General features: G+C 68.1%; 222 protein-coding genes, 10 tRNA genes, 1 pseudogene and 1 riboswitch (1 of these 234 running past the window's edge). Of the genes and pseudogenes, 116 read left to right on the plus strand and 117 right to left on the minus strand.

The annotated features are described in order from the left end of the window. Positions 1-545 precede the first annotated feature (545 nt). The 4 genes from E0H73_RS22045 to E0H73_RS22060 all read right to left on the minus strand — a co-directional run bounded on the left by E0H73_RS22045 (position 546) and on the right by E0H73_RS22060 (position 4,953). Positions 546-1,391: an SMP-30/gluconolactonase/LRE family protein gene (locus E0H73_RS22045; RefSeq protein WP_131359570.1), complete on the minus strand. Its 846-nt coding sequence runs from the start codon at positions 1,389-1,391 to the stop codon at positions 546-548. 332 nt (positions 1,392-1,723) lie between these two features. Beyond that, entirely contained in the window at positions 1,724-3,133 is a 1,410-nt protein-coding gene (locus E0H73_RS22050; protein ID WP_131359572.1) for an ABC transporter substrate-binding protein, read from the minus strand. Between the two features lie 15 nt (positions 3,134-3,148). Beyond that, positions 3,149-4,000: a carbohydrate ABC transporter permease gene (locus E0H73_RS22055; RefSeq protein ID WP_131359574.1), complete on the minus strand. Its 852-nt coding sequence runs from the start codon at positions 3,998-4,000 to the stop codon at positions 3,149-3,151. Next, the gene (locus E0H73_RS22060) at positions 3,997-4,953 is read right to left on the minus strand and encodes a carbohydrate ABC transporter permease (RefSeq protein ID WP_238164164.1); all 957 of its coding nucleotides are present in this window, start codon (positions 4,951-4,953) and stop codon (positions 3,997-3,999) included. The genes E0H73_RS22055 and E0H73_RS22060 overlap by 4 nt, the downstream gene beginning before the upstream one ends. A gap of 75 nt (positions 4,954-5,028) precedes the next feature. Between E0H73_RS22060 and purD the strand changes: the two genes are divergently transcribed. From purD to E0H73_RS22095, 7 genes are all read left to right on the plus strand, one after another. Beyond that, positions 5,029-6,306, plus strand: a complete 1,278-nt coding sequence (gene purD / locus E0H73_RS22065; RefSeq protein WP_131359576.1) for a phosphoribosylamine--glycine ligase — start codon at positions 5,029-5,031, stop codon at positions 6,304-6,306. Between the two features lie 76 nt (positions 6,307-6,382). Next, positions 6,383-6,982 (plus strand): RNA polymerase sigma factor, encoded by a 600-nt coding sequence (locus E0H73_RS22070; protein WP_131359578.1) that lies wholly within the window; start codon positions 6,383-6,385, stop codon positions 6,980-6,982. Next, the gene (locus E0H73_RS22075; RefSeq protein ID WP_131359580.1) at positions 6,979-7,884 is read left to right on the plus strand and encodes a hypothetical protein; all 906 of its coding nucleotides are present in this window, start codon (positions 6,979-6,981) and stop codon (positions 7,882-7,884) included. The genes E0H73_RS22070 and E0H73_RS22075 overlap by 4 nt, the downstream gene beginning before the upstream one ends. Before the next feature lie 19 nt (positions 7,885-7,903). Beyond that, on the plus strand, positions 7,904-8,338 hold the full coding sequence (locus E0H73_RS22080) for a glutaredoxin domain-containing protein (protein ID WP_131359582.1): 435 nt from the start codon (positions 7,904-7,906) through the stop codon (positions 8,336-8,338). A 14-nt stretch (positions 8,339-8,352) separates the two neighbouring features. Next, positions 8,353-9,789, plus strand: a complete 1,437-nt coding sequence (purB, locus tag E0H73_RS22085) for an adenylosuccinate lyase (protein WP_202867505.1) — start codon at positions 8,353-8,355, stop codon at positions 9,787-9,789. Between the two features lie 3 nt (positions 9,790-9,792). Next, positions 9,793-10,149 (plus strand): hypothetical protein, encoded by a 357-nt coding sequence (locus E0H73_RS22090; RefSeq protein ID WP_131359586.1) that lies wholly within the window; start codon positions 9,793-9,795, stop codon positions 10,147-10,149. Position 10,150: 1 nt separating this feature from the next. Next, complete coding sequence (locus E0H73_RS22095; RefSeq protein WP_131359588.1) at positions 10,151-10,564, plus strand: hypothetical protein; 414 nt, start codon at positions 10,151-10,153, stop codon at positions 10,562-10,564. Positions 10,565-10,635: 71 nt separating this feature from the next. On the opposite strand, the gene E0H73_RS22100 is transcribed toward E0H73_RS22095, so the two are convergent. Continuing rightward, on the minus strand, positions 10,636-11,031 hold the full coding sequence (locus E0H73_RS22100; protein ID WP_131359590.1) for a hypothetical protein: 396 nt from the start codon (positions 11,029-11,031) through the stop codon (positions 10,636-10,638). 5 nt (positions 11,032-11,036) lie between these two features. Beyond that, a complete protein-coding gene (locus tag E0H73_RS45935; protein WP_165555776.1) occupies positions 11,037-11,204 on the minus strand; it encodes a hypothetical protein in 168 nt (55 codons plus the stop codon). 327 nt (positions 11,205-11,531) lie between these two features. On the opposite strand from E0H73_RS45935, the gene E0H73_RS22105 reads away from it, so the two are divergent. From E0H73_RS22105 to E0H73_RS22125, 3 genes are all read left to right on the plus strand, one after another. Continuing rightward, a complete protein-coding gene (locus E0H73_RS22105) occupies positions 11,532-12,773 on the plus strand; it encodes a bifunctional glycosyltransferase family 2/GtrA family protein (RefSeq protein ID WP_131359592.1) in 1,242 nt (413 codons plus the stop codon). Between the two features lies 1 nt (position 12,774). Next, complete coding sequence (locus E0H73_RS22110; protein ID WP_131359594.1) at positions 12,775-14,823, plus strand: glycosyltransferase family 39 protein; 2,049 nt, start codon at positions 12,775-12,777, stop codon at positions 14,821-14,823. Positions 14,824-16,966: 2,143 nt separating this feature from the next. Further along, positions 16,967-17,389: a hypothetical protein gene (locus tag E0H73_RS22125; protein ID WP_131359598.1), complete on the plus strand. Its 423-nt coding sequence runs from the start codon at positions 16,967-16,969 to the stop codon at positions 17,387-17,389. On the opposite strand, the gene E0H73_RS22130 is transcribed toward E0H73_RS22125, so the two are convergent. Continuing rightward, complete coding sequence (locus E0H73_RS22130) at positions 17,367-17,954, minus strand: TetR/AcrR family transcriptional regulator (RefSeq protein WP_131359600.1); 588 nt, start codon at positions 17,952-17,954, stop codon at positions 17,367-17,369. The genes E0H73_RS22125 and E0H73_RS22130 overlap by 23 nt on opposite strands. A 51-nt stretch (positions 17,955-18,005) precedes the next feature. Between E0H73_RS22130 and E0H73_RS22135 the strand changes: the two genes are divergently transcribed. After that, positions 18,006-19,076 (plus strand): FAD-dependent monooxygenase, encoded by a 1,071-nt coding sequence (locus E0H73_RS22135; RefSeq protein WP_131359602.1) that lies wholly within the window; start codon positions 18,006-18,008, stop codon positions 19,074-19,076. A 120-nt stretch (positions 19,077-19,196) separates the two neighbouring features. Next, positions 19,197-20,072 (plus strand): phosphoribosylaminoimidazolesuccinocarboxamide synthase, encoded by an 876-nt coding sequence (locus E0H73_RS22140; protein WP_131359604.1) that lies wholly within the window; start codon positions 19,197-19,199, stop codon positions 20,070-20,072. Here E0H73_RS22140 and E0H73_RS22145 read toward each other — a convergent pair. From E0H73_RS22145 to E0H73_RS22160, 4 genes are all read right to left on the minus strand, one after another. After that, the gene (locus tag E0H73_RS22145; protein WP_131359606.1) at positions 20,069-20,557 is read right to left on the minus strand and encodes a hypothetical protein; all 489 of its coding nucleotides are present in this window, start codon (positions 20,555-20,557) and stop codon (positions 20,069-20,071) included. The two genes, E0H73_RS22140 and E0H73_RS22145, sit on opposite strands and share 4 nt — an antisense overlap. A 98-nt stretch (positions 20,558-20,655) precedes the next feature. Then, complete coding sequence (locus tag E0H73_RS22150) at positions 20,656-21,984, minus strand: FtsX-like permease family protein (RefSeq protein ID WP_131359608.1); 1,329 nt, start codon at positions 21,982-21,984, stop codon at positions 20,656-20,658. Continuing rightward, on the minus strand, positions 21,981-22,661 hold the full coding sequence (locus E0H73_RS22155) for an ABC transporter ATP-binding protein (protein ID WP_131359610.1): 681 nt from the start codon (positions 22,659-22,661) through the stop codon (positions 21,981-21,983). Before E0H73_RS22155 ends, E0H73_RS22150 begins: the two co-directional genes overlap by 4 nt. After that, positions 22,658-23,179, minus strand: a complete 522-nt coding sequence (locus E0H73_RS22160; RefSeq protein ID WP_131359612.1) for a PadR family transcriptional regulator — start codon at positions 23,177-23,179, stop codon at positions 22,658-22,660. The genes E0H73_RS22155 and E0H73_RS22160 overlap by 4 nt, the downstream gene beginning before the upstream one ends. 114 nt (positions 23,180-23,293) lie before the next feature. Here E0H73_RS22160 and purS point away from each other — a divergent pair, with 114 nt between their 5' ends. From purS to E0H73_RS22185, 5 genes are all read left to right on the plus strand, one after another. Beyond that, positions 23,294-23,548, plus strand: coding sequence for a phosphoribosylformylglycinamidine synthase subunit PurS (purS, locus tag E0H73_RS22165; RefSeq protein ID WP_131359615.1), 255 nt, complete (start codon positions 23,294-23,296; stop codon positions 23,546-23,548). Then, positions 23,545-24,216: a phosphoribosylformylglycinamidine synthase subunit PurQ gene (gene purQ / locus E0H73_RS22170; RefSeq protein WP_131359617.1), complete on the plus strand. Its 672-nt coding sequence runs from the start codon at positions 23,545-23,547 to the stop codon at positions 24,214-24,216. The genes purS and purQ overlap by 4 nt, the downstream gene beginning before the upstream one ends. Beyond that, positions 24,216-26,273, plus strand: coding sequence for a hypothetical protein (locus E0H73_RS22175; protein ID WP_131359619.1), 2,058 nt, complete (start codon positions 24,216-24,218; stop codon positions 26,271-26,273). The genes purQ and E0H73_RS22175 overlap by 1 nt, the downstream gene beginning before the upstream one ends. A gap of 1 nt (position 26,274) precedes the next feature. Beyond that, complete coding sequence (gene purL, locus E0H73_RS22180; protein WP_131359621.1) at positions 26,275-28,536, plus strand: phosphoribosylformylglycinamidine synthase subunit PurL; 2,262 nt, start codon at positions 26,275-26,277, stop codon at positions 28,534-28,536. A 70-nt stretch (positions 28,537-28,606) separates the two neighbouring features. Beyond that, the gene (locus tag E0H73_RS22185; protein ID WP_131359623.1) at positions 28,607-29,098 is read left to right on the plus strand and encodes a DUF1707 SHOCT-like domain-containing protein; all 492 of its coding nucleotides are present in this window, start codon (positions 28,607-28,609) and stop codon (positions 29,096-29,098) included. Positions 29,099-29,123: 25 nt separating this feature from the next. Here the strand turns inward: E0H73_RS22185 and E0H73_RS22190 are convergent, their stop codons facing one another. After that, positions 29,124-29,957 carry a hypothetical protein gene (locus E0H73_RS22190; protein ID WP_131359625.1) on the minus strand — a complete coding sequence of 278 codons (834 nt, stop codon included), beginning with the start codon at positions 29,955-29,957 and terminating at the stop codon, positions 29,124-29,126. Positions 29,958-30,126: 169 nt separating this feature from the next. Here E0H73_RS22190 and E0H73_RS22195 point away from each other — a divergent pair, with 169 nt between their 5' ends. Beyond that, complete coding sequence (locus tag E0H73_RS22195; protein ID WP_238164165.1) at positions 30,127-30,684, plus strand: GNAT family N-acetyltransferase; 558 nt, start codon at positions 30,127-30,129, stop codon at positions 30,682-30,684. Then, positions 30,681-31,337: a cupin domain-containing protein gene (locus E0H73_RS22200; RefSeq protein ID WP_131359627.1), complete on the plus strand. Its 657-nt coding sequence runs from the start codon at positions 30,681-30,683 to the stop codon at positions 31,335-31,337. The genes E0H73_RS22195 and E0H73_RS22200 overlap by 4 nt, the downstream gene beginning before the upstream one ends. Here E0H73_RS22200 and E0H73_RS22205 read toward each other — a convergent pair. The 6 genes and pseudogenes from E0H73_RS22205 to E0H73_RS22225 form a co-directional block, all read right to left on the minus strand. After that, complete coding sequence (locus E0H73_RS22205) at positions 31,316-33,211, minus strand: HPr family phosphocarrier protein (protein WP_337590328.1); 1,896 nt, start codon at positions 33,209-33,211, stop codon at positions 31,316-31,318. The two genes, E0H73_RS22200 and E0H73_RS22205, sit on opposite strands and share 22 nt — an antisense overlap. Before the next feature lie 21 nt (positions 33,212-33,232). Then, a pseudogene (gene dhaM / locus E0H73_RS48250) lies at positions 33,233-33,643 on the minus strand (dihydroxyacetone kinase phosphoryl donor subunit DhaM); the annotation flags it as partial. Next, positions 33,640-34,260, minus strand: coding sequence for a dihydroxyacetone kinase subunit DhaL (dhaL, locus tag E0H73_RS22210; protein WP_131360396.1), 621 nt, complete (start codon positions 34,258-34,260; stop codon positions 33,640-33,642). The pseudogene dhaM and the gene dhaL, both read right to left, overlap by 4 nt. Before the next feature lie 2 nt (positions 34,261-34,262). Further along, positions 34,263-35,267, minus strand: coding sequence for a dihydroxyacetone kinase subunit DhaK (dhaK, locus tag E0H73_RS22215; protein WP_131359631.1), 1,005 nt, complete (start codon positions 35,265-35,267; stop codon positions 34,263-34,265). 46 nt (positions 35,268-35,313) lie between these two features. Then, positions 35,314-36,552 carry an MFS transporter gene (locus E0H73_RS22220; RefSeq protein WP_131359633.1) on the minus strand — a complete coding sequence of 413 codons (1,239 nt, stop codon included), beginning with the start codon at positions 36,550-36,552 and terminating at the stop codon, positions 35,314-35,316. A gap of 57 nt (positions 36,553-36,609) precedes the next feature. Beyond that, on the minus strand, positions 36,610-37,170 hold the full coding sequence (locus tag E0H73_RS22225; protein ID WP_131359634.1) for an RNA polymerase sigma factor: 561 nt from the start codon (positions 37,168-37,170) through the stop codon (positions 36,610-36,612). A 61-nt stretch (positions 37,171-37,231) separates the two neighbouring features. Here E0H73_RS22225 and E0H73_RS22230 point away from each other — a divergent pair, with 61 nt between their 5' ends. Next, the gene (locus E0H73_RS22230; protein ID WP_238164166.1) at positions 37,232-38,767 is read left to right on the plus strand and encodes a serine/threonine-protein kinase; all 1,536 of its coding nucleotides are present in this window, start codon (positions 37,232-37,234) and stop codon (positions 38,765-38,767) included. Positions 38,768-38,915: 148 nt separating this feature from the next. Beyond that, on the plus strand, positions 38,916-39,824 hold the full coding sequence (locus tag E0H73_RS22235) for an alpha/beta fold hydrolase (protein ID WP_202867506.1): 909 nt from the start codon (positions 38,916-38,918) through the stop codon (positions 39,822-39,824). Here the strand turns inward: E0H73_RS22235 and E0H73_RS22240 are convergent. Beyond that, positions 39,745-40,938 carry an MFS transporter gene (locus E0H73_RS22240; protein ID WP_131359636.1) on the minus strand — a complete coding sequence of 398 codons (1,194 nt, stop codon included), beginning with the start codon at positions 40,936-40,938 and terminating at the stop codon, positions 39,745-39,747. The two genes, E0H73_RS22235 and E0H73_RS22240, sit on opposite strands and share 80 nt — an antisense overlap. A 65-nt stretch (positions 40,939-41,003) precedes the next feature. Here E0H73_RS22240 and E0H73_RS22245 point away from each other — a divergent pair, with 65 nt between their 5' ends. Continuing rightward, entirely contained in the window at positions 41,004-41,741 is a 738-nt protein-coding gene (locus tag E0H73_RS22245; RefSeq protein ID WP_131359638.1) for an ArsR/SmtB family transcription factor, read from the plus strand. On the opposite strand, the gene E0H73_RS22250 is transcribed toward E0H73_RS22245, so the two are convergent. The 3 genes from E0H73_RS22250 to E0H73_RS45940 form a co-directional block, all read right to left on the minus strand. After that, the gene (locus E0H73_RS22250; protein WP_131359640.1) at positions 41,738-42,454 is read right to left on the minus strand and encodes a hypothetical protein; all 717 of its coding nucleotides are present in this window, start codon (positions 42,452-42,454) and stop codon (positions 41,738-41,740) included. The two genes, E0H73_RS22245 and E0H73_RS22250, sit on opposite strands and share 4 nt — an antisense overlap. Before the next feature lie 130 nt (positions 42,455-42,584). Next, complete coding sequence (locus tag E0H73_RS22255) at positions 42,585-43,307, minus strand: hypothetical protein (RefSeq protein ID WP_131359642.1); 723 nt, start codon at positions 43,305-43,307, stop codon at positions 42,585-42,587. Next, positions 43,304-43,474, minus strand: coding sequence for a hypothetical protein (locus E0H73_RS45940; RefSeq protein WP_165555777.1), 171 nt, complete (start codon positions 43,472-43,474; stop codon positions 43,304-43,306). The genes E0H73_RS22255 and E0H73_RS45940 overlap by 4 nt, the downstream gene beginning before the upstream one ends. 210 nt (positions 43,475-43,684) lie before the next feature. On the opposite strand from E0H73_RS45940, the gene E0H73_RS22260 reads away from it, so the two are divergent. From E0H73_RS22260 to E0H73_RS22285, 6 genes are all read left to right on the plus strand, one after another. Beyond that, positions 43,685-44,971, plus strand: coding sequence for an ABC transporter substrate-binding protein (locus E0H73_RS22260; RefSeq protein WP_131359644.1), 1,287 nt, complete (start codon positions 43,685-43,687; stop codon positions 44,969-44,971). Next, the gene (locus tag E0H73_RS22265; RefSeq protein ID WP_131359646.1) at positions 44,968-45,909 is read left to right on the plus strand and encodes a carbohydrate ABC transporter permease; all 942 of its coding nucleotides are present in this window, start codon (positions 44,968-44,970) and stop codon (positions 45,907-45,909) included. Before E0H73_RS22260 ends, E0H73_RS22265 begins: the two co-directional genes overlap by 4 nt. Next, the gene (locus E0H73_RS22270) at positions 45,906-46,733 is read left to right on the plus strand and encodes a carbohydrate ABC transporter permease (protein ID WP_131359648.1); all 828 of its coding nucleotides are present in this window, start codon (positions 45,906-45,908) and stop codon (positions 46,731-46,733) included. Before E0H73_RS22265 ends, E0H73_RS22270 begins: the two co-directional genes overlap by 4 nt. 2 nt (positions 46,734-46,735) lie before the next feature. Continuing rightward, complete coding sequence (locus E0H73_RS22275; RefSeq protein WP_131359650.1) at positions 46,736-50,548, plus strand: hypothetical protein; 3,813 nt, start codon at positions 46,736-46,738, stop codon at positions 50,546-50,548. Positions 50,549-50,799: 251 nt separating this feature from the next. Then, positions 50,800-51,258 carry a helix-turn-helix domain-containing protein gene (locus tag E0H73_RS22280; RefSeq protein ID WP_131359652.1) on the plus strand — a complete coding sequence of 153 codons (459 nt, stop codon included), beginning with the start codon at positions 50,800-50,802 and terminating at the stop codon, positions 51,256-51,258. 1 nt (position 51,259) lies between these two features. Continuing rightward, positions 51,260-51,853, plus strand: a complete 594-nt coding sequence (locus E0H73_RS22285; protein WP_202867507.1) for a PIN domain-containing protein — start codon at positions 51,260-51,262, stop codon at positions 51,851-51,853. Here E0H73_RS22285 and E0H73_RS22290 read toward each other — a convergent pair. From E0H73_RS22290 to E0H73_RS22325, 8 genes are all read right to left on the minus strand, one after another. Next, positions 51,762-52,520, minus strand: a complete 759-nt coding sequence (locus E0H73_RS22290; protein WP_165555778.1) for a GNAT family N-acetyltransferase — start codon at positions 52,518-52,520, stop codon at positions 51,762-51,764. The genes E0H73_RS22285 and E0H73_RS22290 overlap by 92 nt on opposite strands. Before the next feature lie 283 nt (positions 52,521-52,803). Next, positions 52,804-53,259 (minus strand): ester cyclase, encoded by a 456-nt coding sequence (locus E0H73_RS22295; RefSeq protein ID WP_238164167.1) that lies wholly within the window; start codon positions 53,257-53,259, stop codon positions 52,804-52,806. After that, on the minus strand, positions 53,256-53,819 hold the full coding sequence (locus E0H73_RS22300; protein ID WP_131359656.1) for a YceI family protein: 564 nt from the start codon (positions 53,817-53,819) through the stop codon (positions 53,256-53,258). The genes E0H73_RS22295 and E0H73_RS22300 overlap by 4 nt, the downstream gene beginning before the upstream one ends. A gap of 42 nt (positions 53,820-53,861) precedes the next feature. Beyond that, positions 53,862-55,025, minus strand: coding sequence for an RNA polymerase sigma factor (locus tag E0H73_RS22305; protein ID WP_238164168.1), 1,164 nt, complete (start codon positions 55,023-55,025; stop codon positions 53,862-53,864). Beyond that, complete coding sequence (locus E0H73_RS22310) at positions 55,022-55,348, minus strand: YciI family protein (RefSeq protein ID WP_131359658.1); 327 nt, start codon at positions 55,346-55,348, stop codon at positions 55,022-55,024. Before E0H73_RS22310 ends, E0H73_RS22305 begins: the two co-directional genes overlap by 4 nt. 23 nt (positions 55,349-55,371) lie before the next feature. Next, on the minus strand, positions 55,372-55,734 hold the full coding sequence (locus E0H73_RS48420; RefSeq protein ID WP_420323431.1) for an NADAR family protein: 363 nt from the start codon (positions 55,732-55,734) through the stop codon (positions 55,372-55,374). 75 nt (positions 55,735-55,809) lie between these two features. Beyond that, positions 55,810-56,667, minus strand: a complete 858-nt coding sequence (locus tag E0H73_RS22320) for a YwqG family protein (RefSeq protein ID WP_131359660.1) — start codon at positions 56,665-56,667, stop codon at positions 55,810-55,812. A 25-nt stretch (positions 56,668-56,692) separates the two neighbouring features. Further along, positions 56,693-57,715, minus strand: coding sequence for a phosphotransferase enzyme family protein (locus tag E0H73_RS22325; protein WP_202867509.1), 1,023 nt, complete (start codon positions 57,713-57,715; stop codon positions 56,693-56,695). Positions 57,716-57,842: 127 nt separating this feature from the next. Here E0H73_RS22325 and E0H73_RS47985 point away from each other — a divergent pair, with 127 nt between their 5' ends. Next, a complete protein-coding gene (locus E0H73_RS47985; RefSeq protein ID WP_272949144.1) occupies positions 57,843-57,965 on the plus strand; it encodes a hypothetical protein in 123 nt (40 codons plus the stop codon). Positions 57,966-57,969: 4 nt separating this feature from the next. Here E0H73_RS47985 and E0H73_RS22330 read toward each other — a convergent pair whose 3' ends face one another. Beyond that, positions 57,970-58,617 carry an alpha/beta hydrolase gene (locus E0H73_RS22330; RefSeq protein ID WP_131359662.1) on the minus strand — a complete coding sequence of 216 codons (648 nt, stop codon included), beginning with the start codon at positions 58,615-58,617 and terminating at the stop codon, positions 57,970-57,972. Positions 58,618-58,693: 76 nt separating this feature from the next. Between E0H73_RS22330 and E0H73_RS22335 the strand changes: the two genes are divergently transcribed. Continuing rightward, positions 58,694-59,185 carry a DinB family protein gene (locus tag E0H73_RS22335; protein ID WP_337590327.1) on the plus strand — a complete coding sequence of 164 codons (492 nt, stop codon included), beginning with the start codon at positions 58,694-58,696 and terminating at the stop codon, positions 59,183-59,185. A 30-nt stretch (positions 59,186-59,215) separates the two neighbouring features. Here E0H73_RS22335 and E0H73_RS22340 read toward each other — a convergent pair whose 3' ends face one another. Next, positions 59,216-60,643, minus strand: coding sequence for a family 43 glycosylhydrolase (locus tag E0H73_RS22340; protein WP_131359664.1), 1,428 nt, complete (start codon positions 60,641-60,643; stop codon positions 59,216-59,218). A 127-nt stretch (positions 60,644-60,770) separates the two neighbouring features. Between E0H73_RS22340 and E0H73_RS22345 the strand changes: the two genes are divergently transcribed. The 16 genes from E0H73_RS22345 (at position 60,771) to E0H73_RS22420 (ending at position 75,930) form a co-directional block, all read left to right on the plus strand. Beyond that, positions 60,771-61,013, plus strand: coding sequence for a hypothetical protein (locus E0H73_RS22345; RefSeq protein WP_131359666.1), 243 nt, complete (start codon positions 60,771-60,773; stop codon positions 61,011-61,013). Positions 61,014-61,240: 227 nt separating this feature from the next. After that, on the plus strand, positions 61,241-61,876 hold the full coding sequence (locus E0H73_RS22350) for an excalibur calcium-binding domain-containing protein (RefSeq protein WP_131359668.1): 636 nt from the start codon (positions 61,241-61,243) through the stop codon (positions 61,874-61,876). A gap of 260 nt (positions 61,877-62,136) precedes the next feature. After that, a complete protein-coding gene (locus tag E0H73_RS46620) occupies positions 62,137-62,370 on the plus strand; it encodes a hypothetical protein (protein WP_202867510.1) in 234 nt (77 codons plus the stop codon). 184 nt (positions 62,371-62,554) lie between these two features. Continuing rightward, entirely contained in the window at positions 62,555-63,928 is a 1,374-nt protein-coding gene (locus E0H73_RS22360; protein WP_131359670.1) for an FGGY-family carbohydrate kinase, read from the plus strand. Beyond that, positions 63,925-64,542, plus strand: a complete 618-nt coding sequence (locus tag E0H73_RS22365; RefSeq protein WP_131359672.1) for a histidine phosphatase family protein — start codon at positions 63,925-63,927, stop codon at positions 64,540-64,542. The genes E0H73_RS22360 and E0H73_RS22365 overlap by 4 nt, the downstream gene beginning before the upstream one ends. Beyond that, the gene (locus tag E0H73_RS22370) at positions 64,539-65,339 is read left to right on the plus strand and encodes a DeoR/GlpR family DNA-binding transcription regulator (protein WP_131359674.1); all 801 of its coding nucleotides are present in this window, start codon (positions 64,539-64,541) and stop codon (positions 65,337-65,339) included. The genes E0H73_RS22365 and E0H73_RS22370 overlap by 4 nt, the downstream gene beginning before the upstream one ends. Positions 65,340-65,350: 11 nt before the next feature. After that, positions 65,351-66,811, plus strand: coding sequence for an FGGY family carbohydrate kinase (locus E0H73_RS22375; RefSeq protein WP_131359677.1), 1,461 nt, complete (start codon positions 65,351-65,353; stop codon positions 66,809-66,811). Further along, positions 66,808-67,833, plus strand: coding sequence for a 2-hydroxyacid dehydrogenase (locus E0H73_RS22380; RefSeq protein WP_131359679.1), 1,026 nt, complete (start codon positions 66,808-66,810; stop codon positions 67,831-67,833). The genes E0H73_RS22375 and E0H73_RS22380 overlap by 4 nt, the downstream gene beginning before the upstream one ends. 19 nt (positions 67,834-67,852) lie before the next feature. Continuing rightward, on the plus strand, positions 67,853-68,548 hold the full coding sequence (locus tag E0H73_RS22385) for an MgtC/SapB family protein (RefSeq protein ID WP_131359680.1): 696 nt from the start codon (positions 67,853-67,855) through the stop codon (positions 68,546-68,548). An 81-nt stretch (positions 68,549-68,629) separates the two neighbouring features. After that, a complete protein-coding gene (locus E0H73_RS22390; protein WP_131359682.1) occupies positions 68,630-69,469 on the plus strand; it encodes an inositol monophosphatase family protein in 840 nt (279 codons plus the stop codon). Continuing rightward, positions 69,466-70,419 (plus strand): carbohydrate ABC transporter permease, encoded by a 954-nt coding sequence (locus tag E0H73_RS22395; protein ID WP_238164169.1) that lies wholly within the window; start codon positions 69,466-69,468, stop codon positions 70,417-70,419. Before E0H73_RS22390 ends, E0H73_RS22395 begins: the two co-directional genes overlap by 4 nt. After that, complete coding sequence (locus E0H73_RS22400; protein ID WP_131359684.1) at positions 70,416-71,231, plus strand: carbohydrate ABC transporter permease; 816 nt, start codon at positions 70,416-70,418, stop codon at positions 71,229-71,231. Before E0H73_RS22395 ends, E0H73_RS22400 begins: the two co-directional genes overlap by 4 nt. Continuing rightward, the gene (locus E0H73_RS22405; RefSeq protein WP_131359686.1) at positions 71,228-72,550 is read left to right on the plus strand and encodes an ABC transporter substrate-binding protein; all 1,323 of its coding nucleotides are present in this window, start codon (positions 71,228-71,230) and stop codon (positions 72,548-72,550) included. Before E0H73_RS22400 ends, E0H73_RS22405 begins: the two co-directional genes overlap by 4 nt. Next, positions 72,547-73,224 (plus strand): glycerophosphodiester phosphodiesterase, encoded by a 678-nt coding sequence (locus tag E0H73_RS22410; protein ID WP_131359688.1) that lies wholly within the window; start codon positions 72,547-72,549, stop codon positions 73,222-73,224. Before E0H73_RS22405 ends, E0H73_RS22410 begins: the two co-directional genes overlap by 4 nt. A 461-nt stretch (positions 73,225-73,685) precedes the next feature. Further along, the gene (locus E0H73_RS22415) at positions 73,686-74,882 is read left to right on the plus strand and encodes a Gfo/Idh/MocA family protein (RefSeq protein WP_131359690.1); all 1,197 of its coding nucleotides are present in this window, start codon (positions 73,686-73,688) and stop codon (positions 74,880-74,882) included. A gap of 724 nt (positions 74,883-75,606) precedes the next feature. Continuing rightward, a complete protein-coding gene (locus E0H73_RS22420; protein WP_131359692.1) occupies positions 75,607-75,930 on the plus strand; it encodes a hypothetical protein in 324 nt (107 codons plus the stop codon). Between the two features lie 100 nt (positions 75,931-76,030). Here the strand turns inward: E0H73_RS22420 and E0H73_RS22425 are convergent, their stop codons facing one another. Continuing rightward, the gene (locus tag E0H73_RS22425) at positions 76,031-76,411 is read right to left on the minus strand and encodes a VOC family protein (protein ID WP_131359694.1); all 381 of its coding nucleotides are present in this window, start codon (positions 76,409-76,411) and stop codon (positions 76,031-76,033) included. 27 nt (positions 76,412-76,438) lie between these two features. On the opposite strand from E0H73_RS22425, the gene E0H73_RS22430 reads away from it, so the two are divergent. Beyond that, positions 76,439-76,783, plus strand: coding sequence for a VOC family protein (locus tag E0H73_RS22430; protein ID WP_131359696.1), 345 nt, complete (start codon positions 76,439-76,441; stop codon positions 76,781-76,783). A 124-nt stretch (positions 76,784-76,907) separates the two neighbouring features. Here E0H73_RS22430 and E0H73_RS22435 read toward each other — a convergent pair whose 3' ends face one another. Genes E0H73_RS22435 through E0H73_RS22445 form a run of 3 tightly spaced genes read right to left on the minus strand, consistent with a single transcriptional unit; the run spans position 76,908 to position 78,766 of the window. After that, positions 76,908-77,540 (minus strand): DAPG hydrolase family protein, encoded by a 633-nt coding sequence (locus E0H73_RS22435; RefSeq protein ID WP_131359698.1) that lies wholly within the window; start codon positions 77,538-77,540, stop codon positions 76,908-76,910. A 45-nt stretch (positions 77,541-77,585) separates the two neighbouring features. Continuing rightward, positions 77,586-78,002, minus strand: coding sequence for a ParB N-terminal domain-containing protein (locus E0H73_RS22440; RefSeq protein ID WP_131359700.1), 417 nt, complete (start codon positions 78,000-78,002; stop codon positions 77,586-77,588). Then, positions 77,999-78,766 carry a GntR family transcriptional regulator gene (locus E0H73_RS22445; protein ID WP_238164170.1) on the minus strand — a complete coding sequence of 256 codons (768 nt, stop codon included), beginning with the start codon at positions 78,764-78,766 and terminating at the stop codon, positions 77,999-78,001. The genes E0H73_RS22440 and E0H73_RS22445 overlap by 4 nt, the downstream gene beginning before the upstream one ends. Positions 78,767-78,812: 46 nt before the next feature. Here E0H73_RS22445 and E0H73_RS22450 point away from each other — a divergent pair, with 46 nt between their 5' ends. Genes E0H73_RS22450 through E0H73_RS22480 form a run of 7 tightly spaced genes read left to right on the plus strand, consistent with a single transcriptional unit; the run spans position 78,813 to position 89,273 of the window. Continuing rightward, on the plus strand, positions 78,813-81,527 hold the full coding sequence (locus E0H73_RS22450; RefSeq protein WP_131359702.1) for a UxaA family hydrolase: 2,715 nt from the start codon (positions 78,813-78,815) through the stop codon (positions 81,525-81,527). A 59-nt stretch (positions 81,528-81,586) separates the two neighbouring features. Beyond that, a complete protein-coding gene (locus E0H73_RS22455; RefSeq protein ID WP_238164171.1) occupies positions 81,587-82,429 on the plus strand; it encodes a fumarylacetoacetate hydrolase family protein in 843 nt (280 codons plus the stop codon). After that, complete coding sequence (locus E0H73_RS22460) at positions 82,426-83,877, plus strand: aldehyde dehydrogenase (NADP(+)) (RefSeq protein WP_131359706.1); 1,452 nt, start codon at positions 82,426-82,428, stop codon at positions 83,875-83,877. The genes E0H73_RS22455 and E0H73_RS22460 overlap by 4 nt, the downstream gene beginning before the upstream one ends. Next, complete coding sequence (locus E0H73_RS22465; RefSeq protein WP_131359708.1) at positions 83,874-85,730, plus strand: IlvD/Edd family dehydratase; 1,857 nt, start codon at positions 83,874-83,876, stop codon at positions 85,728-85,730. The genes E0H73_RS22460 and E0H73_RS22465 overlap by 4 nt, the downstream gene beginning before the upstream one ends. Positions 85,731-85,777: 47 nt before the next feature. Then, complete coding sequence (locus E0H73_RS22470) at positions 85,778-87,034, plus strand: nickel pincer cofactor-dependent isomerase, group 22 (RefSeq protein ID WP_238164172.1); 1,257 nt, start codon at positions 85,778-85,780, stop codon at positions 87,032-87,034. Further along, positions 87,031-87,897, plus strand: coding sequence for a U32 family peptidase (locus E0H73_RS22475; protein WP_131359712.1), 867 nt, complete (start codon positions 87,031-87,033; stop codon positions 87,895-87,897). The genes E0H73_RS22470 and E0H73_RS22475 overlap by 4 nt, the downstream gene beginning before the upstream one ends. Further along, positions 87,894-89,273 carry an FAD-binding oxidoreductase gene (locus E0H73_RS22480; protein ID WP_131359714.1) on the plus strand — a complete coding sequence of 460 codons (1,380 nt, stop codon included), beginning with the start codon at positions 87,894-87,896 and terminating at the stop codon, positions 89,271-89,273. The genes E0H73_RS22475 and E0H73_RS22480 overlap by 4 nt, the downstream gene beginning before the upstream one ends. Positions 89,274-89,641: 368 nt before the next feature. On the opposite strand, the gene E0H73_RS45945 is transcribed toward E0H73_RS22480, so the two are convergent. The 13 genes from E0H73_RS45945 to E0H73_RS22530 form a co-directional block, all read right to left on the minus strand. Next, positions 89,642-89,725 (minus strand) — tRNA-Tyr (locus E0H73_RS45945). Further along, positions 89,726-90,142, minus strand: coding sequence for a methyltransferase family protein (locus E0H73_RS22490; RefSeq protein ID WP_202867511.1), 417 nt, complete (start codon positions 90,140-90,142; stop codon positions 89,726-89,728). A 17-nt stretch (positions 90,143-90,159) separates the two neighbouring features. After that, positions 90,160-90,996: an alpha/beta fold hydrolase gene (locus E0H73_RS22495; RefSeq protein WP_131359718.1), complete on the minus strand. Its 837-nt coding sequence runs from the start codon at positions 90,994-90,996 to the stop codon at positions 90,160-90,162. A gap of 97 nt (positions 90,997-91,093) precedes the next feature. Then, a tRNA-Glu gene (locus tag E0H73_RS22500) sits at positions 91,094-91,166 on the minus strand. A 35-nt stretch (positions 91,167-91,201) separates the two neighbouring features. Next, a tRNA-Ser gene (locus E0H73_RS45950) sits at positions 91,202-91,289 on the minus strand. Positions 91,290-91,555: 266 nt separating this feature from the next. Next, positions 91,556-92,752 carry an RtcB family protein gene (locus tag E0H73_RS22505; RefSeq protein WP_131360413.1) on the minus strand — a complete coding sequence of 399 codons (1,197 nt, stop codon included), beginning with the start codon at positions 92,750-92,752 and terminating at the stop codon, positions 91,556-91,558. Between the two features lie 28 nt (positions 92,753-92,780). Then, a tRNA-Ser gene (locus E0H73_RS45955) sits at positions 92,781-92,872 on the minus strand. Between the two features lie 6 nt (positions 92,873-92,878). Continuing rightward, a tRNA-Gln gene (locus E0H73_RS45960) sits at positions 92,879-92,951 on the minus strand. A 36-nt stretch (positions 92,952-92,987) separates the two neighbouring features. Beyond that, complete coding sequence (locus tag E0H73_RS22510) at positions 92,988-93,434, minus strand: HNH endonuclease (RefSeq protein WP_131359720.1); 447 nt, start codon at positions 93,432-93,434, stop codon at positions 92,988-92,990. Positions 93,435-93,504: 70 nt separating this feature from the next. After that, positions 93,505-93,581: transfer RNA gene (locus tag E0H73_RS22515), tRNA-Leu, on the minus strand. A gap of 71 nt (positions 93,582-93,652) precedes the next feature. Further along, positions 93,653-93,726 (minus strand) — tRNA-His (locus tag E0H73_RS22520). 2 nt (positions 93,727-93,728) lie between these two features. Continuing rightward, a tRNA-Arg gene (locus tag E0H73_RS22525) sits at positions 93,729-93,802 on the minus strand. 92 nt (positions 93,803-93,894) lie between these two features. Further along, positions 93,895-93,970, minus strand: a tRNA-Pro gene (locus E0H73_RS22530). A gap of 885 nt (positions 93,971-94,855) precedes the next feature. On the opposite strand from E0H73_RS22530, the gene E0H73_RS22535 reads away from it, so the two are divergent. The 3 genes from E0H73_RS22535 (at position 94,856) to E0H73_RS22540 (ending at position 96,148) form a co-directional block, all read left to right on the plus strand. Continuing rightward, a tRNA-Thr gene (locus tag E0H73_RS22535) sits at positions 94,856-94,931 on the plus strand. A gap of 239 nt (positions 94,932-95,170) precedes the next feature. Continuing rightward, on the plus strand, positions 95,171-95,314 hold the full coding sequence (locus tag E0H73_RS45965; protein WP_165555780.1) for a hypothetical protein: 144 nt from the start codon (positions 95,171-95,173) through the stop codon (positions 95,312-95,314). Positions 95,315-95,506: 192 nt separating this feature from the next. Continuing rightward, positions 95,507-96,148 (plus strand): class I SAM-dependent methyltransferase, encoded by a 642-nt coding sequence (locus E0H73_RS22540; protein WP_131359722.1) that lies wholly within the window; start codon positions 95,507-95,509, stop codon positions 96,146-96,148. Between the two features lie 205 nt (positions 96,149-96,353). Here E0H73_RS22540 and E0H73_RS22545 read toward each other — a convergent pair whose 3' ends face one another. Next, positions 96,354-96,974: a hypothetical protein gene (locus tag E0H73_RS22545; RefSeq protein WP_202867512.1), complete on the minus strand. Its 621-nt coding sequence runs from the start codon at positions 96,972-96,974 to the stop codon at positions 96,354-96,356. A gap of 169 nt (positions 96,975-97,143) precedes the next feature. On the opposite strand from E0H73_RS22545, the gene E0H73_RS22550 reads away from it, so the two are divergent. From E0H73_RS22550 to E0H73_RS22560, 3 genes are all read left to right on the plus strand, one after another. After that, positions 97,144-99,141: an MDR family MFS transporter gene (locus E0H73_RS22550; protein ID WP_238164173.1), complete on the plus strand. Its 1,998-nt coding sequence runs from the start codon at positions 97,144-97,146 to the stop codon at positions 99,139-99,141. A gap of 97 nt (positions 99,142-99,238) precedes the next feature. Beyond that, complete coding sequence (locus tag E0H73_RS22555) at positions 99,239-100,018, plus strand: class I SAM-dependent methyltransferase (RefSeq protein ID WP_165555781.1); 780 nt, start codon at positions 99,239-99,241, stop codon at positions 100,016-100,018. After that, a complete protein-coding gene (locus E0H73_RS22560) occupies positions 100,015-101,013 on the plus strand; it encodes a dihydrofolate reductase family protein (RefSeq protein WP_131359728.1) in 999 nt (332 codons plus the stop codon). The genes E0H73_RS22555 and E0H73_RS22560 overlap by 4 nt, the downstream gene beginning before the upstream one ends. Before the next feature lie 6 nt (positions 101,014-101,019). Here the strand turns inward: E0H73_RS22560 and E0H73_RS22565 are convergent, their stop codons facing one another. Then, a complete protein-coding gene (locus tag E0H73_RS22565; protein ID WP_131359730.1) occupies positions 101,020-101,643 on the minus strand; it encodes a histidine phosphatase family protein in 624 nt (207 codons plus the stop codon). A gap of 131 nt (positions 101,644-101,774) precedes the next feature. Between E0H73_RS22565 and E0H73_RS22570 the strand changes: the two genes are divergently transcribed. The 3 genes from E0H73_RS22570 (at position 101,775) to E0H73_RS22580 (ending at position 103,577) form a co-directional block, all read left to right on the plus strand. After that, positions 101,775-102,086, plus strand: a complete 312-nt coding sequence (locus tag E0H73_RS22570; protein WP_131359732.1) for a hypothetical protein — start codon at positions 101,775-101,777, stop codon at positions 102,084-102,086. A 22-nt stretch (positions 102,087-102,108) separates the two neighbouring features. Then, a complete protein-coding gene (locus E0H73_RS22575) occupies positions 102,109-102,828 on the plus strand; it encodes a class I SAM-dependent methyltransferase (protein WP_131359734.1) in 720 nt (239 codons plus the stop codon). Positions 102,829-102,890: 62 nt separating this feature from the next. Beyond that, on the plus strand, positions 102,891-103,577 hold the full coding sequence (locus tag E0H73_RS22580) for an NAD(P)-dependent oxidoreductase (protein WP_131359736.1): 687 nt from the start codon (positions 102,891-102,893) through the stop codon (positions 103,575-103,577). Between the two features lies 1 nt (position 103,578). On the opposite strand, the gene E0H73_RS22585 is transcribed toward E0H73_RS22580, so the two are convergent. The 6 genes from E0H73_RS22585 to E0H73_RS22605 form a co-directional block, all read right to left on the minus strand. Continuing rightward, positions 103,579-106,119, minus strand: coding sequence for an ABC transporter permease (locus E0H73_RS22585; RefSeq protein ID WP_131359738.1), 2,541 nt, complete (start codon positions 106,117-106,119; stop codon positions 103,579-103,581). Between the two features lie 4 nt (positions 106,120-106,123). Next, positions 106,124-106,876, minus strand: a complete 753-nt coding sequence (locus E0H73_RS22590; protein ID WP_131359740.1) for an ABC transporter ATP-binding protein — start codon at positions 106,874-106,876, stop codon at positions 106,124-106,126. 179 nt (positions 106,877-107,055) lie between these two features. Beyond that, positions 107,056-107,211 carry a hypothetical protein gene (locus tag E0H73_RS45970; protein WP_165555782.1) on the minus strand — a complete coding sequence of 52 codons (156 nt, stop codon included), beginning with the start codon at positions 107,209-107,211 and terminating at the stop codon, positions 107,056-107,058. 23 nt (positions 107,212-107,234) lie between these two features. Next, positions 107,235-108,428, minus strand: coding sequence for a serine hydrolase domain-containing protein (locus E0H73_RS22595; protein ID WP_131359742.1), 1,194 nt, complete (start codon positions 108,426-108,428; stop codon positions 107,235-107,237). Positions 108,429-108,439: 11 nt separating this feature from the next. Beyond that, positions 108,440-109,192, minus strand: a complete 753-nt coding sequence (locus E0H73_RS22600) for a hypothetical protein (protein ID WP_131359744.1) — start codon at positions 109,190-109,192, stop codon at positions 108,440-108,442. Next, positions 109,189-109,839, minus strand: coding sequence for a hypothetical protein (locus tag E0H73_RS22605; RefSeq protein ID WP_131359746.1), 651 nt, complete (start codon positions 109,837-109,839; stop codon positions 109,189-109,191). The genes E0H73_RS22600 and E0H73_RS22605 overlap by 4 nt, the downstream gene beginning before the upstream one ends. 177 nt (positions 109,840-110,016) lie before the next feature. On the opposite strand from E0H73_RS22605, the gene E0H73_RS22610 reads away from it, so the two are divergent. Beyond that, positions 110,017-110,691 (plus strand): TetR/AcrR family transcriptional regulator, encoded by a 675-nt coding sequence (locus E0H73_RS22610; protein ID WP_131359748.1) that lies wholly within the window; start codon positions 110,017-110,019, stop codon positions 110,689-110,691. An 85-nt stretch (positions 110,692-110,776) separates the two neighbouring features. On the opposite strand, the gene E0H73_RS22615 is transcribed toward E0H73_RS22610, so the two are convergent. Next, positions 110,777-111,211 carry a YybH family protein gene (locus tag E0H73_RS22615; RefSeq protein WP_131359750.1) on the minus strand — a complete coding sequence of 145 codons (435 nt, stop codon included), beginning with the start codon at positions 111,209-111,211 and terminating at the stop codon, positions 110,777-110,779. Positions 111,212-111,290: 79 nt separating this feature from the next. On the opposite strand from E0H73_RS22615, the gene E0H73_RS22620 reads away from it, so the two are divergent. Next, positions 111,291-111,869, plus strand: coding sequence for a hypothetical protein (locus E0H73_RS22620; RefSeq protein ID WP_131359752.1), 579 nt, complete (start codon positions 111,291-111,293; stop codon positions 111,867-111,869). Position 111,870: 1 nt separating this feature from the next. Here the strand turns inward: E0H73_RS22620 and E0H73_RS22625 are convergent, their stop codons facing one another. From E0H73_RS22625 to E0H73_RS22635, 3 genes are read right to left on the minus strand one after another with little or no spacing between them, the layout of a single operon-like run. Beyond that, on the minus strand, positions 111,871-112,308 hold the full coding sequence (locus E0H73_RS22625; RefSeq protein ID WP_131359754.1) for a VOC family protein: 438 nt from the start codon (positions 112,306-112,308) through the stop codon (positions 111,871-111,873). Between the two features lie 27 nt (positions 112,309-112,335). Beyond that, entirely contained in the window at positions 112,336-112,827 is a 492-nt protein-coding gene (locus E0H73_RS22630) for an NUDIX hydrolase (protein ID WP_165555783.1), read from the minus strand. Next, positions 112,824-113,309 carry a DUF2199 domain-containing protein gene (locus tag E0H73_RS22635; RefSeq protein WP_165555784.1) on the minus strand — a complete coding sequence of 162 codons (486 nt, stop codon included), beginning with the start codon at positions 113,307-113,309 and terminating at the stop codon, positions 112,824-112,826. Before E0H73_RS22635 ends, E0H73_RS22630 begins: the two co-directional genes overlap by 4 nt. A 63-nt stretch (positions 113,310-113,372) precedes the next feature. Between E0H73_RS22635 and E0H73_RS22640 the strand changes: the two genes are divergently transcribed. Next, positions 113,373-113,951: a mycothiol transferase gene (locus E0H73_RS22640; RefSeq protein ID WP_131359759.1), complete on the plus strand. Its 579-nt coding sequence runs from the start codon at positions 113,373-113,375 to the stop codon at positions 113,949-113,951. Between the two features lie 3 nt (positions 113,952-113,954). Here the strand turns inward: E0H73_RS22640 and E0H73_RS22645 are convergent, their stop codons facing one another. The 3 genes from E0H73_RS22645 to E0H73_RS47990 all read right to left on the minus strand — a co-directional run bounded on the left by E0H73_RS22645 (position 113,955) and on the right by E0H73_RS47990 (position 117,539). Next, complete coding sequence (locus tag E0H73_RS22645; RefSeq protein ID WP_131359761.1) at positions 113,955-115,859, minus strand: heparinase II/III domain-containing protein; 1,905 nt, start codon at positions 115,857-115,859, stop codon at positions 113,955-113,957. Positions 115,860-116,192: 333 nt separating this feature from the next. After that, positions 116,193-117,047 carry an SGNH/GDSL hydrolase family protein gene (locus tag E0H73_RS22650; protein WP_238164174.1) on the minus strand — a complete coding sequence of 285 codons (855 nt, stop codon included), beginning with the start codon at positions 117,045-117,047 and terminating at the stop codon, positions 116,193-116,195. A 363-nt stretch (positions 117,048-117,410) separates the two neighbouring features. Further along, the gene (locus E0H73_RS47990; RefSeq protein WP_272949145.1) at positions 117,411-117,539 is read right to left on the minus strand and encodes a hypothetical protein; all 129 of its coding nucleotides are present in this window, start codon (positions 117,537-117,539) and stop codon (positions 117,411-117,413) included. A 46-nt stretch (positions 117,540-117,585) separates the two neighbouring features. Here E0H73_RS47990 and E0H73_RS22655 point away from each other — a divergent pair, with 46 nt between their 5' ends. Together E0H73_RS22655 and E0H73_RS45975 are read left to right on the plus strand one after the other, a co-directional pair. Continuing rightward, complete coding sequence (locus tag E0H73_RS22655; protein WP_165555785.1) at positions 117,586-117,957, plus strand: nuclear transport factor 2 family protein; 372 nt, start codon at positions 117,586-117,588, stop codon at positions 117,955-117,957. Then, the gene (locus tag E0H73_RS45975; RefSeq protein WP_165555786.1) at positions 117,954-118,091 is read left to right on the plus strand and encodes a hypothetical protein; all 138 of its coding nucleotides are present in this window, start codon (positions 117,954-117,956) and stop codon (positions 118,089-118,091) included. The genes E0H73_RS22655 and E0H73_RS45975 overlap by 4 nt, the downstream gene beginning before the upstream one ends. A gap of 50 nt (positions 118,092-118,141) precedes the next feature. On the opposite strand, the gene E0H73_RS22660 is transcribed toward E0H73_RS45975, so the two are convergent. Continuing rightward, a complete protein-coding gene (locus E0H73_RS22660) occupies positions 118,142-118,516 on the minus strand; it encodes a VOC family protein (protein WP_131359765.1) in 375 nt (124 codons plus the stop codon). Between the two features lie 99 nt (positions 118,517-118,615). On the opposite strand from E0H73_RS22660, the gene E0H73_RS22665 reads away from it, so the two are divergent. From E0H73_RS22665 to E0H73_RS22675, 3 genes are read left to right on the plus strand one after another with little or no spacing between them, the layout of a single operon-like run. Continuing rightward, complete coding sequence (locus tag E0H73_RS22665; protein WP_131359767.1) at positions 118,616-119,026, plus strand: VOC family protein; 411 nt, start codon at positions 118,616-118,618, stop codon at positions 119,024-119,026. Positions 119,027-119,045: 19 nt separating this feature from the next. Next, on the plus strand, positions 119,046-119,924 hold the full coding sequence (locus tag E0H73_RS22670; RefSeq protein ID WP_131359769.1) for an alpha/beta fold hydrolase: 879 nt from the start codon (positions 119,046-119,048) through the stop codon (positions 119,922-119,924). Between the two features lie 36 nt (positions 119,925-119,960). Then, positions 119,961-120,470, plus strand: coding sequence for a DinB family protein (locus E0H73_RS22675; protein ID WP_131359771.1), 510 nt, complete (start codon positions 119,961-119,963; stop codon positions 120,468-120,470). Here E0H73_RS22675 and E0H73_RS22680 read toward each other — a convergent pair. After that, the gene (locus tag E0H73_RS22680) at positions 120,460-121,422 is read right to left on the minus strand and encodes a 2-hydroxyacid dehydrogenase (protein WP_131359773.1); all 963 of its coding nucleotides are present in this window, start codon (positions 121,420-121,422) and stop codon (positions 120,460-120,462) included. The two genes, E0H73_RS22675 and E0H73_RS22680, sit on opposite strands and share 11 nt — an antisense overlap. Positions 121,423-121,525: 103 nt before the next feature. Between E0H73_RS22680 and E0H73_RS22685 the strand changes: the two genes are divergently transcribed. The 3 genes from E0H73_RS22685 (at position 121,526) to E0H73_RS47295 (ending at position 124,627) form a co-directional block, all read left to right on the plus strand. Continuing rightward, a complete protein-coding gene (locus tag E0H73_RS22685) occupies positions 121,526-122,527 on the plus strand; it encodes a magnesium and cobalt transport protein CorA (protein WP_131359776.1) in 1,002 nt (333 codons plus the stop codon). Between the two features lie 86 nt (positions 122,528-122,613). Then, the gene (locus E0H73_RS22695) at positions 122,614-123,594 is read left to right on the plus strand and encodes a hypothetical protein (RefSeq protein WP_202867513.1); all 981 of its coding nucleotides are present in this window, start codon (positions 122,614-122,616) and stop codon (positions 123,592-123,594) included. A gap of 58 nt (positions 123,595-123,652) precedes the next feature. Then, on the plus strand, positions 123,653-124,627 hold the full coding sequence (locus E0H73_RS47295; RefSeq protein ID WP_238164175.1) for an AAA family ATPase: 975 nt from the start codon (positions 123,653-123,655) through the stop codon (positions 124,625-124,627). On the opposite strand, the gene E0H73_RS22710 is transcribed toward E0H73_RS47295, so the two are convergent. Further along, positions 124,571-125,884, minus strand: coding sequence for a Gfo/Idh/MocA family protein (locus E0H73_RS22710; RefSeq protein ID WP_131359780.1), 1,314 nt, complete (start codon positions 125,882-125,884; stop codon positions 124,571-124,573). The two genes, E0H73_RS47295 and E0H73_RS22710, sit on opposite strands and share 57 nt — an antisense overlap. Before the next feature lie 78 nt (positions 125,885-125,962). Here E0H73_RS22710 and E0H73_RS22715 point away from each other — a divergent pair, with 78 nt between their 5' ends. After that, entirely contained in the window at positions 125,963-126,940 is a 978-nt protein-coding gene (locus tag E0H73_RS22715; RefSeq protein WP_131359782.1) for a LacI family DNA-binding transcriptional regulator, read from the plus strand. Here E0H73_RS22715 and E0H73_RS22720 read toward each other — a convergent pair. Next, positions 126,937-127,425 carry an Lrp/AsnC family transcriptional regulator gene (locus E0H73_RS22720; protein WP_131359784.1) on the minus strand — a complete coding sequence of 163 codons (489 nt, stop codon included), beginning with the start codon at positions 127,423-127,425 and terminating at the stop codon, positions 126,937-126,939. The genes E0H73_RS22715 and E0H73_RS22720 overlap by 4 nt on opposite strands. Before the next feature lie 118 nt (positions 127,426-127,543). Here E0H73_RS22720 and E0H73_RS22725 point away from each other — a divergent pair, with 118 nt between their 5' ends. The 3 genes from E0H73_RS22725 to E0H73_RS22735 are packed head-to-tail and all read left to right on the plus strand — an operon-like array spanning position 127,544 to position 131,106. Continuing rightward, a complete protein-coding gene (locus E0H73_RS22725) occupies positions 127,544-128,632 on the plus strand; it encodes a thiamine pyrophosphate-dependent dehydrogenase E1 component subunit alpha (protein WP_131359786.1) in 1,089 nt (362 codons plus the stop codon). A gap of 3 nt (positions 128,633-128,635) precedes the next feature. Further along, positions 128,636-129,622, plus strand: coding sequence for an alpha-ketoacid dehydrogenase subunit beta (locus E0H73_RS22730; protein WP_131359788.1), 987 nt, complete (start codon positions 128,636-128,638; stop codon positions 129,620-129,622). Continuing rightward, the gene (locus E0H73_RS22735) at positions 129,619-131,106 is read left to right on the plus strand and encodes a dihydrolipoamide acetyltransferase family protein (protein ID WP_131359789.1); all 1,488 of its coding nucleotides are present in this window, start codon (positions 129,619-129,621) and stop codon (positions 131,104-131,106) included. The genes E0H73_RS22730 and E0H73_RS22735 overlap by 4 nt, the downstream gene beginning before the upstream one ends. A gap of 275 nt (positions 131,107-131,381) precedes the next feature. On the opposite strand, the gene E0H73_RS22740 is transcribed toward E0H73_RS22735, so the two are convergent. Continuing rightward, complete coding sequence (locus tag E0H73_RS22740) at positions 131,382-132,086, minus strand: TetR/AcrR family transcriptional regulator (RefSeq protein ID WP_131359791.1); 705 nt, start codon at positions 132,084-132,086, stop codon at positions 131,382-131,384. 217 nt (positions 132,087-132,303) lie between these two features. On the opposite strand from E0H73_RS22740, the gene E0H73_RS22745 reads away from it, so the two are divergent. The 3 genes from E0H73_RS22745 (at position 132,304) to E0H73_RS22755 (ending at position 135,213) form a co-directional block, all read left to right on the plus strand. After that, positions 132,304-133,302 carry a hypothetical protein gene (locus E0H73_RS22745; protein ID WP_238164176.1) on the plus strand — a complete coding sequence of 333 codons (999 nt, stop codon included), beginning with the start codon at positions 132,304-132,306 and terminating at the stop codon, positions 133,300-133,302. A 1-nt stretch (position 133,303) separates the two neighbouring features. After that, positions 133,304-134,020 (plus strand): class F sortase, encoded by a 717-nt coding sequence (locus E0H73_RS22750; RefSeq protein ID WP_131359795.1) that lies wholly within the window; start codon positions 133,304-133,306, stop codon positions 134,018-134,020. A 107-nt stretch (positions 134,021-134,127) separates the two neighbouring features. Further along, positions 134,128-135,213, plus strand: a complete 1,086-nt coding sequence (locus E0H73_RS22755; RefSeq protein WP_131359797.1) for an abortive phage infection protein — start codon at positions 134,128-134,130, stop codon at positions 135,211-135,213. Here the strand turns inward: E0H73_RS22755 and E0H73_RS22760 are convergent. Then, positions 135,202-137,688 carry a DUF4091 domain-containing protein gene (locus E0H73_RS22760; protein ID WP_131359799.1) on the minus strand — a complete coding sequence of 829 codons (2,487 nt, stop codon included), beginning with the start codon at positions 137,686-137,688 and terminating at the stop codon, positions 135,202-135,204. The genes E0H73_RS22755 and E0H73_RS22760 overlap by 12 nt on opposite strands. 222 nt (positions 137,689-137,910) lie before the next feature. Between E0H73_RS22760 and E0H73_RS22765 the strand changes: the two genes are divergently transcribed. Next, a complete protein-coding gene (locus E0H73_RS22765) occupies positions 137,911-138,360 on the plus strand; it encodes a MarR family winged helix-turn-helix transcriptional regulator (protein WP_131359801.1) in 450 nt (149 codons plus the stop codon). A 1-nt stretch (position 138,361) separates the two neighbouring features. Beyond that, a complete protein-coding gene (locus E0H73_RS22770) occupies positions 138,362-138,544 on the plus strand; it encodes a DUF3099 domain-containing protein (protein ID WP_131359803.1) in 183 nt (60 codons plus the stop codon). Here the strand turns inward: E0H73_RS22770 and E0H73_RS22775 are convergent. Continuing rightward, positions 138,516-139,451: a cation diffusion facilitator family transporter gene (locus E0H73_RS22775; protein WP_165555787.1), complete on the minus strand. Its 936-nt coding sequence runs from the start codon at positions 139,449-139,451 to the stop codon at positions 138,516-138,518. The two genes, E0H73_RS22770 and E0H73_RS22775, sit on opposite strands and share 29 nt — an antisense overlap. Before the next feature lie 61 nt (positions 139,452-139,512). Between E0H73_RS22775 and E0H73_RS22780 the strand changes: the two genes are divergently transcribed. The 5 genes from E0H73_RS22780 (at position 139,513) to E0H73_RS22800 (ending at position 145,108) form a co-directional block, all read left to right on the plus strand. After that, a complete protein-coding gene (locus tag E0H73_RS22780) occupies positions 139,513-140,118 on the plus strand; it encodes a helix-turn-helix domain-containing protein (protein ID WP_131359807.1) in 606 nt (201 codons plus the stop codon). A gap of 100 nt (positions 140,119-140,218) precedes the next feature. Further along, entirely contained in the window at positions 140,219-141,382 is a 1,164-nt protein-coding gene (locus E0H73_RS22785) for an NAD(P)/FAD-dependent oxidoreductase (RefSeq protein WP_131359809.1), read from the plus strand. Then, positions 141,379-143,211: an FAD-dependent oxidoreductase gene (locus tag E0H73_RS22790; protein ID WP_131359811.1), complete on the plus strand. Its 1,833-nt coding sequence runs from the start codon at positions 141,379-141,381 to the stop codon at positions 143,209-143,211. Before E0H73_RS22785 ends, E0H73_RS22790 begins: the two co-directional genes overlap by 4 nt. After that, positions 143,208-144,110, plus strand: coding sequence for a dihydrodipicolinate synthase family protein (locus tag E0H73_RS22795; protein WP_131359813.1), 903 nt, complete (start codon positions 143,208-143,210; stop codon positions 144,108-144,110). The genes E0H73_RS22790 and E0H73_RS22795 overlap by 4 nt, the downstream gene beginning before the upstream one ends. Then, entirely contained in the window at positions 144,107-145,108 is a 1,002-nt protein-coding gene (locus tag E0H73_RS22800; RefSeq protein ID WP_131359815.1) for a proline racemase family protein, read from the plus strand. Before E0H73_RS22795 ends, E0H73_RS22800 begins: the two co-directional genes overlap by 4 nt. An 81-nt stretch (positions 145,109-145,189) precedes the next feature. On the opposite strand, the gene E0H73_RS22805 is transcribed toward E0H73_RS22800, so the two are convergent. Together E0H73_RS22805 and E0H73_RS22810 are read right to left on the minus strand one after the other, a co-directional pair. After that, positions 145,190-145,540, minus strand: coding sequence for a UBP-type zinc finger domain-containing protein (locus tag E0H73_RS22805; protein WP_131359817.1), 351 nt, complete (start codon positions 145,538-145,540; stop codon positions 145,190-145,192). A 67-nt stretch (positions 145,541-145,607) separates the two neighbouring features. Further along, a complete protein-coding gene (locus E0H73_RS22810; protein ID WP_131359819.1) occupies positions 145,608-146,246 on the minus strand; it encodes an HD domain-containing protein in 639 nt (212 codons plus the stop codon). A 68-nt stretch (positions 146,247-146,314) separates the two neighbouring features. Between E0H73_RS22810 and E0H73_RS22815 the strand changes: the two genes are divergently transcribed. Together E0H73_RS22815 and E0H73_RS22820 are read left to right on the plus strand one after the other, a co-directional pair. Further along, on the plus strand, positions 146,315-147,292 hold the full coding sequence (locus tag E0H73_RS22815) for a GlxA family transcriptional regulator (protein ID WP_131359821.1): 978 nt from the start codon (positions 146,315-146,317) through the stop codon (positions 147,290-147,292). A gap of 56 nt (positions 147,293-147,348) precedes the next feature. Continuing rightward, positions 147,349-147,858, plus strand: coding sequence for a VOC family protein (locus E0H73_RS22820; protein ID WP_131359822.1), 510 nt, complete (start codon positions 147,349-147,351; stop codon positions 147,856-147,858). Between the two features lie 3 nt (positions 147,859-147,861). On the opposite strand, the gene E0H73_RS22825 is transcribed toward E0H73_RS22820, so the two are convergent. After that, on the minus strand, positions 147,862-148,434 hold the full coding sequence (locus E0H73_RS22825) for a TetR/AcrR family transcriptional regulator (RefSeq protein WP_202867515.1): 573 nt from the start codon (positions 148,432-148,434) through the stop codon (positions 147,862-147,864). Between the two features lie 47 nt (positions 148,435-148,481). On the opposite strand from E0H73_RS22825, the gene E0H73_RS22830 reads away from it, so the two are divergent. After that, on the plus strand, positions 148,482-149,276 hold the full coding sequence (locus E0H73_RS22830) for a class I SAM-dependent methyltransferase (protein WP_131359824.1): 795 nt from the start codon (positions 148,482-148,484) through the stop codon (positions 149,274-149,276). Between the two features lie 255 nt (positions 149,277-149,531). Here E0H73_RS22830 and E0H73_RS22835 read toward each other — a convergent pair whose 3' ends face one another. Genes E0H73_RS22835 through E0H73_RS22850 form a run of 4 tightly spaced genes read right to left on the minus strand, consistent with a single transcriptional unit; the run spans position 149,532 to position 153,048 of the window. Continuing rightward, positions 149,532-150,365 (minus strand): 5-oxoprolinase subunit C family protein, encoded by an 834-nt coding sequence (locus tag E0H73_RS22835; RefSeq protein ID WP_131359826.1) that lies wholly within the window; start codon positions 150,363-150,365, stop codon positions 149,532-149,534. Further along, the gene (locus E0H73_RS22840; RefSeq protein ID WP_131359828.1) at positions 150,362-150,967 is read right to left on the minus strand and encodes a 5-oxoprolinase subunit B family protein; all 606 of its coding nucleotides are present in this window, start codon (positions 150,965-150,967) and stop codon (positions 150,362-150,364) included. Before E0H73_RS22840 ends, E0H73_RS22835 begins: the two co-directional genes overlap by 4 nt. Next, entirely contained in the window at positions 150,967-151,719 is a 753-nt protein-coding gene (locus E0H73_RS22845; RefSeq protein WP_202867516.1) for a LamB/YcsF family protein, read from the minus strand. The genes E0H73_RS22840 and E0H73_RS22845 overlap by 1 nt, the downstream gene beginning before the upstream one ends. 15 nt (positions 151,720-151,734) lie before the next feature. Beyond that, positions 151,735-153,048, minus strand: a complete 1,314-nt coding sequence (locus tag E0H73_RS22850) for an NRAMP family divalent metal transporter (RefSeq protein WP_238164177.1) — start codon at positions 153,046-153,048, stop codon at positions 151,735-151,737. Between the two features lie 157 nt (positions 153,049-153,205). Between E0H73_RS22850 and E0H73_RS22855 the strand changes: the two genes are divergently transcribed. The 3 genes from E0H73_RS22855 to E0H73_RS22865 all read left to right on the plus strand — a co-directional run bounded on the left by E0H73_RS22855 (position 153,206) and on the right by E0H73_RS22865 (position 155,860). Continuing rightward, positions 153,206-153,928: a GntR family transcriptional regulator gene (locus E0H73_RS22855; RefSeq protein ID WP_131359832.1), complete on the plus strand. Its 723-nt coding sequence runs from the start codon at positions 153,206-153,208 to the stop codon at positions 153,926-153,928. An 83-nt stretch (positions 153,929-154,011) separates the two neighbouring features. After that, entirely contained in the window at positions 154,012-155,442 is a 1,431-nt protein-coding gene (locus tag E0H73_RS22860; RefSeq protein WP_131359834.1) for an aminopeptidase P family protein, read from the plus strand. A gap of 190 nt (positions 155,443-155,632) precedes the next feature. Continuing rightward, positions 155,633-155,860, plus strand: coding sequence for a hypothetical protein (locus E0H73_RS22865; protein WP_131359836.1), 228 nt, complete (start codon positions 155,633-155,635; stop codon positions 155,858-155,860). 56 nt (positions 155,861-155,916) lie between these two features. Here the strand turns inward: E0H73_RS22865 and E0H73_RS22870 are convergent, their stop codons facing one another. After that, positions 155,917-157,395, minus strand: a complete 1,479-nt coding sequence (locus tag E0H73_RS22870) for an alpha/beta fold hydrolase (RefSeq protein ID WP_131359838.1) — start codon at positions 157,393-157,395, stop codon at positions 155,917-155,919. 122 nt (positions 157,396-157,517) lie between these two features. Between E0H73_RS22870 and E0H73_RS22875 the strand changes: the two genes are divergently transcribed. From E0H73_RS22875 to E0H73_RS22885, 3 genes are all read left to right on the plus strand, one after another. After that, complete coding sequence (locus E0H73_RS22875) at positions 157,518-157,910, plus strand: DUF3817 domain-containing protein (RefSeq protein WP_131359840.1); 393 nt, start codon at positions 157,518-157,520, stop codon at positions 157,908-157,910. Positions 157,911-157,965: 55 nt separating this feature from the next. Further along, positions 157,966-158,058: riboswitch (glycine riboswitch) on the plus strand. A gap of 85 nt (positions 158,059-158,143) precedes the next feature. After that, on the plus strand, positions 158,144-159,517 hold the full coding sequence (locus tag E0H73_RS22880; protein WP_131359842.1) for an L-serine ammonia-lyase: 1,374 nt from the start codon (positions 158,144-158,146) through the stop codon (positions 159,515-159,517). A gap of 136 nt (positions 159,518-159,653) precedes the next feature. Next, positions 159,654-160,298 carry a hypothetical protein gene (locus tag E0H73_RS22885; RefSeq protein WP_131359844.1) on the plus strand — a complete coding sequence of 215 codons (645 nt, stop codon included), beginning with the start codon at positions 159,654-159,656 and terminating at the stop codon, positions 160,296-160,298. A gap of 4 nt (positions 160,299-160,302) precedes the next feature. Here E0H73_RS22885 and E0H73_RS22890 read toward each other — a convergent pair whose 3' ends face one another. The 3 genes from E0H73_RS22890 to lysX all read right to left on the minus strand — a co-directional run bounded on the left by E0H73_RS22890 (position 160,303) and on the right by lysX (position 165,559). After that, positions 160,303-161,130 (minus strand): alpha/beta fold hydrolase, encoded by an 828-nt coding sequence (locus E0H73_RS22890; protein ID WP_131359846.1) that lies wholly within the window; start codon positions 161,128-161,130, stop codon positions 160,303-160,305. 70 nt (positions 161,131-161,200) lie between these two features. Beyond that, positions 161,201-162,124, minus strand: a complete 924-nt coding sequence (locus E0H73_RS22895) for a hypothetical protein (RefSeq protein WP_131359848.1) — start codon at positions 162,122-162,124, stop codon at positions 161,201-161,203. Positions 162,125-162,202: 78 nt separating this feature from the next. Next, complete coding sequence (lysX, locus tag E0H73_RS22900) at positions 162,203-165,559, minus strand: bifunctional lysylphosphatidylglycerol synthetase/lysine--tRNA ligase LysX (RefSeq protein ID WP_131359850.1); 3,357 nt, start codon at positions 165,557-165,559, stop codon at positions 162,203-162,205. A gap of 109 nt (positions 165,560-165,668) precedes the next feature. Here lysX and E0H73_RS22905 point away from each other — a divergent pair, with 109 nt between their 5' ends. Both E0H73_RS22905 and E0H73_RS22910 read left to right on the plus strand, forming a co-directional pair. Next, positions 165,669-166,325 (plus strand): DUF998 domain-containing protein, encoded by a 657-nt coding sequence (locus E0H73_RS22905; protein ID WP_131359852.1) that lies wholly within the window; start codon positions 165,669-165,671, stop codon positions 166,323-166,325. Continuing rightward, positions 166,322-167,080 carry an alpha/beta fold hydrolase gene (locus E0H73_RS22910; protein ID WP_131359854.1) on the plus strand — a complete coding sequence of 253 codons (759 nt, stop codon included), beginning with the start codon at positions 166,322-166,324 and terminating at the stop codon, positions 167,078-167,080. The genes E0H73_RS22905 and E0H73_RS22910 overlap by 4 nt, the downstream gene beginning before the upstream one ends. On the opposite strand, the gene E0H73_RS22915 is transcribed toward E0H73_RS22910, so the two are convergent. From E0H73_RS22915 to E0H73_RS22930, 4 genes are all read right to left on the minus strand, one after another. After that, the gene (locus tag E0H73_RS22915) at positions 167,067-168,296 is read right to left on the minus strand and encodes an ROK family transcriptional regulator (RefSeq protein ID WP_238164179.1); all 1,230 of its coding nucleotides are present in this window, start codon (positions 168,294-168,296) and stop codon (positions 167,067-167,069) included. The two genes, E0H73_RS22910 and E0H73_RS22915, sit on opposite strands and share 14 nt — an antisense overlap. A 201-nt stretch (positions 168,297-168,497) precedes the next feature. Then, positions 168,498-171,422, minus strand: a complete 2,925-nt coding sequence (locus E0H73_RS22920) for an ATP-binding protein (protein WP_131359858.1) — start codon at positions 171,420-171,422, stop codon at positions 168,498-168,500. 109 nt (positions 171,423-171,531) lie between these two features. Then, positions 171,532-171,744, minus strand: a complete 213-nt coding sequence (locus E0H73_RS22925; RefSeq protein ID WP_131359860.1) for a hypothetical protein — start codon at positions 171,742-171,744, stop codon at positions 171,532-171,534. Further along, positions 171,741-174,728 carry a type 2 lanthipeptide synthetase LanM family protein gene (locus E0H73_RS22930; RefSeq protein WP_131359862.1) on the minus strand — a complete coding sequence of 996 codons (2,988 nt, stop codon included), beginning with the start codon at positions 174,726-174,728 and terminating at the stop codon, positions 171,741-171,743. The genes E0H73_RS22925 and E0H73_RS22930 overlap by 4 nt, the downstream gene beginning before the upstream one ends. Positions 174,729-175,140: 412 nt before the next feature. On the opposite strand from E0H73_RS22930, the gene E0H73_RS22935 reads away from it, so the two are divergent. Together E0H73_RS22935 and E0H73_RS22940 are read left to right on the plus strand one after the other, a co-directional pair. After that, positions 175,141-176,214 (plus strand): MsnO8 family LLM class oxidoreductase, encoded by a 1,074-nt coding sequence (locus E0H73_RS22935; protein WP_131359864.1) that lies wholly within the window; start codon positions 175,141-175,143, stop codon positions 176,212-176,214. Positions 176,215-176,247: 33 nt separating this feature from the next. After that, the gene (locus E0H73_RS22940; RefSeq protein ID WP_131359866.1) at positions 176,248-177,708 is read left to right on the plus strand and encodes an NAD-dependent succinate-semialdehyde dehydrogenase; all 1,461 of its coding nucleotides are present in this window, start codon (positions 176,248-176,250) and stop codon (positions 177,706-177,708) included. On the opposite strand, the gene E0H73_RS22945 is transcribed toward E0H73_RS22940, so the two are convergent. The 7 genes from E0H73_RS22945 to E0H73_RS22975 all read right to left on the minus strand — a co-directional run bounded on the left by E0H73_RS22945 (position 177,709) and on the right by E0H73_RS22975 (position 185,763). Beyond that, entirely contained in the window at positions 177,709-178,935 is a 1,227-nt protein-coding gene (locus E0H73_RS22945) for a glutathionylspermidine synthase family protein (protein WP_131359868.1), read from the minus strand. It lies immediately after the preceding gene. Beyond that, positions 178,935-179,318 carry a hypothetical protein gene (locus E0H73_RS22950; RefSeq protein WP_131359870.1) on the minus strand — a complete coding sequence of 128 codons (384 nt, stop codon included), beginning with the start codon at positions 179,316-179,318 and terminating at the stop codon, positions 178,935-178,937. The genes E0H73_RS22945 and E0H73_RS22950 overlap by 1 nt, the downstream gene beginning before the upstream one ends. A gap of 32 nt (positions 179,319-179,350) precedes the next feature. Further along, positions 179,351-180,709 (minus strand): APC family permease, encoded by a 1,359-nt coding sequence (locus E0H73_RS22955; RefSeq protein ID WP_131359872.1) that lies wholly within the window; start codon positions 180,707-180,709, stop codon positions 179,351-179,353. Between the two features lie 73 nt (positions 180,710-180,782). After that, positions 180,783-183,230 carry a glycoside hydrolase family 2 protein gene (locus tag E0H73_RS22960; protein WP_131359874.1) on the minus strand — a complete coding sequence of 816 codons (2,448 nt, stop codon included), beginning with the start codon at positions 183,228-183,230 and terminating at the stop codon, positions 180,783-180,785. A 70-nt stretch (positions 183,231-183,300) separates the two neighbouring features. Continuing rightward, a complete protein-coding gene (locus E0H73_RS22965; RefSeq protein ID WP_131359876.1) occupies positions 183,301-183,909 on the minus strand; it encodes an SGNH/GDSL hydrolase family protein in 609 nt (202 codons plus the stop codon). Positions 183,910-183,919: 10 nt separating this feature from the next. Continuing rightward, positions 183,920-185,017, minus strand: a complete 1,098-nt coding sequence (locus tag E0H73_RS22970; RefSeq protein WP_131359878.1) for a Gfo/Idh/MocA family protein — start codon at positions 185,015-185,017, stop codon at positions 183,920-183,922. Beyond that, the gene (locus tag E0H73_RS22975; protein WP_131359880.1) at positions 185,014-185,763 is read right to left on the minus strand and encodes a sugar phosphate isomerase/epimerase family protein; all 750 of its coding nucleotides are present in this window, start codon (positions 185,761-185,763) and stop codon (positions 185,014-185,016) included. Before E0H73_RS22975 ends, E0H73_RS22970 begins: the two co-directional genes overlap by 4 nt. Before the next feature lie 429 nt (positions 185,764-186,192). Here E0H73_RS22975 and E0H73_RS22980 point away from each other — a divergent pair, with 429 nt between their 5' ends. Beyond that, positions 186,193-187,206: a LacI family DNA-binding transcriptional regulator gene (locus E0H73_RS22980; protein WP_131359882.1), complete on the plus strand. Its 1,014-nt coding sequence runs from the start codon at positions 186,193-186,195 to the stop codon at positions 187,204-187,206. Here E0H73_RS22980 and E0H73_RS22985 read toward each other — a convergent pair. From E0H73_RS22985 to E0H73_RS22995, 3 genes are all read right to left on the minus strand, one after another. Further along, the gene (locus tag E0H73_RS22985) at positions 187,203-189,296 is read right to left on the minus strand and encodes a molybdopterin-dependent oxidoreductase (RefSeq protein ID WP_131359884.1); all 2,094 of its coding nucleotides are present in this window, start codon (positions 189,294-189,296) and stop codon (positions 187,203-187,205) included. The two genes, E0H73_RS22980 and E0H73_RS22985, sit on opposite strands and share 4 nt — an antisense overlap. A 35-nt stretch (positions 189,297-189,331) precedes the next feature. Then, positions 189,332-189,844, minus strand: coding sequence for an AAA family ATPase (locus tag E0H73_RS22990; protein ID WP_131359886.1), 513 nt, complete (start codon positions 189,842-189,844; stop codon positions 189,332-189,334). Between the two features lie 91 nt (positions 189,845-189,935). Beyond that, positions 189,936-190,535 (minus strand): TetR/AcrR family transcriptional regulator, encoded by a 600-nt coding sequence (locus tag E0H73_RS22995; RefSeq protein ID WP_131359888.1) that lies wholly within the window; start codon positions 190,533-190,535, stop codon positions 189,936-189,938. Positions 190,536-190,614: 79 nt separating this feature from the next. On the opposite strand from E0H73_RS22995, the gene E0H73_RS23000 reads away from it, so the two are divergent. The 3 genes from E0H73_RS23000 to E0H73_RS23010 are packed head-to-tail and all read left to right on the plus strand — an operon-like array spanning position 190,615 to position 192,518. After that, positions 190,615-191,181 carry a 2TM domain-containing protein gene (locus tag E0H73_RS23000; protein ID WP_131359890.1) on the plus strand — a complete coding sequence of 189 codons (567 nt, stop codon included), beginning with the start codon at positions 190,615-190,617 and terminating at the stop codon, positions 191,179-191,181. Positions 191,182-191,221: 40 nt separating this feature from the next. After that, entirely contained in the window at positions 191,222-191,863 is a 642-nt protein-coding gene (locus E0H73_RS23005) for a Pr6Pr family membrane protein (protein WP_131359892.1), read from the plus strand. A gap of 4 nt (positions 191,864-191,867) precedes the next feature. Continuing rightward, entirely contained in the window at positions 191,868-192,518 is a 651-nt protein-coding gene (locus tag E0H73_RS23010) for a class I SAM-dependent methyltransferase (RefSeq protein WP_131359894.1), read from the plus strand. Between the two features lie 162 nt (positions 192,519-192,680). On the opposite strand, the gene E0H73_RS23015 is transcribed toward E0H73_RS23010, so the two are convergent. Further along, entirely contained in the window at positions 192,681-193,256 is a 576-nt protein-coding gene (locus tag E0H73_RS23015) for a transglycosylase family protein (RefSeq protein ID WP_238164180.1), read from the minus strand. Positions 193,257-193,600: 344 nt separating this feature from the next. After that, the gene (locus tag E0H73_RS23020) at positions 193,601-194,137 is read right to left on the minus strand and encodes a DUF5946 family protein (RefSeq protein ID WP_131359898.1); all 537 of its coding nucleotides are present in this window, start codon (positions 194,135-194,137) and stop codon (positions 193,601-193,603) included. Positions 194,138-194,236: 99 nt separating this feature from the next. Between E0H73_RS23020 and E0H73_RS23025 the strand changes: the two genes are divergently transcribed. Next, positions 194,237-194,836, plus strand: a complete 600-nt coding sequence (locus E0H73_RS23025; RefSeq protein ID WP_131359900.1) for a response regulator transcription factor — start codon at positions 194,237-194,239, stop codon at positions 194,834-194,836. Here the strand turns inward: E0H73_RS23025 and E0H73_RS23030 are convergent. The 5 genes from E0H73_RS23030 to lanKC all read right to left on the minus strand — a co-directional run bounded on the left by E0H73_RS23030 (position 194,815) and on the right by lanKC (position 202,947). After that, complete coding sequence (locus E0H73_RS23030) at positions 194,815-196,503, minus strand: ATP-binding cassette domain-containing protein (RefSeq protein ID WP_131359902.1); 1,689 nt, start codon at positions 196,501-196,503, stop codon at positions 194,815-194,817. The genes E0H73_RS23025 and E0H73_RS23030 overlap by 22 nt on opposite strands. Then, positions 196,500-198,152: an ABC transporter ATP-binding protein gene (locus E0H73_RS23035; RefSeq protein ID WP_165555788.1), complete on the minus strand. Its 1,653-nt coding sequence runs from the start codon at positions 198,150-198,152 to the stop codon at positions 196,500-196,502. Before E0H73_RS23035 ends, E0H73_RS23030 begins: the two co-directional genes overlap by 4 nt. Then, positions 198,149-200,074 (minus strand): prolyl oligopeptidase family serine peptidase, encoded by a 1,926-nt coding sequence (locus E0H73_RS23040; RefSeq protein WP_131359904.1) that lies wholly within the window; start codon positions 200,072-200,074, stop codon positions 198,149-198,151. Before E0H73_RS23040 ends, E0H73_RS23035 begins: the two co-directional genes overlap by 4 nt. Positions 200,075-200,229: 155 nt before the next feature. After that, entirely contained in the window at positions 200,230-200,367 is a 138-nt protein-coding gene (locus E0H73_RS23045) for a SapB/AmfS family lanthipeptide (RefSeq protein WP_130387812.1), read from the minus strand. 3 nt (positions 200,368-200,370) lie between these two features. Continuing rightward, the gene (gene lanKC / locus E0H73_RS23050) at positions 200,371-202,947 is read right to left on the minus strand and encodes a class III lanthionine synthetase LanKC (protein ID WP_131359906.1); all 2,577 of its coding nucleotides are present in this window, start codon (positions 202,945-202,947) and stop codon (positions 200,371-200,373) included. Positions 202,948-203,584: 637 nt separating this feature from the next. Here lanKC and E0H73_RS23055 point away from each other — a divergent pair. After that, positions 203,585-204,703 carry a transcriptional regulator gene (locus E0H73_RS23055; RefSeq protein WP_131359909.1) on the plus strand — a complete coding sequence of 373 codons (1,119 nt, stop codon included), beginning with the start codon at positions 203,585-203,587 and terminating at the stop codon, positions 204,701-204,703. Positions 204,704-204,709: 6 nt separating this feature from the next. On the opposite strand, the gene E0H73_RS23060 is transcribed toward E0H73_RS23055, so the two are convergent. From E0H73_RS23060 to E0H73_RS23075, 4 genes are read right to left on the minus strand one after another with little or no spacing between them, the layout of a single operon-like run. Continuing rightward, positions 204,710-205,771, minus strand: a complete 1,062-nt coding sequence (locus tag E0H73_RS23060) for an ABC transporter ATP-binding protein (protein ID WP_131359911.1) — start codon at positions 205,769-205,771, stop codon at positions 204,710-204,712. Then, entirely contained in the window at positions 205,768-206,532 is a 765-nt protein-coding gene (gene modB / locus E0H73_RS23065) for a molybdate ABC transporter permease subunit (protein WP_238164181.1), read from the minus strand. Before modB ends, E0H73_RS23060 begins: the two co-directional genes overlap by 4 nt. Positions 206,533-206,570: 38 nt before the next feature. Continuing rightward, entirely contained in the window at positions 206,571-207,356 is a 786-nt protein-coding gene (gene modA / locus E0H73_RS23070) for a molybdate ABC transporter substrate-binding protein (protein ID WP_131359915.1), read from the minus strand. Continuing rightward, on the minus strand, positions 207,356-207,751 hold the full coding sequence (locus tag E0H73_RS23075) for a TOBE domain-containing protein (RefSeq protein ID WP_131359917.1): 396 nt from the start codon (positions 207,749-207,751) through the stop codon (positions 207,356-207,358). The genes modA and E0H73_RS23075 overlap by 1 nt, the downstream gene beginning before the upstream one ends. Positions 207,752-207,851: 100 nt before the next feature. Here E0H73_RS23075 and E0H73_RS23080 point away from each other — a divergent pair, with 100 nt between their 5' ends. Then, positions 207,852-209,774, plus strand: coding sequence for an acyl-CoA dehydrogenase family protein (locus E0H73_RS23080; RefSeq protein WP_131359919.1), 1,923 nt, complete (start codon positions 207,852-207,854; stop codon positions 209,772-209,774). Beyond that, positions 209,767-210,393: a hypothetical protein gene (locus E0H73_RS23085; protein ID WP_131359921.1), complete on the plus strand. Its 627-nt coding sequence runs from the start codon at positions 209,767-209,769 to the stop codon at positions 210,391-210,393. Before E0H73_RS23080 ends, E0H73_RS23085 begins: the two co-directional genes overlap by 8 nt. A 922-nt stretch (positions 210,394-211,315) precedes the next feature. On the opposite strand, the gene E0H73_RS23090 is transcribed toward E0H73_RS23085, so the two are convergent. Both E0H73_RS23090 and E0H73_RS23095 read right to left on the minus strand, forming a co-directional pair. Further along, entirely contained in the window at positions 211,316-211,954 is a 639-nt protein-coding gene (locus E0H73_RS23090; protein WP_131359923.1) for a LuxR C-terminal-related transcriptional regulator, read from the minus strand. After that, positions 211,942-213,858, minus strand: coding sequence for a sensor histidine kinase (locus E0H73_RS23095; RefSeq protein WP_131359925.1), 1,917 nt, complete (start codon positions 213,856-213,858; stop codon positions 211,942-211,944). Before E0H73_RS23095 ends, E0H73_RS23090 begins: the two co-directional genes overlap by 13 nt. 151 nt (positions 213,859-214,009) lie before the next feature. Between E0H73_RS23095 and E0H73_RS23100 the strand changes: the two genes are divergently transcribed. After that, on the plus strand, positions 214,010-214,321 hold the full coding sequence (locus E0H73_RS23100) for a hypothetical protein (protein ID WP_131359927.1): 312 nt from the start codon (positions 214,010-214,012) through the stop codon (positions 214,319-214,321). 25 nt (positions 214,322-214,346) lie between these two features. Here the strand turns inward: E0H73_RS23100 and E0H73_RS23105 are convergent, their stop codons facing one another. Beyond that, positions 214,347-216,857 carry a bifunctional FO biosynthesis protein CofGH gene (locus E0H73_RS23105; RefSeq protein WP_272949146.1) on the minus strand — a complete coding sequence of 837 codons (2,511 nt, stop codon included), beginning with the start codon at positions 216,855-216,857 and terminating at the stop codon, positions 214,347-214,349. Between the two features lie 91 nt (positions 216,858-216,948). On the opposite strand from E0H73_RS23105, the gene E0H73_RS23110 reads away from it, so the two are divergent. Next, positions 216,949-217,503 (plus strand): TetR/AcrR family transcriptional regulator, encoded by a 555-nt coding sequence (locus E0H73_RS23110; protein ID WP_238164182.1) that lies wholly within the window; start codon positions 216,949-216,951, stop codon positions 217,501-217,503. Here E0H73_RS23110 and E0H73_RS23115 read toward each other — a convergent pair whose 3' ends face one another. Genes E0H73_RS23115 through E0H73_RS23135 form a run of 5 tightly spaced genes read right to left on the minus strand, consistent with a single transcriptional unit; the run spans position 217,504 to position 222,517 of the window. Then, positions 217,504-217,995 carry a DUF2867 domain-containing protein gene (locus E0H73_RS23115; protein ID WP_131359929.1) on the minus strand — a complete coding sequence of 164 codons (492 nt, stop codon included), beginning with the start codon at positions 217,993-217,995 and terminating at the stop codon, positions 217,504-217,506. It lies immediately after the preceding gene. 10 nt (positions 217,996-218,005) lie between these two features. Then, positions 218,006-218,557, minus strand: a complete 552-nt coding sequence (locus tag E0H73_RS23120; RefSeq protein WP_131359931.1) for a TetR/AcrR family transcriptional regulator — start codon at positions 218,555-218,557, stop codon at positions 218,006-218,008. Positions 218,558-218,587: 30 nt separating this feature from the next. Further along, positions 218,588-221,056, minus strand: coding sequence for a GH116 family glycosyl-hydrolase (locus tag E0H73_RS23125; protein WP_131359933.1), 2,469 nt, complete (start codon positions 221,054-221,056; stop codon positions 218,588-218,590). 18 nt (positions 221,057-221,074) lie between these two features. Continuing rightward, positions 221,075-221,272, minus strand: coding sequence for a hypothetical protein (locus E0H73_RS23130; protein ID WP_131359935.1), 198 nt, complete (start codon positions 221,270-221,272; stop codon positions 221,075-221,077). Then, entirely contained in the window at positions 221,273-222,517 is a 1,245-nt protein-coding gene (locus E0H73_RS23135; RefSeq protein ID WP_131359937.1) for a nucleotide disphospho-sugar-binding domain-containing protein, read from the minus strand. Positions 222,518-222,556: 39 nt separating this feature from the next. Here E0H73_RS23135 and E0H73_RS23140 point away from each other — a divergent pair, with 39 nt between their 5' ends. Next, complete coding sequence (locus E0H73_RS23140; protein ID WP_165555789.1) at positions 222,557-223,027, plus strand: MarR family winged helix-turn-helix transcriptional regulator; 471 nt, start codon at positions 222,557-222,559, stop codon at positions 223,025-223,027. Then, positions 223,020-223,481 carry a methyltransferase family protein gene (locus tag E0H73_RS23145; protein WP_131359940.1) on the plus strand — a complete coding sequence of 154 codons (462 nt, stop codon included), beginning with the start codon at positions 223,020-223,022 and terminating at the stop codon, positions 223,479-223,481. Before E0H73_RS23140 ends, E0H73_RS23145 begins: the two co-directional genes overlap by 8 nt. Here E0H73_RS23145 and E0H73_RS23150 read toward each other — a convergent pair. Next, positions 223,471-224,016 carry a hypothetical protein gene (locus E0H73_RS23150; RefSeq protein WP_131359942.1) on the minus strand — a complete coding sequence of 182 codons (546 nt, stop codon included), beginning with the start codon at positions 224,014-224,016 and terminating at the stop codon, positions 223,471-223,473. The two genes, E0H73_RS23145 and E0H73_RS23150, sit on opposite strands and share 11 nt — an antisense overlap. A gap of 165 nt (positions 224,017-224,181) precedes the next feature. Here E0H73_RS23150 and E0H73_RS23155 point away from each other — a divergent pair, with 165 nt between their 5' ends. The 3 genes from E0H73_RS23155 to E0H73_RS23165 are packed head-to-tail and all read left to right on the plus strand — an operon-like array spanning position 224,182 to position 226,745. Beyond that, positions 224,182-224,844 carry a TetR family transcriptional regulator gene (locus E0H73_RS23155; RefSeq protein ID WP_131359944.1) on the plus strand — a complete coding sequence of 221 codons (663 nt, stop codon included), beginning with the start codon at positions 224,182-224,184 and terminating at the stop codon, positions 224,842-224,844. Next, a complete protein-coding gene (locus tag E0H73_RS23160; protein ID WP_131359946.1) occupies positions 224,841-226,421 on the plus strand; it encodes an MDR family MFS transporter in 1,581 nt (526 codons plus the stop codon). Before E0H73_RS23155 ends, E0H73_RS23160 begins: the two co-directional genes overlap by 4 nt. Positions 226,422-226,445: 24 nt before the next feature. Continuing rightward, positions 226,446-226,745, plus strand: coding sequence for a thiamine-binding protein (locus E0H73_RS23165; RefSeq protein ID WP_131359948.1), 300 nt, complete (start codon positions 226,446-226,448; stop codon positions 226,743-226,745). On the opposite strand, the gene E0H73_RS23170 is transcribed toward E0H73_RS23165, so the two are convergent. Continuing rightward, on the minus strand, positions 226,734-227,006 hold the 3' end of the coding sequence (locus E0H73_RS23170) for an SDR family oxidoreductase (protein ID WP_131359950.1). 471 nt of this gene lie beyond the right edge of the window; only the last 273 of its 744 coding nucleotides appear in the window; its start codon lies beyond the right edge, outside the window; it ends in the stop codon at positions 226,734-226,736. The genes E0H73_RS23165 and E0H73_RS23170 overlap by 12 nt on opposite strands.

Here is a 227,006-nt window from a genome sequence, read left to right on the forward strand (position 1 = left end):
CCCACCGGCTGAACACCCGCCCACGACAGACCCTGGGATGGAAGACTCCAGCCCAAGCCCTCGACGAGGCGCTGCGTGCAACAACTGGTTGAAACCGCCCGGTCTGTGGTGGTCGATCGGTGCACAATGTCGGTCGTGGACCGCAGCGCCGAGGAGGTCCCCCGAAGGAGCTGTGCCGGGCCTGACCAGGGATCTGGCCGGTCTGGCCCTCGGGGTAGTCGGCTGGGACGTTGGTGACGGGCGGGTGATCGGCCGGCCACCGGTGGGAGGCGTGGCCGGGGTTGCCCGCGCGTGTTGAGCGCGGGTTCAGTGCGGGGTGGGCGGTTGGTGGTGGGGGTGCTGCTCGGGGCGGCGCCGTGAACAGTTTGTGGTGACGGTGAACAGCTCGTGCCGTGTCGAAGGTCCCCAGATCTTGTTCACGGTCCCGGCACCTAGCGCCGGGTGGTCAACGTGGTGGTGCGAGCTTGTGCACGGCTCGACCATGTCAACTGGTGGTGGGTGGTTGGCCGGTGCACAAGGTCGCAGGATGTAGGTGGTCGGGCGGCTCACGGCCAGCCCGCGGGTGGGGTTGGGGCCTTGTGGGTCAGGATACGGCCGGTGCGGTCGGAGAGGAGGCGGTCGAGGTTGGACTCGAACGACTCCTGCATGTGCCAGTCCGCAGTCAGCATGTAGAGGGTGCCGTCGTCGCCGAGCGTGCAGGCGAAGCCGGCGTGCTTCAGTGGGACGGTCTCGAGGATCTCTCCGCCTTCGGCGATGCGCAGGCAGGCTGGGCCGTTGTCCGCCCAGCCGGGAGTCCAGATGGCGCCGTCGGCGTCCATCACCATGCCGTCGCCGGTGTGAGGTGCCCACACGCGCCGACTCGACAGCGAGCCGTCGGCTGAGACGTCGTACGCCGTCAGCGTCTGAGCAAACGACTCGGCGATGACGAGAGTCGAGTTGTCCGGCGTGATCACCATGCCGTTCGGGAAGGCGAGCTCGTCGGCCACGCGTCGTACGGCGCCGTCGGGGGTGATCAGCACGATGAAGCCGGGGCGCTCGTCCTCATCAGGGTGGAAGTCGCAACCACCGTTGACGTAGATGTTGCCGCGCCCGTCGACGACAATCTCGTTCAACCCGCCGTACACCGAGAGGTCCGCATGCACGACCAGGTCGCCAGATGGCTCCTGCCGCAGCACCAAACCCTCCGGACCCGACGTCACCAGCAACCGCCCATCCGGAAGCCAATCAATCGAGAACGGCAACGTCGTCGGGACGCGAGCCATCACCTCGCACTTACCGGACGCATCAACCGCCAGCACCTCCTGAGCACCCCAGTTGGAGCACCACAACCGCCCATTACGCCACCGCGCCGACTCCCCAATCACCAGCCCACTCATCAGTACCTCAGCCATCACCACTCCTTCCGCCGTCTTTACCCCTACACGAACGGAGAACAAGTAGATCGACAGTGGGTTGAGGATTCACGTGATGTGATCCGACGCCCGGGGCGACCAGCAGTCGCCGTGATCACCTGCGTCGGCGCAGCACTCCGGTCCCCGGGTCTGCCGAGGATTCACGGGCTGCCGGATCCACGGTGTAGTCGCAAGCGGGCGACGCAGGAGCCTGCGCAAGGCAAGGACGGGTGGGAGGGAGCGGCTGCGAGCACGCGACGGCAGGAGCGCGCGTAGCGGGCGCGTGGGGCCGATTCCAGCCGCCCGGGAGACCGGGCGGCTGGTCGACGGGACTACTTCTTGACTGTTTTGTTGTATTGGTCGATTTGGGGCTTGATGGAGTCGGCTGCGGCCTTCATCGCGGTGGCCGGGTCGGTGCCTAGGACTGCCTTCTCCAGGCCGTCTTCGGAGGCCTTGCGGGCTTGGGGCATGACGCCGAGGATGCAGCCGGAGGAGGCGTTGGTCGGCTTGGTGTTGTGGAGTTGGGTGATCGCGGTGGTGAACTGCGGGTACTGCGCCACCCACGCCTTGTCCTCGGGGAGGTCCAGGGCCTTGGAGTTGATCGGGAAGTACCCGGTGCCGGTGTGCCACGCGGCCTGCTGCTCCGGCGAGGAGGCGAACTTCACGAACTCCCAGGAGGCGCGCTTCTCGGCGTCCGAGTGACCCGAGCCGTCGATCCAGAGCGACGCCCCACCGATGATCGGGCCGCCGCTGTCGGAGGCGGTCAGGTGCGGGAACGGCGCGGTGAGCACGGTGAACTTGCCCTTCGCCGCGTCCAGGTAGCCACGCAGCGATCCGGTCGACTCCAGGTGCATCGCCGACGTACCGGACTTGAACACGGCCTGCGCGTCGTCGGTCTTCTTGCCGGTGTTCGGCATCAGGCCCTGCTTGACCATGTCCTGGTACCAGGTGGCGACCTTGACGCCCTGCTCGTCGGCGAAGTTCACCTTGGTGGCCAGGTCCTTGCGGCCGTTGTCGTTGTCGCAGTACGTCGACCCGGACTGCGCGATCAACTGCTCGATGAACCAGCCGTAGATGGCGGCGTTGAAGCCGTACTGGACCGTCTTCCCGCCCTGCTTGATCGTCAGCTTCTTCGCGTCCGCCATGATCTCGTCGAGGTTCGTCGGCGGCTTGTTCGGGTCGAGGCCGGCCTTCACGAACGCCTCTTTGTTGATGTACAGCAGCGGCATCGACGTGTTGAACGGCATCGAGTTCAACTTGCCGTCGATCGAGTAGTAGTTGGCGATGTTCGGCTCGATCGAGTCCAGCGTGTAGCCGTCCTTGTCGGCGAAGCTCTGCACCGGCACGGTCTGCTTGGAGTCGATCATGAACCGCGAGCCGATGTCGTAGATCTGTACGACCGAAGGCGTGTTGCCCTGCTGCACCGACGTCTTGTACTTCGTGATCGTCTCGTCGTAGTCGCCCTGGTAGACCGCGGTGACCTCGATCTTGCCGGTGTGGGCGGCGTTGAACGCCTTCACCAACTTGTCGACGGCCGCGCCGTTGGCGCCCTTCATGCCGTGCCAGAAGGTGATCTTGGTGACGCCGGACGCCTTGTCCAGCGCGTCCGCGCCGGGCACGTCCTGGCCCCCGCTGGAGCTGCCGGAGTCGTCGCTGCTGCTCCCGCAACCGGCCGCCACCAGGGCGAGCACGGCCAGCAGAGAAGCGCCGATCGCCGTACGTCGTTGTCGGACTGATCGCATCGCAGTTGCCTTTCTTTACCGAATGGCGCCCGCGGTCAGTCCGCGGACGATGAATCGCTGGCCGAAGATCACGATGGCCAGGGTGGGAACGATGGACAGGGTGACGCCGGCCAGGATCAGGCCGGGGTCGGCCGCCTCGACGTCGTTGAGCTGGCTGATGCCGATCTGCAAGGTACGGCGGGATGCCGAGTCGCCGATCAGCAGCGGCCAGAAGAACTGGTTCCACGCGGACAGGAAGACGTACAGCCCGACCGCGGTCAGGGCCGGCTTGTTCAGCGGCAGCAGGATCCGGCGCAGGAACCGCCAGTGCCCGCAGCCGTCGATGGTTGCCGCGTCCCGCAGTTCGGTGGGGAACTGCAGGAACGACTGCCGCAGCAGGAACACGCCGAACGCGTTCGCCAGGAACGGCAGCACCAGCGCGATCATCGTCCCGGCGTACGTCGCGGTGAGCCGTTGACCACCGAGCTCCCAGCCGGTGATGGTCAGGTAGTTCGGCAGCACGATCGATTCCCACGGCACCATCAGCGTGGCCAGGAACAACCCGAACAGCACCGAGCGTCCCCACATCTTCATGAAGGCGAACGCGTACGCCGCCAGCACACTGGTGATCAGCTGCGACACAGTGATGATCGAGGTCTGCAGGATCGAGTTCAGGTACTGCTGCCCGATCGGCGTCCCGGACGACGACGCGCCCTTGTAGTTGCCGGTGAAGATGCCGTGCGGGAACAGATCCGGCGGGTACGACGAGATCTGGCCGGGCGACATGATCGATCCCGCGATCACGTAGTACACCGGGAAGATGACCGCGAGAGCCGCGAGGATCAGGACGGCGTACGTGATCAGCCGTCCGGCGGTGAGTCGCCTCACTTGTAGTGCACCCGCCTTTCCAGTAAGCCGAACTGGACCGCCGTGCAGACGAGCAGGATCACCAGCAGCACGATCGCCTGCGCGGACGCGGCGCCGAAGTCGCTCGCGTTGTTCGCGAAAGCGGTGTGGTAGATCGAGTAGACGAGCGTCTTGGTCGACTGCTCCGGGCCGCCTTCCGGCGTGAGGATCTTGATCTGGCCGAAGCCCTGCAGCGACTGGATCGTCGAGATCACGATCAGGAAGAACAGTTGCGGGCCGAGCAGCGGGACGGTGATGTGCCGCGACGCCCGCCAGCCGCCGGCGCCGTCCAGAGTCGCCGCCTCGTTGATCTCGGTCGGGATCGCGCCGATGCCCGCGGACAGGACCAGCACGTTGTAGCCGATGCTCATCCAGACCGTGGTGATGGCGACGCTGATCAGCGCCCAGGACGGATCCGTGAGCCATCCGATCCGGTCCACCCCGAACCGGCCGAGCAGGCCGTTCGCGAGCCCGATCGCCGGGTTGTAGATGGTGGCGAAGATGACGGACGCGCTGGCGACCGAGAACGCGAACGGCAGCGCGAACGCGGTCCGGAAGATCCGGATGCCCTTGATGTGCTGCTCGAGCAGCAGCACGATCACCAGGCCGCCGAGTACGCCGGGGATCACGGTGAGCAGCACGAACGCGAAGGTCACCCAGAGGATGTGCCGGAACTCAGCGGAGCCGAGCATGTCGCGGTAGTGCTGCAGTCCGACGAACGCATCCGGCCGGCCGAACAGGTCGGAGCCGTGCAGCGACAGCGAGACGGACTTGCCGAGCGGCCAGACGATGAAGAGCGCGAACACCACCAGGCAGGGCACGAGCATCAGCCAGGACAGCAGGGACGCCGGGGTGGGGCGGCGGCTTGTCGCGGCCGCGACGGCCGCGGGTGTGGTGCGGCGGCTTTTGGCGGCCGATACCGTACGTGTAGTCAATCGCTTACCTCCAGTAGAGCGCAGTCTTACACCGCCCGGGGCCTACTAAGCCAGAGCACGCTAGGCTGAGGGCCCGTGAAGGTCTTGGTGGTCGGCTCGGGTGGCCGCGAACATGCACTGGTCTGGGCGCTGGCCCAGGACCCTGAGGTCGACGCGGTCGTCGCGGCCCCGGGTAACCCTGGCATCGCCGTGTTGCGTCCGGCGTACGACGGGCAAACGATTGTTTGCTGTTCGGTGGACATCTCCGACCACGATGCGGTCGTCGCCCTGGCGAAGGAGATGGGCGCGGACCTGGTCGTGGTCGGGCCGGAGGCGCCGCTGGTCGCCGGGCTGGCCGATCCGCTCCGCGATGCGGGCATCGCGGTCTTCGGGCCGTCCAAGGACGCCGCCCAGATCGAGGGGTCGAAGGCGTTCGCCAAGGACGTGATGGCCACGGCGAGCGTGCCGACCGGCCGGGCCTACGTCTGTACCACGCCCGAGCAGGCCGCGACCGCGATCGACGCGTTCGGGCCGCCGTACGTCGTGAAGGATGACGGACTGGCCGCGGGCAAGGGTGTCGTGGTGACGTCCGACCGCGACGAGGCGCTCGCGCACGCGGCGGGTTGCGAGCAGGTGCTGATCGAGGAGTACCTCGACGGCCCGGAGGTGTCGCTGTTCGCGATCAGCGACGGTACGACGGTGCTGCCGCTGCAGCCGGCGCAGGACTTCAAGCGCCTCGGCGACAACGACGAGGGCCCGAACACCGGCGGCATGGGCGCCTACACACCGTTGCCCTGGGCACCGGACAAGCTGGTCGAGGAGATCACCGAGAAGGTGATCCAGCCAACGATCGACGAACTGCGCCACCGCGGTACGCCGTTCACCGGACTGCTGTACGCCGGTCTGGCGCTGACGTCGCGCGGGGTCCGGGTGATCGAGTTCAACTGCCGCTTCGGCGACCCGGAGACGCAGGCGCTGCTTCCGTTGCTGAAGACCCCGCTGGGCGGAGTCCTGTACGCCGCCGCCACCGGCAAGCTGGCCGATCAGGAGCCACTGGCCTGGCAGACCGGTTCCGCCGTGGCGGTCGTGGTCGCCGCGAAGAAGTACCCGGCCAGCCCGCGCAGCGGCGACGTGATCAGCGGTGTCGACCAGGCCGAGGCCGACGGCGTCCAGGTCTTCCACGCGGGTACGGCGCTCGACGGTGACGACCTGGTCACCTCGGGAGGCCGCGTGCTCGCGGTCAGCGCGGCCGGCGAGGACCTGGACGAGGCCCGCCGGCGTGCGTACGCCGCGGTCGGCCAGATCCGGATCAAGGGCTCCCAGCACCGCACCGACATCGCCTTGAAGGCCGCCCGCGGCGAGATCACCGTCTGATCCGACGTTCCGCGGGAACCTCCTCGCTCCGGCCGACACATACACAGTGCAAGGGTCGTGAGGCGGAGGGAGCGGCATGCAGGCGGTGTGGGACGGAGTGGTGGTGCCCGCGGGATCGGAACGGCGGCTGTGGGATCGGACCGCGGACGGTGACGCGGAGGCGTTCGCGCAGTTGTACGACCGGCATGCCCGGGCGGTCTACAACTTCCTGCACCGGCGCACAGCGTCCTGGAGCGATGCCGAGGATCTGACCTCGGCGGTCTTCCTGCAGGCGTGGCGGCGACGGCACGAGGTGGTGCTCGACCGCGACTCCGCGTTGCCCTGGCTGCTCCGGACCGCCGACTACACGGTGCGGAACGACTGGCGCTCCAAGCTCCGCTACCGGCGTGCTCTGGCCGCGGCGGAACAACTGCCCACCGAGATCGGCGACCACGCCGATGACGTGGCCGGCCGCCTCGACGACGACCAGCGGATCCGCGCGGCCCGCGAGTCGCTGAAGCACCTGCGCCGGCACGAACGCGAGATCGTCGAACTCTGTGTCTGGGCCGGTCTGGACCAGGCCGCGGCCGCCGTCGCGCTCGACGTACCGATCGGGACCGTGAAGTCCCGGCTGTCCCGCGCCCGCAAGCGCCTGCGCGAACTCAATCATCCTTCTGCCGTGGAGAGCGACCGATGAACACACTGCCGCCCGAAGGGGATCTGCGCCCGGCGACGCGGGAACGTCAGCGCGCCGAGTTGACGGCGATCGTCGAGCACGAGTCCGCCAACGCACGCCCGCGCCGCCTGCTGGTTCCACTGGCCGCCGCGGCTGCGATCGCCCTGATCGCCGGCGCGGCGATCGCCGTACCCGCACTGAGCGACCACAAGTCGGCCGGCCCGGCCGGAAACCCCAACCCCGTTGCGTTGGGTGTGACGGTCTTCACACCGATCGCCGCCGGTCAGCAGACTGCCCTGACCTGGGAGTGCGGGGACAAGATGACCTACTCGCCGCCGGCGGAGAAAGTGGCCGGCTTCCGGGCCGTGAACCCGCCGGCGGACGCCGTCGCGACCACATTCGTGGTCATGCACGCGATCGGTAACTGGAAGTTCTGCGGGTACGACTCGAACGGCAAGCGGTCGACCGGCGGGATCCAGAAACCGGGCGACGACATGATGGACCCGGTGGAGATGCGCGGAGCCGGTGCCGGATCGTACGTCGAGGGTGTGGCTCGCATCACCATCACTCCGCTCGGCGGACAGCCGTACGAGGCGGACCTCCAGCACGGGTTCTTCTACGCGTCCGTGCCGAACGTGCCCTTCGCCGGGAAGGGCACCGACAGCACGCCGACGGAGTACATGGTCCGCGCGTACGACGCGAGTGGCGCGCTGATCTACACCAGCCCGAAGACCAGGGGCGAACGCCAGGCCCGGGACGCCCGCTGCGTTGTGGACGCCACCGGCGAGAGGTTCCTGCGGCCGTACCCGCCAGGCTTCAAGATCACCGACCCCGAGCTGAACCTGTCCACCGAGCACCCTGCGGCCGGTATGCCGGACCCCAAGTCCTGTGTCCGCGCCCACACCTGGAACTGGCTGCCCTGACGCCTGCGAGGATGGCGGGGTGTTGCGCAGCTGGAAGGTCGCCCTGTTCGCCCTGCTGATCGGGGTCGCGTTCGCAGCGTGGTCTGCGGCCCGTGGGAACGGTGGGTCCGCCGTCGTGCAGCTGGCGACCTTCGTCGTACTCGCGTTCCTGTTCTCGCCGCTGGTGTTCCCGCGATCGGTGCGCGCCGCCGAGGCGGCGGCTCGAGGCAAACCCGTCGTCTACTGGCGACCTGGCTGCCAGTACTGCCTGCGGCTGCGGCTGGCGCTGATCGGTGTGGCCGGTCGAGCGTCCTGGGTCAACATCTGGACGGATCCCGAGGCCGCTGCCGCGGTGCGGGCGGTGGCGAACGGTAACGAGACCGTACCGACCGTGGTGGTGGACGGCGAGAGCCGGGTGAATCCCGGGCCCGGGTGGGTGCGGGAGCGGCTGCGTACCGGACCGGTGGGCGAGTAGCGGACAATAGACGGGTGTCGAAGCCCAGCAAGCCCCGGATCCCCAACGTTCTCGCGTCGCGCTACGCCAGTGTGTCGATGGCTCAGCTGTGGTCGCCGGAGTACAAGATCGTGCTCGAACGGCGGCTGTGGCTGGCGGTCCTGAAGGCCCAGAAGGAGCTCGGGGTCGCGGTGCCGGACGGAGTGATCGAGGACTACGAGCGGGTGGTGGAGCAGGTCGACCTGGAGTCGATCGCGGCCCGCGAGCGGGTCACCCGGCACGACGTGAAGGCGCGGATCGAGGAGTTCAGCGCGCTCGCCGGGCACGAGCACATCCACAAGGGCATGACGAGCCGGGACCTGACCGAGAACGTCGAGCAGCTGCAGATCCGGGCCGGTCTCGAGCTCGTCCGGGACCGCGCGGTGGCGACCGCCGTACGGCTTGGTCAGAAGGCCGCCGACCACGCGGCGCTGGTGCTGACCGGTCGCTCGCACAACGTTGCCGCGCAGGCGACCACGCTGGGCAAGCGGTTCGCATCGGCCGCCGACGAGTTGCTGGTCGCGATCGCCCGGATCGAGGAGCTGATCGGGCGGTACCCGCTGCGCGGCATCAAGGGTCCGGTCGGTACGTCGCAGGACATGCTGGACCTGTTCGGTGGCGACCCGGCGAAGCTGGACAAGCTGGAGAGCGACATCGCCCAGCACCTCGGCTTCAGCCGGACGCTGACCAGCGTCGGCCAGATCTACCCGCGGTCCCTCGACTACGACGTCGTCTCGGCGCTGGTGCAGCTTGCCGCCGGGCCGTCCAGCCTGGCGACCACGATCCGGCTGATGGCCGGGAACGAGCTGGTCACCGAGGGCTTCAAGGAGGGCCAGGTCGGTTCGTCCGCGATGCCGCACAAGATGAACACCCGGTCCTGCGAGCGGGTGAACGGTCTGGCGGTGATCCTGCGCGGGTACGCGTCGATGGCCGGTGAGCTGGCCGGCAACCAGTGGAACGAAGGTGACGTCTTCTGCTCGGTGGTACGCCGGGTCGCCCTGCCGGACGCGTTCTTCGCGCTGGACGGTTTGTTCGAGACGTTCCTGACAGTGCTGGACGAGTTCGGGGTCTACCCGGCCCTGGTCAGCCGGGAGCTGGAGCGGTACCTGCCGTTCCTGACCACGACCAAGGTGCTGATGGCCGCGGTGAAGAACGGCGTCGGCCGGGAGACCGCGCACGAGGTGATCAAGGAGCACGCGGTCGCCACCGCGCTCGACCTGCGCAAGGGCCTGACGGAGAACGACCTGTTCCGCCGGCTCGGCCAGGACGGCCGCCTCGGCCTCACCGAGAACCAGATCGTCGGCATCGTCGGCGAGCCGCTGTCCTTCACCGGCGCCGCCGTCGCACAGGTCAACGCCGTCGTCGCACAGATCGACGACCTCGCCAAGCGCTACCCGGACGCCGCCACCTACACGCCAGGTGACATCCTCTAGCTCGTGTTCGAACCGCTGACCTGGGTGCTGGTGGGCCTCTCGCTGGCCGCGATGGTGTACGCCATCGTGCTGGCCGCGCTGAACAAGCGGATCAACTGGACCCTGCTGGCTGCCCTCGCCGTGATCGAGGTCGGCCTGCTGGCGCAGTTGGTCATCGGCATCGTGCAGCTCGCCGGGACGTCCCGCGACGTCTCCAGCCCGTTCTTCATCGGCTATCTGATCGGCTCGCTGATCATCCTGCCGATCGGTGCGCTGTGGGCGCTGGCGGAGAGCAGCCGCTGGGGTGCCGGCGCGCTGGCCGTCGCCTGCCTGGTGATCCCGGTGGTCGAGCTGCGCCTGTACGAGATCTGGACCGCCTGACATGACCGACCCCGTCGAGACCCAGCACGATCCCGAAGCGACCAGGCACGGGCCTGGCCGGATCCTCATCCTGGTGTACGGCGTCTTCGCGCTGTCGGCCACCGCGCGGGCCGGCGTACAGATCGCGACCCAGTTCTCCGACGCCCCGATCGCCTATCTGTTGTCGGCCGTTGCCGCGATCATCTACTGCGCCGCGACCTTCGCGTTGGCCAAGGCAACAAAGGTCTCGCGCCGGGTCGCGACCGCCGCGATCGCGGTCGAGCTGATCGGCGTTCTCGCCATCGGCGCCTTCAGCTACGCCGCTCCCGACGACTTCCCGGACGCGACCGTGTGGTCGCACTTCGGCCAGGGCTACGGGTTCGTGCCGGTGGTGCTGCCGGTCCTCGGTCTGCTCTGGTTACGGCGTACTCGCTAGGAGCTTCCAGCGGAGTGCCCGCAGCAACGTCCGCGGGCGGGCGAGCGCGCTGGGGTGGTCGAGCATCGTCGTCACCCGGTTGAACTGCACGTTGACGCGGGGATCGGGAAGTCCTCCCGGCAGCGCTTCCGGAAGTCTGCGAGGTCGCGGGTCGGTCGGTCGTCGGCGTACCCGGCCACGAGCACCAGCCAGCGGTCACCCTCGACCGCCAGAACGCCGCCCTGCCGAGGCGGCTGCCCGCTGCCGGGCTGGTTCTGCGCGATCGAGATCCCGATGGCGGAGATCGTCGGGTCCTGTTTGAGCAGGGCGCTCGCGTAGTTGAGCTTGATCGGCATCCGCCGCATCGTCGGCTGCGGCCAGCCGGCTGCTCCTAGCCAGTCGCTGAGCCGGCTCGATCGTCCGGTCGCGTCGACCACCAGGTCAGCGGGTTCGGTGACCAGTGGGCCGTCGGTTGGTTGGTATCGCACGGCGCTTACTCGGTCGCCGGTGAAGTCGATCCCGTCGGCTCGCCGTGGATCAGCCGGATGTTGCCGATCGCCAGCGTCCGCCGCCGTACGAGCGACTCGAGGAACGGCCGCGTGCTCACCAGCGACTTGCCGACGGAGTCCCGTGGCGGCAGCGGACGGAGTACGCCGTTCACGTAGTTCCGGATCGTCTCCGGCTCCGGACTCGTCGCCCCGGCCGCGATCGCTGAGGGCCCGCGCCGCCATCAGGCCGGCCATGCTTGCGCCGAGCACGATGGCTCGCCGCATCAGAATCCTTGTGTCCGCAGGGCGTTCGCCGGTGGCGATCCGTGCGAAGCGTTGAGCAGCAGACATGACCAGGAGCAGCCCCCCAGGCAGCGGCGACGGAGACTCAACCCTAGTTCGGAGACCGTCTGTTCGCGGATGGGCGCATGTCGCGACTCCCAGCGAACTGCCAGCCGCGCGCAGGGGTCGCCCAAGGTTCGCCGGACAGCATCGGTTGCATGCAGACATCCGGTCATCCCAGTGGTCCGTCGGTCGAGATCGTCGTACCCGCCTTGAATGAGGAAAACGACCTCGGCCCGAACATCAGGCGACTGCGTGAGTTCCTCGACACCGCCTTTCCGTTCCCGGCTGAGGTCTGCATCGCGGACAGCGGAAGCACCGACGCCACCTATGAGATCGGCGCGCTGCTGGCGGCCGAACTGCCTGGAGTCCGCATCGTCCGGCTCGAGCAGTCCGGTCGCGGCCGGGCGCTGAAACAGGTCTGGTCCGAGAGCACCGCCGACGTGCTCGCCTACATGGACGTCGACCTGTCCACCAACCTGAACGCCCTGCTGCCGTTGGTCGCACCACTGTTCGCCGGGCACAGTGACATTGCCATCGGCACCCGGTTGTCGAACGGCTCCCGAGTGGTACGGCGGCCGAACCGGGAGTTCATCTCGCGCTCGTACAACCTGTTGCTACGGGCAACCTTGAGTGTGCATTTCTCCGACGCCCAGTGCGGGTTCAAGGCGATCCGCACCGACGTCGCCCGCGAGCTGCTGCCGCTGATCCAGGACACCAACTGGTTCTTCGACACCGAGTTGCTGGTGCTGGCCGAGAAGGCCGGGCTGCGGATCCACGAAGTACCCGTCGACTGGATCGACGACCCCGACTCGCGGGTTGCGATCGCCAAGACCGTCGGCGAGGACCTGCGCGGGATAGCCCGGCTGACGCGGGATCTCGGTCGCGGGCGAATCGCTCTCGATCCGGTCCGCTGGGCCTACGGCCGCCCGCGGATCCTCGATCCCCGGACGGCGCTGGCTGCGCGGGTACTGCGGTTCTGTGCGATCGGCGTCTTGAGCACAGCGGCGTACGCGCTGCTCTATCTCGTACTGCGGCAAGGCATGCCGGCCCAGGTGGCGAACCTGCTGGCGCTGCTGATCACGGCCGTCGGCAACACCGCGCTGAACCGGCGGATCACCTTCGGGGTCACCGGCGCGGAGAACCGCTGGCGACATCAGTTGCGCGGACTCGTCACCTTCGGCATCGGCTGGAGCCTGACCGCGTCGTCCCTCTGGCTGTTGCACACCGCGGTGGCTTCGCCACATCAGGCGGTGGAGGTCACCGTCCTGACCATCGCGAACCTGGCCGCGACCGTGGTCCGGTTCAGCCTCTTCCAGGCCTGGGTCTTCAACGACGAAGCACCGACCCTGCCCACCTTCGAACCCCCGGCGGTTCTCGACCAGACCCGGAGCAACTGACATGGCCACCATTACCGATCCCGTCGAGGCGCCCCCGCGCCGTACCGGATCCCGATCGGTCGCCACCCAGTACACGATCGGCCGGGACAAGGTCCTGTACGGCGGCCTGCTGGTGCTGACCGCGATCGCGTATCTGTGGGGACTGAGCAAGAACGGCTACGCCAACGAGTACTACGCGGCCGCAGTCCAGGCCGGATCGACCAGCTGGAAGGCCTGGTTCTTCGGGGCGTTCGACGCGTCCAGCTTCATCACTGTCGACAAGACACCGGCCGCCTTGTGGGTGATGGGGTTGTCCGGGCGGATCTTCGGGTTCAACACCTGGAGCATGCTGGTCCCGCAGGCGCTGATGGGCGTGGCGAGCGTCGGGTTCGTGTACGTGTCGGTGCGACGATGGTTCTCGGCGAACGCCGGACTGCTGGCTGGTGCGATCCTCGCGATGACGCCGGTCGCCGTACTGATGTTCCGCTTCAACAACCCGGATGCGCTGCTGATCCTGCTGCTGTGCGCGGGTGCGTGGGCGGTGACGCGGGCGATCGACTCCGAGAAGCACGCGGCGCGGTGGATGATCCTGGCCGGGGCGCTGGTTGGCTTTGGCTTCCTGGCGAAGATGCTGCAGGCGTTCTTGGTTCTGCCGGCGTTCGGGATTGCGTACTTGGTTGCCGGGAAGCCGGCGCTGGGGAAGCGGGTTGTGCACAATGTGCTTGCGATGGTCTCGCTGATTGTGAGTGCGGGGTGGTGGATCGCGATCGTCGAGTTGCTGCCGGCGTCGGCGCGGCCGTACATCGGTGGCTCCTCGACGAACAGCATTCTCGAGCTGACGCTGGGCTACAACGGGCTTGGGCGGTTGAGTGGGAACGAGACTGGATCCGTTGGTGGCGGTGTTGGAAATCCTGGGTGGGGTGGCGCTACCGGGTTGCAGCGCTTGTTTGGCGGTGAATTTGGTTCGCAGATTGCTTGGTTGGTGCCGGCTGCTCTGCTTGCGACGGTCGTGCTGGTTGTTGCTGCGGGCAAGGCTCCGCGGACGGATCGGACACGGGCGTTTGCTCTGATCTGGGGCGGATGGTTGGTGGTGACCGGGCTGACGTTCAGCTATATGCAGGGGATCATCCACAGCTACTACATGATCGCGTTGGCGCCGGCGATCGGTGCGCTGATCGGTGCGGCGATGATGGTGCTCTGGCGGCGACGGTCGGCGTGGTTGCCGAGGGCAACGCTGGTTGGTGGTGTGGTGCTGACCGCTGGGTGGAGCTTCGCGTTGTTGAACCAGAACTCATCCTGGCATCCGTGGTTGCGGTGGGTGGTGCTGCTGACCGGCGTACTCGGAGCTGGTGCGGTGTTGCTGCTGCCCGAGTTGGGGTTGCACAAGACGGCGGCCCGGCGGGCCGGGATGTTCGCGGCCGCGCTGCTGGTGGTGAGCGCGCTGGCCGGACCTACGGCGTACTCGCTCTCGACGATCAGCACGGCACACGCCGGCGCCCTCCCATCCGCCGGCCCATCAGGCTCCGGTGGGATGGGCGGTGGACCAGGCGGTGCCTTCGGCGGTGGCCGTCAGATGGGCACCCCGCCCGGCCAGACCGGCAACGGTGCGACGGGCAACGGTGCGACGGGCAACGGTGCGACCGGGAACGGTGCGACGGGGAACGGGGCTCCCGGATCAGTGCGGGGTGGGAACGGTGGTGCCGGTGGGTTCCTTGGCGGGGGTGGAACGAGTGGAGTTTCGAGTGAGCTGGTGACGCTGCTGCAGCAGGGCGCGAAGGGCTATACCTGGGCGGCTGCGGCGGTGACGGCCAACGGTGCCGCGCCACTGCAGATCGCGTCGGGCGAGCCGATCATGGCGATCGGTGGGTTCAACGGAACCGACCCGGCGCCTTCCCTCGCGGAGTTCCAGGACCTGGTTGCCCAAGGCAAGATCCACTACTTCGTCGGCAGCGGCGGAGGCGGCTTCGGCGGCGGCCGCGGCGGCACCTCCAACGAAATCGCTACCTGGGTAGCCGAGAACTACGAAGCCCAAACCGTAGGCAACACCACCATCTACGACCTCACAACCTGAACAGGAGCACAAGATGACCCATAACCCCACCCATCCAGCAGGCACCGCCCCCGAAAACCAACGGCAACCAGCCCAAGCCACCATCAACCCACCCACCCCGCCACCAGCACCCACCGCCAACCAGACCCACCCCACCAACCCGACCCACCCCGCCAACCCGACCAAGCCCGCGGCCCCGTCGGAACCCGCCGCTGCCCCGTCGGAACCCACCGCCGCCCCGGCACGCGCAGCCGCGCCGCAAGCGGCGGCCGCTCCGTCGGCGTACCCCTCCGCGCCACCAGCACAACGCGCTGGCGCCAAGAACCAATGGCAAGCAGCCCGAGCCGCCGCTAACCCATCCACCCCGTCACACGCGGCCGGCTCGGCCGGCCGAACCGCGCCGTCCGGACCCGGCGCCGGTGCATCACACCCGGGCGCGCCGCAGGCGCCGGTGCACCCCTCCGCACCATCGGAGCACGGCGCCGGGCCGGCGCACCCCTTCGCGCGTCCGCCGCACAGCGCGGGCTCGGCGCACCCCGCAGCACCGTTGGGATCCAGCGCCGGCGCATCACAGGCAGACGTGCCGCAGGCGGCCGCTCGGGCGGCGCATCTCTCCGCGCCACCGGCACACGGCGCCGGCTCGGCTCAGCCCGCCGCGTCGTCGGGACCCAACGCCGGCCCGCCGCCCGACGTAGAAGCGGCGCACGCGGCGGCACACCCCTCCACACCACAGGCGCACGGTGGAGGCTCGGCGTACCCCTCCGCGCGACCAGCACAAGGCGCTGGCGCCGAGAACCAATGGCAAGCAGCCCGAGCCGCCGCCAACCCATCTACCCCGTTAGACCCGTGTGCCGCCGGCGAGTCCCACTCCGCCGCGCCGTCGGGAACCAACGCCGGCCCGCCCCCCGTAGGAGCGGCGCACGCGGCGGCACGCCCCTCCACACCACAGGCGCACGGTGGAGGCTCGGCGTACCCTGCGGCGCCGTTGGGCTCCAGCTCCGGTGGATCAACGGCAGGCGCGCCGCAGGTGGGAGCTGCTTCGGCGGCGTACTCCTCCGCGTCATCGGCGGAAAGCCCTGGCGCCGAGAAGCAATGGCAAGCAGCGCGAGCCGCCGCTAACCCAGCGGCTCAGTCGGGACCTGACGTCGGGGCGCCGCAGGCAGGTGCGCCGCAGGCGGAGGGCGGTCTGCCGGCGCACCCCTCCGCGCCGCCGGGACACCCGACTGCGTCGGAGGTGGTGGGTGTGGGGGAGGGGAAGGGCGGGGGTCGGCCGGGGAGTGTGGTGTTGGCGGGGGCTGGGTCTTTGCTTGCGGTGCTTGCGTTTCTTGGTGGGATGGCGGTTGGGCATTCGTGGGATGGGACGGCCAACCAGCAGAACCAGGTTGGTCCCGGTGGGCGGCAGTTCCCGGGGCAGGGCAACGGGCAAGGTGGCACGGGGCAAGGGACTGTCCCGGGGCAGCAGGGTCAGAACGGGCAGGGCACGGTGCCGGGTCAGCAGGGGCAAGGCACTCAGCCCGGTACCGGCACTCAGCCTGGCACGGGGACTCAGCCGGGCACGGGAACTTAGTCCGGGACGGGAAGTCAGTCGGAGACGGGAAGTCGGCCGGGGACGAGGACTCAGCCGGGGACGGGACTCAGCCTGGCACGGGACCCGGCTGGGCACGGGAACCTAGTCCGGGACGGGAAGTCGGCCGGGGGCGGGAACTTAGTCCGGGACGGGAAGTCGGCCGGGGACGGGAACTTAGTCCGGGACGGGAAGTCGGCCGGGGACGGGAACTTAGTCCGGGACGGGAAGTCGGCCGGGGACGAGGACTCAGCCGGGGACGGGAAGTCAGCCGGGCACGGGAAGTCAGCCGGGGTCGGGGACGCAACCGGGGACGGGAAGTCAGTCGGGGTCGGGGACGCAACCGGGCCGGAAGTCAGCCCGCGTCGGGGAGTGGTGGTTCGGGTGGCGAGGTGCGGGCGAGTTGAGGGGGTGGGAGAGCAGCCCGGCGGGCTTGGGCGGACACTCGGCTCGTCGGGCGCTGCCGTGGTTTGGCCAGTGAGAGCAGCCGCGGTTTGGGTCGGTGGGAGAGGCAACCAAGTGGGTCGGACTGCCGGCGACGGACGGTGACGACACGCGGGGACGGTTCGGGGTGGGGGTGGGTGGGGTAGGGATGGGGGCGTGGAATGGTCGAACGTCACCTGGTTCCTGACCGCCCTGGGGGCGGTCGTCGTACTACTGACGCGCGTCCGGCTCGGTGGAACGGTGGTGGACGGCACGGGCCATGGCGCCGGACGTCACGGGTATTCCGCTGTCCTGCTGCGACTTCACACCACCGTCGGCGTGCTCACGTTGCTCGTCTGGGTCGTTGCCCTCGTCACCGGACGGCAGGAGATCGCTTTCGTGGCCCTGGCCGGATGGTGGCTGCTGGCAATCGTCGGATTGTTGCTGCTGGCCCGTTGGTTGCCGAGCGGCGGCAAACATTCGGAGGACGCGGCAACAGACGCCTGGGGCTCCGGCGCCGGCCTTTCGTTGCTCGGCCACGTCGGGATGGTCATCGGCGTCGGCTACTTCACCTTCGTCACGCTGACGGATCGCCTCTGAGTCCGTCCAGCAGCGCGGCGATCGACCGCCGTACGCCGGTCTCGAAGTCCTCCTGCGTCAGCGTGGCACCGGCTCCGGCGACCCGGTCGTACAGCAGGCCGTCCATCATCGCGGCCGCCGGCCAGGCGGCTTCGTCCGGCCGCGGAATGCCCAGCATCTCAAGCAGTCGTGCCAGGCCCACCCGCAACTGCCGTCCGCCCTCGTCGATCGCCGCCCGCAGTTCGGGCTGACGGCTCGCCTCCAGTGACAGTTCGTAGCGCGCGACCAGGTCGTCCGGCCGGTCTCGTGCCAGCCCGATCGTCATCCCGATCAGCAGGTCGAGCGGACCACGGTCGGCGTCCGGCGGCATGGTCGCCAGGTCCCGGCTGACCATGCGGTTCACGCAGGCCGTCAGCAGCGCGCTCCGCGTGCGCAGATAGTACGACGTCGATCCCGGCGGCAGCCCAGCCTCCGCATCCACCGCGCGGTGGGTCAGCCCGCGCAGGCCGCGGGTCGCGACGAGATGGATCGCGGCGTCGGCGATGGCGTCCCGGCGATCCGCGCCGAGCGGAACCTGCTTCGTCACCCTGGCAGTCTCCCATTCCGCATCCTCCTCTACAGGTGTAGAGTATCGTGCATGAGTACGGCGATCGTGGTGGGAGCGGGAATCGGCGGGGTCACGGCGGCCGTCGCACTGCAACGGTGCGGATGGCAGGTCTCGGTGCTGGAACGGGCGCCGGAGCTGGGCGAGGTGGGTGCCGGGATCTCCGTCTGGCCGTCGGCGGTCGCCGTTCTGGAGGAGCTCGGGGTCAAGGGCGTCGAGAAGGCTGCCGTGGTGTCCAAGCCGGCCGGGATGCGGAAACCGAGCGGCCGCTGGGTACTGGCGGCGGCGGACTTCGGCGTCGAGATCCCGGTGATGATCCACCGGGCCCAGTTGCACGAGCTGATCACAGCCCAGTTCGGTCCGGCCATCACGGTCCGAACTGGGTACCCAGTCACGAAGATCAGCCAGGACGAGGCCGGCGTGACGATCAACGACGACCTGCGGGCCGACCTGGTCGTCGCTGCCGACGGGATCCGCAGTGTGATCCGGGGCGCGCTCCACCCGGAGTACGCGGGACCGCGGTACTCCGGCTACACGGCGTACCGGGGGATCGCTGACCTCGAGGTCGACGACGGGGGCGGTGAGACGTGGGGGCGCGGGAGGCGGTTCGGGTTCGCGCGGCTGATCGACGGGCGGATCTACTGGTACGCGACCGCGAACCAGCCGGCCGGCCAAAGCGGCGATCACGCGGAGGTGAGCGAGGCGTTCGGCGATTGGCATGACCCGATCCCGAAGCTCCTCGCCGGCACCGAGAACGTGCTGCACAGCGACATCTACGACCTGGAGCTGCCGCTGGTCCCGTTCGTCCAGGGCCGCGTGGTCCTGCTCGGCGACGCCGCGCACGCGATGACGCCGGACCTCGGCCGCGGCGCATGCTCCGCCATCGAGGACGCCGGCGCCCTCGCCCGCCACCTCCGCGAGACCCCCGACCTCATCACCGCCCTGAGCAAGTACGACGCCGAACGGCGACCCGCCACGACCAAGCTGGTCAAGCGATCGCGGGGAATCGGCCGAGTCGGCCAACTGGAGAACCCGATGGTCCGCGCCCTCCGCGACGGCCTCTTCACCATCGGCGGCAAGCTGGCCGGACTCCGTCGGCGGTGAGCGGATCTGCACCACTCACCAACCTCGCCCGATCCAGGCAGCCGGCGTCCGGCCAGGCGGAGCGCTGGCCGAAGGCGGGGGTTTGGTGAGTGGCGGAGGTCCGGGTGAAAGAATCCTGGTGTGACCACACTTCCGCAGGCAGCCGAGATCCCCGGTGCGAAGCACCTCCACTCGGGCAAGGTCCGGGATCTGTACGAGCTGGATTCCGGCGAGCTGCTGATGGTGGCGAGCGACCGGATGAGTGCGTTCGACTGGATCCTGGAGACGCCGATCCCGGACAAGGGCAAGGTGCTCACCGCGATGAGCCTGTGGTGGTTCGAGCAGTTCGACGTACCGAACCACATCCTGTCCACCGACGTACCGGCCGAGGTCGCGGGTCGTGCGGTGGTGTGCGAGAAGCTGGACATCTTCCCGGTCGAGTGCGTCGCCCGCGGCTACCTGAGCGGCACCGGCCTGCTCGACTACAAGGCCACCGGCGCGGTCTGCGGCATCCCGCTCCCGTCCGGACTGGTCGAGGGCTCGCGGCTGGACCAGCCGATCTTCACCCCGGCGTCCAAGGCCGAGCTCGGCGAGCACGACGAGAACGTCTCGTACGACGCTGTGGTCGCGACTGTCGGTGCGGACACGGCGGCGGCGCTGCGGGATCTGACGATGGACATCTACACCAAGGCGCACGCGATGGCGGAGCAGCGCGGGATCATCCTGGCCGACACGAAGTTCGAGTTCGGTGCCCGGGCGGACGGCACGATCGTGCTGGCCGACGAGGTGCTGACCCCGGACTCGAGCCGCTTCTGGCCGGCCGATCAGTGGTCGCCGGGCAAGCAGCAGCCGTCGTACGACAAGCAGATCGTCCGCGACTGGCTGCAGTTCGAGTCCGGCTGGGATCGCACGTCCGGCGAAGCCCCGCCCCCGCTGTCCGACGAGGTCATCGAGCGCACCCGCTCGGCGTACATCAGTGCGTACGAGGAGTTGACCGGGCGGAAGTTCACCGCCTAGAAGAGGCCGACTCCCAGGGCGAGCAGGATGAAGCGGGCGCCGCGGCCGGCCAGGGTGGAGAGGGTGAAGGTGACGACGCCCATCCGGGAGGCGCCGCCGATGAGCGCGACGCCGTACAGCGGTGGGATGCCGACCGAGGCGCTCAGCAGAGTGACCGGGACGCCCCAGCGGCGGTCACTCATCGCGTCGAGGAGCCGCTTGCTGACGTCGCGGTTCCACTGCACGAACCGTCCCCAGCGGGTGTCCAGGTTCACCGCCTTGGGCTCCTCGGACATCCGCGAGGCGTACCCCGGGCGGTAGCGCACGGCGAGGAACATCGCGACCTTGCCGATGGTCTGGCCGATCGAGACCCCGATCGCGGCGACCACGGGGTCCAGCGCACCGGAGACGCCGACGCCGAGGACATAGGCCTCCGCGTTCATCACCGGTACGACGGCGGACCCGATCCCGAATCCGACCGCCAGCGCCAACTGCCACACCCACATGCATGGAAGCGTAGGCGCCGGACCTAGCCCGGGCAGTGGTGCCTGCACCACTTCAGGGAGGAACCCGGGGCCCCTCAACCCCGGATCCCAGCTCTCCCCTAGGTGGTGCGGAGGTTGGCCGGATCGACCGCGTCCCGCACCTGACCACCCAGTACGCCGGTCGCCAGCGCCGCCAGCGCTCCGGCCAGTACGCCGACGACGGCGGCCGCGATCAGGACGAAGACGACCACGGACGACGTGTCCGCAGTCGGATCCACCCGGCTCTGGAAGGAGCAGACCAGCCCACCGCCGATCAGCACACCCGCACCGACAGCTACCGCTGCCGGTCCGGTCAACTGGATCCGCACCGACCGCAGGACCTGCGCAGCGCCCATCCCGAAGACGTTGAGCGCGGCCAACTGGCTTCGCTGGTCGAGCAGGTCGTCCGCCGCGCCCGCCAGCATCGCCACTCCGGCCGCCAAGGCGGCGAACAGGCTGAGCAGTGCGACGAAACCGAGGCCGGTGTAGATGAAGTCGCCGTGCGCGGTCAACTCACGATCACTGAGCTGGTAGTCCCGGCCGATGGCCAGCACTGCCCCGACGACGCCACCGCAGATGACCAACAGCGCGAGCATGCGGCCGACCGATCGCGCGGTGTGGAGCAGTCGGCCGCCGGCCAGCATGCGCACCGGGTCACCCGACCGCTCCAGCCGCCGGCCGTACGCCGCAACCGCGACGGGCGCGAACCCGGACGCAGCCAAGAGGACACCAGCGGCCTGGGCAAAGATCCGCACGAAACCGAAGGACATCAGACTCAGCACGACCAGAGCCGTTCCGACGGCGCCGATGGTGACGTACCTGGCTTGCCAGCCTGCCCGATCCGGCTCGCTCCTCGGTTCGGTCGAGAGCTGCCGACGGAGAAGACCGCCGGCTCCCGAGGCAACCAGGGCGAGCACGACAGCGAGGACGGGCCAGGCCACCAGGTCACCCAGAGCGGGGGCCGGAAGCACCCGACCCACCTGCGGCAGAGACTGCAGGACAGCCGCCAACGCGAAGTACACCGGCCCGGCCAGCACACCACCGAGCAGACCGCTGAGGCCGGCTTCGGCTGCGCCGATCAGCCGCACCTGGCTGGGCGTCGCGCCGCCCAGTCGCAGCGCCGCCAGTCGCCGGTCGCGAGCCGCCGTACCGAGCCGGAGGGCCTGGAGCGCCAGAGCGCAGGCGGCAGCCGCCAGGAGTACGACGGCTGTCACGACGCCTGGGCGCAGGCCGTCCTCGGTCAGATAGGTGCTGTACGCCGCACCGTCGACACTGCCGAGTCCCATGATGCGTTGACCGGCGAGGAGGAAGACGCCGGCGACGGCGACGGCCGCGACCAGCAGTGTCGATCGGCGCCGGTCGGTGGACGACTTCGGCCGGGCCAAGGTGATCAGAGTCGTGATGGTCATGACAGCCTCACCTCATGTTGGACGACGCCGTCCCGCAGCCGGACCTCTCGATCGGCGTAGGCGGCGACCAGGTTGTCGTGCGTGACGATCACCAGCGCGGCGCCGCCGTCGCGGGCGGAGGCGACGAGCAGTTCCATCATTTGCTCGCCTGCGCGACTGTCGAGACTGCCGGTCGGTTCGTCGGCGAACACGACCGCCGGGCCGGTCACCAGCGCCCGCGCCACTGCCGCACGCTGGTTCTGACCGCCGGACAGCTCGCTCGGCAGGGCCTCGCTGTCCTCTGCGACGCCGACCCGCTCCAGCCAGCCGAGCGCCGCCCGCCGCGCGGCCGCCGCATCGTGTCCTTCCAGCAACAGCGGCAGGGCGACGTTGTCCTTCAGCGAGAGGTCGGGCACAAGCTGGCCGAACTGCAGCACGATGCCGACCTGAGTACGGCGTACTCGTGTCCGCTCGGCCTCGGAGAGCTCGGAGAGGTCGCGGCCGGCCAACGCCACCGTGCCCGCCTGTGGACGGAGGATGCCGGCGGCGCAGTGCAACAGGGTGGACTTGCCACATCCGCTGGGTCCGGTGACGGCCACGATCTCGCCGGCGTCGACCCCCAATGAGACACCGCGCAGGGCGACGTCACGACGGTAGGCGTACTCCACCCGCTGGATCTCCAGGGCGGCGTCGGTCATCGATTCGTCTCCTTCTGTTCGGTGATCCGGTCCATTGCTCGGTCCAGCCAGCGCAGGTCCGCGTCCAGGTGCAGTGCCACGTAGTCACGCACCAGCCAGGACGACGAGTCGCCTCCGCCCTCGGCGGACTTGAGCTCGCGGATCCGGCGTAGGTAGATGGCCCGCTGCCGGGCCAGGTAGGCGGAGGCGTCCTCGCCGGTCCGGATGGTCGCGACGACTTTGCGGACCATCTCGTCGACGCCGCCGGGGGACGGCTCGATCGGCTCGGCGAGCCAGCGGGTCAGGTGCTCGCGGCCCTTCGCAGTCAGCGCGTAGACGGTCCGCTCCGGACCGCCCTCGGACGCCCGGTCGACCACCTCGACCAACTCGTCGCGCTCCAGTCGCCCGAGTGTTGTGTACACCTGCCCGAACGCCAGCGGGCGGCTGTCCGGGAACCAGGAGTCGTGGCCGCGCTTCACGTCGTACCCGTGCGCCGGACCGGCGGAGAGTAGTCCCAGAACGAGCTCGGCGGTTGCCATGAGCAGGACTATACACCGAGTGTATGTACTGAGTGAATAGTCCGCGATGCGGCGTTCTGGCGCCTGGTCGGTAGGATTCAGGGCGTCACGCCGGAACGAAACCTGGAGTAGTCAGTGGCTCGCGTTGTCGTCGACGTCATGCTCAAGCCCGAGATCCTCGACCCGCAGGGCAAGGCGGTGCACGGCGCGTTCGGCCGGCTCGGCTTCGACGGCGTGGCCGACGTCCGGCAGGGCAAGCGGTTCGAGATCACCCTGGACGGCGAGGCGACCGAGGAACGGGTCGCCGAGATCCGCAAGGCCGCCGACACGCTGCTGGCCAACCCCGTGATCGAGGACTACACCTTGCACGTCGAGGGCGACGCGCAGTGAAGATCGGGGTCGTCACCTTCCCGGGTTCGCTCGACGACGCGGACGCCCGCCGCGCGGCCGCAGTGGCCGGCGCCGAGCCGGTCGCGCTTTGGCACGGCGACGCCGACCTGCACGGCGTGGACGCGGTCGTCCTGCCGGGCGGATTCTCGTACGGCGACTACCTCCGCGCCGGTGCCATCTCCCGGTTCGCGCCGGTGATGGAGACCATTATCAAGAAGGCCGGCGAGGGTCTGCCGGTGCTGGGCATCTGCAACGGCTTCCAGGTGCTGTGCGAGTCGCATCTGCTGCCCGGCGCACTGATCAAGAACCACCACCGCAAGTTCATCTGCAAGGACCAGCCGCTGCGGATCGAGAACAACCGCACCGCCTGGACCAGCGACTACGACGCCAACCACGAGATCACCATCGTGCTGAAGAACCAGGACGGTTCGTACGTCGCCGACGAGGCCACGCTGGACCGGCTGGAGGGTGAGGGCCGGGTCGTCGCCCGCTACCTGGCCGATAACCCGAACGGCTCGTACCGCGACATCGCCGGGATCACCAACGAGCGCGGCAACGTGGTCGGCCTGATGCCGCACCCGGAGCACTGCGTCGAGACACTGACCGGCCCGACCACGGACGGCCTGGGCTTCTTCACCTCGGTGCTGAAGGCCGTCGTCTCCAGCTGATGAAGTCGTCAGGGCTGCGGCGCCTCCTGACTCGCACCCTCTTTCTGACCGCGGCGATCCTGATCGCCGCCGCTGGTACGGCGAATGCCCAGTCGGCGAGCCTGATGGCGAAGGTCGTGGTGATCGGCGTACCGGGACTGACCTGGAACGACGTGAAGGACTCGCCGGAGCTGACCGCGCTGGTGAACCAGTCCCACGTCGGCTCGATCACGGTGAAGACCGCCGGGCCACACACCTGCCCGGTGGACGGCTGGCTGACGATCAGCGCGGGCACACGGGCTTGGGGGAGCGTCGCCGACCAGCCGTGCGGCGACCTGCCCGCCGTGACGGACGGCAAGGTCGCAAGCTGGCAGACGTACGTCGACCGGCAGGCCGAGCACCACACCGGTGCGCCCATCGGCCGGCTCGGTCAGACCGGATACCCGATCTGCGGGTTCGGTCCAGGCGCCGCGATCGCCTTGGCGCGGACTGACGGATCGGTGACGAACTGGCAGCCGGAGTTCGATCAGGCCCGGTTGGCGAGCCCCGCGTGCGGTGACGCGATCGTCGACGCCGGGGCGCTGCCGATAGGCGAGGGGCGGGCAGAGGCCCGCAAGAAGGTTGCGGACCTGGTCGCCGATGCCCGAGCGGCCGGAGGGTGGGTTCTGCTCGTCGGTGTCAGCCAGGAGTTGGCCAACTCACACCAGGAGCCCCTGGTCGCCATGCAGCTCCCGCCGGACAACGGCCCGCGCTGGCTGACCAGCGACAGCACCCGGCGGCCCGGTCTGATCCAGCTGACCGACATCACCGCGACGATCCTCAAGGGACGAACCGCCGCCGAGGTGGATCCCGCCGGGGCGGCGAAGGCCGGTCCGCTGGACGGGAACGAGATCCACTTCACCGGCCCTGTGCACACCAACGCCGAGGCGGTCATCGAGAATCGGCTGGACGCCAATCAGCGGTTCGAGCAGCCGCGGCCGGTTCTGGTCGCGGTCTCGGTGACGATCCTGGCCGCGGAGCTGCTCGCGCTCGCCTGGTTCTGGTTCACCCGCAGCCCCCGCTCCCGGCGTACCTTCATCTTCACGCTGCTCACGCAGGGCGGGTTCTTCATCGCGGTCTTCCTGTCCACCGCGACCGTGTGGTGGCGCTGGCCGGCGCCCGGATTCTCCTTGTACTGCGTGGTTCTGGGGATCAGTGCGATCCTGGCGGCCGTGTCCCAGCTGGTCCTGAAACGGTATGCGTTCCTGGGGATCACGCTGGCGGCGTACCTGATCTTGCTGGTGGACGGCGTACTCGGGACGCCGCTGCAGTTCGGCAGCATGTTCACGGACGGGCCAGTGGTCGGTGGGCGATTCTACGGCTTCGGCAACTCGACGTTCGCGACGCTGGCGGTCGCTGCACTCGTCACGGCCGGGTGGGCCGCGCAGAAGCTGATCGACAAGAGCAGAGTGCAGGCCGCGCTCGCTGTGCTCGTCATCGGCGGCGCTGCGATCGTGGTGGACGGCAGACCGGGCTGGGGGACCGACTTCGGCGGCATCCTCGCACTGACACCGGCCGTGCTGCTGATGGCCTGGCTGACTTGGCGCGGCAGCATCTCACTGCGTGCACTGATCGGCGTGGGTGTTGCCGGCGTACTGGCGGTGTCGGCCGTCGCGTTCCTCGACTACCTGCGGCCGCCGGACCAGCGGAGTCACTTCGGTACGTTCGTGGCCCGGCTGCTGGACGGCGACGTCAGCGACGTACTGATCCGCAAGCTGGACATGGCGGTGCAGTTCTTCACCGGGCCGGCCGGCTGGGCCATGCTCGTCGGTGTGGTGCTGGCCATGCTTGCCACTGTGTTTCCGGACCGGGTGCCGTTCCCGGCGTACCGGACCTTCTACTCGAGTCTGCCGATGATCCGGCCGACTCTGCTCGCCCTGTCGGCCTGCGGTCTGGTCGGCATGCTGCTGAACGACGCCGGGGTCACACTGCCCGCGATCATGACCGGGTTCAGCCTTCCACTGCTGGTGGCCCACCTGTTGGCTTCCGAGCAGCCCGCTACCGTTTCACCTGAGTCCCACCTAGTGCAGGAGTCCTGAAGTGTCGACCGACACCGTTAGCAACGCCACCACCACCCCGGACGTCGAGCAGCCCTGGGCCGAGCTCGGTCTGAAGCCGGACGAGTACCAGCGGATCCGCGACATCCTGGAGCGGCGGCCGACCAGTTGCGAGCTGGCCATGTACTCGGTGATGTGGAGCGAGCACTGCTCGTACAAGTCGTCCAAGGTGCACCTGCGCAAGTTCGGCGACATCCCGCAGGAGACCCCGGCCGGGAAGATGCTGGCCGGGATCGGCGAGAACGCCGGCGTGATCGACATCGGCGAGGGGTACGCCGTCACGTTCAAGGTCGAGTCGCACAACCACCCGTCGTACGTCGAGCCGTACCAGGGCGCGGCGACCGGCGTCGGCGGCATCGTCCGCGACATCATCGCGATGGGCGCCCGTCCGGTCGCGGTGATGGACCCACTGCGGTTCGGTCCGCTGGACGCCCCGGACACCAAGCGCGTGCTGCCGGGCATCGTGTCCGGCGTCGGCGGCTACGGGAACAGCCTCGGGTTGCCGAACATCGGTGGCGAGGTCGTCTTCGACCCGACGTACCTGGGGAACCCGCTGGTGAACGCGCTGTGCATCGGTGTGATGCGGCACGAGGACCTGCACCTCGCGAACGCGACCGGCGTCGGCAACCAGATGATCCTGTACGGCGCCAAGACGGGCGGCGACGGCATCGGCGGAGTGTCGGTACTGGCGTCGGAGACCTTCGCCGAAGGCGGTCCGACCAAGCGGCCGGCGGTCCAGGTCGGTGACCCGTTCATGGAGAAGCTGCTGATCGAGTGCACGCTCGAGCTCTTCGCCGCGAAGGTTGTCGAGGGCATCCAGGACCTCGGCGGCGGCGGACTGTCCTGTGCGACCTCGGAGCTGGCCAGCGCCGGCGACGGTGGCATGCGGGTGTCGCTGGACAAGGTGCCGCTGCGCGATGCCTCGCTGTCGCCCGAAGAGATCCTGATGAGCGAGTCGCAGGAACGGATGATGGCCTGCGTCACCCCGGAGAACGTCGAGGCGTTCCTGAAGATCTGCGCCAAGTGGGACGTCCAGGCCGATGTGATCGGTGAGGTGACGGACACCGGGCGGCTGGAGATCGACTGGCACGGCGAGCGCGTCGTCGACGTCCTGCCGGAGACCGTCGCTCACGAGGGCCCGGTCTACAACCGCCCGTACGCGCGGCCGGACTGGCAGGACGACCTGCAGGCCGACGGCGCCGAGAAGTTGCCGCGCGCAACCACTGGCGCGGAGCTGCGGGACACACTGCTGAAGCTGGTTGCCTCGCCCAACCTGTGCGACAAGTCCTGGGTCACGGACCAGTACGACCGGTACGTGCTGGGCAACTCGGTGCTCTCGCAGCCCGAGGACAGCGGGATGATCCGGGTCGACGAGACCAGCGGCCTCGGCGTCGCGGTCTCGACCGACTGCAACGGGCGGTTCGCCAAGCTCGACCCGTACACCGGTGCGAAGCTCGCGCTCGCCGAGTCCTACCGGAATGTGGCCACCACGGGTGCCCGGCCGGCCGCGGTGACGGACTGCCTGAACTTCGGTTCGCCGGAGGACTCAGGTGTGATGTGGCAGTTCACCGAGGCCATCCGCGGTCTGGTCGACGGCTGCATCGAGCTGGGCATCCCGGTCACCGGCGGCAACGTGTCGTTCTACAACCAGACCGGTGAGACCCCGATCCTGCCGACGCCGGTGGTCGGCGTCCTCGGTGTCATCGACGACGTCACCCGTCGTACGCCGATCGGCTTCACGGCCGAGATGGAGGGCCACCAGCTGTACCTGCTCGGTGAGACCGAGGAGGAGTTGTCGGGGTCGGAGTGGGCGCACGTCGTCCACGGCCACCTCGGCGGGCGGCCGCCGGCGGTCGACCTCGAGGCCGAGAAGCAGTTGGCGGACATCCTGATCAACGCGTCCCGCGACGGCCTGATCGACGCGGCGCACGACGTCAGCGACGGCGGTGTCGCGCAGACGCTGGTCGAGTCGGCGCTCCGCGGTGACGTGGGTGCCCGGGTCTGGGCGCCGGACGGACTGGACCCGTTCCTGTTCCTGTTCGCGGAGTCGGCCGGCCGAGCGGTCGTCGCCGTACCGCGCACCGAAGAGGTGCGGTTCACCGACATGTGCACCGCGCGTCGCTTCCCGCACGCGAAGATCGGCGTCATCACCGGGGACGCCCTGGACGTGCAGGACCAGTTCGAGCTCCCGCTGACCGAGCTCCGCGCCGCCTGGACCCAAACGCTCCCGGCTGCGCTCAGCTGACCAAACGCTCGCGGACCCGGCCGCTGCCCGGTCGTCTGGCACACTCGAATGGACGAGTGAGGTGAGGCGGATGGTGGAGCGGCGGCCGGCGAAGCCGTCTGTGGGCGACCTGATCGGGTTGGCCTCGGCGGCCGGGCAGGAGGCCCGGGTCGCAGCGGCCCGGCGGCGGGTGGCGAACATCCGGCTCACCGACGAGGAGCGCCGGATCTGTACCGACGACCTGGCCGAGGCATTCGCTGTCGGGCGGCTGGACGAGGACGAGTTGCACCGGCGGGTGGATCGGCTGAACCAGGCCGTCACGCACGGCGAACTGCAGCCGGTCTTCGCCGGGCTGCCGGCGCCGTCGTTGTACCAGCTCGAGCCGCGCAAGACGGGCCGGTGGCGCTGGGCAGCTTTCGTGGGAGCGGTGTGGTTGGCCCTGCCGTTCTTCCTGCTCGGACTGGTCTTCCTGGTCTTCGGTCGCGAGATCGCCGCCGCGATCTTCGGCCTGCCCGCGATCCTCTGGACCCTCGTCGCCTACCGCTGGGCGGCCGGCAAGACGAAACGCTCCCGCCGGTCCTGAGACCGACGGGAGCGCTCCAGCGGAGCTACTTGGCTGGATCCGGATCGACGTACAGGCTGACCTTGCCCGGATGCCTTGTCGCGGAGCCGTACACATACCAGTTGTCGGGAACCGAGTCCTTGGTGTCGTACTTCGGGCCTGATCCGACCAGGTAGCCCTCGACCTGTACGCCGCGAGCCTCGATCAGCGGCAGGACCTGCGCGACCGTCTTGTCATCGAGGACCAGACCGGCCAGCAACTCACCCTTGTCGGTCGCCGACGACGACGAGTGCTTGTACATCTCGCCCGGCTTGGCCTTCCGGCCGAACTGGATCTCGGTGCTGCCGTCGTAGTTCTTCGGGAGCTCCAGACCCTCCTGGCAGCCCGGATCGGAGGCGTTCAGCGTGCCGTTGCACAGCTCGCCCGGTGCGAGCCGATGGAGTTGGTCCATCTCCCGCTGACTCCCGCTGCTGAAGCTGACCATCGTGCCGACGAACGGCGGGCTGACCGGGACGGACTTGACCTTGATGTCGAGGCCCATCTTCTTGAACTCGGCGTTGTACCGCTTCGGGTCGGCGTTCGGATCGACCACGCGGACGATCAGCTTGTCGCCGCGCTCGGTGAACGAGAGTGCCTGCGGCTGGTCCTGAGCGGGCTGGTTCACGAGGGTGGCCGCGACCACTCCGGCGATCAGCAGGCTGCACGCGGCCGCCAGGAGCACGCGGGGTCGCACCGAGCGGCGGCGGCTGTCCAGGCTGACCACACGCTCGTAAGGCTCGTTGGTGATGTTGGCCGACAGCTCGGACCAGGCCGCGTCGGTGATCTCATGGTCGGGGCGGGCCAGGCCGCGGACCGCCGCGTCGATGTCAGGCGTCTTCATGTGAGGTCTCTTCCGTCAGGGCGACCAGCTTCCGGTTCGCCAGCCCACGGCTCCCTCGCTCACCGGCCCTGCCCAGGCCTTGATCGGTGTCTGCGTCATACCCGGTAGATGTCCGGCAACGGTCCGACCCATTTCACCGCACGGGTGTTGCGGAACTAGCCTGTGGGGCGTGGAGGCTGTGTTGCGGGTCGCGGTGCGGGCGGACGGGCCTGCTGTGGCCGAATTGGCGCGCTCATCGGTGCGGGAGCTGTTCCCGGCGTACTACGACTCTGCTCAGACGGCCAGCGCCGCGGAGCACATCACTACGCTGGACACCGCGTTGATCGACGACGGCACCTACTACGTGCACGAGGCCGGCGGGGAGATCGTCGCGTGCGGTGGCTGGAGCCGTCGGAACAAGCTCTTCAACGCCAGTACGGCGGGAGCCGATGCGCGACTGCTGGACCCGGCGACCGAGCCGGCCAGGATCCGGGCGATGTTCGTCCGCAGCGACTGGACCCGCCGGGGTCTGGGCCGGGCGATCCTGGACGCCTGCACCGATGCCGCCCGGGCCGAGGGCTTCACGCAACTGGCGCTGATGGCGACGCTGCCCGGCGTACCGCTCTACAAGGCTTTCGGATTCACCGAGGTGGAATCCGCCGAACTCCCCATGCCCGACGGCGTCGTACTCGATGCAGTCGCGATGGAACGCCCAGTCGACCTGCTCGTGAAGGAGAAGCCCGTATGACCGCAGGCACCACCGTCGCTGCACCCAACGGCACCGAGGTCGTCCTCGGTGAGATCGGTACGCGCGTCCTGCTGAAGAACTCCCGGGTCCGCGTCTGGGAGGTCTCGCTCGCGCCGGGCGAGGCGCAGGGCTGGCACCTGCACCACAACCCGTACGTCGTGCTGTGCCTGTCGACGTCGCCGTGTCACATGGACTGGCTCGACGGCAGCCCGGCGCGGCAGCTCAACGAGAGCGTCGGTGGCTCGGTCTACCGACCGGTGTCGCCGGTTCACATGCTCACGAACGACGGCGAAACGCCGTACCTGAACCGGCTCATCGAGGTCCTCGACCTTGGTGAGGATGCCTCGGGCGATCCGTACTTCCTGGTCGCCGGCGTGCCCGCGGAGGCGGGGTTCGAGCAGGTGGGCGAGGTCCCGGCGAAGGTGGTCGTGGACGAGGACGACGTCCGCGTGCAGCACGTCACGCCTGACGCGGGGGAGTCCTACACCTGGCACACCGGCGCGTACCCGGCGCTCGTGGTCGACCTCGATCTGGAGCACCCGGACGTCACGTACCTCGAGCCCGGCGAGTCCTACACACTGCCCGCCAAGCCGATCCGCACGTCCGGATTCAACCTGGTCGAGCTGCGGTACTACAGCAAGTCACGCACCTGAGCGGCATCCCGAGCGGCCAGCACGGCAGCAGTGTCGATCTGACCGAGATCCGCGTGCCGTAGACGTTCCTTGACCAGAGGGACCTGCGGACCGACCGCACTGAGCTCGTCCACACCAAGGGCAGCAAGCAGTACGGCGGCCTGCGGATCGCTGGCGAGGTCACCGCAGACAGCTACACGTACTCCGGCTCGCCTGACCACGTGGTCGATCAGCTGCAGTACGGCGGGGTCCAGGCCATCGGCCAGTGGTGCGACCGCGGTGTTGGTGCGGTCGGCGGCGGTCGTGTACTGCGTGAGGTCGTTGGTGCCGATGCTGACGAAGTCCAGACCGGCCGCGAGAGTGTCGATCCGGAGCGCGGCGGCCGGGACCTCGACCATGATGCCGACCTCCAAACCATTGGGCTTCGGCCCGAGTTCCTCCAGCGCCCACGCGACCTCGTCGGCGGTCGTGACCATCGGGAACATCACGTGTACCGGTGTCTCGGCCGCGACTCGGCGTACGGCTTCGAGCTGATCCCGCAGCAGTTCAGGACGGCGGCGGAAGACGCGGAGGCCACGCTCACCCAGGAACGGGTTCGCCTCCTGTTCCTGCGGCAGGAACGGCAGCGGCTTGTCGCCGCCGATGTCCCAGGTCCGGATGGTGATCGGCTTCCCCTGCAGGGCTTCGGCGATCGCACGGAACTGCTCGGCCTGCTCGTCGACGGTCGGCGCCGTACGCCGATCGCCGAACAGGACCTCGGTCCGCACCAGCCCGGAGCCGTCCGCTCCGCGTGCCTCTACGGCGTCCTGCACCGACCCGACGTTCACCAGTACGGCGATCGTTCTGCCGTCCACGGTCGTCGCCGGCAGCCCGGCTTGCTCGATGGCCCGCTCCAACTCGCCACGCCGCTCCACGATCGTGCTCCGGTAGGCGTCCTCGTCCGGTCCGACCTCGAAGACTCCCGTGCGCGCGTCGAATGCGACCGTCGCCCCGGCTCGGACGTCGACCTCCCCGATTCCGGTGATCAACGGGATCCCCCGTGAGCGCGCGACGATGACGCCGTGCCCGGTGGTCCCGGCCGCTCGGACCGCGACGCCGGCGATCCGAGCGGCGTCGAGGGTGGCAGCTGTCGCCGCATCCAGCTCAGGTACAACGAGGACCCCGTCGGCCGGTGTTTCGTCGACGGTCGCTCCCGTCAGAGCCTGCAGTACCCGATCCCGGACGGCTCGGACGTCTTGGGCGCGTTCCCGCTGATAGGCGTCATCCAGCCCTTCGAACGTCTTCGCCAGGTCGTCGTAGGTCTGCTTCCACGCGACGGGTGCCGGCGTACCTGCGGCGATCGCGGCACGAATCTCGTCCAGCGGCTTGCGGTCCTTCAGCAACGCGAGATGCGCCTCGAAGATCCCACCGTGTTCCGGACTCGCATCCCGAAGCAGCCGCAACTCCCCAGCAACAGTCGCGATCGCACCATCGAGCCGCTCCGCTTCGTCGTCATCGGCAACGTAGTCGCTCAGGTCAACGCTCGCCCCAGCGATCACCGCCGGACCGATCGCGACATCCAACCCGGAGCCGCCTTCTCCCGATCCTGTCTGGGCGGCGACCGTCACCGGCTCATCGCCGAAGTTCTCGGCGGCCAGTTCGCCGATCGCCGCCAGCGCCTCGGCCGCTTGCCGACCGCTCGCACCGACTCGCAACCTGTGGCCCTGCTGGGCATTCAGGGTCGCGACCATACTCAGACTGCCCGCGTCGATCGGCCCTCGCCCGGTGTCCAGATCGGTCAGCGTCACCACAGCATCGAACGAGTTCACCAGCCCGACCAGCCGAGCCGCGGGCCGGGCGTGCAACCCATGCTCGTTGCCCACAACAACTTCCACAGTCTGATCAGCGTCCGCCACAGCAGCTGTCTCAGCGACCTCGCCTCCGCCAAGATGATCCTGCTTGCCGAGCAGACCGCGCTCGGCTTCGGCCGCGACCGCGTCGAGCGGGGCGCCGGTGGACGCGGTGACGACCGCCGCCACCAGTCCCTCGACGAGCGGCGCACTCGTCAGTCTCACGTGCGAAGCGACGTCCGGATCGACGAACTCCAGCGCCATTTCAGCGCTCAGCACCGCGCTGCCCAGATCGAGCAGCACGAGTACGCCGTCCGCGCTGTCGGCCGTCGTGATCGCCTCGGAGACCGCCATCGCGTCCGTACCGAACGTCGTCGCGTCCAGCCCGGCCGCGATCGCGATCACCGGACGGTTGTCGGCGGCAACCATTTCCGCAGCGAGCCCGACCGCCGCGGTCGCCAGCGCGTGGCTGTGCGACACGACCACGATCCCGATCATGCGAGGGTGCGGGCAGCCGACTCCAGCAACAGTGTGGTGCTCGTCGCCCCCGGGTCCTGATGACCGGCGCTGCGCTCGCCCAGGTAGCTCGCGCGGCCCTTCCGCGCGACCAGCGGGACCGTCGCGTCCCGGCCCTTGGCGGCCGCCTCCGCCGCCGCGGTGAGCGCACCGGCGAGGTCCGCTCCGCCCGCGACCGCGGCGTCATACGCGTCCAGAGCCGGCGCCCAGGCGTCGTACATGGTCTTGTCGCCGAGCTCGGCCTTGCCGCGCTGGAGGATGCCGCCGACGCCCGCCTTGAACGCCTCGCCGATCGTCGCCGGGGTCAGGTCGGCGCCGGCCAGCGCGGTCCCGAAGCGGAGGAAGAACGTGCCGTACAGCGGTCCGCTCGCCCCGCCGACCTTGCTGACCAGCGTCATCCCGGCCTTCTTCATCAACTCGTCGACCGTCCCGAAGCTGCTCTCGTCCAGCAGCGCGACGATCGCCTGGAACCCCCGGTCCATGTTCGCCCCGTGGTCCGCGTCCCCGATCGCCGAGTCCAGCTCAGTCAGGTACGCCGCGTTGTCATGCAAGGAACCCGCGGAATCCCACAGCCAGTTGACGAAGTTGTCGACTCCCATGCTCACGCGCCCCAGCGTAGGCCGGGGGTGTTCACCGGTGCGTCCCAGAGACGTACCAGTTCGTCGTCCACCTTCAGGAGGGTGACCGAGCAGCCGGCCATCTCCAGGGAGGTGATGTAGTTGCCGACCAGCGAGCGGGCGACGGTGATCCCGGCCCGGTCGAGCAGCTGGGCCACCTCGTTGTACATCAGGTACAACTCGATCAGCGGCGTACCGCCCATGCCGTTCATGAAGGCGATCACGGAATCGCCTTGCCGGTAAGGAAGATCGCTGACGACCGGGTCGACCAGCATCGCGGCGATCTCCTTCGCCGGTGCCAGCGGCAACCGTTGCCGGCCGGGCTCGCCGTGGATGCCGATGCCGACCTCCATCTCGTTGTCGGCCAGGTCGAACGTCGGCTTGCCCGCCGCCGGGACTGTGCACGAGGTGAGCGCCATGCCCATGCTGCGGCCGTTGTCGTTGACCTTCTTGGCCAGGTCCGCGACCTGCTGCAGCGGCTGGCCCTCCTCGGCGGCCGCGCCGACGATCTTCTCCAGCAGCACCGTTACACCCACGCCACGACGGCCGGCGGTGTAGAGGCTGTCCTGCACGGCGACGTCGTCGTTGGTGACGACCGAGAGCACCTCGGTGCCGGCGTCGGCCGCAGCCAGCTCGGCGGCCATCTCGAAGTTCATCACGTCACCGGTGTAGTTCTTCACGATGTGCAGTACGCCGGCGCCCGCGTCGACCTCTTTGGTCGCCGCCATCATCTGGTCCGGCACCGGCGAGGTGAACACCTCACCCGCGCAGGCCGCGTCCAGCATCCCGAGCCCGACGAAGCCGCCGTGCATCGGCTCGTGCCCGGATCCACCCCCGGAGATCAGTCCCACCTTCCCGGTCCTCGGTGCGTCCTTGCGGTACACGATCCGGTTCTCGTGATCCACCCGCAACCGATCCGGATGCGCTGCCGCCATCCCCCGCAGCGCCTCACTCACAACATCACCAGGTTCGTTGATGAGCTTCTTCATGGCACCCATCTGAGCACACGCCCGCCCGGAACGGGAGCCCCCTGAATCAGACGGTCGTCGCGGCCTTCACCTCGGACAGCAGCGGAATCGACCGGATCGGTCGGCTCAGCGTGAGCAGAAGAGACGCGACGGTCAGGATCGCGCCCAGAACGCCCACCGCGGTCCGGTGCCCGAAGCTCGCCAGCATCACGCCACCGAGGGCCGGAGCGAGCGGCTGGGTGCTGGTGGCGAGGAACATGACGGCACTCTGCGCCCGGCCTTGCAGATGGTCGGGTGTGATCAGCATCTGGTAGCCGAACAGACCTGAGTTGAGCGCCGGGAGCAGGAGCATCGCAATCGACAGCAACCCGATCAGTGTGGCTGGTGCACTGGTGAACGCGGTGGCGGTGAAGGTGCAGGCAACGATCCACGACCCGACGATCGCGATGGCGCCGGTGCTGAACATGGCCAGCAGTTTCGGTGTGAGGATCGCGCCGAGCAGTCCGCCGACGCCCATTCCGGTCTCCAGCAACCCGATCACGGACGGCCGGACGCCGCGCTGCTGGAGGTCGAGGATCAGGACCAGGATTGTCCCGTTGGCCGCGAAGTTCAGTGCGGTGGCGACCAGTGCGATCGTGCGCAGCGCGGGCTGCGCGAACAGCCAGGTGATGCCGGAGCGGATGGAGCGCAGCATCGGCTCGGGCTTGGCGTCGTGGGTTTCGGGAGCACCCAGTGGGCGGCGGATCAGCGCGAGCAGGGCGGACATCACCAGGTAGGACAGTGCGTCGATCGCCACCGGGACCACGCGGCCGACGGTGAAGAGCAGCCCGCCCAGCGGGGCACCGGCCAGCCCGGCGACGTACCCACGGCCCTGGTTGGCGGCGACCGCGGTGCCGATGTCCTCAGCCGGGACGATCTGCCGGAGGGCGGCGGTCTCGGCCGGCATGAAGAAGGCGGTGCTCACCCCGCTGCACAGGGCTACCGCGAGCAGGTGCCAGATGGTCAGCCGGTGCATCCAGCCGGCCACGGCGACCGAGCCGTACAGAACGGTGCCGGCCAGGCCGCAGCTGATCAGAATCAGGCGGCGGCTCGTCCGGTCGACCACTGCTCCGGCCGGCAACGAGGACAAGGTGGCGCCTAGGGCGTACGCCGCACCGACCAGACCGGCCTGCACCGGCGAGCTCGTGATGGCCATGGCGAGCAGCGTGAAGACGAAGGTGCTCATCGCCGAGCCGAGAGCGCTGATCGTCTGACCGCTCAACAGCTTGAGGTAGTCGCCGTTACGCAGTAACCCCCGACCTGACATAACTGGGAGATTAGGTCCATACCAGGTCAACTATGGACGGCTTGCAGGTTGTTGCAGTCAGTCCTTCGGGCGCAGGAGCGGCCGGACGACCTCGCGGGCGTCGTGGATGCGCGACTTGACCGTGCCGAGCGGGGCGCCGACCTCGGCGGCGATCTCCTCGTACGACAGGCCGTAGACGTCGCGGAGCACGAGCGGGGTGACCATCTGGGGCCGGTCGCGTTCCAGGGTCTCGAGCGCCTCGAGCAGATCCAGGCGGGTGCCGGCGATGACGCTGGTGGTGCGGGGGTCCGGCTTCTCCATCGTCTCCGGGTTGTGCGCGGCCTGGGCGGTGCGCTTCAGCTTGCGGTACGTCGACCGGGCCGAGTTCGCCGCGACCGAGTGGACCCAGGTGGAGAAGCTGCTCCGGCCGGAGTAGGTGTGAATCTTGGTCGCGATGTTGAGCAGCGCCTCCTGGGCCGCGTCCTCGGCGTCCGCGGAGTAGGGCAGCACGCTGCGGCAGATGCGCAGCACCCGCGGATGGACCAGCCTGAGCAGGTCGTCCATCGCGTTCTTGTCGCCCCCCTTGGCCCGTTCGGCCAGGGCTCCGAGGTCGTCCGTCGGGCTGGTGCTCTCGCTCATCTGCGCCTTTGCTGTCATTCCGCCCCCGGCAGGGGACTCCCAGTGATCCATAATGCCTTGTATGGGGGTCCCGACCAGACTTGGCCGCTACGTCGTGCGCCGACGCCTGGGCTCAGGCGGTTTCGCTACGGTATGGCTTGCTCACGATGAGCAACTGGATGCCGAGGTCGCGATCAAGGTACTCGCGGACAACTGGGGCCACGACGACTCGGTCCGCCGCCGGTTCCTCGAGGAGGGCCGGTTCCTGCGCCGGGTCGAGTCCGAGCACGTGGTCCAGGTGCACGACGTCGGCGAACTCGACGACGGCCGCCCGTTTCTCGTGCTCACGTACGCCGATCGCGGCACCCTGGCCGACCGGTTGAAGAAGCAACCGCTGCCGATGGTCGAGGCGGTCGACGTCGTCGTCCAGGTCGGCCGCGGCCTCCAGGCCCTCCATCGGCGCGGCCTGCTGCACCGCGACGTGAAACCCGCGAATGTTCTGTTCCGCAGCACGGACGAGGGCGAGCGCGCTGTCCTGTCCGACCTCGGCCTCGGCAAGTCGCTGGACGAGGTGTCACGGATCACAATGCCTGGCGGCACCCCGTCGTACGTCGCGCCCGAACAGGCGATGGGTGAGCGGCTGGACCAGCGCGCCGACCAGTACTCCCTCGGAGCAGTCGCGTACGCCGCTCTGACCGGGCGGTCACCGCACCAGCTCGATGGGCTCGGCGCGGCCGGGCGGGTCGCGGCGCCGCCTCCGCCGAGCTCACTCGGGTTCGAGCTGCCGGAGCAGGTCGACGCCGCGATCGTGCGCGCCCTGGACCCGGACCGCGAGAAGCGCTGGCCGGATGTGCAGTCGTTCACTCGTGAGCTCGTCGGCGGGCTGGACGAGACGACCCACGGATTCGTGCCGGCGTCGTACGGCATCCGCGATGTGGGCGACAGTCCGTCGGACGACAGCGAGACGACCGCGCTCAGCGACGCCAACAAGCCCACGATCGTCAAGCCGGCGGCCGAGGAGCCCGAGGAGACTGCGCCGGCGGTCGCATCGGTCGAGCCTGCCACGGAGCCTGCTCCGAAGCGGAAGCGGCGCCGGGGTCGGTGGGTGCTCGCCGCCGTCCTGGCACTGATCGTGGGCGGTGGGGTCGGGTTCGGAGCCCAGCGCTACCTGTCCGCGCGCGAGGTCGTGCCGCTCTCGTACGGCTGGGTCAACCTGGAGATGCCGAAGGGCTGGGCGAAGTCGGTTGCCGACGCGGACTGGCAGCCGCCGGGCACCACACAGTCCTACCCGGCGCTCCGGGTCAGTCAGGACCCGAGCTGGTCGACGAGGTCACCCGGGGTCTTCATCGGCATGACCGATGCGCAGGTCACACGCCTGTCGGTCGGCAGCGGCAAGTCATTCGGCTGCGTCGCCGACGAGGAGGTCAAGTCCTCGACAGTCAACGGTTCCGCGGTGACCGAGCGGTTCTCCACCGGCTGCGGTGACGGCAGCAGTATGCTCCTGCAGCGAGTCGTGGACACGGGGACCACCGGCTCGATGCTCGTTCAGGTCCTGGTACCGGCCGATGGCCGCGACCGGGCTCTCGAGATCGCCCACTCGGTGTCGTTCACCGGCTGACGAGCGCTTCTGTCCTGCTCGGTCCCGAGGAAGTCCCTGGTGTTGCGTTTCGCATTCGACCGGCTCCGGCCGTCCCCTGCCCTGATCCAGTCCACCCGCCGCGGCTTCTACCGCCTCCGCACCACCATCTTCCGAGCCATCTGGCCGATTGACTGACCGCACTTCGGGTACGGCGTACAGCGTGTTCGACGGTTTCACGACATTCGACGTATCGGTGTCCGGAGCAACCATCCACGGCCGCCGCGCCGGCAACGGACCGCCCGTCCTGCTGCTGCACGGTTTCCCCGAGACCCACGTCATGTGGCATCGCGTCGCCCCGGCGCTGGCTCGGGAGTTCAGCGTGGTCGTGACCGACCTGACCGGCTTCGGTGACAGCACGGCCGGTGACACCCACTCGATGCGAGAGCTGGCGGGTCACCAGGTCGAAGTGATGCAAGCCCTCGGGTACGACGCTTTCGCGGTGGCCGGTCACGACCGGGGGGCTCGGTGCGCGTACCGGATGGCGCTTGACCACCCGGAGGTCGTGACGAGGCTCGCCGTGCTGGACATCGTGCCGACCGGGGATGCGTTCGACCGGGCGGACAAGGAGTTCGCGCTGGGGTACTGGGTCTGGTCGTTCCTGGCGGCGCCGGAACCGATCCCGGAACGCCTGATAGCGCAGGAACCTGAGCTGTTCGTGCACCACTTCCTGGACAGTTGGTCCGCGGCCGACGTGTTCCCGCGAGAGGTCCGGGAGGAGTACGTGCGCCACTTCCGCGATCCGGGCACGGTTCACGCGATCTGCGAGGAGTACCGCGCTGCGGCGACTGTCGACCACCAGCACGACACGACCGATCGCGGCGTACGGCGGATCGGCTGTCCGGTGCTGGCGTTGTGGGATCCGTCGGGTGCGGTGGCCAGTTGGTACGGCGATCCGGTCGCGGTCTGGCGGGAGTGGGCGGACGACGTCGTGGGAGCGCCGATTCCGGCCGGGCACTTCATGGCCGAAGAGGCTCCGGCCGAGACACTCGATCGGTTGATGCCCTTTCTGCGTGGGGATGTACGGTCAGCCAGGTGATGGCCAGCCCGACGAGCCACAGGGTGGTGCCGAGGTAGGCGAGGGTGTGGAGGCCGGGGATCATGCCGGCGGGGCTGCCGACGACTGCGCCGTACAGAATGATGCCGACGGCACCGAATGCCTGCCGGCAGGTGTTGTTGACGCCGCTGGCGAATCCGGCACGATCGGGCGGTAGTGAGGCGACGGCCGCGTTGACGACGGCGGCGGTGAGGAAACCCATGCCGATGCCCAGGCCGAGCTCGACGGGTACGAGTTCGCGGTAGCCGCCGTGGACCATCAGCAGGCAGGCCGATCCGGCTGCTCCGAGTACCAGGCCGATGGTCATGGGCAGTCGAGGTCCGTAGCGGGCGGTGATGCGGCCGGACACCGGCGCGAGTACGGAGAGCGGCAGGAACAGAGGGATGAGTTCGAGACCGGCCCGGAATGCGTTGTGGCCAAGGTGTTCCTGCAAATACAGCGTAAGTACGAGGACCGTGCCGAGACCGACCAGAGTCATCAGGCCGGCGGTGACATTCGCACCGACGAAGTCCCTGCCGATGCGGAGCGGGCTCCGCGTGCCCTGCCTGGCCGATTGATGGTGAGGGATCAGGCGGAAGGCCAAAGGAAGACCGACGGCGATGATCGGAAGGTTGATCAGGAACACAGCCCGCCATCCGAGCCCGCTGACCAGCGCACCACCCAGCAGCGGACCGGACGGTAGCGAGAGCGCTCCGGCGCCGGCCCAGATGCCGACCGCACGAGCCCTTGCCGCACGGTCGACGTACAGGTCGGTGATGACGGCCAGCGTGCCGGGGAGGAGCAGAGCGGCGCCGATGCCTTGTACTGCGCGGGCCGCCACGAGCAGTTCGATGTTGGGCGCAACACCACAGCCCAGCGAGGCCAGTCCGAACACGGCGAGACCTGCAAGCACCACGCGCCGGTGGCCGAACCGGTCGCCCAGTGCGCCGCAGACGAGGAGCAGCGCGGCGAGCGTGATCATGTAGGCGTCGACGACCCACTGCTGCCCGGCGAGCGTCGTACCAAGGTCGATCCGGATGTCCGGAAGGGCCACGTTGACGACGGTCACATCGAGCTGGACCAGGAAGATCCCGACGCAGAGGAGGGCGAGAAGCATGTGTTCCAACCTCGCATCGAATCACTTCGGGTTGCGTCGAAGTGTGACGGTGTGAGCATGGAGGCATGGAGTTCACCGGGGATGCGGATGTGGCCCGCGCGGCCGCACTGCTGGCTGAGCCCGCCCGTGCGAAGGTGCTGATGGCGCTGGCGGACGGTCGAGCGCTCCCTGCGTCCCTGCTCGCCACCGAGGCCGGTGTGTCACCCCAGACGGTCAGCTCACACCTCCACAAGCTCCTGGACGGCGGTCTGCTCGAGATGGAGCGCTCCGGACGCCACAGGTACTACCGGCTCGCCGGTCCCGAGGTGGCTGCGGCAGTGGAGGCAGTGGCACGCATCGCCAAGCCGCAGCCAATCAACTCGCTCCGGCAGAGCACTCGCGCCGCGGCACTCCGCGAGGCGCGCACCTGCTACGACCACCTGGCCGGTCGGCTGGGCGTCGCTCTGCTCGAAGGCCTGGTACGACGTGAGGCGCTGGTCCGGACTGACGGCGGAACCGGCACGGACCGTCGGCCGGAGGACCCACTGGCGCAGCAGCTACCGGACGGGCCGTACGCGTTGGGTCCTACGGCTTCAGAGGTCTTCGGCGAGCTGGGTGTCGACCTGTCGGAGAAGCCATCCGGCCGGCGGTTGCTGAGGTTCTGCGTCGACTGGAGCGAGCAACGGCATCACCTCGCCGGTCGCCTCGGTGCGATGGTCGCCAACGCGACACTCGAACGGGACTGGGTACGCCGAAGGCCCCGGCAACGCGCAGTCGACCTCACCGACGCCGGTCGGCACGCTCTGGCGGACCTGCTCGGTTAGGGCGTGTCCCGGCGTACGACGCTCTTGGACGCGTGGTCGAGGACGTCCAGCAGCGCGTCCTTGTCCTGCGGGAGACCGGTCGAGCTCATCTCGACCGCGCAGAGGCCACTGTCGTCGGCGACCCAGCGGACGATGACGTACCGGAGAACCCCTTCGGACGTTTGCGACTCCGGCGGCAGGTAGGTGTAGGCGAGCGTCGCCTGATCGTCCTCGACCTGCTGGGAAACGATCCTCAGCAGCTGGTTCTTGTCCAGGACGTTGAGGTCCTTGATTCGCGCGGCCATCGACGCGGCCGGTGGGCGGCTGATGGTGAAGCCCGCCTCGATCCGGATCCAGCGCTTCGAGGTCGGATCGGTGAACCGGGCGTAGTTCGGCGGATCGGGCTGGGTGATCCGCCAGTTGTACGGCACCCGGGCGCTGACATGGGACTTCACCACGAGCTCCGCGGTGAACGACCGGGTCTTGTAGCTGATGTCGTCCGCCTGCAGCGCAGGCCTGTTGTCGGGCTTGGGCGTGCGCGTCGGCACTGCGGATGTGGGTGTCACCGAAGGCGTCGGTGATGCGGTCCCGAGCGGAGCGGCCGAGCCGGACGCCACCGCGGGCTGCGCCTCACCGATCAGCAGTCCGACCCCGTATCCACCCGCGCCTCCGAGGGCCGTGATCACCACGAGCCCGGATCCCAGCAGGGCGCCAACAGTCCCCCGACGAGCCACGCCTGCCTCACCTCCCCACTTTGAAGCCCTACTTCAATGACACTTCAGCCCGCCACAAGGTTGCAGCAGCCCGGTAACGATTCCATGAAAAAGCTGCCCGTCCGGGCAGCGGACCTCCGATGACAGCGGCTCAGCCGGTCTCACGAACGGACTGGGTGGCCCGGAGCAGGACCTCGTCCAGCGCGGACGAGTCGTCGGGCAGGCCGGTGATGCTCATCTCCACGTTGGCCAGGTCATCGCCGTTGGTCGAGACCCAGCGGACGATCACGTAGCGCAGCGTGTCGGTCGGGATGTAGGTGTAGACAAGGGTCGAGACCGTCCGTAGCTGGTCGTCGTCGCCCACGATCTGCTCGGTGGTCTGGGACTTGATCTGCAGGTCGTCCTGCGGCGGCAGGCTCTTCCTCAGGTCGATGATGAGGCCGGCCAGCGCGTCCTTGGTGGGGATCGGCGGGCGGTTCGCCTCCACCCGGACACCTCGCTCGTTGCGGGGATCGAGGTACTTGACCTCGGCCGGCCGCTTCGGGTCCGTCTTGTAGTGCCAGCCGTCCGGTACGTCGATCGCCATCTGCACCGACTGGTAGTCCTTCGGCGAGACCGTGAAGGTACGCCGCCGGAAGCTCAGATCGGTCTCGAGTGGCGGGATCGTGTTGGGCACCGGCGTCTTGACCGGCAGCGGCGGCTCGGACGGTGTCTGGGACGGCGTTGGCCCTGCCGGTGTCACCTGACCGAGTGGGGCCGCATCACCGGAGGCCGTTGCCGCCGGGATGTCCCAGCGGTCGCCGGCGAAGTAGCCGCCGGCTGCCCCGAGGACCGTGACCAGCAGCAGAACGATGACCAGAATCGGACGTTTCACCGGCCCACCGATCCGCGGTTCGGCGCCTGCTCGGTGGCGTCGAGGAGGGCGTCGTACGGCGGGACCCGCAGGCTGCCGGAAAGTCGGCTCGAGGGCAGGCTGCAGCGTCCGGGCAGCCGCGGAGCGTACGGCGGGCTGACCGGTCGGGCGCAGGCGGTCGCGGACACATCCTCATCTTCTCAGGCGACCCGGGCAGGGACCCAAAACGTGTGATCCGGTTTTCCCGCCGGCCCGAACTGAATCCTTTCAACGAGGTCTTGACACCCCTCCGGGGCGACCGTAGCGTCCCGCGTGAAAAAAGTAACACGAATGCACGATTACTTCACATCCCACAGCGGTACTTCAGAGGCGGCTCGCGCCTCGCTCAGGAGGAACTCATGGCAATCGATCAGACCGTCAGCCGGCGGCGTCTCCTGCAGCTGATGGGAGGCGCCGCCGCGGTCGGCACCCTGGCGGCCTGCGGAGGCAACGGTGGCGGCTCGTCGTCGTCCGGCGGTCAGCTCAAGGTGATCGGCGCCGGCAGCCAGGAGGCCGGCCTGCGCAAGGCGCTCGACGACTACAAGAAGGCGAACTCCGACTTCGACTTCAACCTCTCGTTCTCGCCCGCCGACCAGTTGCAGACCGCCCTGCGGGCCCAGCTCGCGGCCGGCAACGCGCCCGACATGCACGCGGTCTACCCGGGCAACGGCAGCGCGATGTCGATGGTCCAGCTCAGCAAGGCGAACCTGCTCACCGACCTCAGTGCCCAGTCCTGGACGCAGAAGATCCCGGAAGGGTTCAAGGGCGCCTTCCAGCAGGACGGCAAGACGTTCATCTTCTCGCCCGGCACCAGCGTGCTCGGCGCGATCTACAACAAGAAGGCGTTCGCGAGCGCCGGCGTCGAGCCGCCCACGACCTGGTCGGAGCTGCTGGCCGTCTGCGACAAGCTGAAGAAGAAGGGCATCGTCCCGATCGCACTCGGCGCGCAGACCCCGTGGGTCACCCAGCTGATCGACTACGCGCTGGTGCCCGGCACGGTCTACGCGAAGAATCCGGACTTCGACGGCAAGATGATCGCCGGCAACGCGTCGTTCGGCGACTCCGGCTGGGCCGACGCGATGGACAAGTACCTGGAGCTGCAGAAGAAGGGCTTCTTCAACGACAACCCGAACGGGACGACTTACGAGCAGGCCACCTCGATGGTCGGCACCGGCAAGGCCGCGATGGCCGTGCAGGTGTCCGCGGTGCTGCAGGCGTTCCGGGACGCGTCGCCGTCGCCGGACGACCTCGGCATGTTCCCGTTCCCGGCCACCGACGTCGCGGCGGACAACTGGATCCCCGGCGGCATCGTGGTCGGCATCGCGGTCAGCGCGAAGAGCAAGAAGGCCGAGCAGGCGAAGAAGTTCATCGAGTACTGCGGCCGGCCGGAGGTCGTGAGCGCCTGGTCCCAGGCCGTCGCCTGCGTTCCGCTGTACTCCGACGGCGACGCGAAGGTCGACCCGGTGCTGACGTCGTTCCTGCCGTACCTGAAGGACAACAAGGCCGTGCCGTTCATGGACCAGCGCTGGCCGAACGCCGAGGTCCAGCCGACCCACTTCGCCGTCGTCCAGGAACTCCTCGGCGGCAAGACCACGGTCCAGGGCGCACTGAAGAAGATGGACGAGGCCTACCGGAAGACCGCATGACCGTCACCGCTCCACCGGTCACGCCGGTACGACGGGATGCCTCGAAACCACCGCGGCGGCGGGGCGGCGGGGTCGCGCCGCCGTGGTTGTTCGCGGCCCCGGCACTGATCGTCTATGCGCTGGTGATGCTCTATCCGAGCATCGTCGGCGCGGGGTCGGCGTTCACCGACTGGTCCGGCGTCGGCGAGGCGCGGTCGTTCGTCGGCGTGGACAACTTCAAGCAGCTGGTGCACGACGACCAGGCGCTGGGTGCGTTGCGGAACACGCTGCTGCTGACCATCGCGATCGTCGTCGTACAGAACGGGATCGGTCTGCTGCTCGCGCTCGGCGTACACACGAATATCAAGAGCCGGATGGCGTTGCGGGTGATCTTCTTCGCGCCGGTCGTGGTCAGCCCGGTGATGGTGTCGTTCCTGTGGAAGTACGTCTACAACCCGGCGCCGGACGCGGGCCTCAACGCGGCGCTGAACGCGATCGGGCTCGGTGCGCTGCGGCAGGACTGGCTCGGGAATCCGTCGCTCGCGATCTGGTCGGTCGCGTTCACGGTGATCTGGCAGTGCGCGGGGTACTCGATGGTGATTTTCCTGGCCGGGCTGGAAGGCGTACCGCAGGAGTTGCACGAGTCCGCGATGGTGGACGGTGCCGGGACGGTCGCGCGGTTCCGGCACATCACCTGGCCGCTGCTCGCGCCGGCGGTGACGATCAACGTGATGCTGTCGACGGTGGGTGGGCTGACGCTGTTCACCCAGATCATCGCGATGACGAACGGCGGGCCCGGGTACGCGACCGACACGTTGTCGACCGTGCTGTACAAGCAGGCCTTCGTGTACGGGAAGTTCGGCTACAGCACGGCGGTCGCGCTGGTCCTGGCGATCTTCGTCGCGGCGGTGTCGTTCATCCAGATCGGGTACCTGCGATCGAGGGAGACGGCAGCATGAGGACCGGCTATCGTCCCCGCACGTTCGTGCTCGAGATCGTCATGGTCGCGGTTGCGATCGCCTTCCTGTTCCCCGTCTACGCGCTGGTGACGCTGGCGTTCAAGGATCCGCAGCAGATCGCGAACAAGCCGCTGTCATTGCCTTCGCCGCCGTCGGTCGGCAGCTTCGGTGAGGCCTGGCGGTCTGCGTCGCTCGGCTCCGCATTGCTGCACAGCACATTGATCACTGTTGCCAGTGTGATCGTGTTGATCGTTCTCGGGTCGCTGGCAGCGTACTTCCTGGCCCGGACCGTGACGCGGCTCAGTTACAGCCTCTACATCCTGTTCCTGGTCGGCATCATCCTGCCGATCCAGCTCGGGATGATCCCGCTGTATCAGCTGGTCAACGACATGGGTCTGCTCGGGACGTACCAGGGCATGATCCTGTTCTACACGGGCATCCAGTTGCCGTTCACGGTCTTCCTGTACACCGGGTTCATCGGCTCGCTGCCGGCCGACTACACCAACGCGGCGTTGATCGACGGGGCCTCGCATCTGCAGGCTTTCGCGCATGTGATCTTCCCGCTGCTGCGGCCGATCACCGGGACCGTGCTGATCCTGAACGCCGTACACATCTGGAACGACTTCTTCACCCCGCTGCTGTATCTGGGCGGCTCGGGCAGGGAAACCGTCCCCGTACGGGTGTTTGCCTTTGTCAACGAATACACGTCCGACTACGGACTCGTCGCGGCCGGTCTTGTGCTCGCGGCGCTGCCGATCCTGGTCGTCTTCCTGATCCTCCAGCGGTACGTCATCCGTGGCTTCTCCAGTGGCCTGAAGGGATAACTGTGGCTCTCCCCGAGCGCCTGGCGTCGGTCCTCACCGATCCGCCCAGGGCCTTCTCACCTGCGCCCCTGTGGTGGTGGAGCGGTGAACCGCTCGACCCGGCGCGGTTGCGCTGGCAGCTGGAGCGGTTCGTCGAAGGTGGCGTGTACCAGCTCGTCGTCATGAACCTGGCGCCGGCCGGGACCGACCACGGCTGCGACGCCGACGACCCGCCCTTCTTCTCCGAGCGGTGGTGGGAGATCTTCCTCGGCGTCTGCGACGACGCTGAGTCGCTGGGTGTGTCGTTGTGGTTCTACGACCAGCTGGGGTTCTCCGGTGCGGACATTCAGGCACGGTTGGTGGCTCGGCAGCCTGCCTTTGCGGGTCGCCGTCTGCAGCGCCTGACCGTGACTGGCACTGGACGGTTGGTGCTGCGTTGCCCTGCCGGGGGCCGCGTTCTGGCGGCTGTGCTCGGCTCGGAGCCTGTGCCGGTCGTTGATGGCGTTGCCGAATGTGACGCTTCGTCGGAGTCACGCCTGTCCTTGTTCTACGAGACGGACCACGGGTTCGACTACCTCAGTCCTTCCGCGTGTGCCGCGCTGCTGGACCAGGTGCACGGGGAATTCGAACGACGGTTGGGGGATCGCCTCGGCCAGGTGGTTGTCGGTTCGTTCCAGGACGAACTGCCGTCCGTGCCGACCTGGTCCGCTGATTTCGCCGAACAGTTCGTCGCGCGGTACGGGTACGACCTTCGCGACCATCTGGCTGCGTTGTGGGATCTCGACGTACCGGATGGTGCTCGGGTCCGGCGGGACTATCACGCATTGCGGTCTTTGCTCGCGGAAGAGGCGTTCTTCCGGCCGCTGCACGAGTGGCACGAGAAGCACGGGCTGATCGTCGGGTGCGACCAGCAGGATCCGGCGCGGGCCGGGCGTCCGGTTGAGGGCGTGGAGTTGTACGCCGACTATGCGCGGACGCATCGGTGGTTCAGTGCGCCCGGGTCCGATCATCATGGGGACGCGCGGATCCACTCGTCGTTGGCGCATCTGTACGACCGGCCGCGGACGTGGATCGAGGCGTTCCACTCCACCGGGTGGGGTGGAACGCTGGAGGAGACGTTCGACTGGTTGCTGCCGTGGTTGCGGACCGGGGCGACGCTTTACAACCCGCACGCCGTCTACTACACGACCCGCGCCGGCTGGTGGGAATGGGCGCCACCGGCAACGGATTGGCGGCAGCCGTACTGGCGTCATCACAGGTCGTTTGCTGATGCGGTGACGCGGTTGTGCGCGGCGTTGTCGCTGGGGCGGCATGTGTGTGATGTGGCAGTCCTCTTCCCGACTGTGACAGCTCAATCCGATACCTCGTTGAGCGGGCCTGGGCCGGCTGCTGTGCGTGCGCAGGAGACCTATCGTGAGCTGATCGGCGACGCGACCTGGTTCGCTCCCGTGCCAGGTGTGCTCGATCGGGCGCGGATCGACGCCGACGTGATCGACGATGATTCGCTAGCTGGGGCCGAGGTTGGGGAAGGCCCACGGTTGCTTGTCGCGAGCGAGTGCTATTCGGCCGTGGTGTTGCCTGCAGCAACTGTGTCGGAGGACGCGGTGAGTGAGCGATTGTCCGAGTTCGTGTTGGCGGGTGGGTTGGTGGTTGCTGTCGGCACCGTTCCGTCTGGCCTGCCGGAGGGCGTCGTACTCGTTGCCACGGCCGCCGAGGTCCCCGGGGAGCTTGGGAGGCTGCAGCGACGGGTCGAGGCTGACGTGCCGGTGCTCGCGCGGGAAGTGGACGACGCTTTGGTCGTGTTCATCACGCCTACCGAGTGGAGTGCGACGGAGATCGCGGGACCGCCGGTGGGGCGCGGAATCAGTCATGAATGGGCGAGTGTCGGCTACACGTTCGATCCTGGGCGCTATCGCCGGGAGGTCGTCGTACAGGTCCGCGACGTACCGGGGCCGCCGCTGCTTGTGGATCCGTTTGGTGGTGAGCCTCGAGCCCTTGCCTATAAGACCGTCGGTGACTTGACCGAGGTCGCCGTTCCATTCGACGCCGGTCCCGCGGCCCTGCTGGTGTTTGCCTCGGGCAACCCTGTGGCGGCTCTCGACGCTCCGTTGGTGCGGGAGGTTGAGACCCTGGCCGGCGATTGGGACGTGACGCTGATCCCGACGCTCGACAACCAGTGGGGCGACTTCGCCTGGCCGGCCTCGCCGTCGTCAGGCTCCGTGGTTGAGCGATGGGCACTCGAGCACCGTGTCGAGGGCTCCGACTCCGACGACTGGCGCCCGGCGCACGCGACGTTCGGGCCGCACGGTTTGATCGACGGCCGGCCGATCGAGTACTCCGAGAAGCTCGGCATCCACAAGGACCCGATTCATCATCACGCCCTCGGCCCGAAGGGTCACGTCCCTGAGGACTTCCTCGACTTCGGCACCGTGACTGCCGGCGACACCGTCACGTTCGCCGCCGCGTTCACGGTGGACGCCCTCGAGACCGCTGTCGTCGTCGGCGCCGCCGCGGCCAAGGAACTCCTGATCGACGGCAACCCTGTGCCGATCGACGATTTCGGCGGTCATTTCGCGTCGGGCGCCGTCAGCCTCGCCGCCGGTCAACATCACCTGGAACTCCGGCTGACTCCCGAGGTGGATCTCCATCTCCGCGCGAACATCGCCTTCGTCAGCGAGCTCACGTCATACCGTCGTCCCGACTGGATCGCGGTCGCCGAGCCGCCCGAACCTGGGACTGCGATCCGCTACACCACAACCGTCGTACCGGGCGACTGCTCCGAACTCACCCTGACCGCATGGGGCTCGGCGAAACTCCTCGTCAACGGTGCGGAGGTCGGCCGGCAGGGCGGGTTCATGCCGTACGAACGCACGACCCCTCGAGTCCGCCGGTACGACGCTTCATCGGCGCTCCACCCAGGTGCCAACACGATCGCCGTCGAGGTCACCCAGCCAACCCCGATCCTCGTCGACGGCCTAGCCATCAGCGACCACGACTGGAACGCCGAGATCGCGGACGCCGTCGTACCAACCATCCGCCGCCGCCCACAACACCGAGCCCTAGCCGACCTCTACCTAACCCGCCGCCCCCACCCCCTACCCGCCGCCTCCTGGCTAGACGGCACCCCCACGACCACTCTCGAGTCGTCCACGGTCGTCCCCGTAACCTTTGCCGTACCGAGGTCCGCCCCCGAGCGCATCGAACACCTACGCTTCAACCTCCCCCCAGGCACAACCCACCTCGAACTAGACGTACTAGGCGAAGCAGTCCTAACAGTCGACGGCACCGAACTAGCCACCACCACAAACCCACCCGCCTTCGTCCCCACCGCCACCGCCTACCCGGACCTCGCCGTCCCCACCATCACCGGCCACCTGGACGTCGCCGTACCTGCCGGCTCTCGGGTCGGCTGGCTCACCGTCCTCACGCAACCCGGCTTCGAAGCCGGCGCTGCTCTCGCCGGTCCCATCCGAGCCCACGTAGGCCCCGGCCGCATGTCACTCGGCAACTGGGAGGACCAGGGCCTGTCGGAGTACTCCGGCGGCGTCCGCTACACCCGCGAACTGCACATCCCCGAAGCCCGCGATCTCCAACTCGACCTAGGCCGCGTCCGCGGCACCGCCGAGGTCTTCCTGGACGGCGTCTCCGCAGGCACCCGCTTCTGCGCCCCCTACACCTACAACCTCCCCGCCACCCCCGCCGGCCCCCACACCCTCACCATCGAAGTCTTCAACACCCTCGCCCCCCACCTCAACGCCACCAGCCCCACCCACTTCATCTTCCCCAACCAAGAAACCTCCGGCCTCCAAGGCCCAATAACCCTCAAGACCACCTAGTCCCATCACCCACGCATGCTGCTGCCCGCTCTCCCGGAGTACTCCAGGAACTGTGCGGTCGCATGCTCGTCGTGTTGGTGCGTGCTGCCGCCCCGCTTCACCTGAGTGCCTCCGCGGACCGTGAGGTCGCCTGCATGTCGTAGTACGTGATGGGCGCGGGGCCCAGACAGCTGTTGCGTTTGTTGCGTTTATTGCGGATACTGCATTTGTTGATCGTTGATGAGTGCCGGCGGTCCACAGGAGGAGTGGTCATGAATTCCGCAGAGCTTGCTACCGCCCGACCGGACGCCGCTGAGGTACGGACCGCAGACATCGCCATGCGGCGGGTCAAGCGCTACCTGGCCGATCATGCGGAGGAGCGCGACATCCGTGTGGCCGTCGGCGGCGATCCCGATGACACCTTGTCGGTGCCGAGGAGCGCGATGGAACTGTTGGCGCGGGTGCTGGCCCACATGGCTGCCGGCCAGGCGGTCTCGGTCGTCCCCGCCCATGCCGAGCTGACGACCCAGCAAGCCGCCAACCTGCTGAACGTCTCCAGACCCTTCCTCATCGGTCTCCTGGACTCCGGACTGATCGAGTACCGCAGGGTGGGAAAGCACCGCCGAGTGCGCGCCGACTCTCTCCTGAACTACAAACGCAACGACGACCAGGACCGCCGCGAAGCCGCCGACGAGCTCACCGAGCTCAACCGGGAGATGGGTCTGTACTGACGTGGGGTTCATCGTCATCTACGACGCCAACGTCCTCTATCCCGGCAGTCTGCGCGACCTGCTGATCCGCGTCGCGCAGGCTGGTCTCGTCCAGGCGAAGTGGACGGATCGGATCCTCGACGAGACCTTCCGCAACCTCAAGCTGAACCGGCCCGACCTGGATCCGGTCAAGCTGGACCGCACGCGGGAACTGATGAACAAGGCGATCCGCGATGTGCTGGTCATGAACTACGAGCCGCTCATCGAGATCGTCGACCTGCCAGACGCCGACGACAGGCACGTTCTCGCCGCAGCGATCAAGGCTCACGCCCAACTGATTGTCACGGACAACACCAAAGACTTTCCGGAGCCGGCGTTGGCCTCCTGGAACGTCGAGGCGAAGAGTGCTGACGACTTCGTACTGGACCTCATCGACCTGAACCGGTCGACGGTCTACGCACAGGTGCAGCGAATGGCGGACGCCCCGGCAGAGACCTCCAGAAACCGTGGAGGACGTGCTCTGTTCACTGGAGCACGTCGGTCTCCTCAGCAGCGTCGCGGCGCTGCGACGCTGACCGGACCGGGCGGGGGAGGAGGAAGCGGTCGTAGGTGGTGAAGTTGGTGAAGCCTATTCGGTGGTAGACGGGGGCGCCTAGTTCGGTGGCTTGGAGTATGACGGTTTCGGCGCCGTGGTCGAAGGCCAGGCGAGCTACAGCGGTGGTGACGAGGGTGCCTAGGCCTCGGTTGCGGGTGGTGGGGGTGGTGGCTACCCAGTAGATGCCTGCGGTGGGTCCGGTGCGGATGAGCATTGCGCAGGACGCGGGTGTGCCGTTCACTCGCGCGAGTACGGCGGTCACGTTTGGGGCCAGCAATGCATCTGGGGAAGCGAAGTGGTCGACCGCTTCGGCGGGTCGGCCGGCGTTGGCGAATACGTCGCGGTGTACTGCGGCGAAGGCTTCGGAGTCGGCGCAATCGGTCACCCGGATCAACTCGACGTCGGCGGGTACGGCGGGCGCCGGTGGCGGTGTGCGTAGGGCCATGCCTGGTGCGGTGGACCGGAGTTCGAACCCGCTGGCACGGGCCTCCTTGGCCAGGTCCTGGTCTCGATGGGTGGCGACCCACAGCACGATGTCGCGATCATGCGCCGCCCCGAACGCACGGGCTTCGTCGAGGACTTGGCCGGGAGCGGTGTCGGGACTCACTCGCAACGCCGTGTTGTGGAACGCCCCCGCGAAGTCGGTCCTGGATGCCACCAGCAGAGTGCCCGCGCGTCGAGTCGCCACGGCTCCATCGCCGTACCGACCGAAGTGCTCGACCGCGGTCTCGACATTACGGTCCCCAACCGCACAGAGGTCGTCGCCCCCAACAGGATCCACAGCAGCACACATGATTCGGGACACTAGCTGAGCGGCCCCGGGGCGGGAACTCGGTCGCCCCCGGCATGTGCCGGTGGGAGTCTTTGGGGGGAATCTGAGCCCGACGCGTCAGCGACAGCCCGGCGGCCCGGCTGGATGAAGAGTGTGGCCCGCAAGCCGGGCAGCCGGCCGCGGCTTGCGGGCGTGCCGGCTAGGGGGTGGGAATGGCGCCTAGTTGGCGGAGCTGGGAGAGAGTGTCCACCACGCCCCAGGTCTTGTTGATTCGGCCGGATGCGACGCGGAAGATCATGATTTCCTTGTAGGAGATGCGTTTCCCGGTCGGTGCGATGCCCATGAATTCGCCCTCGTGAGTTCCGGTGACGGTATTGCGGCAGACGAGTTTGTCGCCTTCTGCGATCACGTCCTCGACGTGAACGTCGAGGTCGGGGAATGCGTGCAGGAGCAGGGACCAGACCTTCTTCACGGCCTCGACGCCGGTGGTGTCGATCGGCAGGGGAGTGCCGAGTTCGACATCCGGGTCGAAGAGTTCGTCGATGGTCTTGGCGACGAAGTCGGGATCGGCGCTGTTCATCGCTTCGTGCAGCCGGGCGAAGATGGCCTTGGTTGTTTCCGTGGTTGCTGACATGGAGTTCTCCTGGATGGTCATTTCTGCAGGACTGCCTGGATCTCGAGGGTGATCGACACCTTGTCGCCGACCACGACACCGCCGCCGTCCATCGGGATGGTGTTGGTCATGCCGAAGTCGCGCCGGTTGATCTGCGCGGTCGCCGAGAAGCCGGCCCGCTGTCCGCCGAACGGATCCGCGGTGAAGCCGTTCACTTCCACGGCGAGCGGCACGGGACGGGTCACGCCGTGCACCGTCAGTTCGCCGTCGATGATCCAGTCGCCGGACGTACGGATGCCGGTGGAGCGGTACGTCATCGTCGGGTACTTCTCGACCTCGAGGTAGTCCGCGGTCCGAAGGTGGTTGTCCCGCGGTTCGTACCCGGTCTCCAGAGACGCCAGGTCGATCGTCGCGGTGACCGACGAGTCCCGCGGATCCTCGCCGGTGACGATCGTGACGTCGTACGCCGTGAACCGGCCGCGGACCTTGGTGACCATCAGGTGGCGGGCGGAGAAGGCGATCTCGGAATGTGCCGGGTCGGCTGTCCAGGTGCCGGGCAGATAGCCCGGGATGAGTTCGTGTGCAGAAAGTTGGTCGCTCATACCCAGGTGACGAACAGACGATCGCCCTGGGGACAGCCCGGATCAGAGTTGTTCGAGCTGCCGCGCCAGGAACCGTCGTTCCGGTGTCGTCGTGGCCAGGTCGAGCGCTCGCCGGTACGACGCTTTGGCCTCTGCGTCGCGGTGGAGACGCCGAAGCAACTCGCCCCGGGTCGAGTGGAAGTAGAGGTAACCGTCCAGCTCAAGACGGTCGACAGTGCGCAGCGCCGCAGCCGGGTGGCCGGCCTGAGCCACCGCAACGGCGTAGTTGAGCTCGACTACCAAGGAGCCGGTGAGTTCGACCAGGCGCCGATACAGGCCGGCGACCTGGGGCCAGTCGATCTGTTCCCGCGTCTGGAGGGATGCGATCGCGGCCTGGACGACGTACGCACCGCGGCCGCCCAACGCGATCGCTCGATCGAGTACGGCGCGTCCCGCCGCGAGTTGGCGCTTGTCCCAGAGCGAGCGGTCCTGATCGTCGAGCAGTACGAGATCCTCGCCGGAGAAGCGGGCTCGGCGCCTGGCGTGGTGGATCATCATCAGCGCGAGCAGCCCGTGAACCTCGGGCTCATCCGGCATCAGCGCGGTCAGCACCTGCCCCAGGCTGATGGCTTCGGCGCCCAGGTCGACGCGGCCGCTGTAGCCCTCGTTGTAGATCAGGTAGATGACGGCCAGCACGGCGTCGAGGCGGTCCGGCAGCAGGTGTGCGGCGGGGACCGCGAACGGGATGCCGGTCGCCGTGATCTTGTTCTTCGCTCGGGTCAGGCGCCGCTTCATGGTCTCCTCGGAGACCAGGAACGCCCGGGCGATGTCGGCGGTTTGCAGGCCGCCGAGGGCACGCAACGTGAGCGCGACCTGGCCTTCGAGAGGCAGGGCCGGGTGGCAGCAGGTGAAGATCAGCTCGAGGCGTTCGTCCTTGATCACGGTGTCGTCGAACTCGTCCATGACGGCCTCGGGTACGGGTAGCAGGTGGATCTTCTCGGCCAGGGTGCGTTCCCGGCGGATCCGGTCGATCGCGCGATTGCGTGCCGTGGTCGTCAGCCAGGCTGCGGGACTGGACGGCGTACCTTCCGTCGGCCAGCGGCGCGCCGCGATGACGAACGCCTCCTGGACGGCCTCCTCGGCCTTGTCGAAGTCACCGAGGAACCCGACCAACGACGCCAGCACGCGGCTCCACTGCTCGCGGAACACGTCCTCGAGCGTGCTCAACGGCGTACCACCGGCCGGATCTCTACACCGCCGCCGAGTCGGGCGGCGGGGATCCGGGACGCGAGCTCGATCGCATCGTCCAGATTGGCCGCCTCGATCACGCAGAATCCGCCGAGCACCTCCTTGGTGTCCGCGAACGGGCCGTCGGTCGTGAGCGTCCGCCCACCGGCCACCCGCACATTCGTCGCCGTCGCGGCCGGCGCCAGTTGTGCCATGTCGAGGAAGCGGGAGTCATGGGCCAATTCGGAGTACTCCGCGTGCACCTCGTCCGGCGGCGCCGCGTCGTACTCAGCCTCGTTGTAGACAATCAGGGCGTACTGCATCACAACCTCCAGGCAGTCGTCTGTCACCCCCCTGACGAACGAACGCCCAGAAATGGGACACGCCCTAGTACACGAGTTCGGAACGGGCCTGCATGAGAGCGAACCCGAGGAGGTTGAGCCCACGCCACGCCGCGGGATCGAACCCCCGGATCTTCCGCCCCAGCGCCTTCGCGGCCCCCGGGCTCGGCGCCGCCAGGATCTTCGCCAGCGTCTCGGCATCCGAACAGCCGAGCCTTCTCAGCCATCATGTAGTGCTCCGCGCTCGCGTAACTGACCCCGTCAACACCGAACCGAGCAGGCCACCACTGACTCAAACACCCAGCCCCAACGCTGCCGTCCCGCTGCCCCCAGAAGAACAGAAACTTAACCCGCTGTCCCGTCCCCATCAGGTGCTGGAGCTCCTCACGACTGCTGACCACCGAACCAGCGTCGCAGTTTTCAGCTGAGGTGACCACTAGGTTTCAGCTGCACTGCAGGACCAGCCAAACCTTGTCCCACTCGCGGTCGCGAAGGTCCTGATCCCTGATCCAGTAATAGAGCCGCCCGACGTCGCCCCACATCATCCCGAGGTCCTCGGCGGAATCGACCTGCAGCAGCAGCCGCCACTCCGAGGAGGCCGGTAGGAGCTTTTGCGCGCGTGCAGATTCTGTGTACGTCGAATCTCCGCAGTAGATGCCGTTGCTGGCCAGCTGGCACTCGTGCTGCATGTCGCCCTGCACCGGCTCAGGGTGGCCGAGGAGCCGGTGGATCAAAGAATCGCTGTCGCCGAACACGTCGGCGTACCCGTCCGCCGCGCGCCCGATGCCAAGTTCCTCGACGGCGAAGGACTCCCAGGGCGGGATCGTCCACTCGATCTCGGGTCGAAGGGTGGTGGCTTCGTAGCGACCCGTGGGCTCCAGGTCGGGTGGGAAGTCGCGGATCGCGGACGGTGTGGTGGGAGGTGTGTAGATCACGCGCCAGTGGTCGGCGTCGGTCGGGTCGAAGCCCCAGGCTGCCTGTTCGACGCCGTCATAGAAGAAGGACAACAGGCCGGATGCCGGAAGCGGCCCGTCGTCCAGCGTCGGCAGCTCAGAGCAGTCGACCTGTGCGATGAAGCTGAGCGGTCGCCCATCGGTGACCGGCCACGGCGTCTCTTCGGGAAGCTCGGGCTTCCCACCGAGTTGGGTGCGTCTGCCATCCGTCTGGTCGGGAAGGAGCCGGACGCTGTGCCGACACATGGCAAGCAGTCTGTCGGTGTACTCCGAGAGGCCGAGTTGCCGCAGCCGCTGCACGAACTCATCCGGCGTAGTAGGTGGGTGCGTCCAGTTCGTAGTCGTCACGGCGGCAACTTCTCACATCCTCGGGCTAGCCGAGTTCGTCGTGGAGGAGGTCGAGGTGGGAGAGGAGGGTCAGGGCTGTTTGGTGGCGGGCCTCGGCGTAGGACTTCAGGGAGGGGGTTACTGCGGTTGGGTCGGTCAGGGGTTCGGCCAGGGGGTAGGTGGAGGCGAGGGTGTAGGCGCAGCCGATGGCGATTGTGGAGGTGAGGTCGTCTGGGTGGGCGGCGGGGTGTTCGTCTTGGTAGGCGGCGAGGAGGTCGGGGAGGCCGGTGATCCATTGGTCGCCCAGGAGGATGGTTCTGGGGTCGCAGCCGATGCGGGCGATTTCCCAGGAGACATAGCGCGGGGTCGGCGGCATGAAGTCGATCACGGCGGCTACGGTGTCGCCGCGCAGCAGCAGGTTCGGCGAGGCCAGGTCGCCGTGGACGATCTGCTCGGTGAGTTTGGGAAGGCGTGCCAGGATCGCGTCGACCTTGTGTAGTAGTCCCCGCCGTTGTTTGGCGGCATCCAACGCCCATGCCTCGAACGAGCTGAGTGTTTCGCGTCGGCTGTACTCCGTGATCAGCCAGTCGAACCGAGCGCGAGTCCGGTCCGCGTCCTTCAGCCCGGACGCAGGGCGCATCTTCGGCGCGGCCGCAGGGTGATCGGCGAGGCGGCGGTGCAGCCGGCCGAGTACGGCTCCGACGGCCTGCCACCGGTCGCCGGTGAGTCCGCCTTCAGCGGTCTCGGCATCGGCGACGTACTCCCAGAGGGACATCGGCCCGGCGTCGTCGATCAGCTTTCCTGCACGAGTACGACGTACGCCCGGCACCGGCACGCCTCCGGCTCGGGCGAACTCGGCCAGCTCCACCGCGGCCAGTTCGTGCTGCAGGACTGTGCGGTCGCGATAGACCTTGGCGAACCACTGATCACCCTCGTCATCGGTGACGTGGAAGTTCAACGTCGCCGTCCCCGCGGCGATCTTGGTGATCTCGGCCGGCTGGATGCCATAGGCAACGACCAACGCGTCGGCCACCATTCGCTCATCCGTGACTGCCGACGGCTCGCGCATGCGCACCACTCTCTCACGCGGCCGCCGGTAGGCTGCGGCATGAGAGAAAGTGACATACGCATGCTGGACTGGGCGGCCGCAGCGGTCGGCTCGGGCGCCAGGATTGTCGACGTACAAGCTCTCCACGATGACCAAGGTCCGTGGCGGCGAGCATCGAACACCGCGGTCGTACGGCGGACTTAGTGCTGCGAGCGCCGACTCCCGGATCGACGCATTCCTCCAGGACGCGTTGACGCGGCTGGAGTGTTAAGGCTTCAGTGTCCGAACGCCCAGGCGGCCATCAGCGGGAATTCGTCCCGCCAGAACGGGTCGCCGTGCCCTCCGGCCCGCTCGGTCATGACGACGTCGGCCTTTGCATCGCGCAGGGCGTCCGCCCAGCGGGCCGCGTTCTCCTGGAAGAACGGCTCTTCTGTGCCGGCGACGAGGTACGTGCGCGGCAGTGAGGACTGCATGTCGCCGGGCGGCTTGTAGCCGCCGCCGGGCGACGCGCTGAAGATCGCGCCGTAGATGTCGGGATGGCGAAGTCCGATGGCGAGTGCCAGTTCGCCACTGGCCGAGACTCCGAAGACCGCCGTACGTTCGGCAGGCAGGGCGACGTCGAAGCGTGACTTCGCCCAGTCGCGGAGGTCCTCGACGAAGAACTTCTCGTGCGCGCCGAAGCGTCGCGCGTCGAAACCCGGTGAGTACTCGTAGAGCCGCTCCATCTCGTCATCCAGGCGGTGTGCGGCGACGATCATCGTCGGCGGTACGTCGGCTGCCTCGTTGAGGAACGCGCCCCACTGCGAGATCAGTTGACCGTCGCCGGCGTACACGATCGCCTGGGGCGTTTGGGATGGGACGTACGCCGTGGCCTGCCGGCCACCGTCGTACGCGAACGTCTCGGTGACGAGCTCTTCCGGCATCGTGCGCCTCCTCGTTGGTAGCGGCTCTCAGCCAACCTAATCGTTTGGGAGACCACAGCGTGGCTACGATCGTCCGGTGACTCGCCGACGCCCGCCTGCTGATGCTGACGAACGCACGATGCTCACTGGGTGGCTGGATGTGCAGCGTGCCACGGTCCGGCTGAAGTGCGAGGGCCTGACCGACGAGCAGGCTCAACTCGTCCTGCTGCCGTCGTCGCCGCGGATGACCGTGAAGACGCTGATCGCGCACCTGCGCAACGTTGAGCAGGGATGGTTCGAGGCCAGCTTCCTGGGCGCGCGTGAGTTGGCTGCCAAAGATCCTTTCGAGCTACCGCAACCGCCCGACGCCTCACTCGACGAACTGCTGGACGAGTACGACAAGCAGTGCGCCCGATCCCGCGAGATCGTCGCCGCCCACGACCTCGACGAGCTGGAGGCGTGGGCACCCGAAGGCCTGGATGTCGTGTCACTCCGGTGGATCATCACCCACCTCCTCGAAGAAACCGCCCGCCACCTGGGCCACCTAGACGCCCTCCGAGAACTAACCGACGGCACCACCGGCTACTAACAGGTGGGTGAAGCGCGTCGCGGCGTGTGCTCAGTACACCTCGATGCGGTCGAGGCTGATGATTGTGCTGCCGGAGGCTGGGTTCTTGTCGCCGGTGACTCGGACCTTCAGGGTGTGGGGGCCGGCGGGGAGGGTTGGGGTGGTGTAGATGAGTTGTTCGCCGACGCGGATCGAGCTGTAGTAGTCGATCCGTTGTTCCGGTCCTCCATCGACGGAGATCGCGGCGATTCCGTTGCCGGTGTCGACGACGCTCAGGAGGGCAGCCTTGGTGCCGGTGAAGCGGATGGTGGCGGATGCGTCCCGTTGGCCGCTCCAGTGGTCGTTGCCCCAGAAGCATTGGTTGCCACACCCAGACCCAGAGTTCCACGCACCGGCGTACTCAACCTGATTGAGCCCAGTCCCGGTGTCGAAGTCATTGATCCAGTAATTCGACGACCCCGGATCACCCGACGGCAACGTCTGAGTAGCACCAGCAGCCAGCGGCCGCCCAAGGTTCGGCGTCCCATCGGCGTTCCAACCGATCTTCTGTACGCGCGTGGTCCGGAAGGAATACGTGTAGGTGCTGGTGTTCTTCCCGTGGTACGCGATCCAGTCCTGCGTCCCGTCCGGCGACTTGAAGAACGAATGATGACCCGGACCCCAAACTCCGGTCTCGTCGTTCCGGGAGAAGATCGGCCCCGCGTGCTGCACCCAGTTCGACGCGACCATCGGGTCTGCGCCGTTCGCGATGCTCTTCATCCACAGCTGGTAGTCCGGCTTCCCGGTATCGCAAGTCGAGTACGTGAGGAAGATCCGCGAGGCGCCGTACAGCGGAGTCGGTCCCTCCCGCACCTCGCTGCACCCGCCGTCGGCCGGGATCGCCACTCGCGCGCCGGTGGACGTCCACGGGTTGCTCATCCGGACGATGTAGAGCTGTGCCGGCCCACCCTGACCGCGACCAGGCCCGGTCCAGACGAAGTACTGCTGCCCGTTCACCGTGATCGGCTCGCCGTCGATCGCGTACTCGCCGAAGTCCGCGATCTTCGCCTTGAAGTTGTAGGGCCCGAGCGGATCATCACCGGTGGACTCGAGCACATACATCCGGTGGTTCGCGTCGACCCCGTCGGACGCCGTGTAGTAGATGTACCAGCGCCCGCCGACATGCCGGAACGCCGGCGCCCACATCTGCGTGTTGCGGCTGGTGTCGGAGTCCCGCCACACCACCTGCTCCGGCTGGACGAGCAGCGTCGCCAGGCTCGGCGACGACCAGATTCCGATCCGGTCGCCGCGCGTGGTCGCGACGTAGTACTTGCCGTTGTAGAACATCAGCGACGGATCCGCCGACGGGTTCACCGGATTCCGGAAGTTCTGTGACGCCACCAGGCTCTCCTGTCGTTCGGCGGCTGGAGCGGTGGTGGCCAGGCTGCCGGTCAGCAGGACGGCGAGCATGGTGCAGAGGACGGGGCGGAGGAACCTCATGTCACACCTCTTCCAAGTGGACCTGTCGGTAGTTGTAGGCCGCCTCTACCAACGTTGTAAACCCTTCCCACCAGGATCGAATCCCACCCACCGGAACCGGCCGACCGGAGCAGGCGTCGTACCCGGCATGAAGCTGAAGGTTCGGGTCGTGCACTACCGATGTCAGGGGCGCGACTGCTGGTACGCCGACATCGACGACGCCGACGACCGGCAGCCGGACGACCCGTTCTGGTTCGCCGACGGCTGCCGCACCCAGGCGGAGGCGATCACGGCCGCGTGCACCCAGCTCGCGGTCCTCGACCAAGCAGTTGCCGCGGGCACGCACCCGCGCCGGATCAGTGAGACCCAGTCCCGAACCGCAGCCGCCTAGGGCATGAGGTCAAGGCTCGGCAACTACTCGGCCGCATCTCTGGCCGGGCCCACGTCTACGCCGCGTTCCGCGCCTACAAGTACGTCACGTTCGTCGATCGCCAGTCCTGGAAGCAGATCGCGGCCATCGGATCGACCGCCTCGCCGACCTGTAACACGCGACCGACTCGCCTACCTGTAACACTCCGTCACCGTGACTGGATGTAACCCCCGAGGGGGGAACTCACCATGTCAACATTCAATTCACCGCCGGGTTGGCCGGCACCACCGGCACCGGACTGGCAACCACCACCCGGCTGGCAGCCGGACCCGGCCTGGCCGCCCGCACCGCCGGGATGGAGTTTCTGGCTGAACGCGCGCGGGCTGCGCTCCCGTGGTCCGAACGGCCGGTACGGCGCCGAGCCGCCGGTGAAACTGGTCGCGGGGTGGGTGGCCGGTGGGGTCGCGTTCCTCGTCATCCTGGCCGCGATCGGCGGAAGCAACGGCGCTTCGTCGAGTGCCGCTCCGACGGTGCCCCGCACCACCGTGACGGCGACCGTGACGGCGCCTGTGGCAGGGCCGACCGCGACGGCGACTGTCACCGTGCAGCAGACCGTTCCCGGGCCGACGGCAACGGTCACGCTGCCGCCGCTGCCGGCGACGACCGTGACGGCGAAGGCGCCGAAGGCAACAGTCAGTGCTCCGGCGCCGTTGGTGCGGTCGACCCAGACCGCCAAGCCGAAGAGGACCACAGCACCACCCGCCGACGTGTACTACGCGAACTGCTCGGCGGTCCGGGCCGCGGGCAAAGCGCCCTTGTACACCGGGGATCCTGGCTATGCGTCGCATCTCGACCGCGATCACGACGGCGTCGCGTGCGAGTGATCACGCCGCGTTGCCTGTGGATAACCGGGGGTGGCTGTGGACAAGGCAACGATCGCGGGTGCTGATGCACGTGCAGTCCGGCTGGTGAGCGGATGGTTGCCTGCGCTCCGCAGCGGGTGATCTCATGGGTGACTGTGCGCCGAAAACTTTACGAAAACTTAGTCGTAACCACCGGCGCGCCAGGTCGTTGATCAGTCAGACAGTTTGTGAGCAAGGGATCGCTGGGGTCCACCGCGCTGGGGAACTGGGAAGGACCGCCCGTGCACCGATTCAATCCACCACCTGAGTGGCCTGAGCCGCCGAGTGACACCTGGCGTCCGCCGCCGGGCTGGGAGCCGGACCCGGAGTGGCCGGACGCGCCGGCCGGCTGGGGTTTCTGGCTCAACCGCAGCGGCCGTCCGTCCCGCGGCCCGATCGGCGCCTACGGAGCCATCGACGCCGGCCGCCTCGAGCTGGCCACCGCCGACCCGGCCCTCGTCCTGATGCACTCCTGACAGCTCGCTCAAGCGACCTCCTGCAGCCGGCTGGAGGAACGGCTCCCGCATGCTTCCCAGATGCGGGAGCCGCGGTGCGTTCCGCGTGAGATGTGGCCAGGATCGGACGGAGGGCTGGCGTTCTCTTATCGTCTTCTGATGTTATGTTATCAGCGTAGATAACACTCAGTTCGGGAGGCGGCACGTGGCAGGACCGGCCTGGATCGGCGTCGACCTCGGCACGCAGAGCGTGCGCGCAGTACTGGCCGACTCCGACGGTACTGTCCTGGCCCGCGCGGCCCGGCCACTGACCAGCCATCGCGACGGTGTCCGGCACGAGCAGGACCCGCAGAGCTGGCTCGACGCGGTCGACTCCAGCATCGCCGAAGTCGCTCCGCATGCGGCCCAGTTGGCCGGCATCGCAATCTGTTCCACCTCCGGCACAGTCCTCCTGACCGACCGTTCCGGCCGCCCGGTGACGCCCGCTCTGATGTACGACGACGCCCGCGCGGCCGACCGTCGCGTCCAGATCCTGGACGCCGACCCGGAGCGCTGGTCGACCTCGATGCAGCCCACGTGGGCGCTCCCGAAGATCCTCTCGCTGGTCGCTGACGGTTACGACCTCGCCGACCATCACATCGTCCACAGCGCCGACTTCGTCGCAGCCCACCTGGTCGGTCACCCGGTCGCCACCGACACGAGCCATGCCCTCAAGACCGGCTACGACCTCGTCGCCGACACCTGGCCGACCGCAGCCTTCGACAAACTCGGCCTGCCCCTCTCCGCCTTCCCCGAGGTCGTCCTTCCGGGCTCCGAACTCGGCCGCACTCCGGCGGGCGTTCCCGTGTATGCCGGTATGACTGACGGCTGCGCTGCCCAGATCGCCGCCGGTGCCCTCGCCCCCGGCGCCTGGAACTCAGTCCTTGGTACGACGCTCGTCCTCAAGGGCGTCAGCAAAGACCTCCTCGGCGACCCCACCGGCGCGGTCTACAGCCACCGCCATCCGGACGGCGGCTGGCTCCCCGGTGGCGCATCGAGCACCGGCGCCGGCGTACTGACCGAGTTGCTGCCCGGCGAAGATCTCGACGCCTTCGACCGGGCCGCTCGTGAGCTAGGGCCGATCGATGCGGTCATCTACCCGCTGACCAAGACCGGTGAGCGGTTCCCGTTCGTCGCACCGCAGGCCGAGCGGTTCACCCTCGGCGACGCCTCCGGCAAGCTGCGGACGTACGCCGCCGTCCTCCAGGGCGTGGCCTTCATCGAACGACTCGCCTTCGAGCACCTGGTCGGCCTCGGTGCCGACCCCGTCCGTTCCGTCTCTCTCACCGGCGGCGCCATCCGCAGCGGCTACTGGAACCAGCTTCGCGCCGACGTCCTCGGCGTGCCCGTCGAACTCCCGGCGGCCCCGGACCCGGCGTACGGGATGGCGGTGCTGGCGGCCTCGGCCGGCGGCTCGCTGACCGAAACCGCCGGCCGGATGGTCCGGGTCGAGCGCGTCCTCGAGCCGCGACCGCAACCGCTCGACAAGTTGTACGGCGAATTCGTCGCCGAGCTGGACTGGCGGGGGTACCGCGGATGAGGACCACGATCGTCCTGGCCCGGCACGGCCGGACCGAATGGCACCACGGCAACCGCTACACCGGGTCGACGGACCTTCCGATCGACGAGGTCGGCATACAGCAGGCGCGGCTGCTCAAGGAGTGGGCGGAGGGCTACGCACCGGACGCGCTGTGGTCGTCTCCGATGCTGCGCGCCCGGCAGACGATCGCGCCGCTCGCCGAGGCCCTCGGCCTCGAGCCGACCGTGGACGCGCGGCTGCGCGAGGTCGACTTCGGTTCCGCCGAGGGCAAGATGCTGAGCGAACTTCCGCCCGTCGTCGCCAAGGCGTTCGAGCTGGACCCGGTCAAGGATCACTTCCCGGGTGGTGAGGATCCGGCCGAGGCGGCCGACCGGGTGCACGAGGTCTTCCATCAGATCGGTAAGCAGCACGAAGGCGGCAGGGTGCTGGTGCTGGCGCACAACACGCTCATCCGGCTGCTGGTGTGCCGGGTGCTCGGACTGCCGTTGAGCGAGTACCGCAGACTGCTACCTGCGCTCGGTCCCGCGGCGCTGGTGCGTTTCCGCTGGCAGGACGGCACAGTGGGTCTCGAGGCGTACAACGTTCCCGCTGTCCGAATGGAGACCCTGGCATGACATCCGATGTCGACGGTGACACCACCGAACTGAGTCGTCCCGCCCGCCGGCAGGCCGAGATCGCGGCGTACGTCGTGAAGCACGGCTCGGTCTCGGCCAACGACCTGGTCGAGGCGTTCGGGGTGAGCGTGATGACGGTGCACCGCGACCTGGACGAGCTCGAGCGGCAGGGCGTCGTGCGCAAGTACCGCGGCGGCGTCAGCGCGCAGCCGACCAGTGTCTTCGAGAGCAACGTCGCGTACCGGCTGAACACCGCGACCGCCGAGAAGGCCGCGCTGGCCCGGCACGCCCGCGCGATGATCGAGCCCGGGATGTCGGTGATGCTCGACGACTCGACCAGCGCGCTGGCCCTGGTCGACCTGTTCGAGGACATCACTCCGTTGACCGTGGCAACGAACTTCCTGCCCGCGATCAGCAAGCTGACCGAGTTGCGCGACATCACCCTGCTTGCACTCGGCGGCCTGTACTCCGCGACCCACGACTCGTTCGGCGGGATGCCGTGCGCGGAGGCGGTCGAGGCGCTGCACACCGACCTGCTGTTCTGCTCGGTGTCGGCGGTGTCGGCGACACACGCGTTCCACCAGGAGGAGGAGATCGTCCTGGTGAAGCGAGCGATGCTGCGATCGGCCAAGACCAAGGTCCTGCTGGTCGACCACGGCAAGCTCCAGCGCACCGCCCTGCACCGCCTCGCCCCACTCACCGACTTCGACGTCGTAGTCGTCGACGAGAAGACCCCAGAGGATTTGATCAAGCCACTACGCGACAACGGAGCGACCGTGGAGGTCGCCAAGCTCTAGGAGGGGAGCGTATGGACGTCGGAGTCGACGTTGGCACCACTGTCACCAAGGCTGTCGCTTTCGACGACGACGGACGGCCGGTAGCCGAGGCTTCCCGGCCGACCAGGCTGGTCCGGCCGGCGATCGGGCGGTTCGAGCACGAGACCGCCGAGATCGTTGCCTCGGTCAACGAGGTGGTCGGTGAGCTGGCCGGCACGGTGGGCGACCGCCCCGGCGTCTTGGCGATCACCGCTCAGGGCGACGGCCTCTGGCTCGTCGACGCGGACGGTACGGCGGTCCGCCCGGCGATCTCCTGGCTGGACGCGCGCAGCAGCGCGATCCTCGACAGCTGGACCGACGACGGCGTGGCCGAACGCGTCTTCCGCCGTTCCGGCAACCGGATGTTCCCCGGCGCCTCCGGGCCGCTGCTGGCCGCGGTCCACACCGAGGAGCCCGACGTCATCGCCCGCGCCGGGACAGCGGCGTACTGCAAGGACGTCGTGATGCAACAGCTCACCGGCGTCCGCGCGACGGACGTGTCGGATGCCTCCGCGCCCTTCCTCGACCCCCGCACGAACCAGTACGACGAGGAAGCCCTGAAGGCCACCGGTCTCTCTGAGCTGAGCCATCTGCTCGCGCCGGTCGAGCCCGCCGGACCGGTCGGCGAACTACGCGACAACTCCACCGGCATGGCCCGCGGCACCAGGGTCTCCGCCGGACCGTACGATCTCCCAGCCGCAGCAGCCGGCGCCGGCGTTCAAGAGCCCGGCGATGCCTTACTTACTGTCGGTACGACGCTCGCCTGCCAGGTCGTGACGCGAGAGCTCCCCATTGACGGCGAACCGGCAGGGCTGTTCCTCGGCACCTGGACCCCCGGCGTCTGGCTACGCGCGATGCCCGCGATGGTCGGCACCGCCGCGCTCGACCGAGTCCTCGCACTCGTCGGCGCCGGCACGGATCAGCTGCCGGGTTTCCTCGCCGAGAGCCCGGTCGGCGCCAAAGGCGTCACCGTGCTGCCTTACCTGTCCGAGGCCGGCGAGCGCGCGCCGTTCGTCGACACCCGCGCGCGAGGCACGATCGACGGGATCTCGCTGTCCACGACCACGGCGGACCTGGTGCGCGCAACCTGCGAAGGCATCGCGTACGCCGCCCGGCACTGTCTCGAGGCAGCCGGATGGAGCGGCCGCGTCACGGTGTGCGGTGGTGGTGCGCGAAGTACTGAATGGACGCAGATCCTCGCCGACGTGCTGAATGCGCCGCTGCACACGGCCGAGGCCGAGCAGGTCGCGGCCCGGGGTGCCGTGATCTGCGCCCGGCGTGCGGTCGATCCGGACAGCGCTGGCGGCTGGGTCGCCGAGACCCGTCAGGTCGATCCCGATTCCGCCCGCGCCGCGTTCTACGCCGAGGGGTACGCCCACTACCTGCGCCGGATCGAGGCAGCCCGCCCGCGCTGGTCTGACCCAGCACCAACCTTCACCTCAGGAGTTCGATGAGAACCATCAAGACATTGCTTGCCGGCGACCACTTCGTGCGCAACGACCTGCTCGCCACAGCATTGTCCTCCGTCCAGAACGTCACGTTCGACTTCCGTGAGGTCACACTGCCCTGGCCGCTGACGCCGTACGGGCGGGTGGCCGAGGTGGACGAGGCGAGCGACGCCGAGGATCAGCTGATCGCGGCGCTGCCCGGGGTCGAGATCGCGGTCACCCAGATGGGCCCGTTCACCGAGCGAGTGCTGGAAGCCGCGCCGGATCTGCGCTTTCTGGTCGTCTGTCGTGGCGGCCCGGTGAACGTGAACGTGCCCGCGGCCACCAAGCGCGGCATCATCGTGGCCGCCACCCCCGGCCGCAACGCGGTCGCCGCCGCCGAGCACGCGGTCGCGATGATGATGGGTGCCCTGCGCAACCTTCCGAGGTTGCAACGGACGCTGGAGCAAGGCGAGTGGCGCAGCGACCTCTATGCGTACGACGAGTGTGGCCTTGAACTGGACGGGGCCACGGTCGGTCTCGTCGGGTACGGCGCGATCGGGCAACGTGTCGCTCGGGTGATGCTTGCCTTCGGCGCCGAAGTACTCGTGGTCGACCCGGCGATCGATCCGGCCAAGGCGCCGGCCGGTGTCGAAGTGGTCGAGTTGAACGACCTGCTGCGGCGGTCGGACGTGGTGAGCCTGCACGCACGGCTGACCGATCAGACCCGCGGCATGATCGGTGCCGACCAGATTGCCCTGATGCCGCGAGGCGCCGTACTCGTGAACACAGCGCGTGGTGGGTTGCTCGACTACGACGCGACGGTGGATGCGCTGGAGTCCGGTCAGCTCGGTGCGGCCGCCTTCGATGTGTTCCCGGTTGAGCCGGTGCCGGCCGGTGCACGACTACTGACGGCACCGAACGTAGTCATGACGCCACACCTCGCCGGTGCGACCAAGCAAACCGCCCTCCGCGCAGGCTCAATCGCCGCCGAAGCCGTCGCGGCGTACCTCGCCGGGAACGACCCCGCAGGACTGGTCTCGGCGTAGTTAGGGAACTGGAAGCACCATGCAACTCGTAACATCCACCACCTGGACCGAGCTCGTGTTGCTGCTGGTCGCGTTCGTGCTGTCGATGGTCATCGGCATCGAGCGGCAGTTGCAGCAGAAGAGCGCGGGGATGCGCACGCACACCCTGGTCGGCACCGGGGCTGCTCTGTTCACGCTGGTCTCCGGCTTCGGCTTCGACGCCGTCCTGGGGACCGAGGTCAACCTCGATCCGTCGAGGATCGCGGCGCAGGTCGTCTCCGGCGTCGGATTCCTCGGCGCCGGGGTGATCTTCATGCGCCGCGACGTGGTCCGCGGGCTGACCACCGCCGCGACGATCTGGATGACGGCCGCGATCGGAATGGCTTGTGGCGCAGGGATGCCGGTGCTGGCCGTGGCCGCGACCCTGCTGCATCTGGTCGCGGTCGGGCCCTTCGGCCGGCTCGGCCGCTTCCTGCCGTCGCCGGACCGCCGCCGCATCGTGACCGTTCGCTACGAGGACGGTTCCGGCGTACTGCGGGCGATCCTGTCGACCGCGACGTCGATGGGTTTCGAGGCCTCGGTGCTCGGAACCGACGTGCACCGGGAGGCCGGCCGGCCGCAGGTACGGGCGTCGATGCGGTTCACCGGCCGGCCCCCGTTGCAGAATCTGGTGCTGGCCCTGGACGACCTCGACGGCGTCACCGGTGTCCGTCTGCGGGAGGAAGTCGACGACTGAGTTGCCTGATCGTTGTGAAGTCCGTGAGAAAATCACATAGATTCTCTATACGTCACCATAGAACGATGATAATTTCACGGCGTGCTTAACACTCCGCCCCTCACAGAGCTGCAGACGCTGGCCGTCGGTCTGGCCGCTGCGGCCGGCGAGGAGTTGCTGGCGCGCCAACCAGGTCTATCCATTGATGCCGTCGGTGTCGAGACCAAGTCCTCGGCCAGTGACCCGGTCAGCGCCGCGGACCGCGCCTCCGAGAAGCTGATCACCGACGGCCTCACCGCGGCGCGGCCCGGTGACGGCCTGCTCGGCGAGGAGGGTGCCGCGCGGGCCTCGGAGACCGGTCTGACCTGGGTGATCGACCCGCTGGACGGGACCGTCAACTACCTCTACGGCCGCCTCGACTGGTGTGTCTCCATCGCGGTCGAGGACGAGGCCGGCGCACTGGTCGGCGTGGTTCACCAGCCGCGCACGGGCATCACCTGGTCCGCGATCCGCGGCGAGGGCGCGTGGCGCGACGACTTCCGCGAATGTGCACCGCGCGACGTGGTCCCGCTCGGCCCGCCGCGTGACGTCGTACTGGCGTCGGCCCTGGTGAGCACCGGCTTCTCGTACCTTCCCGAGCGTCGCGCCGAACAGGCCGACCACCTGCTGCGCGTGCTGCCCGCCGTACGGGATGTGCGCCGCGGCGGATCGGCCGCCCTCGACCTGTGCTCGGTCGCCGACGGTACGGCGGACGCCTATTACGAGCACCTCATTCAGCCCTGGGACATCGCCGCCGGCGCCCTGATCGCCCGCGAAGCGGGTGCACAGACGACCGGCGGACCCGGGACCGCACTACCGCATGGCATCCTCGCGGCCGAGCCCTCCCTGGCCGCCGCACTGATCGAACTGTTAGCCCCGTCAACCCCGAGGAGGCCGGTGTGACCGCACTGGACCTGCCGGTCCGGACCCATCCGGACGAACGCGTTCTGGCCGGCGACGCCGACAACCACCGCCGCCGCAGACGCCGCCGCGAGTACGGCCTGTTCGCGCTGCTGGTGGCGCCGAACCTGATCGTGATCGCGGTCTTCGCGTACTGGCCGATCATCTACAACGCGTTCCTCAGCCTGACCGACTGGAACATGATCGCGGCCCGGCCGACGTTCGTTGGGCTGGCCAACTACGCCCGTACGCTGAGCGATCCGGCGTTCCACAAGACGCTGTGGATCACGCTCGTGTTCACCGGGCTGATCGTGGTCGGCAGCCTGGTGATCGGCCTCGCGCTAGCGTTCCTGTTCAACCTGCCGCTGAAGGGCCGGGGCGCGGTCCGGACGATGGCGTTCGCGCCGCACGTGCTGTCCGGTGCCGCGGTCGCCACCATCTGGGCGTTCATGTTCGACCCCGGCTACGGCCTGCTGCGAGCACTGATCGAACCGCTCGGTGCCGAGCCGCCGGACTGGATGAACAGCTCCGACTGGGCGCTGCCGGGACTCGTCATCGTCTACCTGTGGAAGAACGTCGGGTTCGCCGCACTGATCTACCTGGCCGGCCTGCAGGGTCTGCCGAAGGATCTGGACGAGGCGGCCGCGATCGACGGCGCGAGCACCTGGACGAGGTTCTGGGCGATCAAGCTGCCGTTGCTTGCCCCGATCACCTTCTTCCTGCTGATCACCACGGTGATCGGCACCTTCCAGGCGTTCGACGTGATCGCGGTGATGACCGGTGGTGGCCCTGGTGATGCCACCACGACGCTGAGCTGGTCGATCTACAACGAAGGCTTCAAGGCGTTCAACGCGGGCCGCGCGGCGACGCTGTCGATCATCATGTTCGTCATCCTGCTGGTCGTCACCACCGTCCAGGCCCGGGTGATGGAGAGGCGGGTGCACTACCGATGAAGGCACGTGCGATCCAGTACGTCGTACTGGTCGGGGTGGCGGCCGTGTTCCTCGGCCCGCTCTACTGGCTGATCAGTACGACGGTGAAGCAGCCGACCGAGATCTACCAGTGGCCGCCGTCGTGGTGGCCGGACCACTTCACCTGGGAGAACTTCAAGCTGGCCTGGGAAGCGGCGCCGTTCGACCGGTTCTTCCTGAACTCGACGATCACGACGGTGCTCGGCACCCTGCTCAAGGTGACGAACGCGGTGCTGACGGCGTACGCGTTCGCGTACCTGCGGTTCCCGTTCAAGAAGGTGCTGTTCTTCGGGGTGCTCGGCGCGATGATGGTGCCGGGACACGTGACGCTGCTGCCGAACTACCTGACGGTGGCGACGCTGGGATGGATCAACACCTATGCGGGTCTGATCATCCCGGGCATCGGATCGGCGTTCGCGACGTTCTTGATGCGCCAGCACTTCCTCACCCTGCCGACCGAGGTGACGGATGCGGCCGCGGTCGACGGGGCCGGGCATCTGCGGACCCTGTGGCGCGTCGTACTGCCGATGTCGCGGCCGATGCTGGTCACGGTCGTGGTGATCACCGCGGTGGAGGAGTGGAACAACTTCGTCTGGCCGCTGATCGTGACGAACTCGGCCTCGATGCGGACGCTGCCGATCGGCCTGCTGATCCTGAAGACCGAAGAGGGCGTGGCGAGCTGGGGCACCATCATGGCCGGCACCTTGATGATGCTGGCGCCGATGCTGGTGATCTTCCTCATCGCGCAGCGCTACATCGTCGGCGGGCTCACCCAAGGAGCGTTGAAGGGATGACGATGCGACGCAGAATGTTCTTGGGACTTGCCGCCGGTACGACCCTCGCGGGCTGCGGCTATCGGTCGGTCGACGCGGAGTACTCGCAGCCGCCGGGCGCGGTGCCGGCGAAGTACGGCAACCGGGTCCGGGTCGTGTTCTGGACGTCGTACGGCGGTGCGAACGGCAAGGCGGTCGACAAGCTCGTTGCCAAGTTCAACGACTCCCAGCAGGACGTGTTCGTCGAGGTGCAGTTCCAGGGCAGCTACGACGACGTCGCCCAGAAGGTCGCCGCGGCGCTGGTCGCCAAGCAGGCACCGGACCTGGCCATCCTGTCCGACGTGACCTGGGAGCGGTTCTTCCTGAACGACGCACTGGAGCCGCTGAACAGTTACTTCACCGACGGGTTCGGCCCGGCCGTCTTCCAGCAGAAGCTCTTCGGCGAGTACGTCGTGAAGGGTCAGAGCTGGGCGGTTCCGTTCGCCCGCAGTACGCCGATCCTCTACTACAACAAGGACGCCTTCGCGAAGGCCGGCCTGCCGGATCGCGCGCCGCGGACCTGGAGCGAGCTGCGGTCCTGGGGACCGGAGCTGTCGAAGGTGCAGTCCGGCGGACGCTCACTGCGTACGCTCGCGCTCGCCAAGGTCGACGGCGACTGGCAGTTCCAGGGCAACGTCTGGCAGTTCGGCGGCGCGTACTCCAAGGGCCTCGACGTCACGATCGACCAGGACGGTGCCGTCGCGGCCGGCGAGTGGCAGCGGCAGATGGTGCACGTGGACAAGCTGGCCTACATGGCCCACAGCCCGAGCACCGACTTCGCCAACGGGCTGGTCGCGATGATGCAGGAATCGACCGGTGGCCTGAAGAGCATGACCAGTAAGGCGAAGTTTCCCGTCGGCGCCGGCTTCATCCCATCCGAGGTCGCGTCCGGGCTGGCCACCGGCGGAGGCGGCATCGGGATGATGCGCAACATCTCCACCGAGCGCAAGCAGGCCGCCGCGACGTTCCTGACCTTCCTCGCCCTGCCGGAGAACTCCGCCTTCTGGACCACACAGACCGGCTACCTGCCGGTGGTGAACGCGGCCCGGGAGAACCCGGATCTGAAGAAGCTGATCGCCGAGCAGCCGAACTTCGGCGTCGCGATCGCGCAGCTCACCAACGCCCGGCAGCAGGACGCCATCCGGCTCTACGGCCGGAACGCGAACGTCGCGATCTACACCGGGCTGCAGCAGATCTACGCCGACAACACAGCGGTGAAGAAGGTGTTCGGCTCGGTCGCCAAGCGGCTCGAGGCGATCGGCGACGAGGTCAAGCGACTCTACGAGGAGAAAGTTCTGTGATCATCACCGGCCACCGCGGCGCACTCGGCACCGAACCCGAGAACACGCTGCGGTCCTTCCGGCGCGCGGTCGTCGACGGCTGCGACGAGATCGAGCTGGACCTGCGGGTCACGGCCGACGGGGAGCTCGTGATCATGCACGACGCCACCGTCGACCGGACGACGTCGGGGTCCGGCGAGGTCGCCGCGATGTCGTACGACGAGGTGCGGTCGCTCGACGCCGGTCTCGGTGAAGTGGTGCCGACCTGGGCCGAGACGGTCGCCGAGATCGGCGTCCGCTTTCAGGCCGAGGTGAAGGCGGTGGACGCCATACCGCTGCTGGTCGAGTCGCTGCAGGCGGATCCGTCGCTGGCGGCGCGGACGATGGTCACGTCGTTCCATCCGGAGATCCTGCTCGCGGTACGGCGCGCGTTGCCGACCGCGTCGACCGGCCGGATCTTCGGGCGTACTCCCGCGATCTCCGACGTACTCATGCTGACGAAGGAGGCCGAGGCAGGTGCGGCGCTCTGCGGGATCGCCGGCCTGACCGCGGACGGTGTGGCGGAGCTCCAGGCCACGGGGCTGGAGGTCACCGCCTGGCCGGTACCGGACCAGGACACCCTGGTCCGGGCAGCCGCCCTAGCCGTCAACGGCATCACCACAGACAACCCCCACCTCCTGCACCGCGTGGGATAGCGGACCGCTACCCCACCTCCTGCAGCCGGTGGGGTAGCGGACCGCCAGGCCATCACATGTGTTCCATCTCGCCACCCCGCAGCGCGCCTCACCTGCGGTCCTGCGCATTGTGATGGCCTGGCGGTCCGGACCACACTTCCAACGTCCGCACCTCTTCACAGGGCGCGTGGGCTGGATCAGACATTCCAGCGTCTGCACCGTCCCCGCATCCCCGCGGGGCGCGTGGTCCGGATCAGGCATTCGAGCGTCCGCACCCTCCTCGCGTCCCCGCAGGGTGGGTGGGCTGGATCAGGCATTCCAGCGTCCGCACCCTCCTCGCCTCCCGCAGGGCGGGTGGGCTGGATCAGGCATTCCAGCGTCCGCACCCTCCTCGCCTCCCGCAGGGCGCGTGGTCTGGATCACACATTCCAACGTCTGAATTTGTTCTTCCGTGGAAGAAAAATGTGTGATTGCCTATCCGCATGGGATTCAGCATCGGTGTGGTCGGCGCCGGCCAGTTCGCCCCTTCGTTCCTGCGGCTGTGGTCCGCGCACCCGGACGTGTCCGACGTGCGACTGACCGACGTACTGCCCGAACGGACCGCTGAGATGGCGGCCAAGCAGGGTGTCTCGATCACCTACCAGTCGTTCGAGGAGATGCTCGCCTCCGACGTGGACGCGGTCGCGATCTTCACCCAGCGGTGGCTGCACGGTGAGATGGCGATCCGCGCGCTCGAGGCCGGCAAGCACGTCTACTCGACCGTGCCGATGGCGATCGAGGCGGACCAGATCGCGCGCATCATCGAGCTGGTGAAGGAGACCGGCCTGACCTACATGATGGGCGAAACCAGCTTCTACTACCCCTCGTCGGTGTACTGCCGGCAGAAGCTCGCCAACGGTGAGTTCGGCCGCGTCTTCTACTGCGAAGGCGACTACGTCCACGACATGGACCTCGGCTTCTACGCCGCGTACCAGTACAGCGGCGGCGAAGACTGGAAGAAGACCGCGTCGTTCCCGCCCATGCTCTACCCGACGCATGCCGTCGGCAACGTTCTCTCGGTGACCGGCCAGCACGCCACGCACGTGTCCTGCATCGGTGTGAAGGACGACCGCGGCGACGGCGTCTTCGACAAAGACGTCAGCCAGTTCGACAACGACTTCAGCAACGCGACTGCCCTGTTCAAGCTGGCCGACGGCGGCGTGATGCGGACGAACGAGATGCGCCGCGTCGGCTATCCGTCGCACATCCGTGAGTCGCGGCTGCGGGTCTTCGGCACCGAGGGCAGCTTCGAGCAGCTCGCCACCACCACGGTCTGGCAGACCAAGGAGGGCGTCGAGGACATCAGCCAACTGATGGAGACGAAGCCGAGCAGCTCGATGGACGACGCCGACCTGGCGAACGTCGACCCGGCACTACGCGACGCATTCCGCTCCGGCCTGTCGCCGGTACACGACCGCAGCCGGCTGCCCGCCGAGTTCGACGGCATGCACAACGGCCACGAGGGCTCCCACCACTTCCTCGCCGACGACTTCGTCCGCGCGGTCGCCGACAAGACCCTCCCGCCGGTGAACGCCTGGGTCGCTGCCCGCTACACCCTCCCCGGCATCTACGCCCATCAGTCGGCCCTACAGGGCGGCGTACAACTAGAGATCCCCGACCACGGAGACGCTCCCGTCTAACCGGGTGTGGTGCGGGAACACCAGGTGTGGTGGGGGACCCCCCGCGTGCTCCCGCTCCTGCGCTGCGACCGCTTCGCGCGCCTGGGGACCCCACGCGTGCTCCCGCGGCGGCTCCTTCGTCGCGACCGCTTCGCGCGCTCCCACCCACCCCCGGCTCATCGCCGGTGCGATGCTTGCCGGCTGCCGCCCGGGCGGTGTGGATTCCTGCCGGCTGCCGCCGGCGGTTCGCGGCCTTATCGCCCAAGATGCCGCTGTGTGCGGGCTCATCGCCCGACTTGCCGGCTGCCACCGGCGGTGTGTGGGCTTGTCGCCCACGTCGCCACTGTTCTCTCGCGGGGAGCTCCTTCGGGAGCACACGGGTGGGCGAGCCCCCGTGTGCTGCCGCGGCAGCTCCTTCCACCGAGCACACGGATGGGAAGCCCCGCGGGCCGCGCCGCAACTCTGCAGGTGCGCACAGCGAGCCCTTCGGACAGCGTCACCGGTCGACGAACTCACACACGGGCGCGACCCGCTCCCGGGCCTAGGCCGTGTTGCTGAAAGGACTTGGTGAGCCGGGCGCACCCCAGTTTTCGCCATCGAGTGCCGTCTCACGGCATGGACCACGCCTCCCGCCTGCGACAGTGCGGACGTGTCCATCTCGCCGCGTAGCCTGTTGGCTCGTGTTGCTGTCCGTGACGTCAACGCGCGCACTGACGGTTACCCGTTCGATCCGAAGGACAGAGCTGTGCCTGACCGACCTGAGATTGTGTGCATCTGCGGCTCCACCCGGTTCGTGGACGAGATGCGCGCGGCGAACCGCGACTTGACCTTTGCAGGCGTCATCGTCGTCGCGCCAGGCGTCTTCCGGCGCGCCGAGGATCACGAAGCAAACGAGGTGATCACCAACGAGCAGAAGACCGCGTTGGGCGCCCTCCACCTGCGCAAGATCGACCTGGCTGACCGCGTTCTGGTCGTCAACCCCGGCGGGTATATCGGCGAGTCCACGAGCCGGGAGATCGCATACGCCCGCGCCACCGGCAAGCCGATCTCGTTCACCGATCCCGTCTGATCAGTCGACGCTTCGTGGTGCGCGGGCAACGGGTCTCGGTCCATCACCTGGCGTGTTGCCAGAGGGGCTTTGATGTCGCCGGGCGCACGGATGCCCCTGCCTAGAGGTAGTTGCTGAGTTCGATCAGGTTCTGGTCGGGGTCGCGTAGATAGACGCTCAAGATCGGGCCGGTCGCACCCGTACGCTCGACCGGGCCTTCCTCAACCTCGACGCCGTGAGCGATCAGCTCCGCGTGTACCTGCTCGATCGGGTCGTCCACGATGAAACACAGATCGGCGGTGCCGGACCCCGGATGCTGCGCCTTGGGCTCGAACTCGTGTCCGACCTGATGCAGGTTGATCTTGCTCGTTCCGAAGCCGAGTGCCCGCCGCCCGCCTTTGAACGTGATCGGTTCCATCCCCAGCACGCGCCGGTAGAAGTCCACCGTCACATCCAGATCGGCCACCGTCAGGACCAGGTGATCCAGTCGATTCACCTTCATACCCCCACCCTATTTGTAGGATCCGGTATGGCTCTGGACTTGTTCGCCGGGATCTCGGTCAGTGACTACGCGGCCGCGGTCGACTGGTACACGAAGCTGCTGGGGGCGCCACCGAGCTTCCTGCCGAACGACATCGAGGCGGTCTGGGAGGTCGGCGAACACCAGTACCTCTACATCGAGGTCGTCCCCGAGCACGCCGGCCACGCTCAGCACACCCTCTTCGTCGAGGACTTCGAAGCCCGCATCCAGGCAATCTCCGAGCGCGGCATCGAACCCGCCAAACGCGAGACCTACGAGAACGGCGTCCGCCACGTCACCTACTTCGACCCAGAGGGCAACGAGATCTCGTACGGCGGCGCCCCGGTGGAGTAATCAGCCCGGGGGACTGGAGTTTCTCGACAACATGCGAGCGCGAGGACTCGTCCAACCCGTGCGCCCGAGGAACAGCCTGTGCGAGAGCACGCAAACCGCGGGAGCACGCGTGGGGGACCTTCCCTCAGGGTTCGTGATCCGCGCGGTGGCGGACCAGGTCGGGAAGGAAGTTCTCCAGATTGCCGATCTCCTCGATGTGGTGACGGATCCAGGCCGCGAGCTTCGGAGCCGGAAACGCGCGGTTGTGCGCCACGCTGTTGAAGACCAAAGACCCCAGCAGCGTGCTGTCGCCCAGCGTCAACCGAGTCGTGTAGCGACTGCCGCCGTGGTACGGCTCGAACTCGTTCTCTAACCGGACGATCGACGTACCGAGGACGCGTTTGGAGATGATCGCAACCTGCTGGTCGACTGTTTCGACCGCGACCTGGAGATCGATCAGCTTCTCGGGGTCGCGGCCCAATGCCTCCTTGATATGCAGCCGCGCGCCGGGTGCGACCACGTGCCCAGGGGTGGTCAGCTCGTACGAGATGTGGTCCAGCGGGTGCCAGACGAGGTACCGCGGCCAGGTGGCACCGGCGTACCGCATCGTCCCCGGGACGTGGCCGTACCACCAGGCGAGCATCTCCGGTGTCACCTGGTCGAGCGGCGCGTGCCGGATCGTGACGACGGTTTGCCCGCCGTCGGGCGACGTCGACACCTGCGCCGACTCCGTGGGCCGCAACGGCCACAGAACAGGCCGCGGAGCAGGGAGTTCCACAGCATCCATCTCCCCGTCGTGCCCTAACCCCACCACCCCAAACCCTCAGTCTCGAACCGAGATCCGATCCAGCAAATCCCACGGCAGAACACGTACGTCGACCGCCGTCCGCCCCTCGAGCTCGGCCCGCAACAACCGGTGGATCCCATCGAGGATCGTCACCCGTCCGTCCGGTCGGCGTACGGTGTCCAGCGGGTGGCTCAGGTCGGCCGCCATCGTCCGGTCGTACTGCGCCCGATAGACCACTGGATCGGCCGCGACCTGGTGCGGAGTGACCTGGAACGGCCGGCCGTCATACGCCCAGAACGGCAGATCGAGATGCCCGGCGAGCTCACCGAGCGGAACGCGACGGGTCGGCAGTTCCAGCTGGTGGAGAAGCGAGAGGTCCCAGTGGAAGTCGAGGATGTACGACGACAGCTCGGGTGGGACCTGATCCGCCAGGGGGAAGGGACGGCGGGTCACTCGTAGATCTTGCGCAACCGCAGTGTCATCGAGTTCTCGATGTGTTGAGTCATGGCGGATTCGGCGGCGGTGGAGTTGCCGGAGGTGATGGCGTCGACCAGCGTGCGGTGTTCGGTGAGGACCTCGGGGCCGATGTCCCGGTCGTAGTGGAGGCGGAAGATGTGCAGGTGGCAGTGGGTGCGCTCGAACGCGAGCCGGACCTGCTCGCTGCCGGACAGCCCCGCGATCAGCGAGTGGAAGCGGTTGTCGTGCGCGGTCAGCGACTTGTAGCCGGCGTAGTCGACCGACGTCGGTTCGACCGCGTTCGCCAGTTCGGTTCGCAGCCGGTCGCGGCCGTGGTCGTCGATCAGTTCGGCCGCCCGCCGGGCCGCCCACGGCTCCAGCAGTAGCCGGAACCGGTACAGGTCGTCGAACTCCTCCAGCGTGAGCAGCGGCGTCGCGCGATACCCCTTGAGCGGCTCCTTGACCGCCAGCCCCTCCGACTCGAGCCGGGCCAGCGCCTCCCGCACCGGCGTCGACGACACCTGGAACTCCCGCGCCAGCCCGTCGATCGAGATCCGGGCGCCGGGCCGGATGACGTGGTCCATCAGCATCGTCTTGATCGCCTCGTACACGTCGTCGGCGAGCATCTGCCGCCGGAGCAGCCGCCGGTCCTGCGGCGCCACGGTCCCGAGGGTGGGTTCCGTCATCGGCTCTCTCCGGATCCTGGTCGCGGTCTTGACCCGGCCGGTCGTCTTCGGCAGGGTGGCACTGTAATCATGCATCATGCACGATTCGACCCCGGGCTAGCTACGGGAAGGCAGAAAACGAATGGTGAGGTTCGAACAGGTTGGGGTCCTGCCCGAGCCAGGGGACAACGTTGCAATCGCCTCCCGCCGGCTCGACGCCGGGACGGAGATCGAGCTCGGCGGCGCTGTGGTCACGCTGCCACACACCGTGCTCGAGGGGCATCGCTTCGTAGTCACCCCGGTCGCTCCCGGCGGCGCGCTCACGTCCTGGAACACCCCGTTCGCCCGCGCGTCCCGCGACCTGGTCCCCGGCGACTATGTGTGTACGCCGACCAGCCTCGCGGCAGTCACCGCCCGCGGAGTCGAGGGCCTTCCGGACGAGGCTTCGGCCACCAATGAGCCGCTCGACCCGTACGAGCTGGACGAGTCCGCGCTGAACTTCGGCGCGCAGGTGACCAGCGTCGAGCAGCCCGGAACGTTCCTCGGCTACCCCCGCGAGCAGGGCCCGGCCGGCACCCGCAACCACGTCGTCCTGATGGCGACCAGTTCCCGCAACAGTGGGTTCGTCACCGAGCTCGCCCGCCGCTTCGACGGCGCGGCTGCCGGGGATGGCGTCGTACCGGTGGCTCACACCGAGGGCGGCGAGGACGAGGTCCCGAACAACCTGCACTTCCTGCTCGCGACGCTGGCCGGCTTCACCCTGAATCCGAACGTCGGCGCCGTACTGATCGTCGACACCGAGGACGACGTGGTGTCCGGCCAGGCGATCAAGGATTTCATGGCGGAGCACGGCTACCCGTCGATCAAGGTCCCGTTCGCGTACTTCACCCGCCGGGCAGGGTTCGAGCACGATCTCACGGAAGCCGGCGCACTCGTCGAGCCGTGGTTGCCGATTGTCGACAATCAGACTCGAGTGAAGGTCCCGCTCGCCGACCTCAAGATCGCCTTGCAGTGCGGCGGATCCGACGCGTTCTCGGGCATCTCCGCCAACCCGCTGGCCGGTCTGGTCGGTGCGGAGGTGATCAAGCACGGTGGCGCCGCCGTACTCGCGGAGACCGACGAGCTGATCGGCGCGGAACCCTATGTACTGAAGAACGTCCGCGACCTCGCGACCGCGCAGCGGTTCCTCGCCACCATCCGCTCGTTCAAGGAACGCGTCGGCTGGCACGGTCACACCGCGGAGGGCAACCCATCGGGCGGCAACGTGTACCGCGGCCTCTACAACATCGTCCTGAAGTCGATCGGCGCCGCGCGGAAGCTGCCGCGCGAGGTGCGGCTGGACCACGTGATCGACTACGGCGAACCGCTGCCCGGCAACGGCTACATCTTCATGGACAGTCCCGGCAACGACCTCGAGTCGGTCGCCGGCCAGATCGGCAGCGGCTGCAACCTGATCTTCTTCACCACCGGGAACGGCTCGATCACGAACTTCCCGTTCGTGCCGACGCTGAAGTTCGTCACCACCCACGACCGGTACGAGCGCCTGCACGCCGAGATGGACGTGGACGCGGGCCGCTACCTCACCGGTACGTCGATGGCCGAGCTGACCGCGGACACCTTTGACCTCACGGTCCGGGTCGCGTCCGGTGAGCCGAGCGCGGGGGAGCGGGCCGGCCACAGCCAGGTCTCGATCTGGCGCAACTGGAAGCAGAGCGGGCCGCGCGAGGGTATTTCGATCACCACCGACGGCCGGATGAGCCGCAAGCTGATCGACCTCCCGGCCGAGGACCGCGACGCTCCGCTGGACGGTCTCCCGATGACCGGTCTTGGCACCAACGACCGGACCGCCGTACGGCTGTTGCAGGTTGATGACCGGCTGGTGCCGGAGGCTGTTGGGCTGATCCTGCCGACCAGCCTGTGCTCGGGGCAGATCGCGCTGCGGCTCGCGGCGCAAGGAGAGCTGGAGAAGTGGGCCGGTGACGCGGTCACGCGGATGGTCGCGCTGCCGCACACCGAGGGCTGCGGCAGCAGCGGTGGCGCCTCCGAGGAGACGTTCGCCCGGACGATGCTCGGCTATCTTCTCCACCCCAACACGCGGATGGCGCTCCTGCTCGAGCACGGCTGCGAGAAGACCCACAACGACTACTTCCGGTCGCGCCTTGTCGAGGCCGGCGCGGATCCGTCCCGCTTCGGCTGGGCCAGCATCCAGGCCGACGGCGGCCTCGACGCGGTCGGCGCGCGAGTGAAGGACTGGTTCGGCAGCTTCGATCTGAGCAGCCCGATCGAGCACGCCGGGACCCTCGGCGAGCTCACCATCGGGCTGGAGGCTCGCGGTCCGTTGACCGACGAGACCGCTGAGGCGCTGGCGTTGGTCGGCCGGGAGATCGTCGGTTCCGGTGGATCCGTTGTCCTCTCGTCCCGAGGTGGACTGGTCGCGCACGACGGCTTCCGTCGTACGGCGTTCGGCTCCGACACGGCCCTCGGCCCGACGATCGCGCATGGGCAGCGGTTCGTGGCGCCGGGGTGGCACGTGATGCGGATGCCTGGCACGGACTGGATGGAGACAGCGACGGGCTTCGGTGCGTCCGGCGTTCAGCAGATCCTCGCGCACGTTGCCGGCGGCACCTTGTCCGCGCAGCGCTTCGTCCCGGTCGTTGAGTTCAGCAACGATCCGGAGACGGTGGCGAAGTACGGCGACGACCTCGACGCGGTGGCCACCGGCAACGCTGCGGACCAGGCCCGGATCGGTCTGGACACCATCGCTTCGGTGGCGAGCCGGCAGTTCGTTCCCAAGGCGGTTGCGTCAGGCAACGTCGGCTTCCAGATCACCCGCGGTCTCCTCGGCACCTCGATGTGAAAGGCAGCTCTATGCATTTGGTCCGTTACCAGTCCCCGGACGGTCGGCCCGTTGTCGGTGTGCGTACCGATGACACCGTGGCGCCGGTCGAAGGCGTCGGCAGTTTCGCGGAGCTGCTGTGGCTCCCGCTCGACGAGCTGAAGACAGCTGTCGCCAAGCTCGGGGAGCCGGCCCCGGTCGACGGCTTGAAGTTCCTGCCGCCGCTCGACGGGCGGGGTGAGGTCTGGTGCGCGGGCGTGACGTATGAGCGATCGCGCGGCGCCCGGATGGAGGAGAGCACCGAGCAGTCCGTGTACGACAAGGTCTACACGGCTGGTCGGCCCGAGCTCTTCCAGAAGGCCCCGGCCTGGCGCGTGGTCGCCGACGGGGAGCCGGTCGGAATCCGGGCCGACTCGGGGCACGACGTACCCGAGCCTGAGCTCGCGGTCGTTGCCAACAGCCACGGTGAGATCGTCGGCTTCACGGTCTGCAACGACATGAGCTCGCGGTCGATCGAGGGCGTGAACCCGCTGTACGTACCGCAAGCCAAGCTGTTCGCGGGCGGCTGCTCGCTGGCGGCCGGCATTCGGCCCGCCTGGGAGGTCGCGGACCCGAAGGACCTGAGCATCGACCTCGTCATCGAGCGCGCCGGCGACGAGGTGTTCGCGGGTACGACGTCCACCGCGAAGCTGGTGCGGGAGCTGCAGGACCTGATCGACGTACTGTTCGTGCCGAACGACTTCCCGGACGGCGTGATCCTGGCGACCGGTACCGGGATCGTGCCCGAGCTGGACTTCGCGCTGGCCGAGGGTGACGTCATCACGATCACGATCGCCGAGGTCGGCACGCTGACCAATACGGTGGCCGTCGGCCGGGAACCGTTCGCGTTCCTGGCGACCGAGAACCTGGAGGAGAAGCGATGATCCCGGACACCACCCCCGTCGAGCTCGAGCAGGCGCTTGCCGCTGCGGCGGTCGCCGCGCCGGCATTCGGCACCTCGGAGCCTGCCGTCCGGGCCGGGTGGATCCGCACGGTTGCGGATGCGCTGGACGGCGCCGCGGACGAGCTCGTGCCGATCGCGATGCGGGAGACGTCGCTGCCGGAGGCGCGGCTGCGTGGCGAGGTCGCGCGGAGTACCGGCCAGCTGCGGATGTTCGCCGAGGTGCTGGAAGAGGGCTCGCTGCTCGAGGTCATCATCGACACGGCGGACGCGCAGGCGAAGCCGGTACCGCGGCCGGATCTGCGCCGCGTCCTGGTCCCGCTCGGGCCGGTGCTGGTGTTCGCCGCTAGCAACTTCCCGTTCGCCTTCAGCGTCTGCGGTGGTGACACCGCGTCCGCGCTGGCTGCTGGGTGTCCGGTGATCGTCAAGGCGCACCCTGGTCATCCCGAGCTGTCCGCGCGCACCGCCGAGGTGATGATCGCGGCGCTGGCTTCGGCCGGTGCACCGGCTGGATCGTTCGGCCTGATCCAGGGCTTCGACGTCGGCGTGACCGCGCTCAAGGACCCGCGGATCACCGCGGCCGGGTTCACCGGTTCGGTCCCGGCCGGCAAGGCGCTGCACGAGATCGCCGTCACCCGGCCGGAGCCGATCCCGTTCTACGGCGAGCTCGGCAGCCTGAACCCGGTCTTCGTCACCCAGGCCGCGATCGATGCCCGGGGCAAGGATATCGCGACCGGGTACGTCGGCTCGTTCACCCTCGGCGTCGGACAGTTCTGCACCAAGCCGGGTCTGCTCTTCCTGCCGGCCGCCCACGGTCTGCAGGAGCAGCTGGCGGCAGTGGTCGGCGGAGTCGCCGAGGCGCCGATGCTGAACGACCGCATCAAGGACGGTTTCGGCTCAGGCCGCGACCGCCTGCAGAAGGTCGACGGCATCCGGGTCTTGGCGTCCGGTAGTGCGACGTTGCTGCAGACAACCGTCCCCGAGCTGCTCGCACGGCGTGACGAGATTCTCGAGGAGTGCTTCGGGCCGGTCTCGATCGTTGTCGAGTACAACGGTCTGGAGGAGCTCCGCGCTGCTGTCGAGGCCTTTGAAGGCAATCTGACCGCGACGCTGCACGCGGAGGGCTCTGACACCGAATTGGCCGCGGAGCTGCTGCCGTTGCTGACGGCAAGGGCCGGGCGGGTGCTGTGGAACGGCTGGCCGACCGGCGTCGCCGTGTCCTGGGCTCAGCATCACGGCGGTCCGTTCCCGTCGACCGTCGGCTCGATCCACACCAGCGTCGGCGTGACCGCGGCCCGCCGGTTCCAGCGACCGGTTGCCTACCAGGACACGCCGGATGCGGTGCTGCCCGACGTACTGAAGGATGCGAACCCGAGCGGCATCAGCCGCCGGGTGAACGGGACCGTGACTACAGGTGAGGTGTCTCGATGACCGATCTGCCGCCGACCAGCGACCCGCGCGATGCCGCCATTCCGCCGGACAGCGGTGATCCGACGCAAGAGAAGACCGGGACGGCCGGCGTACCCGACCGGCCGGACGCGCCGATCGGACGGCGGAGTTTCGACCACTGGTTCGGTGAGAAGGACCGCAACGGGTTCATCCACCGCTCGTGGATGCGTGCGCAGGGCTTCTCCGACGAGGTGTTCGACGGCCGCCCGGTGATCGGCATCTGCAACACCTGGTCCGAGCTCACCCCGTGCAACGCGCACCTGCGCCGGCTGGCCGACTCGGTCAAGCGCGGCGTCTGGCAGGCCGGCGGGTTCCCGCTCGAGTTCCCGGTGATGTCACTCGGCGAGACCATGCTCCGGCCGACCGCCATGCTGTTCCGGAACCTACTCAGCATGGACGTCGAGGAGTCGCTGCGCGGCAACCCGATCGACGGGGCCATCCTGCTGACCGGCTGCGACAAGACCACGCCGGGCTCGATCATGGGCGCCGCGAGCGTCGACCTGCCCACGCTGGTGGTGACCGGCGGTCCCATGTTGAACGGTAAATTCCGCGGCTGCGACATCGGCTCGGGTACGGCGGTGTGGCGGTTCACGCAGGACCGCAACGCCGGCCGGATGACCGAGTCCGACTACGCGGCGGCCGAGTCCGGCATGTCCCGCAGCAACGGTCACTGCATGACCATGGGTACGGCGTCCACGATGGCCTGCATGGCCGAGGCGCTCGGATTGCAGCTGACCGGTTCCGCGGCGATCCCAGCGGTCGACTCGCGGCGGTACTCGATCGCGCAGCAGGCCGGTCAGCGGATCGTGAAGATGGTCGAGGAGGATCTCAAGCCGAGCGACATCCTGACCCGCGACGCCTTCGCGAACGCGGTCCGGGCGAACGCGGCGATCGGCGGCTCTACCAACGCGGTCATCCACCTGCTGGCGATCGCCGGCCGGGTCGGCGTCGACCTGACGCTGGACGACATGGACGAGTGGGCTCGCGGCGTACCGTGGCTCGTCGATCTGCAGCCGTCCGGCAAGTACCTGATGGAGGACTTCTACTACGCCGGCGGCCTGCCCGCGGTGATGAAGGAGATCCTGCCGCTGATCAAGGCCGACGCGATCACCGTGACCGGCAAGACCATGGGCGAGAACGTCGCCAACGCGGAGCGGACCGACTGGAGTGGTCAGGAGGGTCAGCCGGCGACAGCCGTGATCCGACCGGTCGGTGATCCGCTGGGCAGTGGCGCGGGAACCGCCGTACTGAAAGGGAATCTGGCACCGGATGGTGCCGTGATCAAGCAGTCGGCGGCGTCCGAGCGGTTGTTGCAGCATCGTGGCAAGGCGCTGGTGTTCAGCAGCATCGAGGAGTATGACAAGGCCGTCGAGGACCCGGATCTCGACGTCGACGAGGACACCGTGCTGGTGCTGCAGAACTCGGGTCCGCGGGGCTACCCGGGGATGCCTGAGGTCGGCAACATGACGATCCCGCGCAAGCTCGCGGAGATCGGTGTCGACGACATGGTGCGAATCTCGGACGCGCGGATGAGCGGTACGGCGTACGGGACCGTCGTACTGCACGTCACGCCGGAGGCGGCTGTCGGTGGGCCGTTGGCGTTGGTGCGGACCGGTGACTGGATCGAGCTGGACGTTCCGGCGCGGCGGTTGCATCTGGACGTGTCGGAGGAGGAACTGGAGAAGCGACGGGCTGACTGGCAGCCGCCGGCGCCACCGACCGATCGCGGTTGGGCACGGCTGTACGTCGACCACGTGACCCAGGCCGACCAGGGCTGCGACCTCGACTTCCTCATCGGCCGCACCGGTTCGGCCGTAGCCAGGCAGAGCCACTGATGTCCTGGGGACCGTTTGAGGCTGTTCGGGGGCTTCGGCCCAACGGCGTGATCCCGCAAGTTACGCCGATTCGCCGGTTGCTCTCGGATGTCCCGACCTCAGCAGATCCGTACGCCGAAGCGCAGGCAGCTCTCGAACCCCTGCGATCCCGCATCGCACCCGACGCGCGGATCGCAGTGACCGCGGGCAGCCGTGGCATCCACGACCTCGTTCCCGTGGTCAAGGCGGCTGTCGACTGGCTGAAGTCTGTGGGCGCCGCGCCGTTCGTCATCCCCGCGATGGGATCGCACGGCGGCGCGACCGCGGCCGGTCAGATCGAGATGCTGGACGGTTTGGGGATCACTGAGGCGTCGGTCGGCTGCCCGATCGAGGCGACCATGGAGACAGTGGTCGTCGGCACGCTGCCCGACGGCACCGACATCCACCACGACGCGATTGCCGCCAAGGCGGACGGCGTACTCCTGGTGAACCGGGTCAAGCCGCACACCGACTTCCGAGGCCCGATCGAGAGCGGGATCGCCAAAATCCTCGCGATCGGCCTCGGCAACCACGTCGGTGCGGCCTCCCTCCACGCCGGCGGCATCCCGTCACTCGGTGGGAACATCGAGGCGGCCGCTCGCATGGTCGTTGCGCAGGGCAAGATCCTTGGTGGGCTGGCGATCCTGGAGAACGCGCGGGAGAAGACCGCCGCGGTCGAGCTGCTCGAGCCGGACGGCATCGCTGGTGTGGCCGAGCAGGCGTTGCTGCAGCGGGCGGGCGGCTTGCTCGGCCGGTTGCCGTTCGACGAGCTGGACGTGCTGGTGATCGATGAACTGGGCAAGGACAAGTCCGGGGCCGGCATGGACACGAACGTGATCGGCCGGTGCTGGGTGCACGGGATCCCCGAGTTCGAGTCGCCGTCGATCGCGACGATCAGCGTGCACTCCCTGACCCCGGCGTCGCACGGGAACGCGTCCGGTCTCGGCCTGGCGGATGTCATCCCGGCACGTCTGCTGGAGCAGGTGGATTTCCGGGTCAGCTACGTCAACGCCCTGACGTCCGGCGCCGGGGGAGCCCGCCGCTCCCGGCTGCCGATGGTGATGGAAGACGACGAGGCCACCGTGCTCGCCGCCGCGACGATGTGCGGCCGGCGCGACTGGTCCGAACTCCGGCTGGCCCGGATCAAGGACACCTTGTCCCCGAACGAGTTGATGGTGACGCCGGCACTGCTGACCGAGGTGAGTGACCGCTTCGACCTGGAGATCACCGGGCCGGCGCGAGACCTGACAGCGGCCGGCCGGCTCGGACCCTGGAGTGACGCATGAACCTTCGCGAGGCACACGCACTGCTGGCTGATCGTGGTTTCCGCCCGGGCGGCGCGTCCGCGCGGACGTTCCCGGACGACGCGCCGTACAAGGTGGAAATCCCTTCGTGTGAAGGGCCGCGGGTGATGACCGCGGTGCTGGAGGAAGCCAAGACCCGCGGTGTGCGGATCGACCGGGTCTCGCAGGGCAGCGGCGTGATGATGCTGACCGACGGCGAGATCGAGGAGATGCTCTCGCTCGGTACGTCGGCCGGCGTCGAGGTCTGTCTGTTCCTCGGTCCGCGCGGTGCGTGGGACATCGGTGGTCAGGCCAAGGTGTCCGCTGCCGTCGGTGGTGTTGCGCGGGGCAACGAGATGGTTGCCGCGTCGCTCTGTGATGCGTTCCGGGCGGTCGAACTCGGCGTACGGAGCCTGCTGGTCGGGGACATCGGCGTACTGGAGATCCTTGGTGAGCTGAAGGTCGACGGATCGTTGCCGTCGGACCTGGTGCTGAAGACGTCGGTGCTGATGCCGCTGCCCAATGCCCCGACTGCTCGGTTGTACGAGCGGCTGGGGGCGACGAGTCTGAACGTGTCGACCGACCTGCCGGTGCCGGTGCTGGCGGAGATCCGGTCGGTGACGTCGGTGCCGATCGACATGTACATCGAGGTGCCTGACGACCAGGGTGGGCATGTGCGGTTCTACGACGTACCGGAGATCGTCCGGGTCGCGGCCCCGGTCTACCTGAAGATGGGACTGCGGAATGCGCCGAACATCTACCCGGTGGGTGCGCATCTGACCGGTACGGCGGAGGCACTCGGGCGGGAACGGGTACGGCGGGCGGAGTTGATCCTGCGGCTGCTGGCCGAACAGGATGAGGCATGACGCCCGCCGATCCACTCGTCACCCGGTTGCGCTCGTCGCTGGGCGACAATGCGGTTGTCGACGATCCCGACGTACTGGACAGTCATCGCAATGACCACGCGACCTTCTGTACGGCGGGAGTGCCGCGGCTGCTCGTACGGCCGTCGTCGACCGCTGAGGTCTCGGAGGTTCTGAAGGCTGCTGGGTCCTTCGGTGTGCCTGTGGTGACGCAGGGCGCCCGGACAGGGTTGTCGGGTGCGGCGAACGCGTTGGACGGCTGTCTGCTGCTGTCGACGGCTCGGATGAACCAGATCCTGGAGGTCTCGGTCGAGGACCAGGTCGCGGTGGTGCAGCCGGGTGTCGTGAACGCCGATCTGTCCCGGGCCGTGCTCGAGAAGGACCTCTTCTATCCGCCGGATCCGTCGTCGTGGGAAATGTCCACGGTGGGTGGCAACATCGCGACCAACGCCGGTGGGCTGTGTTGTGTGAAGTACGGCGTGACGTCGGACTTCGTGCGTGGACTGGAGGTGGTGCTGGCGTCGGGCGAGGTCGTCCGTACCGGCCGGCGGTCGGCGAAGGGCGTCGCTGGGTACGACCTGACGCGGTTGATCGTCGGATCCGAAGGCACGTTGGGCGTGGTCACCGAGGCAACGCTCGCGCTCCGGCCTGCCCCCGAAGCCTCGTTGACCGCGGCGGCTACCTTCCTGTCGATCGAGGAGGGGATCGCGGCCGCGGCAGCTGTCATGGCTTCCGGCCTTCGACCGTCCCTGCTCGAATTCCTGGATCGTCCGACCTTGCGGGCCATCCAGGACTATCGCGACATGGGACTCCCCGCCGACGTCGGATCGATGTTGATCGCGCAGTCGGACCGCGGTCTGCGTGCCGCTGATGATGTGGCGCGCATCGCGGCGATCTGCACCGAGCATGGTGCCATCGACGTCGCCGAGGCGTCGGACGCCGAGGAGTCCCGGATGCTTCTCGAAGCCCGTCGCCTGGTCAATTCGGCGCTTGAACCTCTCGGTGTCACGCTCATCGACGACGTCGCCGTACCGCGCTCGAAGCTGGTCGCATTGCTGCGCGGAATCGCCGAGATCGGCACGAAGTACGACGTACTGATCTGCTGTCCCGGCCACGTCGGCGACGGCAACATGCACCCCACCGTCGTCTTCGACCGCGACGATCCCGACGCCGAAGCCCGTGCCCTGCAGGCCTTCGGCGCCGTGATGGAACTGGGCCTGTCGCTCGGCGGCACCATCACCGGCGAACACGGCATCGGCAAACTCAAACGCCAGTGGCTCGCGCAGGAACTGGGGTCGGTGGGCTTGCGCCTGCAACGCGAGGTCAAAGCCGTCTTCGATCCCAACAACCTTCTGAACCCCGACAAGCTCTTCCTCTGAGTCCCCCTGCCCGGAGTCGAACCAGGAACCCAGCCTTCGGAAAGCCGGGCGAGAATCCGTCACCAGAGGGATTCGGGTACGCCGCCCCCGTTGGCGGCGTACCCGCAGCGCTTACTCCTCGACTGAGACGACGCGGACCCAGTCGGAGCAGTCGGCTTCACACCAGACGTGATCGCCGCGGTGCGCGATCCGATCACGCTGCACATGCCCACAGGCAAGCTGCACCCGGCGCAGCGCGTGACCCTGCTTCACTGGAGCACCGGTCCTACCGCCGGGCACTCGCTTTCTGTTCCTGAGGTCGGCCATGGCCGGTCCTCCTCTCTTTCGTATTGCTGTTGATTGCCCAAGGCACCTTTGCCAGGGGTCCGTACAGGAGGCAGGATTCGAACCTGCTGAGCCCGAAGGCAACGGGTTTACAGCCCGCCCCGCCCCTCCCACGACGGCGCTCCTGTTCAACGCTGGGGGAAGTAGCGTCCAACCTTCACCGAGTACCGCCGGTACTCGTTCCCGAACCTCTCCTCGAGCCGCCGTTCCTCGCGCAGCACCTCCCGGTGCACCACCGCGCCGACCAACGGCATGCTCACCAACACCCACCCGGAGCCGGCGATCACCCCGATCCCCAGCTGCAGCAGCCCCCATCCGACGTACATCGGATTGCGAGTCCACGCGTACGGCCCGGCGGTCACCAGCCGTTCGGGAGTCGCGAGCTCGTTGGTCCCCGCTGCTTTGAGTGAGCCCGCGATGACGCCGGCACCTGCCGCAACGATCGGCCACCCGACGTTCCTGGGGAGCGGCAGCGGCAACCGCCACACTTGTTCCAACGCACCAGCAGCCGCGATCCCGGCCAGACTTGCCTCCGGCACGGGCACGTTCCGCAGAATGGCGATCAGTGCGGGGTTCGTGTGAACTCCTCGATCGCCTGTGTGAAGGCGGCCGGCTGCTCGATGTGCGGGACATGTCCGGACGCATCGATCACCTGCAACGGCCAGCCGAACCGATCCCTCGCCGCCGTGGCAAGCCCCACCGGTACGAACCGGTCGTGGGCGCCCCAGAGCAGCGTCGTCGGAACGTCGCTGCGCTCGCGGACCTGTTTGGTGCCTGAGGCCACCAGTTGGCGCATCGTCCGCTTGACGTGCGGCACAAGTGCACGGCTCCGCGCGTAGCCGGTGAACGCGTCGAGCCAGTCCGGGTCTCGCCGCCGTACCCGGTCGAGGTCGTCGAAGGCCCAGCGCGCGAACCGCTCCATGTTCTCCTCGGAAGGTCGCACCGCGAGCCTGATCGCCACAACCCGGAGCCCGATCGGCATCCGGTACGCCCCCACGCCTGGCGCACCGTAGAGCACCAACCGCTGCAACAGTTCGCCGTGGTGTACCGCGAATCGCGCGGCAAGGGTCCCCAGCTGGGAATGCGCGATCAGTATTGGTGACTGGTCACAGGTCAACCGAAGCAAGCCCGTCAACCACTCGTCGAAGGTCGCCAGATCGAATCGGTCAAACGGATCCGACTCACCCAGCCCTGGTACGTCGGGAACGACGAGCCGATGCTTCTCCGCGAGCCGGGAGATCACCGGCGCCCAGTAGACACCTCCGCACTCGATTCCCCCATGGAGCAAGACCAAGGGCGGGCCGTCACCGGCCGTCAGCACCGTCGTACGAACGCCGCCGATCTTGACCTGTCTCTCGTCAACAGCAAGTCCTCGCAGCAACCGCGCCCTGTTGTCCATCGCCACATCACCCCGCGACCGACGCTAGACGGCAGGACCCGTCCCCCGCTTCCGAAGAACCACGCAATCCGGCGCCCCGGACCTGCGCAGAACCATGTACCCCGTACCGGATTCGAACCGGTGATCTTCCGGATGAGAACCGGACGTCCTGACCTCTAGACCAACGGGGCTGGCAGGGGCGGCCGGTCCATCCCGACCGCCCCAGCGGTGAGAGCGAGATTCGAACTCGCGGACGAAGCGGGCTCCGTCGACGGTTTAGCAAACCGCTGCCCCTCCCTACAGGCGACCTCACCCCTCGCACCCGCCGCCCGCCGTCTCCCCTGCCGACGGCGGGCGGCGCATCCTGTGGATAACTCCCACGTCCTCGACCCCCGCACTTGTACGCTTAGTGCAAAGGAAGAGGCGCACAGCAGGCAGACCCACGACGGACGGGCCTACCGCAGGCAGCCCGACGGCCGCAGGCCACGACGGACCCCTCGCCGCCTCGGCCGATGCCCATGCCGGACCCCCTCGCTCCCGCCGCCCGCCGTCTCTCGTGACGACGGTGGGCGGCGTACTACTAGCCCTTCACGCAGATGACCTGCTTGAGGTGGGCTACGACCTCGACCAGGTCCGACTGGGCCGCGATGACCGACTCGATGTCCTTGTACGCCGCGGGGATCTCGTCGATCACTCCGGCGTCCTTGCGGGACTCGACCCCCGTGGTCTGCGCGACCAGGTCGTCGACCGTGTACCGGCGCTTCGCCTCGTTGCGGCTCATCCGCCGGCCTGCCCCGTGCGAGGCCGAGTAGAACGACCGCTCCGACCCGAGACCGCGGACGACGTACGACCCGGTGCCCATCGACCCCGGGATCAGCCCGAGGTCTCCGCGCCCGGCCCGGATCGCACCCTTGCGGGTGACGAGCAGGTCGAGCCCGTCGATGCTCTCCTCGGCCACGTAGTTGTGGTGACACGAGATCGGCTGCTCGAACCGCACCTCCTGCTCGAACGACTCCCGCACCGCCTGCATCACCAGCGCCAGCATCACCGCACGGTTGCCCGACGCGTACCGCTGCGCCCACGTGAGGTCCCGCCGGTACGCCTCCATCTCCGGCGTACCCGACAGGAACACGGCGAGATCACGGTCAGGCAGGTCCGCGTTGTGCGGCAGGTCCCGCGCGATCCGCATGTGCCGCTCGGCGAGTTCCTTGCCGATGTTGCGGCTACCCGAGTGCAGCATCAGCCACACGCGGTCCTCGTCGTCGAGGCACACCTCGATGAAGTGATTGCCGCCACCCAGCGAACCCATCTGCTTCTTCGCCTTCGACTCCCGGTCCTGCACCCCGTCGTGCAGGCTGGTGAACGACCCCCACAGTCGCTCCCATCCCCGCGGGTCCAGCCCGAGCCGACGGATGCTCACCGGGTCCTCATGCGCCCGGAACCCAACCGGTACGGCGGCCTCGATCCGCGAACGGATCGCCGACAGGTCATCCGGCAGGTCCGCGGCCGTCAGCGAGGTCAGGACGCCTTCCATCCCGCACCCGATGTCGACCCCGACCGCGGCCGGCGACACCGCCTGGTACATCGCGATCACCGACCCGACGGTCGCGCCCTTGCCGAGGTGCACATCCGGCATCACCCGGACGCCGTACACCCACGGCAGGGCCGCGATGTTCCGCAGCTGCTGCAGCGCCTGCGCACCCACTTCGTGCTCCTGCGCCCACATGAGCGTGGAGCTCTTGGCCCCGCTCAGCTCCACCGGAAACTCCACGTTCATCTCCTCACCCTCCTCGTTCGTGTGCATGCGGTGGAAGTGGGACTCGAACCCACACATCCGGTGAAGGATCGACCGTTTTCGAGACGGTTGCCGGTAGGCCAACGCTCGGCTTATTCCACCTGAGAGCTGCCAGGGCAGGGCTCGAACCTGCGGGACCTCGGGTCAGAACCGAGGGTGGGTCACCGTCGCCCACCTGGCATCACGCTCCGGCGCGACACCCAGGTGGGTGGTCGCGTCAGAGCGCCAACTCGGCACGGGAAGGGATCCACGGCTGCCACAACAGCGGCATACCGGCCTCTTCGGGCGTGCGTGAGCCCTTCTTCTCGTTGCAGGACGAGTGTGCGGCGACAGCGTTCAGCCACTCGCCGCGTCCACCACGCGACCGCGGAACCACGTGGTCCATGGTCGTGGCACCGGGCTTACCGCAGTACGCGCAGGTGTACTTGTCCCGCTTCAGTACGCCGGCCCGCGTGTACTGCAGCCGGCCGGACGCGTACCGCCACTTCGTCACGACGTACCGGACGAGACGCAGTACCCGGGGGAGGGGGAATGGTCCGATGCTCGCGCCGTCATGCGCTTCCTCGACGACGGCGACCTCCCGGACGAGCATCCGGATGGCGTGCTGGACCGACACGACATGCAGTTGCTCGTACGAGGCGTTGAGCACGATCACACCGCTCATGTGGTTCCTCCTCCCATCCAGTGTGCCCGACAGCTCGCAGTCAGGTCGGGTGATCTCGGTGTCGGTCGTGTGGTGCGGCCCCAGGGACTCGAACCCTGAACCTCCTGGTCCTAAGCCAGGCGCCTCTCCCAATTGGGCCAGAGCCGCAGGTACTGCGCTTTGTCACGTACGGCGACCGGTCCGGGGGCAACTGCGCCCGGCTGACCGTCGTACCTGAGGGTGTCCGGCGGGGCTCGAACCCGCTTCCTCCGGGTCCACATCCCGGCGCCTCGCCCGCTTCAGCCTCGGACACAGCACGCCCGGCAGGACTTGAACCTGCACGCTCCTGCTTCGTAGGCAGGTGCTCTCTCCGGTTGAGCCACGGGCGCTGAGCGCCCTGCGCCGGATGCGGTGCGGATTTCCGTCACAGGGCACGTTCGTGGCGCCCGCTCGGCCGGTAGCAGAGCATCCTGCGGGCGCCTGGTCCAGCTGGAGGGACTCGAACCCCCGTCATCCTCATCCCAAATGAGGTGGCCTAGCCACTGGCCCACAGCTGGCTGACGTCCCCGGGGCGTTCCGGCCCCAGGGACGGGTGCCCGAGCCCACCCGGCTCGTGCGGCCGGCAGTCTCGGGCGTCTTCCCCGGCGCACGGGCGGCGCCGCAGGGAAGGTCTCCCGGGCCGTCGGTGACCCGGGAGAAAATGCGATGAATGTCCAGTTGTCAATTGTTCGAGCCGATATCCGTGAATACCGGAAAAAGCATCGGTGGAAGGAGTCGAACCCTCGTGACGCGGGTTTGGAATCCGGTCCGCAACCATTGCGCACCGACGTGGTCAAATGCGGGCAAAAGAAAAGAGCCGCCTGCTGCCGGTGGCCCGGCTCAGACGGCTCCTGGGATGATCTCCCGCTGGAGATCACACAGGTGGGCCGCCCGGACTCGGGCTCAGTTCGGTCCCGCTGAGCTGGTGGTAGAAGGCATCGATGTGCACTGATTGCAGGCACGCCGACAAAGCCATGGCATCCAACCGCCAGGCTTTCCTCGGGTTCCACTCTCGGTACACGATCACTCCTAGGTCTGTAGTTCCTTGCGGGGATTAGTCTGACCCATCCCTCACAACCACGTCAACGCATTTGCCGTTGCAATTGTTCCTGAGCCATTTCCTGCCCCTTCCGACGTACCCAACCTCCAACAGGTTCCGCCCCCTCCACCAACCGCCCGCCGTACCCCAACCCCCACCGCGACCGCCCCGCCGTCCCCCGGACCTCCACCGCTACCGACCGCCCGCCGTACCCCCGACCTCCACCGCTACCGACGGCCACCACCCACTAACCGCCCACCCCGCCCGGACGCCCCCACCCCCTCTCGACCGCCTCTGATCCCTATCCGATTCGGAATCACCCCCACCCTCCCGCTACACTCTTGCCTCGGCGTCCGCGCCACCCGCCGCCTTAGCTCAGTCGGCAGAGCGTCTCACTCGTAATGAGAAGGTCGTCGGTTCGATTCCGACAGGCGGCTCCACCCGAACCCCCAGGTCAGAGGCCACTTTCTGACTCTGGGGTCTTCTTCTTCCTACACCCCGTGGTGCGGGTCGTGGTGCGAGACGCCCGTAAGCTGCCTGGCCCCTCGCTCCCGGTGATAGTGCGCCACAGCACCGCACTCACCGCCGGGGGTCGGGCCGATATCGGCCCGCCGGGAGCGGTCGGGGGTTGTTGATGGCTGACTGGTAGTCGGGCGATCGAGGTGCAGGGTCGGCGGTGGTGCCGAGGTGGGGCTCGCTGCAGCCGGTCACGTCGGCCGACATCCTCAATGGTTTCGAGAAGCGCGGCTACACCCTGATCGGCCAGTATGGCGACCCGCTCGTCCACGGCGGCCGCCAACTCAACGTCCTGAAAAGAAAGTGACGCAAGCGGGTTCTCGCAGGGCGGGTCCGCCGCGGAGTGGCTGAGATCGGCCAGCCAGCCCACCGCTCGAAGGCAGAACCTGCGGCCTAAACGCTGCGCGATGTCCTGGACTCTGCCCTCTTCAGGCGCCGCCAGTGTCGTTGCGTGCCTCTCTAGCCGACATGTACAGGACGGGTGTGCTGATACTGGGTCATGGATGACTGCTGTGATCCGAAGGGGTATCAGGCTGTGTTCTCGTCGCGGTTCGCGCGGCGGGTGGCCCGGCGGTACTCCAAGCGTGGGTTGAGTCCGGCGGCGGCGCGGATGGCCGGTTTCGTCAGCGAGCGGGGGCTCGAGGGCGCCACGGTCCTGGAGATCGGTGGCGGCGTCGGGGAACTGCAGGTCGAGCTACTTCGCCGGGGCGCGGCGCGGGTAACCAACCTGGAGATCTCCACCAGCTACGAGGTCGAAGCCAAGGCTCTCCTGGAGCGGTCGGGTCTGAGCGATCGGGTCACCCGGCGCTTCGGGGACATCGCCACCGAACCGGAGTTGGCCGAGCCGGCCGACGTGGTCGTCCTGCATCGGGTGGTGTGCTGTTACCCGGACTACCAGCTCCTGCTCTCGGTCGCGGCGAACCACGCGCGCCGGCTGCTCGTCTACAGCCACCCCGCGGACAACGTCGTGGTCAGGGCGGCCATCGGGTCCGAGAACCTCGTACGCCGGCTTCAGCGCAACCCGTTCCGCGCCTTCGTCCATCCGCCCGACGCCATGGTCGCCGCCGCGGAAGGCGACGGCCTGCGCACGGAGTACCGGCATCGCGCCAAGGACTGGCAGGTCGTCGGGCTCGTGCGCTGACAGTTGGATCTGCAGCGATGCGTGCAGGTCCACCGTCGACCGTTCAGATCACTGACTGAGCTTGGTCAGCCGGGTGAACCAGTTGCGCCGGCTCGTGCGAGTGCCGCCGTACTAGTGCGGGGGTCCGGGACGCCGCGCAGATGACGGTGTCGCGGTGGGCGCCCCATCCACAGCTCTTGGGCAGCCCGGGCCTGGACTGACGGCTTCAGCCGAGGGAGAGGAGGCGTTCCTCCAGGAGGGGGCCGATCTGGTCGATGGATTCGCCCAGGTCGAGCCAGGACTGCTCATGCGGGGCCGGCTCGTCCATCTTGGCCACGGCCAGACTGAACACGCCCGTCAGGACGTCCCGCGGGCCATCCGGCCGGACCACCGACAGGCCGAACTGCACGGCAAGAGCGGTCCGTACCACCTGCGCCTTGCCTGGATCATCCGCCAGCGGCTTGCCACCTGTGAGGAACTTCGGCTCCTCGGTGATCTTCAACCACTCGACCTTGGCCCCTTCGACCTGCTGCGCCAGCAACTCCTCGATCCTGTCGCGCACCGCTCGGCCGGGCTGATCTCCCAGCCAGTCGAGCCAATGATCTGGCTTGGTGAGCAACTCGAAGTCGTCCCGCGGGCGCCCATGGCCCTTGTTGGACACGAACTCACCAGTGAGCTGCCCGGCCTCGTCGACCCGCCAACCCCCGCGAATCGCCTCTGGCGGCACATAACCGTTCGGATCGTCGACCCAGTCCCCATCGATCTCGTAGACCCACCCACCCGGATTCCGAGCCGCCTCAGCCACCAGCCCGGCAGGCGGTCGACGCCGCCGCTTGAACATGCTCACCCGGCTCAGTCTGCCCCACGGCGGTCGGCTCACTCTTCAGAGCGGGTTCTCGACGGAAGCCGGTGTCGGCGGCATACTGCGAGTTGATGCTGGTGGAGTTGCTCCTGCACTGACTGATTGCCCGCTTGGGGGGCGCATGGCCACAGAGGTGATGCCGTCGGCTCCATCTGTGGCACCGTTGGGGCGCCGTCAGATCAATCTTGTCTTCGGCACGATCCTGCTGGGGATGCTGCTGGCGGCGCTTGACCAGACCATCGTGTCCACGGCGCTTCCGACCATCGTCGGCGATCTTGGCGGTGGCGGGCATGTGTCATGGGTGGTCACGTCGTACCTGCTGACCGACACGATCGCTACCGTCCTGGCCGGCAAGTTCGGCGACCTGTTCGGTCGCAAACTGATCTTTCAGATCAGCGCCGCAACCTTCGTCGGCGCGTCCGCGATGTGCGCGCTCGCAGGCTCGATGGCGTGGTTGGTGGGCTGGCGAGCAGTGCAAGGAGTTGGCGCAGGTGGGCTGATGGTGACAGCCACCGCGTTGATCGCCGATGTGGTCCCACTGCGGGAGCGAGGCAAGTATCAAGGTGCACTCGGAGCTGTCTTCGGAGTGACGACCGTGATCGGGCCGCTGCTCGGTGGCTTGTTCACCGACCACCTGTCGTGGCGATGGTGCTTCCTGGTCAACGTGCCGATCGGCATCCTGGTGATCGCGATCGCCGCCAGGACCATGCCGTCGGTGCGCGCGCCCAACAGACCGGTGATCGACTACTCCGGGATTGCGGCGATCTCGGTGGCTGCCGGTGGGCTGACGCTCGCGACGAGTCTCGGCGGCACGCAGTACGACTGGACCTCGCCATTCATCATCGGTCTGTTCGTCGCCTCGGTCCTTGGTGTCCTCGCATTCATCTACGTCGAGCGTCGCGCGGCCGAGCCCATGCTTCCGCTGCGACTGTTCGCCAACACGGTGTTCTCCCTGTCCTCGGTGATCAGCTTCGTGGTGGGCTTCGCCATGCTCGGCGCCCTGACCTTCCTGCCCACCTACCTCCAATACGTCCAAGGTGTGTCGGCGACGTCGTCCGGGCTGCGCACCCTACCGATGGTGGTCGGCCTGTTGTCCGCCTCGATCCTGGCCGGGGTCGTCGTCGGACGGACTGGTCACTACAAGACATTTCCGATCGTCGGTTCGCTCCTGATGACTGCAGGACTCTGGCTGATGTCGACGATGGATGAGCACACCGGCTTCCTCACGATCTCGTTGTTCATGTTGGTACTCGGTGTCGGGATCGGCCTGTGCATGCAGATTCTCGTGATCATCGTCCAGAACACCTGCGACTACAGGGATCTCGGCGTCGCAACGTCAGGGGTGACCTTCTTCCGCGCCTTGGGCAGTTCATTCGGCGCCGCGATCTTTGGCGCGATCTACTCCGCTCACCTCGAGGACAAACTGCCCGCCGCGATCGCCGCCTCACCCGGCCTGTCTCCTGACGACGTCTCCTCTCCCGAGCGATTGCACAGTCAGTCCGCTGACCTGATCGCTCCGGTCGTCAGTGCCTATTCCGACGTGCTGCACTCGGTCTTCTTGTACGCCGCACCGGTCGGCATCGTCGCATTCCTGCTGGCCTTGTTCCTGCCGCAGGTCCCGTTGCGCGATGCCGCTCGGGCGGGTGCTACCGACCTGGGTGACGGATTTGCGATGGCTGAGAACGCCGATTCGGATCGCGCCCTGGAAACGCTCGTCGCGCGGCTCATGCAGCGAGAGGGCCGGCGCGCCCTCCCCGCCATCCGGATCGCTTCCGGTACGGCGCTCGATGGGGCCGAGACCTGGTGCGTCGCACAAGTGTTGCTGCGCCGGCGCCACGGGTTGCCCGCGGACCTCGACTCGATCGCGGAAGGGACTCGCGTTCCGGCCAGCGTGCTGCTGCCGGCCTTCCAGCAGACCAAGGATGCGGGCTACCTCACTGGTGATGCCAGCGGCTGGGATGTCACCGAGCCGGCGGTCGTGCAATGGGAACTGTTCGTGGTCGAGCTCAAAGGCTGGTTGCTCGATCAGTTGCAGGATCCCGACGTACGACCGTCGCCAGGTCCGCACGAACTCGAGGTCGCGCTCAGACGGATGACAGGGCAGTTGCTGGGCGAGGAGACGACGGCAGGTCCGACCGGCCGCTCCGCCTGAACCCCCAGGTCAGCGGCAGGTTCCTCGCCCGGGTTTGTCGTCTCGGGCCGGTGGAATCGCGATGCGCCGGCGGAGGGTTGGTCGTATCGTCTCGGCCATGTCGGAGCAGACGAGCGTCGTGGTTGACAACCAGCGGTACTGGGAGGCCTTGGCGCCGTACCGCTCAGGGGAGTCGGTCGAGTCCTTGCGGTCCGGCGCGAGGGTGCTCAACGAGCATGAGTGGGCCGCGGTCGGCGATGTTCGCGGACGCCGGGTCCTGCAGTTGGCGTGCTCAGTGGGCGACGAGGCGCTGACGTTCGCTCAACTGGGGGCACACGTCACTGCTGTCGACCTCGCACCGAGCCATCTGGCCACGGGAAGGGCGAAAGCCGAAGCATTGGGCTTGGCCGTGGACTTTCAAGAGCAGGACATGATGAACCTGGACCCGGATGTGACCGGGTTCGACCTGGTGTTCATCTCCTGGGGCGGCTTGTGCTGGGCACCGGACATCGACGCTTGGGCACGGCTGGTCGCCCAACGGCTCAATCCCGGCGGGGTGCTGGTCATCAGTGAGCATCATCCGTTGTGGGAGGTGCTGACCGTCGCGGATCAGGGCCAGCTGAGTGTCAGCGGCGACTACTTCAATTCGGGTCGCGACGGGTACGTCGATCCGCTCAAGGCGCCGGAGATCACCAGGAGTCTAGGCGTTCCGGATCTTCCGCACCGGAGCTTTGTCTGGAGCATCGGCAGCGTTGTCAGCGCCGTACTGGCGGCCGGCTTGACGGTTCGGTCGTTGCAGGAGTTCGCCGAAGCGGACATGTACCCCGGTCTTGGTGACGGCGCCGGTTGTATCCCGGCCACCTATCTCCTGACCGCCGTTCGAAGGACTCAGCCATGAGCCGCGTCGTCGTGATCAACTTCATCTCCTTGGACGGAATCGTCCAGGCGCCGCTGCGGGCGGACGAGGATGCCGACGGCGACTTCGCCCACGGTGGCTGGGTCCAGCCGTTCATGGACGAGACCGTGGCCACGTTCATGGGAAACGCGACCAGCAAGGCGGCCGGCCTTCTACTGGGCCGCCGTACGTATGAGAACTTCGTCGTGGACTGGGAACAGACCGACGCTACCGACCCGGCGATCGCCGCGATGAACCGGATCCCCAAGTATCTGGTGTCGCAGACGCTGACCGATCCGTCCTGGAACAACACAGTACGGCTCGGGCCGGACCTGCGGGCCGAGGTCGAAAGGCTTCGGGGCGGTGGCGACGGCGAGATCGTGGTGTTCGGCAGCGGGGAGTTGGTGCGGTTCCTGCACCAGCATGATCTTGTTGACGAGTATCGATTGCTGATCTTCCCGGTCCTGCTTGGTGGCGGGAAGCGGATGTTCGCCGACACGGCTGGGCTGATCAACTTCCGGCTCACCGACAGCCAGGTCAGCGACTCGGGGGTCACGATCAACTCCTACCAGCGCGCCCATTCCGCGCTACCGAACCCCAAGCTCGTCGAGTTGACCGAGCGCATGAGCGGACAGTGGCGAGTCAACGGACCGGGAATCGACGGCAGGGCCGAATACAAGTCTCTGCGCGACGGTCTTCTTCTGGTCATGAACGTCGATTTTGTTGTCAACGGCACCGAAATGAAGGTCATCCAGCACATCACCCACGATCCGGACACCGACGTACTGCGGGCCCACTACATGGACACCATGGGCGACGACTCCACCTACGAATGGGTGCTGGACGGGCAGAATCTCCGCGTCAGCCTGAGTGACAAGGCCTCGGACACGTTCTTCGAGGCCAGCTTCAACGACGACAACTCCGAGTACGCGGGCACCTGGCACTACCCCGACGACGACGTACCCGAAGAGCGGATTGTCTACAGCCGAATCGAGTGAAGCGGGTCAGCGCAGGTGCTCGGTCTCGTTCAGGGTGACGACCTGGTGGCTGAAGTGGGTGTCGTTGCGGACGAGAGTGGTGATGCTGCCCGACTTCAGGGGAAAGAATCCCCGGTCTGTCGACGTCATGGGCATGCCGATCCAGGCGGCAATCAGATAGCTCGATGCGGACCCGTGGGACACCACGATCTGGTTCGCGACTGGTCGGCGGAGGATGTCGTCGAGGGCGGGGTACAGGCGTTCGACCAACGCCATTCGTGTCTCCGCACCCGTTGGTCCGTCGTGGTGGCCGAGGCGATCGCCGTACTCCGGAAGGGGGATGCGCCGCTCGGCGAGCCACGCTTGGGGACGCCCGTCAGCCTCACCGTTGGACCTCTCGCGAAGCCGCGGATCAGTCTGAACCTCGACGGAGAACCTCCGAGCAATTCGCTCCGCCGCCTGGCTGGCTCGACGCAGATCAGAGGAGTAGACCTCGACCGGCTGGGATTGGATTCTGCTCGCCAGGACCTCGGCGATGCGTTCGGCCTGCTGGTACCCACGGGCTGTCAGAACTGAGTCGTGCCAGCCGCCGACGACTCCGTCGACGTGATGCTGTGCCTCGGGATGCGTGACGAGGTAGACGCGTCTCATGACCCTCCCTCGGCCGACCTGTGCAGGATCAGAGCCTCTCACGAGTACGACCTGGGTCTGATGTGAGCTCAGGGGGTGTCTGGGCGGAAACCCTGATGTGGTGGTCCTCCGAGCGGGGATAGCTTGCTGGAGTGGAGACTTTCGAGGTGAGGATCGCGGGGTTCGCCGACGTGGACGAGGCGTTGGCGATGCAGGAGACAGTCGCGCGTGTGCTGTGCCCGGAGCAGGAGCACAACGGGCCGTGTGAGGTGCCGTGGGGCTTCTCGGTGGACGGTCCGGATCAGCTGGTCCTCGGAATCTACGCAACCGCCGAGAAGGCGGCCTCAGTCGTCGAGGACGTACGGCCCGCAGTGGAGCCACGAGAGGTCACGCTGATGAACGGTACGCCGGGCCGCTTCGACGAACTCGCCGACCAGTACCGCATCGAGCACCCCGCCCGGTAGTCGAGCGACCGGGGAGGGCTGCATGAGGTACTACTACGGCGAGCACGAGGCGGGTTATAGACGGCTTCGGCAGGCGGGTATGACCCAGTGGAGCGACCTGTTCGGGGAGACGGAGACGTTCGACGCGTTTCCGAATCGGGGGTTTCTCGAAGAGGTGCTTGGTCGGCTCGATTTGGGGTCGCCGGCTGAGGTCGACGTACTGGAGTATGGGTGTGGGACTGGGCCGGCGGCTTGTTTTCTGGCGGCGCGGGGGTTTCGGGTGGATGCGGTTGATCTGATTCCTGAGGCGATTGAGCTGGCTCGGCGGTTTGCGCAGGAGCGGGGTGTGGAGGTCACCTTCGGCGTACAGGACATTTGTGTCTTGGCGGATGAGCCGGTCAGGAAGCGGTACGACCTCATCGTTGACAGCTACTGTCTTCAATCGATCGTTACCGATGCTGACAGAGCTCGGGTCTTCGCCGCTGTCCGTGCGCGGCTGAAGGACAACGGCTACTACCTCGTTTCGACGGCCATGTATGAGCCGGAGCGCAGCTACGAAGACGGCTTCCGGTACGACGAGGAAACTGGCATCTGTTATCAGGAAAGCGGAACGGGACCGGATGCGGTCGAGATCGACGGAGTTTGGTACGTCCCGCACCGGCGCCACCTGTCATCAACAGCGTTGCGAGCTGAACTCGAGCGCGCAGAGCTAAAGGTCGTATCGCAGGAAGATGGCAATCTCGTGTGCACACGGAGCAGTTGACGGGGGTAGGTCGGGGCCTCAGGCTCAAAGCGGGGAGGTTCCAGCCAGGGGAGGGGCGCGGGATGAAGGTCTGCATCGTGGGGGCGTCGGGGAAGCTCGGGCGGTACATGGTTCAGCATGCGCTGGATCGTGGTTATGAGGTGGTCGGTGTCTGCCGGCCGGAGAGCGTGGAGAAGCTCGCGGCGTTCAGCGGGCGGATGACCGTGTTCCCGGGGCGGACGGACGACGCCGCGGTCATCGAGCAGGCGGTCGCCGGCTGCGACGGCGTACTGGTCGTGCTGGTCCCCCGAGGCGTCCACGGGTACTCCACCGGAACGGTCCAGGCCGTACTCGATCACGCGCAACCCGGTGCTCGTCTCGTGTTCTCGTGCGGATGGCACATCACGCTCGACGGCCAGGACAAGTACTCGCTGAAGCTCAAGGTGGTCGTGAAGGTGTTCGGCCCGGTCGCGCGCCTGTTCCGATTCGCCGACCTGGACGATCAGGTCGAGGCGTGCCGGCGAGTGTTCGCCAGCGACACCCGATGGACCGTTGTCCGCGGCAGTGACCTCGAGGAGGGCGACAGCCAGGGCCTACCGGTCTGGAGCCGGCACGTCGGCGATCCCATTCTGGAGAGCAACCTGACGCGCCGCGTGGACTTCGCCCTGTTCATGGTCGACGCCCTCGAGCGAGACGAACTCATCCACGAGGCCCCGGCCATCGTCGGCCGGCAAACCCCTTCGGCGCTGGCCCATGCGGGCAGCAGTTAGCTCAGTCGGCGACCACCGCCTGGAGTACGTCGACCTTGGATGCGGAATGGGCCGGGCCGAGGGCCGCGAGTACGCCGGCCACCGCGGCCAACACGACGTACAGCGTGACCTGTAGGCCGGGGATCGAGATCGCCTCGATGCCCTCGTCCGCGAGGGCCTGGGAGAGTGCCAGACCGAGGCCGATCCCGAGGGCGGCGCCGGTCAGCGCGCCGATCAGGGAGATCACGACCGACTCCCAGCGCACCATCGATCGGACCTGGCCGCGGGTCATGCCGACCGCGCGGAGCAGTCCGAGCTCGCGGGTTCGCTCGAACACCGACAGCACCAAGGTGTTGACGATGCCCAGCAGCGCGATCAGCACCGCCAGCGCGAGCATCACCGTGACGAAGGCGAGCAGATTGTCGATGAAGCCGCTGGCATCCTTCTCGAATCCCTTCCGATCGAGCACCTTCGCGTCCGGGTGGTTGCCCAGAGCACCGGTGATGGCGTTCTGTACGTCGCCCTTGTCGGCACCGTCCGCGAGTGTGATCAGCCCCGACGCGGTCAGCTGCTGTCCGGCGGCGGCCGTCTGAGCGGCGATGCTGATGACGTAGTCGTCGCCGATCCAGCCCTTGCTGTCGTAAACACCGACGACATGCAGCACGTGCTTCCCGGTTTCGGCGAACTCCGACGTGATGGCGTCGCCGAGCTTCCAGCCGTGCGAGGTCGCAGCCGACTGGGCCACGATCACGCCATCGGCGCCAAGGGCCGAGAGCGCGCCGGCCGACAGCCGCAGATTGAGGCCGTCCGCCGCCGCGGGGTCGATCGCGGAGTAGCTGGAGTCCGCACCGTTGAAGCGTGCTTCACCAAAGCCGCTGGGCGACACCTGCCGTACGCCGTTCACGCCGCTGACCACCGCGATGACCTCGGGGCTGAAGCCGGGCGCCTGGGCGCTCGCGGGCGTGACGAACAGTTCGGCGTTGGTCGAGTCGCCGATGATGTCGCTGAACGACGACTTCAGCGAGGACGCGAACACGCCCATGCCCACGACCAATGTCAGCCCGATCATCAGTGCCGCCGCCGTCGAGGCGGTACGACGCGGATTGCGCATCGCGTTCTGCCTGGCCAGTTCGCCGGACAGTCCACGAAGGCGCAGGGGTACGCCGATCAGCGACGCAAGCGGCCGGGCACCAACCGGCAACAGCGTGATGATGCCGACGATGATCGCGAGCAGACTTGGGCCGAACGCCTTCATCGACAGACCGCCGTACAAGGAAGTGAACAGTCCGGCCAGCCCGAGTGCTGTCAGGACGGATCCGATGGCGATGCGCCGCTTCGAGGGTTTGCCCGCGCCCGGCACCGCGTCGCGCAGTGCCTCGACCGGCAGGACCTTCGTGGCCCGCATCGCCGGGACGAGGGCCGCCACGACGGTGACGATCGTGCCGACCAGCAGCGACAGCCAGATGGTGCGTGGCTCGACCTGCAAGGACGTACTGGGCAGAGTGAATCCCACGGCGTCCATCAGTAGGTTGAGTCCCTTGGCGACGACGAGTCCGAGGCCGATACCGAGGGCCGAGGCGAGTACGCCAAGCAGCAGCGCCTCGATGAGCAGGCTACGGGCGACCTGACGCCGGGTAGCGCCGATGGCACGCAGCAGCGCGATTTCGCGAGACCGTTGCGTCACGGTCATCGTGAACGTGTTCCAGATGATGAACGAGCCGACGAACAACGCGATGCCGGCGAAGACCATGAAAACGATCCGGACGACCCGGAGGTCCTCGTCGATCGCGTCCGCGGATTCCTTCACCACGGTGGCTCCGGTGACCGCCTCCGTGCCCTTCGGCAGGGTCGCGTCGATCCGCCGGACGAGCTCGGCCTGGCTCACGCCGTCGGCCGCGCTGACGTTGATCGAATCGAAGACGGCCGGAGAACCGAGGACCTGCTGAGCGGTCGTAGGGTCGAAGTACGCCGACGTCGTACCGCCGAGGTTCTTCTCGCCGCCGAAGCCGACGGTACCGACCACGTTGAACTCCTGCGTCGGTCCCTGGAACAGCACCTTGATCGTGGAGCCGAGCGCGATGTGATGCTCCTCGGCGCTGGTGGCGTCGATCGCGACCTGGTGCGGCGCCGATGGTGCGGTGCCGGTGAGGATCTTGACGTCGCCGCGCAGGGTGGTGTCGGCCGGCATGCTGTAGCCCATGGTCGGGGCTCCGCCGCTGGTCAGTACGGCGCGGCCGGCGTTGTCGGTGAGCAGCGCGTATCCGCTGATGGAACCCTCGGCCGCCCGTACGCCGTCGACGCCGCGGACCTGCTGAAGGACCGAGGCCGGGATCGGACCCCGGGTGGTGCCGGTGCCTTCGGACTGGGTGTACGCCGCCTCGGCGCGGACGACCGCATCGGTGCCGGCGGAGACCTTGCCGAACAGTTGGTCGAACGCCAGGCGCATGGTGTCGGTCAGGACCAGCGTGCCGGCCAGGAACGAGACTCCGAGCGCGATCGATGCCACGGTCAGCACCAGGCGCAGCTTGTGCGCGAGCATGCCGCGCAGGGTTGCGGTGAACATGACGTCAACCGCCTAAATGCTTCATGAAATCGAGTACGGCGTCCGCGGTCGGCTCCTCCATCTCGTCGACGACGTGGCCGTCGGCAAGGAAGAGCACCCGGTCGGCGTAGCTCGCCGCGGTCGGGTCGTGGGTCACCATGACGACGGTCTGGCCGAGTTCCTTGACCGCTGTCCGCAGGAAGCCGAGCAGTTCGGTGCCCGAGGTCGAGTCGAGGGCGCCGGTCGGCTCGTCGGCGAAGATGATCTGTGGCCGGGACGCGAGGGCGCGGGCAGCGGCCACTCGTTGCTGCTGGCCTCCGGACAACTCGGTGGGACGGTGGTCGAGCCGATCGGCGAGTCCGAGTTTGTCGACAATCGACTGCACCCAGGCCGTGTCGGGTTTGCGGCCGGCGATGCGGATCGGGAGCACGATGTTCTCGGCCGCGCTCATCGTCGGCAGCAGGTTGAACGACTGGAAGACAAAGCCGATCTGGTCCCGCCGCAGCAGCGTGAGCGCCTTGTCGTTGAGTGCGGTGATCAGCGTGTCGCCGACGTACACCTGGCCCGACGACGGCCGGTCGAGGCCGGCGAGCATGTGCAGCAGGGTCGACTTGCCGGACCCGGACGGCCCCATGATGGCGGTGAATCTGCCGGCTTCGAGCTCGACGTCGACATCTTTGAGCGCGGCAACGACTGCGTCCCCGGTGCCGTAGAACTTGCTGACCCCTTCGGCCCGAGCGGCCGTGGTTCGAACGGTGATACTGGTCGTGATGGCCATATCTCCCCCTGAGTAGGAATTCGTGTGCGGATCAGATGCGGCTGGGACTGTGTCGCCGTTCGGCCTCGACCTTGAGGTGGTCGAGAACGTTGTGGAGCGTGCGGTCCAGCGTCTTCTTCAGTGGCTTGCGCAGCAGCTTCGGCACGGCTTTGAAGCTGAACGTCGTGCCTTCCTCGATGTCACCCGCAACCGAGCGGCAGCCACGTCCGGATCCCAGGCCAGTTGCCGATGTCGGTCAGTAGCTCGCAGACCAGGTCGGCCGGTGCCGCGATGTCGATATCGCGGGCGCTGAGGACGGGGAGTCGCTGGTCGAGGAGGTCGGTCGGATCTTGCATGTCGTCGCCTCGGCTCGGTTGGGTCAGCCGCAGTACGCCTTGAGGAGGACGTTGCGCATCGCCTGGGTGATGGGGTGGTCGTGGGGTAGGCCGTCCTGGTTGACGACTACGACGACCTGACGGCTGCCGTCCTTGCTGTTCCAGGCCGCGGTCATGTAGCCGGGGATCTCCGAGTCGTGGCCCCAGGCGTCACCACAGGGGAACGTCTCGCGAAGCAGGCCCAGGCCCCAGCCGCCGCCGGGGATGCCCGAGTCGATCGACCCGGGTGGATCCGTGGCAACCGCGTCGATTGTCTGCATGGCCCGCAGTTGGGCGGGTTTGAGCAGGTGGCCGCGCAGCAGCGCGCGATAGAAGCGAGTGACGTCCTCAGGGTTGGACAGGATTGCTCCGGCCGCGCCGAGCAGCGTGGGGCTGAGCGCTGTGAAGTCGATCGGATCCGGTCCGCCGATGACCCAGTAGCCGTGGACATAGGAGCCGGGGATCGCCGACGTGGTCGGGTAGCTGGTGTGGTCGAGGCCGAGTGGTTTGAAGATGCGGCGACGTAGTTCGGCGCCGAACGAGTTGCCGGTGGCCGCCTCGACGATCATCGCGAGCAGGAGCGTGTTGGTGTTCGAGTAGTTCCAGCCGGTTCCCGGTGCGTAGAGAGGACCGTGTTCGGCCGCGATCCGGACTCCCTCGCGAGGATCGAAGATCAGGGTCAGGTCGCCACTTTCGAAGTACGGCGCGAAGACCCGTTCGTCCTGTGCGTAGTCGAAGATTCCGCTGGTGTGGTTGAGCAGTTGGCGGATGGTGATGCCCGCCCCGTTGGGGAAGACACCCGGGAGCCACTTTTCGACGGAGTCGTTGAGTTTCAGCACCCGATCGCCGGCCAGTTGCAGAACCAAAGTGGCGGTGAAGGTCTTCGTCACGCCACCGATCCGCGATCGGTCGGCGACCCGGATCGGTGTCAGCGGCGCGAGGTTGCCGTACCCGCTGGAGTAGCGGTACGTGCGATCACCCACCCGCACGTACGCGACCGCGCCCGGCGCGCCGGCCGCGACGACCTGATCGAGCGCGGCCTGAACTCCGCGGGGCTGACTGGTCGAGGACCGTGCCGGGGCTGAGGGCGATGCCGAGACGACCGGTGCTGTGGCCAGGCCGGCGGCGGTGGCGAGTGCGATGACCGCCACCCACCGGCCACGGCGCGGCCGGGCAGACTTGTCCACTGAGAACGACATGAACGGGCTCCTTACGGTGCCGGGATCTGGCCTGGTGCGGGCTGCACCGGCCTGCGGACGGTACGTCGGGTCGCGACGGTGACCGTGATGAGCACGATTCCGAGAATGAGCAGTACGCCGCCCACGACGAGTGCGGCGATGGCGATCGGTAGGACGATCGGCAGGGTGCCACCGACGCTGACGTCGGCGTCGACACCCTGTGACCCGTCGGCGTTCATCACGACGACGGACCAGTTGCCGTCGGCAACGTCCCAGCTGAGGGTGCGCGGGCCGGTACCGCTGTCGGACGCGACCCAGAAGGTCTGCGCGGCGGGATCGGCGCTGGGCGCGTCGCCCGGGTGCGGAACGTAGCTGACCCTGAACGGATCGACGTCGAAGTCCGAGACCTCCGAGTGGCCGACGCCGTCGAGGTACTTGGCGACATCGGTCGCCGGGCCGATGCCGATGAACAGCGGTGTCTCCGCGTTCCTCGACTCGAGCGAGATCCGTACGTCGCCGAGCAGGTCGTTCGCGTAGAGCGCGTCGGGGCCGGTGATGCCGACATCGAGTGACGGCGCGGTCAACGCGTAGGCATCGGTGCTCACGCGTTCGGGGCCGGCGGTGTGATAGCCGTTGGCATCGCGTTGACTGTGCGCCCACAGTCCGATCCCGCCGCCGACCAGCAGGCCGCCGCCGAGCAGGATGAGCAGGCTGCCGAGGATCACCCAGACCGTGCGCCAGGCGCTCCAGGAACGACGTACCGGTGCATCAGGAGTGGTGGTCATGAGACGACCTCCGCAGCTCCGGGGGTCCTGATCATCCAGATGCCCAGCCAGATCATCGCCAGCCCGAGCACAATCCCGAACGGCGGCAGCAAGGACTGGAAGCCGACCAGCCCGCCGATCACGATGGCGATGCAGATGGCGCGCGGGAAGACACCGGCGCGGAAGCTCGCGAGGCCGAACAGTGCCCAGCCGATCGCGAACAGGATGTAGCTGGACACCGCGCCGATCACGATCAGACCGGCCGGATCGGCGTCGAGAACCTCAGGTGCAGTGTCGGCCAGGTAGGTGACGTAGAACGTCTCGAACCACAGGTCGCCGCCGAGGAACATCGTGCCCACCAACGCGCCGAACAGCCCCACGACACCGAAGCGGCCGGCCTTGTGCGCCTGCCAGCTGTACGCTGCGACCGCGGCGAGCAGCAGCAGACAGAAGGCCACGAAGTACACGACGCCGCTGACCCGGTAGACCGAGTCGGTCGACGTACCGACGTGATCGTCGCGATCGACGATCGGGAAGATCACTATCTCGACCACGACCATCAACACGCCGGCGGTCAGGGCGAGCGGCCCGGCCAGCTGGGTGAGTGGTGCGCGGGATGCGGTGTTACCGCTGCTTGGTTGCTTCTTCGATGCGTCCAGATTCGTCATGCTGGACTGCCCCCTCAGCGAGCGGGACCGGCGTTTCCCCCACCAGGTCCCCAGAACGAATGGACCTCCGGTGGTCCGCCCCGTCCCCGACTGCCAAAGGTGAGACCCGGTGACCGGGTCTTTTTGTACTCTGTCCATAATATGGACGGTGTACAGAAAGTCAACAGCGGAGGTTCGATGGCGACACCGACGGGCCGGCGGACCGGTCGGCCGCGGGCGGTCACGGAACAGGCGATCCTCGACGCGGCCCTGTGGCAGTTGGACGGCGGGGGCGCGGACGCGGTATCGATCCGGGGCATCGCTGCTCAGGTGGGCATCGCGCCGAACGCCGTGTACACCTATTTCCCCAGCAAGGCCGCGGTACTGCGTGCACTGGTCGAGCGGTTCCTGGGCGACGTCAACCACGACCGGTTCATCGACCGGGGGCTGCCCTGGCGAGATCGAGTCGAGGCGCTCGCGCTGGAGCTTCGGACCCTTCTCGTCGCACACCGCGGCGCCGTTCAGCTTCTCCTCGGCGGACCGATGGACGGCCCGAACGCTCTGACCTTGCGCGAGTCCCTCAGCGAGGTCCTCGCCGACGGTGGCTCGACCCCGGATGACGCCGCCCGTGCGTCGTACGTGCTGCTGGTCTACATCTTCGGCGCGATCGCACTCGAGGTCGCCGAACTCGACCAGCGCCGCATCCCTCCGACCGAACGCGACCGCGTCTCCACCCGTCGCGCCGTACTCGACACCATCTCCGCCGAGGCCTACCCACGCACCACCGAGACAGCCGGCACCATCTCGAAAGACTTCACCACCGAACAGTTCCTCTGGGGCCTGACCCGAATCCTCAACGGCCTCCAGACCTGAGAGCGTTCACGAACTGCCGGCAGGAGTAGACGCGGGCGAACTCCTTGCGCAGGGCGTCCTCGTGGTCGGTCCAGGCGTGTGATTGTCAGGGGGTGGCGTCCAGGACGGCTTGCATGGTGTCGAGGGCTACGGGGAGGGAGATGTGTTCGTGGGTGATCAGCCACTGGGTGTCGGTGCGTTCGAGGCAGACGGTGGAGCGGAGCCAGAGGCTGCGGCTCGGTGATCCGTCTTCCTGCATCGCGCCGGTGTCCAGGTGGAGCATGTGGGCGATCGCCACGTTGTCGCTCGCCGCGACCTTTAGCTGGTGCGTCTCCAGGCCGATCGGGCCGTCGTACTCGTCGAACCAGCGGAGGAAGTTCTTCCGTACGGCGTCAGATCCGGAGAAGTGCAGCGGCGGGACGACATCGAAGTAGATGATGTCGGGGGAGTACAGCGACATCAGCCGCTCAATGTCCTTGTCCCGGCAGGCCTGCTCGCGACTCTCCAACAGAGCCCCAACCTCGTGCTCGGCGTTACTCATAGCGAGTGCGTTCCTCTCGTCCGGATTTCGTCGTCCCTAGTACGACGAGACGAACCCTCGGAGTGTGAGGGTGGTTCTCATGAGTGATCTCAGGGCGAGAGCAGACGCGCGGCTGAGCACGGCGTACGAACTCGTGCGTGAGCTGGATCTGCTCGGACGGTGGAGCCAGTACGGCGACGTGGACATCGTCGGCTCCGTCGGGATCGGGGTCGTAGTGGCACCCGACATCGATCTGGAGATCCACTCGGACGACCCGCAGGTGGCGGACGGGTTCGCGGTGATGCAGCCGCTGGCGGAGCTGCCGAAGTCGCGGCGGATCACATACCTCGACGCCCGGGATCGGCACGAACGAGGGCAGTACTGGAAGCTCGAGTACGAGCTCACACCGGACGAGATGTGGACGATCGACATGTGGGTGATGAAGCGCGGTGCCTCAAGCGGTGCGCCGTTGACCGCGGCCGTCCGGGATGCGCTGACCCCGGAGTTGCGTGATCGCGTGCTGGGCATCAAGGAAGAAGCTGTTGCGATCGGGGAGCGGGCGTACGGCTATTGGCTGTACCAGGCGGTGCTGGACGCCGGCGTACGGAGCTATGCCGAGTACCGGACCTGGCTCGGCGATCGGAACATCTACGAGCGTACAGGCTGGATACCGCGCTGACTCAGGGTCTCTTCGAGGTGCCGCCCCAGGATTCAGACGGTACGTCGTTGAGGGTTTGGTAGATGGTCCAGCGGTGGCCGGCGAGGTCCTCGGCGGTGTACTGGCGGGCGCCGTACGGATAGTCGGCCGGCTCGCTCAGGATGGTGGCGCCGGCTTGGCGGGCGTGGGCGTGGTGGGCGTCGGCGTCCTCGACGTTCAGCATGACGCCGTGGCAATGCGTCGTCGCACTAGGATCCGGGGCACGCCGGCCGTACTCCTCGGCCGCGTCGGACACCGCGACGATCCCGTTCCCGTACCGGATCCGCGCCCGATGGTTGCCGACTCGCCACATCTCCGTGAAGCCGAAGGCCTCACACAACCAGTCGACGGCCTTGCCCACATCCGGATACACCAGCTCCGGTACGACGCTCGCCGTACCCATCGTCACGTTCTCGCTCATGACTCCATGCTCGCGCAGACCGGGCCCTCAGGCTTGAACAATTGGGAAGTGGGACCAGCCCCACCGGCCGTCATTGGCGGGCGTGAAGTTCCAGACCAGCCGTTCGGCGGTCTGCAGGAAGTGGCTGGATGGTACGGCGAGCGGCGGGTACGGGACCTGCCGCAGCAGCCGTACGGCGTCCTCGACCGCAAACCACCGCGCATCCTTGATGTACCCGTCGGGATCGTCGATGCAGAACGACGGATCGCCCACCGAAGCCACGTAGTTCCACGACTCCGTCGCCGCGTTGCCGTCAACCGTCGAGATCGTCCGCCACACCAACTCGAGCGCGCCCTCCTCGACCCGGAGCCCCGTCTCCTCCCGCAACTCCCGCACCGCACCACCCGCCGGCGTCTCCCCGTCCTCCACAGCCCCACTCGGCAAATTCCAGTACTCCGCATCCCAAGCGTCATACCGCTCCCGCACCAACGCCACCTGCCCGTCATACCTCGCAATCACCCCGCAGTACCGCGCCGTCACGACAGCACCTCGTCGTGCGGCCAGACGTCTCCGATAACGCGCGCCATCAGCGGGTCCGAGGACTCAGTCAGGTACGGCGTCTCATCCGGATCGCGGACCGTCGCCGTGACAGGCACGCCGAGCAGACCCCACGGCGCGATCGTGTTCGCAAGACGCCCCTCGACCCGGAGCTCGTCGTACTCCGGCGACCACCACGCCGCGAACGTCCGCTGCAGGTCGTCCGGATGGATCCCCAGCCAAGCGCCGTACGTGAGCGTGTAGCCGTCCTCCAGCTGGATCGGCAACAGAACCCGGACGAACGCCCCGAACCCGGGCACCTGCATCATCACCGACTCCCGCGGAGTCCCATGACTCAACCACGTCCCCGGCGTTCGCTCCCGTTCCGGGAGATCCCAGATCGGTGTCGGCAGCTCGAAGCGAACATGCCGATCGTGCTCATCCAGGGCCCGTCCGCAGGTGCAGGTCTCTCCGCTGATCGTCACTTGGAAGAGAGTAGTGGTTGTTCCGGAAGGGGAGTGTCCGGAATGGGGTTTACGGTGGCGGGCATGAGCTTGATTCCGTGGGAACCGCCGGTGGCGGGTGATGAGGTTGCGCAACTGGTTGGGGCGCTCGAGCGGTTGCGTACGACGTTCCGGTTCAAGGCGGACGAGTTGGATGCGGCCGGGATGCAGGCTCGGATCGGCGCGTCGACGCTGACGATCGGCGGGTTGCTGAAGCACCTGGCCGCGAACGAGGACTACATGTTCAAGGTCAAGTTCCGCGGTGAACCGATGGGGGAGCCGTGGACCGTGAACGGGTGGCGTGACGACAACGACTGGGAGTTCAACTCCGCCGTCGACGACACACCCGAGGAGCTGTACGCGTGGTGGGACGGCGCGGTCGAGCGGTCCCGGGCGACCCTTCAGGCCGCGGTCGCCGACGGCGGGCTCGACCAGCCTGCGCACATCGCGTGGCCGGACGGGCAGCACGCCAGCCTGCGCCGCCTGGTCTGCGACCTGATCGAGGAGTACGGGCGTCACACCGGCCACGCCGATCTCATCCGCGAATCCATCGACGGACGGGTCGGCGAAGACCCGCCCGACGGCTGGCACCCCGTCGGCGCCAAGACCTCGCAACCTGCCTGACGCTCACTTGATCCGCTGCAGGGTCCCGTCCGGAGCGACCGCGACCGTGGTCGTGACCTGGTCGACCTTGAGGTTGATCAGCATCCGCGATCCCTGCCACGACGTGGTGTAGCTGATCCGTGCGTTGGAGCGCGTCGGCACGATGACCGACAGGATCGACGCGCTCCGCCCGGACCGCGTGAACTTCACCACCGGCGCCGGCTTGCGCTTGTCGATGGTCAGGAAGTGCCAGCCCTGGATCGGATCGGTCTTGCCGGTCGCAACCTGGATCGGGGTCGCGTCCTGCTGGAACGGGATCTGCAGCAGCGTGGTCTTGGTCCGGTCGCCCGGCGCCAGTGCGACGGCCTGCGCGCCTTGCACCGTCACCTTCTGGTCCGATGGCAGGTGCCACAACGTCTGGTAGTCCTCGTTCGACGACGACGTACCGCGGTCGAGCACGACCATCAGATCCGGATCCCTCATCACCAGCACGCTGCGGTCCCGCTCGATGCCGCTGCCCAGCGAGTCGCTCAGTTCGTAGAACTCCGAGGTCTTCGCGATCGACGACCGCTCCAGCTTTGTCGTGGGGCGCGCCGAGTCCGTCCCCAGCACTGTCATTTCGTTGTGGGCGAACTCGCTCTTCGCCCACACCCGCCAGTCGTCGTTCTTGTACCCGGCGTGCCCACCATCGACGAGGATGTCGCGGCCGTGCGACGTGTACGTGATCGACGTGTGGTCGTCGTGCCCATGCAACGCCCGCGCCGGCCCGAACCGGATGCTGTACGACGACTCCTGCGTGAACGGCCTGGTCTCGCTCCACCCGGTCCGGCCGAAGATGTACCCGGCATCGAAGATCCCGATCCGCTCGGTCGGCCGGATCCCGTGGGTTCCGAGGCTGCCGGCGTACTCGAGGGCTCCGGTCCCGGGGAACGGGTACGTCTTGACCACCTCGGTGTCGCCGATCTGGTGCAGGCGGCCGAGTGAGTTGGTGCCGAGCGCGAGCCACTTCGCGAGCTCGAGCCGGCGCGCCTTGATCGTCGTACCCGCGTCGACGCCACACTGCTGCAGTACGTCGACTGCCCGGCCCCAGAGCGAGTAGTTGAACTGCGCGTACGAGGTGGACTGTTCGTTGGTCGAACCCTGCGCGTCGATCGAGGTCGTGATCGCGCTGGTCAACCGGCTGACGGCGAGCTTCTTCAGATCGCTGCGGCCGAGCGTGCAGCCGACGCCGAATAGCGCGATGCTCTCGTCGGTGCCGTGGTTCCAGGCGCCGCTCCAGTTCTTTTGCAGGAACCACGCGTGGTCGAGCAACGCCTTGTCCAGCCAGGAATAGTTCAGCGGCAGCCGGGACACGTGCAGTGCGGACAATGTTGCCTGCCGCAAGCAGATCAGTACGTTCGTCCGGTGCATGGTCGACTCGTACGCGCCGACGTCACCCTTCCACGAGTGCGGATTGTCGTTCACCCAGTCATGTGCGATCGCAGCGACCCGGGCCAGCGCGTTCCGATCGCCCTTGCCGGCCGCGGTGATCCCCTGCCCAAGCCAGCGCAGCGAGTGCAGCCACATGTACCAGCTGGGGTTGTTGTCCGGGTTCACTCGCCAGTTGATGTTTCCCTTGCCGTCCCCGACCTTGTACGGCGCTGTGGTCCCCCAGGTGAACGTGTCGCGGTAGAGGTCGGCCAGCGGATTCGGCCGATCGATCCCGGAGTACGTCGGGCACGCGTAGCCGTCGCGATGCGGCGGTGCCGGTTTCGTCGACGGGACCGGCGACGGTTCGGGGGTCCGTACGGCCGTGGGGTCCGGTGCGGCCTCCGGAGTGGAGTCGTTCGAGGGGATCACCAGGGTGGCCACGACGACGACCGCGCTCAGCAGCAGGGCGAGGCTGAGTCGCACGGTCGTGCCGGCCAGGCGAAGGCGGTGCGCGGGCATGGTCGTTCCTCACTGCACACTCACAAGGGCATGCGTATTTATGGTCTAGACCTGAATCAGGACAGACGTATCCCGTGGACTGGTCCGGTGATGGTGACGCCAAGGCCGGCGGCGGGGCCGCGGCCCGTGCGTGTGGTTGTTGCGCCCTTACCCGGTCAACGCCGGGAGACCCCGGAAACGTTGCGTGGCAGCGGGTGTGCGGTGCCTACTCGAGCTTCGCCGTCATCTTCCCCCCAAGGTGAATGCCTCGTCTGTGTGTTTGATGATTCGACCCACAGAAAAGGTTGTCCGGATCCCCTACTTCGGTTCCCGGAGTGCCCGGAAGGGCAAGACTCAGTGGCCCTGGATCGCCTTCAGGATCAGCGTGTTGCGGGCGTCCTGGCCGACCGGCTCAGTCGTGTGTACGCCGTCGCGCAGGTACGTCGCGGGCCCGCTCGGCTGTGTGGCGAGGTACTCGGCCCAACGCACGATCTTCAGATTCGGATGGCGCGCCGCGGCCTGGTCGAGCTGCTGGTTGATCCAGGCGCTGTTCCGCTCGTCGGCGGCCCGGACGGTGGCCGACTTCTTGAAGCGGCCGGCGTGCACGTTCACCCAGTACACGGTCCGCACCGGGCCCACGATCTCCATCGTGCGCTCGACCTGCGCCGCGAACGCCGGCGGGTCGAAGATGTCGTTGGTGCCGACCGCCATCACGATCCGGCCGGGCAGGCCGTAGCGGTGCGACCACTCCGCCAGCGCGTCGACCGCGGCTGAGGCCGGCTCACCGGACCAGTCGTGGCTGGCGATCGAGTCGCCGGTCTGCGCGGTCACCATGCGCTCGAGGGCCGCACCGTCCTGGACCGAGATGCTGTCGCCGAACATGAAGATCCCGTTGAACATCAGCGTGTCCCGGATCCGGTCCTCCGACGCGATCCGGCGGGCCAGGTTCTGCCAGGAACCCAGCTTCCCCGACCCGTAGTCGTCCTGGGCCGGCGCGGGATCGGCCGGCTCCGGCGCGCCGCCGATAGACGGCTCGGACGGAGGGCCGGTGGAGGGATCGGGTGCGATGACGTTGCTGATCGCGGTGCCCGGACGCGGCGGCTCCAGCAGAACCAGCAGGCCGCCGATAAGGGTCAGGACCGCAAGCGTCACCGTGATGGCGACGATCGGGTCGATGACATGCTCACGCAGCCGGCGTCGCTGACTCAACAGCCGTCACTCCCCCCAGACTCACGCTTACTGACCCCTCTATTGCGTTCAACGTTGGGAACCCTGCAAAACGTTGCATGTTCCGCGGGCGCCTGCCCGAACAGAGACTAGACAAGCCGGACAAGCAAGCAGTCGGCCGACGCCTCTACCTATCTGATGTCTGGGCGGCGCGGAAAGTTGCATACGACGGGTGTAGGAGGCTGTCCCACGCATCCGCTACGCGCTCCTGGCGTCGCGTGCTCGCGGACGCTCCCGCCCGCCCGGCCTTGAGGGCGGGCTGCCGCCCGCAGTCGACTACGGATGTGGTCGCGGCGCCGGTGTGTGCACCTGAGGCGGCTGTGGTCAGAGCCTGCCCGGTCAGGGTCAGTGCTTGAGGGTGAAGCCGTCGCTGGTTAGGCGCGCGCGGAGGTCCTTGACCTCGGCGGGGGGACGTTGGCGCGGCGTCGTGTCACGCTCTTCCGGGTCCTTCTTCTTTCGCCTGAACCACTTCATGAGTCGAGGATGCCGGACGAACTGGGCGAACGGTAGGTTTTCGACGGTGGAAGCTGACAGGTTGCGAACCATCGAGCGGGACCGGTTGACGTTCCTGGTGGACCGCAGGATTGCCGAGGCCGACGCGGTGCACGCGGACGACTTCGTCATCGTGACGCCGAGCGGGCTCGCTTGGACCAAGGCGGAGTACCTCGGCGGCATCGAGTCCGGCGAGATCGACTACCGGCGGTTCGAGCCGATCACCGAGATCGACGTGATGCTCGACGGTGATGTCGCCGTACTGCGGTATCGGTCCGCGATCGAGATCTCGGTCGGCGGTCGCGAACCCGGGGACCTCGAGGCCTGGCATCTCGACTGCTATCGCCGTACGGCCGACGGCTGGCAGATTCGCTGGTCGCAGGCCACGGCGATCACGTGAGGGAGCGGTACACCCCGGCTGGGGCGTTCCGTCGTACGCCGGAGGAGCGGGCGGACCAGGAGTTGTTCCATCCCGATCCCCGCCCGCGCGCCCGCGCCTACCTCGACCGCTTCCCGCCCAGCCCCGATGCCTGACAAGCCGCCGGGACGTGTCAGGAACGGCTGCGGCCAGTGAGCGACGAGCGTCAGGACGAGCGTTCGGCCTCGCTGCGTTCGATGCAGAACTCGTTGCGCTCGGGGTCGAGCATGGTGACCCAGCCGCGGCCGTCGGGCAGGCGGTGGTCCTCGTGGATGCCGGCGCCGAGGCCGAGCAGGCGCTCGACCTCCTCGTCGCGGGTCCGCTCGGTCGGCACCCAGTCGATGTGCACGCGGTTCTTGACCGACTTCGCCTCGGGAACGGCGATGAACAGCATCCCGGGGATCGGCGCGGGCGCGTCGACCAGGACCTCGTCGTCGCCCGGCTCGTCGCCTTCGCCCAGCGGCCAGCCGGTGACGGCGCACCAGAACTGCGCGATCTCGTACGGGTTCGCGGCATCGATGGTGATGTGTCGCAGGATCATGCGCCGACCCTAACCGCCGCACGGTCTCGCGGACTGTCGGCGGCGGGGTCTACTGTGCGGGCAAAGAGCGGTTTTCGTAGGGGGAAGGGGAGATTTCCAATGGCGTCTCGACTCAATCCGTATATCCAGTTCGAGAGCAGCGCACGGGAGGCGATGGAGTTCTACCAGAGCGTGTTCGGGGGCGAGGTGCAGTCGAACACGTTCGCCGAGTTCGGTGCGAGCCACGGACCGGACGACGACAACAAACTCATGCACAGCCAACTGGAGACGCCGAGCGGGTTCACCCTGATGGCGGCCGACACCCCGCAGGGGATGCCGTACAACCCCGGCGAGAACATGGCGATCAGCCTCAGCGGTGACGACGGCGACGACCTGCGCGGCTGGTACGCGAAGCTGTCCGAGGGCGGCAAGGTGACGGTCCCGCTGGAGAAGCAGATGTGGGGCGACGAGTTCGGCATGGTCACCGACAAGTTCGGCGTCAACTGGATGGTGAACGTCGCCGGCAGCTGATTCGCGGGCGGACGCAGGGGTGCGGCTGGGGGACGGTCGCTGGGTCCAGATCTGGTCCGGCGGCTCTCCCGGCGGCACGCCGGTGCTGTTCCTGCCAGGCTGCCCGGATACCCGGCATGCCGCGTATCCGGGCCAGCAGGCCGCGCTGCGAGCCGTCGTACGTCTCGTCGCGGTGAACCGTCCGGGCTACGGGCGGTCGGATCCGCACGGGTCGACGCACCTGTCGGTGGCGGACGATGTCGTGGCGGTCGCGGATGCGCTCGGGATCGACCGATTCGCCGTACTCGGAATGTCGATCGGCGGCCCGTACGCACTGGCCTGCGCCGCGCGGCATCCCGACCGCGTGACCGCAGTCGGTGTACTCGCGAGCCCAGCCAACGTTCCCGAGTTGGACCCGCCGTACCACCGCGACGACTTCGGCCCGGACGAGCAAGCCTTCTTCGCGCAGCTCGCGAGCATGACTCCGGACGAGGCCGTCGAGCACATGCGCGCTGACTTCCAGCAGTACGTCGACCGTCTCAACCCGAGCGATCCCGACGACGAAGCCCTGGTACGTCGCTTCGTCGCGCAACTACCGCCGTACGACGAGGACATCGCCACCAGGCAAGGAACAACGGCCGCTGCGGCCGCGGTCCGCGAAGCACTCGCGAACCCGGACGGTTACCTTCGCGACGCCGCGATCTCCTTCAGGCGTTGGGATTTCAGCCCCGATGAGATCATCTGTCCCACTTTCCTCTGGTACGGCGAACTCGACGCGAACGCCTCCGTCCGCAACGGCCATTGGCTCGCAACGCACCTCCCGCACGCGACCCTGATCGTCCGCGAGCAGACGACGCATCTCGCCGTACTGCACGACTACTGGGGCGACGTCCTGACCACGCTGACCAGCGGAAATTGAGTACAGGAACGCGATGCGTCCGGTCTAGCCTGGAGTATGGGACTCAATGATGTGCTGTATGACCCGATCCGCCACAACAACTGGGCGACCAAGAGCCTGATCCAGTTCTGCCGGGCGCAGGGCCTGACCGCCGAGCAACTCGAGGTCACCGGCGTCGGTACGTACGGCGGGATCGTGGCGACGCTGGATCACATCGTCCGCTGCGACGGCAGCTACGTACGCCGCATCGCCGACAGCCCTCTCGATTTCGTCGACAGCGAAGAGACGCCGGACTTCGACGCGCTCGAACGCTGGAACGGCGAGGCCGGCGCGGTCTGGGAGGACGTCCTCTCCAAGCCGATCGACGTCGAGCGCATCATCATCGTCGACAACAACACCCGCGGTACCAGGCTGGGCATCTTCATCGCGCAGGCGATCAACCACGCCAACCACCACCGCGAGCAGGTCTGCGCGATCCTCACCGGCTTCGGCATCGAGCCCCCCGACATCCAGGCCTGGGAATACGCCTGGGAGACCGAGCGAATCTGGGATCTGCCTACGTCGTGAGCGGGATGGACTCCGGGACCGGGGTGAGTGGGGCGTTGTAGGCGAACCAGTTGGTCAGGTTCTCGACGACCAAGCCCGCCATTGCGTTGCGGGTGGGGATGGTGGCCGAGCCGACGTGCGGTAGAAGGACGGCGTTCGGCAGCGTCAGCAGGTCGGGGTGGACCTTCGGCTCGTGTTCGAAGACGTCGAGGCCGGCCGCGAGAATGGTGCCGTCGCGGAGGGCGTCGACGAGGGCTTGTTCGTCGACGACCGAGCCGCGGGCCACGTTGATGACGATGCCGTCCGGACCCAGTGCCGCCAGGATCTCGGCGTTCACGAGGTGGCGGGTGGAGTCGCCGCCGGGGATGACAATCATGAGCGTGTCGACGTCGCGCGCCATGTCCAGCAGCGACGGGTAGTAGCGGTAGCCGACGTCCTTGCGACGGCGGTTGTGGTAGGCAACGGAGATGCCGAACGGAGCGACCCGGTCCGCGATCGCCTGCCCGATCCGGCCGAGGCCGAGGATGCCCATCCGGCGGCCGTGCATCGTTGCCTTGGTCAACGGGTAGGCGCCGTCCTCCTGCCACTTCCCGGCCCGCAGGTAGCGCTCGGCCTGGGGCAGTTCGCGGACCGTCATCAGCAGCAGCCCAAGCGCGGTGTCGGCCACCTCGTCGTCCAGAACGCCAGGCGTGTTCGTCACCACGACGCCGCGCTCGGCCGCCGCGGCCGCGTCGATCCGGTCGTACCCGACGCCGAAGCTCGCCACGATGCGTACGGCGGGCAACCGGTCCAGAAATGCGCCGTCGATCAGCGAACCACCGGTGGCGACGGCAACGATCTCGTCGCGCCGGGCGGCGAGGACGGCGTCCGGGTCGCTCTCCTCCCAGAGCCGGATCAGCTCACAGTGACCGTCCAGACGCGCCGCGACCGCCGGGTGCATCGGTCCCGGCATCAGCACCACTGGTAGTCCCATCAGAGTCCTCCTCGCGCGTCCTGCACCGATGTTCACCGCCGCTTTCCCGCCCAACCCTATTTCCCGCCGCCGGAACGGACGACGATCGGGGGAGGAGGTCATCATGATCATCGACTGCGCTTACTACCGGGACGGACACCGCCAGCACACCGGGGCGATGTCGGTCGAGGATGCCGCCGCCCACTGCAAGCAGGGCGGATTCGTCTGGCTGGGCATGTTCGAGCCCACCGGAGAGGAACTCGTCCAGGTCCGGGAGAGCTTCGGCCTGCACGAACTGGCCGTCGAGGACGCGCAGACCTTCCACCTCCGCCCCAAGGTCGAGCCGTACGAGGGCAACATCCGCCTGGTCATCCTGCGCACCGCCCGGTACGACGACCAGCGGGAGGAGGTGGACTTCGGCGAGGTGAGTGTGTTCGTCGGACCGTCGTTCGTGATCACGGTCCGCCAGGGCGTCGCCAGCGACCTGCACGACGCCCGGATCCGTCTCGAGCAACGGCCCGAGCTGCTGGAGGTCGGCACGAACTCCGTGTTGTGGGCGATCCTGGATCAGGTGGTCGACGGCTATGGCCCGGTCGTGGCCGAGCTGGAACGCGACATCGAGCAGGTCGAGCGGACCGTCTTCGCGGGCTCGGTCGCGCCGACCGAGCGGATCTACTTCCTCCGTCGCGAGGTCACCGACTTCTATCGCGCGGTCCACCCGTTGCTCGCCGTACTCGCGACCATCGAGCGGGGTGCGCGCAACACCGTCCTGCTGCCGTACTTCCGCGACGTGCACGACCACCTGGTGCTGGTGAACGAGGAGGTCGCCGCCCAGCGGGACCTGCTCGCCACCGTGCTGGAGGCGAACATGGCGGTGATCTCGGTCGAGCAGACCAAGGTCAGCGTGCGGCAGAACGCGACCATCGAGCAGCTGACCATCCTGGCCACGGTGTTCCTGCCGCTGACCTTCGTCACCGGGTTCTTCGGCCAGAACTTCGGCTGGCTGGTCGACCACATCGGCGCCGAGTGGGACTTCCTCGTCCTCGGGGTCGGCGGCCTGCTGATTCCCTGCCTCGCCCTGTTCGTCTGGTTCCGCCGGCAGCGAGCGGCCCGGCAACCTACCTGACGCGGCAGGTTCATGCGGCCGTCCGCGGTCGTTCCCGTGCGGCACCGAGGGTCGGGGAGCAGGATCCATCCCCCCGGAGGTTTGTGATGCGAAAGCTCCCCACCCTCATCGCCGCGACGGCCGTCCTGGCCGCTGTGGCGATCCCGTCCGCCTCGGCCGTCCGTCCCGCGGCCCCGGCTCCCGCTGCGGCCCCGGCTCCCGCTGCGGCCCCGGCGCCCGCTGCGCAGGCCAGTGCGACGGCCGAGCCGCCGTCGTACCCGGCGACGCAGCTCACGTCGTACGCCGCCTTCGACGCGAACCAGGCGATCGCGGTCGACGCGAAGTACTTCTACGCTGTCAACAATCGGACGATCACCAAGCACGACCGCCGCACCGGCGAGCCGCTGCTGCAGTTCGCCGGCGACGCCGCCGGCCCGTTCATCCACATGGACAGTGGTGTGGTCGTCGGTTCGAAGCTGTACGCCGTCCACTCGAACTACTCCGACTGGCCGATGGAGAGCTCCATCGAGGTGTTCGACACCAAGACGATGAAGCACATCGACTCGTACTCGTTCGGCATCTACCGCGGTTCACTCACCTGGCTGGACCGGCACGACGGCGCGTGGTGGGCCGGGTTCGCCAACTACGACGAGATCTCGGACGAGACCGGTGAACCGTACGGCCAGACGTACAACACCCAGATCGTGAAGCTGAACGACAAGTTCGAGCCGCTCGCGTCGTACACGATCCCGAAGCCGATCCTGGACCGGTTCAAGCCGATGTCGAACTCCGGTGGCTCATGGGGCCCGGACGGCCGGCTCTGGCTGACCGGTCACGACCTCGGTGAGGCGTACGTGATGGAGTTGCCGACGGCGGGCGCCGAACTGCGCTGGATCGCCACCGTCGACCTGCCCGACGTGCAGGGCCAGGGCATCGCGTGGGACCGCTCGAACCCGCGGAACCCGACGTTCTGGGCGATCAGCCGGCCGAACAAGGTCGTGCACACGTTCGTGATGCCGCTCGACCTGATCAAGACGCCGACCACCAAGGGCTGGCAGGTCCTCGGCCCGGGCCAGTTCCAGAAGTAGTCGAAGGGTGATCGAGTAGCGGACGAAACCTGTCCGCTACTCGATCGATCCTGGGTACATGACTACTTCAGCAACGTTCCACGCGTACTTCGGCTACCGCGACGCGTTCGGCGCCCTCCGCTGGCTGGAGAAGGCCTTCGGCTTCGAGACCACGATGGAGGTTCCGGACGACAAGGGCGGCATCATGCACGCCGAGATGCGGTACGGCGGCGTCGCCTTCACGCTCTTCACCGACGAGGAAGGCTACGACAGGCCCACCCGCAAGGGCGACACCGTCGGCCACGGCACCTACATCGCCTTCGACACCGAGGCCGAGGTCAACGCCGTCGACGCCACCGCGGTAGCCGCCGGCGCCGACTCCATCTGGACCCCAGCCACCACCGAGTGGGGCAACTACCGCTGCCGAGTAGCCGCCCCGAAGGCTACGAATGGACCTTCGGCACCCACCACCCCGGCCTCTCCACCACCTGGTAGACAACTACGGGTGGATCCCCGGCTGATCGTGATCAGAGGTAACTCTGGCTCAGGCAAGAGTTCGATTGTTGAAGGTGTTCGGGCGGCGTATGGGCCTGGGGTTGCTTGGATCGAGCAGGACTATGTGCGGCGGATCATCTTTCAGGAGCCGGGGCGGCCGGATGACGCGAGCATTCCGATGATCGGGCAGATTGCGCGGCATGCGCTCGGGCGGGGCTTTCATGCTGTGGTCGAGGGCATCATGCCGACACTCGGGTACGCCGAGATGTTCGCGGAGCTGGCCCGTGACTACGCGGGGTCGGCGTACTTCTACTACCTGGACATTCCGTTCGAGGAGACCGTTCGGCGGCATGGGATGCGGGAGAAGGCTTCGGCGTTCACGGCCGAGGCCATGGCGGAGTGGTACCGGCCGCAGGATCTGCTGGACTGGCCGCGCGAGACGGTGATCGATCAGACCAGCTCGCTCGAGGCGACCGTCCAGCAGATCCTTCGTGAGACCGGGTTAGACCCAGCCGCCCAGCTCGAGGTCGGCGATGACGACCGGCTGACCGGTGGCTAGGGACTGGTTGGCGGCGATGCCGACGGCAACGGCGCGGACGCCGTCGTGGACATCGGCGGCACGCCCGAGCGGGTCGTTGCCCGGGCCCTTGAACAGGTCGTCGTAGAGCAGGCGGTCGCCGCCGCCGTGCCCACCCACGCCGCGGGGGATCTCGACCTCAACCGCGGGTGCCCAGTGCTTCTGCAGGAGCAGCCGTTCGCCGTTGGAGCGCACGTCGCCCGAGATCACCCGGTCGGACGGGTAGCTCGGGTCGATTTGATCATCGATCACGGCCGCCCGCTCGATGACCTCGAGCTCGGCGCGGCCCTCGGTGCCGTTGACCGACACCCGATAGCCCTCCCACGGCGAGTGCGCGTTCAGCGAGTAGCTCAGCCGGGCGCCACTCGCGTACTCCGCGACGACGGCCATGTTGTCCTCGATCGTGATCCCCGGACCGAACACATCCTGGTCGCGCAGATAACCGTCGTACTGCTCGCTGTCCAGGTACAGCTGCCGGTTGATCTCGTCGGTGCGCAGATCCAGCAGCCACGGATCGTTGGCCGAACCCTCGATCGTGCCCCGGGCGGGTCGTTGCCCAAGGCCACGGGCTGCCGCGTTGTCCGCGCCGTAGAAGAACAGGCCGCCGGACGCGTACACCTTGGTCGGCTTCGACGCAATCCACCAGTTCACCAGGTCGAAGTGGTGCGAGGCCTTGTGCACCATCAGGCCGCCGGAGTTCTTCTTCTCGCGGTGCCAGCGGCGGAAGTAGTCCGCGCCGTGCCGGGTGTCGAGCACCCACTGGAACTCGACGCTGGTGACGGTGCCGATCTCGCCGTCCGCGATCACCTGCCGCAGCGCGCTGTTTCGCGGCGAGTAGCGGTAGTTGAAGGTGACGACCACGGACTTGCCGGACTCGTTCATCGCGGCGACGATCTGCCGGGTGCCGTCCGCGTCGATGGTCAGCGGCTTCTCGACGATCACGTCGGCGCCGGCGCGCAGGATCCGGGACACGACCGCTGCGTGCGTGTAGTCGGGGCTCGTCACGACGACCCGGTCGACGGACTGCTCCTTGATCATCCGCTCGAGATCGTCGGCGCCGTACTGCGGCAGCTCGGGACCACCGAGCTCCTTGACGTACCGCTGGTGAAAGGCGAGGCGGCCCTGGTTCGGGTCGAGCAGGGCGACCAGTTGCGCCTCCTCGGGGTGCTCCTCGAAGATCGCGCGGACGTACGCCCGCGCTCGCGACCCGGTTCCGGCGACTGCATAACGTCTGGGCACGGCGGACCCTTTCTACTCGTGTAGAACAGCACGCTAGCAACCGCTTTCCAAACCGGTCAACCGTCGTACCATCGGCTCATGCCGAAAGCGCCGGTCACCCGGAACGACGTCGCGGAGTACGCCGGGGTCAGCACCGCGGTGGTCAGCTATGTGGTGAACGAAGGTCCGCGGCGGGTCGCGCCGGAGACCCGGGAGCGGGTTCTGGAGGCGATCCGCGTGCTCGGCTACCGGCCGAACGCGACCGCCCGAGCGTTGCGAATGGGTACGACGCGCACGTTCGGGCTGATCACGCCGGACGGCGGGAATCCGTTGTTCGCCGAGCTCGCCAAGGCGATCGACAAAGAGGCGTCGGCCCGCGGGTACGTCGTTCTGCAGACCAGCGCCGACGGTGATCCGGTGACTGAGCAGGCCAAGATCGCCGAACTGCTGATCCGCCAGGTCAGCGGTTTGCTCCTGGTTGCTCCGACCGAGGACCCGGATCTGACTGAGGTTGGCATCCCGGTGATCGCCATCAACCGGGTGCTGCCGTCCGTGAGCTCGGTCCGGCCGCAGTACCGCGCGGGTGCGCGGGCCGGCGTCAAGCATCTGATCGAGCACGGCCATCGCATGATCGGGCTGGTGATCGGCGGTCGCGGCACTGGCGGTCGGGCGCCGGAGCGTGAGCTTGGGTGGCGCGACGCACTTCGCCAGGCAGGGCTCGAGGACGGTCCGATTGCGCGGGCCAGATTCAGCCGGCAGGGCGGGTACGACGCCGGCCGAGAGTTGCTCGCGGCAACGAAACGACCGACCGCGATCTTCGCCAGCTCAGACCTGCAAGCAGTCGGCGTACTCCGCGCGATCCACGAGTCAGGCCTGAGAGTCCCCGACGACATAGCCGTCGTAGCCTTCGACGGCACAGCCGAAACCGAATACAGCTGGCCACCCCTAACCGTCGTACGCCAACCCCTCGACCGCATGGCCCGAGAAGCCGTCAGCCGCCTAATAGACGGCGAAGACGCCGTCCAGTCCCTCACCTACCCCACCGACCTGATCCTCAGAAGATCCTGCGGCTGCTAGAGCGTTCCGAGGTCTTCGAAGATCAGGGCTGTTCGGGTGGCCAGGACTTCGGGGATGGCTTGGAGTTTTTCGAGGACTACTCGGCGGAGGCCTTCGTTGTCGGCGGCTCGGACCAGGAGGATGGCGTCGAAGTCGCCGCCGACCAGCGCCATGTGTTTGATCTCGGGGATGGCTTGGAGTTGCTCCCGAAGCGTTCGCCAGGAGCTTTGGCGGAGACTGAGAGTGACGTACGCCGACGTCGCGAGGCCCAGCTTCAACGGGTCGACGGTGACGGTGAAACCGGTGATCACGCCGGTCGCGGTGAGCCGCTCGACCCGGGCGTAGGCGTTCGCGCGGGAGATGTGGACCTGGTCGGCGAGGGCCCGGATCGAGAGCCGTCCGTCCTGCCCGAGCGCCTCGACGATCTGCCGGTCGACCTCGTCCAGCGCCGGGGCCACGACCATCTGTCCAGGACCGGCCCGGTGGACCGTCACCTCGTCGGACATCGTGCTCCCCCTCGCTCGACAGATTGGACCAAACGTCTCGTGATTCTCACAGGTCTGGATCCGATTGGCCAGAAGTACGACGATGAGGCCACCGTCCGTCTCCTGCGCAGGAGGGTCCATGACCACCGTCGAGGAGCAGTTGCTCCCCTCCGCCGAACCCGTCCGGTTGATCGACCAGGACGGCGTTCAGCACGACCACCCGTCGTACCGGCTGCCCACCAAGGAAGCCCTCGTCGACGGTTACGTTCAGTTGATCGAAGGCCGTCGCATCAACGACCAGGCCAGCGCGCTGGTCCGCCAGGGCCGGCTCGCCGTCTACCCGTCGTCGCACGGCCAGGAGGCCTGTCAGATCGCGGCCACGATGGTGCTCCGCGAGGGCGACTGGCTGTTCCCGACGTACCGCGACACGGTCTCGATCGTGAGCCGCGGCGTCGACCCGATCGAGACGCTGACGCTGCTCCGCGGCGACTGGCACTCCGGGTACGACCCGTACGCGCGCAACGTCGCGCCGCAGTCCACCCCGCTCGCGACACAGCTCACCCATGCGGTCGGCGTCGCGCACGCGGCCCGGCTGAAGGGCGAGGACACGGTGGTGATGGCGCTTTGCGGCGACGGCGCCACCAGCGAAGGCGACTTCCACGAGGCGCTGAACTTCGCCGCCGTCTTCCACGCCCCGGTCGTCTTCTTCATCCAGAACAACGAGTACGCGATCTCGGTGCCACTCGCCCGGCAGACCGTCGCGCCGTCGCTGGCCCACAAGGGCATCGGGTACGGCGTCCCCGGCGAACGGGCCGACGGCAACGACCTGGCCGGGCTGCTCGCTGTCCTCGGCCAAGCCGTCGAGAAGGCGCGCGCGGGCGAAGGCCCGCAGCTCGTCGAGGCGCACACGTACCGGGTGCAGGCGCACACCAACGCTGACGACGCGACCCGGTACCGCGAGGACGACGAAGTCACGCCGTGGCTGGAGCGCGACCCGATCAAGCGGCTCGAGACGTACCTCAACGAGCAGGGTTGGCTCGACGACGCGGTGCGCGAGCGCGCGGCGGCGATGGCGGACCAGGTCGGGACGCGGTTGCGCGACGGGCTGATGCCGGAGCCCGAAGTGGATCCGAGGGAACTGTTCGCACACCTCTACACCGAGCAGACCCAGCAACTGCGCGAGCAGGCGGCGTTCCTGCGCGACGAGCTGGCGCGAGAGGAGGTCTGAGCGATGACCCACATGAAGATCTCCATGGCGCAGGCCCTCAACCAGGCTCTGCGCGACGCGATGAAGGCCGACGACACCGTGCTGATGTTCGGTGAGGACGTCGGAGCGCTCGGCGGCGTCTTCCGGATCACCGACGGACTGACCGAGGAGTTCGGCGAGGATCGTTGCTTCGACACCCCGTTGGCCGAGTCCGGCATCGTCGGTATGGCGGTGGGCCTGGCGATGAACGGGATGCGGCCGGTCGTCGAGATGCAGTTCGACGCGTTCGGTTACCCGGCGTTCGAGCAGATCGTGTCGCACGTTGCCAAGATGCGGAACCGGACTCGCGGCAAGATCACCCTGCCGATGGTGATCCGGATGCCGTACGCCGGTGGGATCGGCGGCGTCGAGCACCACTGCGACTCGTCGGAGAGCTACTACGCGCACACGCCAGGCCTGACTGTCGTCGCGCCGGCCACGGTCGCGGACGCGTACACGTTGTTGCGCAGGGCAATCGAACTGCCGGATCCGGTCGTGTTCATGGAGCCGAAGAAGCTGTACTGGGCCAAGGAGGAGGTCGACCTCACCGAGGACCAGCCCGGGATCGGCACGGCCGTCGTACGGCGGGAAGGCGCGGACGCGACGTTGATCGCGTACGGGCCGACGGTGCCCGTTGCGCTGGAGGCGGCAGAGGTCGCGGCGGCCGAGGGCCGGCAGCTGTCCGTGGTGGATCTGCGGTCGATCGTGCCGTTCGACGACGAGACGGTGTGTGCGGCGGTACGGCGTACCGGGCGGGCTGTCGTGGTCGCGGAGGCCAGTGGGTTCGCCAGTGTTTCGTCGGAGATCGTTGCCCGTGTCACCGAACGGTGCTTCCACTCGCTGGCCGCGCCGATCCGGCGGGTGACCGGGTTCGACATCCCGTACCCGCCGCCGAAGCTGGAGAAGTACCAGCTGCCCGGCGTGGACCGGATCCTCGACGCGGTCGACGACCTGCAGTGGGAGGACTCGTGAACACCTTCCTGCTTCCCGATCTCGGCGAAGGTCTGACGGAGGCCGAGATCGTCCGCTGGCTGGTGAAGGTCGGCGACGTCGTCACCGTCGACGCCCCGGTCGCCGAGGTCGAGACCGCCAAGTCCATCGTCGAACTCCCGTCCCCGTACGCCGGCGTCGTAGAAGAACTCCACGGCGACCCCGGCACCACCATCCCCGTCGGCAAACCCCTCATCACCATCGGAGCGGTAGACGCCGATCCACGGCCTGCGCCCGCCGGTGGGAGCCGGCAGGACGAGCCTGCCGGGTCCGGTGCACGGTCCGAGGTGAGCGGTGGGAACAGCCGGCAGGACGAGCCTGCCGGGTCCGGTGCACGGTCCGCGGGCGCGGCTGGGAACAGCCGGCAGGACGGCGGTGCACGGTCCGAGGTGGCTGGTGAGGCGTACCGGCAGGAGGAGCGGGCCGGCTCCGGGAGCGTGCTCGTCGGCTACGGCACGGGTGCCGGCACCGGCTCAGGTCGGCGCCGCAAACCCCGCCCCCACCTCCAGCCGGCGCGCAGCGCCGCTATGCCGGCGAACAGCTCCGGTACGCCCGCGAGCGGGTCGGCGCCGGACGTGGGGAGTGCGCGGCGGGTGCCGTTGGTGGTCTCGCCGCTGGTGCGGCGGATCGCGCGGGATGCTGAGGTGGATCTGAAGACATTGACGGGCTCCGGGCCGGACGGGTTGATCGTTCGCCGGGACGTCGAGCAGGCAATCGCCCAACGGTTCGAGAAGGCACCGCAGGTCGAGGAGGTGAGTTCGCGGACCGGGCTGCCCGAGCTGCGGCGGATCCCCATGAGTGGGTTCCGGAAGGTTGTGGCAGCGACGCTGACCCGGAGCCGAGCGGAGATCCCCGAGGCGACGACGTGGGTGGACGTAGATGCCACCGCCCTGGTCGAACTGCGCGAGTCGTTGCGCTCGGCAAAGGATTCCGGGCCGGGCCTGCTGGCGTTGATGGCGCGGTTCACGGTAGCCGGCCTGCAGCGCTACCCGGAGCTGAACGGCTTCGTCGACACCGAGCGCGAGGAGCTCGTCCAGTACGACGGCATCAACCTCGGACTCGCAGCCCAGACCGACCGCGGCCTCGTCGTACCGGCAGTGGCGAACGCGCACACCATGACCACGCGCGCCCTCGATGGCGAGATCCGCCGACTGACCGAATCCGCGCGGACCGGTCGACTCACGCCGTACGAGCTCGGCTGTGGCACGTTCACGCTGAACAACTACGGTAGCTTCGGCGTGGACGGCAGCGCAGCGATCATCAACCACCCGCAGGTCGCGATCCTCGGCGTCGGCCGGATCATCGACCGTCCGTGGGTGGTCAACGGCCAGATCGCGATCCGCAAGCTCACCCAACTGTCGCTAGTCTTCGACCACCGAGTCTGCGACGGCGGGACCGCGGCCGCCTTCCTCCGCTTCGTCGCTGACGCCTTCGAGAACCCGGCCTCAGCCTTCGCCGACCTCTAGCTGTATCCCGGTTATCAGGCCGGTGACCGTCGGCCCTTCCACACAAGTCCACATCAACCACCAGCCAACCAGCCCGCGGGCGAGCCGATCGCCGTACACCCATGACCTTGTGCACCGATCAACCACCACACAGCCGCCGAGATGGTCGAGCCGTGCACAAAGTCCTCAGCCCGGAGCTGTGAACAGGATGTGGGGACTGTGGACACGGCAGGACCTGTTCACAGTCCCCACAAGGTGTCACGGCCGCGCCGAACTGTTCCCCCGACGTCGAGCCTTCAGGACAGCTGCCGCGGCCGCAGCCCGACCAGGATGACCCGCAGCCCGGAAGTGAAACGTGCCTCCGGCCCGGCCAGGTTCTCGCGGTTCAGGTACGCCGCGAGACTGGCCGCGCCCACCCCCAGCTGCTCGCCCGCCTCGGACGCCCAGTCCGGTTCGCTCAGACCACTCCGCCGTACGACGGCCGACCACGCGGCGTCCGTGACCGCGGACCCGATCAGGTAGTGGAAGATCGCCGACATGGCCGAGTCCAGATGCACGCCCTTGAAGCCGGCCGCCCGCAGGATCGCGAGCATCTGGTCGGCCAGCGCCTGGTAGTTCGGCCCGAGCCCGGCATGCGACGCCAGCAGCTGCGGCGCCCAGGGATGAATCCACAGCGCCTCGTACGCCGCGCGCACGACCACGGTCACCTGGTCGCGCCAATCGCCGTCACCAGGTGGGACCAAGGCGTCACCCAGCACCTGGTCGACGGCCAGCTCGAGCAGGTCGTTCTTGTTGGCGATCCGCCAGTACAACGCCGAGGTCGCGGCCGTGCCGACCTCCGCCGCCACTCGCCGCATCGAGAACAGGTCCAGCCCGTCCCGGTCGAGAACTTCGATCGACGTACGGACGATGTCGTCCCTGCTCAGCGGCGACTTGGTCGCGTCCGGCTCGGACCGCAACCACACCGATCCGAGCACCGTCTTCTGATCTGCTTCGCGCACGAAAACAGTGTCTCACGAACTGACACGATGTTTTTGTGTTAGATCGCGGCGAGGTTCCTTGCGCGCGACAACGCGAGAGGACCAAAATTCCGGGGTTCCCGGGGCCGCCCGGGAATGGCTCCGGGGGGAGCGACGACGACGCCGCCGGTCGGTCCGGCCGCGGTCTCAGAGCATTGAGTGGGGAAGACTTGTGAACGACGCATCCTCGGACGCGCGCGTGAAATCGAAGAGCTCTCGAGTGGTTGCGCTGCTCGGTGGAGCCGGTGCGGTGACGCTGGTCCTCGGCGGTGTCACCTTGGCCCTGGCGCCATCCGCGTCGGCCAACGGCGAGATCATCGACGGCACCCCGGCCTGCATCGACGTGATCCCGGGTTCGACCGAGATCGCGTTCGACGGGACCGACGACACCCCGCCGGCTCCCGGCGAGAAGACCGTGGACGGCGTGACGGTGAGCTGGACCGCTAGCACGCTCCAGCAGGACGACCCGGATCACCCCGGTGACCAGACCGGCGGCACGGTGGTCGACTTCACCGCGACGGGCGGCACGGTGCGCGGTGTACTGGTCAACGTCAAGACCGACGGCGCCGACCCGGCCAGCTTCGGCTACGCGGCGGGCTTCTTCGACTACCGGCCTGCCGGCGTCACCTCCGGGACCGGCGTACACGCACCGGTTCGGTCGGCGACCGGGAAGTACTACACCATCGGCCACCTACGCTTCTGTGTCGAGAAGACGACGACCACACCGACGCCGCCGGTGTCCCCGAGCGATAGCCCGTCCAGTAGCCCGAGCACGTCGCCGTCCGACAGCCCGACCGTGTCGCCGAGCGATAGCCCGACCGTGTCGCCGTCCGATAGCCCGAGCACGTCGCCGAGCGATAGCCCGACCGTGTCGCCGTCCGACACACCGAGCACGTCGCCGTCCGACACCCCGAGCGCGTCGCCGAGCGACACTCCGAGCACGCCGTCCGATAGCCCGAGTGCGACGCCGTCCGACTCGCCGTCGGTCGTGCCGACGGACAGCCCGACCAGCACCTCGACTTCGCCGGTCGCGGTTCCGACCGAGGTCGACGCCGGTCAGTCCGGTGGGCTCAAGCTCACCTCGACGATCACCGGTCACCAGAGCGTGTGGGGCCTTGGCCTGATCATGCTCGGTGGTGTGCTCGTGTTCGCCGGCATCCTGAAGTCACGGCAGAACCGCGGTCACCACGCTGCCTGACATGTCCGCACAGCGTCGCCGCCCGGGTCGCGCTCGTTCGTCGTGGTGGACGATCGGGGCCCTGGCGGTCGGCGCTGTACTACTCCTGACCGGCGGCTACCTCCAGCTCAGGCCGGACAACAGCACTGACGCGGCCCCAACCGGTACGACGTCCGCCGTACCGACGAAACCGTCGCCGAAGTCCACCAGGGCGAAGGCCACTACACCGAACGCGACCGCACCGAAGGGCACAGCGCCGAAGACGACGTTCCCTCCCGAGGTTCGGAGCACCGCTCCGGCGCGGCCGGGCAACCCGGTACGGGTGTCCGTCCCGAGTCTCGGGGTCTCCGCCCGCGTGCTGAGGATCCGCGCCCGCGGTGGTGCTCTCATCCCGCCGTCCAACCCGCAGCTGGTCGGCTGGTGGTCCGACGGTGCTCAACCCGGCGCGGCCAAGGGTTCGGCGATCATCACCGGCCACACCGTGCACGACGGCGGCGGCGCGTTCGACGACCTCGGTCGGCTCAAGGCCGGTGACGCGGTCAAGGTCACCACGGGCAAGGGGACGCTCAACTACGTGGTCGCGTCGGTGACCACCTATCGGAAGAAGGCGCTCGCGACCCAGGCCGCGCAGGTGTTCAACCAGACCATTCCGGGCCGGCTGGTTCTGGTCACCTGCGAGGACTGGGACGGCACGGCGTTCCTCAGCAATGCCGTGGTGATTGCGCATCAGAAGAAGTGAGTGACCGGCCCGCGTGGGCCGGCCACTCGATCTCCGGCGACCAAAGTCAGGACGCCCGGGACCTCGGTACGACGACGTGCCGCCGATCCCGGGACAACCTGAGGAGCATGACGACTCCCCGCATCAATCGTGCGCATTTCCTGGGACTCCTCGCGGTCGCGGCGGCGAGTGCCTCCAGCACCCAGACCGCTTCGGCCGGAGTACGGCGCAAGCTCGAGCTCAAAGGTGTCGCCTACGACACCGGGACCGGATTCCTCGGCGACGACAGCCGCGCGCTCTGGCGGAACAGCATCATGCGCGGCGAGATCCACGCCGTCCGGCACCGGTTGCACGCCAACTGGGTCAGCATCTACGGCAGCGACGTACGCCGTCTCGTCGACACCGCCACGGCCGCGCTCGACGAAGGGCAGACCGTGTCGATCCAGCCGCGTTCGTTCGACGAACCGCAGGCCGACGAGCTGGAGAAGCTACGGAAGGTCGCGGTCCAGGCGGAGCGGTTGCGCCGCCGTTACGACCAGGAGGTGATCCTCGTGATCGGCTGCGAGTTCATGCTGTTCACCCCGGGGATCGTGCCCGGGGCAACCTTCTTCGAGCGGGTCGAGTACCTGACCAAGGGCGAGTTCGACCTGGCCGAGCTGCAGCGGAAGTTCCGCGTCTTCACCGCCCGGATGGTGAAGGTTGCCCGCAGCAACTTCAAGGGCCGGATCACCTACGGCGCCGCGTCGGACCTGGAGCAGGTGGACTGGTCGCTGTTCGACATCGTCGGGCTGGACTACTACTCGTACCACGCGAACCGTGCCGACCACACCAAGGAGCTGGCGCCGTTCCGCCGGTGGGGCAAGCCGATCATGATCCTGGAGTTCGGTTGCTGCACGTTCACCGGCGCGGCCGAGGTGGGCGGGATGGGCTGGGACATCGTCGACTACAGCGGCGACGTACCGGTCGTCCCGCCGCAGTACGTCCGCGACGAGCAGGAACAGGCCAACCACCTGGCCACGATGCTCGACGTCTTCACCGCCGAAGGCCTCCTCGGCGCGTCGCACCGCCCGCAGGACCGACCCCACGACGAGGACATCGCTGCTTTCAGTCTCAGCAAGGTGATCCGGAAGGACTCCGACGACCCGGCATCGCCGTACCACTGGCAGCCGAAGGAGTCCTTCCGGGCGGTCTCCCGCCTCTACCTAGTGCACTAACCCGACCGCGGTGATGGTCGCGATCACGTCGGTGCGCCAGTGCCGGTAGCGGACCGGGTCCTCAGTGAAGTTGCGCTGATCGGTGACCACGTCGTCGGCCGCGAGCAGCTTGGCGGCGTGCGCCTTCAGCGCGGGTGGCAGGTGGGGCTTGGCCGCCACGTCGTGCGACAGCAGCCAGAGCAGGTTGTAGTCCTCCATGCCGTCGCGGAAGTTCTCGAGCCGGATCGAGGCCATCGGCCCGGTCGGACCTGGGTAGAACATCGACCCGTCACCCGCGGTGCCGTTGAACGTGGCCGCCTTCCAGGCCGACAGGATCCCGTCGTTCACCAGCAACTGGTTGGCGTGGTCCGAACGGAGCCACCGGTTCGTCGCGTAGTACAGGACGCCTTCGACGCCGGCTTTGTACGACATCGGGCCCATCAGCGTGCGTGAGTCGATCGGTGGGTAGCCGTTGAACCAGTTCGGCAACGGCGAACCGGTGGCGATGTCCGGGTACCACCAGGCCTGGTCGCCGCGGGCTCTGGTCCGCTCGGCCACGGTCTGGTTGTACAGGTCCTGCTGCGGCGCCCAGATGTCGACCAGCCCGGCCAGTCCGGTGTCGACGCCCATCGAGTTGTCCCGCAGCGTGGTCATGATCGGCACGTCCGGGAAGGCGGCCTTCACCGCGGCGAACGTCTGCTTCGCGGCCTGCAACAGTGGGCCGTTGGCCTCGTCGAACCCGTAGACGTAGGCGTACTTGTCGACCCCGGCGGCCTTGTAGCTGTCCATCGCGGTCCGCAGCTGTGAGATCCAGGTGTCGATCTGCGCCTGCCAGGTCTCCGGCTTCGACGGGTTCAGCATGCCGGCCCACAGGTAGAAGGCGTTGAAGTCACGCAGCCCGTAGTGGTCGCGGATGTAGAGCACGTCCTCGACCGGGGTCGGCACGATCACCGGGCCGGGGCTCGAGGGGATGCACGGACAGGTGTAGAGCTGGTCGGGCTCGATCTTGTAGTCGTTCAGGAACGACCAGTACGTGTGCTTGGTCGCTTCCTGTTCGGCCGGATCGGTGATCCCGTAGATGTCGTTCACGATCGCCGGCGTGAACTGGAAGGTGGTGTTGAGCTTCGGCCGGTCCGGAATCGTCACCGGCCACACCGTCGCCGACACCGTCATTGTCCGGGTGTGCTTGCCGTCCGCGGAGAAGTCGACCTTCACCTTGTAGACGCCGGGCCGCGCGTCCGGCGAGGCCTTCAACCGGATCCAGTACGGCTGGATCGTGTCGGCCGGGACATCCACCGAGGACAGGTCGTCGCGGATCGGGTCCGGCGTCCAGCCGGCGTACGTCGGACGGTGGTACTGGTTCGTCGGCGTCACGTTCAGCGATCCGACCGGCGCGACCGAGGCAGTGAGCGCACCTGCGGGTCCGGACACCGAGGTCACCTTGGCCTGTACGCCGTTGAGCTCCTCGGCGAACGGCAGTACGACGGCCTGCACGTTCTCGTATTCGCCGCGGGTCAGCGACACCAACGGCGACGGTCCGGTCGAGCTGAACGGCAGGTCCTTCGGGTACACCAGCGCCATCGAGTCGGCTGACTCCAACCCGAAGTCCGCATGCTTGTCGTGCAACCGCGCCTGGATGGTGTTCGCCAGTCGTGGCACCGATCGCTGCAACGCGGTGACGCCCGCGTTGAACGGCGCGTACTGCGCATACGTCATCGGCCCGGCGGCCAGCGTCTGGCGCAACTCGGCGCACTGGGCCTCCGCGGAATCGACCTGTGCCCGCAGCCGCTCATCGGCAGGCGTGTGGCCGAGCTGACGGTCCATGGTGGCGATCTGACTCGCCAGCTTGGTCAGTACGCCGTTGAAGTCCGCCAGCCGGAGCAGCTGCGCCGCCGCCAGATCGCCGTACGCGGACTTGTCGTATGGGTCGGTGTCGACGAGCCGGAAGGCGTCGTAGTGGCCGACGACCGTCGTACCGGCACGCGGTATCGAGATGCCGATGTAGGCGATCCGGCTGATGTCGACGCCGGCGGCGGTGATCGCGCTCAGCCGCAGATCGACCGGCGTCCAGCTGCGCGCGTTGATGTTGTAGTTGACGCCGTAGGCCTTGTTGGCTTGGTCCCGGACGGTGATCCGGCCGACGACGGAGTAGTCCTGCTCTGTGAAGAAGTCGAACCCGAGCAGTGTGTGACCGGACCAGTCGCTGACCGGCAGGCTCGGCGTGCCGGCGTTGAGAGTGAGCCCCGACGAGGCCGTGGCTCCCGGCGTACCGGCCGGCGCGATGCTGAACTTCACCCCGGAGGCGCCGTGCGTCGGATCGGCGGTCCGCTCGATCTTGTCGGCCTGCGGCAGCGTGACGGTCGCCCCCGTCAGGTCGGCATCGGTCTCGAAATCCTGGAACACCCCGGCTGGTACGGCGGCCTGCGCCGTACCGGCCTGGACCAGACTTCCGGCAGCCAATATGGTTGCCGTCAGCAACAACCCGAACTTCCTCACGACCGGCCCCTCTCAGGTAGCCTCACGGTAGGTCGGTCGGATTACGGTCATGGCCATAATCCACCTGGTTGCTCACCGTAGGAGCGAGGATGCCGACTGTCAAGGCTTGCTGCTCTGGATCGAAAAGCCTGGCCGGCGGGCACGATCGGACCGTGGTCTTGTGACTGTTACCGGCGTGCGCGATAGTTGCAGAAGCGGGCTATTCGTTCACGTGGAGGCTTCGTGGGACTGCCGGATGATGCCGCCGAGGCGCGGGCAGCGGGCTGGCGAACTCTGGCCGCTCTGCACGCCCGGATCGAGGACGAGCTGGAGCGTGCGCTGCAGAAGCAGCACGGCCTGTCCGTCAGCGAGTACAGCGTGCTCGACATGCTGGCGCGGCAGGACGACTACCACCTGCGGATGAATCAGCTGTCCAACGCGGTCGTGCTGAGCCAGTCGGCCACCACCCGGCTGGTCAACCGTCTGGAGGACCGCAAGCTCCTGCAGCGGTACCTGTGCCCGACCGACCGCCGCGGCATCTACACCGAGGTCACCCAGGCCGGCCGTGACCTGCGCGACCAGGCCCAGCCGACGCATGACGCCGTACTGACCGCTGCTCTGGAGAAGGCTGCCGGACTGCCTGAGCTGGCTCCGCTGGTCGGTGCTCTGGACAGGCTGGCGATGAAGGTCTGACATGGCCCGCAAGTACGACAACCGCAAGCTCTACTACTGGCTGATGGGCAGCTGTCTGGTGCTGATCGGGCTGGCGTGGTTCGTCGTGCGGCTGTTCTCGATCCCGGTCGCGATCGGGATGAGCGCAGTCGCCGCAGTACTACCGCCGATCGCAGTCATCGTCGCGAACTGGGGTCAGGACTGATCCCAGGGGTCGGATCGAGGTAGAGGTGCCGGACCATCGGGTAGTGCCGGCGTACCTCGCGGTCGACCCGCTCGGCGAGCTGTTCGATCGCAGCGCCGGTGGTCTGCATGTCCTCCAGGTCGACGGTCGCCACCACCAGGACCTGGTCCGGAGCGAGCCGGAGACTGAGCAGTTCGAGGACGCTGTCGATGCCTGGCGTGTCGTTGATGATCGCGCGGATCCGCTGCTGTACGTCGTCCGGCAGCGCCCGGCCGATCAGCATCGTCTTGTTGTCGCGGCCGAGTGTGAAGGCGACGACGATGAGCAGTACGCCGATGGCGATCGACGCGGCGCCGTCCCACAGATGCTGGCCGGTGACGACTGCGAGCGTCACGCCGACGGCTGCGATCAGCAGGCCGATCAGAGCAGCGGTGTCCTCGAACGCTACGGTCTTGACTGCCGGTTCGGCGTTTCTGAGGTGTTCCAGTGCCGGCACGCCTTCCTTGCGGGCCTCCCGTCGTACCTGCCTGACCGCACGGAGCCATGAGGTGCCTTCGAAGATCGCTGAGACCGCCAGGACTGTGTAGATCAGCCCGAGTGACTCGATCGGCTCTGGGTCGATGAGTGCGCGCAGACCCTCGGCGATCGAGAAGCCCGCGCCGAGCACCAGGATGCCGACGGCGGCCAGGAGGGACCAGAAGTAGCGCTCCATCCCGTAGCCGAACGGATGGCGCGCATCGGCAGGCTTCCGGCTGCGGTGGATTGCGGTCAGCAGAAACGCCTGGTTCATGGTGTCCGCGACGGAGTGTGCCGCCTCGGCGAGCAGTGCGGTCGAGCCGGAGAGCAGACCGGCGACGACCTTGGCGATCGCGATCGCCAGATTCGCTGCTCCGGCCAGCAGTACGGTCCCTACTGATTCCTCCGCCATCCACACCGCGTGCCCGTGGGATGGATGGGTCAAACCGAGCCGGTGCTTCGTGGCATGTGGCATGCTCCGGGCTGTGGCGGCGATGGGTGCGGGACGGTTGCTCGGGACGAATCTGCGGATGAGGCGGGACGAGCAGGGCATCTCGCTGTCCGAGCTGGCCCGGCGGTCCGGTATCGCGAAGGGGACGCTCTCGCAACTGGAGTCCGGGGCGGGCAACCCGACGATCGAGACAGTGTTCAGTCTGTCGAACGCTCTGGGGGTCCCGGTGTCGGCGTTGTTGAGCGAGTCGCCGGGCGCGGACCTGGTCCTCGTACGGTCGGCGGACATCGACGTACTGTCCGGTGAAGCGATCGATCTGCGGATGCTGCGGCGGCTGGAGACCCCGGGTGGGCTGTTCGAGGTCTACAACCAGGAGGTCCGGCCGGACGCCGTACAGCAGTCGGACGGGCATCCGGGGACCGAGCATCACATCGTCCTGACCGGGCGGCTGCGGATCACAGCGCGTGGCAGGACTGAGGAGTTGGGGCCGGGCGACTACCTGGCATTCCGGGCCGGCGGGCCGCATGGGTATGAGGCTGTGGACGGGCTGGTGCGGTCGGTGCTGCTGCTGGAGTACCCGCCGGATGCGTACCCGATCACACCGGGCAGCCCGCATGTGCCGGGGTAGTGCCTCGAGAGTGCGTGGTGAGTGCCTGGTGAGTGCATTGACCGTTCCGAGGGTCGGCGCGTAGTCTCGGTTTCGTTCATTTTAGTGAACGGAGGGTCTGATGTCTGGTTCCGCGACACCCGATGTGGTGGTCGTCGGCGCGGGCATGGTCGGCGCGGCCTGTGCCGAGGCGCTCTCCGCCGCGGGCATGCGGGTGCTGGTGATCGATCGCGACGGGCCGGCCGCCGGTACGACGGCCTCCGGTGAGGGCAACGTGCTGGTCTCGGACAAGGAGCCCGGGCCTGAGCTCGAGATGGCGATCGCCTCGCGGGCCGAGTGGGACGTCGTACTGTCCCGGCTGCCGGAGCGGGTCGCCGACGTCGAGTGGGAGACCAAGGGCGGGGTCGTGGTGGCGACGGCCGATCCCGAGCCGCTGAAGGCGTTCGCGGCCAAGCAGCGGGCGGCCGGGGTGGATGCTCGCGTGATCACGCGCGAGGAGGTCTTCGAGCTGGAGCCCCTGCTGACTCCTCGGGTGACGGTCGGGGTGCACTATCCGGACGACGCGCAGGTGCAACCGGTGCTCGCGGCAACGGCTTTGCTCGCGGCCGTCCGGGATCGCGGTGGTGAGATGCGCTCGGGGGTGACGGCGCGGGCGGTGCGGCGCTCGGCGCAGGGGCGGGTTGTCGGGGTCGAGACCGATGACGGTGTGATCGCGTGTCGCGCCGTACTCAATGCTTGTGGGCCGTGGGCCGGGTCGTTCAGTGCTGATGCGGGTGCGCCGATTCAGGTGCTGCCTCGGCGGGGGGTGATCCTGGTGACTGCGCCGCTGCCGGAATGCGTTCGGCACAAGGTGTACGACGCGGACTACGTCGGCGCGGTCGGGAGTGGGGACGCCGAGCTGCAGACGTCGACGGTGGTGGAATCGACGCGGTCCGGGACTGTTCTGATCGGTTCTAGTCGCGAACGGATCGGGTTCGACGACTCTCTTCGGGTGAAGGTGCTGCGTGAGCTGGCCGCGAAGGCGGTTGGGCTGTTCCCCTTCCTGGGCGACGTGCCGGTGATGCGGGCGTATGGCGGGTTCCGTCCTTATGCGCCGGATCATCTGCCGGTGATCGGGCCGGACCCTCGCACGCCGGGTCTGTGGCATGCGACTGGTCATGAAGGTGCGGGCATCGGGCTCGCGCCGTCGACCGGCCGGTTGATCACCGAGCTCTTCCTCGGTCTGGCTCCGCACGTCGATCCCGATCCGTTCCGCGTCGACCGTCCGGCGGTGCTCGCCTCGTGACCGCCTACCTCCGCCCCCGCGAAGGAGACCCCGCCCGAGTCGGTACGCCGACCCCCGTCAACATCACCGTGGACGGCGAACCGGTCACCGCCCTAGCCGGCCAGACAGTCGCCGCGGCCCTCCTCGCCACCGGCCGAGACACCTGGCGAACCACCCGCCTCGCCGCCCGCCCCCGCGGCGTCTTCTGCGGCATCGGCGCCTGCCAAGACTGCCTGGTCATAGTCAACGGCACCCCCGACATCCGAGCCTGCCAACGCACAGTCGAACCCGGAGACGCGATCGCAATGCAGACCGGCGCCGTCCTACCTCAACCCGCAGACGGGCAGCGGGCAGGCGGGACGTCAGCCGCCTCCGACCTGCAGCCTCCGGCGGATCTGGCACCGGCGCCCACCCACCCCGCTTCTACCCCGCGGATGGCTGACGTGGTCGTGGTGGGGGCCGGGCCGGCGGGAATCGCCGCAGCTCTGGCGGCTGCGGACGGTGGTGCGTCGGTGACGTTGATTGACACCGGGCGGAGCGTGGGCGGCCAGTTCAACCGGCAACTGCCCGCGGAGTTCCAAGCACGACGGGCCGGCCGGTTGCAGCACGGCTGGAAGGGATTCGCCTCACAGCGGGATCGGTTGGCGGCGCACGAGCGGATCACACATCTCGCGGAGACCTCCGTGTGGGCAATGGAAGGCCTCCGACTATGGGTGCAACAAGGACCAGCAGACAGCGTCGGACGAGAGGTCTTCGCAGTTGACGCCAAGGCAATCGTCCTAGCCACAGGCGCATACGATCGCGTACTTCCCTTCCCTGGGTGGGATCTGCCAGGCGTCTACAGCGCCGGCGCAGCACAAGCACTGGCCAAGGGACAACGCATCTCCGTCGGCAAACGCGTACTCGTCGCAGGCACCGGCCCATTCCTCCTACCGGTAGCAGAGTCCCTCATCGGAGTAGGCGCCGAGGTAGTCGAGCTACTCGAAGCCAACACCCTGCGAACCGTCCGCCGAGGCTGGCTCACCAACCCACTAGTTGCCTCCAGCAAATTCCTCGAAGCCCTTGGGTACGGCGCCCTCCTGGCGAAGCACCGAATTCCGCTCCGGCACGGCTGGACCGTAGTCGCCGCCCACGGCACCAATCACCTGGAAGCCGTCACCGTCGTGCGACTGGACGACTCATGGCACCCGATCCCAGGCTCCGAACGACGCATCGAGGTCGACGCCGTATGTCTCGGCTTCGGCTTCACCGTCCCACTCGAACTCGCAGTCTCCGCCCGCTGCAAACTCACAACCGGTCCCGACGGCGGCCCAGCAGTCGTAGTCGACCCCCACCAGGAAACCACCACTCCAGGTGTATTCGCAGCCGGCGAGCTCACCGGAATCGGCGGCGCCGACCTAGCCGCCGCCGAAGGCCAGGTAGCCGGCACAGCCGCCGCCCACCACGCGGAAGCCAGCACGCCCCGACCGCCCAGTCCCCGCACAACCACACACCACGTGGACGCGGTGGAGGTGCGGGAGGGCGTGGTGCGGGGGCGGCGGTTTGCGGAGGTGTTGGCGCGGGCTTATCCGGTGCGGGACGGGTGGCGAGCGTGGAGTACGACGGAGACCGTTGTGTGCCGGTGTGAAGAAGTCACGCGCGGAGAGATCGAAGCGGCTGTGACTGGACGTGGTGTGCAGGACGGCCGGGCGCTGAAGCTCAGCAGCCGGGCCGGGCTGGGGATGTGTCAGGGACGGGTCTGTTCGCGGACCGTCGGTGCGCTGGTTGGTGCACCGGAATCATCGATGAAACGACCGATCGCCGTGCCGGTGAGGCTGCGGGATCTGGCAGAGGCTCAGGAGGATCTGTGACCGAGAAGTTGGAAGGCGTGATCGTTGCCACCGCGTTGCCGTACGCCGAGGACGCGTCGGCGCCGGCAGGTTTGCGTCCGGACCTGGACAAGTACGCCGAGCACTGCCGGTGGCTGGTCGACAACGGCTGCCGCGGAGTGGGCCCGAACGGCTCCCTCGGCGAGTACTCGTCGCTGACGGATGACGAGCGCCGAGCCGTCGCCCGTACCGCGATCGAGGCCGTCGGCAACGATGGCATCGTGGTGGTCGGTGTCCACGGCGTCGGCGCACACCAGGCCCGCGCGTGGGCGGAGAAGGCGGCCGAGGACGGTGCAACCGGCGTACTCTGCCTGCCGCCGACCATGTACCGCGCGAACCGTGGCGAGGTGATCCACCACTTCACCGAGGTCGCCAAGGCCGGCCTGCCGGTGATGGTCTACAACAACCCGCACGACACCAAGGTCGACCTGACCCCGGACCTGCTGGGCGAGATCGCCCAGATCGAGAACATCGTCGCGGTCAAGGAGTTCTCCGGCGACGTCCGCCGGATCCTCGAGATCCGCGAGCTCGCGCCGGACCTGGCCGTCATCGCCGGCGCCGACGACCTGACCCTCGAGGCCCTGCTGATGGGCGCGACCGGCTGGTTCGCCGGATTCCCGAACGTGTTCCCGAAGGAATCGGTCCGCTTGTTCGACCTCGCCGTACAAGGCAAGCTGGAAGAGGCGCGGGCGTTGTACGAGCCGCTGGTCGCCGCATTCCGGTGGGACTCGCGGACCGAGTTCGTCCAGGCGATCAAGTACGGCATGGACTACGTCGGCCGGTACGGCGGTCCGAGCCGCCCGCCGCGTGGACCCCTGGTGCCCGAGCACCTCGCCCAACTGGAGCAGGACATGAAGAAAGCAGTGGAGTCGCTGCGATGAGGTCCGTCCGGACCATCAGTGCGATCGACTCGCACACCGAGGGAATGCCGACCCGCGTCGTCACCGGTGGGGTCGGCGTCGTCCCCGGTGCGACGATGGCGGAGCGGCGCGAGTACTTCATCAAGCACCTGGACGACCTGCGGTTGTTCCTGATGAACGAGCCGCGCGGTCACTCGGCGATGAGCGGCGCGATCCTGCAGCCGCCGACCCGCTCCGACGCGGACTGGGGCGTGCTGTACATCGAGGTGTCCGGCCTGCTGCCGATGTGCGGGCACGGCACCATCGGCGTCGCCACCGTGCTGGTGGAGTCCGGCATGGTCGAGGTGACCGAGCCGGTCACCAAGGTCCGCCTCGACACCCCGGCCGGCCTGGTCGTCGTCGACGTTGCCGTCCGCAACGGTCGGGCCGAGCACGTGACGTTGCGCAACGTTCCGTCGTACAGCCATGCACTGGACGCGACCGTCGACGTTCCGGGGCTGGGGAAGGTGACGTACGACCTCGCGTACGGCGGCAACTTCTACGCGATCCTCCCGTTGGAGCAGCTCGGCCTCCCGTTCGACCGGGCCGAGAAGGACCGGATCCTGCAGGCCGGCCGGGACATCATGGACGCGATCAACGCGACCGACCGGCCGGTGCATCCGCTCGATCCGGGGATCAATGGGTGCAAGCATGTGCAGTTCACCGCGCCCGGTCTCGACGGTGCGGACTCGCGCAACGCGATGGCGATCCACCCAGGGTGGTTCGACCGGTCGCCGTGCGGGACGGGTACGTCGGCGCGGATGGCGCAACTGCATGCGCGCGGTGAGCTCGCGCTGAACACCGACTTCGTGAACGAGTCGTTCATCGGCACCCGCTTCACCGGACGCCTGATCGAGGAAACCACGGTCGGCCCACACCCGGCCGTCGTACCAACCGTTACCGGCCGAGCCTGGATCACCGGAACAGCCAACTACCTACTCGACCCCGACGACCCGTTCCCCGCCGGCTTCGTCCTCTAGCCCGGCGATCGCCTGCACACTGGGTCCACCACCTGCACGCCGGGTCTGGGTTGCCTGTCGGTCGTGGGGCGGCGTCGCCGGTTAGTTGAGGTGGTTCTGCCAGTCGGGCGGTACGTTGCCGCCCGGCGCCGGCTGGTCGACCGGGTGGGAGTCCGGCGGCGCGAGCGCCGGACCGTCGTAGTACTGGGACTCGCCGTAGTGCCAGAACCAGTCCTCGCCCGGCTCGAAGCTGCGCACGATCTGGTGCCCCGTCGTGGACGCGTGGGCCGACGCGTGCTGCGCGGGGGAGGAGTCACAGCACCCGATATGCCCGCACTGTGCGCACCGGCGCAGATGGAACCACCAGCCGCCGATCTCCAGGCACTCCACGCACCCGGTCCCGCTCGGCGGGACCGTGCTGTCGATTCCCGGTGTCCCAGAACTCTCCGTCATACCGCACATCCTCGCCTGCGCACCGCCCCCAAACAAGCAGCCCCAACAGCGCAACGCGTCGCCGGCTCTACTCGGGCCAGTCGGAGTTCTTGATCACGTCGACGAAGTCGCCGCGGTGGAAACCGGGGACGAAATGTTCGAGGACGTCGGCCTTGACGTTCCCGAAGGTCGTCTCCGGCCGGTCCTTGATGCCGTCCGTGAACGCGGCCAGGATCCGGTTCTTGAAGTCCGGCCGCGGATGCGCCGCGACCACGGCCGCCCGCTGCTCGTCGGTCACTGTCCGATAACCGATGCCGAGGACATCCAGTTCCACCCCGCGGGTGACGAGCGCGATCTCGGCCGCCATGTGCAACGGGATCTCCGGGGTCGTGTGCAGAGCGATGCCGGTCCAGACCCGATCGGCAGGCTCGCCGGTGACGCCGTGGGCGTGCAGGAAGCGACGCGCTTGGTCGGCGCCGTCGATCTCGAACCGCTGGTCGGTACGACGGAACCGGTCGGTCAGACCGAGGTCGTGGAACATCGCGCCGACGTACAGCAACTCCGGATCGAACTCGAGGCCCTGCTCCCGGCCGCGCAACGCACCGAACAGGAAGACCCGGCGCGAATGATCGAACAGCAGCGGCGACGCCACCTCACGAACCAGTTCGGTCGCCTCGCGGGCCAGGGCGCTGTCCGGGATCCGTACCCCGGCGATCTCTTCACTCATCGTCGTTCTGCCTTCCTGATGTGCCTCGTCTGTGCGTCCAGACTCGCCGGAGTGGCTACGCTGGTGCCATGTCCAGAACGCCACATGAACCACAGATTCGGACACACCGGATCGCTCTCGTGGTGTTTGACGGCGTGACCCTCCTCGACGTCAGCGGCCCGCTCGAAGTCCTTCACCAGGCGAACCGCAACGGCGCCCGGTACGAGTCGAGCCTCGTCTCCCCCGGAGGCGGAGACATCGCGACGTCGTCCGGCCCGACCCTCGCCGCCACCACGGCAGCAGCCGGGGCAGGTCCCTTCGACACGGTGATGGTCGCGGGAGCCGACCACCTGGTCGATCGAGTGCCCGACGACCTCCTCGCGGCGGTCCGCGCTCTCGCGGATCGGGCCGGCCGGGTGGCGTCCGTCTGCACAGGTGCCTTCGTCCTCGCAGGACTCGGCCTCCTGGATGGCCGTAGCGCGACGACCCATTGGCGTCATGCCCAGACCCTCGCGCGCCGCTATCCGTCAGTACGTGTCGAACCGGATGCGCTACACATCCACGACGACCGGTACGTGACCTCCGCTGGCATCAGCGCCGGCATCGACCTGACTCTCGCCCTCGTCGAGGCGGACCACGGCGCAAAGGTCGCTCGCGAGATCGCCCGGGAGCTCGTCGTCTTCATGCAACGACCAGGCGGTCAATCCCAGTTCTCCACAGCGATCGCAACCCCGCCACCTCGCAGCGATCCACTCCGAGCGGTGACCGAGTCTGTGGTCGCCGACCCCGCCGCTGACCACAGCCTGCCCGCACTGGCTGCGTCGGCTGCCCTCAGTCCGCGGCACCTGACTCGCCTGTTCCAGACCGACCTCGACACCACGCCGGCCCGGTGGGTCGAACGTGTACGCCTCGACCGCGCCCAGCAACTCCTCCTCGACGGCCACAGCATCACCTCGGCCGCCCGGCTGAGCGGCCTCGGCAGCGACGAAACCCTCCGTCGAGCCTTCGCCAGGCACCTGGGCACGACCCCCACCGAATACCTCCGCCGCTTCCGCGCAGCCCGCTGACGGGTGATTCAAGAAGAGGACACAAGCTGTCCGCTTCCTGCTGCAGACTCGGAGACATGACGCAGACAACGCAGCAGCTCCCCGGTGGCAAGTCGACGATCACGCCGTACGTCGTGGTGAAAGGCGCTGCTCGCTTCCTCGACTTCGTCGAGCAGACCTTCGAGGTCCGCACCAGCCTCCGCGTCCCCAACCCCGACGGCACCATCGGCCACGCCGAGGTGACCGTAGGCCACTCCGTCCTCATGACCTTCGACGCCGCCCCGGACTGGCAGGACACCCCCAGCTTCCTCAGCGTGTACGTCGACGACGTCGACAAGACCTACGCCCGCGCCCTCGACGCCGGCGCAACCGTCGTCACCCCTCTGATGTACTCCGGCATCACCGGCGACCGCGGTTGCCGAGTCAAAGACCCCCTCGGCAACATCTGGTGGCTACAAACCCACCTCCAAGACGTAGACCCCACCACCCTCCCCGACCTCTTCACCAACCCAACAGAACAAGCCACCATCCGCGAAGCTCAAGCTTCCTTCGCAAAAGAAATGCAGGACAGAATCACCAACCAGTGAGCTTCAGCGGTTGGTTTGGGTGGTGATGTGTTTGAAGAGGGCTGGGTGGATTCGGGTGCGTACGCCGTTGGACCACGGTTCGTCCAGGTCGGTGATGTCGAGGGCGGCGACGTTGTTCAGGAGCATGCCGTAGGCGAGGAAGGACTTCACTGTGACGGGGTCCAGGCCGGTGGTGTCGGCGACTGTGTTCCACATGTGGGCGAGGCGGGCCCGGACGAGGTCGCGGACGTCGGGGTCTCCGCAGGCGGCGAAGCCTTGGAGTTGGAGCAGGAGGGTGGTGCGGTCGGCGAGTAGTTCGTAGTACTGCGAACCCATCAGCGTCAGCGCATCAAGGCCTTGCTCGCCGTCGGCGGCTTGGGACATGCCGTCGCTGAAGCGATCGAAGGCTGCGCCGACCAGTTCCAGGAACAGGGCCTTCTTGGTCCCGAACATCCGAAAGACGTACGCCTGCGTGATGCCGGCCTCGCGGGCGATCGCCTCGATCGACGCACCGTGAAGGCCATGATCCGCGAACTCACGCGCGGCGATCCCCAAGAGCTGGGATCGCCGCTCCGATCCCCTCATGCGTGCAGCCATGGTGGTTAGGTTACTAGTTACTAACTACTAACTTGTACTGTGGTGAGGTGGACACTGACACCTGGGCTGGCTTGGTTGACCAATTCGCCGATGGGGCGTACGCCACGGTGAAGGGGCGCGTGCGCACGTACGTGATGCACCAGCAGTTGCTGGAGCATCTGCCACCGCCGCCCGCGTCTGTGCTCGATGTCGGGGGTGGCGCGGGTCATCAGTCGTTCCCGTTGGCGCGAGCCCGGTACGACGTGACGTTGCTCGATCCGTCACCCGCGATGCTGGACAAGGCGCGAAAGCGACTCGAGGGATTGCCCGCTGAGGCCCAGCGACGGGTGACGTTCGTGGAGGCGGACGGTGCGAACGCCGACGAAGCGGTCGATGGTCGGCGCTTCGACGCCGTGCTGTGCCATGGCGTGCTTGGATACCTTGAGCACGACGAGCCGGTGCTCGACCAGCTGTGCCTGTGCGCTGCTCCCGGCGGCCTGGTCTCGATCATGGCGGGCAACGCCAACACATCCGCGGTCCGCCCAGCGATGGAACGCCGCTGGGCCGACGCCCTCGCAGCATTCGACGCCACCGAAGAGATCGGGGTCCTAGGACTGCGGACCCGAGCACACACGGTCGAGCAGCTCACCAACCTCCTGCGGGACCGGGATGTGGAGACCCTGCGCTGGTACGGCGTATGGCACTTCGTCGACTGGCTGGATTTCGCCGGCGCCAGCCTGGACCCCACCGACACAAAGCAACTGGAAGCAACAGCCGCAGTAGAACTAGAAGCCAGCCGCCGAGACCCCTACCGCCAACTAAGCCGAATCTTCCACCTCATTGGCCGCAAACGCCCGAGCTGACGGAACCATCGACCGCTACGTCAGGAGCGCGTTCAGCAGGCCGCGTGCAGCTGGACCACCAGCACATGTCGCGTCCTTCGCACACCCTTACAGGACCTCGTCCACGCCGGCCTGAGGATCCACGTGCGGGCGAGACCACGGGGTGGTCGGTAAGCCGGGCGACGCAGGAGTCCGGCGCGGGCAAGGAAGGGGGCGGGTGGGAGCGGCTGCGTAGCGCGCGACGGTAGGAGCGCGCGTGGCGGACGCGTCGGGGGGCTACGTGAAGCGGAGGGGTTGGCCGGGGCGGAGTTGGGCGCAGGGGTTTTGGTGGGGGGTGGTGAGGTAGGCGATGACCGGGTAGCCGCCGGTTACGGGGTGGTCGGCCAGGAAGATGACGGGGAGGCCGGAGGGTGGGATTTGGATGGCGCCCAGGGTCATGCCTTCGCTGGCCAGTTCGCGGGTGCGGGCGCGTTCGAGGGGTTTGCCGTCGAGGCGGACGCCGACTCGGTTGCTGTTGCTGCTGACGGTGTACGACTGGGTGGTGAAGCTGGCCCAGGCGGCGTCGGTGAACCAGTCGCGGCGGGGGCCGGGGGTTACGCGTACGACGACTTCGCCGGCGGGCGGGTCCGCGACGGGGGCGAGATCCACCCCGGGCATCGGGTCGTAGGAGCAGCCGACCGGCAGGGTCTGGCCGGCGGTGAGGGGTGCCGGGCCGAGGCCGGAGAGCAGGTCGGTCGAGCGGGAGCCCAGGACCGGCGGTACGTCGATTCCGCCGCGAAAGGCGACGTACGTGCGGAGACCGGTCCGTGGCGGGCCGAGTCGGAGTACAGAGCCGGACTTGATCACGGCCGGTGCGTTGAACGGCACGCCGGGGCAGGGTGCGCCGGTGATGGCGATGGTCAGGTCGTTGTCGGCGTGCAGTACGAGACCGCCGAAGGTGACCTCGATCGCGGCGGCACCGTCGCGGTTTCCGACCAGCCGGTTGGCGAGCGCGTACGACGCGCGGTCGCAGGCGCCGGACGTGGGGATGCCGAGGGACGCCTGTCCGATTCTGCCGGTGTCCTGGATTGTTGCCAAAGGCCCCGTTTCGAGGATGGTGAGGCTGGTCATCCACGGCCCGCGTCGACGAACCGGACCCGGCGGCCCGGATGGAACAGAGCGGCGGGATCCCGCTCCTGGTCGAAGATCTTCACGTCGGTCCGGCCGATCAACTGCCACCCACCCGGCGATTCACGCGGATACACCCCACTGAACTCCCCGGCCAGAGCCACGGCTCCAGGCGGCACCTTGGTCCTTGGAGATTGACGTCGCGGGACATCCCAGGTCGCAGACGACGTGAGGTAACCGAAGCCGGGGGAGAAGCCGCAGAAGGCGACGGTCCACTCCTCGCCGGTGTGCCGTTGGACGACCTCGCCGACGCTGCAGCCCAGCACGTCAGCGACGTCCTGCAGATCCTCGCCGTCGTAGGTCACTGGCAGCTCGATCAAGTCCCCGACCGCGTGGGCACCGTCGGCAAGTGTGACTGAGCGCAGGGCGCGAGACAGTGCGTCCAGACCACCGGCGGTGGTGACCATGACGGTACGCGCGGCGGGGACGATGTCGATGACGTCGGCAGGTGGTGAATCGGTGAGGGCGGAGTAGTAGCCGAGGACCTGGTCGAGGGTGTCGAGTTCGACCAGGAGCGCGTGGTCGCCGGAGGGCAGAATCCGCATCACTGGGCGAACGGGCTCAACGTCACGCCCGCCCCCTCCATCGCGGACCGCACCCGGCGCGCGATGTCGACCGCGCCCGGCGTATCGCCGTGCACGCAGATCGAGGCCGGCTCGACCTTCAGCGTCCCGCCCTCGATGTCGTGGATCGGCTGCCCGGTCGCCATCGCCGTACACCGGGCAGCGATCTCGTCCGCGTCGTGCAGCACCGACCCGGCCTCGCGCCGCGACACCAAGGTCCCGGAGGGTGTGTACGCACGGTCCGCGAAAGCCTCATGTACGACGGGCAGTCCGGTGTCGGCCGCGAGTCGCAGCCAGGCCGACCCGGGCAGACCGAGCACCGGCAGCGAACGGTCGTAGTCGGCGACCGCGCCAACGACGGCAGCGGCCTGCTCGAGATGGTGGCCGATCGTGTTGTACAGCGCGCCGTGCGGCTTCACGTACCGGACCCGGTCACCCGCGATCCGCGCGAAGCCGTCCAGTGCGGCGATCTGGTACACGACCTCGTCACGCAGCGCCGACGGCTCGATGTCGACGAAGCGCCGACCGAACCCTGCCTTGTCGGCGTACCCAACGTGCGCCCCGATCGCCACGCCACGCGAGACCGCCCGCGCAGTCACTCGGCGCATGATCGACGGATCGCCGGCGTGGAAGCCGCAGGCCACGTTGGCGCTGGTGACGACGTCCAGCAGGGCGTTGTCGTCACCCATTTGCCACGATCCGAATCCCTCACCGAGATCGGCGTTGAGGTCCATGAACACTCCTCCAAGTTAGAACAGGGCGACGATCGAACGAACGGCCAGATACACGGTGAGCAGCCAGGCCGCCCCGCCAAGACAGAGCAGCCAGCGCGGGTAGCGATGGCCACGGAGCAGGTCGGGACGCTGCCACGCCACCCAGAGAAGCACGCCGATCCCCAGCGGCAACAGCAACCCGTTGAACGCTCCCGCGAACAGAAGCAGTTGGGCGGGCGCCGTACCGACGGCCAGGTAGATCACCGTGCTGGCCGCGATGAACAGCACGACGAGGACCGTCCTGGTCCCTTCCGACGTCTTCGTCCGCGAGGTGACGAACGTGACCGTCGTGTACGCCGCTCCGATCACGCAGGCGATTGACGCCGCCCACAGCACAACCCCGAAGGCGCGCAGTCCGAACTCGCCCGCCGCCTGCTGAAACGCCGAGGCCGTCGGGTTCGCCGGGTCGAGGGTCGCTCCACCAGCGACGACACCGAGTACGGCGAGGAACAAGGCGACCCGCATCAGACCGGTCAGCAGGATCCCGCCGACCGCCGCACGGCTGATGTCCTGGACGTACGGCGGCCCGGACACCCCGGAGTCGAGCAGCCGGTGGGCGCCGGCGTACATGATGTAGCCGCCGATCGTTCCGCCGATCAGGGTGGTGATGACGAGGAAGTTCGCGTGGGACGGCAGTACGACGTTCCGCAGCGCCTGGCCGACCGGTGGGTCCGAGGTGATCGCGACGTACCCGGTGAGCATGATGATCACGGTGCCGAGAATGATCACCACGCGATCCATCGCGACCCCGGCCCGCCGGGACAAGAAGATGCCGATGGCAATGACTGCGGAGAGTGCGCCGCCGAGCCGCGGATCCAGCCCGATCATGGCGTCGGTGCCGAGCCCGGTGCCGGAGACGTTGCCGATCGTGAACACGAGCCCGCCGGCGAACAGCAGCGCGGACATCGCCGTACCGAGTCGGGGTGCGACCAGGTTGCCGAGCTCTTGCGCCCGGCGTCCGGAGACGCCGATCACCCGCCACACGTTCAGTTGCACCGCGATGTCGACCAGCACCGAGACGACGATCGCGAAAGCGAACGCCGCGCCGAGCGACACGGTGAACAGCGTGGTCTGGGTGATGAACCCGGGCCCGATCGCGGAGGTGGCCATCAGGAACGTGGCGCCGATCAGCGTCGACCGGCTGCCGGTTTTCATGCAGTTGTCCGGCGTCTTCCGGCCGGCCGCGGGGGCGAGCCGGCGGGCATAGGGATTGGTCCGGCGCACCACCGGCTTCGTGATGGGGCGGCGGGGCGGCTTCACGCGGTACGGCCGCGAGGTGGGCATCGGCATGGCGGGGTCTCCTCGGTCGAGCGGGCTGCTGTCGGGATGGGCTCCATGGCTGTGAGTAACGAGTGATGACTCGAGCGTAGAGATTGTTCAACAATCCTGCAAGAGTCTTGTTCCACTAAACTTCCCCTCACCGCCTCGGGTGGGCGATGATGCGGAGATGAGCACGGGTGGGGCCGACGAGGGCCGGCAGGCATGGTTGCGGACAGTGGCCGACGATGTCGCGCGGCTGGACCGCAGCAGTTCGGCTGAGCGGGCCGCCGACATCCTGCGTCGGAGCATCACCGAGGGCGCATTGCCGCCGGGCGCCCAGCTCTCCGAGATCGAGCTGACCGAGGTCCTGGAGGTCAGCCGGAACACGCTGCGGGAAGCGTTCCGGCTGCTGACCCACGAGGGCCTGCTGGTCTACAAGCTGCACCGCGGGGTCTTCGTCCCGGAGCTGGACGAGCGAGACGTGATCGACCTGTACCGGCTCCGCCGCGTCCTCGAGGTCGACGTCGTCCGCGGTCTCTCCGAGCGCGACCCGGAGCTTCCGTCCAGCCGGCTCGAGCCGTTGCAGGCGGACGTCGAGGCCGCCGAGGCAGCCGCCCTCGTGGATCGCTGGCCGGCCGTCGGTACGGCGAACATGCGATTTCACGAGCACCTGATCGGTCTGGCCGACAGCACCCGGATGGACGCGATCACCGGACGCCTGCTCGCCGAGTTGCGGCTGCTCTTCCACGTGATCGCGACCCCGCGCGAGCTGCACGAGCCGTACATCGCGCGCAACCGCGGGCTGTTCGAGCTGCTCGAGGCGCGCAAGTACGAGCAGGCTGCAGCCGACCTGCACCAGTACCTGCTCGACAGCGAGCAGGGGATTCTCGAGGCATTCCGGACTCGCTGATCCAGATGCGATAAGGGCTTGCGCGCCCCGCCACGACCTGAGTTGATACCTGTAACCGTCAGCTGCAAAGGGGAGCACAGCGCATGACCGAGGACGACCGTACCGAGCAGACGCCGAAGTCCTACCGCCCGATCGACGCGAAGGGATTCCGGGAGTCCATCTCGCGCGGCTGGGGGCCCGTCGACCGATCCGTGACCATGCCGGAGGGACTTGCGGAAGCTGCCGCCGAACACCGGCGCAAGCTGTCGGCGTCGCTGCCGGGCCGGCGGATCGCGATCGCGGCCGGCCGTGCACCGGTTCGTTCGAACGACACCGACTACCTGTTCCGCGCCGACAGTGACTTCGTCTGGCTCACCGGTTGCCAGGCGGAAGGGGCCGTACTGGTGCTGTCGGCCGATGGCGACGCGACGCTGTACCTGCGGGAGACCGCCGGGCCGGACGAGGCGGACTTCTTCGCCAACGCGCGCGACGGTGAGCTGTGGATCGGGCCGGTGCCGGGCCTGAAGGACTGGTCGGACGCGCTGCAGATCCCGTGCCGCCCGATCGAGGAGCTTCCCCAGGGCGTGCGTGGCGCGGTGCCGTTCATGCTGTCGGTGCCCGGTGTCGAGCCGATGCTCGACGCTTTGGTCCGGACCTCACCGACGGACGGGAACTCGCTGCGCCAGACGCTGGCGGAGCTGCGCCGGATCAAGGACGACTGGGAGCTGGACCAGCTGCGGGAGGCCGTCGCGGCCAGCGTGCTCGCGTTCGGCGACGTGGCGAGTGAGCTGCCGGAGGCGATCCGGGGCGGCGGAGAGCGCTGGCTGCAAGGCACCTTCGACCGGCGCGCGCGGACCGCGGGCAACGGCGTCGGGTACGCCTCGATCGTTGCTGCTGGCAATCACGCGCCGGTGCTGCACTGGGTCCGCAACGACGGCCCGGTGAACGAGGGCGACGTGATCCTGCTGGACGCCGGCGTCGAGACCCGGACGCTCTACACCGCCGACGTGACCCGGACGTTCCCGGCCACCGGCGAGTACACCGCGGCCCAGCGGCAGGTGCACGACCTCGTGCACAAGGCTCAGTTGGCGTCACTCGATGCGGTCAAGGTCGGAGCGCCGTACCGCGCCTTCCAGTACGAGGCGATGCAGGTGCTGGCCGAGGGACTGCGCGACTGGGGGCTGCTCGACGTCTCGATCGACGAACTGCTCGGCCCGGACGGGCAGCAGCACCGCCGCTTCATCGTGTGCGGGACGGGCCACTACATCGGCCTCGACGTCCACGACTGTGACGCTTCGCGTCCGGAGGCGTACTTCGCCGGCGACATCGAGGCCGGGATGGCACTCGCGGTCGAGCCCGGGCTGTACTTCCACCCGAACGACGAGACCGTTCCACCGGAACTGCGCGGGATCGGAATCCGGATCGAGGACAACGTGGTCGTGCACTCCGACCGGCTCGAGATCCTCACCAAGGACCTTCCGATCACCACCGACGGCCTGGAGAAGTGGACCCGGTCCCACCTCGACGCGCGGTGACCGGACGACTGCGGAAAATTATCCGTCACAAGCAGTAACACTGAGGCCCTCGGCAACGATGTAGCGAGCGGGGGAGGGTCGAACTCGGCCCGGCGCGTGGTAGTGGGGGGCCGCGGACCACGCGCCCGGCCGAGACGGCCAACACTGGGGCCAGGGGGGACCCAGGATCCTGGGGCACGGGGAGCACGTCATGAATCTGCGAGTGCGTGTAGTTCACTGCGGCGATCGACGCTGGTACGCCGACATCGACGACGCCGATGATCCGCAGCCCGACGATCCGTTCTGGTACGTCGACAACTGCCGATCCCAGCCGCAGGCCCTGGAATCCGCCTGCGCCGAACTTCGCCTGCTGGCGGGCCGGATGGTCCGCGGCGACGAGATCAACCGTGTGCTCGAGGTGACCGGCGTACCGGTCTGAGGTCACACACGGAACCCCGGGCCGGCGCTAGTTGGGAGCGCCGGCCCGGACTCTCGTCAGCCCACCGGTGGTACGGCCGCACAGCTGGTGCCGCGGTTCGGGACCTCGCGCGCGATCAGGTAGTCGTCGATCGTCGACTGCATGCACGGGCTCGAGTTGTAGCTGCCGTGTCCCCAGCCTTCATAGGTCAGGAGTACGCCGTACTTGCCGAGCTGCCGGGTCACGCTCTGGGCGAAGTTGTAGCCGGTCGCCGGGTCGTGGATCGCGTTGGCGAGCAGGACCGGGGTCTGCAGGTTGCGGACCTTCAGCCGGTGTTGCGGGTTGTTCGCCGTAGGCCCGCCGAGGCAGTTCGTGACGGCCAGCAGCTGACCCGGGTACCGCATGTCCGGGTTGTTCCGGCCGATCCGGGCGACGAGTCCGGCGAACTCGTCGTAGTCGCGCACCTGCAGGTTCCAGTCCTGGCAGAACGGCGCGAGCGTGTTGTTCACCAACCCGGTCGGCCCCGGAGCCTGGCCGGTCGGCGGCTCGCTCTCGTCGAGCGTCTTCAACGTGTCCGCCAGCTTGCGCCACTCCGGGTCGTAGAGCAGCCGGAACACCGCGAAGCTCAGGTTGAACGCCGAGATCGCGACGTTCGGCTGGCGTGGATCCGGCACCTCACCCTGGTCCGCCCGCTTCAGCAGGCCGTCCCAGAGTGCGTGGACGTCGCGGCCGTGCAGTGCGCAGTCCGTTGCCTGATCGCACCATTTCAGGAACTCGTCGAACGAGTCCTGGACCGGTGCCGCCTGGCCGTCCAGGAAGGACCGCGCGGTCGGGGAGCTGTGGTCGAGCACGCTCTCCAGCACCAGTGCGCGGGTCCGGCTTGGGTAGGTCTCGGCGTACTGCGCACCGAGCACCGTCCCGTACGACGAACCGTGGAACGAGATCTGCGACTCGCCGAGGGCCTTCCGGATCGCGTCCACGTCACGCACCGTCTGCCAGGTGTCGATGTGGTCGTAGAGCGGACCGGTGTTCTTGCGGCAGTCGGTGGCCAGCGTGTGGTTGTAGCGCACGGTCGCGTCGAAGTCGGCCTGACTCTTCATCAGCGGTGACGGCTGCTGGGACAGCAGCGCGGCGGAGCACAGCACCGGATTGCTGCGGGCGATCCCCCGCGGGTCGAAACTGACGATGTCGAAACGGTCCTGGAGGGCCGGGCTGAACCGGCTGATCCCGGTCTTGATCCGATCGACGCCGGAGTCACCGGGACCACCTGGTCCGAAGACCAGCACGCCGACGCGTTCGCTCGGGGACTTCGCCGTCCGCCGGGCGATCGCGAGGCCGAAGGTCGGTCCGTCGGGGTGGCGCCAGTCGACCGGCAGTTGCAGGGTCGCGCACTGCGAGCCCTGCACGACCACGGGATCGTCCTTGCCTTCCGGCTTGCAGTCGGACCACTGGATCTGTGTCCTAGTGGTCGTGGCCGACACCGGCAGTGTCACGAGCCCTGCGGTCGCGACACCCAACGCCACTCCGCCTGCGAGGGCGCGTCGTGTGAACTTCATGGTGGAGTTCTCCTGTCTACGGAATCCTCCTCATCGTTCGGCAATCGCTTGCTCGGGCACATCGGTGATGGACCCGGGCGCGACCCGGGGCGGTGCTTGGGGGACTTGTTAGGGTCGGGCCGATGACCGAGACGACTGTTGCCGCCCCGGCCGGCACGAAGAAACACGCGACCTGGTTCCGCACGGTGGCGATCGCCGAGGCGATCTCCTGGACCGGTCTGCTGATCGGAATGCTGTTCAAATACGTGCTGTCCGGCAACGAGCTCGGGGTGAAGATCTTCGGCCCGATCCACGGCGGCATCTTCATCGTGTACGTGCTCACCGTGCTGCTGGTGCGCGGTCCGTTGCGCTGGTCCTGGCCGGTCACGCTGCTCGCACTGGCGGCCAGTGTTCCGCCGCTGTTCACCTGGTTCTTCGAGATCTGGGCCAGGTCGTCTCTGGCAACCCCACGCCTACTGCGCGGCACTCGGCACGGCGCGGGATTGCCAGAGACGACCGCGCACGGGCCGGATTGACGACGGCCGGGACACCGCCGTACCGTCCAGGGCGTCAGCTAATTCAACCGCCGCATGAACCCGTGCGGGAGAGTCCCGGGCACGACCCGGGCGCCGTAGGAGCAACTCTCCCCAAGAATCTCTCAGGCACCTTCACCGCACGGGCGAGGCACCTCTGGAAGATGTCCCCTGACATCTGACAGAGCGGGGAGGACACCAAACGGTCAACGGCGACCGGAAGGAACCTCCACACGATGGCGATCAGCGTCTTCGACCTGTTCAGTATCGGGATCGGCCCGTCGAGCTCCCACACGGTGGGACCGATGCGCGCCGCCCGCACCTTCGCACTCGGCCTGGCCGACGCCGGCCTGCTGGCCACCACCGCGACCGTTGAGGCCCAGCTGTTCGGTTCGCTGGGGGTGACCGGGCACGGCCACGGCAGCAACAAGGCGGTCCTGCTCGGGCTCGAGACCGAGGACCCCGAGACCGTCGTCACCCACTCGGTCGATGCACGCGTCGAGACGATCCGCGAGCGCGGCCGGTTGCTGCTGGCCGGCACGCACGAGATCAAGTTCGACGAGAACACGCACCTGGTGATGCACCGGCGCAAGGTCCTGCCGTACCACCCGAACGGGATGACGTTCGTGGCCCGGTCGGCGGACGGCGGCGTACTGCGGGAGCGCACGTACTACTCGGTCGGCGGCGGGTTCGTGGTCGATGAGAACGCGGCGGCCGGGGATCGGATCGTGCCGGACACGACCCCGCTGAAGTACCCGTTCACGACCGGTGCCGAGTTGCTCGAGCGCTGCCGCGAGTCGCAGTTGCCGATCAGCGAGGTGATGCTCGCGAATGAGCTGGCCTGGCGCACCGAGACCGAGATCCACGACGGTCTGCTGCACATCTGGCAGGTGATGCAGGACTGCGTCCGCGAGGGCTGTGAGACCGAGGGCATCCTGCCCGGCGGCCTGAAGGTGCCGCGGCGGGCGCACGCGCTGCACCAGAAGCTGAGCCGCGATCCGTGGTCGGTGGATCCGCTCAAGGTGATGGACTGGGTCAACCTGTTCGCCCTCGCGGTGAACGAGCAGAACGCGTCCGGCGGGCGGATCGTCACCGCGCCGACGAACGGTGCGGCCGGCATCATCCCCGCCGTACTGCACTACTACCGGCGGTTCGTGCCGGGGGCGACCGACGACGGCGCGGTCCGGTTCCTGCTCACCGCCGGCGCGATCGGCGTGTTGTACAAGGAGAATGCGTCGATCTCCGGCGCCGAGGTCGGCTGCCAGGGCGAGGTCGGGTCGGCCTGCTCGATGGCGGCGGCCGGGCTGTGCGAGGTCCTCGGCGGTACGCCGCAGCAGGTCGAGAACGCGGCCGAGATCGCGATGGAGCACAACCTCGGCCTGACCTGCGACCCGGTCGGCGGGCTGGTGCAGATCCCGTGCATCGAGCGGAACGCGATGGCGTCGGTGAAGGCGGTGAACGCGGCCCGGATGGCGATGCACGGCGACGGGGTGCACGTGGTCACCCTCGACAAGGTGATCAAGACGATGCGCGAGACCGGCGCCGACATGAAGATCAAGTACAAGGAGACGTCCCGCGGCGGCCTGGCCGTCAACGTGATCGAATGCTGAACGCACCGGTCCCATGACGGAGCGGAATCCTACGCTCGCGTAGTGGTAACTCGACTGCCGAAAAGTTGCGATCTAGCGTGGAATTTCTTCCAAGGTCTGTTTGAAGCGCTGGTGCAACAGATACCCTCCGGGACTTGTGAGACCGATCGCTGCCGTGGCCGCCCGCCGCCCGCCCTGGCAGAACCCGCAGCGGCTGCGACAGGTCGCCGGCGTCGCCGGCGCACTGCTGCTGCTCTACCTGGTCCTGGTCCTGGTCGCCCTCCTCGGCGGCCCGCGGCTGGGTTCGTCGTTCCTGCCACTGCCCGGCGGTGGACCGAACCCGGCCAACCCGGTCGCCGGGCTCCAGCCCAGTCAGCCGACCAAGAACATCCCAACCATCCCAGGCGGCAGTACGCCGACGCCCGGTTCCACACCGCCCGCGAGTACGCCGTTGCCGCCGGCAACCACCCCGGAGGAGACGACCGGCACGGGCAACTCCGTCGTCAACAGCGGCGTCAAGACGCCCTGCCCGACGCCGGCGGTCAAGCCGCCGCGGCAGGTCGCTGATCAGTACGATCCGACCACCCCGGTCGGCACCAAGCGGCCGCCGACGCACACCACCGCGCCGCCGCCTGACCCGACGACCGATCCTCCGAGCGACGACCCGACCACGTCACCGCCCACGACGCCGGCCAACCCGCCGACGACTCCGGACGACCCGGGAACCCAGGACCCGGATCCGGACCCGCCGCTCACTCTCGGCGGCCTGCTCGGCGGGCTCTTGCGCACGCTCGGGCTGTAGACGCTCAGCCCTCCGGGGTTTCCAGGATGGTGTCCGCCACGAGCGCGGGTGCGTCGTTCATCGGGACGTGACCGCAGTCGAGCAGCGGGATCATCCGGGCGCGTGGGAGTTGAAGGTGAGCTCGCGCTGCCTGGGTCGGGATCAGAACACGGTCATGCGTTCCCCATGCGATCGTGACCGGGATGTCCGGTACGTCGCCGTCGAACGTGATGCCGCTGCGGGCGTGCGCAGCGACGCGATCGAAGGCGGGCGCGTCGCGAAGAGCGCGAGTCTCGGCGACCACGGCGTCCGGATCGCGCAGCGCCGGGCGGTGGTAGATCACGCCGGTCATCACCCGTCGGCCGGCCGCGGTGTGGGACAGCCGCCGTACGGTCGCTTCAGGGGTACGCCGGGCGACGCGGCGAAGGTTGGTCAGCAGGCCGATCGCCCAGGTGCGTTCACGGGGCGTCCAGAAGCCCGCTGGGGAGAGCGCGGTGACCGACCGAGCCAGACCGAGTTGACCCATACGGAGCGCGATCAGGCCGCCCATCGAGTTGCCCGCGACGTGCGGCCGCTCGACGTCGAGCGCCGTACAGAAGGCCTCGATCGCGTAGGCGAAGGTGTCGAGTTCGTTCGGGATGCCGTCCGGTACGTCGGGTGATTCGCCGAAGCCGGGGAGGTCGAGGGCGATCACGTCGCGGTGTTCGGCGAGCCGGTCGAGCACCGGGTCGAAGGCCTGCCGGTGGTGGCCGATGCCGTGCAGGAGCAGCAGCGGCTCGCCGGCTCCCTTGCGGTGGTAGGCGATCTCCACCCCCGGGACACCGGCCACGGTCACGGTCGCGATGGCGCTCATCACTTCATCGTGACCGCGGGGCGAGATCCTGTCATCGTGACATGGCCGATGTCACATAACCTCACGGACCTCAGTACGCCTCGACCTCGGTGGTCGAGGCGTTGCCGTCGACGGTCGGTTCGAGGTTCACCTGCCAGGACTCGTTCCGGCCGAACGTGCGGTCGAACTTCTGGAACGAGCAGCCGGCGCTGAACTGGCCACGCTCGGGGTTCCAGTCCGTGCCGCTCTTGTAGTAGATCCGGTACGTCCCGCCGATCCGGGTGATCGTCGCGGCCTTGTTCGCCTGGACGAACATCATCACGTGCGGCTCGCTCGGTGGGTCGCCGTCGTTGACGACCGAGATGGCGACGTCGTTCGCCGTACCGTTGGTGACCTTGATCCGGCCGGTGCCGGAGTCTCCTTCGCGGACCAGGATCTCGCCGTTGTCCGGTCGCTCGTTGTCCGGCGCCGGGCCGGGATCGGGCAGCGTGGCGCCGAACTTCAGCTTGAGCTTCGTCAGGGCCGCGATCGCGCTCTTCAGATCGGCGCGCAGCGTCCGCTGGACCTTCTGCGAGGTGTACGCGACCCCGCCGCAGCGCGCGTTCAGCTCGGCCCGGTCGGAGTCGGCCAATGAAACCGCCGCGGTGCCGAGGCTGTCCTGCAGCAATTCGTGTACGGCGATCAGACGGCTAGTCACCGTGGAGTCGGCGAGTCGTGAGGATGCGGTGTTCAGTGACTCCGCCAGGCTTGTCATGGTCTGGGCCAGTGCCTCCGCGGTGCGCACCCGGGTGAGGCTCCGCAGGTCCTTCGCCAGGCTCTGTTCGATCTTCGTCAACTCCGCCTGGTACGCCGCTGTCCCGAGCGGCCCGGTCGGGGTCGACGAAGCCGGCGCCGAGGATGACGCACCCGCCGGCGTCGACGGCGCACCCGAGGCATCGTCCTCGGCCGGACCACCACAACCAGCCACCAGCCCCAGCACCGCAACACCGGCCCAGAGCACGCAGAACCGCTTCATGCATGTCCCCCCAGGTCGCCCCACAACCCTTGTGCCGCACAGGGTATGCGCACCGAGCAAGCCGGTGCGAGTCGAGCGCTAGCTTCTGGGAGCGGATCTAACGAACGGGAAAGCGAGGGTGGCGCGGATGTTCTGGCCGGTGAGCATCATCATGACCCGGTCCACACCGATACCCAGGCCGCCGGTCGGGGGCATCGCGTACTCGAGCGTGCTGAGGAAGTCCTCGTCCAGCGACATCGCCTCGGGGTCGCCGGCCGCGGCCTTGAGCGACTGCTCGGTCAGCCGGCGGCGCTGCTCGACCGGGTCGACGAGCTCGGAGTACGCCGTACCGATCTCCGCGCCGAAGGCCACCAGATCCCAACGCTCGGCCAGCCGCGGTTCGGATCGGTGGCTCCGGGTCAGCGGTGACGTCTCCAACGGGAAGTCGGTGTAGAACGTCGGCACTGTCGTGGCCGGCTCGACCAACTCGTCGTACAGCTCGAGGACGAGCTCACCCGCGGTCAGCTCGAAAGTCGTGTGTACGCCGTGCTCCGCGCACAGCTCGCGGAGTCGCTCGACCGGTGTGTCCGCGTCGATCGTCGCACCCACGGCCCGGCCGACGGCGTCGTGCACGGTGACGACGGGCCACTCACCGGAGATGTCGATCTCGCCGTCCGGCCGCTGCACCACCGGCTTCCCGAACACCGCGGTCGCGGCCTCGATCAGTAGCTCACGGGTCAGCTCCCGCATCACGTGGTAGTCGGCGTACGGCTGGTACGCCTCGACCGAGGTGAACTCCGGGTTGTGGGTCGCGTCGGCGCCCTCGTTGCGGAAGTTCCGGTTCAGCTCGAAGACCTTGCCCATCCCGCCGACACTCAGCCGCTTCAGGAACAGCTCCGGCGCGATCCGGAGAAACAGTTCGGTGTCGTAGGCGTTGATGTGGGTCGCGAACGGCCGCGCGTTCGCCCCGCCGTGGACGGCCTGCAGCATCGGCGTCTCCACCTCGATGAAGCCGCGCGCCTCGAAACCGTTGCGCAGGGCCCGGACCGCCGCGCTGCGCTGCTGCATCATCCGGAGCGAGTCCGGGTTCATGATCAGGTCGAGGTGCCGCTGCCGGACCCGTGCCTCCGGATCGGTGAAGCCCTTCCGCTTGTCCGGCAGTGGGTGCAGGCACTTAGCGGCCATCAGCCAGCTCGTCACCGCGATCGACAGCTCGCCGCGGCGACTGGTGACCACCTCGCCCGTGACGCTGACGTGATCGCCGATATCGACAAATCGCCGCCACTGCTCGAGCGCCGTCTCGCCGCAGTCGTCGGTCGTCAGCATCACCTGCAGTTGCGCCAGGCCGTCCTGCAGCTGGGCGAACGACAGACCACCGTGATCCCGCATCCGCATCACTCGCCCGGTGATCGACACTGTGGCGCCGGTGCGGTGATCGGCCGGCAGGCCCGGGTGCAGGGCGCGGACCCGCTCCAGCGTCTCCGTCCGCGGCACGCTGACCGGATAGGGGTCGATGCCCGCAGCAACCAGCTCGGCGAGCTTGGTCCGGCGGATCAGCTCCTGCTCGGTGAGCTTGCGATCGGGCAGTGCCGGTCGCAGCAACTCCTCCTCCTGCTCATGTACGGCGGTCGCGAACGCGCCACCGTCCGCCGCCATGATCGCGTGCCGCTCGGCGGTCGCCACGGTGTCGACCCGGGTCCACGGCCTCGGCGCCGGCAGGAAGCCCTCTGCGGTCCCGGCCGCCAGCAACACCTGCGCCAGCGACGCCCCACGGGAGTAGCAGATCAGCCGTGGGGACCAGCGCGGCAGGTACTTCTCGTTCGACTGGTAGAGGCTCTCCAACTGCCAGAAGCGTGATGCGGCGGTGAGCAGTGCGTTGGTCAGCCGCAGTACCGGCCCGGCGCCGACCCGCTCGGCATCGCTGAAGATCTCCCGGAACATCGCGAAGTTCAGCGAGATCCGGTGCAGGCCGAGATCGCCACACGCGTCGACCAGCGAGGTGACCATGAACTCCATCAGCCCGTTCACGGACTCCGGGTCGCGCCGCATCAGATCCAGCGAGACGCCTCGCACACCCCACGGCACGAACGACAGCAGCCCGCGGACCTCGCCGTCGGAATCGCGCGCGATGACCATCACGCAGCGCGCGTCGGACGGGTCGCCAAGCCGCCCGAGCGCCATCGAGAACCCGCGCTCGGTGTGCGCGCCACGCCACTTCTCGGCGAGGTGGACGTACTGCGCCAGCATCTCGGGCGACAGGTCTCCGTGCCGGACGACTTCTGCGTGATAGCCGGCCCGCTGGACCCGCGTCACCGCCTGCCGGACCGGCCGCATGGTCCGGCCCTCCAGCGTGAAGTCGGCGACATCGATGATTGCCTCGTCACCCATCGACAGTGCGCGCAGGCCTGCATCGACGTACGCGTGCGCGGCCTCCTCGCTCACCGACAGGACCGCGGGTGACCAGCCGTACGTGCGGGCTTCGGCGAGCCAGCGCTGGATCGCGCCGGGCCAGGCGACCGGATCGCCGAGTGGGTCGCCGCTGGCCAGGCTGACCCCGTTGACCACGCGGTACGCGATCGCGGCCTGCTTGTCGGGGGAGAAGACGACCGCCTTGTCCCGCCGGGTGGCGAAGTACCCGAGCGAGTCGCGCTCACCGTGCTCGAGCAGCAGGCGGCGTACGTCGAGCTCCTCGGGCTGGGTGAGGTAGCGGACCCGGCGGACCGAGCGCAGGAAGATGGCAAACGCGATCACCAGCGTCGCGGCCGAGATCGCGCCGACCGTCAGCCCGATCCAGCCGTGGCCCTCGTGCCCACCCATCCGGTTGCGGGACTGGCCGAACGCCGCGACGATCGCCCAGCCGATCTTCTCCCGCTGACCGGTGAGGGTCTTCGGGAAGATCTGCGTCAGCGTGATGCTGACCGCGATCGAGATCAGCATGCCGGTGACCAGCACGCCGACCGCGAGCCGCCTGGTGCCGGGCGCCAGCCGGGCCGGGAACGCGCCGCGGATCGTCCACAGCAGCACGACGATCGCGATCACCACGACCACCTGGACGATGCCGAGCTCGAGGTCCTTGACCGTGGCGGGACCGAAGTCAGACAGCAGTTCGGCGTCGTTCGGATTGGCCAGCCGGACGCTGGTGAACGCGACGGCCGCGGTCTGTGCCAGTAACCAGAGGGCTTCGAAGACCCACAGCACCCAGAGCAACGCGGCGCGCTTGCCACGCAGGAGCGCGCTACCGACGACGGCCAGGTAGACAGCCGGGAAGAAGGTGTGGCCGGCCGGGATGCCGAAGAAGTCGAACGCCTGGTCGACCCGCTTCACGTACGCCGGGGCGAACAGATGCAACGGGATCGCGATGAACGACCAGACTGCGGCGGCCACCACAACGCGTCCGACCCACACGGCAGCACGGTGCTGCCACGCGGGAATCACTTCGGTTTGTTCCGACCGCACGCAGCGATCATGCCATCACTTCGCCGCGACTTCGGTCGTGCTAGGTCTACCTCGAGGGTATAGCTGAGACGACAGTCAATCCGTTGGTCTGCGTGCGACGCTTTCGGGCATGGTGACCGTCCCGTATCGCTTGATGCGTAACGTGATGGTCGCGGCCGGCGTGCTGTACTGCAGCCTGTTGCTCGAGGCGGTCGCCGGTTATCCACTCGACGTACACCGGTCGTTCCTGAGTGAGCTCGGGGCGCGGGATCAGGCCACCAGTCCCTACGCGCGGGCGATGGACCTTGGCGCCGGTGTGCTGGTGCTGGTCGCTGCGGTCCTCGGGCGACCCGCTGCGCGGATGCATCGCGACGTCGCGGGGCTGCTGATCAGCGCCGCGGTCTTCGGCGCCGGCACGTTGTTCGATTCGCTCTCGCCGATGGACTGCGCGCCTTCGGCAGACGCCGCCTGCCGAGCCGCCGCCGAATCTCCAGCGCTGGTGCTGCACGAGATCACGTCGACGCTGGCCGGCCTCGGAAGCATTGTCATGGGCATCTTTGCTCTGCTCATCCTGCGAAGATCGCGCGGTGTCCGCGGGCGGCCCGTCGCGGCCCTGGCGGCCGCCGTCGTGGTGACCCAGGCGTGGCTCGGGATCGAGACCGGGGTCGAGGTGCTCACCGGCAACGATCTGCATCCGCCGGGCATCCTGCAACGGGTGTCGATCCTGCTGGTGTGCATATTCCTGGGGACAGTAGTGCCCGCCGTGAGGCACGCTTGCTCTCGATGACCGTCACGTGGATCGTGCTGCCCGGCCTGGCCGAGACTCCGGAGGAGTTCGCGCGGGTCGTCGAGTTGTTGCCGGGCACCGATCTGCGCGTGATCGATCCCTGGCGTACGCCGGTCACCTCCGACGTCGACCAGTTGCGTACGGCGGCCGGGGTACCGGCGGATGCGGAGATCGGGCTGGTCGGTCACTCGATCGGCGGACTGGCTGCGTTGCGGTGGGCGCTGACCCGGCCGGCCGAAGTGGTCAGTCTGGTGCTCGTGGACACCAGTCTCACCTCGGAGACCGGGGTGCGGTGGCTGTATCCGGGGACGCGGGGTGATCGGGCGGTGCGCGGATTCCTGCGGTTGCTCGGGCGGATCGGCGTACCGCAACTGCTGGGACCGGGGCTGCGGCGGCTGATCGTACGGATCGGCAGTGCGACGAAGCGGGATCTGTTGTCCAAGGCAACTGAACGGACGCGGTACGGCGGCCCGTCGTCCTGGCTGCTGTTCTGGGACGAACTGGCCGGGAGCTGGGAGCTGGCGACCGAGGTCGGAAAACTGGTCGCCCGGCCGGTTGATGTGATCGCGCCGACCGTGCTGCTGGTCGCCACGGGTGGCAGTTCGCGCTTCACCGCCAACCGGTGGGTGGCAGGTCAGCAACGGTTGGCGGACGCGCTGGGCGGCACGGTCGAGGTGCTACCGGACTCCGCCCACCTCGTTCACCTGGACCGCCCAGACGCAATCGCTGCGGTTGTCCGACCTAGGCAGTTGTAGTGAGAGTCGGGGTCGGGAGCTTGCGCTGCCAGACCTCGTCCAGGGCCATCCGCATCGCGCCGGTGACGACCGCGTCCTCGGCCAGAGCGGACAACTCCAGCTTCGGGTGGTTCAGAGTCAGCAGCCGCAACTGGTCAGAGATGGCGTCGAGCAGTACGGCGCCGGCCCGGGCGACGCCGCCGCCGATGACGACGGCGGTCGGGTCGAGCACGAGGATCGACGGGGCCAGAGCACGGGCGAAGTCGCGGGCGACCTGCTGCACGACGGCCTGAGCCACCGGGTCGCGCTCGGCCGCAGCCGCGAACACATCGGCCGTATCGAGCTGCTCACCACCCAGCTCAGCCAGCCGGGACTTCGGGTTGTCCAGTGCGGCCTGCCGTCCGAGAGCTGCGATCGCCTCCGAGCCGACCGCACGCTCCAACGGGCCCCGGCTGTCTTCGGGGTTGATCACGTCGTCCGGCGCGGTGGCGATGAAGCCGATCTCGCCGGCCGCTCCGGTGCCGCGGTGCAGCCGTCCGTCGATGACGATGCCGGCGCCGAGTCGCTCACCCCACTGCACTGCCAGCAGCGTGCCGGTGCCGCCACGAGCCGCGGCGATGGCAAGCGCGGCCAGGTTGGCGTCGTTGTCGAGCATCACCGGGCAGTCGAGCAGACCGCGGACATGCTTGATCAGGTCGATCGCGGACCAGCCCGGAACACTCGGGACCAGCTGCACCCGACCGGTGTGCTCGTCCACGATGCCGGGGCTGGCGGCCACCGCAGCGGCGACGTCCTCGGCCGGTACTTCGGCCTCCGCGAGAGCCTCGGTGATCACCTCGCTGATGACTCCGAGCAGCTCCTGCGCGGTCCATCCGGGTCCGGAGCGCCGTACCAGGGAGAGCTTGCGGCCGGCCAGGTCGGAGACGCCGACGGTCACCCGGTGCGGGCCGACGTCGAGGCCGAGCACCGGCGCCGCGCGGCCACGCAGTGACACCCGGATCGCCGGTCGGCCGAGCGAGCGGTCCGCCGAGTCGGGGCCGTGCTGCTGCAGCCAGCCGGCGTCCAGCAGCTCGTCGACTGCCTGCGCGACGGTCGGTCTGGCCAGGCCGGTCCGTTCGACCAGCTCCGCGACACGCAGTGGTGCCGGTGCGGAGCGCCGTACCGCGTCCAGGACTGCCGCGACGTTGATCCGCCGCAGCATCGTCGTACCGCCGCCGCCGACCGTTCCCTTACCCATGTCCGACCCCTTGCCTGCCACCCGCCCATCCTATATAGAAAGCGAGCGTTCATAAATTACCGTGAGTCCCGTGTCCGCAAGCGGCTGGCGGTCGCCGACTGCGTGAGTCGACAACTATCACCCACTGGGGGTCCGATCCTCCAGCACACGCATCAGTGCCGGAATCGGACCCGCAACACGCGGAGTGTCCCGGTCCGCTGTTCAGTCCTGCACAACGGTCCGGGCGAAACTGCTCAGTGCCTCCCGATCCGGTTGCTGGGTTTTGGTCATCAGACTCGCCACGTGTTTCTCCACCGTCCGCGGCGAGATGTGCAGCCGGGAGGCGATCGACTTGTTCCCGATCCGGTCGACCAGCAACCGGCAGACCTCGTACTCGCGGGTGGTGACCCCGAGCTGACGAAGGTGCGCGGGCACCTGCTCGGTCCCGCTCCGCCGCTGCGAGACGGTTGCCCCGAGCTGACGCAGCAGACTACGGCAGGCACTGGCCACCGCCGGCACCTCCGCGTTGTGGAAGTAGTCCTCAGCCTGCCGCAACCAGGCGACCGGCTCGCCCCAGCCGTCCGCATGGGCCGGCTCGGCCACCAGCCGAAGACCCAGATAGCGCGCCATCGGGTAGAGCGACGCGGTCTCCAGCGCCTCCAGCACCTTGGCGTTGGCCGCGTCCACCCGACCGTCCCGGCCGAGCAGTACGGCGTGTGCCAACTGGACGAACTGCTTGTTCCACCGCATTCCGCTGGCAGCCGCGGCGGTGATCGCCTCGAAGTGCGCCCAGCCGTTGCGGCCGGACAGTACGCCGAGCAGCAGGCCCAGCCCGTACTTCCCCGACGTGTGCAGGGTGGTCGGATTCTGCGCGTCGTACGCGAGCGCCTGCGCCATCTCGGAGTCGGCCAGCTCGCGGTTCTCCTCCAGCAGCGCGCAGAACGTCCGCGCCAGCCCGTAGGAGTACGGCAGCTCGTACGACGCCCGCTCGCCACCCCAGTTCGCGACCTCGGCCAGCGTCGCCTCCATCGCCGTACGGCGACCCTGATGCGCCTCCAGGATCGCCTTGGTGGACAGGAAGTACGTCGCCGAGCGGCCGAGCCGCAGTCGCCGGGTCACCTCCAGGCACTCGTCGATGATGACCGCGGCCTTGGCGTACTCCGACCGCAGGATCGCCTGCTGGCCGAGGATGCCGTCGACCTCGTAGGCGAGTGGGATCGCCCCGATCCGCAACGCCTGCTGCCGGGCCCGTTCGAGCTCGGCGATGCTGCCGTTGGCCAGGCAGATCGTGCCGGCCTGGAAGATGTGCGAGCAGACCCGCTGGAAGGTCATGTTGTGTTCTTCGGCCACCAGCCGGGCGCGGTGGAAGAAGTCGATCGACCGGTCCAGGTCGTGCTCGCGTGACAGGATGCCGAGCAGTTGCAACGCATCGCACGCCACCGCCGGCAGCTTCGCGCGTTCAGCTGCTTCGGCCGCGCGGGTGGCAAGCTCGGTGGCGGCCTTCAGCCGGCCTGGACTCGGCCTGGCGAGCTCGAGGTGTGCGGCGATCGCGTCGACCGGTGCGAGGTCGGCGTCGCCCGCGTCGATGCCCAGCAGCGATCGCGCGGTCGCGACCTGGGTCAGTGCGGCAGACCAGCGGCCAGCCATGTGTTCGAGATTGGCCAACTGGACATGCAAGGCGGCGACTCTGCTGCTGTCGAGGTTGCGGTCGGCCATCTCCTCGATGGTCGCCGCGTGCTCCGCGCTGCTCTCGAACTGACCGGTCTCACTGAGTGCGATCAGCAACGACCCCAGCACCTCGGCGCGGTAGATGGTGTCGGGATCGCCGGCCAGCAAGGCGTTCGCGCGCTCCAGCAGGTTGACGGCCGACGCCATCGATCCTTCGTCGAACGATCGTCGCCCGGCCATCGCGAAGAGTCGTCCGGCACGCCCGTTGTCCCCTCCGGTCTCGGCCAGTTCCGCGACCATCGGACACCATTCACCGGGCAGACCGGGGTGCAACTCCTCGATCGCATCGGCACACCGTCGCGCCAGTGTGGATCGCTCTGTCGGCGTCAGGCCTGCCAGCAATGCATCCGCAGTCAATGGATGCCGGAATGCGTACCAGTCCGGAACGGGCTCGTCCGGCCCGACCAGTTGCGCCGCAAGGCCGGCGCGCAGCGTGGCCAGCAGCAACCGCTCGTCGGTCCCAGTGGCCTTGCGTACGACGCTCAGCGGGAAGCGATGACCGATGACCGCGGCAAGCACCAGCAGGTCACGTGACTGCGGGCCGAGTTGGTCGGTCCGGCTACTGATGCTGCGCACAACGGCCGCCGGGACGGTGGTCTGCAGGCCGTCGACGACCTGGACACTGCCATCCTCCTTCGACAGCAGCTGTCCGGTCCGGCTCGCCTCCTGCAGCAATTCCTCAACGATAAAAGGGACTCCGGCACTGTCCCGCCACAGGCTGTCGACCAGAGCATCGGGTACGCCGTCCACCGGGACCTCAAGGCACCCGGCCGCGAGCTCACCCACCTCTGCGCGGTCCAACGGTTGCAGCTCGATCAGACCGGCCGCTCCACGCTGTGCGGACAGTTGGGCGAGCTCGAAGGCCGCGCAGGTCTCCGAACGAAGTGTGGCGACCAGCGCGATCGGCTGGTCCTCCAAGTTGTCGAGCAGGTACTCGATCACAGCGAGGGTCTCCGGATCAGAACCGTGCAGATCCTCCAGCACCAGCAGGCAGCCGCGGTCCTTGCCGACCAGGGCCAGCAACCGCAGGACGGCCTCACCGAGAACGACAGTGGAGGTCGCGGTGTTGTGTGCTGTCCCGTCGTCCCAGTCCGGTACCAGGCGGCCGAGCACCTGGCGGTACGGCCCGAGACCGTCGGCCGCAGGCATCTCGCCGCGGCGGATCAACGACAGCAACGCCTCCGTGAACGGGCGGAACGCAACCATCGTGCCGATGGCTCCGACGCGTCCGCGCAACGTTGCCATCGCATCGTCCAGCGCCCGCGTGGTGGCGACTCCGGCCAGCCGGCTCTTGCCGATACCGGGCTCACCGACGAGGAAGACCGCACCTCCGTGACCGCCACGGGCTGCAGCCAGCAGGCGGTGGAGCTGATCGATCTCCCTGTCTCTGCCGACCACTCCGGGCGCACGGGTCTGCATGCTTGCCAACTCTAACGACGTATCGCTGCCACCGCAGCGGATCGGCGGGGCCGGCCGGGCACCCTCGGGTGACCGGGCGACTCCGCCGATCAAGCGCTTGCTGGCAGGCTCAGGCTTCGATCGTGGGCCAGGTGCTGAACACGCCGGCGTTGGCGACCGCCGCGAGGGCGAACGCGCTCATCCCGACGGTGCCCACCAGCGCCATTGCGCGGGCACCGACGTGGGCACGCTTCGGCAGCGTGATCGGGCCGAGTGGGTCGGTGGAGTCCGGGCGCTCGAGCTGGGCGTCGCGGAGGTCGTCATCGTGGTGCTGGGCGGTCATGCTGTTTCCCCTGTCGCTGTGGGGCGTCCGCGCTGTGATGGGCGCTTCGACCCGGTGGATGGTTCGAGCAGCAGGACGGACGGGACGCGTTCGGAGAACGCCAGCCGGAGCAAGCCGTAGCCGATGCCCGCCAGGCCGGTCAGCAAGCCTGGTGACGGAACGGCACGGGGTGTCCCGCACTGTGGTCCGTACTGCTGTACTGCTGCGAGCACCAGCCCGGCCCGGCGTCGCCGGACCGCCTCAACAGCTGGGTGTTCGCGTTCGGCGAGCCACACCAGTGGCTCCACCGCGCCGAGCTCGCCGTGACACAGACTGAGGTCTGCGAGCACCGGACGTTCAGTTGCGGTCCTCAGGTAGGCGTCGAGGTCCGCGGGTACTCCGGCCGCCAGCCGGGCCAACGCGGTCCCGGCGTCACCGGAGCACCATCCATGGCCGCCGGACCGGGTCCGCCGGTCCAGGTCGGCCGCCGTACGCGCGGCATCCGTGTACCTGTCGCCAGGTACGCCGTACTGCCCGAGAGCCCAGGCGATGCCCTGGTAGCCGCGGGTGAACCCGTGGTCCGGAGCGGCCAGGCCGCCGTGCAGCCCTTGCTCCACAGCGGAGACCAGTTCGTCGGCGTACCGCTTGGCCAGGTCGGCCGCGGCCGGGATGCCTTCAATCGCTTGCATGGCGGCGAGTCCACCCGCTGCGCCCTCGGCGTACGTCGGGAACTCGGTGGGCTCGGGCTTGAGCCGTTCGGTCAGTTCCAGGGCCGCGTGCAACCAACTGGTGACCTCGGAGTCGTCGAGCAGCGTGCTGAGCCGGTGCAGGCCGTAGCTGATCCCGCCGAGGCCGTGCAGGCCCGGTCCGACCAGCTGAGCCGTCTCCAAGTCCGCGGAGAGACTCTCCAGCACCATCGGGATCGGGCGAATCGCGTCACGCGCCAGCTCGCAGTACTTGCTGGCTCCGGTGAGCACACCGACCTGTGCGAGGAACAGCGCCGTACCGGTGTAGCCGTTGGAAAGCCCTGCACCCATTGGGCGGATGGCCCAGTGGTGGTCGTCGAGCAGTTCGAGGCCGAGCCAGTTGGCGGCGCCGCTGCGCTCGCTGATCACCTGCGCCATGATCTCGTCGGCAATGTCGGTGGCGGCCGCGAGTAGGCAGCCGGGATCCGCCTCGGTGGCGCCGACGCCGTGGCGGCCGGCGGTGCTGGCGTGCACGATCGGCTCCGGCCGGGTGGCGAGCGACGCGGAGATCAGCCACTTCTGCCGGTGCTCGTCGATGTCGTTGAGCCCGGCGATCTTCGCCTCGACCGCGGCAAGCCCCTCGGTGGCAAGGATGTTGGGGATGCGCGTGCCGTCGGACGCCCACAGGTCGCGGCTGTCCGGCCGTGCGGTGAAGAGCGGTACGTCGCCCGCCCACATGTCGGCGAGTTCGTACGGCACCACGTCGCGCAGCGACTCGTCGGCGTCCCACAGCAGATCCAGCAACTGACTGCGACCTGCGGCGTTCCGCAGTGCGTCGGGATGCGTCGCCTCGTCCAGCAAACCCGTGTAGAGACTGGTGTTCCGCGGCACGAACCGGATCCGGTCCTGCGCGCAACGGCGTACCAGACCGTCCGGGCCGATCAGCTCGTCGCGGTGCCAGGCGATCGCCTCGTACGCAGCCCGGAACCCTGTGAGGACAGCGATCTCATGGTCCCGTGGCTCCATCACGGCGCCGTCGAGGTGTGGGCGGTTGGCGGCGCCCGGCGTCTTGCCGGGACGCCTGATGAGGTGCATGGAGTCCAGCCCGGCGTCCGCCCAGTCGACCACGCTGGAAGGTGCAGTCGCATCCGCGTCGCCGCCGAGGCCGGACATGTCGGCGACACCGTGCTCGCCGGCAACCAGCAGCGGCAGCAGCGCGGTGCGGTAGACCGAGCTGAGCAGAGTCCGGTATGCGGGATCCAAGCTGAGCGTGCCGGCTGGTGCGTGGCTCGGATGAAACAGGGTTTCCACGTCCACGAGCACCGGTTGGTCGCCGACGGCGATCAGGTTCTCGTAGTGCATGTCGGTGCCGTCCAGCACGTACAGCAGTGCCAGCAGAGCGCCTTGCCGCTGGTAGAAACGGCGTACGTCGGCCACGTCGTGACAGGGCTCGGGTACGACGTACTCCAGCCAGCCATAGCCGGGGCGGCGGAGCAGATCGACCGTACGGATGCCCAGACCGGTCTTGCCGTTCAGCCAGGCGACGAACTCGTTGAAGTGGCGATGCAGGTCGAGCGGCCGGGGCTTGTAGACCACCCGCCGCCCGTCGGCGAAGGTGAGGGTTGCGGTGGACCGACCGCCTCGGTGGGGGTCGCCCCCAGGGTCGATGGCGGTCAATGCGCCGGGATCACGGCCGTCCAGCAGTCCGGTGACGAGCGACTCACGGTCCTCGGCGAGCCGTGCCAGGAGTTCGAGGTGACCCTCGACGCCTTGCCGGCACGACTCGCCCAGGACCCTGGCCAGCACCGGGTATGCGGCCAGGAAGTCCGCCAGCTCGCTCCCTCCAACGAGCCGGTGGGTGAAGTCCAGAAAACGTTCGGCCGGAGTGTCACCGGCCAGCTCACCGCGGTCCCGTGCCCGGGCGAGCTCCAGCACCAGAGTGCGCGACGCCAGCTTGACCAGTCGTAGCCCGAGCCGCTGCAGGAACTGCTCGGCCAGTACGCCGGTGTGCCCGGCTGCCGCGAGATCGCGGCGAGCCGCCGACAGCAATGGCTCCAAGCAGCGCATAAGCGCCTGCCGCCAGTCCGTGTCAGGCCCACCCGACGCCCCGCCTGCCCCACCTGACGTGTGGCTGGCTGCGGTGCCGGTCCCTGCGGGGCCTCGACCGGCGGCAGGCGCGGTCTGGGTGGAAGTACTGCGCTCCACGTACTCGGCCCAGGCCGGTGCGGTCTGGGCCAGCTCGTGCGGGCGCATCCCCGCGGACCACCAGGCTGTGCGCTGGTCGGTCCGGGCGGGCCCGGCGGTCGCTGAGTTGAGCACGCGGACAGGCTGCCATTGCCCACCCGCCCGGGGCATGGGTATCCGGCCCCCATATTTCCTGGGAGCTGGTGGTCCGCGCAGGGGGCAGCACCTGCCGCGGGGTGACGACTGGGGGTTGACCACCCCGCGGCAGCAGCGCCCGGCCGGTCGGCCTTTGGTGGAAGGACGGCCGGCTCAGGGTAGGGAGCGCTACGGCTCCCAGCTAGGTGTCTGCACTCGTCTTCGGCCTCCTCTGTCCGCGAAATCTGGAAGGAACGCCCGGAACGATGCCCCCACGTCCCGGGGTGCGGCAAGACCTCCGCCTACCCAATTTCGGGATCGCCGGACGGCACGCACAGATGGGTGCCGCGCGGTCCGAACATGGGGGTCGCGCACCCATGTGCGATCGGGCCGGCCCTGCCACGGTGAACACGTGCTTGCCCCTGTCGCTCCCGGTCTGCCCGTCTCAGCCCATTCGGTGCTGGACGTCGTACCGCAGCTGCCCGGTCAGTCGGCTGCGGCCGCACTCCGGGAGACCGCGGAGGTGGCACAGGCTGCCGATGACCTCGGGTATCGCCGGTTCTGGGTGGGGGAGCAGCACGGCGTCCGAGGCGTCGGCAGCGCGGCACCGGCGGTACTCGCGGCAGTCCTCGCCGCACGGACGGACCGGATCCGGCTCGGCGCCGGCGGTGTCCTGCTGACGAACCATCAACCGCTCGTCGTGGCCGAACAGTTCGCCGCACTGGCAGCGGCGTACCCGAGCCGTATCGACCTCGGTGTCGGCCAGCAGTATGGCCTGGTCCCCAGTACGGCGGCCGCACTCGGCGGCAGTGCCCGTGATGCCTTCCCGCAGCGGCTTGACGAGCTCTGCGGGTTCCTGCGCGACGGACTGCCCGGCCGCGCACCTGTAGGCGACGTACGGCTGTCGCTGGCCGGTCTGCCGCCCCCTGTGTTCGTGCTGGCCGACCACCCGGGCGCTGCAGCGACTGCCGCCGTACGTGGGCTGCCAGTGTTCCTGGCGCATCACTCCGCTGCCTCGCCGACTCCTGCGGCGGTGGCGGCGTACCGGGATCACTTCGAGTCGAGTGGGCCCACTGTGAAGCCGTACATGGCTGTCACCGTCGGTGTTGTGGCCGCGGACTCGGAGGAGTCGGCCATCGTCCGGTTCGCCGACTACGTCCGGGTGAAGACCCTGCTGGCGACGGCCTCGCCGCGGGCGACTCCGGCCGAGCTGATGGCGCTGCTGGATCCACCGCTGACCGGACGGGAGCGCGGTCGCGCCGAGCGGCTGCTGGACGACCCCGGTCACATCGTCGGCTCGCGGGCGACCGTGGTGTCCGCGCTCGGGACGCTCGCGGCCGAAACCGGCGCCGACGAGATCATGCTGGTCCCATTGGCCTTCGACGGCCTGGTCCGGTCGGCCATCCTCCGCACCATCGCCGCCGGCCTGACCAAGTCCATCCGCACCGTCCCCAGACACGCCCCACCCCTGATTGCGACGGCCTAGTCTGGAACCTGCCGACTAGTGAAAGGCAGGCCCATGTCACGGGAGCGGGAAGTCGTCGAGGCGTGTCCGACCGAGCTGTTCATCGGAGGCAAGTGGCAGGCGGCAGAGGGTGGCAAGACCCTCGCCGTCGAGGACCCGGCCACCGGTACGACGATCTGTGACGTCGCCGACGCGAGTCCGGCGGACGGTCTGGCCGCCTTGGACGCCGCAGTGGCCGCACAGGCCGAGTGGGCCGCCACCCCGCCCCGCGATCGCGGCGAGATCCTGCGGCGTACGTATGAGCTGATGACCGAGCGGGCCGACGAGCTCGCGCTGCTGATGACGCTCGAGATGGGCAAACCCGTCGCCGAGTCGAAGGGCGAGATCGCGTACGCCGCCGAGTTCTTCCGGTGGTTCGCCGAGGAGGCGGTCCGGATCGAGGGCGGTTACCAGGTCGCGCCGAACGGCAAGGGCCGGTTCCTGGTGATGCGGCAACCGGTCGGGCCGTGCCTGCTGATCACGCCGTGGAACTTCCCGGCCGCGATGGGCGCACGCAAGATCGGCCCGGCCGTCGCTGCCGGCTGCACGATGGTGATCAAGCCCGCCAGCCAGACGCCGCTGTCGATGCTCAAGCTGGCCGAACTGATGACCGAGGCCGGGCTGCCGGCCGGCGTACTCAACGTGATCACCACCCACGACGCCGGTGGTGTGATGGAGCCGCTGATCCGCGACGGCCGCGCCCGCAAGCTGTCGTTCACCGGCTCCACCCAGGTCGGCCGGAAGCTGATCGAGCAGGCGGCAGGCCAGGTGCTGCGGACCAGCATGGAGCTCGGCGGCAACGCACCGCTGCTGGTGTTCGCCGACGCCGACCTGGACAAGGCGGTCGACGGCGCGATGCTGGCCAAGATGCGCAACGGTGGCGAGGCCTGTACGGCGGCCAACCGCATCTACGTGCAGGCGCCGGTGATGGACGAGTTCGCCACTCGGCTGACCCAGAGGATGGACGCGCTGAAGGTCGGCCGCGGCACCGAGGACGGTGTCGACGTCGGGCCGCTGATCGACGCGACCCAGCGGGACAAGGTGAAGGATCTGGTCGACGACGCGGTCGCTCAGGGCGCGCGGGCGCTCACCGGCGGTTCGGTTGCTGAAGGCAACGGGTACTTCTACCAGCCGACCGTGCTGGCCGACGTACCGTACAGCGCCCGGCTGCAGAAGGAGGAGATCTTCGGCCCGGTCGCCCCACTGACGCCGTTCGAGACCGAGGACGAAGCGGTCCGGATGGCGAACGACACGGAGTACGGCCTGGTCTCCTACCTGTTCACCAACGACCTCACCCGCGCGCTCCGCGTCTCCGAGAAGCTCGAGACCGGCATGATCGGCCTCAACCAGGGCATCGTCTCCAACCCCGCGGCACCGTTCGGCGGAGTCAAACAGTCCGGCCTCGGCCGCGAAGGCGGCACCGTCGGCATCGACGAGTACCTGGAGATCAAGTACGTCGCGGTGAACCTGGACTGATCACTCGGCCAGCCAGCGCTGGACGGTCTCGTCGTCCGGTCGCGGGCTGGTGCCGATCGCGTGCGGGACGAACCGGGCGAAGTAGTCCGTGATCGGCCCGTCCGACTCGCGCACCATCATCCCGGCCGCGACCCCGTCGACGATCCAGCTCCCGATCACCGCCCGGTTGCCCTCGTACGACGGGAGCGGGTGCCACTCCTGGTAGACCATCGTCGAGGTGTCGTACGGACCGTCGTGGACGTGGTCCTCGGTGTCGGCGATGGTGTGGATGACGATGTTGCTGCCCTCGCGCCCATGTAGCGGTTTCGCCACCCACTCGAGCAGGTCGCCGGGATCACCGAAGTATGCCGGCAGCAGGTTGGGGTGGTCCGGGTAGAGCTCCCACAGCACCGGCAGGATCGCCTTGGTGGACAGCATCGTCTTCCAGATCGGCTCGATCCAGCGCACCGGCTCGGCCTCCAGCCCGGCCAGGATGTACCGGCCGAACTGGTCGTCGAGCATGTCCTCCCACGGGTAGAGCTTGAAAGCGGTCCGGATCGGCCGCCCACCCCAGTCGACGAACGCGCGCCGTGCCTCGTCCCAGCCGACATCCTCGATCTCATGCCCGTACGTCGCCAGTCCGGCCATCGCGGCGGTGTCGCGCAGGTACGCGACCGTCATCGCCTCCTCGCCGGTCGTCTCCGCACCGGAGTTGAAGAAGTGCGCCTCCCGGCCAGGGAAACGTCCGGCCGCGAGCTGCTCGCCCCACCACTTCACCAGCCGGTCGTGCACCGAGTTCCACTGGTCGGCGTCCGGGAAGACGGCCTCCAGCCAGTTCCACTGGATCACCGCCGACTCCAGCAGTCCGGTCGGGGTGTCCCCGTTGATCTCCAGCATCTTCGGCTCGACCCCGCTCCAGGCCAGGTCGAACCGCGCGTACGCCGTCAGGTCGTCGCGCTTCAGCGACTCCCGCACCAGCGGCAGCGTGCCCGAGGCGAGACCGAGCTGGGCATCCGAGAACCGGTCACCCGAGGCCATCACCGAGGCGGCGTGCTTGCACATCTCGTACAGCTCCTCGGTGACGCGCTCGAGGTGCAGCACCTCGTCCATCGTCACCTCGTACCAGGCGCTCTCGTTCCAGTACGGGCGCTGGCTGCCGTCGGGCATGTCGGTCATCGGGAAGACCAGCCCCTGCTCGACCACCGTGTCCTGCCAGTCCGGCCGGGGCTTGATCAGGTGCCGCCACATCAGCCGCCAGAGCTCCCCTTGCCGGACTTACCGAACCCGCCGCGGGTGATGGTGCCGATGTCGCCGCCCTTCTTGTCGACGCCGCCCCGCTTGATCGTCGGCGATCCCGTCCGCGGGATCGTGTAGGTGCCCTGGGCAGCGCTGTAGCGGCCGCCGATCGGCGGCACCAGGCCGCCGCCACGGGTGGCCATGTAGAACCAGAAGAATCCGGCGCCGGACCCGTGGTACTCGCGGTCGTCCTTGCAGTTCTCGTCGTCGGAGCGGGTCTGGGTCTGCGGATCCACGCAGATCGCGGCGTAGTCGGGCTGGCTGTTGTTGGAGCATCCGGTCAGCGACGCGGCCACCAGCGCGGTGAGCCCGAGTGTGACGCCCGCGCTGCGCATCCGCCTCCTGGTCTGGCGTTGTGTCCGGTGTGTCACTGCCTGCCTTCCCCCTCGGCCGGTGGCTTCATCGAGAACATGATCGCCGCCCCGATCACCAGCACCACGGCGACAACGATCAGGGGACCGGCGCCCACGTCGATGACCGACAGCACCAGCACTCCCACGAACGACGCGGCCGCCACCACCGGCACGACCACCCGTTGCAGTATGCGCCCGCTCCACTGCCCGGCGAAGTACACCGGTACGGCGGCCGCCGTCGCCAGGTAGTACAGCGACACCAGCAGGGACACAGCAGCGACGGAATCGGCCAGTACGTCGTCCGACGTCAGTACGAGGGACGCATACACGACCACGCTGGTTCCCGCGAACACCCAGGTCGACACGGTCGGCGTCTGGTAGCGGGACGAGATCCGGGCGAACTGGCCCGGGAACGCGTCCCGCCGGGCCATCGACAGCATCGTCCGCGCGGTCGGCAGGATCGTCGTCTGCGTCGACGCCAGCGCCGACACCAGGACCGCGGCAACCAGGACCTTCCCGCCGGCGGTCCCGAGCAGCTCGTTCGACAGTACGGCGAAGAAGTCGTCGTCCGCGATCTCCCCGAGCGCGGCGGGTCCGGCGTACGCGACCGCGGCCCACGCGACCACGACGTACAGGATGACCAGGAAGCCGTTCGCGATCAGGGCCGCGATGGCCGGCGTACGGCCCGGGTCGCGGGTCTCCTCGTTGGTGCTGAACGAGGAGTCCCAGCCCCAGTAGACGAAGATCGCGACCAGGACCGCGGCGACCCAGGAGCCGTCGCCGGTCTCCGAGAACGCCGGGATGTTGACGCTGCCGGCCTCGATGAACGCATTGATCGCGAACCAGAGCAGCGCGAGTACTTCGATCGTCAACAAGACGAACTGCGTGGTCGCGGCGATCCGGATGCCGCGATACGCGAGGACCGCCATCAGCAGGATGAACACGACACCCAGCCCGGCCTTGGCGAGACGGGAGTCGGCGGCGTCGTCAAGACCGAACAGCAGGTAGGTGTAGACGGCGGCGACCTGCGCGAGATTGCTCATCACCAGCAGGCACGCCATGACCGTGGTCCAGCCGACCATCCGCCCGACGCCGATGCCGAACGCCTTCTCCGTCCAGGGGAACGTCGTACCGCAGTCCGGCTCGGCCCGGTTGAGCTCGCGGAAGCACAGCACGACCAGGAACACCGGGATCGCGCTCACCGCGAGCACCACGGGAGCCGCGGCGCCGACGTACCCGGCAAGCAGACCGACTGAGACTGCGAGCGAGTACGCCGGAGCGGTCGAAGCGATGCCGATCGCGGTGGACGAGCCGAGGCCCAGGGCATCCTTGCGCAGGCTCCGGCCGCGTGATCGCGAGTCTGTGATGGTCATGGCGACATCCACTGTCGCACGCCCACAAGCTCACACCCGGCAGGCCCGCCTTTGGCCAGGGTCTCGTCGTCAGTCAGCTCACCAGGTCGTTCGCGGACCGCAGCACCGGTACGCCGACCTGCGCCGGCGCGGCCGCACCCGACACGTGGAAGGTGTGGCTCTCTCCCGCGGACAGCGTGACCAGGCACGAGTCAACCCGCGCCGCCGGGTCCAGCCGGTCCGGGAACAGGGCCAGATCCTTCGCCAGCGCGGCAGCCGTGACGGTCACGTCGTACCCGTCCTCGGTCGGGGTGACCGAGGCCGCGTACGCGTCTCCGGACAGCCGCAGCGCGGTGTCCTCGATGAAGTACCAGTACGCCGTCGACCCGTCGCCGCCGCGCACCTCGAGGTACTCACCGGCAGCATCGCCCGGTACGCCGACCGATGCGGGCAGCGAGCTGAGGGTCGCCGACCGCGGCTCGACCTCCAGGACGAACGTCTCCCGCGCCAGTACCTCGCTGCCGGCGCCGGTCGACCGCCGGGTGACCGTCACCTCGGTGCTCCACGCCACGTCCGAGTCGTTGTGTGCGGCAACGACCAGTTCGTTGTCGCGCGGCTGGACGGTCAGCAGGCGCTCGGCGTACACGCGCTTCAGGGCGAACCACAGCGGCTTGCGGATGCCATGGCCGTCGACCGCTGCCCAGGAGACGACCGGCCAGTTGTCGTTCAGCTGCCAGACGATCGCGCCGGTGTTCAGCGGGAACAGGCTGCGGAAGTGCTCGATGCCGTAGACGATCGCGCGTGCCTGGTTCAGCTGCGTGGTCCAGTGCCAGTCGTCGATGTCCTTCCACTTCGGCAGATGTTCGCCGAGCCCGCGCTCCAGCTTGAGGTTGCCCTCGAACGCCTTCTGGTGCACGAGCATCTGCCGGCCGTACGGATCCAGCGGTTCGTCGTGCACCACCGAGACCAGCGTCGACCAGGCCGGCGGCCCCTGGAAGCCGAACTCCGACACGAACCGCGGCTTGTACTTGCGGTACGTCGTGTAGTCCACCTGGTTCCACACGTCCCAGATGTGCATGGTCCCGTTGCGCTCGTCGTTGGGGTGGATGAAGTGGTCGTACGAGAACGGGCTGCCCTGCGAGTACGGCGTCCGCGGGTCGAGTTCGGCGACGATCCCGGGGAGCAGGTCGAAGTAGTACCCCTCGCCCCACGAGCGCCCGGCCAGCGGTGCCCGCCAGCCCCACTCGACGTACCCCCAGATGTTCTCGTTGTTGCCGTTCCAGACCGCAAGGCTGGCGTGCCGGCTCAGCCGGGTCACGGCCTGCCGTGCCTCGGCCTCCACCTCGCTGCGCATCGGCTCGTCCTCGGAGTACGCCGCGCACGCGAACAGGAAGTCCTGCCAGACCAGGAGGCCCTGCTCGTCACAGATGTCGTAGAAGTCGTCGCTCTCGTAGATCCCGCCACCCCAGACCCGCAGCAGGTTCATCCCCGCGTCCACCGCGTCCTGCAGGCTGGTCTCGTACGTCGGCCTGTTCAGCCGGGTGACGAACGCGTCATCGGGGATCCAGTTGGCGCCACGCACGTAGATCGGCTTGTCGTTCACGGACAGAACGAACGGCCCCCCATCCTTGTCCGGGGCAACGTTCAACGTGATGTTGCGGAAGCCAACCCGGCCCCGCCAGCTGTCCCGGTCGTCCAGTGCCACCGCCACGTCGTACAGCGGCTGCTCGCCGTAGCCCCGCGGCCACCACGCGTCGACCGACTCGACCGTCGAGGTGAGCTGAACGGTTCCGGTGCCAGCGGCAACCTTCTCCGACACGGTCGTCCCACCGACCTCGACGGTGACGGTAGTGCCTTCGGTCGCGCCGTCCGCCCACGCCAGTGCGACGTGCGTGGTGAGTACGCCGCGGTCGCCGTCGAGCCCGGCCAATGGCCGGACGGAGTCGATCCGTACGTCGGACCACGACTCGAGCCGGATCGGCCGCCAGATGCCGGCCGTCGCGACATCCGGTCCCCAGTCCCAGCCGAAGTTGCTGGCCATCTTGCGGATCGCGTTGTACGGATGGTGGTTCGTGTGCGGCCACAGTCCGAGCGACTCGGCCAGCTCCTCGGCTGTCCGCACCGGCCCGGCGAAGTCGATGACCAGTTCGTTGCCCTCAGCCACCAGCAGGCCGGTGACGTCGAACCGGTAGCCCCGGTGCTGGTTGCAGGTCTTGCCCAGCTCGGTCCCGTTCAGCGTCACGGTCGCCGCGGTGTCCAGTCCGTCGGCCACCAACTCCTGCACCGCGTGGCCGTCGGCCGCCCAGTCGAAGGTGGTCCGGTAGCTCCAGTCGGTCCGGCCGATCCAGGCCAGCTTGCCCTCGTTGTCACCGTCGAACGGATCCGGGATGAGTCCGGCGGCCAGGAGGTCGGTGTGCACCTCGCCCGGGACCGTGGCGGCCACCGGTGTCGTGATCCCCTCGGGCACCGGCCCGGCGGCTGCGCGCACGGTCCAGGCGGCGCCGCCTTCAGTGGTCAGCGGGACTGTCTTGAGCGATGTCACAGCAGCTCTCCAAGTGAACCGGTTTAGTTCTGTTGTAAAACCGCTCCCCAGGGAATGGGGAGCGGTGGTCTCAGTCTTCGAGGACGGTCTTGCGCCAGAGGTCTGCGATGGCGCGATGTCCAGCGGTGGACGGGTGTACGCCGTCGTGCGCCAGCGTGGCCGCGCCGACGGTCCTGGCCTGGCGGTTCAGTTCCACATCGGCCGGAACCAGGATGGCGCCGTACTCGACGGCGAGCTTGCGGACGACGTCGAGCTTGGGGTCGAGGTCCTCCCGCCACCCCTCCTGCCCGTCCTTCACCGGCATCAGGAACGGCTCGACCAGCACGACCGGGCAGGTCAGCGGATCCAGCAACGCCCGATACGACGCCTCGAACGACTCGGCCGTCGTCGGGTCGTTCTTGTCGTACCGCCGCCAGGTGTCGTTGATGCCGATCATGATCGACACCAGCGAGGGGTCGTGGGCCAGCACATCGGCGGACCAGCGACCGACCAGGTCGGTAGCCCGGTTGCCGCTGATGCCGGCGTTGACGATCCGCGGCCGGCGTGGGCCGAGGTCGTCGTACAGGTTGCGCACGTAGCCGTCGCCCAGCCCGTCCGGGTCGGTACGGCGGCCGCAGTCGGTGACCGAGTCCCCGGCGAACACGACGGTCCGCCGGGGATCGAGAAGGATCGTGGTCACAGTGCCGGACTCACAGGGTCGCCGCGGTGACGTCCCAGTCGTCCGGCAGGATCGCCGCGACCTCGACCGTACTGTTCACGTCGACGAACGCACCGGTGTCGATCGACTCGGTGATGGAGGCCATCACGTCGACGATGTGGAACGCCAGCGCCCCGGTCGCGCGATGCGGCCGGTCGGCCCGGATCGCCCGCGCCATCTCGAGTACGCCGGTGCCGCGCTGCGCGACCGCCTTCGTCTCGGCGATGGTCTCCCAGTCGTCAGTGCCACGACGGCGGATCTTGATCGCACCGTCGAACCCGTTCGGGTCCGGTACGGCGAGAGTCGCGTCCGCGCCGGTGATCTCGACGAACCCGCCCCGCGACAGCGGCGAGTCGAAGCTGAAGATGCTCTGCGACGACTGCCCCGACTCGAACCGCGCGATCGTGCTGACGTGGGTCGGCACGGTCACGTCGAAGTCGGTGCCGGCCAGCGGACCGGAGCCGATCGTGCGCTTCTCCCGCGACTTCGACCCGATCCCGGCGACGGCCGCGACCGGACCGAACAGTTGCACCAGCGTGGTCAGGTAGTACGGGCCGATGTCCCACAGCGGGCCTGCGCCCTCCTGGAACAGGAACGCCGGGTTCGGGTGCCAGGACTCCGGGCCGGGTGACTGCATCAGGGTCAGCGCGGTCATCGGCTGACCGATGTCACCGCGCTCGATGATCCGGCGCGACTCCTGCAGGCCCGGACCCAGGATGGTGTCGGGCGCGCAGCCCAGCCGCACGCCCGCGTCCTGCGCCGTCGCCAGCAGCTTGAGGCCGCTGTCCTGATCCAGTGAGAACGGCTTCTCGCTCCACACGTGCTTGCCCGCGGCAACCGCTGCCAGCGCCACCTCGACGTGCGCGATCGGAATGGTGAGGTTGACCACGATCTCGACGTCCGGATGGTTCAGCACGGCCTCGGGGCCACCGTGGGCCTCGATGCCGTACTGCTCGGCCTTCTCCTTCGCCGCCTCCGGCCGAAGGTCGCCGATGGCGTGCACCTTCAGGTCGGGGAAGCTCTGCATGCTCTTGATGTAGGCGTCGGAGATGACTCCGGCGCCGATCACACCTACTCCGACTGAACTCATGCAGGTGCGCCCTCTCCGGTGAGGAACTTGTAGCTGCCTTCGACCGCGTCGAAGATCTCGCCGGTGAAGTCGTCGAGCTCGACCACCCGCAGCGCGTTCGGTGCCGCGGCCAGGATGTCGCGGACCGCGATGCTGCCGTCGCCGACCGCCACCTGGGCCTTGTTGTTCAGGGTGCCGTCGCCGTCCTTGACGTGGATCGCCTTCACCCGGTCGCCGAGCTTGGCCAGCAGGGCCGTGACGTCGGCGCCACCGACGGCGGCCCAGTAGGTGTCCACCTCGAGGATCACCTCGTCGGACAGGTTGTCCGCGAGGATCTCCAGCCCGTGCACACCGTCGATCTTCGACTCGAGCTCGAACTGGTGGTTGTGGTAGCCGACCGTGATGCCGTGGTCTGCGGCCTCGACCGCGGCCTTGTTCAGGCCTTCGGCAATGGCCTTGATGTCGTCGGCCGCCTGCCAGCGGGCCGGGTCCGTGTGCGGGTCGATCACGGTGGTGATGCCGAGCCGCTTCGCCGCGGCGTAGATCGGGCCGCTCTCGTCGCGGAGCAGGCCGGCGTGCGTGGTGGGTGCCGACAGTCCGTACTTGGGCAGCGCCTCGGCCAGGCGGTCCGCGAAGTTCGTCACACCGAAGGGCTCGACCTTGGTGTAGCCGATCTGCGCGATGTGGGCCAGGGTGGCGTCGAAGTCCTCCTCGAGCTTGCCCCGGACCGTGTACAACTGGAGGGACAGGTTGTCCACTGCGACCATGGTTTCTCCTCGTCGCCGGCGGCTCTCCCGCTGCCCTGGGATCCTCGCCGACTTGATTGCCGAACCGGTTAAGTAACGACGGCAACGGTATCCCACCCGGCCCCGCCCACACCACCCTCCGCCCAACCACTGGGCGGTCACCTCCCACCCATCACCCCACGCACCGCCTCCGGTCCGCCGGCCCTGACCCACCGCCTCCGCGTTCGAGGGGATATCCCCTCGAAACGTGCCTTCTCTGTTCGTAGACGAGTGCAGAACCCACAACTGGAGGGGAGATCCCCTCCGGTGGGAAAGGGTGGGGGAGGGGGTGGGGATTTGATCAAACAGTCACCCTCCGCGCCGGAGTGGTGACACGGTGTGGAAAGGGGCGCACACTGAAGGATTCCGGACCGACCGTCCTCGGTCCGGCCGCCCTGCGAGGAGGCCGTCGTGCCCCGAGTCACGATCAAAGAGATCGCCCGCCGCGCGGGCGTCTCCCAAGGCGCGGTGTCGTACGCGCTGAACAACCAGCCCGGGGTCTCCGAGGCCACCCGGGCGCGGGTCCTGAAGGTCGCGGAAGAGCTGGAGTGGGTGCCCAACCGGGCCGCTCGCCAGCTGTCCGCGGCGCGGAGTGAGACGTTCGGGCTCGTCCTCGCCAGGACCGCGGAGACCCTGACCGAGGAACCGTTCTACATGGGCTTCGTGGGCGGCGTGGAGTCCGTGCTCTCACAGAAGTCCTACGCGCTCGCGCTGCAGGTGGTGGCGGACCTGGACGAAGAGCTGGCGACGTACCGGAAGTGGTCCGCGGAACGCCGGGTCGACGGCGTGATCGTGGTCGACCTGCGGGTTGCCGATCCGCGCATCCCGTTGCTCCGCAAGCTCGGGCTGCCGGCCGTGCTGGTCGCCGACCCGGAGCTGTCCGACGGGATGCCGTGTGTCTGGACCGACGGTACGGCGGCGATGAACGCGGCGCTCGACCATGTCGCGTCGCTCGGCCACCGCGTGGTCGCCCGCGTCGCCGGACCACCGGAGTACGGCGATGTCTGGATCCGCGACCGCGCGTACGCCACGGCAGGCCGGCGACTCGGCCTGGACGTCCGCGTCGTGCACACGGACTTCTCCGCCGACGAGGGTGCCGCGGCGACACGCGACCTGCTGGCCGCCGCGAACCGGCCGACCGCGATCATCTACGACAACGACCTGATGGCCGTGGCCGGTCTGGCCGTCGTGCACGGGCTTGGGTCGCGCTCACCGGAGGACGTCACACTGGTCGCTTGGGACGACTCGACCCTGTGCCGGATCACGCACCCGCGGTTGACGGCGATGAGCCACAACATCATCGGGTACGGCGCCGAGGTCACCAACCGGCTGCTCGACCTGCTCAACGGCGCCCGCCCACAGGCGCACCTCTACTCGACACCGTTGCTGATCGTCCGCGACAGCTCCGGCCCACCGCCGGTCTAGGCCGCCGTCACCGTCACCGGTACGCCGTTCACCGCGGCAGTGCCGGCGACGGTGTCGGTGAGCCCGGCGTCCGTGACGTCGTTCGCGCTCGCTCCCGCGACCTGACTCGCCACAGTCAGCCGGACACCTTCGCGGCCGTGCCCGAAACCGTGCGGCAGGCTGACCACCCCCGGCATCATGTCGTTGCTCGCAGCAACCTCCACGGAGACCGATCCGGCCGCCGACGCCACCGTGACCAGCTGTCCGTCCTTGAGATCGCGCTCGGCCAGGTCGGCCGGGTTCATCAGCAGCTGGTGCCGCGGCCTGCCCTTCACCAGCCGGGCCGAGTTGTGCATCCACGAGTTGTTGTTGCGCAGATGCCGCCGCCCGATCAGCAACAGCCCGCCGTCGTCGAGAGCGACCAGCGACTCGAGCCGCGGCAGGTCGTCCAGGATCATCGGCTGGGCCAGGTCGACCCGCTTGCTCTTGCCTCGCAGCGCCCCGGGCAACGCCGGCTGGAGCGGCCCGAGGTCGACCCCGCCCGGCGACTTCCGCAGCTTCCGCAGCGACAACCGGTACGGCCCGATCCGGAGTCCGAGGTCGACGATCCGGCGCGGCGACATCCGCAGTCGCGCCATCACCTCGACCTTGCGCCGGCTCCACGGAGTACGGCGTACCAGGGCCAGGCCGAGGTCGCGGAAGATCTCCCAGTCGTGCCGTGCCTCCGGCGGCTTCGGCAGTACGGCGTCGTTCCAGCGAGCCGTGTTGCGCACCGCGAGCTGGTGGAAGATCACGTCGTAGTGGTCGCGCTCGAGCGGTGGCGCGGGCGGCAGGATCACGTCCGCATGCCGGGTGGTCTCGTTGATGTACGGGTCGACCGCGACCATGAAGTCGAGCGTGTCGAGGGCCTCGTCCAGACGACGGCCGCTCGGGGTGGACAGCACCGGATTGCCGGCGACCGTCACCATCGCCCGGATCCGGCCGTCGCCCGGCGTCAGGATCTCCTCGGCCATCGTCGACACCGGCAGCTCGCCGCCGAACTCGGGCAGCCCACGGACCCGGCTCTTCCACAATCCCATGTGACCGCGGCCGAGACCGAGCAACGCGTTCACCGCCGGCCGCGGGAACATCGTCCCGCCCGGCCGGTCAAGGTTCCCGGTGATGATGTTGAGCACCTGGATCGCCCACTGGCAGATCGCGCCGAACTGTTGCGTCGACACCCCGACCCGCCCGTAGCAGGCGGCCCTGTCCGCGGTCGCGAACTCGGTTGCGATCCGTCGGATCACGTCCGCGTCGATCCCGGTGATGGCGGCTGCCCGCTCCGGAGTCCACGGCTCGACCGCCGCCTTGACCGCCGCGAACCCGTCGACGTACGACGCCGGCTGCGCGTGTCCGTCGGCGATGACCTGATGGATGAGCGCGAGCAGGAACGCGGCGTCGGTGCCCGGCCGCACGAAGTGGTGTTCGTCGGCGACCGCTGCCGTCTCGGTCCGACGCGGGTCGATGACCACGACCCGGCCGCCGCGCTTACGCACCTCCTTCAGTCGTCGACCGAAGCCGGGCGCAGTCATCATGCTGCCGTTCGAAGCAAGTGGGTTGGCGCCGAGCATCAGCAGGTACGACGTCCGGTCGATGTCCGGCACCGCGACCATCAACTGGTGGCCGTACAGCAGGTACGACGCGAGCATGTGCGGCAGCTGATCGATCGACGTCGCGCTGAACCGGTTCCGGGTGCGGAGCTGCCTGACCATCGTCGGTAGGTGGGTAAGCGCACCGAGGCTGTGCACGTTCGGGTTGCCGAGGTAGACGCCGACCGAGTTCCGCCCGTGCTCACGCCGGATCTCGGTCAGCCTGCTGACGACCAGCTCGTACGCCGCGTCCCAGCCGATCTCCTGCCAGCCGTCGGCGGTACGTCGTACTGGTGTGGTCAGCCGATCCGGGTCCTCCTGGAGATCGCGGAGCGCGACGGCCTTCGGGCAGATGTGACCGCGGGACAGTGGGTCGGATTCGTCGCCGCGGATGTCGGTGACCCGGCCGTCGTCGACCGTCACGAGCACACCACAGATCGCTTCACACAGGTTGCAGGAGGTCCGCCGTACTGTGGTCGCCATCCAGCCAAACTACCCCTGGGTAGCCTGTCCGGTCATCACTCGAAGCGCGCCTCGTCCAGGCGGCCGAGGATCGCGTCGACGGTCTCGCCGGCGGACAGATCGGAGTTGTCCAGCCACAACCCCCGGCGCGGAGTGAACGCGTGCAGCTCGTAGTCGAGCTCGTCGACCAGGTGGTACGCCCCGCCGAGCCGGCTGGAGATCACCTCGGGTCGCGGCGTCAGGACGACGAGATAGCGCGGTCGGGTCTGGATCCCGTCCAGGAACTCGCGCAGCAGTTCACCGATGACCACGTCCTGCAGGACCACGGTGAAACCGGCCTGCGCGTACCCGTCGGCGGCCTGGCAGGCGAGCCGGTACCGGAGCTGGAGCTGCCGCTGGGCCTCGGCCATGTCGTCGGCCATCGAGGCCTGTCCACTGACGATCATCCGGCGGAAAACGTCACCCCGGAGATGGACGCCGTACTGGAATCTCTCGGCCAGTAATTGGGAAACCGTCGACTTCCCGGCCGCCATGATCCCACTGACGACGATCACCCCCTCGGACTCCATGCGGTGATCGTGCCACGCGGCGCAAGGTTTTGGTCCGGTCTCGCCGAATCTTGTCTGTGATCGGACAGAAAAGCTTCGTGTGCAAGGGGTTTCAGGCAAGCAGTGTCTCGAGGTGGTGCCGGAGCAACTGCCGGATCCGGGCCGGTGTGGTCCGGCCGGGCTGGATGGCCGAATGCAGGGCCAGGCCGTCGATCAGGGCATGCAGAAGCTCGGCCTCGCGACGCAGATCCAGACCCTCCCGGAGACCGCCGGCCTCGGACAGGGATTGGAGCAGCGATTCGCAGAGTTGGCGCAGGCCGTCGTGCACCGCGTCGACGTGTCCGTGCAGGCCGCCGGCCCCGGATTCGGCCTGGGCCTGCGCCATGAATGCCAGCCAGACGTCGAACTCGGCCTGCCGCTCGGCATCAAGGGGGAGAGCCTCCTCGAGGTAACGCAGCGCGATCGTCATGGCGCTGCCCTCGACCTCCACCGCGCTGATCCGGTCGCCGACCCGGCGCGCCACCAGGTCCATCGCGAAGCTGAGCAGACCTTCCTGATCGGGGAAGTAGTAGCGCACGGCGCCGGGCGACCAGCCGGCCTCGGCAGCGACGGTCCGGACCGAGGCGGCGCGGACGCCGTCGCGGCGGACCACCCGCCAGAGCGCCTGGGCGATCTCCTCGCGGCGGACGTCGTGGTCGACGATCTTCGGCATGTGCCCTTTTTAGCACAGCCGTGTTACTGTCGTTCACAACACAGTCGTACTAATAAACGTCTCGGGAGGGTGAACCACTGTGCTGCTCGCTGTGATCGCCGGGTGTGAGATCGGGTTCTGGGTCCTGCTCGCCGCCGGACTCGCGACGCGCTATCTGCTCCGGCACCCGAAGGCCGGCCTGGTCCTGCTCGCGGCGGTGCCGCTGGTCGACGTGGTCATGCTGGTCGCCAGCGTGATCGACATCCATCGCGGCGGCGAACCGTCGTTCAAGCATTCGCTGGCCGCGATCTTCATCGGTGTCAGCGTCGGCTTCGGCCACCAGACACTGAAGTGGGCGGACAAGTGGGCCGCGCACTATATGGGTGGTGCGCCGCGTCCGGTCAAGCCGCCGAAGCGTGGTCCCGAGCGGGCCCGTCGCGAGCGCACCGGCTGGTACCACCACCTGCTCGCGTACGTCGTCGGTGTCGGCATCATGATCGCCCTCGGCCTCCTCTCCGGGCAGGGGTACGACGCCGTCCTCGCCCCGGCGTGGACCTGGACGATCGTGCTCGTGATCGACGCCATCGTCTCGTTCAGCTACAGCTTCCAGGGCACCGATGCGTCCGATGACCAGGACCGGGCGCCGCGCGAGAAGCAGTCCGTCTGAGGTCCCCGGGTCCACCGTCCGGCCGTCGTACATTGCGGACATGACGACGACCGGGCGGGTCTGGGCTGGGGTCACCGCGTTCGCCGTGGCGGCCGGCATCGTGGTGCAGCTGTTCGTGACGGCGAACGGGACCGAAGGGTTCTTCCGGGACAACCCGGAGCGGGTGCTCAACGTGTTCGCGTACTTCACGATCCAGTCGAACCTGCTGCTGGGGGCAACGGTCTTGATGCTGGCTCTGCAGCCGGACCGGCGCCAGAGCACCTTGTTCAAGACGCTGCGGCTGAACGGTGTTCTCTGCATCGCGGTGACCGGGGTCGTCTACCACGTGGCGCTGGCCGGCCTCGACGACCTGGCCGGATGGGCGGCAGTGGCGAACTTCCTGCTGCACACCGCGACGCCGATCCTCGGCGTACTCGGGTGGCTGCTGTTCGGTCCGCGGGGCGCCACTGATCTCCGGATCGTGCGGTGGTCGATCGTGTACCCGCTGCTGTGGCTGGTGTTCACGCTGGTCCGCGGCGAGTTCGTCGGGTTCTACCCGTATCCGTTCGTGGATGTCGGCGAGCACGGGTACGCACGGGTGCTGCTGAACTGTCTGCTGGTCGCGGTACTGTTCCTGGCTCTGGCGGCCGGAGCATCCTTCCTGGATCGCCGCCTGCACCGGAAGACAACCGTCGAAAGGTAGACCCGTGCTGGTGACCTCGCGCTCGTACGCCGAGTACGAAGCGATGTTCGACCTGAGAGAACTCCCTGACTCCGTGCTCGACTGCTGTGCGGGCGGTGCGAGCTTCACCGCCGAGGCCGCCGCGCGTGGCGTCGACGCGATCGCGGCCGATCCGGCGTACGAGCTGGAGCCGTCCGAGCTCGTCGACACCGTTCGGCGCAGCCTGCCCGCGACCGCGGGGATCGTGGACGAGCACCAGGGGAGCTTCGTCTGGCACTGGTACGGATCGCCGGAGCGGAAGGATCAGTACAGGATCGAGGCGGCCGACCGGTTCCTGCAGGACGTGTCCATCGCGCCCGAGCGCTACATCGCGGCCGGGCTGCCGGAGCTTCCGTTCGGCGACCGGCGGTTCGACCTGGTGCTGTGCTCGCACCTGCTGTTCACCTGGGCGGACAAGTACGACCGCGACTGGCATCTGGCGGCGCTGCGCGAACTGATCCGCGTGAGCAATGCGGAAGTACGCATCTTCCCGCTCGTGCTGCAGGGCGCCGGCGAGCCGGTACCGTTCCTGCCGGAGATCCTGGACGAGCTGGACGGCATCACCTGGGAGACCCGCAAGGTGCCGTACGAGTTCCAGGTCGGTGCCAACGAGATGCTGGTCATCACCCGGACCTGAGACACTGACGTCTGGTGCTCCCCACCCGTCGCGATCACGGATGAGTTGCGCACTGACCCGCCACGTTGGGTGGGGAGCGCCAGACGCCAGGGACGCGAGGGCCCGGCCGGACGGTGGGAGGACGGTCTACCACCGCCCGGCCGGATGGAGTATGGGGTCAGATCAGCGGAGGTAGCGGCCGCAGACCGGCCACGGGGAAGCGCCGCGCTGGGCGTACAGCTTCTTCGCGCGCATCAGCTGCTCGGCCGCCGACGCGTTCGCCGGGCTGCCGGAGCCGCCGACGCTGCGCCACGTCTGCCGGTCGAACTGGAACAGCCCGTAGTACCCAGCCGGGTTGACGGCCCGCGGGTTCCCACTGGATTCGCAGTTGGCGACCTTCGCCCAGGCACCGCTCAGGTTTGCGCGGCCGCCGGCCGCCGGGCGGTCCTCGGACCGGCTGGTCTTGACCCTGCGCTCGGTCTTGCGGACCTTCTTGGTCTCGACCTTCTTGGTCGTCACCCGCTTCGGAGCGGCGGCCTTCGTCACGCCGTCCAGCGACAGGGTCTGCCCGATCAGGATCAGATCGGGGTCCTGCAGGTTGTTGATCCTGGCCAGCTGGTGCCAGTCGGCGCCGTTGGCCTGCGCGATCTCGGAGAGGGTGTCGCCGGGCTTGACCGTGTAGTCGGTCGCGAACGCCGCTCCGGCGCCGGCGGCGGTGATGCCGGCCCCGAGGCCGGCGATCGTGAGGGTCCGTGCCACCCGGCGGGTACTTCGCCGGGGGCGCGCATGTCGTGCTTTGGACATCGGAAAAGCGCTCCTCGTGAGCTTGGGCATGGTGGAACTCACCAGGCCCCCCGTGCAGGGGTGGGGGCATTCGGACAGGTCACAGGACAGCGACCGAATGATCACGCCATGGTAACGACGCAACGTTTGTCATCCTGTGCGACGTCGGCGCGGAGCGCAAGACCATTCGGGGAATCTGCCCCGGTTTTTTTCTGGCCTTTGAGGAAGTGAAAATCCAACAACAGAACGGTTTCCGGCCTGATGCGCCGAGGTTCGAGGCCCGCTGGGCGGGGCAACCAAGGCCCGGAACCGACCGGTTTCTAGCGCTGGAAACAGCGCTCCGGGACCAGTTCTACGGTCAACTTTCGGACCACATCCTGGACGTCGTCCGGCCAGGAATCCCACACCTGTCCGGCCCACATGATGAGCGCCGACTCCACCTCGTCGACCCCGCCTGCCGTCAGGACGTCGTACGCCGTCAGCCGGCCGACCGTCGCGGGTGGGGTGAGCACCGGCCAGTCGTCGTACGAATTGGCCATGATGCCGTGGGCCGTACGTACATCGAGGTTGCCCGAACCGCGCTCGAGGTACATGTACAGGCCGTTGAGCGCGAACACCGGCCCGATCGGCGGCGTCCCCGGGAGGACGTGCTGGCCGCCGTACGCGTCGATCCGCAATTGGTGCAGGTAGCCGAGCCTGGCCTGGTGCTCGATCTCGAAGCCGAGCAGCTGACCGGAGACCTCCAGGCACTCGGGGGAGGCGCTGTTCTTGGCTTCGCCCGGCCAGTCCGAGCGCGGGAGATCGGCGCCGCAGCCGGGGCAGCGGCGGGATTCGTGCGTGTCATCCGGCGGGTTCACTCGTTGATCGAAGCACGGGCCCCGCCGTCCGGCAGCTGGATTTCGCCGCCGCGGTGGCGGACCGGCGGATGAGGCGACGGAAGGGTATGGGGGCAAGCGGTGATCCGAGTGGCTCTCGGCCATCGCGGCACGTTGGTGCGTGGTGCACTGGCCGCGGTGCTGGCAAGGGAGAACGATCTGGACGTGGTGGCCGAGCTGGACCGCTCGGAGGACGTCCTACAGGTGTCCGGGCGACGGCCGCACGTCGTACTGCTCGACCCACAGCTGCCCGGGCGGATCCGGATCGAGGAGTTGTGCCGGAAGCTGACCGGCCGCGGTGTGCTGGTGCTGATCGATCACGAGGCGATCGCCGCGACCAGCATCGCGCTGGTGAAGCAGGCGCCGCGGATCGGTCTCATCGCGACGGACGTGACCCCGGACCAGTTGGTGCAGGCGGTCCGGGACGTGGCGAAGGGCCTGCCGGTCGTCGACGTACGGCTCGCGGTCGCGGCGCTGAAGGCGGGCGACAACCCGTTGACCGATCGTGAGTGCGAGGTGCTGCGGCAGGTCACAACCGGCGCGACCGCGCAGGAGGTTGCCCGCACCCTCAGTCTGAGTGCCGGGACCGTGCGTAACTACTTGTCTCGCATCCTTGCGAAGACCGGCTCACGCAGCCGGATCGAGGCGATCCGGAAGGCTCAGGACGCCGGCTGGATCTGACTCCGCTTCTGGGTCGTGGTCGGTGCCCAGTTGCCGTGCAGGTCGCGGTACATGCGGGACTTGCGCATCAGGCTGACGTGCGTGCCCAGGGTCGCCTGGTTGCCGTCGAGGACCAGGATGCGGCGGGCGCGGAGCGCCGAGCTGATCCGGTGCGCGATCACGATGAGCGTGCCTTCGCGTTTGGCGAACGCCTCCTCGGCGACGCGCTCGGCCTCCGGATCCAGGAAGCAGGTCGCCTCGTCGAGTACGACGAGCGGCGCGGGGGACAGGTACGCGCGGACCAGTGCAATCAACTGCCTCTCGCCTGCGGACAGCTCGCCCGGTCTGACGTCCGCGGTCAGTCCACCGATCCGCTCGATCAGCGCGGCCGCTCCGATCGCATCGACCGCGTCCGCCACCTGCGGTGTTGTTGCGTTAGGCAACAGATAGGTCAGGTTGTCCAGCACGGTCCCACTGAAGACGTACGCCTCTTGGGGGATGAGCACTCGCGTGGCCGGCGTCACCTTCGCCGGTTGTACGCCGCCCAGCAGCAACTGTCCGCTCGTGGGTGTCAGCATCCCGCACACCAGCCCGGCCAGCGTGGATTTCCCGATCCCACTTGGCCCGACGACCGCCAGGTGCTCACCTTCGGGGATGGTCAGTTCGAGCTTGTCCAGCACCGGTTCGGCGTTCGGGCCGTAGGCGAAGCTCAGCCCGCGCAGGCGGACGTCGAAACCGGTGGGACTGCTTGCGGCCTGGGGCTGCGTGACCGGTGTGGAGGCGTCCAGGATCCGGCCGAGGGTGATCACGTACCGCAGACCGCTGTCGCCCAGCGCGCTCATCACTGTGTTCAGCGCCGGCTGCAACCCGATCAGCACGTAGGTCAGGCCGCCGAGCAGTGTGCCGGTGCTGACTCCACGCCCGATCAGCCAAGGTCCCGCTGCCAGCAGGATCAGCAGCGGCAGCCAACCACCGACCGCGAAGCACAGAGTCCGGAGTGCCGCGACCTTGGCGAGTGCACGCTCCGCCGCTGCGTGGGCCTCGATCGGTTCGCCCACCAAGCGTCCGGCGAACTCCTCGGTCCCGGTCGCCGTGATGTCCCGCACCCCGCCGAACACCATGCCGGCCGACGCCGCGAGGTCCTCATCCGCCTGCAACGACGCCCGAACCCGATCCGCCGCCATCCCCAGCACCGCCAACGACAACGCGAACCCGAGCAGGAACGGCGGTACGACGAACGCCGCCACCAAGGGCGCCAGCGACAACAACCCCGCCAGTACGCCGAACAACGTGACAGCGAAACTGCGGATCACCAGCACCAACCCGGCGAACGTGTCCCGAACGATCTCCACCTGCCGGTTCAACCGCGCCACGGCACTGTCGTCCCCGGTCCGCAGTGCGCCGGCGACAACGCGTCGTACCAGGTCGTCCCTGACGGGCTCGACCAGATCGCCGAGGCGGCCGTACACCTGACGTGCTCCGGCCGCTCCCAGACAAGCCGTCGCGACCAGTCCGCCGAGCCAGGCGATGCCCCGCCAGACATGGCCGCCGAGGAAGTTGTCGGTCGCGTGGGCAACTGCGATGCCGTAGATCGCGGTCGGCAGGATCTCCGGGATCGACCACGCGATGAGCCTGGTCGTCGCCCACTTCCGCAACGCTTTGGCGCCGTAGGTCAGTTCGCGCTTCATCCAAACACTTCGCGATAGGACGTGTGCTGCCAGAGGTCGGCGTGGGGGCCGATGGCGCGGACGCGGCCGTGGTCGAGCCAGATCACGAGGTCGGCGCGGGCCGCGGTGGCGGGACGGTGGGTGACGATGAGGCGGGTCCGGTGGTGGCGATCCTCGGTGAGCGTGCGGCTGATCTGCCGCTCGGTGGCCGTGTCCAGGCTGGAGGTCGCGTCGTCGAGCACCAGCAGGCGGTCCGCCGACCAAGCCCGGGCGAGGCCGAGGCGTTGCCGTTCACCGCCGGACATCGGTGCCTTGCGCAACGAGGTGAAGTACCCGTCGGGCAGCCGGCTGACGAAGTCGTGCACGCGGGTGGCGCGGGCCGCGGCCAGCGTGCGGACCGGGCTGATCGCCTCGGGCGCGATCGCATCGCCGATCGTCCGGCCGACCAGTTGCGGACGTTCGAAGGCGCACCCGACCGCGCGGCGCAGAGCATTTCGGCTGACGGCCTGCAGCGGTACCCCGTCGAGCGAGACCTGGCCGGTCGACGGGTCGCGCAACCTCGCGGCGAGCGCGGCGAGCACCGACTTGCCGGCTCCGCTCGGACCGACCACTGCGACGGTCGCTCCGCCGGGAAGGTCGAGATTCACGTTGTCCAGCAGGACATTTCCGCCTGCAACCACGCTGACACCGTTGAACGTCAGGTGGCCGGTTCCCTTCGGCAGTGCGAGCGTGCCGTGCGCGACCGACTCGATCGCGAGCACCTCGCCGGCCCGATGCACACCGGCCTTGGCGCGGGCGATCTCCCCGAGCACACCGGTCAGGTTGCCGAGACCGGCCCCGAGTACGGCGTACTGGGACGCCGCGAACAGCTCGCCCGCGGTGATCCGGCCTGACGCGAGCTGGAGTCCGCCGACGGCCAGTACGGCGACGAGTACCAGCGGACCCACGATCGCGGCTTGTGCGCCGGAGCGGGCGAGGATGCGCCAGGTGACGACGCCGTGCCTGTGCAACTCGGGCAGGAGGCCGAGGATGCGGCGTTCCTCGCGGGCCGTCGTACCGGCGGCGGCGATCGTGCGGATGCCGGTGAGCGACTCGGACAGCAGCGCGGCGATCCGGCCCTGAGTTTCCTGGTAGGCCAGGCTGACGTCGGCGGTCCGCTTTGCAAACGTCCACAAGACCAGGATCACGAGCAGTACGCCGCCGAAGAACGCCGCCGCGAGCCAGGGGTCGATCACCGCGAGCAGGACCAGACTGCCCACTGGCGGAGCGATCGCGGCGATCGCGGTGACGGCGGCCGGACCGGCCTGTGCGGCGTCGGTGGCGTTGGCGGAGACGCGGGTGACGAGGTCGCCGGTCTCGAAGCCTCGGGTTCCTTCCGGGCCACCGTGGACGATCTGCCTGACCAGGCGATGCCGCAGCCAGGCAGTCGTCTCAGCGACACACGCGGCGCCGACGAACGCATCGACGATGCTCGCGGCGATCCCGAGGCCGATGACTCCGGCGGCCGCGATCAGCCAACGGGTGTAGCCGTGTCCTGCCACGATCGAGTCGACCGAACGGCCGAGGATCGTCGGCAGGGCAAGCGTGACGCCGCTGCCGATCAGTGCGTTGAGTCCGATCACCGGTAGCCAGCCGCGGCTGTGCTTGGCGACCTCTCCGAAGGTGATCACGATGCCAGCCCGGTATGGCCGGCGACGAACGCCAGCATGTCGGCGGCCAGGCTGATGCCTCCGGTCGCGTGGCCCGCGTCGGCTTCGAGCCGCAGCAACACCGGACGTTCGCCCGCGGTCGAGTGCTGGAGCGCGGCGCACATCTTCCTTGCGTGCAAGGGATCCACGCGCGTGTCGTTCCCGAACGCAGTCAGGAGAACGGCCGGATACATCACGCCTTCGGCAACACGATGGTACGGCGAGTAGGACAGCAGGGTCCTGAACTGGTCAGGATCCGACGCTGACCCGTACTCCGGCACCCAGTGCGCGCCGAGACCCGACAGCTCGTATCTCGCCATGTCCGTCAGCGGTGCCGAGCAGACGGCGGCCGCGAACAACTCCGGGCGTTGAGTGAGCGCTGCGGCGACCAACAGACCGCCGTTGGACTCGCCACACGCCGCGAGCTGATCGGCGGTGGTCCAACCGGTCGCGATCAGGTGCTCGGCGGCCGCGATGAAGTCGTCGAAGACCTTCTGCTTCTGGTCCAGGATCCCGGCCCGGTGGGACTCTTCACCACGCTCACCGCCACCGCGGACGGTCGCGGTCACGAAGACGCCGCCGGCCTCGACCCAGGCGAGCGTGAACGCCGAGTACGTCGGGGTGAGCGACTGGCCGAAACCGCCGTACCCGTAGAGGATCGTGGGTCGCGGTCCTTCGGTCCCTGGCTTGGCGATCGCGAGGAGCTGGAGCTCGGTGCCGTCGGGTGAGGTGTAGGTGAGGCGGTGCGACTCGGCGTCCGCGACCACGCCAGGTGCCTGCGACCAGAGCGTCGTACTGCCGGTCGTGGCGTCGTAGCAGTAGACGGCCGACGGGGTGACGCTGTCGGTGTAGGTGAACCAGGCTTGGTTGCCGCCGTCCGGTCGCGTATTCAGGGACCCTACGCACCCTGGGAGTTCGACAGAGCCGATTCGCGTGCCGGTTGTGCGGTCGTGGATCGTGATCTCGTTGGTGTGGCTGACGAGGATGTGGTCCTCGAGGATCGCGAGGCCGGTCAGTGGTGCGCCGGGATGGATGAAGTCGTCCCAGTCCGAGGGGCTCATGGGGTCGCCGATGCAGATGCGGCCGGTCGGCGCGTCGCGCGTGGTGACGACGTACAGGCGGCCGTCGGGTCCCACCGTCATGACCGTGAGGGCGTCGACGCCCCGCTGTACGGGGGTTGGCGGATCGTCCGTGGCAAGGTCGGCGAGCCAGAGGTCGTTCGCCGTACCGCGGGAGGCCGAGATCGTCAGCCAGCGGCCGTCATGGCTGAGCTCGAGCCCGTACGACGCTTCGGTCGCGAGGATCGTGGTGTCGTCGGGGTCGTTCAGGTGGTGATGCCGTACCTGGCGGAAACGCACGTAGTAGAAGGACTTGCCGTCCGGGAGCCAGGCGATCGGGGAGTAGCGGCAACCGTCGATCGGGCCGTCCGCGAGCTGACCGGTGGTCACGTCGAGGACGTACAGGACGGACTGCTCGGTGCCACCTTGTGAGACCTGGAAGGCGAGGAGGCTGCCATCGGGTGACGGCTGCCAGCCGTCCAGAGTGGTGCGTCCGCTGGGGTCGAGCTGCAGCGGGTCGAGCAGGGCTCGCTCGTCGACGTACAGGATCGGGTGCTGTCGGCCCGGATCGCGGCGGAGCGTGAAGCAATGGTCGCCGCGCCAGCTGGGGACGGAGACGGTGCCGACGTTCGAGAGGGCCTTCACCCTGGTGCGGAACCGGAACCGGTTCGTCAGCGTGGCGGCATGATTCAGCCACAGCTCGTCCTGTTCCGCCTGCCACCGTTGGGTCTCGGCCGACTCGGAGTCTTCGAGCCAGCGGTACGGATCCGCGACGGAACAGCCGTGCACCTGCTCCACCAGCGGACTCCGCTCGGCGCATGGATAGGACTGCACGGAGGTACCCACACTCCACTCCTTCCGTCCAGCACAACAGCAGCCGCCCGGCGACCGAGGCGAGTCGGTCACCGGTGATCGGGTCGGGCCGTGCCCTGCGGCACGGCCTGAAGGCAGTTCGGCCCTGGGTGGGGTTTGCCGCCCACCCAGGGCCTCGGAACCACCGATCAGTGGCAGAGCAGAAGGCTCAGGTTGCTCGGGGTCTGCGAAGCGCAGCCCAGCACGGTCAGCGTGGAGCCGCCGTGGTGGTGGCCGCCGTGGCCGTAGCCCGGGGTCTCCAGACCCTGAAGGTCGAGAAGTGCCATGTTTTACACCTCCTTCGGTGTAGATCGTCGCGATGTTGACTCGGACCACTGGGGAGGTCCGAGGAACGGGAGGGACGCCGGCGCGTCGTGCAGCGCCGTTCCCAGGGCCAGCAGTACGCCGGCCGATCCGGTCGCCAGGTCCATCGACAGACGGAGCAACTGGTTGCCGGGGTACGCGAGACCGCCTTGGTACGGCATCGCGTGCCAGCCGAGCCCGTACACCAGGTCGTCGACCGTCGCCTGCTCCTCGCCGAGTGAGGCGGCTGTGAGGAGCAGACCGGCGCGACCCATGAACAGACCGGGCTGGACGTAGTAGGAGCAGTGGGTCACCCGCTGAAGCTCGGCGAGTGTCGCCGTGAGCTCGTCGGACGGACGGTGGCGCAGATACCGCTCGAGGACGAGCGCGACGCCGGCCGAACCCTCTTCGAGGTACGGCAGGGTCCGCCAGCCCTGGTCCACCTGCCGCATGCCGTCGGGCGTCAGGGTGGTACGTCGGAGGTCCTGCCTGATGGCGACCTCGGCGAGGTCGAGCAGTCCGGTGTCACCCAGTTGCTCGAACGCCTCCAGGAACAGGAGTGCCGGGCCGGACGATCCGTGCATCAACCCGGCCCGCGCTTGCTGACCGCCACTGACCTCAGGTACGTCGGTTACGTCGCCGAGCCGATCAGCAACGAGGTCGAGCACGCGGACTGCCTTCGCGCGAAGGGCCGGCTCGGTGTCGAAGTGCAGGAGGCTGAGCCCGATGCCGGCCAGACCGGAGTGCAGCCCGAACTCGCGGGAGCTCCAGTCGTCGGCGAGGGTGCGGTCGACCAGCTCCAGCGCGTCCTGGCGGTATCCGAGCTCGTCGAGGACGTGCGCGACACCGTGCAGACCGTCGTACAGGCCAGGACCGGTCTCCGTGTCCACGGCCCGCTTGCGCAACCATTCGTCGTACTCCGGGAAACGGCCGGCGCCGGTCTTCGCTAGTGCGTACAGGACGCCCGCGGCGCCGGTGGCGAGGTCGATGCCGCCGCCGTCGCGGAACTGCGCGATGTCGCCGGGGAACAGTCGGTCGGTGCGTTCGGGGGTCGCGCTGGCGACGATGGATCGGGTCAGCGCCTCGCGGATCTCGGGCCATTCGGCCTCGCCGGGGAGGGCCAGGTCGACCATCTCCGGGTCGTGTGTTGCCTTCGGTCCGACGATGGTCCGGACGGCTTCCTCGACGGTTGCCCTCGGCACCGGGAAGGTCTCGGTGATCATGTCGGCGAGCTGGAACGCCTTGCCAGGGTGGAGATTCAGCAGGATCGTTGCCTGTGGCGCGTAGACGCCGAGCGCGATGCATGCCAGCGCGTAGCGGTCGACATCGACGCCCTGGCGATCGCCGGGCGCCGCGTAGCCGGGATGCGCGAGCGTCGAGCGGGCCTTGTCCTCGGCGCGCGTCGCGACCTCGAAGTCGATCAGCGTGAGCCGGCCGTTGACGTCGAGCAGGACGTTGTCCGGATGCAGGTCGCAGAACACGACGCCGCGATCATGCAGCTGACCGACCGCTTCCGCGACCTTGCCGACCATCTGCGCGGCCCACTCGGCGTACTCGGCCTTGTCCGCCTCGGTCGCATCCGGGTGCGTCAGCGGATACCGCCGTACCAGCTCTCGTTGCAGCGACACCGAGTCGATGTGCTCCTGCACGAGGAAGTGATGCTCACCGAGCTGGAGGAAGTCGTGCAGCTTCGGTACGACGTCCAGGCCGTCGAGCTGCTCGAGGATGTCCTTTTCGTGGGCGATCCGGGCGACCGCGTCACGGCCGGCCATGTCCAGACCGGCGTACGGGCGGCCTTCCTTGAGGACGACGCGGTCACCGGTCTCGTTGTGGTGGCCGAGGTACACCCCGCCGCCGTTGGAGAACTGGATGACGCCGTCGATCGTGTACGCGAGGTCGTTGGTGGTGACGGCGTTGCGCGCGTCGAGGTGCGGCTGCAGGAAGTCCGGCAACGTCACCCACGGTGGCACCGCGAACGTCGGGCCCCGATGGTCCGGGACGAGCCGGCCCTGGTCGTCCTCGAGCGCCAGCACGCGCTCGCCGGTCGGTGACAGACAGAACCTGCTGACGAAGGCGCCGTACCGGACGAAGAGCGGACCCTCGCCGTAGCGTAGATCGCTCAGGATATAAGGGCCCTTGACGCCCTGGAGGATCCCGTCGAGCTCCTTGAGGACGAGCTCGAGCTGCGCTTCGTCGGCCGGGTAGATCGTCACGAGCTTGCCACTCGAGCCGCGCGGAGCGGCCTTCGAGTTGACCATCACGAGGACGGGCTCGTTGCGGAGGAACTTGAACGCGATGCCGCGTGGGACGCAGTACTCCCAGACGGCCTCGAGCGTCCGTTCGACATCCGCGAGGCGGGCCGACACGTGGATCTTCCAGCCTTGCGCGGGGAGCTTCAGGTCCTCGGGTGCGTAGTGCATCCAGGTTTCCCCGGGCACATGCCGCCACCCGTCCGGGACCGCCCTGCCGGCCAGGGCGAAGTCCGGGTGCTGGGCACCACGATTGGCCGGCGTCTCGTAGAACGTCCGGTCCGCAAGGCAGTAGAACTCGTAACTCTCGTGCATGACTGTCCGACCCCCTCTCGTGGTGCCCCGCACATCTTGGACACCCGGACAGGGGCTGGCGTAGTGCACGATGTCATCACTCTCGCGTGAAGAATCCACACACTACAAGTGAGTAACTAAACACTCTTCGTTACCGTATTGCGCGTTCTGAGCGTGAAATCTGCCGTTACACCATGTCAATTCATCCCGGTGACGTCACAGCTCGTAACTCAGGCGACCCTCACTCGTGCAGGATGTCCTGGACCAGATCGAGGATGTCGATGAGGTCCTGGCCCGCACCGGCTCGTGCGAGTCAAACACTTCCGGCCACCAGGACTCGCACACTGCCAGCATCGCGTCGCGCTCGTCATCGGCCCACGACGTCCAGCACCCGACATCAATGAGCCGCTGCGCGATCCGGCGAGCGCTACCGCGTCGGCTGCGTCACCGGAGTCTGGCTGACCACTGCTGAACTGGTCGGAGGCGGCACCTCGGGTGCTGAGTCCGTCGACGCCGAGCATCCAGCTGCGGCGATCACCAAGATGTCTGAGGCAACAACAGTCTTGATCATGTCTTCGGCCTCGCCGCGGGTCGAATTCTCACGATAGCCGGGGACCCCGCCGTTGCTCGGGGACCTTGCATCTTGTTGCAATGAGTCATGCCGGATTCCACAGCCGACGTCGAGGCCGGCCGCCAGGCCTGGTTCGCCGTACGCCGCCACCTCGTCGAGCACCGCCATCGCCTCGGCCTCGACGCAGCCGAGGCATTCCCCGCAGCCCGCCACGTCGCCGGCACTCCGCTGCTGGCTCCCGAAACGTGGTTGCCGACGACACCCATCCCGTTGACGTCCATCGCACTCGAGTTCGATCCCGACGCAACCTTCACCGGCGTCACCGGCCGCGAACCCGCAGCCCGGGGGGAGCTACCCCTCCGCTCCGATGGCACCCACTACGGCTCGTACGCCGAAACCATCGCCGACCTGGCCCCACCTGCCGTCTTCGAGGACCGCCCCACCTACCGCCTCATCGCCGCGGACCTGACCGGCCCAAACCCGTTCCTGCGCCTCGGCCGAGGCAGCTACTTCGGCAGCATCAACACCGGTGAAGCCTCCGCCCACGAGTTCACCGCCCAACGCCTCAACCCGAACGCACCCACCCCGGTGCGCACATCAATCGGCGCCCCCTGGAACCCGGCGAACCGCCCCACCAACATCGCGATCAGCACCCTCACCATCCGCCGCGACGTCGACTCCGGAGAATCCACCTTCTACCTGCACTGGCGAGACCCCGCCAAAGTCGGCCACGCCGGCGGCCTCTACCAAGTAGTCCCCTCCGGCATCTTCCAACCCAGCGCCGCCGCCGTCTGGAACGAGCACAACGACTTCTCCCTCTGGCACAACCTCACCAGAGAACTAGCCGAAGAACTGGCCGCCCACCCCGAGGACTACGGAAGCGCCACCGCCCCCATCCCCTACGCACACTGGCCTTTCGCCACCCAGCTGACCGACGCCCTCCAAGCCGGCACAGCCCGAGCCCACTGCGTAGGCCTAGGCGTGGACCCCCTGACCTTCGCCACCGACCTACTAACAGTCCTGTCCCTCGACTCCACCATCTTCGACACCCTCTTCCCGAACCTCCCCACCACCAACCCCGAAGGCCGCCTCCTGACCCCCCAACCCTTCACCGCCGAAACAATCAACACCTTCACCCAAACCCACCCCACCCAACCCGCAGGCGCAGCCCTCCTCCAACTGGCCCTCCACCACCAACTCCAGTAACTGCATTTACACCGGGTAGGTGTGGATTTCGGTGGCTTTCAGGGAGGCGTGGAGGGGTTGGCCGGGGGATAGGTGGAGGTCGGCTACTGCGGCGGGAGTGATGTCGGCCAGGAGGGTGGTTGGGCCGGCGGGGGTGGCGGTCAGGCGGACTCGGACTGTGTGGGCGTGTTGTTCTATGCCGGTGACTGTGGCGGGCCAGGTGTTGCGGGGGCTGCCGGACGGGGGCTCGGGGTAGAGGCTGACGGCGGTGGGCGGGAAGGCTACGTGGACCGGACCGCTCGTGGGCTCGGCGAGGGTGATGGTGCCGCCTTCGGACAGGGTGACGGTGGTGCAGGAGGCTGTGCCTCGGTAGAGGTTGAGGCCTACCAGTTGGGCTACGTAGTCGGTCCGCGGGCGGCGGGCTATCTCGGTGGGGCGGCCCTCCTGGACCACTCGGCCGTGTTCGACGATCACCAGGCGGTCTGCGAGGACCATGGCGTCGAGTGGGTCGTGGGTGACGAGCAGAGTGTGGCCGGGGAACCGGTCCAGGTGCTGACCTAGCTCAGCACGCACATGGAGCGTCGTACTGGCGTCCAAGGCAGCCAGCGGCTCGTCAAGCAGCAGCAGCGAAGGGCTGGTGGCCAATGCGCGGACCAGAGCGACCCGTTGCGCCTGCCCACCGGACAGCGAGCGTGGTCGGCTTCGGGCGTACGACGACAGGCCCACGGTGTCGAGCCATCGGGTGGCCTCGGCGCGGGCTGCGTGTTTGTCGACACCGCGGGCTCTGAGACCGAAGGCAACGTTCTCCATGCAACTGAGGTGGTCGAACAGCAAGTAGTCCTGGAAGACCACGCCGATCGGCCGACGATCCGGCGTACGGAAGGTGCGCGGAGGTTCGTCCCACACCTCCTCGTCCAGCGCGATCCGGCCGTCGTCCAGTGGCAGCAGTCCGGAGATCGCACGGAGCGCCGTGGTCTTGCCGGCGCCGTTGGGACCGAGGAGCGCAACAACCTCACCTGGTTCGACGGCCAGGTTGAGTGAGAGGTCGAACTCGCCGCGGGTCACGCGAATCTCTGCATGCAGTGTCATCGCAGCCCACTGATCCAGCGCTCGCGCAGAGACGCCAGTACGACGACAGAAACGATCAGCAGCACCAGACTCAGTACGACAGCCACGTCCGGATCGGTCTCCAAGGCGAGATAGACGGCCAGCGGCATCGTCGTCGTACGTCCGGGAAAGTTGCCGGCAAAGGTGATGGTGGCGCCGAACTCACCCAGCGCACGAGCCCAGCACAGTACGGCGCCCGCCACGACACCTGGTGCGATAGAAGGCAGCGTGACCCGGCGGAACGTCAGCCACCGACCCGCGCCGAGCGTCGCAGCGGCCTCCTCGTAGCGGGGGTCCGCAGCACGCAGTGCACCCTCTACGGAGATGACCAGGAACGGCATAGCCACAAAGGCTTCCGCCACGATCACTCCGGCCGTGGTGAACGGCAGACTGATGCCGAACCAGGCGTCCAGGTGCTGACCGACCAGTCCACGCCGTCCGAGCACCAGGAGCAGCGCAACACCTCCGACCACCGGCGGCAGGACCAGTGGAACAGTCACCAACGCTCTGATGACACCGCGACCGGGTATCGGTGCTCTGGCCAGCAACCACGCCAGTGGGATCCCCAGAACCATGCACACCGCAGTGGCCGCTGTTGCGCAGAGCAAAGACAACCTCAGTGCGTCCCAGACGTCCGTACTGAACAGGCGGCTCGGCAGCGTCGACCACGGCGCCTTGGCCACGAGACCGACCAGCGGGATGAGCAAGAACGCCAGGCCGAGTAACGCAGGCAGCAGAAGCACGAGGGGCAGCCGCCCGATCGTGCTTCTGCTACGACGACTCACGGTGTCGCGAAGCCCGCTGCGGTGAGGACGGCCTTGCCCTTGTCGGACAGGACGTAATCGACGAACGCCTTGGCGCCGTCAGCGTTCGGGGCCTTGGTCAGCGTGGCGATCGGGTACTTGTTGACCGCCTCGCTGGCTTCGGGGAACTCGATGCCCTCCACCTTGTCCTTTGCTGCCTGTACGTCGGTCCTGTAGACCAGCGAGGCGTCCACCTCGCCGAGGCTGACCTTGGTCAGCGCGGCCTTGACGTCCTGCTCCAGGCTGTCTGGCTGCGGGGTGATCCCGGCCGCCTTGAACACCGTTTCCGACGCTGCGCCGCACGGCACCTGCGGCGCGCACAGCGCGATCTTCTTGCTCTTGTCCCCGAAGTCCTTCAGACCGGTGATCTTCCCGGGGTTGCCCGGCGGTACGGCGATCTCCAGCGTGTTCGTCACGAACGTCGTCGGGCTGTTCTTGTCGGTCACCTGATCCATGTTCTTCGGCGCAGCCGAGGCGAAGACGTCAGCGGGCGCACCCTGGTTGATCTGCTGCGCCAGCGCTGAACTGCCGGCGAAGTTGAAGGTGACCTTCACACCCGAGTGAGCAGCCTCGAAGTCCTTGCCGATCTGGGTGAACGACTCGGTGAGCGACGCGGCCGCGAACACAGTGATGGTCCCGGACAGGGACGCCGCCGCACTGGGGCTGTCCGAGGACGACGACGCCGCAGGGGTGTCGTCGCCGCAGCCGGCCAGGGTGAGCGCGACGGTGGCGGCCAGCGCGGCGAGCACTGTGCGACGGAACATCAGGCCTCCGGGATTTCTACGACCACATGGGTCGACTTGATCGAGGCGACGGCGACCACTCCTGGCTCGAGTCCGAGCTCGTCGGCCGCCTCGCGACTCATCAGGGACACGACGCGGAACGGCCCGGCCTGCATCTCGACCTGAGCCATCACGCCGTCTTTGAGCACGCGGGTCACGATCCCCCGCATGCGGTTGCGTGCCGAGGCCGCGGCGGTGGCCCCCGGCTCGGGCGACTCCGCCAAGCTCTGGGCAAAGGCGGCGAGCGCGCCACCGTCGACGGCCATCCGGCCGCCTTCCTGGACTGACTGCAGCCTGCCCTGATCGATCCAGCGCCGTACCGTGTCGTCGCTGACTCCGAGGAGCGCGGCCGCCTCACTGATCCGCAAGTTCGGCACAGTCGACAGCATACTGCCGCAGATGCGCATTGTGACGAGAGTTGTCCACAGTCACACGATGGTGACGCAAAGTGCGCGCGAATCCGCATAGGTTAAGAGCATGAGGACAACGGGGTTGCGGGACTATCTGGACGGGCCGCACAAGGCGGCGCGGGACGTCGTGCGCGCCGGGCTGAGCGCGAACGCGGAGCTGCTCGACCTGTCGTTGCGCCTGCCGCGGGACGAGTACCGCGACAAGGTGCTCGACGTGATGCTGGATGTCACGGCCGAGGGCCATCCGGCCCGCGGCTTCCCGAAGGAGTTCGGCGGCGAGGGCGATCTCGGCGGGTTCATCGCCGGGTTCGAGACGCTCGCCTTCGGGGACCTCTCGCTGATGGTGAAGGCAGGGGTGCAGTTCGGCCTGTTCGCCGGGGCGATCCTGCACCTGGGCACCGAGCGCCACCACGACCGCTACCTCGCGGACGCGCTCAGCGGCCGGCTGCTCGGCTGCTTCGCGATGACCGAGACGGGTCACGGCTCGAACGTGCAGGCCCTTGGTACGACGGCGACGTACGACGCCTCGACCGGGGAGTTCGTCGTGCACACGCCGACCGCGGCCGCGCGGAAGGACTACATCGGGAACGCGGCCAGGCACGGGCGGATGGCCGCGGTGTTCGCGCAGCTCGTCGTCGGCGGTGAGAGCCAAGGAGTGCACTGCTTGCTCGTCCCGATCCGGGATGAGAGCGGTACGGCGATGCCCGGCGTGACGCTGTCCGACTGCGGCCCGAAGCTGGGGCTGAACGGGGTCGACAACGGCCGGATCGTGTTCGACCACGTCCGGGTGCCTCGGGAGGCGCTGCTGGACCGCTATGCCCAGGTCGATGCTGACGGCAACTACCAGAGCGAGATCGAGAACCCGGACCGCCGGTTCTTCACCATGCTCGGCACGCTGGTGCAGGGACGCGTCTCGGTCGGTGGCGCGGCGATCAACGCCAGCAAGGTCGCACTGACCATCGCGATCCGGTACGGCGCTCAGCGGCGGCAGTTCGGTGCTCCGGGGAGTGCTGAGGAGGCGTTGCTGCTGGACTACCGGATGCATCAGCGCCGACTGCTGCCGTTGCTCGCGCGGACCTATGCACTGCATTTCGCGCAGGCCGAGTTGGTCGACGAGTTCGTGCGGGTGTTCGGTGACGGGAGCAGCGAGCACGACCGGAGAGCTCTGGAGGCGCAGGCAGCTGGGACGAAGGCGCTCGGGACGTGGCACACGACCGAGACCATCCAGATGTGCCGCGAGGCGTGTGGCGGTGCTGGGTACCTGGCCGAGAACCGGCTGGCCACGTTGAAGGCGGACACTGATGTGTTCACCACCTTCGAGGGGGACAACACTGTCCTGCTCCAGCTGGTGGCGAAGGGTCTGCTGACGGACTACCGGGAGTCGTTCGGGAAGCTGGACCCGCTCGGGACGGCCCGGTTCATCGCGGCTCAGGCGGTGGAGATCGCGGTCGAGAAGGCGGCCCTGCGACCACTCATCGAGCGGCTGCGGGACGTCGTACCGAATCGGAGTGATGCGAACGATCCGGATGCGGGGTTGCGGGACGACGCGTACCACTCGGGGCTGTTGCGGTTCCGGGAGGAGCACATGCTGTCCGGGGTCGCGCGGCGGCTGAAGGCGGGGATCGATGCCGGGGACGAGCCGTTCGAGGTGTTCAACCGGTGCCAGGACCACGTCATCGCGGCTGGGCGGGCGCACGTGGACCGCGTCGTGCTGGAGGCGTTCCATGCGGCGGTCGAGGATGCGCCGGACGAACTCCGCGACGTGCTGAAGGACGTCTACGACCTGCATGCGCTCGCGACGATCGAGTCGGAGCGTGCCTGGTACCTCGAGCACGGACGGTTGTCGCCGGGCCGGTCGAAGGCGATCACGGCGCTGGTGAACGAGCTCTGCGCCGCGGTTCGGCCGGTCGCGGTCGAGCTCGTCGACGCGTTCGGCGTACCGGGCTCGGCGGTGGAGGTGCCGATGGTTGTACCGTCGCAGCATGAGTGAGCCGATCGAACCCGCGTCGGCCGCCGAGGCCGCCCGCGAACTCGCCCGGGTGCTGCTGGAGCAGGCCGACGCTCTGGATCTCCACGACCTGCGGGCCACCGGCGCGATCGAGAACGTCCGGGTCCAGGCCCGGGCGCTCGCGGACGCCGTGCACGAGCGGGGCTGGGGCGACATCTTCCTCGGGATCGACTCCTACGACCCCGACGAGCTGGACGACCTGCCGCTCGGGCCGGACGACTTCGACGACCCGGCGGACTACCGGGAGATGGTCGAGGGCGCGGGCCTGGACGACCTCGAGGGACTCGAGGAGCCGTTGCTGCCGGCGGACGGGGTGCGGCTCAGCTACCAGGCGCGGTACGACTACGTGGTGACGGATCCGGACGCCTTCGTGGAGTACGTCCGGAGCCGCGCGGACGAGGCGCAGAACGACGAGGTCATCGACGACATCGAGGACGCGCAGTCGGCCTTCGAGCTGCTGTGCTACCTCGACGGGATGGGGTCGAAGGACTACGACTCCTTCGGCCTGATGCCGGCCGGCGGCGAGGAGTCCCACAAGATCGTCGACTTCTCCCTCTGGGACCTAGACCCAACCCGCCGCGACGACACCTACCCGTACTGACCCCTCCGGACGCCTCTCCGGCTGACCAGCTGACTTCGATGCACGGGGTCGGCCGGACAGTCACGTCTGGTCCAGTGCGGCCGCCGCCCCGGCCTCTCGCGCTAGGTGGGTGGTGGGTTGTGTGCCGGCTGGCGGGTTGTTGCGCGTCATCGGTGAAACAACCCGCCAGTGGCCGGCTCGCGTCGGATCAGTGGTGCGTCCCTGGGCCGCAGTTTCGGGGTGTGCGAATGGCCAGCGGTGCAGTCCGGGCGGTGCGGCGGGGTGTTGCGGGTGGCCGTGCGATGCAGGGTGGTCGGCTGTGGGTTTGCCTGGTCCAGTCCGGTGTGAGGGTTTGGCGGGGCGTGGGAAAGGTCACATCACTCGGGTGATCCGGTCTGGACGTCTGACGTCCGGGGTCTTCGGAGGCGTGCGATTCCGGGGGATCGGGCGAGGTCCGGGTGGACCGGTTGTTGTTGCGGAAGGCAACAGAGCACGGAAAGTGAGGGTTTGTTTACTCACGGTTGCCTTGTTCAAAGGCAATGCAAATGTTTGAACCCGGGGATGGTCTGCGGTTGTGGTGACGTGACAACGTTCAGTTGTCGGCGACGGACGGGTCGCTGACAAACAGGCTCCAGGTGGTACCGACGTACTCCCGTCCGCGACCGGACTGTACCTCCCCTGCCGGTCACGGAATGAGACGCCGGCCCGCCCTCCTTCGGGCCGACTGCCCTCTCGGGGCAACAGCAGGACGCCGGCCGTGCCGCAGGCGGTGCCGGTCGCCAGTGAGGTGGCGACCGACACCGGGCATGGCCGGCGTTTCCGTTCCCTGGTTGGTGTCTGGTGCTGCTGGGGACCAGACACCAACCAGGGAACGCCACTGCAACTCAGGCCCGCCGAGCCCGAGAACGCCTAAGGCCCGGGGCTGACCGGCGTGGCGCTCGTACTACGACGTCAGGTGGGTGATGACGGCGAGCACCCGGCGGTGTGTGGTCGGTGTGTCCGCGATCTGCAGTTTCTGGAAGATGCTGCGCATGTGCGTCTCGACTGTCCGTTCGGCGACGACCAGTTGGCTGGCGATCGCGCTGTTGGACCGACCCTCAGCAACCAGCGCAAGCACCTCGCGCTCCCGCGTGGACAGTGCGGCGAGCGGATCGCTCGGACGCGTCGGCGTGATGAGAGCAGCGACGATCGCCGGGTCGAGGGCCGAACCGCCACCGGCGACGCGCTGCATTGCATCGAGGAAGTCCCCAACGCGCAAGACGCGGTCCTTCAGCAGATAGCCGAAGGCGCCCGTGCCGACCAACGGCACAACGTGCCGAGTCTCAATGTGCTGCGACAGCATCAGAATCGGCCGATCGGGGACCTCGGAACGCAGTACCGCAGCCGCCCGCGCCCCGTCGTCAGTCATGGTCGGCGGCATCCGTACGTCGATGATCGTCAGTTCCGGATCGACCGCGCGCACCACCGAGATCAGTTCGTCCGCGTCCTCCGCCGTACCCACGATCTCGTGGCCGTTCTCGGTCAGCAACCGGCTCAAACCCTCACGAAACAAGGCGGAATCCTCGCCGATCACGATGCGCACGGGATCTCCACCCTGATCGCGGTCCCGGCGCCGGGCGGGCTGTCGACCGTGATCTCCCCGCCGACCGACGCCACCCGATCCCGCAACGACGTCAACCCGAACCCCTCGACCGCCCCGCCGACCCCGTCGTCTCGTACGACGGCCCGCAGTACCTGCCCGACGACCCCGACCTCGATCGAGATCCGGGTGGCACGGGCGTGCTTGAGGGCGTTCGCGATCGCCTCGCCGACGGTGAAGTAGACCGCGGTCGCGACGCCTTCGCCGACCTCCAACTCGGGTACGACGAGATCCACCGGCAAGGTACTGCCCGCGACGAGCCGGCGGAGCGCAACCGCGAGTCCGTCGTCGAGACGGCTCGGGCGGACGCCGTGCGCGATCCGCCGCAACTCCGCGACGGTGTCCTCCACGGTGACCACCAGTTCGTCGATCTCCTCGTACGCCGAGACGCCCGGCGCAAGCTGATACTGCAGGGATCGCAGCCGCATCCCGATCGCGATCAGCTGCTGCTGGGCTCCGTCGTGCAGGTCGCGTTCGAGCCGTCGGCGTTCGGCGTTGATCTCCTCCATCAGCCGGAACCGGCTGGCGCGGACCTCGGCCAGCGCGTCCTGGAGTTCGAGGCGTAGCCGGCTGACCTCGATCGGCAGCCGGGCCTCGACCACGGCTTCGCGTGCCCGCCGGATCCGGCGGGCGGACGTCGTGCCGAGAACGAGGGCGCCGACCACGGAATCGCCTGTCTGCAAAGGGATCGCGCCGTCGGGGATGGATACGCCGGCGCCCGGCCGGTGGAGGAGAACGCGCAGCCCGGGATCGTCGAGGACCTCACGCAGGACGGATTCGACCTGCTCGGGTTCGGCCGAGCCGTCGCGGACCTGGCGGACGAAGTCGCGGATCCGGGTCAGGGCCACCGTGCCGTCGGGGTCGACCAGACGCCCGACGGTGCGGTGGATCCATTGGTGCAACGGGAGCAGGGCGAGGGCGGTCACGAAGGCGGCGGTGGTAACACCGACTCGATCGGGGAAGAAGTTGCCTGCAGCAAGGACGATCGCGGCGAAGACCGCCGCGGAGATGATCGCGGTGACGAGCCAACTGAGGGTGGTGCCGAGCAAACGGTCGATGTCGAACAGGTCGTGGCGCAGGATCGCGACGGTGATCGCGGCCGGCACCAGGACCAGCATCGCGATCAGGAAGAACATGTAGGCGATCGAGCCTGGCGCGCCCAGGGCGATCGCCAGCCAACTGGCGGCGAGGAGGACGGGAACGCTCACCGCGGCTGTCATCAGCCAGCGCAGGCGGAGGCGAGTGAGGTTGTCGCCGCGCAGGTAGCGGACGACGAGGCTGGAGGCGGCGGCCAGGAGTACGCCGACGAAGCCGGCGAAGACGACGATCACCCAGACGGCCTCGGCCGGCCGCGGGATGTCGAGGCGGGATCTGCCGGTGGTGTCGTCGAAGGCCGAGACGGTGAGGTTGACGAGGGCGCAGGAGATCGGGATCGCGATCCAGATCAGGCGCCACCGGCGGCCGCGCAGGAGGCCGTCCGGGAAGAGCAGGACAAGCGTGGCGAACCCGAGAAACAACCACGGCCACGCCCCAGCCGCCACAACCTCCACACCCTGAGCACCCGGCCAGGCGCTCGCAGTGTCCGCGGTCGCGCCCCAATCCTCGAGGAGAAAGACGATGGCCGGGAGGGTCGCAGTGAGGCAGAGAGTCGGGCCGATCGGGGTTTGTGGCGCTCGTGTGGCGACCAGCCAGCCCAAGACGAGGCAAGGTACCAGCAGGGCCGTGGTGGTGGGGGCGTCCAACGGACCGCCGACGGACCAGGCGCCGTACGCGAGGACGAAGCGCAGCACGGTGGCCGCGACGAAGACGATCGTCGCGGTGGCGACCAGGGCGATCGGCCGGGACACATCCTCATGATGACCGCGACGCGAAGCGAAAGCACCAGTGCCAGCACGTAGTGGCCAGCGGCGACCGACGTCCGGCGACAGCACGGATGCCCGCCCACCCCGCCGAACGCCAAGGTGAAGGCGTCAAACACCAAGCCAGGAGGGGATTCCCATGGTTGCCGTCGTCACGATCCTGTTCGCGTTCCCGCTCGGATTCTTCCTGCGGAACCGGCTCGCCGCGTACGTCGCCTACATCGCGATCTTCGCGTACTCCTTCACCTTCCAGACGCTGTATCTGCTGCGCGCCTGGGTCGGCGACAGTACCCAGGCGTTCCCAGCCGATCCCGAGACGCTGCCGCTCGGCTACCTTGCCGTCACCGGCGGGATCTACGTCGTCGGATTCCTGCTCGTCGCCTGCGGACACCACATCGGCAGCAAGCGGCGGTCAAGGTCCACCGCCGTAGACCTCGACCCCGCCCACTAGATTCCGACCAAGCCCGCCCCGGATCTCAGGCAAGCTCGAGCGAAGGCCGGTCGGGCACCTGGCCATATGTCGTCGTGCGCTGCCGGGCCGGGCGGCCGGCGGCCGTCGCCATCGCAGTCAGTTCGGCGATCGACTTCCGCGAGCCGTGCTTGGAACCGGCCATCCGGCTGATGGTCTCCTCCATCAGCGTGCCGCCGATGTCGTTGACGCCACCGTTCAGGACCGCGACGCACCCGTCCACCCCGAGCTTGACCCACGAGCACTGGATGTTGTCGATCCGCCCGTGCAGCATGATCCGCGACATCGCGTGCACCGCGCGGTTCTCGTCGTACGTCGGACCCGGGCGGGCGACGCCGGCCAGGTAGATCGGCGAGTTCTGGTGGATGAACGGCAGCAGCACGAACTCCGTGAATCCGCCGGTCTGATCCTGGACAGCGGCGATCGTGCGCAGGTGCTGGACCCAGTGATGCGGTGCGTCGACGTGGCCGTACATCATCGTCGAACTCGATGGCAGACCGACCTTGTGGGCCGTGGTGATGACCTCGATCCACGATGCCGTGGGCAACTTTCCCTTGGTGAGGATCCAGCGGACGTCGTCGTCCAGGATCTCCGCCGCGGTACCGGGGATGCTGTCCAGCCCCGCCTCCTTGACCGAGATCAGGAAGTCCTCGATCGAGAGCCCGGTACGCACGGAGCCGTTGACGATCTCCATCGGCGAGTACGCGTGCACGTGCATGTCCGGCACCCGGTCCTTCACCGCGCGGACCAGGTCGGCGTACGCCGTGCCCGGCAGGTCCGGGTGGATACCGCCTTGCATGCAGACCTCGGTCGCGCCGATCACCCAGGCTTCCTCGGCGCGCTGGCCGACCTCGTCCATCGACAGCGAGTAGGCGTCCGCGTCGGTGCGCCGCTGGGCGAACGCGCAGAACCGGCAGCCGGTGTAGCAGACGTTGGTGAAGTTGATGTTCCGGTTCACGACGTACGTGACGTCGTCGCCGACCGTTGCCTTGCGCAACTCATCGGCCAGCGAAGCCAACGCATCGAGGGCAGGACCGGTGGCTGTGATCAAGGTCAGCGCCTGGGCGTCGGAGAGTCCGGCCGGGTCGCGTTCGGCGGCGGCCAGTGCTTCCTTGACGTCACCCTCGATACGTTCGGGTGCGGAGCGCCCCGCGACCTGCTCACGCAGCACGTCCCAGTCGCCGTAGGCCGCGTCGAAGTCGGAGCGAGTTTCGGTACGACGACCTTCGGTGTCGATCGCGGTGTGCAGATCGGTCCGCCCGACACTGTCCCAGCCGCCATCAGGCTCCTGCCAGGGCAGGCCGACCGGCATGGCGGACTCATTGGCAAGCCCGGTCGCCGGGTCGACCAGCGCCTCGACATGCGAGATCAGGCGCGGGTCGAGCCAGGGCTCCCGCAGGTACTCCGGGTGCGTGGTCAGCCGCTCCCGCAAGGTGAAGCCCGCGTCCGCGGTGACCTTCGCCAGGTCATCGATCTGCGGCCACGGCCGCTCCGGGTTCACGTGGTCCGGCGTCAGCGGCGAGACCCCGCCGAAGTCGTCGACGCCCGCCTCCAGCAGCGCTCGGCACTCGGCCAGGTCGACCAGGTTCGGCGGGGCCTGCACGCGGACCCGCGGCCCGAGCACGACCCGCGTCACCGCGATCGCGGCCAGCCACTCGTCCAGCGGTACGTCGTCGTCGTTGCGCATCGCCGTGTCGGGCTTCACCCGGAAGCCCTGGATGATGACCTCCTGGATCCCGTTGTACTGCCGGGCGATCTTGCGCAGGGCGAAGATCGAGTCGGCACGCTCCTCGAGCGTCTCGCCGATGCCGATCAGCAGACCGGTGGTGAACGGCACGTTGGACCGGCCGGCGTCCTCCAGCACTCGCAGCCGGATCGCCGGGTCCTTGTCCGGCGAACCGAAGTGCGGCTGGCCCTTCTCCTCGAATAGCCGCCGCGACGTGGTCTCGAGCATCATCCCCATGCTCGGTGCGACCGGCTTCAGCCGCTGCAGGTCCTGCCACTTCATCACCCCGGGGTTGAGGTGCGGCAGCAAGCCGGTCTCCTCCAGCACCCGGATCGCCATCGCCCGCACGTAGTCGAGCGTGCTGTCGTACCCGGCCTCCTCGAGCCAGGTCCGGGCAGCGTCCCACCGCTCCTCCGGGGCGTCGCCGAGGGTGAACAGCGCCTCCTTGCACCCGAGCGCCGCACCCTGCCGCGCGATCTCCAGCACCTCGTCCGGTGACAGGTACGGCGAATGCACCCGGCCCGGCGTGGTCGCGAACGTGCAGTAGTGACACCGGTCCCGGCACAGCCGGGTCAGCGGGATGAAGACCTTCTTCGAGAACGTGATGATCCCGGAGCGGTCGGCATCCGACAGTCCCTGGTCGCGGACCCGCGCGGCGGTCGCCATCAAGGCGGTCAGCGCGTCACCTGAGGCCGCCAGCAGCACTTCGGCTTCGGCCGGGTCGAGGGTCTTGCCGTCGTCCGCACGCTTGAGGGCGCGGCGCATCGCCGTACTGAGTTCAGTGGTTGTCACGTCATCCGAGCCTAGGCGCCGAAAACGGCCGAATCGCACGATTCGGGGGACCAAAAACAATCCGTACAGACGTCTTGATAGTTTGACATTCGTGCAGGTCAGGCAGGGGGTCGACGGTCGCCGGATGCGTGGTGAGCAGCGCCGGAGCGAGTTGCTCCGGGCCACCATCGGCGTGATCGAGCGCGACGGAGTCGCAGGTGTGAGCCATCGTGCGGTGGCTTCAGTGGCCGATGTGTCGGTCGCGTCGATCACCTACCACTTCGCGACCCTGGACGATCTGCTGATCGCGGCACTGAGGTGGGCCGCGGACGATCTCGCCGTCGAGTTGCACGGGCGGGGGAGCGAGCTGGGCGCACGGCCGGCCGACGAACTGGCCAGGTTGATCGAGGACAGCCTGATCCGGCGGCGGGGCCGGACACTCGCCCTGTACGAGCTCTATCTGTACGCCGCTCGGCGTCCGGAGCTGAGGTCCGCGGCGGGGGCCTGGCTCGAACCACTGACCGAGATCGCACGCGCCTTCACCGCCGATCCGCAGAAGGCGCGCCTGTTGGTCGCCGCGCTCGACGGACTGCTGATGCAGGCCCTGATCGGTGCCCGCGAAGTCGACCGGGCGGACTTCGCCGCGCTCCTCGAGGTCCTGAGGTAACTACCTGCCCACGCCGGCCCGGGCCATGCTGAGCACGATGAGGTGGTGGAAGGGGCGGATGAGGTTGTAGTAGAACCGGCCGGCCGGTCGCAGGTACTTCACCAACGTGACCACCGTGAACTCGCTCTCGGGCTTGGCGTTGTCGGTGATGAAGGCCAGATAGCCGATCAGGTGGTTGTCGGAGATCTTCAGCAGCAGGTAGTGGTCCTCCTCGCCGCGCTCCACGGTGAAGAAGGCGTCGAGGTCGCCCGGTGTGAAGCTCACCGTCTCAGGTCGCATCCGGCGCGACGGCGGGGCCACGGTCTCCAGCCGCAGTGCCAATGCCACGGCGAACCGGGCGGCGAACAATCCCTTGATCCACAAGGGGCTGTAGCCCAGTGAGCCCGCGATGAACTCGCGCAGTGACACCGATCCGCGGATGGTCTTCACGTCGATCTCGTCGACGGTGGGTAGCAGGTCGTCCAGCTCCGGCAGGTCCGTGCGGGTGGGCATGGCAGCTCCTCTAGTCGAGCGAGGTCTCGCCGGTGGCGAGCCGCAAGGTCAGCAGGTAGATGTCGCGCAGGTCGTCCCTGGCGATCGGCGGCAGCACCTGTTCGGCGCCGATGAGGATCAGGTACAGCAGTTCCGCGAAGCGGTCCGCGTCCACGTCCGCCTTCAGTCCACGGCAGAGCTCCTTCAGGTACGCCGTCCGTGCCCGGTCCACCCGCTCCTGCGCGGCCCGTACTTCGGGGTCCTGCAGCGCCCAGGCCCGGATGGCGATCTCCAGACCCGCGGTGCTCAGGTCCGACAGCACGAGCTGCAGGAGATGGAGCAACTTCGCCGCCGGTTCCGCGTCCGGCTCACGCTCGACGGTGTCGATCATCCGGGTGGTGTACCGCGCTTCGAAGTACTCCAGCAACGCCGTCCGGTAGCCGGCGGCGCCTTTGAAGTGGTGGTAGTACGAGCCCTTGGTGACGCCGAGTTTGCCGGTGAGCCGCTCGATCGTCACGGCCGGCGCACCCTCGTCCGCCAGCAGCTCGAACCCGGCCTCCAGCCATTCCGTCCGCGTCACCATGCAGCGACCATACCATACCATTTGGTATGGTCAGAGCTTCACCGCCGAGCCCGCGCTCACCACGCCGGCCGGCACGTCGACGGGCCTGCGGTCCGCGACCTCGATCGATGTGAGCCGCAGACTGCCTTCGCGGACGTGCAGGATGCCCTCGGCCAGATCCACAGTGCCGAAGGCGTCACCGGTCGACCAGAAGTGCCGGGATCCCGCGACCTGTGGCGCGAATCGCATCACCCCGCTCCGCCCGTCGTAGTCGAATCCGGTCAGCGCGATCACTGCAGCCCAGCTCGCCATCGCCCGCGCGTAGTGGTGACCACACTCGGCTTCGTCGAAGGGGTTCCGCCGCTCACCGTCGTACCGGGCCCGGATGTCGGCGATCACCTTCAGTCCCTCGTCGACCAAGCCCTCCGAGATGAGGCCGACCGCGAGTATGTGCTCGAAGCCGGTCATCACCTCGGAGAAGTACGGGAACGGGCGCTCGGGCCGGTTGCCCCGCGGGTAGCTGCACATCAGTACGGCGGATTCGTCGCCAAGCACGTAGCTGCGCATGTGGTTGAAGTGCCCGAAGAACCCGGATCGGCCGTTGTGCTTCAGGATGCTGCGCAACGTCGTCACCACGTGGTCGGTGTCATGCAGCGAGCCGAGCTGGGTCAGCCGGGCGAGATGCTGACCCACCAGTTGGTCGACAAGGCACCCGTCGCCGAGTTGCAGCACAGGTTTCGTGGGGTCGGCCGCGCCCATCCGCTCGCGCAGTCCCGGTGCGACGTCGTCCGCGGAGGCCGGCGGGCGGATCTCGTGCCGGTAGTACTCGCCGTTGAAGAGGTGCTCGTCCATCCAAGCGCTGCCGTACTCGAACATCCGTCGGCACTCGTCCGCGAGATCCCCGACACCGAGGTACGTCGCCATCTCCTCACACGCACGCAACGCCGCCAGGTACCACGACTGCATTTGCGGGTTGGGACCGTAGTACTCGACGTCCATCGTGTTGTGCTGGCAGCCCTCCATCACCCCGTCGCGATCGGCATCCCAGCCGCAGGCAATCCAGCAGAACTCGAGCGCCCGTCGAGCGGCCGGCCACAAGGAGCGCAGCATCTCGTCGTCACCGCTGAGTCGCCAGTCGCGATACAGCTTGACCAGGGACCCGAGCTGCCCGTCGGCCGCGGCGACCTGCCAGTCCTGCGCACTCGTTGCCAACGGCAATCCGACCCGGAAGCTCATCAGGCCTTGATCGTTCGTCGCATGGCCGAACTCGACCTCGCGCAACGAGCGAGCGATCTCGCCGAACAGGAACGGCGTCGCCTGCTCGTAGTTCCAGACATGTGTGCAACTGCCGAAACAACTGCCCTCGTGATCGGAACACCCTTCCCAGCCGAAGAACCGCCCGTCCGGCGTCCGGAACACCGTCTGCGTCCGCAGCGTGCTCAGATTGAACAGCGCCGCTTCCTTGACCTGATCCGGCAGATCGCTGCCAAGGAAGTCCTCGACGAAGGCGACCGTACGACGCTCCAGTACGTCGAGCTGTGGCGCGAACCGGCAGATCGCTGTCCAGGCGTCGTCGACCATCGTTGTGTAGTGGTTGCCGACGATGTCCGGCTTCTCCCACGCACGCCGGTTCGGGAAGTGCCAGCCGAGCAGGAAGGTGAAGCGTTCGGTCGCGCCGGCCTCGATCGTCCGGCGATCGGCCACCGAGGCGATCGGGGTCGCGGACTCGCTGGTGCGTTCGTCGAGCCGGCCGTCCGCACTGAAGTCGTCCCAGAAGTCGAGCAGGCTGTCGCCCCAGGTCCGGTCCGCCCAGCGGGTCCGGAGACTCAGGTCCTGACTGTCGATCACGCCCAGGGCGATGGAGCCATACTGCTCCGCAACTTGATCGACACCGCGGCTGCGCAAGAGCACGCCGTCCACGCGAAGGCCGGACGGGTCGCACTCGCCGGTCGCCGTCATGTTGTAGTTGTCTGAGGCAACATCCGTGCTGCCGTCCCGGCCGATGAAGTTCTGCAGCGATCCCGCCAGTGAGACGGTCAACGGCTGATCGCTCCGGTTCGTCACGACGAAGCGCAGTACGGCGACCGGCCACGAGCTGGCGTCCACGTCGGTGGGGACGAACGGGTTGAAGGCCTCCAGGTCCACCTCGACCGGTACGTCGTCATCGTGGAGTTGGAGCCGGCCGAACGGGTACGCCGTACCGAAGGTGGCCTCACGGAAGCGGGGGAGGCCGTGGCTCTGGGCGGCGCTGCCGTGGGCGCCTTCATACTCGCTCAGGTCCAGCGGACCTTCGGCGGCACGAGTCGTCACCGTGCCGTCAGGCGACTCGGTGCGGATCGCGAAGAACGCCGTACCAGGGTGGAAGCCCTTGGCCGGGCGGTTCACGATCTCCCAGTCGCGGAGGTTGCCGCGGCCGCCGAGACTGACCGTCCCGGTTCCGATGCCGCCCAGCGGCAAGGCGATCCGGCGCAGCCGGCGGCCGGAGTAGGTGCGGAGGAGGGGCCAGTCCGTGGTCGTCATGTCCACCGACACTAATCGTCACGACCCGCCGGGGAAATCGATTCCCGGCGGGTCGGGGTGGACCACTTGGGCGTCGGCCGCCGTGAGCGCCTCGGCCTCGACCTCGGAGTGCTTGACCGGCGCGCGCGGCGATCGGCTTCGGGCGCGCCGGAGCTCGACCAAGCCGGCGTCGGTGAGGCTGATCAGGCTGGCGCGTGAGTGCGTGAACCCTGTCACTCAGAGCTGTTGGGCGATGGCTTTGGCTGCTTCCGCGGGGCCATCGATCGCTGTGTAGAGCTTTTGGATTCGTTCGGCGGATTCGCGGTGGGTGGGGTTGGCGAGCATTTGGGTGGCCAGGTCGGCGAGGTTGGTGGAGCGGGCGCGGCGGGCAGCGCCGAGGCGTTCGACCAGGGCGATGTTGAGGTCTTGTTCGATGTGCAGGGGGATGCCTAGGAGCGGCGTACCGGTGGCCATTGCGGTCTGGACGCTGCCTTGGCCGCCGGTGGTGACGGCGAGGTCGACCTGGGGCATGGCCAGGTGGCTGGGGAGGACGCCTGCTACCTGGATCTGGTCTGTGGTCAGGTCGGCGAGGGTGTGGATGGTGCCGGCGACGAGGATGCGGGCGTCGAGCCGGCTGAGGTCGGCGACTGCCTGGCGGACCTGGTCGGCCGGGGTCGACGTCATCGCGAGGTAGATCGTCGGGCCGGGACGGTCGAGGAACTTCTGGACCTCGGGTGGGATCGAGCGGTTCAGCTGGGCGAAGAGCGGGCCGACGGTCCGCAGTCGCGAGCCGGGCCGGTAACCCTTGCCGGGTTTCCAGGTCGCCACCTCCGCGGCCGAGACTCCAAGAACTTCGGGGCTCTCCGGGACCAGCGAGAGGTCGCCGAGCAGGAGCGCGGCCAGGCTGGGGACGCCTTCGACGCCGAGCTCGTCGGCGACCCGATTGAAGCCGCTGGTGTATCCCGGGAAGCGGTTCGGGGTTCGGTTGATGAGGAATCGTGCCAGCCAGTCCGGCGCACGCTGCAGGCGCGGATCGACCGGATGCGTCGGCGCCGGCAGCAACCGATGCTCGAAGACCGGCGGCACGAAACTGCCGGCATGTTCGGTGATCACCTGTACGCCGGCCAAGCGCGAGGACAGCAACGTGGTCAGCGTGAATCCCGTGACCGCGATGGTGATCCTGTGCGCACGGAAGTACTCCGCCTCGGCCGCGACATACGTCCGGAGCTCGTCATCGTCGTACATGCTCTGCCGGGGATCGCCGAGACCGACGGCCGAACCGACGAAGGCGGCCGCGCGGGCGGGCGACAGTCCCGGACCGAGGACGTCGTACTCGATGCCGGCCTCGGCCAGCAGGCGCTCGTGCGGTCCACCGTGAGTGGCGACCCGGATCTCCAGGCCGAGCTCGGTGAGGGCGCGGTGCAGTTCGAGCATCCGGGAGGTCTCGGACAGGTAGGCGCAGTGCGGCAGTAGACAGATCACTGGTTGCCCCCTTAGACGATGATAGGTAATATATTGCCTATGTCGTCACGAGGCAAGATGTTCGGGCTCGGAGCGGAGTCGGAGTTGGCGCCGTCGGTCCGGGCGTTCCGGACGACGCTGATGCTTGCGCAGAAGCTGCGCAACGAGATGGACATGCGCCTCCGCGAGGATGGGCTCACCACCCAGCAGGCGGCTCTGATCACCGCCGTCGAGGCGATGGGGAAGCCGTCGCTGGCCGAGGCGGCGGCCGCACTGGGGAGCACGCATCAGAACGTCGCGCAGATCGTCGCGGCCCTGCAGCGCAAGGAGTTGCTACAGGTCGAGCCGGATCCCGCGGACCGCCGCCGCAAGTTGCTGTCGACAACAAACCACAGTGCGGACTACTGGCGGGAGCGCGACGCCGGTGACTTCGCCGCCGTCGCCGACTGGTTCGCCGACCTCAGCCCGGACGAGCTCGAGACCTTCTGCGAGCTGTCCGATCGCGTGATCGCGAGACTCGACAATGCTTAAGGCAGCGCTCGGGAGTACGGCGTTCTTCTTCGCCGCGCCGTGTGTGGTGGGTGGACTGATTCCGTGGGCGGTGAGTGGGTGGGCTGCGCCTCGGTTCTGGCCGGGGTACGTCGTGGTGGCGGCCGGAGCGTTCGTCGTACTGCGGGCGTTTGTGCGGTTCGTGCGGGAAGGGCGAGGTACGCCGGCGCCGGTCGCTCCGACGGAGGAGTTGGTGGTCGGCGGTGACTACCGCTTCGTGCGCAATCCGATGTACGTCGGCGTGGTGACCGCGATCTTCGGACAGGCGCTGCTGTTCCTCGACCTGGGAGTGCTGACGTACGGCGTACTCGCGTGGGCCGTGATGGCGTCGTTCGTGCGGTGGTACGAGGAGCCCGTGCTGCTCCAGCGGTACGGCGCGCAGTACGACGCGTACCGCCGGAGCGTGCCGGCGTGGGTGCCGCGGTTCAGACGCTGATGCTGTTGCCGTCCTTGTCGCGGAAGAGGATGAGCGGAATCGGGCCACGGTGGAGGATGTGCGGGATGTCGGCCCAGGGGAGCAGCGGCTCGGTGGCGTTCAGGTTGCGGAGGCGGTTGAGCGCCTTCTCCGACGGCGTGGAGAGAGTGGCCACGGTCGCCGGGTTGTAGGGGAGGAAGTCCTCGGCGGGCTGCGGGCGGAACTCCGGGTCGTGCCGCTTCATGAGGATGCAGGTGCGATCCGGGTCGAGCAGTTCGGCGTCGACGGTCCAGTAGGAAAGACTGCTCGGTCCGATCCGGCCGGACTCGCGCAAGGCGTCGAAGATCGGCGCGGGGTGGACGGGAGACAGGAAGACGACGTCGGCCCAGCGGCAGCCGAGTGGCGGCACCGGGTTGTCCATCGCCGCAGGGCGGTAGGAGTACTTGCGGGCTTCGCGCTCGTAGAGGTCCGGGTGGAGGTCGCGGAGCACGTTCATCGGGAGGACGGCGGTGCCGCGGAAGCCGCGGATGGCGGCGCGGTACAGGAGTGTCTGCATACACGAAAGCCTCCGAACGGCGGAAGGTCCGCTGCCGGAGGCTGCGTAGTCATTTTATCAGTCCGAGGGGGTCGTCGCTGCCCGTTCAGGCAACTTTCTGCAGGACTGCAAGATTTCAGGGTTAATAGTTTGCAGTCAGTGCAAGTTTGTTTCTAGTCTGGTCCGGTGAGGCACGCAGAGGGTGGGTTGCGGGAACGCAAGAAGCGGGAGACGCGGGCGGCGCTGGCCGAGGCCGCGTTGCGGCTCGCCCTGGACAAGGGCCCGGACAACGTCACGGTCGAGGAGATCGCCGAGGCCGCGGACGTGTCGGTGCGCACCTTCTTCAACTACTTCCCGCACAAGGAGCACGCGATCCTCGGGCGCAACCCCGAGCATCTCGAGCGGGCGCTGGACCGGATGCGGACCGCGCCGGCGGTGGAGTCGCCACTGACCACGATGTGGTTCGTCGTCGACGACGTACTGCGTGATCTCGAGCGCGAGGGTGAGCTGTCGCGGCGGGGCGAGCTGATCATGTCGTCGCCGAGCCTGGTGTACCAGCTGATGATGTCCAGCTTCGAGGACGAGCGTCTGCTCACCGCCGGGCTGGCCGAGCGGATGGGCGAGCCGGCCGGCTCGGTCCGCGCGGCGATCATCGTCAGCGCTGCCGGCGCCGCCTGCCGGGTCGCGATGGAGCTGCACAAGGCCGCACCGGACCGGTCCGTCCGCGACCTCGTCGCCGAAGGGTTCCACGTGCTCGCCGAGGGCCTCGACCCCGGCTTCGACCCGACCGTGCCCGACGGCACCAAGACCAACCACACCATGCCCGAAGAACAGGAAGGTCCCTCATGACGACGACCTCTTCGCCCACGCCCGGATCGGCGCCGGGTGAGGTCACCGAGAGCATCACTACAACGTTGACCCCGCGGCAGACCATCCAGGCCATCTCGGGCCTGATGATGGGCATGTTCGTGGCGATCCTGGCCGGCACCGTGGTCTCGACCGCGTTGCCGCGGATCATCCACGACCTCGGGGCCAGCCAATCGTCGTACACCTGGGTCGTCACCCTGGAGTTGCTCACCATGACGGCGACCGTGCCGTTGTGGGGCAAGCTCGCCGACCTCTACAACAACAAGCTGCTGGTCCAGCTCTCGCTGTGCTTCTTCGTGGTCGGCTCGCTGGTGGCCGGCTTCGCCCCGAACATCGAAGTACTGCTGGGCAGCCGGGTTCTGCAGGGGCTCGGTGCCGGTGGTCTGACCGCCCTGGTGCAGATCGTGATGGCGGCGATCATCCCGCCGCGTGAGCTCGGCCGGTACTCCGGCATCTTCGGCGCGATCTTCGCCTCGGCGACCGTCGGCGGACCGTTGCTCGGCGGCTTCCTGGTCGACTCACCGCTGGGCTGGCGGGCCTGCTTCCTGATCGGCGTGCCGTTCGTGCTCGCCGCGATCGTGCTGCTGCAGCGCACCCTGAAGCTGCCGACGGTACGCCGGGACGTGCGGATCGACTGGTGGGGTGCGTTCCTGATCACCGCCGGAGTGAGCACGCTGCTGGTCTGGTCGTCGTTCGCCGGCAACAAGTTCGAGTGGGCGTCGGCGTGGAGCTTCGTGCTGGTCGCGGTGGCCCTGGCGCTGCTGGTGACGGCCGTGATGGTCGAGCGCAAGCACCCGGAGCCGATCATCCCGATGGACCTGTTCCGCAACCGCACGGTGACCCTGTCGATCGTCGCCAGCATGCTGGTCGGTGTCGCGATGTTCGGCGGGTCGGTGTTCCTGGCGCAGTACTTCCAGATCGCGCAGGGCTACTCGCCGACCAAGGCCGGGCTGATGAGCCTGCCGATGATCCTCGGCATGATGGTCGCGTCGACGATCGCGGGTGGGCTGATCACGAAGTACGGCAAGTGGAAGATCTACCTGGTGACCGGCAGCCTGCTGCTGCCGATCGGGCTGGCGCTGTTCGGCACGATCGACGCGCACACCTCGAAGTACATGCTGTGGGGCTTCATGCTCGTGCTCGGTGTCGGCATCGGTCTGGTGATGCAGAACCTGGTGCTCGCCGCGCAGAACGACGTACCGGCCAAGGAGCTGGGCGCGGCCACCTCGGCGGTCAGCTTCTTCCGCAGCATGGGCGGCACGATCGGGGTCAGCGTGCTGGGCGCGATCCTGGCCAACAAGGTCACCGAGACGCTGAACCCGGGCGGCGCGTCGTCCGGCGGCAGCAACGCGGTGCCGAACATCGCGGAGTTGCCTGAGCAGGTCCGGACCGTGGTCGAGAACGCGTACGGCGCGGCCACCGCGGACCTGTTCATGATGTCGGTGCCGTTCGCGGTGCTGGCGCTGATCGCGGTCCTGTTCATCAAGGAGAAGCCGCTGCTGACCACCTCGGGTGCAGAGCGCCGCGCCACAGAGGCAGCAGTCCAGGACGAGGTCTGACGGAGGTGCTGGCAAGCTGGACGCATGATCGTTGCATTCAGCATCAGCCCTTCCGGCGGTGACGAGACCGGAGGCGTGAGCCAGGCGGTGGCAGAAGCCGTCCGCGTGGTCCGCGCCTCCGGTCTGCCGAACGAGACCAACGCGATGTTCACCAACATCGAAGGCGAGTGGGACGAGGTGATGGCCGTGGTCAAGCAAGCGGTCGATGCGGTAGCTGCCTCTTCGCCTCGCGTGAGTCTGGTGTTGAAGGCGGACATTCGGCCCGGCTACACCGGCCAGCTGACCGCGAAGGTCGAGCGGGTCGAGCACGCCCTAGCCGACTGAGTTCAGGACTCGGATCACGTCGTCGTACCGGTTCTCGCGCTCGGCGTCGCGGAGGAAGCGGACCCGGTTGACCAGGATCTCGTCGGCGTCCGGGTGGGTCTGGAACAGGCTGACCGACTCGTCGAGGTACTCGTCCAGCGGCATCCATTCCGCGTCCGGTTCGCGGCCCATCAGGTTGGTCTGGACGGCCGGCGGGACCAGTTCGATCACCTGGAGACCGGTATCCGCGAGCTGGATCCGCAGGCACTGTGTGTAGCTGTG

The organism is Kribbella pittospori (assembly GCF_004331465.1).
In the GTDB taxonomy this organism is placed as follows: domain Bacteria; phylum Actinomycetota; class Actinomycetes; order Propionibacteriales; family Kribbellaceae; genus Kribbella; species Kribbella pittospori.

Coding starts and splice junctions, on each gene's coding strand:
- E0H73_RS22860 (WP_131359834.1), top strand. CDS start 154,012: ATGACCGAGGACGACCGTACCGAGCAGACGCCGAAGTCCTACCGCCCG.
- E0H73_RS23080 (WP_131359919.1), top strand. CDS start 207,852: ATGAGGACAACGGGGTTGCGGGACTATCTGGACGGGCCGCACAAGGCG.
- E0H73_RS22920 (WP_131359858.1), bottom strand. CDS start 171,422: ATGCAGACCCGTGCGCCCGGAGTGGTCGGCAGAGACAGGGAGATCGAT.
- E0H73_RS22775 (WP_165555787.1), bottom strand. CDS start 139,451: ATGGCGGAGGAATCAGTAGGGACCGTACTGCTGGCCGGAGCAGCGAAT.
- E0H73_RS22245 (WP_131359638.1), top strand. CDS start 41,004: ATGGAGTTCACCGGGGATGCGGATGTGGCCCGCGCGGCCGCACTGCTG.
- E0H73_RS22620 (WP_131359752.1), top strand. CDS start 111,291: ATGAGTGATCTCAGGGCGAGAGCAGACGCGCGGCTGAGCACGGCGTAC.
- E0H73_RS23165 (WP_131359948.1), top strand. CDS start 226,446: ATGATCGTTGCATTCAGCATCAGCCCTTCCGGCGGTGACGAGACCGGA.
- E0H73_RS22370 (WP_131359674.1), top strand. CDS start 64,539: ATGACATCCGATGTCGACGGTGACACCACCGAACTGAGTCGTCCCGCC.
- E0H73_RS22895 (WP_131359848.1), bottom strand. CDS start 162,124: ATGAAGCGGTTCTGCGTGCTCTGGGCCGGTGTTGCGGTGCTGGGGCTG.
- E0H73_RS22555 (WP_165555781.1), top strand. CDS start 99,239: ATGTCGGAGCAGACGAGCGTCGTGGTTGACAACCAGCGGTACTGGGAG.
- E0H73_RS22880 (WP_131359842.1), top strand. CDS start 158,144: ATGGCGATCAGCGTCTTCGACCTGTTCAGTATCGGGATCGGCCCGTCG.
- E0H73_RS22970 (WP_131359878.1), bottom strand. CDS start 185,017: ATGAGTTCAGTCGGAGTAGGTGTGATCGGCGCCGGAGTCATCTCCGAC.
- E0H73_RS22225 (WP_131359634.1), bottom strand. CDS start 37,170: ATGAGCGAGAGCACCAGCCCGACGGACGACCTCGGAGCCCTGGCCGAA.
- E0H73_RS22425 (WP_131359694.1), bottom strand. CDS start 76,411: ATGAAGGTGAATCGACTGGATCACCTGGTCCTGACGGTGGCCGATCTG.
- E0H73_RS22945 (WP_131359868.1), bottom strand. CDS start 178,935: ATGTGGCGGCACCTGATCAAGCCCCGGCCGGACTGGCAGGACACGGTG.
- E0H73_RS22890 (WP_131359846.1), bottom strand. CDS start 161,130: ATGAGCGCCATCGCGACCGTGACCGTGGCCGGTGTCCCGGGGGTGGAG.
- E0H73_RS22340 (WP_131359664.1), bottom strand. CDS start 60,643: ATGAGGTTCCTCCGCCCCGTCCTCTGCACCATGCTCGCCGTCCTGCTG.
- E0H73_RS22375 (WP_131359677.1), top strand. CDS start 65,351: ATGGACGTCGGAGTCGACGTTGGCACCACTGTCACCAAGGCTGTCGCT.
- E0H73_RS22135 (WP_131359602.1), top strand. CDS start 18,006: ATGAGTACGGCGATCGTGGTGGGAGCGGGAATCGGCGGGGTCACGGCG.
- E0H73_RS22825 (WP_202867515.1), bottom strand. CDS start 148,434: ATGGCTGCACGCATGAGGGGATCGGAGCGGCGATCCCAGCTCTTGGGG.
- E0H73_RS23055 (WP_131359909.1), top strand. CDS start 203,585: ATGCCGGATTCCACAGCCGACGTCGAGGCCGGCCGCCAGGCCTGGTTC.
- E0H73_RS22640 (WP_131359759.1), top strand. CDS start 113,373: ATGAGCTTGATTCCGTGGGAACCGCCGGTGGCGGGTGATGAGGTTGCG.
- E0H73_RS22855 (WP_131359832.1), top strand. CDS start 153,206: ATGAGCACGGGTGGGGCCGACGAGGGCCGGCAGGCATGGTTGCGGACA.
- E0H73_RS22445 (WP_238164170.1), bottom strand. CDS start 78,766: ATGCATGATTACAGTGCCACCCTGCCGAAGACGACCGGCCGGGTCAAG.
- E0H73_RS48420 (WP_420323431.1), bottom strand. CDS start 55,734: ATGGGGACGGGACAGCGGGTTAAGTTTCTGTTCTTCTGGGGGCAGCGG.
- E0H73_RS47985 (WP_272949144.1), top strand. CDS start 57,843: ATGACCAAGGTCCGTGGCGGCGAGCATCGAACACCGCGGTCGTACGGC.
- E0H73_RS22050 (WP_131359572.1), bottom strand. CDS start 3,133: ATGCGATCAGTCCGACAACGACGTACGGCGATCGGCGCTTCTCTGCTG.
- E0H73_RS22780 (WP_131359807.1), top strand. CDS start 139,513: ATGCTCCGGGCTGTGGCGGCGATGGGTGCGGGACGGTTGCTCGGGACG.
- E0H73_RS22975 (WP_131359880.1), bottom strand. CDS start 185,763: ATGGTCGCAGTGGACAACCTGTCCCTCCAGTTGTACACGGTCCGGGGC.
- E0H73_RS22565 (WP_131359730.1), bottom strand. CDS start 101,643: ATGAGACGCGTCTACCTCGTCACGCATCCCGAGGCACAGCATCACGTC.
- E0H73_RS23100 (WP_131359927.1), top strand. CDS start 214,010: ATGGTTGCCGTCGTCACGATCCTGTTCGCGTTCCCGCTCGGATTCTTC.
- E0H73_RS22915 (WP_238164179.1), bottom strand. CDS start 168,296: ATGGGTAAGGGAACGGTCGGCGGCGGCGGTACGACGATGCTGCGGCGG.
- E0H73_RS22495 (WP_131359718.1), bottom strand. CDS start 90,996: ATGGACAACAGGGCGCGGTTGCTGCGAGGACTTGCTGTTGACGAGAGA.
- E0H73_RS22865 (WP_131359836.1), top strand. CDS start 155,633: ATGAATCTGCGAGTGCGTGTAGTTCACTGCGGCGATCGACGCTGGTAC.
- E0H73_RS23045 (WP_130387812.1), bottom strand. CDS start 200,367: ATGGCACTTCTCGACCTTCAGGGTCTGGAGACCCCGGGCTACGGCCAC.
- E0H73_RS22660 (WP_131359765.1), bottom strand. CDS start 118,516: ATGATCCTGCGACACATCACCATCGATGCCGCGAACCCGTACGAGATC.
- E0H73_RS22840 (WP_131359828.1), bottom strand. CDS start 150,967: ATGCGGATTCTGCCCTCCGGCGACCACGCGCTCCTGGTCGAACTCGAC.
- E0H73_RS22270 (WP_131359648.1), top strand. CDS start 45,906: ATGAGGACCGGCTATCGTCCCCGCACGTTCGTGCTCGAGATCGTCATG.
- E0H73_RS22950 (WP_131359870.1), bottom strand. CDS start 179,318: ATGCGCAGCGCGGGCGTCACACTCGGGCTCACCGCGCTGGTGGCCGCG.
- E0H73_RS23150 (WP_131359942.1), bottom strand. CDS start 224,016: ATGCAGACACTCCTGTACCGCGCCGCCATCCGCGGCTTCCGCGGCACC.
- E0H73_RS23145 (WP_131359940.1), top strand. CDS start 223,020: ATGCTTAAGGCAGCGCTCGGGAGTACGGCGTTCTTCTTCGCCGCGCCG.
- E0H73_RS22730 (WP_131359788.1), top strand. CDS start 128,636: ATGACCCACATGAAGATCTCCATGGCGCAGGCCCTCAACCAGGCTCTG.
- E0H73_RS22475 (WP_131359712.1), top strand. CDS start 87,031: ATGAACCTTCGCGAGGCACACGCACTGCTGGCTGATCGTGGTTTCCGC.
- E0H73_RS22770 (WP_131359803.1), top strand. CDS start 138,362: ATGGCCCGCAAGTACGACAACCGCAAGCTCTACTACTGGCTGATGGGC.
- E0H73_RS22200 (WP_131359627.1), top strand. CDS start 30,681: ATGACCGCAGGCACCACCGTCGCTGCACCCAACGGCACCGAGGTCGTC.
- E0H73_RS22925 (WP_131359860.1), bottom strand. CDS start 171,744: ATGACCGCCCAGCACCACGATGACGACCTCCGCGACGCCCAGCTCGAG.
- E0H73_RS22405 (WP_131359686.1), top strand. CDS start 71,228: ATGACGATGCGACGCAGAATGTTCTTGGGACTTGCCGCCGGTACGACC.
- E0H73_RS22590 (WP_131359740.1), bottom strand. CDS start 106,876: ATGGCCATCACGACCAGTATCACCGTTCGAACCACGGCCGCTCGGGCC.
- E0H73_RS22345 (WP_131359666.1), top strand. CDS start 60,771: ATGAAGCTGAAGGTTCGGGTCGTGCACTACCGATGTCAGGGGCGCGAC.
- E0H73_RS22380 (WP_131359679.1), top strand. CDS start 66,808: ATGAGAACCATCAAGACATTGCTTGCCGGCGACCACTTCGTGCGCAAC.
- E0H73_RS22045 (WP_131359570.1), bottom strand. CDS start 1,391: ATGGCTGAGGTACTGATGAGTGGGCTGGTGATTGGGGAGTCGGCGCGG.
- E0H73_RS22575 (WP_131359734.1), top strand. CDS start 102,109: ATGAGGTACTACTACGGCGAGCACGAGGCGGGTTATAGACGGCTTCGG.
- E0H73_RS45970 (WP_165555782.1), bottom strand. CDS start 107,211: ATGCAAGATCCGACCGACCTCCTCGACCAGCGACTCCCCGTCCTCAGC.
- E0H73_RS22260 (WP_131359644.1), top strand. CDS start 43,685: ATGGCAATCGATCAGACCGTCAGCCGGCGGCGTCTCCTGCAGCTGATG.
- E0H73_RS22985 (WP_131359884.1), bottom strand. CDS start 189,296: ATGGCGACCACAGTACGGCGGACCTCCTGCAACCTGTGTGAAGCGATC.
- E0H73_RS22075 (WP_131359580.1), top strand. CDS start 6,979: ATGAACACACTGCCGCCCGAAGGGGATCTGCGCCCGGCGACGCGGGAA.
- E0H73_RS22810 (WP_131359819.1), bottom strand. CDS start 146,246: ATGAGTGAAGAGATCGCCGGGGTACGGATCCCGGACAGCGCCCTGGCC.
- E0H73_RS22480 (WP_131359714.1), top strand. CDS start 87,894: ATGACGCCCGCCGATCCACTCGTCACCCGGTTGCGCTCGTCGCTGGGC.
- E0H73_RS23060 (WP_131359911.1), bottom strand. CDS start 205,771: ATGACACTGCATGCAGAGATTCGCGTGACCCGCGGCGAGTTCGACCTC.
- E0H73_RS22265 (WP_131359646.1), top strand. CDS start 44,968: ATGACCGTCACCGCTCCACCGGTCACGCCGGTACGACGGGATGCCTCG.
- E0H73_RS22295 (WP_238164167.1), bottom strand. CDS start 53,259: ATGACCATCCAGGAGAACTCCATGTCAGCAACCACGGAAACAACCAAG.
- E0H73_RS22095 (WP_131359588.1), top strand. CDS start 10,151: ATGACCGACCCCGTCGAGACCCAGCACGATCCCGAAGCGACCAGGCAC.
- E0H73_RS22875 (WP_131359840.1), top strand. CDS start 157,518: ATGACCGAGACGACTGTTGCCGCCCCGGCCGGCACGAAGAAACACGCG.
- E0H73_RS22800 (WP_131359815.1), top strand. CDS start 144,107: ATGAGGTCCGTCCGGACCATCAGTGCGATCGACTCGCACACCGAGGGA.
- E0H73_RS22615 (WP_131359750.1), bottom strand. CDS start 111,211: ATGAGTAACGCCGAGCACGAGGTTGGGGCTCTGTTGGAGAGTCGCGAG.
- E0H73_RS23005 (WP_131359892.1), top strand. CDS start 191,222: ATGACGACGACCGGGCGGGTCTGGGCTGGGGTCACCGCGTTCGCCGTG.
- E0H73_RS22850 (WP_238164177.1), bottom strand. CDS start 153,048: ATGCCGATGCCCACCTCGCGGCCGTACCGCGTGAAGCCGCCCCGCCGC.
- E0H73_RS22645 (WP_131359761.1), bottom strand. CDS start 115,859: ATGCCCGCGCACCGCCTTCGCCTGGCCGGCACGACCGTGCGACTCAGC.
- E0H73_RS22240 (WP_131359636.1), bottom strand. CDS start 40,938: ATGCTTCTCGCCCTCCTCTGCGTCGGGATCTTCCTGGTCCAGCTCGAT.
- dhaK (WP_131359631.1), bottom strand. CDS start 35,267: ATGAAGAAGCTCATCAACGAACCTGGTGATGTTGTGAGTGAGGCGCTG.
- E0H73_RS22510 (WP_131359720.1), bottom strand. CDS start 93,434: ATGAGCGGTGTGATCGTGCTCAACGCCTCGTACGAGCAACTGCATGTC.
- E0H73_RS23085 (WP_131359921.1), top strand. CDS start 209,767: ATGAGTGAGCCGATCGAACCCGCGTCGGCCGCCGAGGCCGCCCGCGAA.
- dhaL (WP_131360396.1), bottom strand. CDS start 34,260: ATGGGAGTCGACAACTTCGTCAACTGGCTGTGGGATTCCGCGGGTTCC.
- E0H73_RS22330 (WP_131359662.1), bottom strand. CDS start 58,617: ATGCCGGAAGAGCTCGTCACCGAGACGTTCGCGTACGACGGTGGCCGG.
- E0H73_RS22150 (WP_131359608.1), bottom strand. CDS start 21,984: ATGACCATCACGACTCTGATCACCTTGGCCCGGCCGAAGTCGTCCACC.
- E0H73_RS22720 (WP_131359784.1), bottom strand. CDS start 127,425: ATGTCCGACGAGGTGACGGTCCACCGGGCCGGTCCTGGACAGATGGTC.
- E0H73_RS22755 (WP_131359797.1), top strand. CDS start 134,128: ATGACGACTCCCCGCATCAATCGTGCGCATTTCCTGGGACTCCTCGCG.
- E0H73_RS22725 (WP_131359786.1), top strand. CDS start 127,544: ATGACCACCGTCGAGGAGCAGTTGCTCCCCTCCGCCGAACCCGTCCGG.
- E0H73_RS22190 (WP_131359625.1), bottom strand. CDS start 29,957: ATGAAGACGCCTGACATCGACGCGGCGGTCCGCGGCCTGGCCCGCCCC.
- E0H73_RS22325 (WP_202867509.1), bottom strand. CDS start 57,715: ATGCGCGAGCCGTCGGCAGTCACGGATGAGCGAATGGTGGCCGACGCG.
- E0H73_RS22465 (WP_131359708.1), top strand. CDS start 83,874: ATGACCGATCTGCCGCCGACCAGCGACCCGCGCGATGCCGCCATTCCG.
- E0H73_RS22300 (WP_131359656.1), bottom strand. CDS start 53,819: ATGAGCGACCAACTTTCTGCACACGAACTCATCCCGGGCTATCTGCCC.
- E0H73_RS22585 (WP_131359738.1), bottom strand. CDS start 106,119: ATGTTCACCGCAACCCTGCGCGGCATGCTCGCGCACAAGCTGCGCCTG.
- E0H73_RS22905 (WP_131359852.1), top strand. CDS start 165,669: ATGGTGACCGTCCCGTATCGCTTGATGCGTAACGTGATGGTCGCGGCC.
- E0H73_RS22990 (WP_131359886.1), bottom strand. CDS start 189,844: ATGGAGTCCGAGGGGGTGATCGTCGTCAGTGGGATCATGGCGGCCGGG.
- E0H73_RS23160 (WP_131359946.1), top strand. CDS start 224,841: ATGACGACGACCTCTTCGCCCACGCCCGGATCGGCGCCGGGTGAGGTC.
- E0H73_RS22815 (WP_131359821.1), top strand. CDS start 146,315: ATGTCCAGAACGCCACATGAACCACAGATTCGGACACACCGGATCGCT.
- E0H73_RS22685 (WP_131359776.1), top strand. CDS start 121,526: ATGATCATCGACTGCGCTTACTACCGGGACGGACACCGCCAGCACACC.
- E0H73_RS22785 (WP_131359809.1), top strand. CDS start 140,219: ATGTCTGGTTCCGCGACACCCGATGTGGTGGTCGTCGGCGCGGGCATG.
- E0H73_RS22070 (WP_131359578.1), top strand. CDS start 6,383: ATGCAGGCGGTGTGGGACGGAGTGGTGGTGCCCGCGGGATCGGAACGG.
- E0H73_RS22665 (WP_131359767.1), top strand. CDS start 118,616: ATGGCGTCTCGACTCAATCCGTATATCCAGTTCGAGAGCAGCGCACGG.
- E0H73_RS22610 (WP_131359748.1), top strand. CDS start 110,017: ATGGCGACACCGACGGGCCGGCGGACCGGTCGGCCGCGGGCGGTCACG.
- modA (WP_131359915.1), bottom strand. CDS start 207,356: ATGTTCCGTCGCACAGTGCTCGCCGCGCTGGCCGCCACCGTCGCGCTC.
- E0H73_RS47990 (WP_272949145.1), bottom strand. CDS start 117,539: ATGAAGTGGTTCAGGCGAAAGAAGAAGGACCCGGAAGAGCGTGACACG.
- E0H73_RS22310 (WP_131359658.1), bottom strand. CDS start 55,348: ATGCAGTACGCCCTGATTGTCTACAACGAGGCTGAGTACGACGCGGCG.
- E0H73_RS22450 (WP_131359702.1), top strand. CDS start 78,813: ATGGTGAGGTTCGAACAGGTTGGGGTCCTGCCCGAGCCAGGGGACAAC.
- E0H73_RS22675 (WP_131359771.1), top strand. CDS start 119,961: ATGGGACTCAATGATGTGCTGTATGACCCGATCCGCCACAACAACTGG.
- E0H73_RS22505 (WP_131360413.1), bottom strand. CDS start 92,752: ATGAACGTGGAGTTTCCGGTGGAGCTGAGCGGGGCCAAGAGCTCCACG.
- E0H73_RS22385 (WP_131359680.1), top strand. CDS start 67,853: ATGCAACTCGTAACATCCACCACCTGGACCGAGCTCGTGTTGCTGCTG.
- E0H73_RS22110 (WP_131359594.1), top strand. CDS start 12,775: ATGGCCACCATTACCGATCCCGTCGAGGCGCCCCCGCGCCGTACCGGA.
- E0H73_RS22365 (WP_131359672.1), top strand. CDS start 63,925: ATGAGGACCACGATCGTCCTGGCCCGGCACGGCCGGACCGAATGGCAC.
- E0H73_RS22955 (WP_131359872.1), bottom strand. CDS start 180,709: ATGACCATCACAGACTCGCGATCACGCGGCCGGAGCCTGCGCAAGGAT.
- E0H73_RS22595 (WP_131359742.1), bottom strand. CDS start 108,428: ATGTCGTTCTCAGTGGACAAGTCTGCCCGGCCGCGCCGTGGCCGGTGG.
- E0H73_RS22680 (WP_131359773.1), bottom strand. CDS start 121,422: ATGGGACTACCAGTGGTGCTGATGCCGGGACCGATGCACCCGGCGGTC.
- E0H73_RS22560 (WP_131359728.1), top strand. CDS start 100,015: ATGAGCCGCGTCGTCGTGATCAACTTCATCTCCTTGGACGGAATCGTC.
- E0H73_RS22105 (WP_131359592.1), top strand. CDS start 11,532: ATGCAGACATCCGGTCATCCCAGTGGTCCGTCGGTCGAGATCGTCGTA.
- E0H73_RS22430 (WP_131359696.1), top strand. CDS start 76,439: ATGGCTCTGGACTTGTTCGCCGGGATCTCGGTCAGTGACTACGCGGCC.
- E0H73_RS22160 (WP_131359612.1), bottom strand. CDS start 23,179: ATGGCAACCGCCGAGCTCGTTCTGGGACTACTCTCCGCCGGTCCGGCG.
- E0H73_RS22230 (WP_238164166.1), top strand. CDS start 37,232: ATGGGGGTCCCGACCAGACTTGGCCGCTACGTCGTGCGCCGACGCCTG.
- E0H73_RS23030 (WP_131359902.1), bottom strand. CDS start 196,503: ATGAAGCGCGAACTGACCTACGGCGCCAAAGCGTTGCGGAAGTGGGCG.
- E0H73_RS22540 (WP_131359722.1), top strand. CDS start 95,507: ATGGATGACTGCTGTGATCCGAAGGGGTATCAGGCTGTGTTCTCGTCG.
- E0H73_RS22695 (WP_202867513.1), top strand. CDS start 122,614: ATGCGAAAGCTCCCCACCCTCATCGCCGCGACGGCCGTCCTGGCCGCT.
- E0H73_RS22820 (WP_131359822.1), top strand. CDS start 147,349: ATGACGCAGACAACGCAGCAGCTCCCCGGTGGCAAGTCGACGATCACG.
- E0H73_RS22415 (WP_131359690.1), top strand. CDS start 73,686: ATGGGATTCAGCATCGGTGTGGTCGGCGCCGGCCAGTTCGCCCCTTCG.
- E0H73_RS47295 (WP_238164175.1), top strand. CDS start 123,653: ATGACTACTTCAGCAACGTTCCACGCGTACTTCGGCTACCGCGACGCG.
- E0H73_RS22600 (WP_131359744.1), bottom strand. CDS start 109,192: ATGACCACCACTCCTGATGCACCGGTACGTCGTTCCTGGAGCGCCTGG.
- E0H73_RS22580 (WP_131359736.1), top strand. CDS start 102,891: ATGAAGGTCTGCATCGTGGGGGCGTCGGGGAAGCTCGGGCGGTACATG.
- E0H73_RS22220 (WP_131359633.1), bottom strand. CDS start 36,552: ATGTCAGGTCGGGGGTTACTGCGTAACGGCGACTACCTCAAGCTGTTG.
- E0H73_RS22155 (WP_131359610.1), bottom strand. CDS start 22,661: ATGACCGACGCCGCCCTGGAGATCCAGCGGGTGGAGTACGCCTACCGT.
- E0H73_RS22185 (WP_131359623.1), top strand. CDS start 28,607: ATGGTGGAGCGGCGGCCGGCGAAGCCGTCTGTGGGCGACCTGATCGGG.
- E0H73_RS22400 (WP_131359684.1), top strand. CDS start 70,416: ATGAAGGCACGTGCGATCCAGTACGTCGTACTGGTCGGGGTGGCGGCC.
- E0H73_RS23115 (WP_131359929.1), bottom strand. CDS start 217,995: ATGCCCACCCGCACGGACCTGCCGGAGCTGGACGACCTGCTACCCACC.
- E0H73_RS22870 (WP_131359838.1), bottom strand. CDS start 157,395: ATGAAGTTCACACGACGCGCCCTCGCAGGCGGAGTGGCGTTGGGTGTC.
- E0H73_RS22995 (WP_131359888.1), bottom strand. CDS start 190,535: ATGCCGAAGATCGTCGACCACGACGTCCGCCGCGAGGAGATCGCCCAG.
- E0H73_RS22145 (WP_131359606.1), bottom strand. CDS start 20,557: ATGTGGGTGTGGCAGTTGGCGCTGGCGGTCGGATTCGGGATCGGGTCC.
- lanKC (WP_131359906.1), bottom strand. CDS start 202,947: ATGCACGAGAGTTACGAGTTCTACTGCCTTGCGGACCGGACGTTCTAC.
- E0H73_RS22175 (WP_131359619.1), top strand. CDS start 24,216: ATGAAGTCGTCAGGGCTGCGGCGCCTCCTGACTCGCACCCTCTTTCTG.
- E0H73_RS22605 (WP_131359746.1), bottom strand. CDS start 109,839: ATGACGAATCTGGACGCATCGAAGAAGCAACCAAGCAGCGGTAACACC.
- E0H73_RS22835 (WP_131359826.1), bottom strand. CDS start 150,365: ATGACCAGCCTCACCATCCTCGAAACGGGGCCTTTGGCAACAATCCAG.
- E0H73_RS22750 (WP_131359795.1), top strand. CDS start 133,304: ATGTCCGCACAGCGTCGCCGCCCGGGTCGCGCTCGTTCGTCGTGGTGG.
- E0H73_RS22715 (WP_131359782.1), top strand. CDS start 125,963: ATGCCGAAAGCGCCGGTCACCCGGAACGACGTCGCGGAGTACGCCGGG.
- E0H73_RS23120 (WP_131359931.1), bottom strand. CDS start 218,557: ATGGTGACGCGGACGGAATGGCTGGAGGCCGGGTTCGAGCTGCTGGCG.
- E0H73_RS22350 (WP_131359668.1), top strand. CDS start 61,241: ATGTCAACATTCAATTCACCGCCGGGTTGGCCGGCACCACCGGCACCG.
- E0H73_RS22910 (WP_131359854.1), top strand. CDS start 166,322: ATGACCGTCACGTGGATCGTGCTGCCCGGCCTGGCCGAGACTCCGGAG.
- E0H73_RS22280 (WP_131359652.1), top strand. CDS start 50,800: ATGAATTCCGCAGAGCTTGCTACCGCCCGACCGGACGCCGCTGAGGTA.
- E0H73_RS23125 (WP_131359933.1), bottom strand. CDS start 221,056: ATGACGACCACGGACTGGCCCCTCCTCCGCACCTACTCCGGCCGCCGG.
- E0H73_RS22805 (WP_131359817.1), bottom strand. CDS start 145,540: ATGACGGAGAGTTCTGGGACACCGGGAATCGACAGCACGGTCCCGCCG.
- E0H73_RS22940 (WP_131359866.1), top strand. CDS start 176,248: ATGTCACGGGAGCGGGAAGTCGTCGAGGCGTGTCCGACCGAGCTGTTC.
- E0H73_RS22845 (WP_202867516.1), bottom strand. CDS start 151,719: ATGGACCTCAACGCCGATCTCGGTGAGGGATTCGGATCGTGGCAAATG.
- E0H73_RS22460 (WP_131359706.1), top strand. CDS start 82,426: ATGATCCCGGACACCACCCCCGTCGAGCTCGAGCAGGCGCTTGCCGCT.
- E0H73_RS22625 (WP_131359754.1), bottom strand. CDS start 112,308: ATGAGCGAGAACGTGACGATGGGTACGGCGAGCGTCGTACCGGAGCTG.
- E0H73_RS23140 (WP_165555789.1), top strand. CDS start 222,557: ATGTCGTCACGAGGCAAGATGTTCGGGCTCGGAGCGGAGTCGGAGTTG.